The sequence below is a fragment of the Oceanimonas smirnovii ATCC BAA-899 genome (assembly GCF_000381965.1).
GTDB classification, from domain to species: domain Bacteria; phylum Pseudomonadota; class Gammaproteobacteria; order Enterobacterales; family Aeromonadaceae; genus Oceanimonas; species Oceanimonas smirnovii.
This window is the reverse complement of sequence record NZ_KB908454.1, coordinates 286,324-517,009: the sequence shown is the minus strand read 5'-3', so window position 1 is coordinate 517,009 and position 230,686 is coordinate 286,324. Positions and strand designations below refer to the sequence as shown.

The 230,686-nt window shown below is 56.0% G+C and carries 218 protein-coding genes, 3 tRNA genes and 1 riboswitch (1 of these 222 cut by a window edge); of the genes, 87 read left to right on the top strand and 134 right to left on the bottom strand.

From position 1 onward, the window contains the following. The 10 genes from fliF (G364_RS0102400) to G364_RS17460 all read right to left on the bottom strand — a co-directional run. Window positions 1-1,564, bottom strand: partial view of a flagellar basal-body MS-ring/collar protein FliF gene (gene fliF, locus G364_RS0102400; protein ID WP_019933554.1) — the 5' portion only. Its footprint begins 143 nt before the window's first position; the window shows 1,564 of its 1,707 coding nt (coding positions 1-1,564); the start codon lies at window positions 1,562-1,564; the stop codon falls past the left edge of the window. A gap of 11 nt (window positions 1,565-1,575) precedes the next feature. Next, window positions 1,576-1,890 carry a flagellar hook-basal body complex protein FliE gene (gene fliE, locus G364_RS0102395; protein WP_019933553.1) on the bottom strand — a complete coding sequence of 105 codons (315 nt, stop codon included), beginning with the start codon at window positions 1,888-1,890 and terminating at the stop codon, window positions 1,576-1,578. A gap of 81 nt (window positions 1,891-1,971) precedes the next feature. Then, window positions 1,972-3,297 carry a sigma-54-dependent transcriptional regulator gene (locus G364_RS0102390; RefSeq protein ID WP_019933552.1) on the bottom strand — a complete coding sequence of 442 codons (1,326 nt, stop codon included), beginning with the start codon at window positions 3,295-3,297 and terminating at the stop codon, window positions 1,972-1,974. Continuing rightward, window positions 3,294-4,328, bottom strand: coding sequence for a sensor histidine kinase (locus G364_RS0102385; RefSeq protein ID WP_019933551.1), 1,035 nt, complete (start codon window positions 4,326-4,328; stop codon window positions 3,294-3,296). Before G364_RS0102385 ends, G364_RS0102390 begins: the two co-directional genes overlap by 4 nt. 241 nt (window positions 4,329-4,569) lie before the next feature. Then, window positions 4,570-6,018, bottom strand: a complete 1,449-nt coding sequence (locus G364_RS0102380; RefSeq protein WP_026344625.1) for a sigma-54 dependent transcriptional regulator — start codon at window positions 6,016-6,018, stop codon at window positions 4,570-4,572. A gap of 286 nt (window positions 6,019-6,304) precedes the next feature. Further along, complete coding sequence (fliS, locus tag G364_RS0102375; RefSeq protein ID WP_245541355.1) at window positions 6,305-6,688, bottom strand: flagellar export chaperone FliS; 384 nt, start codon at window positions 6,686-6,688, stop codon at window positions 6,305-6,307. Window positions 6,689-6,722: 34 nt separating this feature from the next. Beyond that, on the bottom strand, window positions 6,723-7,016 hold the full coding sequence (locus tag G364_RS0102370; protein WP_019933548.1) for a hypothetical protein: 294 nt from the start codon (window positions 7,014-7,016) through the stop codon (window positions 6,723-6,725). Beyond that, the gene (fliD, locus tag G364_RS0102365) at window positions 7,016-8,419 is read right to left on the bottom strand and encodes a flagellar filament capping protein FliD (RefSeq protein ID WP_019933547.1); all 1,404 of its coding nucleotides are present in this window, start codon (window positions 8,417-8,419) and stop codon (window positions 7,016-7,018) included. The genes G364_RS0102370 and fliD (G364_RS0102365) overlap by 1 nt, the downstream gene beginning before the upstream one ends. Before the next feature lie 10 nt (window positions 8,420-8,429). After that, a complete protein-coding gene (locus tag G364_RS0102360) occupies window positions 8,430-8,807 on the bottom strand; it encodes a flagellar protein FlaG (RefSeq protein WP_019933546.1) in 378 nt (125 codons plus the stop codon). A 106-nt stretch (window positions 8,808-8,913) separates the two neighbouring features. Further along, the gene (locus G364_RS17460; RefSeq protein WP_019933545.1) at window positions 8,914-10,425 is read right to left on the bottom strand and encodes a flagellin; all 1,512 of its coding nucleotides are present in this window, start codon (window positions 10,423-10,425) and stop codon (window positions 8,914-8,916) included. A 285-nt stretch (window positions 10,426-10,710) separates the two neighbouring features. Here G364_RS17460 and G364_RS16240 point away from each other — a divergent pair, with 285 nt between their 5' ends. Next, a complete protein-coding gene (locus G364_RS16240) occupies window positions 10,711-14,295 on the top strand; it encodes an FkbM family methyltransferase (protein WP_019933544.1) in 3,585 nt (1,194 codons plus the stop codon). Between the two features lie 296 nt (window positions 14,296-14,591). Here G364_RS16240 and G364_RS0102345 read toward each other — a convergent pair whose 3' ends face one another. The 3 genes from G364_RS0102345 to zipA all read right to left on the bottom strand — a co-directional run bounded on the left by G364_RS0102345 (window position 14,592) and on the right by zipA (window position 19,197). Beyond that, window positions 14,592-15,947, bottom strand: coding sequence for a UDP-glucose dehydrogenase family protein (locus tag G364_RS0102345; RefSeq protein WP_019933543.1), 1,356 nt, complete (start codon window positions 15,945-15,947; stop codon window positions 14,592-14,594). Window positions 15,948-16,140: 193 nt separating this feature from the next. Then, the gene (ligA, locus tag G364_RS0102340) at window positions 16,141-18,183 is read right to left on the bottom strand and encodes an NAD-dependent DNA ligase LigA (RefSeq protein ID WP_019933542.1); all 2,043 of its coding nucleotides are present in this window, start codon (window positions 18,181-18,183) and stop codon (window positions 16,141-16,143) included. Window positions 18,184-18,246: 63 nt separating this feature from the next. Continuing rightward, entirely contained in the window at window positions 18,247-19,197 is a 951-nt protein-coding gene (gene zipA, locus G364_RS0102335; protein ID WP_040614372.1) for a cell division protein ZipA, read from the bottom strand. Between the two features lie 245 nt (window positions 19,198-19,442). On the opposite strand from zipA, the gene cysZ reads away from it, so the two are divergent. Beyond that, window positions 19,443-20,204 (top strand): sulfate transporter CysZ, encoded by a 762-nt coding sequence (gene cysZ / locus G364_RS0102330; RefSeq protein WP_019933540.1) that lies wholly within the window; start codon window positions 19,443-19,445, stop codon window positions 20,202-20,204. Here the strand turns inward: cysZ and mepK are convergent. After that, window positions 20,171-20,716: a peptidoglycan L,D-endopeptidase MepK gene (gene mepK / locus G364_RS0102325; protein ID WP_019933539.1), complete on the bottom strand. Its 546-nt coding sequence runs from the start codon at window positions 20,714-20,716 to the stop codon at window positions 20,171-20,173. The two genes, cysZ and mepK, sit on opposite strands and share 34 nt — an antisense overlap. A gap of 129 nt (window positions 20,717-20,845) precedes the next feature. Next, window positions 20,846-22,348 (bottom strand): L,D-transpeptidase family protein, encoded by a 1,503-nt coding sequence (locus G364_RS0102320; RefSeq protein WP_019933538.1) that lies wholly within the window; start codon window positions 22,346-22,348, stop codon window positions 20,846-20,848. A 269-nt stretch (window positions 22,349-22,617) separates the two neighbouring features. Between G364_RS0102320 and cysK the strand changes: the two genes are divergently transcribed. From cysK to G364_RS0102290, 6 genes are all read left to right on the top strand, one after another. Then, window positions 22,618-23,586, top strand: a complete 969-nt coding sequence (cysK, locus tag G364_RS0102315) for a cysteine synthase A (RefSeq protein WP_019933537.1) — start codon at window positions 22,618-22,620, stop codon at window positions 23,584-23,586. Window positions 23,587-23,693: 107 nt separating this feature from the next. Beyond that, window positions 23,694-24,203: a PTS glucose transporter subunit IIA gene (gene crr, locus G364_RS0102310; RefSeq protein WP_019933536.1), complete on the top strand. Its 510-nt coding sequence runs from the start codon at window positions 23,694-23,696 to the stop codon at window positions 24,201-24,203. Window positions 24,204-24,206: 3 nt separating this feature from the next. Continuing rightward, window positions 24,207-24,485, top strand: coding sequence for an HlyU family transcriptional regulator (locus G364_RS0102305; protein WP_019933535.1), 279 nt, complete (start codon window positions 24,207-24,209; stop codon window positions 24,483-24,485). Continuing rightward, a complete protein-coding gene (locus G364_RS0102300; protein WP_019933534.1) occupies window positions 24,478-26,439 on the top strand; it encodes a tRNA(Met) cytidine acetyltransferase TmcA in 1,962 nt (653 codons plus the stop codon). Before G364_RS0102305 ends, G364_RS0102300 begins: the two co-directional genes overlap by 8 nt. An 82-nt stretch (window positions 26,440-26,521) precedes the next feature. Further along, entirely contained in the window at window positions 26,522-27,856 is a 1,335-nt protein-coding gene (locus tag G364_RS0102295; protein WP_019933533.1) for an alanine/glycine:cation symporter family protein, read from the top strand. A 98-nt stretch (window positions 27,857-27,954) separates the two neighbouring features. Then, the gene (locus G364_RS0102290) at window positions 27,955-29,304 is read left to right on the top strand and encodes a D-serine ammonia-lyase (protein ID WP_040614370.1); all 1,350 of its coding nucleotides are present in this window, start codon (window positions 27,955-27,957) and stop codon (window positions 29,302-29,304) included. Window positions 29,305-29,552: 248 nt separating this feature from the next. Here the strand turns inward: G364_RS0102290 and G364_RS0102285 are convergent, their stop codons facing one another. Then, window positions 29,553-30,152 (bottom strand): transglycosylase SLT domain-containing protein, encoded by a 600-nt coding sequence (locus G364_RS0102285; RefSeq protein WP_019933531.1) that lies wholly within the window; start codon window positions 30,150-30,152, stop codon window positions 29,553-29,555. A 199-nt stretch (window positions 30,153-30,351) separates the two neighbouring features. On the opposite strand from G364_RS0102285, the gene G364_RS0102280 reads away from it, so the two are divergent. Next, window positions 30,352-32,613 (top strand): arginine/lysine/ornithine decarboxylase, encoded by a 2,262-nt coding sequence (locus tag G364_RS0102280; protein WP_026344623.1) that lies wholly within the window; start codon window positions 30,352-30,354, stop codon window positions 32,611-32,613. A 225-nt stretch (window positions 32,614-32,838) separates the two neighbouring features. Here G364_RS0102280 and flgL (G364_RS0102275) read toward each other — a convergent pair whose 3' ends face one another. From flgL (G364_RS0102275) to G364_RS0102215, 13 genes are all read right to left on the bottom strand, one after another. After that, window positions 32,839-34,092 carry a flagellar hook-associated protein FlgL gene (flgL, locus tag G364_RS0102275; protein ID WP_019933529.1) on the bottom strand — a complete coding sequence of 418 codons (1,254 nt, stop codon included), beginning with the start codon at window positions 34,090-34,092 and terminating at the stop codon, window positions 32,839-32,841. A 9-nt stretch (window positions 34,093-34,101) separates the two neighbouring features. Continuing rightward, window positions 34,102-36,042, bottom strand: coding sequence for a flagellar hook-associated protein FlgK (gene flgK, locus G364_RS0102270; protein WP_019933528.1), 1,941 nt, complete (start codon window positions 36,040-36,042; stop codon window positions 34,102-34,104). 9 nt (window positions 36,043-36,051) lie between these two features. Next, a complete protein-coding gene (gene flgJ, locus G364_RS0102265; RefSeq protein ID WP_019933527.1) occupies window positions 36,052-37,017 on the bottom strand; it encodes a flagellar assembly peptidoglycan hydrolase FlgJ in 966 nt (321 codons plus the stop codon). A 20-nt stretch (window positions 37,018-37,037) separates the two neighbouring features. Further along, the gene (locus G364_RS0102260; protein ID WP_019933526.1) at window positions 37,038-38,132 is read right to left on the bottom strand and encodes a flagellar basal body P-ring protein FlgI; all 1,095 of its coding nucleotides are present in this window, start codon (window positions 38,130-38,132) and stop codon (window positions 37,038-37,040) included. Window positions 38,133-38,145: 13 nt separating this feature from the next. Then, window positions 38,146-38,820, bottom strand: coding sequence for a flagellar basal body L-ring protein FlgH (gene flgH, locus G364_RS0102255; protein ID WP_019933525.1), 675 nt, complete (start codon window positions 38,818-38,820; stop codon window positions 38,146-38,148). 13 nt (window positions 38,821-38,833) lie between these two features. Further along, the gene (flgG, locus tag G364_RS0102250) at window positions 38,834-39,622 is read right to left on the bottom strand and encodes a flagellar basal-body rod protein FlgG (RefSeq protein WP_019933524.1); all 789 of its coding nucleotides are present in this window, start codon (window positions 39,620-39,622) and stop codon (window positions 38,834-38,836) included. Between the two features lie 11 nt (window positions 39,623-39,633). Then, window positions 39,634-40,380, bottom strand: coding sequence for a flagellar basal-body rod protein FlgF (gene flgF / locus G364_RS0102245; RefSeq protein ID WP_019933523.1), 747 nt, complete (start codon window positions 40,378-40,380; stop codon window positions 39,634-39,636). 159 nt (window positions 40,381-40,539) lie between these two features. Next, window positions 40,540-41,808 carry a flagellar hook protein FlgE gene (gene flgE / locus G364_RS0102240; RefSeq protein ID WP_019933522.1) on the bottom strand — a complete coding sequence of 423 codons (1,269 nt, stop codon included), beginning with the start codon at window positions 41,806-41,808 and terminating at the stop codon, window positions 40,540-40,542. A gap of 9 nt (window positions 41,809-41,817) precedes the next feature. Continuing rightward, on the bottom strand, window positions 41,818-42,516 hold the full coding sequence (locus tag G364_RS0102235) for a flagellar hook assembly protein FlgD (RefSeq protein WP_019933521.1): 699 nt from the start codon (window positions 42,514-42,516) through the stop codon (window positions 41,818-41,820). A 6-nt stretch (window positions 42,517-42,522) separates the two neighbouring features. Continuing rightward, the gene (gene flgC / locus G364_RS0102230; protein WP_019933520.1) at window positions 42,523-42,942 is read right to left on the bottom strand and encodes a flagellar basal body rod protein FlgC; all 420 of its coding nucleotides are present in this window, start codon (window positions 42,940-42,942) and stop codon (window positions 42,523-42,525) included. Continuing rightward, window positions 42,939-43,340, bottom strand: coding sequence for a flagellar basal body rod protein FlgB (flgB, locus tag G364_RS0102225; RefSeq protein WP_019933519.1), 402 nt, complete (start codon window positions 43,338-43,340; stop codon window positions 42,939-42,941). Before flgB (G364_RS0102225) ends, flgC (G364_RS0102230) begins: the two co-directional genes overlap by 4 nt. Window positions 43,341-43,470: 130 nt before the next feature. Continuing rightward, window positions 43,471-44,292: a CheR family methyltransferase gene (locus G364_RS0102220; protein ID WP_019933518.1), complete on the bottom strand. Its 822-nt coding sequence runs from the start codon at window positions 44,290-44,292 to the stop codon at window positions 43,471-43,473. Window positions 44,293-44,315: 23 nt separating this feature from the next. Beyond that, on the bottom strand, window positions 44,316-45,227 hold the full coding sequence (locus G364_RS0102215; RefSeq protein ID WP_019933517.1) for a chemotaxis protein CheV: 912 nt from the start codon (window positions 45,225-45,227) through the stop codon (window positions 44,316-44,318). Between the two features lie 311 nt (window positions 45,228-45,538). Between G364_RS0102215 and flgA (G364_RS0102210) the strand changes: the two genes are divergently transcribed. The 3 genes from flgA (G364_RS0102210) (at window position 45,539) to G364_RS0102200 (ending at window position 46,922) form a co-directional block, all read left to right on the top strand. Continuing rightward, on the top strand, window positions 45,539-46,120 hold the full coding sequence (gene flgA, locus G364_RS0102210) for a flagellar basal body P-ring formation chaperone FlgA (protein ID WP_483814908.1): 582 nt from the start codon (window positions 45,539-45,541) through the stop codon (window positions 46,118-46,120). Between the two features lie 68 nt (window positions 46,121-46,188). Continuing rightward, the gene (gene flgM / locus G364_RS0102205) at window positions 46,189-46,509 is read left to right on the top strand and encodes a flagellar biosynthesis anti-sigma factor FlgM (RefSeq protein ID WP_019933515.1); all 321 of its coding nucleotides are present in this window, start codon (window positions 46,189-46,191) and stop codon (window positions 46,507-46,509) included. After that, on the top strand, window positions 46,509-46,922 hold the full coding sequence (locus tag G364_RS0102200) for a flagella synthesis protein FlgN (RefSeq protein ID WP_019933514.1): 414 nt from the start codon (window positions 46,509-46,511) through the stop codon (window positions 46,920-46,922). Before flgM (G364_RS0102205) ends, G364_RS0102200 begins: the two co-directional genes overlap by 1 nt. Window positions 46,923-46,926: 4 nt before the next feature. Here G364_RS0102200 and G364_RS0102195 read toward each other — a convergent pair whose 3' ends face one another. Next, entirely contained in the window at window positions 46,927-47,328 is a 402-nt protein-coding gene (locus tag G364_RS0102195; protein ID WP_019933513.1) for an LPP20 family lipoprotein, read from the bottom strand. Beyond that, window positions 47,318-48,046 (bottom strand): FlgO family outer membrane protein, encoded by a 729-nt coding sequence (locus G364_RS0102190; protein ID WP_019933512.1) that lies wholly within the window; start codon window positions 48,044-48,046, stop codon window positions 47,318-47,320. Before G364_RS0102190 ends, G364_RS0102195 begins: the two co-directional genes overlap by 11 nt. 162 nt (window positions 48,047-48,208) lie before the next feature. Between G364_RS0102190 and G364_RS0102185 the strand changes: the two genes are divergently transcribed. The 9 genes from G364_RS0102185 (at window position 48,209) to G364_RS0102145 (ending at window position 55,239) form a co-directional block, all read left to right on the top strand. Further along, the gene (locus G364_RS0102185) at window positions 48,209-49,345 is read left to right on the top strand and encodes a flagellar assembly protein T N-terminal domain-containing protein (RefSeq protein ID WP_019933511.1); all 1,137 of its coding nucleotides are present in this window, start codon (window positions 48,209-48,211) and stop codon (window positions 49,343-49,345) included. A gap of 77 nt (window positions 49,346-49,422) precedes the next feature. After that, window positions 49,423-49,497, top strand: a tRNA-Arg gene (locus G364_RS0102180). Between the two features lie 59 nt (window positions 49,498-49,556). Further along, the gene (locus G364_RS0102175) at window positions 49,557-50,387 is read left to right on the top strand and encodes an SDR family oxidoreductase (protein WP_019933510.1); all 831 of its coding nucleotides are present in this window, start codon (window positions 49,557-49,559) and stop codon (window positions 50,385-50,387) included. 9 nt (window positions 50,388-50,396) lie between these two features. Beyond that, entirely contained in the window at window positions 50,397-51,245 is an 849-nt protein-coding gene (locus G364_RS0102170; protein WP_019933509.1) for a TraB/GumN family protein, read from the top strand. 70 nt (window positions 51,246-51,315) lie between these two features. Further along, window positions 51,316-51,468, top strand: a complete 153-nt coding sequence (locus tag G364_RS16945; RefSeq protein ID WP_019933508.1) for a DUF3149 domain-containing protein — start codon at window positions 51,316-51,318, stop codon at window positions 51,466-51,468. A 112-nt stretch (window positions 51,469-51,580) separates the two neighbouring features. After that, window positions 51,581-52,162, top strand: coding sequence for a DNA endonuclease SmrA (smrA, locus tag G364_RS0102160; RefSeq protein ID WP_019933507.1), 582 nt, complete (start codon window positions 51,581-51,583; stop codon window positions 52,160-52,162). Window positions 52,163-52,183: 21 nt separating this feature from the next. Then, complete coding sequence (locus G364_RS0102155; protein ID WP_019933506.1) at window positions 52,184-53,659, top strand: carboxypeptidase M32; 1,476 nt, start codon at window positions 52,184-52,186, stop codon at window positions 53,657-53,659. Window positions 53,660-53,709: 50 nt separating this feature from the next. After that, complete coding sequence (locus G364_RS0102150) at window positions 53,710-54,087, top strand: thiol-disulfide oxidoreductase DCC family protein (RefSeq protein WP_019933505.1); 378 nt, start codon at window positions 53,710-53,712, stop codon at window positions 54,085-54,087. 66 nt (window positions 54,088-54,153) lie between these two features. Then, window positions 54,154-55,239, top strand: coding sequence for a ketoacyl-ACP synthase III (locus G364_RS0102145; RefSeq protein ID WP_019933504.1), 1,086 nt, complete (start codon window positions 54,154-54,156; stop codon window positions 55,237-55,239). Here G364_RS0102145 and G364_RS0102140 read toward each other — a convergent pair whose 3' ends face one another. Continuing rightward, a complete protein-coding gene (locus G364_RS0102140; protein ID WP_019933503.1) occupies window positions 55,240-55,719 on the bottom strand; it encodes a VC2046/SO_2500 family protein in 480 nt (159 codons plus the stop codon). A 131-nt stretch (window positions 55,720-55,850) separates the two neighbouring features. Between G364_RS0102140 and G364_RS0102135 the strand changes: the two genes are divergently transcribed. Together G364_RS0102135 and G364_RS0102130 are read left to right on the top strand one after the other, a co-directional pair. Next, a tRNA-Tyr gene (locus G364_RS0102135) sits at window positions 55,851-55,935 on the top strand. Between the two features lie 54 nt (window positions 55,936-55,989). Further along, window positions 55,990-56,074 (top strand) — tRNA-Tyr (locus G364_RS0102130). Between the two features lie 82 nt (window positions 56,075-56,156). On the opposite strand, the gene G364_RS0102125 is transcribed toward G364_RS0102130, so the two are convergent. Both G364_RS0102125 and G364_RS0102120 read right to left on the bottom strand, forming a co-directional pair. Then, entirely contained in the window at window positions 56,157-59,249 is a 3,093-nt protein-coding gene (locus tag G364_RS0102125; RefSeq protein ID WP_019933502.1) for an efflux RND transporter permease subunit, read from the bottom strand. Beyond that, window positions 59,236-60,258, bottom strand: coding sequence for an efflux RND transporter periplasmic adaptor subunit (locus G364_RS0102120; RefSeq protein ID WP_245541354.1), 1,023 nt, complete (start codon window positions 60,256-60,258; stop codon window positions 59,236-59,238). Before G364_RS0102120 ends, G364_RS0102125 begins: the two co-directional genes overlap by 14 nt. A gap of 189 nt (window positions 60,259-60,447) precedes the next feature. Here G364_RS0102120 and xthA point away from each other — a divergent pair, with 189 nt between their 5' ends. Continuing rightward, window positions 60,448-61,257 carry an exodeoxyribonuclease III gene (xthA, locus tag G364_RS0102115; RefSeq protein ID WP_019933500.1) on the top strand — a complete coding sequence of 270 codons (810 nt, stop codon included), beginning with the start codon at window positions 60,448-60,450 and terminating at the stop codon, window positions 61,255-61,257. 30 nt (window positions 61,258-61,287) lie between these two features. On the opposite strand, the gene G364_RS0102110 is transcribed toward xthA, so the two are convergent. The 4 genes from G364_RS0102110 to G364_RS0102095 form a co-directional block, all read right to left on the bottom strand. After that, window positions 61,288-61,980, bottom strand: a complete 693-nt coding sequence (locus G364_RS0102110) for an ABC transporter permease (RefSeq protein ID WP_019933499.1) — start codon at window positions 61,978-61,980, stop codon at window positions 61,288-61,290. Between the two features lie 3 nt (window positions 61,981-61,983). Then, window positions 61,984-62,724, bottom strand: coding sequence for an ABC transporter permease (locus G364_RS0102105; RefSeq protein ID WP_019933498.1), 741 nt, complete (start codon window positions 62,722-62,724; stop codon window positions 61,984-61,986). A gap of 178 nt (window positions 62,725-62,902) precedes the next feature. After that, window positions 62,903-63,679 (bottom strand): ABC transporter substrate-binding protein, encoded by a 777-nt coding sequence (locus tag G364_RS0102100; protein ID WP_019933497.1) that lies wholly within the window; start codon window positions 63,677-63,679, stop codon window positions 62,903-62,905. A 28-nt stretch (window positions 63,680-63,707) separates the two neighbouring features. Beyond that, window positions 63,708-64,475: an ABC transporter ATP-binding protein gene (locus G364_RS0102095; RefSeq protein WP_019933496.1), complete on the bottom strand. Its 768-nt coding sequence runs from the start codon at window positions 64,473-64,475 to the stop codon at window positions 63,708-63,710. A gap of 326 nt (window positions 64,476-64,801) precedes the next feature. Here G364_RS0102095 and G364_RS0102090 point away from each other — a divergent pair, with 326 nt between their 5' ends. From G364_RS0102090 to ycaO, 3 genes are all read left to right on the top strand, one after another. Beyond that, a complete protein-coding gene (locus G364_RS0102090; protein WP_019933495.1) occupies window positions 64,802-65,713 on the top strand; it encodes a LysO family transporter in 912 nt (303 codons plus the stop codon). A gap of 152 nt (window positions 65,714-65,865) precedes the next feature. After that, the gene (asd, locus tag G364_RS0102085; protein WP_019933494.1) at window positions 65,866-66,969 is read left to right on the top strand and encodes an aspartate-semialdehyde dehydrogenase; all 1,104 of its coding nucleotides are present in this window, start codon (window positions 65,866-65,868) and stop codon (window positions 66,967-66,969) included. Window positions 66,970-67,308: 339 nt separating this feature from the next. After that, a complete protein-coding gene (gene ycaO / locus G364_RS0102080; protein ID WP_019933493.1) occupies window positions 67,309-69,066 on the top strand; it encodes a 30S ribosomal protein S12 methylthiotransferase accessory factor YcaO in 1,758 nt (585 codons plus the stop codon). 210 nt (window positions 69,067-69,276) lie between these two features. On the opposite strand, the gene G364_RS0102075 is transcribed toward ycaO, so the two are convergent. Then, window positions 69,277-70,005, bottom strand: coding sequence for a DsbA family protein (locus G364_RS0102075; protein ID WP_019933492.1), 729 nt, complete (start codon window positions 70,003-70,005; stop codon window positions 69,277-69,279). A gap of 216 nt (window positions 70,006-70,221) precedes the next feature. Continuing rightward, window positions 70,222-70,851 carry an energy-coupling factor ABC transporter permease gene (locus G364_RS0102070; protein ID WP_019933491.1) on the bottom strand — a complete coding sequence of 210 codons (630 nt, stop codon included), beginning with the start codon at window positions 70,849-70,851 and terminating at the stop codon, window positions 70,222-70,224. A gap of 223 nt (window positions 70,852-71,074) precedes the next feature. Between G364_RS0102070 and G364_RS0102065 the strand changes: the two genes are divergently transcribed. The 5 genes from G364_RS0102065 to G364_RS0102045 are packed head-to-tail and all read left to right on the top strand — an operon-like array spanning window position 71,075 to window position 77,502. Continuing rightward, on the top strand, window positions 71,075-72,022 hold the full coding sequence (locus G364_RS0102065) for a TAXI family TRAP transporter solute-binding subunit (RefSeq protein ID WP_019933490.1): 948 nt from the start codon (window positions 71,075-71,077) through the stop codon (window positions 72,020-72,022). 48 nt (window positions 72,023-72,070) lie between these two features. Continuing rightward, complete coding sequence (locus G364_RS0102060; RefSeq protein ID WP_019933489.1) at window positions 72,071-74,083, top strand: TRAP transporter permease; 2,013 nt, start codon at window positions 72,071-72,073, stop codon at window positions 74,081-74,083. Next, on the top strand, window positions 74,080-74,451 hold the full coding sequence (locus G364_RS0102055) for a DUF1850 domain-containing protein (protein ID WP_019933488.1): 372 nt from the start codon (window positions 74,080-74,082) through the stop codon (window positions 74,449-74,451). Before G364_RS0102060 ends, G364_RS0102055 begins: the two co-directional genes overlap by 4 nt. Window positions 74,452-74,459: 8 nt before the next feature. Continuing rightward, complete coding sequence (locus G364_RS0102050; protein ID WP_019933487.1) at window positions 74,460-76,217, top strand: ATP-binding protein; 1,758 nt, start codon at window positions 74,460-74,462, stop codon at window positions 76,215-76,217. Next, on the top strand, window positions 76,198-77,502 hold the full coding sequence (locus tag G364_RS0102045; protein ID WP_019933486.1) for a sigma-54-dependent transcriptional regulator: 1,305 nt from the start codon (window positions 76,198-76,200) through the stop codon (window positions 77,500-77,502). Before G364_RS0102050 ends, G364_RS0102045 begins: the two co-directional genes overlap by 20 nt. Here G364_RS0102045 and G364_RS0102040 read toward each other — a convergent pair. Then, complete coding sequence (locus G364_RS0102040) at window positions 77,499-78,200, bottom strand: DUF3108 domain-containing protein (RefSeq protein WP_019933485.1); 702 nt, start codon at window positions 78,198-78,200, stop codon at window positions 77,499-77,501. The genes G364_RS0102045 and G364_RS0102040 overlap by 4 nt on opposite strands. Window positions 78,201-78,211: 11 nt before the next feature. Beyond that, a complete protein-coding gene (locus G364_RS0102035) occupies window positions 78,212-79,525 on the bottom strand; it encodes an MFS transporter (RefSeq protein ID WP_019933484.1) in 1,314 nt (437 codons plus the stop codon). Between the two features lie 129 nt (window positions 79,526-79,654). Here G364_RS0102035 and G364_RS0102030 point away from each other — a divergent pair, with 129 nt between their 5' ends. Then, window positions 79,655-80,293 carry a response regulator transcription factor gene (locus tag G364_RS0102030; protein ID WP_019933483.1) on the top strand — a complete coding sequence of 213 codons (639 nt, stop codon included), beginning with the start codon at window positions 79,655-79,657 and terminating at the stop codon, window positions 80,291-80,293. Window positions 80,294-80,308: 15 nt separating this feature from the next. Here the strand turns inward: G364_RS0102030 and G364_RS0102025 are convergent, their stop codons facing one another. Together G364_RS0102025 and G364_RS0102020 are read right to left on the bottom strand one after the other, a co-directional pair. Continuing rightward, window positions 80,309-83,782, bottom strand: coding sequence for a hybrid sensor histidine kinase/response regulator (locus G364_RS0102025; protein WP_019933482.1), 3,474 nt, complete (start codon window positions 83,780-83,782; stop codon window positions 80,309-80,311). After that, window positions 83,779-84,924, bottom strand: coding sequence for a 3-phenylpropionate MFS transporter (locus G364_RS0102020; RefSeq protein WP_019933481.1), 1,146 nt, complete (start codon window positions 84,922-84,924; stop codon window positions 83,779-83,781). The genes G364_RS0102025 and G364_RS0102020 overlap by 4 nt, the downstream gene beginning before the upstream one ends. 91 nt (window positions 84,925-85,015) lie before the next feature. On the opposite strand from G364_RS0102020, the gene G364_RS0102015 reads away from it, so the two are divergent. Further along, window positions 85,016-85,921: a ChaN family lipoprotein gene (locus G364_RS0102015; protein WP_019933480.1), complete on the top strand. Its 906-nt coding sequence runs from the start codon at window positions 85,016-85,018 to the stop codon at window positions 85,919-85,921. Here G364_RS0102015 and G364_RS0102010 read toward each other — a convergent pair whose 3' ends face one another. Continuing rightward, complete coding sequence (locus G364_RS0102010) at window positions 85,922-87,286, bottom strand: GGDEF domain-containing protein (protein WP_019933479.1); 1,365 nt, start codon at window positions 87,284-87,286, stop codon at window positions 85,922-85,924. It abuts the gene before it with no gap. Window positions 87,287-87,408: 122 nt separating this feature from the next. Between G364_RS0102010 and G364_RS0102005 the strand changes: the two genes are divergently transcribed. The 4 genes from G364_RS0102005 (at window position 87,409) to G364_RS0101990 (ending at window position 90,597) form a co-directional block, all read left to right on the top strand. Next, window positions 87,409-87,741, top strand: a complete 333-nt coding sequence (locus G364_RS0102005) for a DMT family transporter (RefSeq protein ID WP_019933478.1) — start codon at window positions 87,409-87,411, stop codon at window positions 87,739-87,741. Between the two features lies 1 nt (window position 87,742). Then, window positions 87,743-88,453: a glycerophosphoryl diester phosphodiesterase gene (locus tag G364_RS0102000; protein ID WP_026344620.1), complete on the top strand. Its 711-nt coding sequence runs from the start codon at window positions 87,743-87,745 to the stop codon at window positions 88,451-88,453. A 160-nt stretch (window positions 88,454-88,613) separates the two neighbouring features. Then, window positions 88,614-89,948, top strand: a complete 1,335-nt coding sequence (locus G364_RS0101995) for a DEAD/DEAH box helicase (RefSeq protein WP_019933476.1) — start codon at window positions 88,614-88,616, stop codon at window positions 89,946-89,948. A gap of 151 nt (window positions 89,949-90,099) precedes the next feature. Further along, window positions 90,100-90,597 carry a fasciclin domain-containing protein gene (locus G364_RS0101990; RefSeq protein WP_019933475.1) on the top strand — a complete coding sequence of 166 codons (498 nt, stop codon included), beginning with the start codon at window positions 90,100-90,102 and terminating at the stop codon, window positions 90,595-90,597. A gap of 83 nt (window positions 90,598-90,680) precedes the next feature. Here the strand turns inward: G364_RS0101990 and G364_RS0101985 are convergent, their stop codons facing one another. From G364_RS0101985 to G364_RS0101965, 5 genes are all read right to left on the bottom strand, one after another. Then, window positions 90,681-91,847 carry a benzoate/H(+) symporter BenE family transporter gene (locus G364_RS0101985; protein ID WP_019933474.1) on the bottom strand — a complete coding sequence of 389 codons (1,167 nt, stop codon included), beginning with the start codon at window positions 91,845-91,847 and terminating at the stop codon, window positions 90,681-90,683. A gap of 53 nt (window positions 91,848-91,900) precedes the next feature. Then, the gene (locus tag G364_RS0101980) at window positions 91,901-92,335 is read right to left on the bottom strand and encodes a CBS domain-containing protein (protein ID WP_019933473.1); all 435 of its coding nucleotides are present in this window, start codon (window positions 92,333-92,335) and stop codon (window positions 91,901-91,903) included. Between the two features lie 138 nt (window positions 92,336-92,473). Further along, window positions 92,474-93,010 (bottom strand): heme utilization protein HutZ, encoded by a 537-nt coding sequence (gene hutZ / locus G364_RS0101975; RefSeq protein ID WP_019933472.1) that lies wholly within the window; start codon window positions 93,008-93,010, stop codon window positions 92,474-92,476. After that, the gene (hutX, locus tag G364_RS0101970; protein WP_019933471.1) at window positions 93,003-93,506 is read right to left on the bottom strand and encodes a heme utilization cystosolic carrier protein HutX; all 504 of its coding nucleotides are present in this window, start codon (window positions 93,504-93,506) and stop codon (window positions 93,003-93,005) included. Before hutX ends, hutZ begins: the two co-directional genes overlap by 8 nt. Window positions 93,507-93,523: 17 nt before the next feature. Further along, a complete protein-coding gene (locus G364_RS0101965) occupies window positions 93,524-95,503 on the bottom strand; it encodes a TonB-dependent hemoglobin/transferrin/lactoferrin family receptor (protein WP_040614418.1) in 1,980 nt (659 codons plus the stop codon). A gap of 167 nt (window positions 95,504-95,670) precedes the next feature. Between G364_RS0101965 and G364_RS16940 the strand changes: the two genes are divergently transcribed. The 6 genes from G364_RS16940 to G364_RS0101935 are packed head-to-tail and all read left to right on the top strand — an operon-like array spanning window position 95,671 to window position 99,983. Next, window positions 95,671-96,348 (top strand): energy transducer TonB, encoded by a 678-nt coding sequence (locus G364_RS16940; protein WP_026344616.1) that lies wholly within the window; start codon window positions 95,671-95,673, stop codon window positions 96,346-96,348. 3 nt (window positions 96,349-96,351) lie between these two features. After that, a complete protein-coding gene (locus G364_RS0101955; RefSeq protein WP_019933467.1) occupies window positions 96,352-96,972 on the top strand; it encodes a MotA/TolQ/ExbB proton channel family protein in 621 nt (206 codons plus the stop codon). Further along, window positions 96,969-97,391: an ExbD/TolR family protein gene (locus G364_RS0101950; protein ID WP_019933466.1), complete on the top strand. Its 423-nt coding sequence runs from the start codon at window positions 96,969-96,971 to the stop codon at window positions 97,389-97,391. The genes G364_RS0101955 and G364_RS0101950 overlap by 4 nt, the downstream gene beginning before the upstream one ends. Then, a complete protein-coding gene (locus G364_RS0101945) occupies window positions 97,391-98,215 on the top strand; it encodes a heme/hemin ABC transporter substrate-binding protein (protein ID WP_019933465.1) in 825 nt (274 codons plus the stop codon). The genes G364_RS0101950 and G364_RS0101945 overlap by 1 nt, the downstream gene beginning before the upstream one ends. Further along, entirely contained in the window at window positions 98,212-99,219 is a 1,008-nt protein-coding gene (locus G364_RS0101940) for a FecCD family ABC transporter permease (RefSeq protein ID WP_019933464.1), read from the top strand. The genes G364_RS0101945 and G364_RS0101940 overlap by 4 nt, the downstream gene beginning before the upstream one ends. Continuing rightward, a complete protein-coding gene (locus G364_RS0101935; RefSeq protein WP_026344614.1) occupies window positions 99,216-99,983 on the top strand; it encodes a heme ABC transporter ATP-binding protein in 768 nt (255 codons plus the stop codon). Before G364_RS0101940 ends, G364_RS0101935 begins: the two co-directional genes overlap by 4 nt. Before the next feature lies 1 nt (window position 99,984). Here the strand turns inward: G364_RS0101935 and G364_RS0101930 are convergent, their stop codons facing one another. Continuing rightward, on the bottom strand, window positions 99,985-101,610 hold the full coding sequence (locus G364_RS0101930; protein ID WP_019933462.1) for a methyl-accepting chemotaxis protein: 1,626 nt from the start codon (window positions 101,608-101,610) through the stop codon (window positions 99,985-99,987). 348 nt (window positions 101,611-101,958) lie between these two features. On the opposite strand from G364_RS0101930, the gene G364_RS0101925 reads away from it, so the two are divergent. The 4 genes from G364_RS0101925 (at window position 101,959) to G364_RS0101910 (ending at window position 105,142) form a co-directional block, all read left to right on the top strand. Beyond that, window positions 101,959-102,180 (top strand): hypothetical protein, encoded by a 222-nt coding sequence (locus G364_RS0101925; protein WP_019933461.1) that lies wholly within the window; start codon window positions 101,959-101,961, stop codon window positions 102,178-102,180. Between the two features lie 154 nt (window positions 102,181-102,334). Beyond that, window positions 102,335-104,002, top strand: coding sequence for an energy-dependent translational throttle protein EttA (gene ettA / locus G364_RS0101920; protein ID WP_019933460.1), 1,668 nt, complete (start codon window positions 102,335-102,337; stop codon window positions 104,000-104,002). A 124-nt stretch (window positions 104,003-104,126) separates the two neighbouring features. Beyond that, window positions 104,127-104,834, top strand: a complete 708-nt coding sequence (locus G364_RS0101915) for an AzlC family ABC transporter permease (RefSeq protein ID WP_019933459.1) — start codon at window positions 104,127-104,129, stop codon at window positions 104,832-104,834. Then, entirely contained in the window at window positions 104,831-105,142 is a 312-nt protein-coding gene (locus G364_RS0101910) for an AzlD family protein (RefSeq protein WP_019933458.1), read from the top strand. The genes G364_RS0101915 and G364_RS0101910 overlap by 4 nt, the downstream gene beginning before the upstream one ends. Window positions 105,143-105,164: 22 nt before the next feature. Here the strand turns inward: G364_RS0101910 and G364_RS0101905 are convergent, their stop codons facing one another. After that, a complete protein-coding gene (locus G364_RS0101905; RefSeq protein ID WP_019933457.1) occupies window positions 105,165-105,980 on the bottom strand; it encodes a phytanoyl-CoA dioxygenase family protein in 816 nt (271 codons plus the stop codon). A gap of 95 nt (window positions 105,981-106,075) precedes the next feature. Between G364_RS0101905 and G364_RS0101900 the strand changes: the two genes are divergently transcribed. Beyond that, window positions 106,076-106,981, top strand: coding sequence for a LysR family transcriptional regulator (locus tag G364_RS0101900; protein ID WP_019933456.1), 906 nt, complete (start codon window positions 106,076-106,078; stop codon window positions 106,979-106,981). Then, window positions 106,978-107,724 carry an alpha/beta fold hydrolase gene (locus G364_RS0101895; RefSeq protein WP_019933455.1) on the top strand — a complete coding sequence of 249 codons (747 nt, stop codon included), beginning with the start codon at window positions 106,978-106,980 and terminating at the stop codon, window positions 107,722-107,724. The genes G364_RS0101900 and G364_RS0101895 overlap by 4 nt, the downstream gene beginning before the upstream one ends. On the opposite strand, the gene G364_RS0101890 is transcribed toward G364_RS0101895, so the two are convergent. Together G364_RS0101890 and G364_RS0101885 are read right to left on the bottom strand one after the other, a co-directional pair. Continuing rightward, a complete protein-coding gene (locus G364_RS0101890) occupies window positions 107,721-109,070 on the bottom strand; it encodes a Na+/H+ antiporter family protein (RefSeq protein WP_019933454.1) in 1,350 nt (449 codons plus the stop codon). The two genes, G364_RS0101895 and G364_RS0101890, sit on opposite strands and share 4 nt — an antisense overlap. Window positions 109,071-109,202: 132 nt before the next feature. Further along, on the bottom strand, window positions 109,203-109,793 hold the full coding sequence (locus G364_RS0101885; protein WP_019933453.1) for a DUF4202 domain-containing protein: 591 nt from the start codon (window positions 109,791-109,793) through the stop codon (window positions 109,203-109,205). 171 nt (window positions 109,794-109,964) lie between these two features. Between G364_RS0101885 and hmpA the strand changes: the two genes are divergently transcribed. Next, window positions 109,965-111,161 carry an NO-inducible flavohemoprotein gene (gene hmpA / locus G364_RS0101880; RefSeq protein ID WP_019933452.1) on the top strand — a complete coding sequence of 399 codons (1,197 nt, stop codon included), beginning with the start codon at window positions 109,965-109,967 and terminating at the stop codon, window positions 111,159-111,161. Window positions 111,162-111,274: 113 nt separating this feature from the next. Beyond that, window positions 111,275-112,108: an HpcH/HpaI aldolase/citrate lyase family protein gene (locus G364_RS0101875; RefSeq protein ID WP_019933451.1), complete on the top strand. Its 834-nt coding sequence runs from the start codon at window positions 111,275-111,277 to the stop codon at window positions 112,106-112,108. A gap of 47 nt (window positions 112,109-112,155) precedes the next feature. On the opposite strand, the gene G364_RS0101870 is transcribed toward G364_RS0101875, so the two are convergent. Next, the gene (locus G364_RS0101870) at window positions 112,156-112,299 is read right to left on the bottom strand and encodes an entericidin A/B family lipoprotein (protein WP_019933450.1); all 144 of its coding nucleotides are present in this window, start codon (window positions 112,297-112,299) and stop codon (window positions 112,156-112,158) included. A 54-nt stretch (window positions 112,300-112,353) separates the two neighbouring features. Beyond that, window positions 112,354-112,650: a hypothetical protein gene (locus tag G364_RS16230; RefSeq protein WP_040614416.1), complete on the bottom strand. Its 297-nt coding sequence runs from the start codon at window positions 112,648-112,650 to the stop codon at window positions 112,354-112,356. Between the two features lie 88 nt (window positions 112,651-112,738). On the opposite strand from G364_RS16230, the gene G364_RS0101860 reads away from it, so the two are divergent. Continuing rightward, complete coding sequence (locus G364_RS0101860; protein ID WP_019933448.1) at window positions 112,739-113,650, top strand: lytic transglycosylase domain-containing protein; 912 nt, start codon at window positions 112,739-112,741, stop codon at window positions 113,648-113,650. Here the strand turns inward: G364_RS0101860 and G364_RS0101855 are convergent. The 22 genes from G364_RS0101855 to flgB (G364_RS0101750) all read right to left on the bottom strand — a co-directional run bounded on the left by G364_RS0101855 (window position 113,644) and on the right by flgB (G364_RS0101750) (window position 131,858). After that, window positions 113,644-114,576, bottom strand: a complete 933-nt coding sequence (locus G364_RS0101855; RefSeq protein WP_019933447.1) for a flagellar motor protein MotB — start codon at window positions 114,574-114,576, stop codon at window positions 113,644-113,646. The two genes, G364_RS0101860 and G364_RS0101855, sit on opposite strands and share 7 nt — an antisense overlap. Then, entirely contained in the window at window positions 114,576-115,442 is an 867-nt protein-coding gene (gene motA, locus G364_RS0101850) for a flagellar motor stator protein MotA (RefSeq protein ID WP_019933446.1), read from the bottom strand. Before motA ends, G364_RS0101855 begins: the two co-directional genes overlap by 1 nt. Further along, the gene (locus G364_RS0101845; protein WP_019933445.1) at window positions 115,442-116,161 is read right to left on the bottom strand and encodes a FliA/WhiG family RNA polymerase sigma factor; all 720 of its coding nucleotides are present in this window, start codon (window positions 116,159-116,161) and stop codon (window positions 115,442-115,444) included. The genes motA and G364_RS0101845 overlap by 1 nt, the downstream gene beginning before the upstream one ends. Window positions 116,162-116,170: 9 nt before the next feature. After that, entirely contained in the window at window positions 116,171-116,656 is a 486-nt protein-coding gene (locus G364_RS0101840; RefSeq protein ID WP_019933444.1) for a flagellar basal body-associated FliL family protein, read from the bottom strand. 17 nt (window positions 116,657-116,673) lie between these two features. After that, complete coding sequence (locus G364_RS16755) at window positions 116,674-117,840, bottom strand: flagellar hook-length control protein FliK (protein ID WP_019933443.1); 1,167 nt, start codon at window positions 117,838-117,840, stop codon at window positions 116,674-116,676. Next, complete coding sequence (locus tag G364_RS0101830) at window positions 117,840-118,241, bottom strand: hypothetical protein (RefSeq protein ID WP_019933442.1); 402 nt, start codon at window positions 118,239-118,241, stop codon at window positions 117,840-117,842. The genes G364_RS16755 and G364_RS0101830 overlap by 1 nt, the downstream gene beginning before the upstream one ends. After that, a complete protein-coding gene (gene fliS, locus G364_RS0101825) occupies window positions 118,238-118,633 on the bottom strand; it encodes a flagellar export chaperone FliS (RefSeq protein WP_019933441.1) in 396 nt (131 codons plus the stop codon). Before fliS (G364_RS0101825) ends, G364_RS0101830 begins: the two co-directional genes overlap by 4 nt. Before the next feature lie 18 nt (window positions 118,634-118,651). Then, a complete protein-coding gene (gene fliD / locus G364_RS0101820) occupies window positions 118,652-119,968 on the bottom strand; it encodes a flagellar filament capping protein FliD (RefSeq protein WP_019933440.1) in 1,317 nt (438 codons plus the stop codon). 195 nt (window positions 119,969-120,163) lie between these two features. Further along, window positions 120,164-121,024, bottom strand: coding sequence for a lateral flagellin LafA (lafA, locus tag G364_RS0101815; RefSeq protein WP_019933439.1), 861 nt, complete (start codon window positions 121,022-121,024; stop codon window positions 120,164-120,166). Between the two features lie 131 nt (window positions 121,025-121,155). Continuing rightward, the gene (lafA, locus tag G364_RS0101810; RefSeq protein WP_019933438.1) at window positions 121,156-122,013 is read right to left on the bottom strand and encodes a lateral flagellin LafA; all 858 of its coding nucleotides are present in this window, start codon (window positions 122,011-122,013) and stop codon (window positions 121,156-121,158) included. Window positions 122,014-122,121: 108 nt separating this feature from the next. Next, window positions 122,122-123,120 (bottom strand): hypothetical protein, encoded by a 999-nt coding sequence (locus G364_RS0101805; protein ID WP_019933437.1) that lies wholly within the window; start codon window positions 123,118-123,120, stop codon window positions 122,122-122,124. A gap of 14 nt (window positions 123,121-123,134) precedes the next feature. Beyond that, entirely contained in the window at window positions 123,135-124,031 is an 897-nt protein-coding gene (gene flgL / locus G364_RS0101800; protein WP_019933436.1) for a flagellar hook-associated protein FlgL, read from the bottom strand. A gap of 11 nt (window positions 124,032-124,042) precedes the next feature. Beyond that, on the bottom strand, window positions 124,043-125,362 hold the full coding sequence (flgK, locus tag G364_RS0101795; RefSeq protein ID WP_026344610.1) for a flagellar hook-associated protein FlgK: 1,320 nt from the start codon (window positions 125,360-125,362) through the stop codon (window positions 124,043-124,045). A gap of 6 nt (window positions 125,363-125,368) precedes the next feature. Beyond that, complete coding sequence (locus G364_RS0101790) at window positions 125,369-125,755, bottom strand: rod-binding protein (protein ID WP_019933434.1); 387 nt, start codon at window positions 125,753-125,755, stop codon at window positions 125,369-125,371. A gap of 12 nt (window positions 125,756-125,767) precedes the next feature. Then, entirely contained in the window at window positions 125,768-126,871 is a 1,104-nt protein-coding gene (fgIL, locus tag G364_RS0101785; protein WP_019933433.1) for a lateral flagellar basal body P-ring FlgIL, read from the bottom strand. Between the two features lie 9 nt (window positions 126,872-126,880). After that, on the bottom strand, window positions 126,881-127,552 hold the full coding sequence (flgH, locus tag G364_RS0101780; protein WP_019933432.1) for a flagellar basal body L-ring protein FlgH: 672 nt from the start codon (window positions 127,550-127,552) through the stop codon (window positions 126,881-126,883). Beyond that, window positions 127,552-128,337 (bottom strand): flagellar basal-body rod protein FlgG, encoded by a 786-nt coding sequence (flgG, locus tag G364_RS0101775; RefSeq protein WP_019933431.1) that lies wholly within the window; start codon window positions 128,335-128,337, stop codon window positions 127,552-127,554. The genes flgH (G364_RS0101780) and flgG (G364_RS0101775) overlap by 1 nt, the downstream gene beginning before the upstream one ends. Window positions 128,338-128,376: 39 nt before the next feature. Next, complete coding sequence (locus G364_RS0101770) at window positions 128,377-129,108, bottom strand: flagellar basal body rod protein FlgF (protein ID WP_019933430.1); 732 nt, start codon at window positions 129,106-129,108, stop codon at window positions 128,377-128,379. 9 nt (window positions 129,109-129,117) lie between these two features. Beyond that, a complete protein-coding gene (gene flgE / locus G364_RS0101765; protein WP_019933429.1) occupies window positions 129,118-130,383 on the bottom strand; it encodes a flagellar hook protein FlgE in 1,266 nt (421 codons plus the stop codon). A 19-nt stretch (window positions 130,384-130,402) separates the two neighbouring features. Further along, window positions 130,403-131,068 carry a flagellar hook assembly protein FlgD gene (locus G364_RS0101760; RefSeq protein ID WP_019933428.1) on the bottom strand — a complete coding sequence of 222 codons (666 nt, stop codon included), beginning with the start codon at window positions 131,066-131,068 and terminating at the stop codon, window positions 130,403-130,405. A gap of 2 nt (window positions 131,069-131,070) precedes the next feature. Beyond that, window positions 131,071-131,490 (bottom strand): flagellar basal body rod protein FlgC, encoded by a 420-nt coding sequence (gene flgC, locus G364_RS0101755; protein ID WP_019933427.1) that lies wholly within the window; start codon window positions 131,488-131,490, stop codon window positions 131,071-131,073. Between the two features lie 2 nt (window positions 131,491-131,492). Further along, window positions 131,493-131,858 (bottom strand): flagellar basal body rod protein FlgB, encoded by a 366-nt coding sequence (gene flgB, locus G364_RS0101750; protein ID WP_019933426.1) that lies wholly within the window; start codon window positions 131,856-131,858, stop codon window positions 131,493-131,495. Between the two features lie 77 nt (window positions 131,859-131,935). Between flgB (G364_RS0101750) and flgA (G364_RS0101745) the strand changes: the two genes are divergently transcribed. The 3 genes from flgA (G364_RS0101745) to flgN are packed head-to-tail and all read left to right on the top strand — an operon-like array spanning window position 131,936 to window position 133,429. Next, window positions 131,936-132,688, top strand: a complete 753-nt coding sequence (gene flgA / locus G364_RS0101745; protein WP_245541353.1) for a flagellar basal body P-ring formation chaperone FlgA — start codon at window positions 131,936-131,938, stop codon at window positions 132,686-132,688. Window positions 132,689-132,746: 58 nt separating this feature from the next. Further along, the gene (flgM, locus tag G364_RS0101740; protein ID WP_019933424.1) at window positions 132,747-133,022 is read left to right on the top strand and encodes a flagellar biosynthesis anti-sigma factor FlgM; all 276 of its coding nucleotides are present in this window, start codon (window positions 132,747-132,749) and stop codon (window positions 133,020-133,022) included. Continuing rightward, the gene (flgN, locus tag G364_RS0101735) at window positions 133,019-133,429 is read left to right on the top strand and encodes a flagellar export chaperone FlgN (RefSeq protein WP_019933423.1); all 411 of its coding nucleotides are present in this window, start codon (window positions 133,019-133,021) and stop codon (window positions 133,427-133,429) included. Before flgM (G364_RS0101740) ends, flgN begins: the two co-directional genes overlap by 4 nt. Here the strand turns inward: flgN and G364_RS0101730 are convergent. The 15 genes from G364_RS0101730 to G364_RS0101660 form a co-directional block, all read right to left on the bottom strand. Further along, complete coding sequence (locus tag G364_RS0101730; protein WP_019933422.1) at window positions 133,401-133,811, bottom strand: hypothetical protein; 411 nt, start codon at window positions 133,809-133,811, stop codon at window positions 133,401-133,403. The two genes, flgN and G364_RS0101730, sit on opposite strands and share 29 nt — an antisense overlap. Next, entirely contained in the window at window positions 133,792-135,138 is a 1,347-nt protein-coding gene (locus tag G364_RS0101725) for a FliI/YscN family ATPase (protein ID WP_019933421.1), read from the bottom strand. The genes G364_RS0101730 and G364_RS0101725 overlap by 20 nt, the downstream gene beginning before the upstream one ends. Continuing rightward, entirely contained in the window at window positions 135,125-135,808 is a 684-nt protein-coding gene (locus G364_RS0101720) for a FliH/SctL family protein (protein WP_019933420.1), read from the bottom strand. The genes G364_RS0101725 and G364_RS0101720 overlap by 14 nt, the downstream gene beginning before the upstream one ends. Window positions 135,809-135,834: 26 nt before the next feature. Then, window positions 135,835-136,860 (bottom strand): FliG C-terminal domain-containing protein, encoded by a 1,026-nt coding sequence (locus G364_RS0101715; protein ID WP_019933419.1) that lies wholly within the window; start codon window positions 136,858-136,860, stop codon window positions 135,835-135,837. Beyond that, entirely contained in the window at window positions 136,857-138,551 is a 1,695-nt protein-coding gene (gene fliF, locus G364_RS0101710) for a flagellar basal-body MS-ring/collar protein FliF (protein WP_019933418.1), read from the bottom strand. Before fliF (G364_RS0101710) ends, G364_RS0101715 begins: the two co-directional genes overlap by 4 nt. 9 nt (window positions 138,552-138,560) lie before the next feature. Then, on the bottom strand, window positions 138,561-138,884 hold the full coding sequence (gene fliE, locus G364_RS0101705) for a flagellar hook-basal body complex protein FliE (RefSeq protein WP_019933417.1): 324 nt from the start codon (window positions 138,882-138,884) through the stop codon (window positions 138,561-138,563). Between the two features lie 2 nt (window positions 138,885-138,886). Further along, on the bottom strand, window positions 138,887-140,239 hold the full coding sequence (locus G364_RS0101700) for a sigma-54-dependent transcriptional regulator (RefSeq protein WP_026344607.1): 1,353 nt from the start codon (window positions 140,237-140,239) through the stop codon (window positions 138,887-138,889). Further along, window positions 140,236-141,081 (bottom strand): MotY family protein, encoded by an 846-nt coding sequence (locus tag G364_RS0101695; protein WP_019933415.1) that lies wholly within the window; start codon window positions 141,079-141,081, stop codon window positions 140,236-140,238. Before G364_RS0101695 ends, G364_RS0101700 begins: the two co-directional genes overlap by 4 nt. A 113-nt stretch (window positions 141,082-141,194) precedes the next feature. Beyond that, window positions 141,195-141,282, bottom strand: a riboswitch (cyclic di-GMP riboswitch). 126 nt (window positions 141,283-141,408) lie between these two features. After that, window positions 141,409-143,457: a flagellar biosynthesis protein FlhA gene (flhA, locus tag G364_RS0101690; RefSeq protein WP_019933414.1), complete on the bottom strand. Its 2,049-nt coding sequence runs from the start codon at window positions 143,455-143,457 to the stop codon at window positions 141,409-141,411. 40 nt (window positions 143,458-143,497) lie between these two features. Continuing rightward, entirely contained in the window at window positions 143,498-144,628 is a 1,131-nt protein-coding gene (flhB, locus tag G364_RS0101685) for a flagellar biosynthesis protein FlhB (RefSeq protein WP_019933413.1), read from the bottom strand. Continuing rightward, window positions 144,629-145,408 (bottom strand): flagellar biosynthetic protein FliR, encoded by a 780-nt coding sequence (fliR, locus tag G364_RS0101680; protein WP_019933412.1) that lies wholly within the window; start codon window positions 145,406-145,408, stop codon window positions 144,629-144,631. It abuts the gene before it with no gap. After that, on the bottom strand, window positions 145,409-145,675 hold the full coding sequence (locus G364_RS0101675) for a flagellar biosynthetic protein FliQ (protein ID WP_019933411.1): 267 nt from the start codon (window positions 145,673-145,675) through the stop codon (window positions 145,409-145,411). Continuing rightward, complete coding sequence (gene fliP / locus G364_RS0101670; RefSeq protein WP_019933410.1) at window positions 145,676-146,419, bottom strand: flagellar type III secretion system pore protein FliP; 744 nt, start codon at window positions 146,417-146,419, stop codon at window positions 145,676-145,678. After that, window positions 146,409-146,786, bottom strand: a complete 378-nt coding sequence (gene fliN / locus G364_RS0101665) for a flagellar motor switch protein FliN (RefSeq protein WP_019933409.1) — start codon at window positions 146,784-146,786, stop codon at window positions 146,409-146,411. Before fliN ends, fliP begins: the two co-directional genes overlap by 11 nt. Before the next feature lie 22 nt (window positions 146,787-146,808). Next, complete coding sequence (locus G364_RS0101660) at window positions 146,809-147,687, bottom strand: FliM/FliN family flagellar motor switch protein (protein ID WP_156816402.1); 879 nt, start codon at window positions 147,685-147,687, stop codon at window positions 146,809-146,811. A 196-nt stretch (window positions 147,688-147,883) separates the two neighbouring features. On the opposite strand from G364_RS0101660, the gene chrA reads away from it, so the two are divergent. Then, a complete protein-coding gene (chrA, locus tag G364_RS0101655; RefSeq protein ID WP_019933407.1) occupies window positions 147,884-149,014 on the top strand; it encodes a chromate efflux transporter in 1,131 nt (376 codons plus the stop codon). 182 nt (window positions 149,015-149,196) lie between these two features. Here chrA and purT read toward each other — a convergent pair whose 3' ends face one another. The 7 genes from purT to G364_RS0101620 all read right to left on the bottom strand — a co-directional run bounded on the left by purT (window position 149,197) and on the right by G364_RS0101620 (window position 158,142). Beyond that, entirely contained in the window at window positions 149,197-150,378 is a 1,182-nt protein-coding gene (gene purT / locus G364_RS0101650) for a formate-dependent phosphoribosylglycinamide formyltransferase (RefSeq protein ID WP_019933406.1), read from the bottom strand. 51 nt (window positions 150,379-150,429) lie between these two features. Beyond that, entirely contained in the window at window positions 150,430-152,883 is a 2,454-nt protein-coding gene (locus G364_RS0101645; protein WP_019933405.1) for a heavy metal translocating P-type ATPase, read from the bottom strand. Between the two features lie 14 nt (window positions 152,884-152,897). Next, window positions 152,898-153,089, bottom strand: coding sequence for a heavy-metal-associated domain-containing protein (locus tag G364_RS0101640; protein ID WP_019933404.1), 192 nt, complete (start codon window positions 153,087-153,089; stop codon window positions 152,898-152,900). Between the two features lie 106 nt (window positions 153,090-153,195). Further along, the gene (locus G364_RS0101635) at window positions 153,196-153,570 is read right to left on the bottom strand and encodes a hypothetical protein (protein ID WP_019933403.1); all 375 of its coding nucleotides are present in this window, start codon (window positions 153,568-153,570) and stop codon (window positions 153,196-153,198) included. A 131-nt stretch (window positions 153,571-153,701) separates the two neighbouring features. Continuing rightward, on the bottom strand, window positions 153,702-155,243 hold the full coding sequence (locus G364_RS16220) for an EAL domain-containing protein (protein WP_019933402.1): 1,542 nt from the start codon (window positions 155,241-155,243) through the stop codon (window positions 153,702-153,704). A gap of 131 nt (window positions 155,244-155,374) precedes the next feature. After that, complete coding sequence (gene gabT, locus G364_RS0101625; protein ID WP_019933401.1) at window positions 155,375-156,655, bottom strand: 4-aminobutyrate--2-oxoglutarate transaminase; 1,281 nt, start codon at window positions 156,653-156,655, stop codon at window positions 155,375-155,377. Between the two features lie 23 nt (window positions 156,656-156,678). Next, the gene (locus G364_RS0101620; RefSeq protein ID WP_019933400.1) at window positions 156,679-158,142 is read right to left on the bottom strand and encodes an NAD-dependent succinate-semialdehyde dehydrogenase; all 1,464 of its coding nucleotides are present in this window, start codon (window positions 158,140-158,142) and stop codon (window positions 156,679-156,681) included. A gap of 157 nt (window positions 158,143-158,299) precedes the next feature. Between G364_RS0101620 and G364_RS0101615 the strand changes: the two genes are divergently transcribed. From G364_RS0101615 to G364_RS0101595, 5 genes are all read left to right on the top strand, one after another. Then, the gene (locus G364_RS0101615) at window positions 158,300-159,226 is read left to right on the top strand and encodes a LysR family transcriptional regulator (protein WP_019933399.1); all 927 of its coding nucleotides are present in this window, start codon (window positions 158,300-158,302) and stop codon (window positions 159,224-159,226) included. Between the two features lie 456 nt (window positions 159,227-159,682). Further along, window positions 159,683-160,690: a TRAP transporter substrate-binding protein DctP gene (dctP, locus tag G364_RS0101610; protein ID WP_019933398.1), complete on the top strand. Its 1,008-nt coding sequence runs from the start codon at window positions 159,683-159,685 to the stop codon at window positions 160,688-160,690. A gap of 58 nt (window positions 160,691-160,748) precedes the next feature. Then, window positions 160,749-161,282 (top strand): TRAP transporter small permease subunit, encoded by a 534-nt coding sequence (locus G364_RS0101605; RefSeq protein WP_019933397.1) that lies wholly within the window; start codon window positions 160,749-160,751, stop codon window positions 161,280-161,282. Further along, window positions 161,279-162,595: a TRAP transporter large permease gene (locus tag G364_RS0101600; RefSeq protein ID WP_019933396.1), complete on the top strand. Its 1,317-nt coding sequence runs from the start codon at window positions 161,279-161,281 to the stop codon at window positions 162,593-162,595. The genes G364_RS0101605 and G364_RS0101600 overlap by 4 nt, the downstream gene beginning before the upstream one ends. A 5-nt stretch (window positions 162,596-162,600) precedes the next feature. Next, window positions 162,601-163,023, top strand: coding sequence for a universal stress protein (locus G364_RS0101595; protein WP_019933395.1), 423 nt, complete (start codon window positions 162,601-162,603; stop codon window positions 163,021-163,023). A gap of 95 nt (window positions 163,024-163,118) precedes the next feature. On the opposite strand, the gene G364_RS0101590 is transcribed toward G364_RS0101595, so the two are convergent. Both G364_RS0101590 and zntR read right to left on the bottom strand, forming a co-directional pair. Beyond that, a complete protein-coding gene (locus G364_RS0101590) occupies window positions 163,119-164,405 on the bottom strand; it encodes a purine/pyrimidine permease (RefSeq protein WP_019933394.1) in 1,287 nt (428 codons plus the stop codon). A 178-nt stretch (window positions 164,406-164,583) separates the two neighbouring features. Further along, window positions 164,584-165,012 carry a Zn(2+)-responsive transcriptional regulator gene (gene zntR, locus G364_RS0101585; RefSeq protein WP_019933393.1) on the bottom strand — a complete coding sequence of 143 codons (429 nt, stop codon included), beginning with the start codon at window positions 165,010-165,012 and terminating at the stop codon, window positions 164,584-164,586. A gap of 199 nt (window positions 165,013-165,211) precedes the next feature. Here zntR and purH point away from each other — a divergent pair, with 199 nt between their 5' ends. Next, complete coding sequence (gene purH, locus G364_RS0101580; protein WP_019933392.1) at window positions 165,212-166,795, top strand: bifunctional phosphoribosylaminoimidazolecarboxamide formyltransferase/IMP cyclohydrolase; 1,584 nt, start codon at window positions 165,212-165,214, stop codon at window positions 166,793-166,795. A gap of 15 nt (window positions 166,796-166,810) precedes the next feature. Further along, window positions 166,811-168,097: a phosphoribosylamine--glycine ligase gene (purD, locus tag G364_RS0101575; RefSeq protein WP_019933391.1), complete on the top strand. Its 1,287-nt coding sequence runs from the start codon at window positions 166,811-166,813 to the stop codon at window positions 168,095-168,097. Between the two features lie 95 nt (window positions 168,098-168,192). Here the strand turns inward: purD and G364_RS0101570 are convergent, their stop codons facing one another. From G364_RS0101570 to G364_RS0101555, 4 genes are all read right to left on the bottom strand, one after another. Then, window positions 168,193-168,585, bottom strand: a complete 393-nt coding sequence (locus G364_RS0101570; RefSeq protein ID WP_019933390.1) for a sirohydrochlorin chelatase — start codon at window positions 168,583-168,585, stop codon at window positions 168,193-168,195. A gap of 1 nt (window position 168,586) precedes the next feature. Further along, window positions 168,587-169,006: a hypothetical protein gene (locus G364_RS0101565; RefSeq protein ID WP_019933389.1), complete on the bottom strand. Its 420-nt coding sequence runs from the start codon at window positions 169,004-169,006 to the stop codon at window positions 168,587-168,589. A 122-nt stretch (window positions 169,007-169,128) separates the two neighbouring features. Beyond that, complete coding sequence (gene hupA, locus G364_RS0101560; protein WP_019933388.1) at window positions 169,129-169,401, bottom strand: nucleoid-associated protein HU-alpha; 273 nt, start codon at window positions 169,399-169,401, stop codon at window positions 169,129-169,131. 216 nt (window positions 169,402-169,617) lie between these two features. Beyond that, window positions 169,618-170,529 carry an NAD(P)-dependent oxidoreductase gene (locus G364_RS0101555; protein ID WP_156816401.1) on the bottom strand — a complete coding sequence of 304 codons (912 nt, stop codon included), beginning with the start codon at window positions 170,527-170,529 and terminating at the stop codon, window positions 169,618-169,620. A 106-nt stretch (window positions 170,530-170,635) separates the two neighbouring features. On the opposite strand from G364_RS0101555, the gene G364_RS0101550 reads away from it, so the two are divergent. Further along, window positions 170,636-172,624: a TonB-dependent copper receptor gene (locus tag G364_RS0101550; RefSeq protein ID WP_026344603.1), complete on the top strand. Its 1,989-nt coding sequence runs from the start codon at window positions 170,636-170,638 to the stop codon at window positions 172,622-172,624. Window positions 172,625-172,727: 103 nt separating this feature from the next. On the opposite strand, the gene G364_RS0101545 is transcribed toward G364_RS0101550, so the two are convergent. The 6 genes from G364_RS0101545 to G364_RS0101520 form a co-directional block, all read right to left on the bottom strand. Continuing rightward, entirely contained in the window at window positions 172,728-173,531 is an 804-nt protein-coding gene (locus G364_RS0101545; protein WP_019933385.1) for a DUF1338 domain-containing protein, read from the bottom strand. Window positions 173,532-173,547: 16 nt separating this feature from the next. Continuing rightward, window positions 173,548-175,017, bottom strand: a complete 1,470-nt coding sequence (gene astD, locus G364_RS0101540; protein ID WP_019933384.1) for a succinylglutamate-semialdehyde dehydrogenase — start codon at window positions 175,015-175,017, stop codon at window positions 173,548-173,550. Further along, window positions 175,010-176,038 carry an arginine N-succinyltransferase gene (gene astA / locus G364_RS0101535; protein ID WP_019933383.1) on the bottom strand — a complete coding sequence of 343 codons (1,029 nt, stop codon included), beginning with the start codon at window positions 176,036-176,038 and terminating at the stop codon, window positions 175,010-175,012. Before astA ends, astD begins: the two co-directional genes overlap by 8 nt. Window positions 176,039-176,100: 62 nt before the next feature. Next, complete coding sequence (locus G364_RS0101530) at window positions 176,101-177,315, bottom strand: aspartate aminotransferase family protein (RefSeq protein ID WP_019933382.1); 1,215 nt, start codon at window positions 177,313-177,315, stop codon at window positions 176,101-176,103. Window positions 177,316-177,701: 386 nt separating this feature from the next. Next, on the bottom strand, window positions 177,702-178,283 hold the full coding sequence (locus G364_RS0101525) for an anthranilate synthase component II (RefSeq protein WP_019933381.1): 582 nt from the start codon (window positions 178,281-178,283) through the stop codon (window positions 177,702-177,704). 625 nt (window positions 178,284-178,908) lie between these two features. Next, window positions 178,909-179,835 carry a hypothetical protein gene (locus G364_RS0101520; protein ID WP_019933380.1) on the bottom strand — a complete coding sequence of 309 codons (927 nt, stop codon included), beginning with the start codon at window positions 179,833-179,835 and terminating at the stop codon, window positions 178,909-178,911. A gap of 521 nt (window positions 179,836-180,356) precedes the next feature. Here G364_RS0101520 and G364_RS0101515 point away from each other — a divergent pair. From G364_RS0101515 to G364_RS17315, 16 genes are all read left to right on the top strand, one after another. Then, complete coding sequence (locus G364_RS0101515) at window positions 180,357-180,989, top strand: inovirus Gp2 family protein (protein WP_019933379.1); 633 nt, start codon at window positions 180,357-180,359, stop codon at window positions 180,987-180,989. A 40-nt stretch (window positions 180,990-181,029) separates the two neighbouring features. Continuing rightward, a complete protein-coding gene (locus tag G364_RS0101510) occupies window positions 181,030-181,224 on the top strand; it encodes a helix-turn-helix transcriptional regulator (RefSeq protein ID WP_019933378.1) in 195 nt (64 codons plus the stop codon). 97 nt (window positions 181,225-181,321) lie between these two features. After that, window positions 181,322-181,645, top strand: coding sequence for a hypothetical protein (locus tag G364_RS16935; RefSeq protein ID WP_083928680.1), 324 nt, complete (start codon window positions 181,322-181,324; stop codon window positions 181,643-181,645). Between the two features lie 101 nt (window positions 181,646-181,746). Further along, the gene (locus G364_RS0101500; protein WP_019933376.1) at window positions 181,747-182,700 is read left to right on the top strand and encodes a DUF932 domain-containing protein; all 954 of its coding nucleotides are present in this window, start codon (window positions 181,747-181,749) and stop codon (window positions 182,698-182,700) included. 84 nt (window positions 182,701-182,784) lie between these two features. Beyond that, window positions 182,785-183,768 (top strand): YqaJ viral recombinase family nuclease, encoded by a 984-nt coding sequence (locus tag G364_RS0101495; protein ID WP_019933375.1) that lies wholly within the window; start codon window positions 182,785-182,787, stop codon window positions 183,766-183,768. Then, a complete protein-coding gene (locus G364_RS0101490) occupies window positions 183,765-184,673 on the top strand; it encodes a recombination directionality factor (RefSeq protein ID WP_019933374.1) in 909 nt (302 codons plus the stop codon). The genes G364_RS0101495 and G364_RS0101490 overlap by 4 nt, the downstream gene beginning before the upstream one ends. Before the next feature lie 179 nt (window positions 184,674-184,852). Beyond that, window positions 184,853-185,350, top strand: coding sequence for a RadC family protein (gene radC, locus G364_RS0101480; RefSeq protein ID WP_019933372.1), 498 nt, complete (start codon window positions 184,853-184,855; stop codon window positions 185,348-185,350). Window positions 185,351-185,573: 223 nt separating this feature from the next. After that, the gene (locus G364_RS17335; protein ID WP_211212413.1) at window positions 185,574-186,533 is read left to right on the top strand and encodes a DEAD/DEAH box helicase family protein; all 960 of its coding nucleotides are present in this window, start codon (window positions 185,574-185,576) and stop codon (window positions 186,531-186,533) included. A 37-nt stretch (window positions 186,534-186,570) separates the two neighbouring features. Next, entirely contained in the window at window positions 186,571-188,892 is a 2,322-nt protein-coding gene (locus G364_RS16215) for a DEAD/DEAH box helicase (RefSeq protein WP_211212412.1), read from the top strand. Next, entirely contained in the window at window positions 188,889-189,602 is a 714-nt protein-coding gene (locus G364_RS0101470) for a DUF4391 domain-containing protein (RefSeq protein WP_019933371.1), read from the top strand. Before G364_RS16215 ends, G364_RS0101470 begins: the two co-directional genes overlap by 4 nt. 54 nt (window positions 189,603-189,656) lie before the next feature. Continuing rightward, window positions 189,657-191,765 carry a site-specific DNA-methyltransferase gene (locus tag G364_RS0101465; RefSeq protein WP_019933370.1) on the top strand — a complete coding sequence of 703 codons (2,109 nt, stop codon included), beginning with the start codon at window positions 189,657-189,659 and terminating at the stop codon, window positions 191,763-191,765. 9 nt (window positions 191,766-191,774) lie between these two features. Then, window positions 191,775-192,893, top strand: coding sequence for an AAA family ATPase (locus G364_RS17330; protein ID WP_019933369.1), 1,119 nt, complete (start codon window positions 191,775-191,777; stop codon window positions 192,891-192,893). Then, a complete protein-coding gene (locus G364_RS0101455; protein ID WP_019933368.1) occupies window positions 192,886-193,572 on the top strand; it encodes a DUF4276 family protein in 687 nt (228 codons plus the stop codon). Before G364_RS17330 ends, G364_RS0101455 begins: the two co-directional genes overlap by 8 nt. Next, entirely contained in the window at window positions 193,569-193,955 is a 387-nt protein-coding gene (locus G364_RS17325; protein ID WP_211212411.1) for a hypothetical protein, read from the top strand. The genes G364_RS0101455 and G364_RS17325 overlap by 4 nt, the downstream gene beginning before the upstream one ends. Next, window positions 193,901-195,709 carry a DEAD/DEAH box helicase family protein gene (locus G364_RS17320; RefSeq protein WP_211212410.1) on the top strand — a complete coding sequence of 603 codons (1,809 nt, stop codon included), beginning with the start codon at window positions 193,901-193,903 and terminating at the stop codon, window positions 195,707-195,709. Before G364_RS17325 ends, G364_RS17320 begins: the two co-directional genes overlap by 55 nt. Further along, the gene (locus tag G364_RS17315) at window positions 195,697-196,668 is read left to right on the top strand and encodes a restriction endonuclease (RefSeq protein ID WP_211212409.1); all 972 of its coding nucleotides are present in this window, start codon (window positions 195,697-195,699) and stop codon (window positions 196,666-196,668) included. Before G364_RS17320 ends, G364_RS17315 begins: the two co-directional genes overlap by 13 nt. Window positions 196,669-196,779: 111 nt before the next feature. Here G364_RS17315 and G364_RS0101445 read toward each other — a convergent pair whose 3' ends face one another. Then, window positions 196,780-197,856 (bottom strand): nickel/cobalt efflux protein RcnA, encoded by a 1,077-nt coding sequence (locus G364_RS0101445; protein WP_019933366.1) that lies wholly within the window; start codon window positions 197,854-197,856, stop codon window positions 196,780-196,782. A gap of 134 nt (window positions 197,857-197,990) precedes the next feature. Between G364_RS0101445 and rcnR the strand changes: the two genes are divergently transcribed. After that, window positions 197,991-198,263, top strand: coding sequence for a Ni(II)/Co(II)-binding transcriptional repressor RcnR (gene rcnR, locus G364_RS0101440; RefSeq protein ID WP_019933365.1), 273 nt, complete (start codon window positions 197,991-197,993; stop codon window positions 198,261-198,263). A gap of 273 nt (window positions 198,264-198,536) precedes the next feature. After that, window positions 198,537-199,937 (top strand): heavy metal sensor histidine kinase, encoded by a 1,401-nt coding sequence (locus G364_RS0101435; RefSeq protein ID WP_019933364.1) that lies wholly within the window; start codon window positions 198,537-198,539, stop codon window positions 199,935-199,937. Window positions 199,938-199,996: 59 nt separating this feature from the next. Here the strand turns inward: G364_RS0101435 and G364_RS0101430 are convergent, their stop codons facing one another. The 9 genes from G364_RS0101430 to G364_RS0101390 all read right to left on the bottom strand — a co-directional run bounded on the left by G364_RS0101430 (window position 199,997) and on the right by G364_RS0101390 (window position 207,812). Then, window positions 199,997-200,347, bottom strand: coding sequence for a hypothetical protein (locus G364_RS0101430; RefSeq protein WP_019933363.1), 351 nt, complete (start codon window positions 200,345-200,347; stop codon window positions 199,997-199,999). Between the two features lie 50 nt (window positions 200,348-200,397). Further along, window positions 200,398-200,838 carry a hypothetical protein gene (locus tag G364_RS0101425; RefSeq protein ID WP_019933362.1) on the bottom strand — a complete coding sequence of 147 codons (441 nt, stop codon included), beginning with the start codon at window positions 200,836-200,838 and terminating at the stop codon, window positions 200,398-200,400. A 92-nt stretch (window positions 200,839-200,930) separates the two neighbouring features. Further along, window positions 200,931-201,218, bottom strand: coding sequence for a DUF2933 domain-containing protein (locus tag G364_RS16930; RefSeq protein ID WP_083928679.1), 288 nt, complete (start codon window positions 201,216-201,218; stop codon window positions 200,931-200,933). 72 nt (window positions 201,219-201,290) lie between these two features. Continuing rightward, window positions 201,291-201,644 carry a cupredoxin domain-containing protein gene (locus tag G364_RS0101415; RefSeq protein ID WP_019933360.1) on the bottom strand — a complete coding sequence of 118 codons (354 nt, stop codon included), beginning with the start codon at window positions 201,642-201,644 and terminating at the stop codon, window positions 201,291-201,293. Window positions 201,645-201,655: 11 nt separating this feature from the next. After that, window positions 201,656-203,965: a heavy metal translocating P-type ATPase gene (locus tag G364_RS0101410; protein ID WP_019933359.1), complete on the bottom strand. Its 2,310-nt coding sequence runs from the start codon at window positions 203,963-203,965 to the stop codon at window positions 201,656-201,658. A 176-nt stretch (window positions 203,966-204,141) separates the two neighbouring features. After that, window positions 204,142-204,555 carry a c-type cytochrome gene (locus G364_RS0101405; RefSeq protein WP_019933358.1) on the bottom strand — a complete coding sequence of 138 codons (414 nt, stop codon included), beginning with the start codon at window positions 204,553-204,555 and terminating at the stop codon, window positions 204,142-204,144. Window positions 204,556-204,636: 81 nt separating this feature from the next. Then, window positions 204,637-205,125, bottom strand: a complete 489-nt coding sequence (locus G364_RS0101400; protein ID WP_019933357.1) for a cupredoxin domain-containing protein — start codon at window positions 205,123-205,125, stop codon at window positions 204,637-204,639. 39 nt (window positions 205,126-205,164) lie between these two features. Continuing rightward, a complete protein-coding gene (locus tag G364_RS0101395; protein WP_245541352.1) occupies window positions 205,165-206,007 on the bottom strand; it encodes a copper resistance protein B in 843 nt (280 codons plus the stop codon). Further along, window positions 206,004-207,812, bottom strand: a complete 1,809-nt coding sequence (locus G364_RS0101390) for a copper resistance system multicopper oxidase (protein WP_019933355.1) — start codon at window positions 207,810-207,812, stop codon at window positions 206,004-206,006. Before G364_RS0101390 ends, G364_RS0101395 begins: the two co-directional genes overlap by 4 nt. Before the next feature lie 183 nt (window positions 207,813-207,995). On the opposite strand from G364_RS0101390, the gene G364_RS0101385 reads away from it, so the two are divergent. Next, window positions 207,996-208,673 carry a heavy metal response regulator transcription factor gene (locus G364_RS0101385; protein ID WP_019933354.1) on the top strand — a complete coding sequence of 226 codons (678 nt, stop codon included), beginning with the start codon at window positions 207,996-207,998 and terminating at the stop codon, window positions 208,671-208,673. Window positions 208,674-208,947: 274 nt separating this feature from the next. Here G364_RS0101385 and G364_RS0101375 read toward each other — a convergent pair whose 3' ends face one another. From G364_RS0101375 to G364_RS0101350, 6 genes are all read right to left on the bottom strand, one after another. Beyond that, window positions 208,948-211,029 (bottom strand): TonB-dependent receptor family protein, encoded by a 2,082-nt coding sequence (locus G364_RS0101375; RefSeq protein ID WP_019933352.1) that lies wholly within the window; start codon window positions 211,027-211,029, stop codon window positions 208,948-208,950. A gap of 118 nt (window positions 211,030-211,147) precedes the next feature. After that, entirely contained in the window at window positions 211,148-211,921 is a 774-nt protein-coding gene (locus G364_RS0101370) for an ABC transporter ATP-binding protein (RefSeq protein ID WP_019933351.1), read from the bottom strand. A 2-nt stretch (window positions 211,922-211,923) separates the two neighbouring features. Further along, window positions 211,924-212,931: a FecCD family ABC transporter permease gene (locus G364_RS0101365; RefSeq protein ID WP_019933350.1), complete on the bottom strand. Its 1,008-nt coding sequence runs from the start codon at window positions 212,929-212,931 to the stop codon at window positions 211,924-211,926. Continuing rightward, window positions 212,931-213,890, bottom strand: coding sequence for a FecCD family ABC transporter permease (locus G364_RS0101360; RefSeq protein WP_019933349.1), 960 nt, complete (start codon window positions 213,888-213,890; stop codon window positions 212,931-212,933). Before G364_RS0101360 ends, G364_RS0101365 begins: the two co-directional genes overlap by 1 nt. Further along, window positions 213,887-214,828, bottom strand: coding sequence for an ABC transporter substrate-binding protein (locus G364_RS0101355; protein WP_211212408.1), 942 nt, complete (start codon window positions 214,826-214,828; stop codon window positions 213,887-213,889). Before G364_RS0101355 ends, G364_RS0101360 begins: the two co-directional genes overlap by 4 nt. Before the next feature lie 165 nt (window positions 214,829-214,993). Next, window positions 214,994-216,211, bottom strand: coding sequence for a tyrosine-type recombinase/integrase (locus G364_RS0101350; RefSeq protein ID WP_019933347.1), 1,218 nt, complete (start codon window positions 216,209-216,211; stop codon window positions 214,994-214,996). A gap of 422 nt (window positions 216,212-216,633) precedes the next feature. Between G364_RS0101350 and G364_RS17455 the strand changes: the two genes are divergently transcribed. Beyond that, window positions 216,634-218,424 carry a methyl-accepting chemotaxis protein gene (locus G364_RS17455; RefSeq protein WP_019933346.1) on the top strand — a complete coding sequence of 597 codons (1,791 nt, stop codon included), beginning with the start codon at window positions 216,634-216,636 and terminating at the stop codon, window positions 218,422-218,424. Between the two features lie 324 nt (window positions 218,425-218,748). After that, window positions 218,749-219,807: a sensor domain-containing diguanylate cyclase gene (locus G364_RS0101340; RefSeq protein ID WP_019933345.1), complete on the top strand. Its 1,059-nt coding sequence runs from the start codon at window positions 218,749-218,751 to the stop codon at window positions 219,805-219,807. Window positions 219,808-219,854: 47 nt separating this feature from the next. Here the strand turns inward: G364_RS0101340 and G364_RS0101335 are convergent, their stop codons facing one another. Next, the gene (locus tag G364_RS0101335) at window positions 219,855-222,905 is read right to left on the bottom strand and encodes an efflux RND transporter permease subunit (protein WP_019933344.1); all 3,051 of its coding nucleotides are present in this window, start codon (window positions 222,903-222,905) and stop codon (window positions 219,855-219,857) included. Between the two features lie 14 nt (window positions 222,906-222,919). Next, a complete protein-coding gene (locus G364_RS0101330; protein ID WP_019933343.1) occupies window positions 222,920-223,990 on the bottom strand; it encodes an efflux RND transporter periplasmic adaptor subunit in 1,071 nt (356 codons plus the stop codon). Between the two features lie 132 nt (window positions 223,991-224,122). On the opposite strand from G364_RS0101330, the gene G364_RS0101325 reads away from it, so the two are divergent. Beyond that, entirely contained in the window at window positions 224,123-224,560 is a 438-nt protein-coding gene (locus G364_RS0101325) for a helix-turn-helix domain-containing protein (protein ID WP_040614409.1), read from the top strand. A gap of 9 nt (window positions 224,561-224,569) precedes the next feature. Here G364_RS0101325 and zapE read toward each other — a convergent pair whose 3' ends face one another. From zapE to G364_RS17270, 4 genes are all read right to left on the bottom strand, one after another. Continuing rightward, on the bottom strand, window positions 224,570-225,682 hold the full coding sequence (gene zapE / locus G364_RS0101320) for a cell division protein ZapE (protein ID WP_019933341.1): 1,113 nt from the start codon (window positions 225,680-225,682) through the stop codon (window positions 224,570-224,572). A 31-nt stretch (window positions 225,683-225,713) separates the two neighbouring features. After that, on the bottom strand, window positions 225,714-226,718 hold the full coding sequence (locus G364_RS0101315) for a protein kinase domain-containing protein (protein ID WP_019933340.1): 1,005 nt from the start codon (window positions 226,716-226,718) through the stop codon (window positions 225,714-225,716). A gap of 8 nt (window positions 226,719-226,726) precedes the next feature. Further along, window positions 226,727-229,894, bottom strand: a complete 3,168-nt coding sequence (locus G364_RS16205) for a Mur ligase family protein (protein ID WP_019933339.1) — start codon at window positions 229,892-229,894, stop codon at window positions 226,727-226,729. Between the two features lie 93 nt (window positions 229,895-229,987). Then, the coding region (locus G364_RS17270) for a hypothetical protein (protein WP_019933338.1) at window positions 229,988-230,686 on the bottom strand (699 nt) is incomplete at its 5' end.

Genomic DNA, 230,686 nt, shown 5'->3' with positions numbered 1-230,686 from the left:
TACCGTCTTCCAGTTCGGCCTGCTGTGCCAGCATATCGAGATCATTATTGCCCGACAGCGCACTCTGACCGTCCAGATCCAGTTCATCCGTTTTGTCGTCTATGTTCAGCAGGCGTTTCACCATGGGACGCACCAGTGCCAGCAGCAGCACCACCAGTACCAGCACGGCACCGAGAATGCGCGCCAGCCGCCAGAACCAGGTCTGCTCATAAAAAGGAATGTCCGCCACGGCATCAAGGTCGGGCCGGTTAAACGACATGCTGACCACTTCAATGGCATCACCCCGGCTTACATCAAAGCCCAGCCCCCCCTTGAGCAAACGCTCGATGCGGGCCAGCTCGGCACTCTCCAGCGGCACTCTTTCAGTGGTGCCATCGGCTTGAGTCACATTTTTGTAATCTACCGCTACCGACACCGTTAACCGGCGAATATCACCCACGGCGCTTTCGGTATGGCTGATGGTGGTATCCAGCTCAAAGTTGCGGGTGGCTTCCCGCCGGCTGCGTTCGGTACCGGATTTTTCCGTAGCCTGCCCGGCCTGCTCGGGAATATCCGACTCCATGGGCGGCTGATTGGTCAGCGCACCGGGAATGCCGATGGGGCCGGTGCCGGAGGTATTGTCTTCCATCACCATTTCGGAGCGTACTGCCGGCATGTCGGGATTATAGGTTTTGACCGTTTGCTGGCGACGACGAAAGTCGAGATTCAGATCCACTTCAGCGGTGTAATTCCCCAGCCCCAGCACCGGACTGAGAATGGCGTCAATCTTCTGACGATATTCTTCTTCCTGCTGTTGCTGCAGTTCAAATTCCCGCCGGTTGCGGGCAGCCAGCGGATCCTGAGAGCCGGAGTTCAGCAGACGGCCGTTCTGATCCGTCACCGTTACCCGGCCGGGAGTGAGATCGGGTACCGCAGAGGCCACTGTGTCCACAATGGCGTCTACTTCTTCCTGGCGCAGGCTGCCGCCCCGGCGCAGATTAAGCACCACGGTAGCACTGGGTTTACGCTTGTCGCGCACAAAGACGTTTTCCCGGGGAATAGCCAGCAGCACCTGAGCGCCGGCCACACTGTTATATTGCTCTATGACCCGGGCCAGCTGACGCTCCCGGCTAAGATTAAGACGTTCCCGCTCCAGCCGCTGGCTGATGCCAAAACCGGGATCGGACAGCAGTATGCTGTCGCCTTCCGGCGGTGCCTGAGTAAGACCTGAACGACGCAGCCCCAGCTGAATATCGGCATATTGATCGGCGCGTACCAGCACGCTATTGCCGTCTATTTTATATTCAACTTTCTGGGCATCAAGATAATCGAGGGTTTCAATCAATTCCTGATTGTTATACACCCCCAAGGGCCGCATTTCCGGCTCCTTGCCCCACAGCAGCACAAAAATGGCCATGGCCAGACAAATGGCCAGCGCCAGTACAATAACAATCTGACGCAATACATCGGCATTACCCAGCAGGGCAAAAGGCGTGCTTTTGCGTTCCTGGGCTTCCATATCGGTGCCATCGCTGCTGGCCGTCAGCGCGCGTTGGTCGGTTTCCGCCAGCGGATTGTCTGCCACCCGTCAGCTCCTTACACCGGCATGTTCATGATGGTTTTATACGATTCCACCAGCTTGTTACGCACCTGCACGGTAGCCTCAAAAGCAATGCTGGATTTTTGGGCGGAGATCATTACCTGCTCCAGCCCCACCGAAGGATCCCCCAGCTCAAAACGGGTGCGCAGATCACCGGTGGTTTGCTGCAGTGCATTTACCTTGTTCACGGCCTGACCCAGCAGCTCGGCAAAATCCTGACGAGGGGCCGCACCCTGCACCGGTGCCATGCTTTGGGCTTCTCCCTGCATTGACTGCATTTCTGCCAGCAAAGCAGCGGCTTTAATATCCATGGTTTGGCTCCTCAATCAGTGAATTTCATACAACCCACGCATCTTAATGCAAAGCTCGGGCCAGTTCATCTTTTGTGCGAATTAAACCGGTACTTCTATACCTGCCTCGCGCATGCGGGCAAGCTTATAACGCAAAGTCCGGGGGCTGATGCCTAACTGTTCAGCCACCTCACGCCGGCTGCCACCGCTGCTTTGCAGGGCCTGCAGAATAATGCGGTGCTCCTGACTTTCCAGCTTGTCGCCCAGCTCTGCTGTGACCGGTGCCGGGGCCGTACTGAAGGGGCCGGCATCGTCCAGCAAAATATCGGTGGCGGCAATCTCGCTGCCGGCGGCCAGAATAAGGGCCCGCTGCATCACGTTGTCGAGCTCGCGCACATTGCCCGGCCAATGCCAGTGTCTTAGCCGTATTTCGGCATCTTCCGACAGAGTGACGCCATGCCGCCCCTGCATGCCGGCATGCCGGCTTAACAGAAAACGCGCCAGCGGCAGAATATCGCCGGGGCGATCCATCAGGGCCGGCCAGACCAGCGGAAACACATTCAGCCGGTAATAGAGATCTTCCCGAAAACGGCCCTCGGTTACCGCCTGGCGCAGATCCCGGTTGCTGGTGGCCAGAACGCGCACATTCAGTTTTAAGGTTTTACGGCTACCCAGACGCTCCACTTCCTGCTCCTGCAGCACCCGCAACAGCTTGGCCTGCAGGTTCACGTCCATTTCGGTAATTTCATCCAGCAAAAGGGTGCCTTCATGGGCCTGTTCAAACTTGCCGGGGCTGGCCTGCACGGCACCGGTAAAGGCTCCTTTTTCATACCCGAACAAAGTGGCTTCCAGCATATTGTCGGGAATGGCAGCGCAGTTGATGGCCACAAAAGGCTGATTGGCCCGGTTGGAGCGGGCATGGATAAAGCGCGCCAGCACTTCCTTGCCGGTGCCGCTGGGGCCGGAGATCATCACGCTGGCATCAGTAGCCGCTACCCGGGCTGCCAGTTGCAGCAACTGGCGACTGGCGGCATCTTCAGCAATAGGGTCGCTATTGTGATTTGACTCGGGCTGCACATAGCGGCGCACCCGCTCCAGCAGGACCTCGGGCGTAAAGGGTTTGGCCAGATAATCCACGGCACCGGCGCGCATGGCGGTCACCGCGCCCGATACCTGAGCGTGCGCCGTGATCACCAGCACCGGCAGGCCGGGCAGGCGCTCGTTAATCCATTCCAGCAGCTCAAGGCCGTTCATGCCCGCCATTTGCACATCCGTGATCACCATGCGTACCGGCGTTTGCTGCAAATACACAATGGCGTCTTCCGCGCTGGTGACACAGCGGCTTTCCAGTCCGGCCAGCTCCAGGGTGTCTTGCAGCGCCTGCTGCAGGCCGGCATCGTCTTCCACCAGCAAAATATCGGCGTTCATTTTGTATCCTTATGCTGCAGCAAAGGCAGCCACAAGCTGAAACAAGTGCCCTGCCCCAGCTCGGAGCTGACGCTTACGCCGCCGTTATGAGCACGCATGACCGACGCCACTGCCGCCAGCCCAAGGCCGGTACCCTGGCTGCGGGTGGTAAAAAAAGGCGTAAAAATCTGCTGCTGTAGTTCAGGGCTGATGCCGGCACCGTTATCTGCCACTTCAATCAGCAGTTGCCCCTGGTTGCCGGCGGCATGGATTGTGACGACACCGGCTCCCGCTTCCACGGCGTTTTCCAGCAGGTTGAGTATTATGCCTTTAAGGCTGTTGGCATTACCCAGCACGCTTAATCCGGGCTCGGTATTGCAAACCAGACTGGCCTTGCCTGCAAACAGGGTATTGGCGGTTTGGGTAATATTGGTAAGCAAGGCAGACACACACAGCGGCTCGGCCAGCGCGGCCTGATCAGGCCGGGCAAACAGCAGAATGTCGCTTATTTGACGCTCGATATCCGTCAGCCTTTCCATCAGCCGGCCCTGAAACCGCTCCCGCTGGGATGCATTCAGCGCCGGATTGGCCAGGTTGGCACCGTATAAGGTCGCCGCCGACAACGGCGTGCGTATTTGATGGGCAAGGGTTGCCGCCATACGCCCCAGCGCCGCCAGCCGCTCGGCATGGCCCTGCTGCTCCGCCCAGGCGCGGGTAGGAGTAAGATCGGTCAGTTGCACCAGCTGACCAGGCTGCCCTTCCAGGTGAGAAATGGCCAGCTGCACCCGGCGACCGCTCTTTAACGACACCTGCAGGCCGTCATCGGGCCGGGGCGCAAAGTCACGGGTAATCACCTCCAGCCAGGGCGTGTTAAGCAAAGGCTCGCCCAGCAGCTGGCGGGCAACAGCATTGGCGCGACTGACCACGCCCTGACCGTTCACCCACAGCAAACCACCGGGTAAAGTGTGCAGAATTTGCTCCAGCTGCTCCGGCCCCAGCACATCCAGCCAGGGCGCATCGGGCGCGGAATAAGAAGAATTTGCAGGCATCATGGCAGGTAATATTCAAAATACGTGCCAGACCGCCCGAAGGGCGAGCCTGAAGCGGGAAGCTAGAAGCTAGAAGCTAGAAGCTAGAAGCTCCAGACGATAGCGCTGTCAAAAAATAAAATACTGTGCTTGCAGCATTATTAATTGCCTGCAGCTTTCATTTTTCGGATCGAGCTTGGTACTACAGCCCGTGAAAACCCTCTTACAGCTTCAAGCTTCCCGCATCCAGCTCCCCGCAGGGGGGTCAATCCCGTGCTATGCCGTATTTTTTCATTTTCTCCACCAGGGTGGTGCGGCGCATGCCAAGGTGTTCGGCAGCTCTGGCCACAATGCCGTCGTTGGCATCCAGCGCCTTGCCAATCACTTCCACTTCTATACTGGCCAGCACATCCTTCAGGTTGTAACACTCGGAGGTTAAATCGGGAATATGTAAATCCCCGTTTACTGACGCCGGCGCTTCTTCTTCCGGACTGAAATCAAAGAAAGCGCCATCGTCTTCAAAATCATCACCATTACTTGAAAAAATAGAGGCCAGGGCTGCCTGCTCATCCATTTCATCAAAGCTTTCGGGCACATAATCGCCGCGGTACTTTTCCGGCAGATCTGCCGGCTCCACCCGTTGCCCCGGGCACAGTATCATCATCCGCTCCACCAGGTTGGACAGCTCCCGAACATTGCCGGGCCAGTGATAGCCTTGCAGAGTGTTCACCGCCGGCGCAGAGAAAGAAAGCATAACCTGATGGGTATCTTTGTGGCGTTCAATCAGCTCATTCAGCAGCAGGGGCAAGTCATCTTTACGCTGGCGCAGGGGCGGAGCGGTAATGGGAAATACATTCAGCCGGTAATAGAGATCTTCCCGAAAGCGCTGCTCGGCAATCATCTGTTCCAGATCACGATGGGTGGCGGCAATAATACGCACATTAGCTTTAATCGGCCGGGTGCCCCCTACCCGCTCAAAAGTGCGCTCCTGCAGCACTCGCAACAACTTCACCTGCATGGGCAGGGGCATATCGCCGATTTCATCCAGAAACAGAGTGCCGCCGTCTGCCAGCTCAAACCGTCCCTTGCGGGCCGCCACGGCACCAGTAAAAGCCCCTTTTTCATGGCCGAACAACTCGCTTTCCAGCAGTTCAGCCGGAATGGCACCACAGTTAATGGGCACAAAAGGACCACGAGACTGTTGCGATAATAAATGAATGGCCTGCGCGATGACTTCCTTACCGGTGCCCGACTCACCCAGCAGCAGCACATTGGCCTGCTTGTCGGCCACCTGGCGAATAAGGCTTTTAACCTGTTGCATGCCGGCGCTGTTACCCACCAGTAAATGATTGAGCTGCTCATTCTGCTCATCACTCACCATTACGGGCCGCCACTGGGCAGCCTGATGCAGCAGTCGGGTCAGCTCGTCGTAGGTCAGATCACTCAAGGTGCCCAGCAGGTTATTGGCCCTGCACTGGGTAGAGCGCAGGCTGATAAACACATGATGAGAATGTTCATCGAGAAGAGGTTGGAGTGGAAAGTCCGTTTCCCCCAGCAGTACTGTCATGGTTTGGGGCTGCTCCCGCAACCATGCCAGATCATTAGCGCGACTGCCGCTTCGCCATTCAACCTGCATAAAGGAAAGGATAGCCTCAAGTCTTGACCGCCGCTCCTGGTTATGATCCATGATCAAGACACAGCCATTAAAACCCATAAGGTAAATATCCTTTACATTCAGTGATTTATTGAATTAGTTTCTGAGCTTATCCTTGGCTCGACACCAGCATAACATTGAAGCGGCTCAGACTTGAAACCAAAGAAGTCGTAATTCTGACACAAGCGTCAAAACAACTCGACAAAGATAGTCGCTAAAAAGCCAATTATGTTGATTTGGATCAAGTTTAGATCAGGAAAGGATATTTTTTTGACGATGCGGCTTGATTAAGCCTGAACGAAGCAAGAGGAATGTTACAAGCCGGGGCTGACCCCGGCAAAAATGATCAGGCAGGAACCTGTTGCTGATCCGCCGGGATAGCGTCCCAGGCTTCTTTGATGTCGCGCAGCAGCGAGCTGATGCTCTCGAGCTTTTCTGTACTGTTTTCGCTGTTGGCCACTACCAGTTCTGCCATGATGAACTCATACAGATTATCGAGATTGACAGAAATTTCACCACCTTCCTGATGATCCAGTGCCGCACGCAGCTCGGCAACAATGGTCATGGCAGAGCCCAGCAATTCCCCCTGCTCGGCGCGTTTGTTCTGCTCCATGGCAGAACGGGCACGAGCCAGACGCTCCAGCGCCCCAGCCAGCAGCATTTGTACCACTTTATAAGGTGAAGCCACGGTTTTCTGGCTGTCCAGAGCCACGGATTTATAAGCTTTCATTGAGCCACGCATGGGCACTACTCCTGACAATTATCTAATTACGTTTAACGGTTTGATAGGCCTGCACCGAGCGCCGGCCCTTTTGCATGGTCTTCAGTTTGTTGGCCAGCTCACGCTGCACCGCTTCGGCGGTTTCTTTAAGCTGCCGGGAGCGTTGTATCAGAGCAGCAGCGTCACTTTCGGTGACATTGCCTTGCTCAATCACCTGCTGCAATAGCTGTGCCCGCACTCGCAGCTGCTCAGACAGCCATTCTTCATCCAGCTCGTCTGTTTTGCCAAGCGCTGCAAGCACGGCCTCATCCAGTGCTTTTAACTGGTCGACCAGCATTACTGCTTGGCTCCGCCAAAGCTGGGCATATTATCAAAGGCCGCAACAACAGAGTTAAGCTGCTGGTTAAGCTGGGCTACCATAATGTCCATATCGGTAAATTGCTTATAAACTCGCTCTTCATACTTTTCCATGTAAATTTCAAAGTCTGCCCGCTCTTTATTCAGCTTGTCCATCTGAGCATTCAATGAGCTGTCGCGCTTGGTAAGCACGCCTTCTTTACCCACAAAGCTTTCCAGCATATCGTCCAGCTTTTTGGAGACGCCCTCTTCCGATGCAAACAACTGACCGATTTTAGAAAAGTTATCATCAATCTGCTTTTTCAGCAGATCTTCATCCAGCTCGATTTTGCCATCTTTTTGAGTGGTAATACCCAGATCAGTGAGTGACTTGATGGGCGCACTGGCACCTTCTATGGGTTCGCTCAGCATGCGTCGAATTTGCGAGGTAAGATTGCGAGCCGTGCCATCACCGTTCAACGGACCAGCCTTTTCTGTCTCGGCATTATAAGAAGTAAGCTGGTTAATGGTAGCAATCACAGAGTTAAAGGATTTGACAAACTCCTGCAGGTTCTTCTCTACCGTGCTTTTGTCGTAACCAATGGTCAGCTTGGTGTCTGGTTTTTCACTGTCTACCGAGGTGTCGTTTACCTTTTTCAGATCCAGAGTCACGCCCTGAATGGCATCTTTAATCTCGTTGGTCTGACTGGTAATGGGGGCCCCGTCTATGGTGATTTTGGCATCTTTGGCAGCCTGAATTTCAGTGACAGTGCCAATGCTGGAAAGATCCTGAGTGCCTTCGCCATCGCCGTTTCCGGTGGCAGACACGGTAATGGTGTTCTCGGTACCGGTTTTATCGGAGAAAAACACCAGACGAGAGCCACCATCGTCGGTGACCACAGTAGCGCGCAATCCCTTGTTGTCTTCCGCATTATTAACGGCATTGGCCACATCAGCCAGGGTGCTTTTGTCTTTGTCGATGGAGACAGTAAAAGACTCATCACCCACCCCCAAAGTGAGCGAGCCTGAGCCCAGCTTTTTATCAGCATCGGCTTTAGGTATGGCACTGGAGCCCACTTTGTGGGCTTCAGCCAGCTGCTCTACCACTATAGTATAACTGCCGGCTACCGCCGTTTTGTCGGCCGTCGCATTGGCAAAGCCGCTGTTGGAAAAGCTGGTGGAGCGTTTTTCAAAGGCTTCTTCGTCACCCAGTTTTTTTAATGAACTTTTAAACTCTTCCAGCACCCCTTTAAGGGTGCCGTAAGAGGATAACTGAATACCGATATCATTGCCCCGCCGGGCAAACATGTTGTCTTTGGCGGCACGCTCACCAGCCACAGTAGCATCCACAAAGCTTTGAATGGGAAAGCCCGAGCCCACGCCCGGTAATTTGAGATCGGACACAAGCTGTCTCCTATGCTTTGGTGTCTATCAGGCCGCCGCTGGCTTCAGCCAGCCGGCTGATTACCTGTAGCAGCTCTTCGGTCGGTATCTGACGAATGATATCACCACTGTCGTTATCTACCACAGTTACCACGTTACGGCCCGAATCTTCATCCACTCTGAACTTGAGGCCACGGTTAAAGGTGCCGATAAACGACTCCATCTGCTCCGCCATTTGCTCCAGCTGATCACCGGACAGCTCTCCGTCCTGCGCCTTTTCTGCTGCCTGTACTGCCTGAATGGTTTGGGTAGCTTCACTGCCAGCAGGCTGAGTGGTAACAGGAGTTTGCTTTTGAGCAAGATCTGCCGCCGTGGCGGATGTGCGTTGAGTGAGCGGTAGCGTATCCATGGTCGGGTCCTCATGTGAAAGCGCCGTTCAGCTTAGTGAACAGAAAGCTGCGGCACTAAGCTCAACGGCGAGAAAGCCGGGGGTTGCCCCCCGGCTGAGGTTCAGCTTAGCCCAGCAAAGACAGTGCTGCCTGCGGGATTTGCTTGGCTTGCGCCAGGATGGAAGTACCAGCCTGCTGCAGAATCTGCTGCTTGGTCAGGTTTACGGTTTCCTGGGCAAAGTCCACGTCCTTGATGCGGGACATACCGGCCGCCGCGTTTTCACGGGTGTTGGCCAGGTTGTTGATGGTGCTGTTCAGACGGTTCTGCATGGCACCCAAGTCGGAACGCTGGGCGTCAATCATGCCGATGGCACCATCCAGGACCGAAATAGCATCCTGAGCGCCTTGCTGGCTTGACAAGTCAAGTGATGCCACAGTTTTCAAGGCAGAAAAACTACCCGCAGTGGTAACACCAACGGTCGTATCATCAGCTCCGCCTTTAACTGAAAATGATTCAGTACCATTCAAACGAATTGAGCCAGCTACAGTAGTTGAGTTAGCCCCGGCACTAGTCAGTGTTACAGCTGCACCAGCAGCGGTACCATCAATATCCTTACCTTGAACAGAGGCGGTTGCTTCTGATGTGCCATCAGCTTGCTTGCCGGTGAAACCTTTAATTTTGACGTCTTTACCTTCTTCACTGGCGAAGGTCAGGGTTCCACCATCTACCGTTGCTTTAATACCGGTTTCAGTAGATTTCGCATTGACGGCGTCTGCCAGAGCAGAGAGATCTGTTGCGTCAGCGATATTGGCAGAAATGGCAGCACCATTAAGATCAAAGCTAACTTCACCTTTAACATTTGTGGTTAAGGTTGCTTCAGTCCGGGCTTCAGCAGTAACACCAGTTGTCGCGCTGATGGCGTTAATATCAGATGCGATAGTCATTGCATCATCGTTTGCAGTAGTGGCGGCTGTTGTCGCCGTAGCCTGACCACTGATAGTCAGTGTTTCAGCATCCAGGCCGTTCTCACCAACAGTAGCTGCTCCAGCCGTAACAGCAGCAGTTGCACGACCCAAACCAGGATCCGTAGCGGTAGTACTGGATCCTTTCAATACCGCACGGTGAGAACCAATCGCATCTGCAGACACATCCTTCAAAGCAAGATCAATGGTTTCATTGGCATTGGCCCCAACCTGCAGAGTACGACTACCGAAAGTGCCGTCGATCAAGTTTTGTCCACCGAAGGAGGTAGTTTCTGCTATACGGGTCAGTTCACTTTGCAGAGCAGATACTTCTTTCTGAATCGCCTTGCGATCATCAGCAGAGTTAGTGCCGTTGGCAGACTGCAGGGCCAGATCCCGCATACGTTGCAGAATGGAGGTTGACTCATTCATCGCACCTTCAGCGGTCTGCGCGATGGAGATACCGTCGCTGGCGTTTTTCATCGCCACACCCAAGCCGCGTACCTGAGAGTTAAGGCGGTTTGAGATTTGCAGACCGGCGGCATCATCCTTGGCGGAGTTGATGCGGCTACCGGTAGCCAGGCGTTCCATGGAGGTGGCCAGGGCATTGGAAGACTGGTTCAGGTTACGTTGAGCGGTCATACCGGTAACGTTGGTGTTGACTGTAATCGCCATAATTAACTCTCCCTTGAGGGTCGCAGGCCAGCTATTGGCCGGTAATGTTGGTTACTAATGCTATGTTGCTTAGGGTATCGGCCTCATCTGTGGCAGCTTTAGAAAAATTTTTTACCTTACATTTACCTTACAGCTTAACCCTTGCTACCTAGGCTATCGGCTTCACTATCAAGATCTTTAGCGAAATTATGTCAAGAGGTAAGGGAAGCCTACCTTGCACTGCTCTCCCACATTTTTTACTATTGAGAAAAGCGAACTTATTTATATTTACATCAAGGTGTTCATATGAACTCAAAGGACCGACTTGTAGAAGTCGAGCAGCTAAGCATCATTCAGAAGTTAGTACAAAAAGGTCTTTATTCTGAAGCGAAAAAAGAAGCGAAATCGCTGTTAGAAAAGCGACCCAACAACCAAGAAATATTACTCATACTGGCCAAAATAAATTATCACCAAGGCAATAATTTTGAGTCCATTTCAAATTTAAAATCATTATTAAAAGAAAACCCTGCCCACGAGGAAGGAAATTACCTGCTCGCGCGACTATACTTTGATATAGGAAATAACGAATTAGCTCTCAAATACATTGAAAATGGAGATTCAGGTGAAAAAAAAACTCCACCAAGCGAGCTAAAAGGGATAATACAAGCAGCAGCACATCACTACGAAGAGTCAGTTAACACATTTCTCGCCATCATAGAAGCAAAAAGCGAATCATGGAACACATGGAATAACCTTGGAAACCAATATAGAAATCTAGGCGACTTTGAAAATGCCAAAAGGTGTTACCTTGAAGCAATAAAGCTCAGCGGCAATAATGACGCACCCTTTAACAACCTGCTAACCTTTAGTCATTACCTTCCAGAAACAAAAAGGGAAGACATTAAATCACTGTATGAGTCATGGGAAGAACGATATGCAAAAGATATCAGTAAAAAAGTTCACACCCCTGAAATAAAAACAAAATCAAAAACCATTCGAATTGGAATGGTATCTGATGGCTTTCGTAACCACCCTGTTGGTCAAATGATCACATCGGCACTTGACTCTCTGCCTTCCCATGAAATAGAGCTATTCACTTATAGCACTAACCAACATGAAGATCATATCACACAAAAAATAATAAAAGCATCAAAAAAATGGTCAACTGCAACACATCAATCTGATGAAAATCTTGCCGAAGAAATAGCCAGCGACCAGATCGACATACTTTTTGACCTATGTGGTCATAATAATGGTTTCCGTATACGAACCATGCTAATGAAGCCAGCACCAATATTGGTTAAATGGGTTGGAGGATTAATCAATACAACAGGCCTCAGCACCATGGACTATTTACTAAGTGACAGTATAGAAACACCTGTAGGCGAGGACAAATTTTATACAGAAAAACTTATTCGAATGCCTGATGACTACATTTGCTATAATCCACCAATTTACACACCAGACATTCATTCACCACCAGCTAGACGAGATGGCCACATTACACTTGGATGTTTTAACAACCCAACCAAAATAAACCCTGTCCTTCTGGGCGAGTGGGCCAAGATAATGTACTCACTGCCAAAATCAAAACTTTTTCTCAAAGGATATCAATTTAGTAGTGAAACATTTAGAGAAAAAATAAAAAAACAACTCAACAACCTAGGAGTTAGTGAAAAGCGCATCATCATCGAAGGCCCTTCGAGTCACGAAGAATTACTCAATTCTTATCGAAAAGTAGATATTGCTCTCGATACTTGGCCGTATTCAGGCGGCCTAACCACCTGTGAAGCCATGTATATGGGAGTACCAGTTGTTACTTACCCCGGCCCCACCTTTGCCGGCCGCCATTCGGCTACTCACTTAACCAATGCAGGTATGCCGCAGCTGGTAGCGGAAAGCTGGGAGCATTACCACGATCTGGTTGTGATGCTGGCCAGCGACATTGATAACCTGGCCAATATTCGTACTCATATGAGAAGCGCTCTACTGGAATCCCCAGTTTGTGATGCCAAGCGCTTTGCCCGTAACTTCAGCAATGCCATGCGCGCAATCTGGCAACGTTACTGCGAGGGCAAGCAACCCGCAGCATTAACGCTGGATAAAAATGGAAATGCTCAGTTTGAAGATGAAGCCGAACCTGTTCAGCTTCAGTTACCGGAAGAGCCTGTATTAGTTAAAGATGATGACTTTCATTTCCGTTTTAACGGAAAAATAGTTGTTGTTGATCATGGAGCTGGTTTCGCTTGCTCCGAGAGCTTTCACACTCTGCATAAACTCGGTGCGATACGAACAATCTGTATCGATCCGGGCAGCAGGATCAATAACTCGCAACAACTGGCCAACACCGGTGATTTTCATCACTTTCCCATGACAGTGTTAGGAGATGGAAGTCAGAAAACATTATGTGTTACTCTTAAACCAGCCCATACCAGAAGTTTACCCTTTGTTCAAACAGAGTCATTTCCCGAGGAGTTAAGAAATGGGTACGAACTTTTAGCTCAACTACCAGTCAACACTCTTCGGCTTGATGATGTTGAAGGTTTAGAGGCCATAGACTTACTGGTTATTGATAATAATCATGACACTTTAACCATACTTGCCAACTCTACCAAAAAACTTGCCAACACTCTCATCGTAAAAGTAAAAGTAAATTTTAATTTTATACATAATAAAGAATGTGACTTTAGCGCAATTTCCTCTGTACTTATGGAACATGGCTTCATTTTTCATGATTTCATAAACAAGATGTATGTAAAAAGCTCTAACGATATCGCCTCACCTGATCTTTTATTTAATGCAGATGCAATTTTTTTACCATCCAAATCAAAGCTAGCTAAATCAAGTGATAACAGCATTTTAAAACTGGCCTTTTTATATCACCATCATCTTGACTCTCCTGAGCTATGCACGAGAACATTGCATCTTGCTGATTCAAAACTTGCGGAACAATACAAAAGAAAAAATAATATCTTTGTGGCATCAGAAGAAAACAAAGAAAATTTAAATATAAATACCAAAAACAAAATAACTCGTTCAAACAGTGGTGATTTCAACTGGGATATCGAGGAGCTTATCTCTGTTGTGGATATTGGAGCCAACCCCATTGATGGTGAGCCACCTTATTTCAACCTATTAAGAGATAAAAAGGTTAAAGTTACTGGCTTTGAACCTCAGAATGATGCATTAGAAAAACTAATTCAGATGAAGTCAGAAAATGAAACGTACCTTCCATATGCTGTGGGTGACGGAAACGAAGCTACCCTTTATATCTGCAATGCTTCGGGAATGACTTCAACATTGAAACCTAACTTTGAGGTTTTGAATCAATTTCAAGGTTATCCTCAATGGGCAAAGATAAAAAAAGAAGAAAAAATAAAGACAGTAAGACTGGACGACCTCAGCGACCTAACTGAAATTGATTGGTTAAAAATTGATATTCAGGGTGGGGAGTTATCTGTATTCAAAAATTCTGAAAATAAGCTAGAGAATACTTTGGTTATACAGACTGAAGTTAACTTCATTCAACTTTATGAAAACCAGCCTCTTTTTGCAGAAATAGATCAGTGGATGCGTGAACATGGCTTCATACTTCACACGCTACTAGAAGAAAGAAAGCGGCTTTATGCCCCACTGGTTATAAATAACCAGATACACAATGGAATCAACCAATTAACCACCGCTGATGCTATATATATAAAGAGTGGGAAAAGTATAGAAAAAATGACCACAACACAAAAAAAGAAAATGGCTTACATTCTCCATCATGCTTATGGAAGTTACGATATATCATTAAGAATATTGCTTTCAATCCCGAGTTTCGACAAAGGCGGTTATATAAAGTCATTAACTCTAAAGGATAACATAGAAAGCAAAGAAACCTCGAAGTGATAGTTACATTACTATCTCATCTAATCATTAAGCTTTAATTATACTATGATGGTGAAAACCACCATCATAGTATAACATTGAGGAAATATAATTTAGCTCAATTTGTGTAACCAAGTCAGCCGCCCAACATAAAAAATGAAATAACAAAAATTATTCCATCTCAGCCTTATTCATAGCGAAGAAAAATACAGAAGAGTGCTCAAAATAACAGAAAGAATAAGCTAAGCACTATTTCTATAAAATGGTTACGGAATAGAAATAATTCAATACTATTAGAAATAGTTATTTAAATAAAGTTAGCCATAACTATTTATGCATCCAATACCAAAGTACATTAAACCAGAGACTCTCGCCGCTTCTGGCTTATATAAATTTCTTCCATCCACCACTACAGGAAACCGCAGTTCATTCTTCAGCCACCTTAGGTCTACCGCCCTGAATTCTTTCCATTCTGTACAGATCACCAGGGCATCGGCATTTTTTACTGCATCGGCTTTATTTTCACATAAGCGGAGTTTGCTCTGGTTGTGGGTTGATTGCAGTTGTGCTGAATATAACCGCCGGCATTCATCCATGGCCTTGGGATCATAGGCCTGTACATTTGCGCCGGCTTGCCACAAAGCCTCCATCAGCACCCGGCTGGGGGCTTCGCGCATGTCGTCTGTGCCCGGTTTGAACGCCAGCCCCCAGATAGCAATGGTTTTGCCGGCCAGATCTCCGTTAAAGGCATTACTCAGCTTTTCAAACAGGACGGTTTTTTGGCGTTCATTGACTGCCTCAACGGCTCGCAGCAGCTGGCTGGGTTGATCAAGCTGCTCGGCGGTGCGGCACAGTGCGCGCACATCTTTGGGAAAGCAGGAGCCGCCATAGCCGCAGCCCGGGTAGATAAAGTGATAACCAATGCGCGGATCGCTGCCAATGCCCTGGCGTACTTCTTCTATGTCTACCTGCAGGTGTTCGGCCAGGTTGGCCATTTCGTTCATAAAGCTGATTTTGGTGGCCAGCATGGCATTGGCGGCATATTTGGTCAGCTCGGCGGCGCGCACACCCATAAACATGAGTTTGTCGCGGTTACGGTTGTAGGGGCCGTAGCATTCCTGCATGGCGTTTTTTACCCAGTCCGATTCGGTGCCCACTATAATGCGCGGCCCCCGGGTAAAGTCTTCTATGGCGCAGCCTTCTTTCATAAACTCAGGGTTGGAGCACACTTCAAGGTGCAGGTTTGAGCCTCGTTTTTTCAGTTGCTCATATACCACTGCGGTTACTTTATCGGCTGTACCCACCGGCACGGTCGACTTGTTAACAATGATTTTGGGCGTTTGCATATGCCGCCCTATGCTGTCTGCCACCTGCAGCACATATTGCAGATCGGCGCTGCCGTCTTCATCGGGGGGCGTTCCCACGGCAATAAACAGCATGTCTCCGGCATTAACGGCAGCCTGAGTATCACTGGTGAAAATGAGCCTGCCCGCGGCTGTGTTGGCGGCTACCAGCTCTTTAAGACCCGGCTCATAAATGGGCATATGGCCGTTGTTAAGGTGATGAATGCGCTCGGGGTTGGTGTCCATGCACATCACTGAATGACCCACATCGGCCAGGCATGCCGCCGCCACCAGCCCCACATAACCCGAGCCAAATACAGTGATGTTCATGAAGTGTCCTTTGCTTGCAGAGCCTTAAACATAATGGCTTCAGGCATGCAAGAAAAGTGCCGCATGTGGCATGGTTCGCCGGGGTGCACCCGCGACGAAAGTCCGGCCTACAGGTGCGGCCCCTTCGGGGAGCTGGAAGCTTGAAGCCGGAAGCGGGTTGTAAAACGAAATGGACTCCCCATTCCCTGCTCCCTCAGGTGTTGTCCGACGGTTCTGCCAGCAGTTCAATCAGCCCGTCTTCATCCATAATGGTAATTCCAAGCTCCTGGGCCTTGGTAAGTTTGGAGCCAGCGGCTTCACCGGCCACCAGCACGCTGGTTTTGGCGGAGACGGAGCCGGCCACCTTGGCGCCCAGTGCCTGCAGCGCGGCTTTGGCCTCGTTGCGGGGCATGCGGCTTAAGGTGCCGGTGAGCACAAAGGTCTGGCCTGCCAGGGGCTGGGCATCGGCCTTGGGGGCTTCCATTTTCGGCCAGGTCAGGCCGCAGCCGCCCTGCTCTTTGGTCGCAACCAAGGCGTCCACCACTTCCCGGTTATGAGGCTGGCGAAAGAAGTAGTAGATGTGCTTGGCCACAATTTCGCCCACATCGGGCACTTCAACAAGCCGCTCCACCTCAGCGTTCATCACCGATTCAAGCTCCAGAAAGTGCCGGGCCAGGTTGTTGGCGGTGGCCTCACCCACTTCACGAATGCCCAGGGCATAGAGAAAGCGTGGCAGTGTGGTGGTGCGCGCCTTGTCAAAGGCGGCCAGCAGTTTGGCCGCCGACTTCTCGCCCATGCGCTCCAGCCCCATCAGGGTGTGCTGATCGAGGTGAAACAAATCCGCCGGGGTTTTTACCAGCTCATGATCTACCAACTGCTCCACCAGTTTGGTACCCAGGCCTTCTATGTCCAGCGCCTTGCGGGAAGCAAAGTGGCGTAACGCTTCCTTACGCTGGGCGGCACAGATAAGCCCACCGGTGCAGCGGGCCACGGCTTCGCCTTCAATGCGTTCTATGTCGGAGTCACACACCGGGCACTGAGCGGGAAAGGTTATCTCTCGCGCCGTGTCGGGGCGGCGCTCAAGCACCACGCCCACCACCTGAGGGATCACGTCACCGGCGCGGCGAATAGTCACGGTATCGCCAATTTTTACTCCCAGACGGGCAATTTCATCGGCATTGTGCAGGGTAGCGTTGGAGACGGTGACGCCGGCCACCGAGACGGGCTTGAGCTTGGCCACGGGAGTAATGGCACCGGTGCGGCCCACCTGAAACTCCACGTTCAGCAGCTCGGTCAGCTCTTCCTGTGCCGGAAATTTATGGGCGGTGGCCCAGCGCGGTGCCCGGGCTACAAAGCCCAGCTCTGCCTGCAGCGCCAGCTCGTCTACCTTGTAGACCACGCCGTCTATCTCGTAGGGCAGCTGATCCCGCCGCGCCAGAATATCGTCGTGATAAGCCTGACAGCCTTCCCGCCCGCTCACCCGTTTTACTTCCGGGCTTACCGGCAGGCCCCAGCTTTTCAGGGTTTGCAGAATATCAAAGTGGCGCTCGCCCAGGGGCTCGCCGTCAATAAAGCCGGTGCCGTAGCAGTAAAAGGCCAGCGGCCGGCTGGCGGTAATTCTGGAATCCAGCTGGCGCAGGCTGCCGGCGGCGGCGTTGCGGGGATTGGCAAACACCTTGCCCCCTTCCGCCAGGGCGCGCTGGTTCATTTGTTCAAAACCGGCTTTGGGCATATAGACTTCGCCGCGCACTTCCAGCCGCTCGGGCCAGCCTTCTCCGCGCAGGTTCAAGGGCACGGCACGAATGGTGCGCACATTTTCGGTAATACCCTCGCCGGTGGTGCCATCGCCCCGGGTGGCGGCCTGCACCAGCCGGCCTCGCTCATACACCAGGCTCACTGCAAGGCCGTCCAGCTTGGGCTCGCAGCAGAAGGTCAGCGCCTCGCTGCGGCCCAGGCGGTCGAGCAGCCGTTTTTCAAAGGCGGCCAGCTCGTCTTCACTGAATACGTTATCCAGCGAGAGCATGGGCATGGCATGCTGCACCTCGGGAAAGGCCGAGACCGGCGCGCCACCCACCCGCTGGCTGGGAGAAGAAGCGTCCAGCCACTCGGGGTGCTCGCTTTCAAGCGCCAGCAGCTCGCGCATGCAGCGGTCATATTCCGCATCGGGCACGCTGGGGGCGTCTTCCACGTAATATTGATAGTTCCAGGTGTTGAGTTGTTCGCGCAGGGCGAGCAGGCGGGCGTGGGCGTTGTTCATCAATGGGTTCCGCTTAAACAAAAAGTGCGGCTGATGCCGCACTTTGACTTTCAAGGTAGTAAGTTATTGTGCCTGGCTGTCGTAGTCGCGCAGCTGTTCGCGGCAGTGGGCCAGATAATCCGGGCTTACCGGTGAGCGCTCCACATCAAACAGCAGGGCGTCCAGCTCTTCGGCCAGGTTCTCGGCAGTCTGCACCATCAGGTTGAACTGGTTTTTGGCCATGCCCGGGCGGGGCAGCTGCATAAAGATGGATACACCGGGGGTGCTGAAGCCGGTCATTTCCTTGGGATTAAAGGTGCCGGGTTTTACCATGTTGATCAAGCTGAACAGCACCTGGCCCTGCCCTGCCGGGGTCTGGTGATGATGAAAAATATCCATGTCACCAAAGTGAAAACCGTTGTTGGTCAGTGCGCGCATCAGGGCATTGCCGTCAATCTGCTGATTCGGCCGGGCCATCAGGTTGATGACGTAAACGTCCTGCCAGGTGCGGGGCACTTCCCGCAACGGGGCCTGTGGCTCTGGCTCGGGCAGCACTTCCGGCTCGGCCGGCGGCGCTTGCTCCATCGTTTGTTCAGGCTCTTGTGGCCCGGCATCAACCTGTGCTTCTTCCGCTGCGGGCTCACGTTTGGCAACCGGCTCATCAAACAGGGGATCAAACTCATCTTCCGGCTCGGGTTCGGGCTGTCGGTTTTGTACCACAGGCTTGGGCTCCGCAGTTACCACCGGCTGTTCGTCATCTTCATCGTCCAGCGCAGAAAAGTGTGGCTCTTCCCGCTTGGGTGCCGGCTCTTGCTTTGCCGCCGTGGCATTCTTCTGGCCGGCAACTACCCGCACCTGACCAATGCCGTCCTGATCGAAACTGTCTTCCGATCCGGGCTCTGAAGCTACCTTCCCCATGGGTTTGTTGCGCATGGATGGCTGACGGTCTTTTTTACTGCTCCATAATCCATGGATCAGCAGGGCGGCAATCGCCATGGCGCCCAGAATAATCAAGATAACTCGCAAGTCCTGCATTATCGTGTCTCTAATAGGGGGTTCCCAATACTGCGACAAGGGTATGTTTACCATTACAATTTGACAAGTGCCTGACTGGCCCAGAGTCCACAAAATATTGACGTTTTTGCCCGTGATGCCGCCATTGGCATGAAAAATACGCTGCGACAGCCACTTTCGCGCGTCTGTTTTTGCTGATGTGGCACGCTGGCAGCCAGCACCTCCCTTCTTTAGAATAAGCGCTTCATTTTATGGTGAGGATTGTTATGTCGGTCAGTTATCACAGCGCCAGCGGGCCACAATATCTGATGAAGGGGCTCTCCCTTATCGGTGAGCGGGATTTACGTCCTTTTGTATTAATTCCGCTGCTGGTTAATCTGCTGCTGTTTGGCGGCGCTTTCTATTATCTGTTTACTCAGCTGGAAGTGATGTTCACCTGGCTGGCAGAGCAGACCCCGGATTATCTGCACTGGCTGGGCTATGTGCTGTGGCCGCTGGCACTGGTCACCATAGCGGTGGGCTTTTCGTTTGTGTTTACCGGCTTTGCCAATATGCTGGCTGCTCCGTTCAACGGCCTGCTGGCAGAGCGGGTAGAGCTGAAACTCACCGGCAATCCGGTGCCCGACAGCGGCTGGCTGGACCTGATTAAAGACACACCCCGCATGCTGGGCAGAGAGTGGCGCAAAATGGCCTACTACCTGCCCCGGGCGCTGGGCTGCCTGTTGTTATTTCTGGTACCCGTTGTGGGCCAGACGCTGGCACCACTGGTATGGTTTGCCTTCAGCGCCTGGATGATGGCCATTCAGTACTGTGATTACCCCTTTGATAACCACAAAATCGACTTTACCTTGATGCAGCGGGAGCTGGGCAGCAAGCGCCGGCTTACCTGGGGGTTTGGTGCCAGCGTCACACTGTGCTCCAGCCTGCCCTTTATCAACCTGCTGGTGATGCCGGTGGCAGTGTGCGGTGCTACTGCGTTATGGGTAGATCATTTTTACCAGCTGCGTACAGGGCCGGTATCCAGGTGAACAAAGTTGGAGCCGGGATAATAACCCACCCCTCCCACGGCCAGCTGTTTAGCGGCGTTGCGCACATGCGCCAGCTCTATGCCGGGCAGGCGCAGATCAATGGCCTGACCTTTCATGTGGTAGCTTTTTTTGGCCACGCCCGAGCTTTTGCTGCGCAGCATGGCGTTGGTGGCGGGAGAACGGTAACCGGAGATGATCTGAATCTCGCCCTGCTTGCCCAGACGATGCTGCAGCAAAAACAGCTGATCAAACAGTCTGGGATCAATGCGGTGCACCTCGTTGCTGCGAAAGTCGCGCATGACCTTGTTGAATGATGCCAGGCTGTCGCCTATGTAATGACCTTTTTCCCAGAAGCTGGCGCTTATTTTTTCGCCGGTATGAAGGTTATGCAGGCTCAGCGTGCGTACCGGAGCCGACAGGCTGGCCTGTGCCGGGCTGGCCATCATGGCGGCAGCTCCCAAGCCCCCCAACCCCAGTAAAAAACGACGACGATCCACAGAGCGCGACAGCATATAACCTCCTATAAGCGCACAAAGAAAGCCGGCGGGTGAATGTGCTTCCCCCTTCACCCGCCGGCCCGGCATATTTGCTTCAGCGAACAGAACTTACCCACATTAATAGTAAGGATCAATTACCATTGGTTATAAGGACTCGGATACAAAACCGATAAGACTCATTTGATTTTGCTGAATCTGACTGTTAAAGGGGTTGTTCAGGCCGCGATCAAATTGGTAAATATCATCGCGAAACTGAGGCAGCCCGCCACCGGCCAGCCAGCCGCGCCAATACACCATAAATACCGGTAACGGCTCTTTCACTTTTAACCAGCGGGTGCGCTTGGCGGCTTTAAGCTGCGCCAGCCGCTCACGGGAGATGGTGGCATCAAGCAGCCAGTGCGCCAGCTGCTCGGCATTTTCTACCCGCACGCACCCGGAGCTGAGCGCCCGGCTGTCGCGGGAGAACAAGCCGCGAGACGGTGTGTCGTGCAGATAAATGGCTTCGTTATTGGGCAGATGAAACTTCCAGGCACCCAGCGCATTGCTGGCACCGGGCTTTTGCCGCAGGCGAAACGGAAAACGATTTTCCATATAGAGTACATATTGCCACTCTTCATCGGGCACCACTCTGCCGGCACTGTCGATCACCTCAAAGCCCATGCGGGAGATATAACCCGGATCGCGATACAGCCTGGGCACTATGTCTTTGGTCATAATGGAGTTGGGCACATTCCAGGGCGGATTGACCACCACGTTGGTAATGCGGCTGTGCATAATGGGGGTTTTGCGGCTGTCACGACCTACAATAACATCGCTTTCCAGCACCATGACCTGATCCTGATATAACCGCAGCCGGTATTCGGGAATATTTACCAGCATATAAGAGCCGGGCAGACTGTCGCCTATCAGGGTGCGCAGCATGCTGCGCATGAGCAGCTGCGCCCGGTGACGCGGGCTGGTGTCGAGCCAGTGGTAAGTACGCGGTCCCACTACGCCGTCTGTGGTCAGGCCATGACGGGCCTGAAAGGCTTTGATGCCTTGCTCAAGGTTATTATCAAACAACTCGAATACCAGCGGCTCACTGTCGGGCATATCGCCCAGCCGTTGCAGGCGCTGGCGCAGCTGCGCCACTCGCGGGCCCTGATCACCGGGCCGCAAGGTTGCTCCCGCCAGGGCCGGCCAGGGTTCATCAGCCATGGCCAGCAAGCGGGCAAGCTGCGCCTTGAGCTGCTGATAGTCATTAAACGCCGGCATGATTTGGTTAACCAGCTGCTGTCGGCGACCAGCATCGGCCGGGCTGGCTGCCGCCTGATGCAGCTGCTCCATTTCACCCTGATTTGTGGAAAGTATGAGTTTTTGCGTGCGCAGATATTGCCGGTCTTCAAATTCCAGCGCTGCCCATTCGCGCCAAAAGGCAGCCAAGGACAGCCAGAGCTCATCATCGGCGGCTTCCGAGGCAGTGTCAGCAGTGACCGCTTTTTGCCAGCGCTCGGTAATGCCACTGTGCACATCCGCAAGAGACAGCTCCAACCCCAGCTGATGCAGTTGCAGGCGAGCGTCGTGCTCCTGCTGCCAGGTAGCGGCCTGTGGCGCCAGACTGAATATGCATAAACTGCATAACCAGCTAAAAATCAGATGTTTTTTCATTAATAAATCCCGTCTTTGGCGCTATTGCTCAAAACCGGCAAACGCTCTGCATACTGACATTTAATCAAATAATTCCGCTTACTACTTAAAAAAACGGCGTGATGGTGATCACAGTGGTGGTGCCCCTGGCTTTCTTCAGGCTGAATGGAATATGATTTTATCATTTAATAACATATTGTTATAACAAATCGTCACTTCTCATTCTCGGCGGAAGGGTTAAGCTGAGACGGTACTTCACTTTTTCATTATTTACATCAGGGACAGCCACCATGAGCAAAATTTTTGAAGACAACTCCCTTACTATTGGCCATACACCACTGGTTAAACTGAACCGGGTCAGCCAGGGCCGTGTATTGGCCAAGGTAGAAAGCCGCAACCCCAGCTTCAGCATTAAGTGCCGTATTGGTGCCAACATGATCTGGGATGCTGAAAAACGTGGTGAGCTGGTGGCCGGAAAAGAGCTGATTGAACCCACCAGTGGTAATACTGGTATTGCTCTGGCCTTTGTGGCGGCGTCCCGCGGCTATGCCATTACCCTGACCATGCCCAACACCATGAGTCTGGAGCGCCGCCAGCTGCTGAAAGCCCTGGGTGCCAACCTGGTGCTTACTGACGGTGCCAAAGGCATGAAGGGTGCCATTGAAAAGGCCATGGAGCTGAAAGAGTCACAGCCTGAGAAATATGTGCTGCTGCAGCAGTTCAACAACCCGGCCAACCCGGAAATTCATGAAAAAACCACCGGTCCCGAAATCTGGGAAGATACAGACGGCGAAGTGGATGTGTTTGTGGCCGGCGTGGGTACCGGTGGCACCCTGACCGGCGTGTCCCGCTATATCAAGCACACTCAGGGCAAGGCCATTACCACGGTTGCAGTAGAGCCGGTAGAGTCGCCGGTTATCACGCAGGCACTGGCCGGTGAAGAAATTAAACCGGGCCCGCATAAAATTCAGGGCATTGGTGCCGGCTTTATTCCCGGTAACCTGGACCTGTCTCTGATTGATCGGGTAGAGCAGATTACCAGTGAAGAAGCCATCGACATGGCGCGCCGGCTGATGAAAGACGAAGGCATTCTGGCCGGCATCAGCTCCGGTGCTGCCGTGGTAGCCGCCAACCGCATTGCCGCCCTGCCCGAGTTTGCCGACAAGAACATTGTGGTGATTCTGCCCAGCTCCGGCGAGCGCTATCTGAGCACGGCCCTGTTCCAGGGTATTTTTACTGATCAGGAACTGCAGCAGTAATTAACTGCCGGCATTCAAAGGCACCGCAAGGTGCCTTTTTTGATCGCTGTTTATTCACTTTATGGCCGTGCTATCATCATCGTGTGAATCCTTCAGGAGCTGAGACAATGGGTCTGTTCGATAAACTGAAAAAAATGGTGTCTGACGATACCAATGTTGCCGATGCCATTGAGGTATTTGCCCCGCTCTCCGGTGAAATTGTCCCCCTTGAGGAAGTACCGGATGTGGTATTTGCCGAGAAAATTGTCGGTGATGGCCTCGCCATTAAACCCAGCGGCAACAAAATGGTGGCCCCCTGTGACGGCACCATTGGCAAAATTTTTGAAACCAACCACGCTTTTTCCATTGAGTCGGAGTCGGGACTGGAGCTGTTTGTACACTTTGGTATCGACACGGTAGAGCTGAAAGGCGAAGGATTTACCCGGGTGGCTCAGGAAGGCCAGCAGGTGAAAAAAGGGGATACCATTCTGGAATTTGATTTGGCCCTGCTGGAGCAAAAGGCTAAATCAACACTGACGCCTGTCATTATTTCCAATATGGATGAAGTCAAAAATCTTGAAAAGAAAAGTGGCATTGTCACCGTGGCCGACGACGTTATTTTACATGTGTGGAAGTAACCCGTGTTTGCCTGGCTGAAAAACCTGTTTCGTTCACACGCACCCGCCAGCACTCGCTTTGAGCCGGTGGAGTACAAGGGATTTACCATTATTCCTGAACCCGGTAATGAGGGCGGCCAATATCGTCTGCAGGGCCGCATTGTGCAGCAGCATAATGGCGAAACCCGGGAATACCGGCTGATAAGGGCCGATCTGCTGCCCGGTGCCGAGCTGGCTGCCGAGCTGATGGTTGCCAAAGCTCAGCGGCTGATAGACGAGAACGGTGAACAGCTGTTTGACTGACTGGTCCGGCTTCTGCCGGCAACTGAACAGGCTGGGAGAGCGCAGGCTGCTGGTGCTGAGCGGCGATGTTCACTGGGCACAAGCACAGGCACATTACCTGCTTGCTCACTGCGGTGAGCTCTCTCACCTCTGGCTGGGGGCAGCCCCTGCTGATCAACCCCACAGTCCCATGGGCAAATATCACAGCGCCCTTGGCCGTGAATATTCTCTGCTGGTATTTAATGCCTTCAGCGGTCTGCATCCAGATGCCCTTGGCGCAGCTGGTGGTGCCCTGGCTGCCGGCGGTATTTTGCTGTTGTTGTGTCCGCCGCTGGAACACTGGCCTGAGTCTGGCTGTCCGGATCTGCGCCGCTATGTGGCCCTGCCCGAGCAGGCAGACCACCTTTACAGTCATTTTATTGCCCGCTTTGTACGCCTGCTGCAGGCAAATGCCGATGTATTAATCCATCGTCAGGGGCAGGCGTTCAGTCTGCCCGCACTCCGTCAGGGTGCTCGCTGGCAATGCCGGCCAGACAGAAACGGCTGTCTGAACCCGCAACAGCGCCATGCCCTGGCGGTGATGCTGCACTGTGCGCGCCAGCAAATTCCCGTGGTGCTGACCGCCGACCGGGGCCGGGGCAAGTCCAGCCTGCTGGGGCGCGTTGCTGAACGCTGGTTGCAGGCGGGTAAAGAAGTGGTGTTAACCGCTCCAAGCCCGGGCGCGGCCGCTCAGGCGCAAACCCATTGCAGCCGGCTCCTGCCCTTTACAGCACCGGATGCACTGCTGCAAACAAAGCCCGATGCTGATCTGGTGCTGGTGGATGAAGCGGCCGCCATTCCGGTGCCCATGCTGCTGGCCCTGGCACGGCAATATACCTGTGTGTTTGCCAGCACAGAGCACGGCTATGAAGGCACCGGCCTTGGCTTTGCGCTTAAATTTCAGCCGGCACTGGCAGCTTTGTTTCCGCGCTGGCGCAAGCTGCACCTTGATATTCCTGCCCGCTGGAGCGTCTCGGATCCGCTGGAGCCGCTGCTGTTTACCCTGATGGCCCTGAATGCGGAGCCACCAGCTCCGGCCACCACAGGTGAGTTATCCATTCGTCCGCTGAGCCGGAAAGCCTTACTGCACAATGACACGCTGCTGGAGCAGCTGTTTGGTCTGCTCACTCTGGCCCATTATCAGACCCGCCCCGGTGATCTGCGCCAGCTGCTGGATGCACCCGGCGTGACGGTAGTCGCTGCATTTCGCGGTGAAATACCGGTGGCAGCAGTGTTGGTAATACGGGAAGGTGAGCTGGAGCCGCAGCTGGCCAGCGCTATCTGGCGTGGCCAGCGCCGCCCGCGCGGGCACTTGCTGCCGCAGTCACTGGCATTTCATGGTGGCCATTATGATGCCTGTCGCTTCAGCTATGACCGTATTATGCGCATTGTGGTACATCCGGCCTGCCAGGGCATGGGCGTTGGTTCACAACTGCTTGACTGGCTGAAACAGCATGCCAGCTGCGATTTTCTGGGTACCAGCTTTGGTGCCAGCCCGGAGTTGATGGCATTTTGGCAGCAAAATCAGTTTTCGCTGGTACGCATGGGGCTGAATACTGATGGCGTCAGCGGCCTGAAGGCAGCCATGATGCTCTGGCCGGCAAGCTCACAGGCCCGGGCCATGCTGCCAATATGGCAGCAGCAGTTTATGGCCGACCACCAGCCAAAAAGCACAGACACAGTGTTGCCACAGGATGGGCAACGGGCCCATGACCTGGCTTTTTATCACAGAGACTGGCATGCCGACTGCCCTGCCCTGCGCCGCTTTGTTACTCATACCCTTCCCCGGACGCCATTAACCGGATTTCAGCAACAACTGCTGCAGGCCGCCCTGCAGCCCGGTGCCGAACCCGCCAAACTGGCCAGCCGGTTTGGCTACTCCGGACACAAAAGTGTGATCACGGCATTAAGACACATTATGCAGTGTTATTTTTAGCTGGCGTTATTGTTCTGAATGGGTCTAGTCTTAGGCGGCATCAATTCAATAATGACATTATTAACTTTCAGGAGTGACACCGATGGAATGGATCACCTCACTGCTTACCTCTATTAACGGCGTGGTATGGGGCGTGCCCATGCTGGTGGGTATTCTCGGTCTGGGCCTTTATCTGCAACTGGGTATGGGGCTGATGCCCATTCGCAAGCTGGGCACCGGCTTTAAACTGTTGTTCAGCAAAACCGAAACGGGTGCAGGCGAAATTTCACCTTTCAACGCCCTGATGACGGCACTCTCAGCCACCATAGGAACCGGCAACATAGCCGGTGTGGCCACGGCCATTTTCTTTGGTGGCCCGGGTGCTCTGTTCTGGATGTGGATGACGGCTCTGGTAGGCATGGCCACCAAATATGCCGAGGCGGTGTGTGCGGTGAAATACCGCGAGACCGATAAACTGGGCAACCATGTGGGTGGCCCCATGTATTACATCCGTAACGGCTTGGGTGCGAAATGGGCCTGGCTGGGTGTGGCCTTTGCCATCTTTGGCGGCATTGCCGGCTTTGGCATTGGTAATACGGTGCAGGCCAACTCGGTTGCCGATGCACTGGATGCCTCTTTTGGTATTTCTCACACCATGACAGGTGTGGTGCTGATGGTACTGGTGGGCATGGTACTGATTGGCGGCATTCGCTGGATTTCGGAAGTGGCCGGCAAGCTGGTGCCGCTGATGACAGTCGCCTACTTTGCGGCCGGTATTGTGGTCTTGATCATGAACATTGGCGAGATCCCCGCCGCTTTTGTCATGATTGTTGAGCACGCCTTTACTCCCATTGCTGCTCAGGGTGGCTTTGCCGGTGCGGCAGTATGGGCGGCCATTCGCTTTGGTGTGGCCCGTGGGGTGTTCTCGAACGAAGCGGGTCTGGGCAGTGCCCCCATTGCTCATGCGGCTGCCAAAACCGACAACCCGGTGCGTCAGGGCCTGATTGCCATGCTGGGCACCTTTATCGATACCATTATTGTGTGTTCGGTAACCGGCCTTGCCATTATTGTAACCGGCAGCTGGACCAGCGGTGAGGCCGGTGCCTCGCTCACTACCCTGGCGTTTTCGCTGGCCATTCCCGGCGGCGAATATATCGTCTCGGTGGCGCTCGCGATCTTCGCCTTTACCACCATTCTGGGCTGGAGTTTCTACGGCGAAAAATGCGTGCAGTTTTTGTTTGGTGTGAAAGCCATAGTGCCCTTTCGCATTGCCTGGGTGCTGGCATTGCCGATTGGTGCCACTCAGTCACTGGAATTTATCTGGCTGATGGCCGACACCATGAACGCCATGATGGCCATTCCCAACCTGATTGCCCTGGCCCTGCTGAGTCCGGTAGTGTTCAGGCTCACCAAAGAGTATTTTGCCCGGCAGAAATAAAACCCGGGGATTAGGGATAAGCAGTAGCGACAGCGCCGCGGATTATCGCGGCGTTTGTTTTGCTATACTGGCCGCAGCTCGTTTTCAGGACTCGTTTTATGCACTCACATCCCCATTATTCTCACAGCGACATTCAGGCTCTGTGCGCTGATTTTCCGCTACTGAACACACTAATGGCACTGACGCCGGTCAGCTGGTTCAACCCCGAACGCCAGCCACTGGATCAGGCTCTCGCCGGTGTGGGCCTGACTGCCGACGATGTGGCCGATGCAGCAGCCCGCCTGAGCCGCTTTGCGCCTTTTTTTGAGGCGGTATTTGCCGATACCCGGCCACTAAATGGCATTCTGGAGTCACCACTGCAGCCCGTTGCCGCCATGCAGCACGCCATGAACGCCCGTCTGGGCCATGAGCTTGCCGGCACCCTGCTGCTGAAGCGGGATGATCTGCTGCCGGTATCCGGCTCCATCAAGGCCAGGGGCGGCATTTATGAAGTGCTGCATCATGCCGAAAAGCTGGCACTGAAAGCGGGCCTGTTAAACCTGAACGATAACTATGCCAGACTCGACAGTGACGAATTCCGGGCGTTTTTTGGCCGTTATTCCATTGCCGTGGGCTCCACCGGCAATCTGGGCCTGTCGATAGGCATTATCAGTGCAAAACTGGGCTTTAAGGTGAGCGTGCACATGTCGGCGGATGCGCGGGAGTGGAAGAAGGAATTACTGCGCAGCCATGGCGTGAATGTGGTGGAATATCAAAGTGACTATTCAGTGGCAGTGGCTCAGGGCAGAGCCGAGGCACAAAACGATCCTTACTGTCATTTTGTTGACGATGAAAACTCGGTACAGCTGTTTCTGGGTTATGCGGTAGCTGGCATACGGTTGAAAGCCCAGCTGGAGCGGCAACACATTAAAGTGGATAAAGAACACCCGCTGTTTGTGTATTTACCCTGTGGTGTGGGCGGGGGTCCGGGCGGCGTGGCCTTTGGCCTGAAACTGGCCTTTGGTGATGCGGTGCACTGTGTATTTGCCGAGCCTACCCACTCGCCCTGCATGCTGCTGGGAGTCTATACCGGTTTGCACGACGCCATTTCGGTGCAGGACCTGGGCATTGATAATATTACCGCCGCCGATGGGCTGGCGGTGGGCCGGGCATCCGGCTTTGTGGGCCGGGTCATGGCCCCGCTGCTGGATGGTTTTTATACGCTGCCGGATGAAGAGATGTTCAGCCTGCTCAGGTTACTGGAACAGCAAGAAGGCATTCGCCTTGAGCCCTCGGCTCTGGCCGGCATGCCCGGCCCCTGGCGGGTAAAAAGCGACGACTCCGGCTATAAAACCCGCATGAACCTGACTGCAGCCCGCCTGGCCCGCGCCCATCATCTGGTCTGGGCCACCGGCGGCGGCATGGTACCCGCGGAAGAAATGGACAAATACCTGAACACAAAGCCGTAAGCTATCAGCTATCAGCTATAAGTTGTTCTGTTAGGGCCTTCCGATACGAGGTGGTGCCTGAAGTTTCTGTGTGGTTTGTACAATGGATTCTGGCCTTCGCCAGAATGACGATATCTTCACCGTCGCTCCGGCGCAGGCCGGAGCCCATCAAGCAAACAGCTTGTACCAAACAGGCACACCTCAAAAACCACCAGCTACTCCACTTAAAGCTGATCGCTTACCGCTTACCGCTCCCCGAAGGGGTCTCGTTAAAACCAGCCGCTGTTAAGGTCATCCTTACAGCTCCAATACTGCTCGGAATATCGCTTGGCGCGGGCTTCTACCTTGCGGGACACGCCCAGCAGCCAGCGCTTTTTCAGATGGCTGCCACGGCGGTAGCCGGTCCAGCCTTCGTGATAATTAAGATACTGACCGTAAGCATCCCACTTTGAAATGCCGTTCAGCCGGCTGGTTTTGCTCATATACCAGCCCATAAAGTCCATGGCATCGTCAAAGTCGTCCCGGTCGGCCCAGCCGTTGCCGGTTTCCCGCCGGTAGTCGGCCCAGGTTTCATCCTTGGCCTGAGCGTAGCCATAAGCACTGGATGCCCGTCCGTAAGGAATAAACAGAAACCAGCGTATGGGCGGGCGGGCATCGTGGCGAAAGCTGCTTTCCTGATACATCATGGCCATGGTTACATGAGCAGGTACACCCCACTTTTCACGCGTGTTTTCGGCGGCATCATGCCAGCCGGGATATTGCTCGAAAATACGGCATATATTCTCAGGGTGTCTGGGGGGAGCTGTGGCACAGCCGGCCAGTAACATGGCCGCCAGCCCAAGGCCGGCAAGTTGACGAATTCCGGGCATGAAGGTGTCCTGTATAAAGCCAGCTTCAAATAGTGCCTGCGACGCCGTCTCTTTTCCACACCTCTTGCTCATCACCCTTCACTCAATATTATTTAATCACTCTTAATGCATAACTATCTTTTGTAAGGCTTTCGGTCAGGCAGTAGAATGCGGCTAGGCTATGATTGTGGCATTTGCTCAAAGCAACAAGGGACTTTTAATGCGCTTTTACTTTCCCATCGTCATCATTGACGAAGATTTTCGCTCCGAAAACACCAGCGGCTCCGGCATTCGTGAGCTGGCTTCAGCCATTGAAAAAGCCGGCATGGACGTGGTGGGCTATACCAGCTACGGCGATCTGACCTCCTTTGCCCAGCAGCAGAGCCGGGCTGCGGGGTTTGTGCTGTCCATCGACGATGAAGAGCTGGCCGGCAGCCGGGAGGAAGCGTATTCGGTACTGGAGCAGTTGCGCCGCTTTGTGGAGCAGATCCGCCACCGCAATCCGGATATTCCCATTTACCTTTACGGTGAAACCCGCACCGCACGCCATATTCCCAACGCCATTCTGCGGGAGCTGCACGGTTTTATTCACATGCACGAAGACACCCCCGACTTTGTGGCCCGGCATATTATTCGTGAAGCCAAAAGCTACCTCGACTCGCTGGCACCGCCGTTTTTCCGTGCCCTCACCCACTATGCTCAGGACGGCTCCTATTCCTGGCACTGTCCGGGGCACTCCGGCGGTGTGGCCTTTCTGAAGTCGCCGGTAGGCCAGATGTTTCATCAGTTTTTTGGTGAAAACATGCTGCGTGCCGATGTGTGTAACTCGGTAGACGAACTGGGCCAACTGCTGGATCATACCGGCCCGGTGGCGGCCTCGGAGCGTAACGCAGCCCGCATTTTCAACGCCGATCACCTGTTTTTCGTGACCAATGGCACCTCTACTTCCAACAAAATCGTATGGAACTCCACGGTGGCCCCGGGTGATATCGTGGTGGTAGACCGCAACTGTCACAAGTCGATTCTGCACGCCATTATGATGACAGGTGCCGTGCCAGTGTTTCTGATGCCCACCCGCAACCATTACGGCATTATCGGCCCCATTCCCCGTAGTGAGTTCGAGCCTGCCCGTATTCGTGAGAAGATGGAAGCCAACCCCTTCTGCCGGGAAATTCTGGCAAAGAACCCGAACGTCAAGCCGCGGGTGCTGACCATTACCCAGTCCACCTACGACGGCATTCTCTATAACGTGGAGGAGATAAAAGATCTGCTCGACGGCGAAATAGAAACCCTGCACTTTGATGAAGCCTGGCTGCCTCACGCTGCCTTTCACGACTTTTACGGCGATTATCACGCCATTGGCGAAGGCCGGCCCCGCTGTGAAGACTCCATGGTGTTCGCCACTCAGTCCACCCACAAGCTGCTGGCGGGCCTGTCTCAGGCGTCACAAATTCTTATTCAGGACGGCGAAAAAACCCGGCTCGATCGCCATGTGTTTAACGAGGCCTACCTGATGCACACCTCCACCAGCCCGCAGTACGCCATTATTGCGTCCTGTGATGTGGCTGCCGCCATGATGGAAGAGCCGGGCGGCACCGCGCTGGTGGAAGAGTCGTTATCGGAAGCGCTGGAGTTTCGCCGGGCCATGCGCAAGGTGGACGACGAATATGGCATCGACTGGTGGTTCAAGGTATGGGGGCCGGATGATCTGACCGACCATGGTCTGGATGAGCGGGACGCCTGGATGCTGCGCTCGGAAGACAGCTGGCACGGCTTTGGCGATATTGAGCCCGGCTTTAACCTGCTGGATCCCATCAAGGCCACCATCCTTACTCCCGGCCTTAACATGAAGGGCCAGTTTGCCGAGTCGGGCATTCCTGCCGTGGTGGTGACCAAATATCTAGCCGAGCACGGCATCGTCATCGAGAAAACCGGGCTTTACTCTTTCTTTATTATGTTCACCATCGGCATTACTAAGGGCCGCTGGAATACCATGGTGACCGAGTTACAGCAATTCAAGGACGATTACGACAAGAACGTGCCGCTGTGGAAGATTTTGCCGCAATTTGTGCAGAGTCAGCCCAGCTATGAGCGGGTGGGCCTGCGCGACTTGTGCGATCAAATTCACGCTGTGTATAAAGAAAACGACGTGGCCCGGCTGACCACTGAGATGTATCTGTCGGATCTGGTGCCAGCGATGAAACCGGCAGAGGCTTTTGCCAAAATGGCCCACAAAGACATTGAACGGGTGCCCCTGGACGAGCTGGCCGGTCGCACCACGGCGGTCATGGTGGCCCCCTACCCGCCCGGCATTCCGCTGCTTATTCCCGGTGAAGTGTTTAACGACACCATTATCAGCTATCTGCGCTTTGCCCGTGAGTTTAACCAGCGTTTCCCGGGCTTTGAAACCTATATTCACGGTCTGGTGGCAGAAGAGCACCAGGGCGAGACGCAGTATTTTGTGGATTGTGTGATCGAGTAACCCCCTTCGGGAGCTGTAAGCCATAAGCTATCAGCTGTAAGTATTGCAGGCCGCAATTAAACGCGGCCTACAAACACTGTCACTCCGGTACTGAATCAAGCTCAGCATGACTGACCGGAGTCCATGGCATGGAGCACAGTCACCAGCTGAATGCATTGTTGCCTTCAGAATGGATGCCGGCTCAAAGGCCGGAATGACCACGTGTTTTACTAAAATTCACATTAATTAAATGTAATTAAACAGACTCATGCTCTGCACCTTGCCGAACATGGTTTGAGTGGCCTGCAGGGCCACCATGGTCTGGCTGAACTCGCCGGTGGCTTTGGCATAGTCGAGATCTTCCATGCCGCCGCGCAGCTTGTTCAGGGTCAGGCTCATGTCTTCATGGGTCACCTGCTGGTTTTCGATGCGCTGCATGCGGTTACCGGTATCGGCACGAACCCGAGTAAAGTGACTGCCCATGGCATCCAGCTCCCCCAGAATGTCAATCATTTCACTCTGGCCAGAGGGGTTATGGCCGTCAGTTTCCAGCCATTCCTTAGCCCGGTTCAGCACGTCAAACACATCGCGGGTGTCCTGACCGGATCCATCGCTGACCTCAGAGGATAAGGTAATCTTATCTCCGGCTTTGGCTTCACCCTTAATGGTGATATCTACGCCGTCTATGGTGATTTTGTCGCCCGGGATATACGTTTTGGGATTAGCCACCGGATCGGCCGGTACCGTATTGCCGGCGTCATCAATCACAATCACCGTAATGCTGTCTGGATCGGTAGGATGAGCCTCAAACTTCACTGTGTATGGATGAGCATCGGTAAAACTGCCTTTATCATCAATAACTGCGCTTTCCACCCTCAGGTTATCGTCGCGGGAGTCACCTTGAAGGTCATAAGCCACGGTAAAGTCACCTGCCGGGTTTGGCACGCCGCCAAATACCAGTTCCCCGCTGTGGTTAATGCCTACTTTTACGTTATCACCCACCATCATGTCGCGCTGGCCGCCGTCTCCGGCATAGCTCACAGAGCCATCGGGGTTACGCACAAAAGGGGAGCTGTCGGTCTGAAAGCCACCAAAGATATACTGGCCGAATTCATCACGGGTATTGGCCAGATCCAGCATTTCATCGATGCGGCTTTGCAGCTCTTCTTTATAGGCGTCCCGTTCCTGCTGAGTAATGGCCGGGTTGTTGGCCCCCAGCATAATTTCCTTTACCTGCTGAGTGGTGGTTTCGGCAGAGCTTAAGGCCCATTCTTCCCGTCGCAGCCGGTTTTCTGCCAGATTGATGTTGTTCTGGTATTGCTCCAGCTTGCGCAGCTCCTGCTTGTAGTTAAGGATGCCGTTGGCCGCCACCGGGTCTTCGCTGGCATGTTCTACCCGCTTGCCGGAAGACATTTTGCCCAGCTGATCGTTGGCCTGAGACGTTCTGGCACTGATGTTATTCAGGTTACGCTGAATAAACTGAAAACTGGCAACACGCATTATGACTCCTTAGCGGATCTGCAACAGGGTATTCATGGTTTCACTGGCGGTGGACACCACCCGGGCTGCCGCCATATAAGACTGCTGAAAACGCAGCAGATTGGCGGCTTCTTCGTCCAGGTTCACTCCGGAGGTGGACAACATGCGATCGTAAGACTGCTGATAGGCCGCCCCTGCCGCCTCGGCTTTAACGCCCTGATTTCGGGTCAGGCTGCCAATGCCCACGGCAGTCTGGTTCAGACTGTCGGTCACGGTAGACTTGCCGTTATTGAGCCATTTTTTGTTCTGCAGTTCGGCAAAGGCCAGGGCGTTTTCGTTATTACCAGAGCCACCGGCCTGACGGATTTCAAATTGATCAAACTCTGCCGGCGTGCCACTTACCTTGATGGTCACACCTTCTACTGTGATTTCAGGATTGTTTGGATCAAACACCGCTGTCACGCTTTGGCTAGCTCCCAATGAATCCACATAATCAACAGTATAATTACCGCTGCCATCAAAACTTACCGTCCAGGGGCTGTCTTTTTGTGGCAAATGGGCCTGATTATCTGCAGTCAGTTCGAGTTTTGCGGTTCCCGTATTATCTCCATTCGGGCTGACGACGACAGAGCCGGAAGCAGCAATTTGATCACCGGTATTCAGCTGCAGCTCCAGATCAATGGCCCCCTGCCGGGTAGGCTGGATCAGCATTTCATCGCCCGGAGCCAGGGAGTTGGCCGGATTTTCATTGAGAGTAAGCTGAAAGCCAAGTTGTTCAAGGCCCGTATTCAAATCGGTTATGTCTGCGTAACTTTCTTTTTTGCCGGTGGTAATATCGGTCAGTTCATAGCCACCCGTCGACGTGTATTTAAGACTGTATTCCCCGCCGGTCAGCTTGCCGGTATCGGTAATCTCCACCTCGCCGGTCACATTGGGATTATTACCCACAAAGCGCTTGGCCATGGCTTCCGGGTCATTGATGTTGTTAAACATGTTTTTGCCGGGATCGCCGTTCAGATCCACGCCCTGTGTCTGAATTTTATTAAAGGCATCGGCAATGGCGATGGCGGTTTTGCCCATGTCGCTGAGGTTGGGCCCAAGCACCTGATCCCGGTAGTGAAACAGTGCTCCCATTTCGCCGCCCAGGGCCTGGCTGCCCTTGATGCGGGTGGCCTGACCATTGCTGTTGGGGGAAACCAGATACAGCTCGGTTTGCTGATGATCCGGTGAGCCGGCACGCACTTCCATTCGATAGGCCTGATTACCGGACACCAGCGGTTCCCGGCCGTTCAGCATCACGGAGATCATGCCGTTGCTGTCTTTCAGTGTGGTGATCTGCACCTGTTTACCCAGATCCTGCAGCAACCGATCGCGCTGATCCAGCAGATCATTGGGAGTCCCGTTCTGGCCGGCGTTCATAATCTGCTGGTTCAGTTCGGCGATACCGGCGGTCAGGGAGCTGATATGATCGGCCCGGGATTCGATATCCCGGTTTTTGATCATTTTTTCCTGCTCCAGCGAGCTGTAAAACTCGTTGAAGTGATCGACTATGTCCTGGGCGTTGGCCAGCATCAGCTCACGGTTGCCCAGGTTGCCCGGGTTATCGGCTACCGCGTTAATGGCGCCGTAGAGATCATCCAGACTGCTGGCCAGACCGGCGTTCACACTGGTCATGGTTTTGTCGAGATAGGTAAGGTGATTATACAGGGCTTCGGCACCGGCTTTTTCGGTATTGTTGACCAGCACATCACGAAAGGCATATTCCTGATACATGCGGGTTACGTCGGTTACCCGGGTGCCGGTACCGTAAAAGTTGCCACCGGAAAACATGTGCATTGTGGTGGCCTGTTCGGCCCGCTGCCGGTTGTAGCCTTCGGTATTGACGTTGGCAATGTTATGACCGGTAGTGGCCAGCTGGGCCTGTGCCGCCAGCAGGCCGCTTACTCCGGTTTGATACATATCAACAGCCATGATGTGTCCTTATGCTTGTGATGCCAGCCGGTTCACGGTGTCGAGCACCGCACTCAGCTTGCTGGCATAGTTAGGATCGGTCGCATAGCCCGCCTGCTGCAGGGCCTTGAAATATTGCCGCGGTGAGCCGGTTTGCTCCAGTGCCTGGCCGTAGCGGGGGTTGTCATTCAGAAACTGCACATAATCGTTAAAGCTGTCATTGAATGAGGCATAGGATCTGAACGGTGCCTGTACCTTAACGGCCACGCCCTGCTCATATTCCAGCGTGCTGACCCAGGTTTTTTGCTCTTTCCAGCTTTTATCGGCCTTGATGCCAAAAAGATTATGGCTGGACTCGCCATTTTTTCTGCCGATGATCTTTTTGCCCCAACCGGTTTCCAGCGCCGCCTGCGCCAGCATGGCTTTGGGATCCAGCCCCAGCCGCTCACCGGCGGCAGTGGCGGCGGGTAACAGGCGACGCACAAACTCTTCCGGTGAGTCAAATTTTTGACCTGCCGTCAGGGTAACGGCATCCTCGGGAGCATTTTTTGCCGCTTTCAGCGGCGGTCTGGCGTTGTCTGTCTGCTCAGCGTCCGGCGGCCGCACTACCTTGCCATTAATACGGCGCACATTATCCAGGCTGAAATGGCGGGCTTCGGTGGCCGCACTGGCGTCTTCACCGCCCCCCAGCTGGCGCACTATCAGATCGGCCAGCCCCAGACTGCCCTGCCGGCTGAGCTCACTGCTCATCTGCTGATCGTGCATATCCTGATAGAACTGGGTATAACGGCTGTTCATGGGGCTGTCTGATTCAAATACCTTGTTGGCATCGCGCATCGACTTGAACAACTGCTGGGTAAACAGGCTTTCAAACTGGCGGGCAGCTTCATCCAGCGCCTTGCCTCTGTCCTGCTCAAAGCCCTGCTGACGCAGCCGGTCCAGGCCCTGAATGTCATTGGCCAGCAGGCTGTTTTGCACTGTGTCGAGGTTTTTCATGCTGCCTCCGGTTAATGCCGTCAGATAATCACCAGTTCACCCTGAATGGCCCCGGCCTGCCGCAGAGCTTCGAGAATGGCCACCAGATCGCCCGGAGCCACCCCTACCTGATTCACTGCCTGCACCAGATCGTCCAGGGTGGTACCGGTGTCCAGCTTGAACATACGGCCGTCCTGCTGCTCCACATTAATGCCGGAGTTGGGCACCACTACCGTATCACCGCCGGCCAGCGCATTGGGCTGGGATACCTGCGGGTTTTCATTGATGGTGATGATCAGGCCGCCGTGCGTAATGGCCGCCGGTTTCAGCTGCACCTGCTGACCAATCACCACAGTACCGGTACGGGAGTTCACAATAATTTTGGCGGCTTCATCGGCCACATCCACCGTCAGGTTTTCCAGCGTTGACAAAAAACTGACGCGCTGACCGGGATCGCGAGGCGCATAAACGGTCACGGAAGTGGCATCCAGCGCCTGAGCCGTGGCCGGGCCCACCAGATCGTTGATCACCTGCGCCATGCGTTTGGCGGTGGTAAAGTCGGATCTGTGCAGATTAAAGGTGATGGTGTCGCCACGGGCAAAGGAGCTGGGCACTTCCCGCTCCACCATGCCGCCGGCGGGAATGCGGCCTACCGTGGGCGTGTTGATCATAATGGAAGAGCCGTCGGCCCCTTCGGCACCCAGACCGCCCACCACCAGGCTGCCCTGGGCCAGGGCATAGACCCGGCCGTCCACCCCTTTCAGAAAGGTCTGCAGCAGGCTGCCGCCGCGCAGGCTTTTGGCTTCACCAATGGCCGAGACGGTGACATCTATGGTCTGCCCGGGCTTGGCAAAAGGTGGCAGCTCTGCATGCACCGCCACTGGTGCCACATCATTCATTTTAGGCCGCATATTATCCGGCACGGTAATGCCGAAGTTGGTGAGCATGGTGCGAAAGGTTTGCTGGGCAAAGGCGTTGTTGCGCTCGCCCGTGCCAGGCAGACCTACCACCAGACCATAGCCCACCAACTGGTTGGCCCGTACGCCGGCCACCGAGCTGATGTCCTTGATACGGGCAGCCTGTGCCGGTAATGCCAGCAGTGCCATGCCCAGTAAAATTGCGGTAAGCCCTTTCATGCATTAAGCCTCATTAAAACGGAAACCAGGGGCTGTTAAAGAATTTGGCCAGCCAGCCGCGGTTTTGGGTGTTGGCAAAGTCGCCGGTACCGCCATAATAAATGCGGGCATTGGCCACGCGGGTGGATTCCACTCTGTTGTCGGAGCTGATGTCCTGCGGCCGTATCATGCCGCTGATGCGCACATATTCTTCACCGGTATTGAGCATCAGCCATTTTTCACCCTGCACCATCAGGTTACCGTTGGGCAGTACCTGCGCCACGCTCACGGTAATGCTGCCCTGCAGGCTGTTACTCTGATTGGTATTGGCCTGGCCGTCGAATTCATTACTGCTCGACATGCTGGCAGTCACCGGATAGCCGCCAATATTAATCGGCTGGCCACCAATGTTGAGCGGATTGATATTAAGACCACTGTCTTTGGCCTGCTGAGTCGTGGCCCGCTTCTGGGCACGGGTCGATTCGGACAGATCAACCGTGATGATATCCCCGATCCGGTGAGCTTTTATGTCGGAATAAAGGCTGTTGGCATAGTTGTCCTGAAAAATGGCACCGTTGGGCTCCAACTGCTCATGGCCAGGCCCGGGCATCACCGGCGCGTAGGCCGGATCATCGGGCTTGGGAGTATAGGGCGTCGAAGTACAGGCACTCAGCAGCAGGCCGGCAGTTAATATCAGAACAAGCTTCATCACCCACCTCGCATTACAGCTGCTGGTTAACGTAGGCCAGCATGTCGTCCACGGCAGAAATAACCTTGGAGTTCATTTCATACACCCGCTGAGCCTGGATCAGGTTGACCAGCTCTTCGGTCACGTTCACGTTGGAGGTTTCCAGCATGCCCTGCTTAAGGGTGCCAAATCCGTCAGCCCCGGCAATGCCCTGCAGCGGCGCACCGCTGGACTGGGTTTCCAGATAGAGGTTTTCCCCCTTGGGCTGCAGACCGGCGGGGTTGGCAAAATCGGTGACAATAATCTGACCGATGACTTGTCCCTCGGCCTGACCCGCCAGCTGTACCGAGACTTCACCGTTGGTGCCCACACTGATGCTCTGGGCATTTTCCGGGATCTGCATTTCCGGCAGCAGCGGATAGCCATTACCGGGTGTCACGATAATGCCTTCATCGTTCAGGGCAAACTGACCGTTGCGGGTGTATCCTGTGGTGCCGTCGGGCAGCAACACTTCAAAAAAGCCGCGGCCGTCGATCATCACATCCAGGGCATTATCTGTGGTCTGAACGCTCCCTTGAGTAAAGGTTTTTTGCGTGGCAACCACCTTGCTGCCCGCCCCTACCATCAGGCCCGAAGGCAGGTTGCTGTCGGCGGTGGCGCGACCGCCGGGCTGATGCACATTCTGATAGAGCAGATCTTCAAAGATGGCCCGGCCCTTTTTAAACCCAACGGTACTGGCGTTGGCCAGGTTGTTGGAGGTCACCGAGATATTGGTCTGCTGGGCATCAAGCCCGGTTTTGCTAATCCACAAGGCGGGGTTCATTCTGCTCTCCTTTAACCAATACGCAGCAGCTGGGCGTGGGCTTTGTCGTTCTCTTCGGCGTGACTCATCATTTTTAGCTGAGTCTCAAAGCGCCGTTGCAAATCGATCATATGGGTCATTTCGGCAATAGGGTTGACGTTGCTGCCTTCCAGCGCGCCGGCAATCAGCTGCACCTGGGCCGAGGCAGGCTCGGCTTCACCGTCTTTGCGGCGAAACAGGCCGTCATTGCCTTTTTCTATTTCATCATTGGCGGGCAGCACGGTTTTTATGCGCTGCAGCTCGGCACCGCCGTTGGGGGCTTCACCTTCCAGCCGCGCAAAGATGGTACCGTCTTTATTGATTTCCATTTTTTCCAGCGGCAACGGCAATACGATGGGATTGCCGCCGTCATCCAGCACATTAAGGCCGGTGCTGGTTTGCAACAGGCCTTCTACCGAGACCTGCAGGTTACCAAAGCGAGTGTAGGCTTCGGTGCCGTCTGCGGCTTCTACCGCCAGCCAACCGTCACCGGCCACGGCCACGTCAAGCTCCCGCCCCGTGGTTTGAATGGGGCCGGCGGCAAAGTTTTGCCCCGGGCTTTCCGTCATGGCAAATACCCGGCTGGGCAGCCCCTCGCCAAAGGCCTGCATGGCCCGGGCCTGCTCCAGATCGGCACGAAAGCCGGTGGTATTGGCGTTGGCCAGGTTATTGGCGCGCAAAGAGACGCTGTGCATGTTCTCTTTGGCACCCGACATGGCGATATACAGCAGGTGATCCATTTCAGCTCCGTGGTTGGCCGACTGAGTAATGTATAAAATACATGCAAAAAAAATGCCACTATAGCTAGAAGTAAGAAGCTATCAGCTTGAAGTAAAAACATAAAAAACCCGGGTTTTCGATCCCGGGCTTTTCTTCAAGCTTCTAGCTTCCGGCTTGTATTAACGGATTTGCAGTATGGTCTGCTGCAGAGTGCTGTTAATTTCCAGCGCCCGGGAGTTGGCCTGGAAGTTGCGCTGAGCGGTAATCAGATCTACCAGTTCAGTAGTCAGGTTGGTATTAGACTGCTCCAGTGAAGCCACGCTGACCTTGCCAAAAATACCGGTATTGGGCTGACCAGTCACAGCTTCACCAGACAACAGGGATTCCCGCCACTGCGTATCACCAATCTGGGTCAGGCCCTGATCATTCGGGAAGCGCGCCATGGCCACGATTCCTAAGTTTTCGGTGCTGCCGTTACTATAGGTCGCCCGCACCAGGCCGTCCGGGCCTACGTCCACCTTGGTCAACCGGCCTACGGTGTTACCATCCTGATCATTCGCAGTTACTTCAAAAGGACCGGAGTTCAGCGAAGCGGAGCTTAGAGACAATTCGATAGTCTGAGCGGGATCAGAACCATTGGTGAACCCCAGTGCACCCGTTGTAAATTCCGCTGGGTCCGGTGCAGTCAGCTGACCACTATTATCAAATGTCAGTTGCTGAGCACCGCTACCGACATCGCTGCCATCGACATAAATATGCATCTCCCATGTATTATCTGTAACAGGAGGAGTGGCATCTGGATTAGGCCCTGTCTTTACAAAATACTGCGTCAACGTATGAGTATCCCCCAGCGAATCATAAATGGTCATGGAGGTAGATGATGTGTAGGTAGCGGAGTTTTCCGGATCGAAGCCTGCAGGATCCATGGCATCAGCTTTTGCCGGAAGATTGACACCAGTAGAAACGTTTTCAGTCATTTTAGGCTCACCTGCTTTATCCGGAATACGCAGAGGCTTAGTACTGTTTATACCTAATCCTGCAGGTGAGCCATCCTTATTAGCCGTGTAGGTCTGCAGATAATGCCCCTGAGCATTCACTACAAAGCCTTCATCATTCAGTTTAAAGGCACCGGCACGGGTAAAGGTGCGATCCAGGGAACCTATTTCATTGGACATAACAAAAAAGCCGCTACCGTTAATGGCCATATCCAGGGAGTTATTGGTGAACTGTAATGCCCCCTGGTGAAACTGCTGTGCAACTGCAGCGGTCTGTACGCCGCTGCCAGACTGGGTTTTAGCATTGGCAAAAATGGAGTTGGCATACACATCGGCAAATTCGGCACGAGATTCTTTAAAGCCAATGGTATTGACGTTGGCAATGTTATTGGCAGTCACGTCCAGATCTTTCTGAGCCGCATTAACGCCGCTGAGTGCAATATTAAAAGACATAAGTACTCCTTACGCCGCCTTGCGGCTGGCTATTTCCAGAATTTGATTAAGCGGCAGGCCACCCAGGCCGGTCAGGTTTACCAGGGACGGGCTGTTAGCACTACCCAGTGTGACACTGTCTACCTTTGCAAAGGCTAACGCACTCAGATCTTCTCGCTGATCGTTAACCAGGCCACTGACTTTAATTGTGTATTTACCTGTCGGGGCAGCCTCTCCGCTTTCGTTCATACCATCCCAGGTAAATTTAACGTTTCCTCGCTGCTTACCTTCAAGAGGGATAGTACGTATTAATTCACCTTTTTCATTCTCTATGCGCACAAGAACGTTAGTTGCTCCCTCTCCGGTAACAGCAACACCTTCAACTGGCTCTTGGCTATCCCAATAAGCTACCTCACTTGGCACAAGTACTTTTTGCCCTACTAGGCTGGAAGCCTGCAGTGCCTGGCTGGACGTCATCACTTCACTTAAACCAGCAAGCTGTTCGCTCATTTTGCTGATTCCATCTGCCGTGGTGAAAGACGTCATCTGTGAAATCATCTGGGAGTTATCCGCCGGCTTGAACGGATCCTGATAAGCCAGCTGCTGACTGAGCAGGGCAAAAAAATCTTCCTGTTCCAGCTGAGCCTTACTGTTTTCAGCTGCTTTTTCGGCCGGACTTAACTCTCCGGGCCCCTTTAATCCGTTATAGTAGTCATTATTGATCTGCATAAATGATTACCCCTTGCCCAGCCGCAGGGTCTGCTGCAGCATCTGCTTGGCAGCGTCGGCCACCTGCACATTGGTCTGGTAGTTGCGTGAGGCGCTGAGCATATCGGTCATTTCTTCCACCACGTTCACATTGGGCTTGAAAATGAAACCTTCGGCATCAGCCATGGGATGATCCGGGTTGAATTCTTTTTGCAGGGGTTTGTCGGTTTCGACGATGCCCATAATTTTGACGCCGACGCTTTCCTGACGGTCCGACAGGGCCTGGTCGAGATCAGCGGCAAACACCGGCTTGCGGGCACGGTAGGTTTCATCAATGCTGGAGCTGACACTGTCGGCGTTGGCCAGGTTACTGGCGGTCGTATTAAGACGAACCGACTGGGCGCTCATGGCGCTGCCGGAAATATCAAAGACTTTAAAAAGGCTCACATTGAGTCTCCTTTTATGGCTTTCAGCAGGCCGGATATCTTGCTGTTAAGAAACTCCAGCGAGGCCTGATATTGCAGGGCATTTTCCATATAACTGGTACGCTCGGTTTGTACATCCACCGTATTGCCGTCGCCGGTATCGGGCTGATTGGGCACCCGGTATTGCACTGTGCCCGGCGGTGCCAGATCCACGGCAAAGTGGCGGTTATTGGTGCGGCTGAGGGAGAAATTCTGAGAACCCTGTGCCTTGCTCAGTGCCGCCTGAAAGTCCATGTCTTTCGCCTTATAACCGGGCGTGTCGGCATTGGCCAGGTTGCTGGCCAGCAGCTCGGCTCTGTCGGAGCGGGCCACCAGTGCATGCTGATGCACACCAAATGCCTTGTCGAAAGAAATCGTCACCGCCACCCTCCTGCGTCATAGTGACCGGAATCTGAAGTACTCACACAGGAAAAAGTAAAGCAAGAGTCGTGCCATAAATAAAAAGCACCTTCAGTTAACACTGAGGTGCTTTAAGGACGGCAAGGTGAAATTATTTAAGGCGATAGATAATGCCGGGGCTGCAGCGGATCATTTCAAACTTGTCGGAAAGTCCGGTAAGTGACTCAGACGCACCCAGCAGCAGATAGCCCCCCGGATTAAGAGAGCCGGCAAACTGGTTAAGGATCTTGGATTTATTCTCGGGAGAGAAGTAAATCAGTACGTTACGGCAAAATATAATGTCGAACTTGCCCAGCGAACTGTAGCTGTCGAGCAGGTTGTAGGGCCGAAAGCTGACCATATTGCGAATGGCAGGCTGCAGCTGCATACGGCCATTATCAAGCGCGGTAAAGAACCGGCTGCGTCGCTCCGGAGACAGGCCCCTGGCCAGAGACAGGCTGTCATAAATGCCCAGTTTGCACTGTTCCAGCATGGTGGCTGAAATATCAGTGGCAATAATTTGCAGCCCCGGCAAGGCACCCGGCCGCCGGCTCATGTACTCCTGTGCCGTCATGGCAATGGAATAAGGCTCCTGCCCTGATGAGCAGGCCGCAGACCAGACACGCAGTGATTTACCGGGTTTCGCCAACTCCGGAAATAAACGGTCACTCAGCTGAGTAAAGGGGTAGCTGTCACGGAACCAAAGTGTTTCGTTGGTGGTCATGGCATCGACCACGGCCGTTTTCAGTTCACGCTCCCGAGGCTGCATGGAGCGCTCTATCAGCACTCCCATGGATTCAATACCAAAACGAGACATCAGCGGTGAAAGCCGGCTTTTAACAAGATATTGCTTGCTGGCTCCAAGGACGATACCGGTGTTGCTTTCAAGAAACCGGCAAAACGCCAAATACTGCTCGTCGGTGAAATTTTTCATCCGTGCTATTACACCTTCAAAAATTAGAGTGCATCATTGACTGCACTGGCCAGCTCATCAGGCTGAAACTTGGCGATAAAATTATCGGCTCCGACCTTTTCAACCAGCGCCTTGTTGAATACGCCACTGAGTGAGGTATGCAGAATAACATGCAGATCCTTAAGAGCAGTATTACTTCGAATCTCGGCGGTAAGCGTGTAGCCATCCATTTCTGGCATTTCCACATCGGAAATCACCAATGATAACTGCTCATGAATCGGACCGTTGGCAGCCAGTTCTTTGAGCTTGTTCAGCGCCTGCCGGCCATTTTCCGTCACAATACACTTAAGCCCCAGAGATTCAACCGCCTTTACTACCTGACGGCGGGCCACAGAAGAATCATCTGCAATAAGAACAGGCTTGTGCTCGGCAGCATTTTCTTTTGAGCGTTCAATAATCGCTGCGTCAACATCTGTGCTGGCGGGAGAAATTTCATCAAGAATTTTTTCCACATCGAGAATTTCCACCAGCTCACCGTCTATTTCGGTGACGGCCGTCATGTAGTTGAAGCGACCGGCCCCTTTGGGTGGTGGCAAGATCGACTCCCAGTTGACGTTGATGATGCGCTCTACCGAGCTGACAAGAAACCCCTGCACCGAACGGTTGTACTCGGAGATAATGACAAAGCTGTCTTCGGTTTGCTCTATCGGCCGGCCCCCCATGGCCTTGCTCAGGTCAATAATGGAAATGGTCTGGCCACGAACATTGGATACACCCCGAATAACCGGATGACGCTGAGGCAAGCCACTGAGCCGTGGGCATTGCAACACTTCCTTGACCTTAAATACGTTGATGCCAAATCGTTGGCGACCGTTAAGCCTGAACAATAATAGTTCCAGCCGGTTTTGCCCCACCAGTTGTGTTCTCTGGTTTACCGAGTCGAGTACACCCGCCATTATTCAGCCTCCGGATATGAGATTTAGCTGTCTGCCCGCCAGTTCAATGGCATGCTTTATGCAGCAAAATACGATGGTTCTAGCTTAACACCGGCCATGTGCCAGTGCCACTTCATAGCGGCAAAGATGGGACCAGTCATGATTTATGTACTATCGGCAACGGAGTAACGATGCTTAACGGTTTTTTGCCTAACTACCACAACAAGCCATGCATACCTGTTTTTTTAAGCCTTGTATTCACGTTATTACCGGCCCTGGTAACAGCTCAGACCAGCATACACGACAGTATCCGTCATTACGCAGAAAACTATGTGAGCGATTTTGTCCAGGCAGGCCCTGATGACAAGGTAATCATTGAGGCTTCAAGCATAGATACCCGGCTGCAGCTGAGTGAATGCCCCGGCATGCTTACCGCAGAGATCCGCGGCAGTGGTGAAGTGCGGCGTAATACTCATGTGTTTGTACAGTGCCATGAGCAACCCGGCTGGCAACTGTTTGTGCCGGTGCGGGTAAAAGTACTTAAACCCGTGGTGACGGCTGCTGATCCTATCTCTCGTAATACTCTGCTGCAGCCGGCTCAGCTGCAGATAAGCTACCAGGATGAAGTGCTGGTAAGAGGGGACGTATTTGATAATATTCAGGCTCTGGTGGGCACCCGCAGCAAGCGGGATCTGCGCCCGGGCAGGCCGATTCTGGCCAGCCAGCTGTGTGTGATATGCAAAGGAGACAAAGTTACCATAGTGGCAGAAAACGGCGGCCTGTCTATCCGGACTCAGGGCGTGGCCGATGAAGACGGCACCTTTAATGAGACCATTCGCGTACGCAACAGCCGTTCGGGCCGCCAGATACAAGGGCGCATCAGCGAGGCCGGAGTAGTAAAGGTGGGTCTGTAAATTCTGCTAAAGTTGCACAAGGGCCAGCCGATAACCGGTGTGACAGCAGCAAATCAGGACACAAGACCATGGCCATAGACAAGCTTCCTCCCGGATTTCATAACGGTCCGGTCAGCGGAAACAAATATCCGCAGAAAAGTGCATCCGCTACTACCGGCAACAGTGGCGAACCCAAAGCTGTTGCCGGGCGAGATGAAGTCACGCTCACGGCAGAGGCCAGACAACTTAACCGCATGCAGCAAAGTCTGTCGGCCGGGGACGGCACCGATAACAGCGCCCGCCTTGACGCCATTAAAAAAGCAGTCAACGAAGGCAGCTATCAGGTGAATGCCGAGCGTCTTGCCGGTAATATTATCAGCCTTGAAAACGACATAGAGTCTCTGTATTAATGAGCCTTGATACGCTGCTGACCCAACAACATTCTCAACTTGAGCGCCTGCTGGCGATCACTGAGCAGGAGCTTGAGCTGATCGTTCAGCGCAAGGCGCTGGAACTCCCTCCTCTTACCGAGCAGAAACAGCAACTGCTGGCCGATATTCAGGCCACCGATGCCAGCCTGTGCAACCACCCCGATGTAGCTCTGCTGGGCACTGAGTTTAAACCCAGGGTTGATGCATTGCGTGCATTAATGACCACTTGTCAGGAGCGCAACGACGTTGCCGGACAGGTGCTGGAACAGTCCCTTGCGGGCACTCGTCAGCTGGCCAATATTCTCAGCCGGCTGCACGAGCGGCAGAGCATGACCTATGATCAGAAAGGTCACACCAAGGGTATTAATAAAGGCTCCGGCTTCAAGGTATAACCTTTCAGCGCCCTCCCCGGCGCAGTTTTTCATACAACGCCAGGTCCAGCTCCAGCTCGGTCACGTACATATCACCATCGGGATAGCTGTTCACCACTCTGGCACCGCGCACCACGCCCCGGCTGGCACTGTTGACCGGTCCGTCCTGTAATACGTTACTGTTCATTTCACTGGAGCTGGAGATCATCACACCGCTCAGCTGCTCACTCAGTTCACGATAGGCATCCAGCCGCGACGCCCGCATGGCATGCAGCAGTTTCTGCTGATAATCCGCCGGCCGCTGTAAACTGATAGGGGCATAACCCACGGCATAAATATGGTTTCTGGCCGGTGTGGCACCACTGCCCTGCCCCACACAACCGCCAAGAAACACCAGGGTCAACAGGGTTATCAGCTTATTTCGCATAACGTCTCCGTATATGGTCAGGCACCTGCGGGCCGCGGGTGTCGAGCATGGCGGCCACCAGATAGCTCGGAATAAACTGCTGTGCACTGGCTACTACCGAATGGTCCGCCATGGTGATCAGCCGGGCATTCACCAGCCTGCCTCCCTGCGTCTCGCTGATGGTGCCATGCAGCAGATACTGGGCACCAATTTTACCACTAAGTTGCCGATAATCCCGGCTGGTGCTGATATCACCTTCAGGAGTAATGCGAATAAACGGCAGAGCCTTAAAATCGACAACCTTAAGGCCGTACTGATTAAGCTGAAACATCATGGTTTCTGACAGCAGACGACCAAACTCGTCCTGAGTGGTGTAATCCTCCTGACTGACAAAACCGCTCACTGCAATGCCTGCCTGCCGGTTCATCTGGTGAGCCGATGATACCAGCCGGTAGGCCAGTGCTGACATATGCTGCTGCAGCTGGGTTTGCCCGCCCACCAGTGAAGGACCGGCTTCCGGCAAATATACACTGCGGGCACCGGCGCTCATGCGCATGGGAATACCGTCCTGGGTATGCCGCGGAGCGCGGGCCGGTGCCGGCGTGGAGCCCAGGGGTTGATGGCTGACATAATGGGCCGCATGATCATGAGGCAGGTAATGATGCCGGCTGTCAAACCTGGGCTCACCGCTACAGGCCGATAACCCCAGCACAGTGACCAGAATAAGGGCTCTTGTCATTAACAGGCTCCGTGGTTTAAAAACTGAGTTCAGGAAACTAATCGAGTATCGGCCAAAAACAGCATAACTTTACCCGGCAAGAATATTGCATAAACCTTGCCATCTTCTTGCTGAGTGTTCGATGTTTAATTGACGTTCTTTACTTTTACACAGGATACCGCCGTGCTCAAAAATGTCTTTGCCTCATTGTTGCTGCTGTCTCCCTTTTTTACTCATGCCGACTGGTATCAGGCCGAGGGCTCGGCACCGCTCAGTCTGGGCACAAAGACAGCGCGTCAGCAGGCACTGGAACAGGCCCTGAGCGATGCCCTGCTACAGTCCGGCGCTTCCCTGAATACCATGCAGTCTGCCACCAATGGTACCTACGGCGGTCAGCAGCTGGATATTTCTGCTCAGGGCGAACTGATGGATTACCTGATTATTGACGAGCGCAAAAAACAGGGCAGGCTGTGGCTGACAGTACGGGCCGATATCTGGCCCGGTGAACGCCGGCAGGAACAATGCGCCGGCCGCTATCGTCCCGGCCTGGCACTGACCGCCATTACCCTGCGTCATCCCGAGCAGGGCAGCACGGGTCAAATTTATGAACTGGGTGCGGCCATCAGCAGCCGGTTATCGTCGATGCTGACACCCGCCGTCAATATTACGTCATCTACCGGTCAGCCACTGGACACGGACACCGCCCTGCCCAGAGACGCAGGGCTGCGTAAAGGCAGTGATGTGCTGACATCACGCCGGCAAGCCAGACTGCTGCTGAGCGGCAGCATTGAGGACATAAGTATTGAAGACGGCCACTGGACCAAGTGGACCTTTTCCGACATTCCCCGGGAGTTTCGCATGCGCATTGTGCTGGAAGACAGCCTCACTGGTGATGTGCTGCTGCAACGGGATTATCAGACCCGCTCCAGCTGGGATTATAAAAAGCACGACAAGGTAAATGTGCATCAGCAAAGTTTCTGGCATTCCGCCTATGGCCAGGCTGTTGAGCAACTGCTGCAGAATGTCAGCCAGGACCTGATCAAAGCCCAGGCCTGTATCAAGGCAGTGGGCAATATAGTGCAGCAGTCAGACGACGGCATTTTAATGGATCTGGGCCGGCGCGAGGGCATTCAGACCGGAGACAAGTTTACCCTGGTACACAGACGCCAGCTTACGCCCGGGTATTACAGCGAAAGCACGTCAGGAGCTACTTTTGTGGTGCAGCAAAGCCACGCCGACTACAGCATTCTGATGCCTGCCGGCCAGGAAGCCAACATCACCCCGGCTACTCCCGGAGACCGACTGGTGCAGCTGTGGTAAGCCTGCTTATATAACCGGCAAACGGGCGGCAATATATTGCGCTGCAAAGGGAAATTTGCAATATTGTAGCCCGCTGTGTCCCCGTAGTTTAATGGATAAAACAAGCCCCTCCTAAGGGTTAGATGCAGGTTCGATTCCTGCCGGGGACGCCATTCATCGACGCTTTCCTTTCTGCTACATTGACGACTTCGGTTCAAACTGGGAGTCATTAATGTCTAAATCCGTGCTGATTACCGGCTGCTCTTCCGGCATTGGTCATGCTGCCGCTCACTATCTTAAGCAACAAGGCTTTAATGTGGTGGCTTCCGCCCGCCGGCCGCAGGATGTATTGCAGCTGGAGCAGGAAGGGCTGCAGGCGGTATTGCTGGACCTGGCAGACGATTCCAGCATAGAGCAGGGCCTGGAGCAGGCTCTGGCTTACACCAATGGCACCCTTTATGGCCTGTTTAATAACGGTGCCTACGGCCAGCCCGGTGCCCTTGAAGATCTGCCCACTGAGGCGCTGCGGGAGCAGTTCAATACCAATTTTTTTGGCACCCATCACCTCACTCGGCTAGTGTTGCCCCTGATGCTGCAGGCCGGTGAAGGCCGCATTATTCAGAACAGCTCGGTACTGGGGCTGGTAGCCATGAAGTATCGCGGTGCCTATAACGCCTCCAAGTTTGCCCTGGAAGGCTACACAGACACACTGCGGCTGGAGCTTGCCGGCACTTCTGTGCATGTGAGTCTGCTGGAGCCAGGCCCCATTGAAACTCAGTTCAGGGCCAATGCCCGCGCCGCTTTTCTCCGTCACATCAATATGAAAGACAGCCGCCACCGGGCCGGCTATGAACAAACGCTGGCCCGGCTGGAGAAGCCCGGCCCCAGCTCCCGCTACAGCCTGCCGGCGGAAGCTTGCCTGCCTCCTGTGCTGCACGCCCTGACCAGCGCCAGCCCCAAAGCCCGTTATCCGGTGACCCGGCCCACCAAAATGCTGGGCTGGCTGCGCCGGTTTATGAGCACAGCTGCCCTCGACCGGCTAATGTTAAAGGCCGGCGGCTGAGGAGAAAATATGAAAACCGGATTATGGCTATTGTGGCTGTGGTGTGGCTCTGTGCTGGCGGCTCCGGCGCTGTGGCAGGCACAAAAAGGCGAGCAGCAGTTGTGGCTGTTCGGCTCTGTGCATATTGCCGATGAGCGGTTAAGCCAGTTGCCTGCACCTGTGTTGAAGGCACTGGATAACAGTGAATTGCTGTTGCTGGAAATTGATCCGCTCACCCTTAAAAGCAGCGATTTCTCCCATGTAATCACACCGAATACACACTGGCCCGAGCGACTGGGGCCTGAGCTTGCCGCAAAGCTTGAACAGGCAGTGAATGCCAGCGGCCAGCCCATGCTGCGTCAGCTGCCGCCCTGGTTTGCCGCACTGCAGCTGACACAGTTAAAAGCCCGGGAGCTGGGCTTTCATACTCAGCAAGGGGTAGATATGCAATTGCGGCTGCGGGCCCGGCAGCAAAATCTGCCCGTGGCCGGTCTGGAGTCACCGGCGCTGGTGATGGAATTGCTGGCCTCGCTGCATGAGCGCGGACTGGAGCGCGACTTTATCACTCACAGCCTGGACGAGCTGGAGCAAATGCAGCCACATCTTGAACATCTGCTCAACACCTGGCTGAAAGGTGATGAACAGGCACTGCTGGACCTGTTGCAGGAAGAGCAAAGCCCGGCATTAACCGGCTTTATAGAGCAAGAGCTGCTGGCCCGGCGCAATCACCTCTGGCTGGAACGCCTGGAGCAGCTGGCCCCCGCCAGGGCCTTGATGGTAGTAGGTGCCCTGCACCTTTACGGCGAGCAGGGGCTGATACAACTACTGGAAAATAATGGCTATACCCTTAATAAAGTTGAGGATACACCGCTTTATTGATCAGGATCAGAATCCGTCACAGCGGTCTCGTTAATATGCCTTTAACGGAGCGCGAGAAAGGAGACAAGCGATGGCATTCTGGCTCGATTTAATGTTTGGTAGTGATGTGGGTTTTATGTCGATGATGGTAATTATTGCCACTGCCCTGCTGATCAGTTTCTATGCGGGTTACTTCATCTACAAGGTAATGAAGGCAGATCCCAATGGTGAAGCCAGCAAATAACTACGTTAAAAAACGGCGGGCTTCACTCTCCTCCTCCCCTGAGGCCCGTCGTTCCCCCTTTTAATCCAATTGCTTATACTGCGGCTAATTCCGAACACCAAGGAACCGTGTTATGAGCCATAACGACTGGTCCTCTTTTCTTGATGAAATGGACGGACTGACGCCCCTGAAGCAGGACACCCTGCCCGCCAGCCACGCCAGCAAACGCGATGCAGCCACCATTGCCGCACGCCGCAAGGCGGCAGAAACCAGCGCCGAAGCTGCCCTGCCGCTGTTGTCGCTGGATCATGTAGCGCTGCTGCGCCCTGATGATATGGTGAGCTACAAAAAGCCCGGCGTGCAGGAAGGTGTGTTCAAAAAGCTGCGTCTTGGCAAATATCCCTGTGACGCCCGTCTCGATCTGCATCATCACAGCGTGGAAAAAGCCCGGGACGCCCTGCTGAACTTTTTGCAGGGCTGTCTGCGCCGCAACCTGAGGGCGGTGATGATAGTGCACGGCAAGGGCGAACGCAGCCAGCCGCCGGCCCTGCTCAAAAGCTATGTTTCCGGCTGGCTGCCCCAGTTGCCGGAAGTGCTGGCCTGCCACAGCGCCCTGCACCAGCATGGCGGCAGCGGCTGTCTTTATGTATTGTTGCGCAAAAGCGAACAGGCCAAACAGGATACCCGGGAGCGGCTGCAAAGCCGGCAGGGTTAACCGCTTACCAAAGGAAACATCATGTCTTATTCCGCACTGGAGCAGCATTTTGAACAACTGCATCACCTGCAGCACCTGGGTGCCATCTGTGGCTGGGATCAGGCCACCATGATGCCCGCCGGCGGCAATGAGGCCAGAGCCGAGGCCTTGGGCACACTGGCAGTGTTGTGCCATCAGCAATTACAGGATGAGCGCCTGAGTGACTGGTTTGCCGAAGCAAAAAGCGAAGCGCTGTCTGCCGGGCAGCAGCAAAGTCTGGCAGAAATGCAGCGCAGCTGGCGTGATGCCACCCTGCTGCCTCAGGATCTGGTACGCGCCCGCTCGTTGGCCGGCTCCCGCTGCGAGCATGCCTGGCGCAGCCTGCGTCCGGCCAATGACTGGGCCGGCTTTTTACCCTTGTTTGAAGAAGTGGTGGCGCTCTCCCGCGAGGCTGCCGGTGCCCGGGCCGATGCGCTGGGCTTGTCCCGCTACGACAGCCTGCTGGAACTTTACGAGCCGGGCATGCGCAGCCAGACCCTGGACGCTTTATTTAACGATCTGAATCAGTGGCTGCCCGGCCTGATTACGCAAGTGCAGGAAAAACAGCGCAGCGAGTCGGTGCTGCAGCCGGCTGGCCCCTTTGCCACCGAACAACAAAAAGCCCTGGGGCTGGAAGTGATGGCAAAGCTTGGCTTTGACTTTAACCGGGGCCGGCTGGATGTCAGTTTTCATCCTTTTTGTGGCGGCGTCAGTGACGATGTGCGCCTGACCACCCGCTATGACGAAAACGACGCCGCCCAGGCGCTGATGGGCATTATTCATGAAACCGGTCATGCCCGCTATGAGCAGGGGCTGCCGGCACAATGGCGCAAACTGCCCGTGGGCCAGGCCAGATCCATGGGAGTGCATGAGTCCCAGAGCCTGTTCTTTGAAATGCAGCTGGGCCGCCACCCGAGCTTTCTGACCCAGCTGTCTCCGCTGCTGAACCAGCACCTGGGCGAGCAGGCCGCCTTTGCTCCCGACAACCTGGCCAGACTCTATACCCGGGTGCAGCCCGGTTTTATTCGCGTGGACGCCGATGAAGTCACCTACCCGGCTCATGTGATGCTGCGTTACCAGATTGAACGGGATCTGATTGAAGGCAACCTTGAGCCCCGCCATGTGCCCGAGCGCTGGGATCAGCTAATGCAGCAGTATCTGGGGCTCAGCACCAAGGGCGATTACAAAAACGGTTGTCTGCAGGATATTCACTGGACCGACGGCAGCTTTGGCTATTTTCCCAGCTATACCCTGGGTGCCATTTATGCCGCTCAGCTGGCAGAGGCCATGCAACAACAGTTAGGCAGCTTTGAGCAGTTGCTGAGCGGGGATCTTGCCCCCGTGTTCAACTGGCTGCAGCAACATATCTGGCAGCATGCCAGCCTGCTGTCCACTGAGGAGTTATTGCAGCAGGCCAGCGGACAAAGCCTGTCGTCTGCGCCCTTTCGCCGCCATCTGGAGCAGCGCTATCTGGCTTGAACCGTCTATGCTGAAAACAGGTTTCACGGATGAAGCCATGGAGGACTGCTTTGGATGATAAAAAACCACGCCACCAGCTGGTGGTGTTTTACGATGGCTCCTGCGAAGGCTGCATCAAGGACAGAGCCCGCTACGAACGCTGGGCCGGCGACAGGGGCCGGGATATTTACTGGTTTGATATTACCGACAAGGAAGAAGTGCTGCTGGGCATGGGTATCAGCCCGCAGCAGGCCTTGCAGGAGCTGCATGTGCAGACTGCCGAAGGAGATATCCATTCCGAGCTGGATGCCTATATTCTGCTGATGAAACGGGTGCCACGATTAATGCCGCTGGCCTGGTTTATCAGTTTGCCGGTGGTGCGGCCGGTTCTTTCCTGGCTATATCGCACCTGGGTGCGCCGGCGGCTGGAGCAGGACGGCCGCCTGTAAGCGCTAGAGTTATGCCCGGGCCTTGGGCATAATCGATGAATCTTTCACCTGAACAGCGGGAATCTCATGCGTTATGCCAATATCACCGGCTGGGGCAAATGTCTGCCGCCGGCCGTGCTGAGCAATCAGGATCTCAGCACCTTTCTGGATACCTCGGACGACTGGATTCAAAGCCGCACCGGCATTCGCGCCCGGCGCATTGCTCATGTAAACACCTCCGACATGGCCACGGTAGCAGCCCGGCAGGCACTGGCCGCCGCCGGTCTTGAGCCACACCAGATTGACGGCATTATTCTGGCCACCGCCAGTCCCGACACCCTGGTGCCCAGCGCCGCCTCGGCGGTGCAGCGCAATCTGGGCATTCCCGCCGCTGCCGTATTTGATCTCAATGCCGCCTGCACCGGCTTTATTTATGGCCTGAGTGTGGGCTCGGCCATGATCCGCGCCGGCAGCATGAACCGGCTGCTGGTAATTGGTGCCGAGCGCCTGACCCACTATCTGGACTGGACCCGCCGGGATACCGCCGTGCTGTTCGGTGACGGTGCCGGCGCGGTTGTGCTGGAAGCCAGCGACGCTCCCTGCGGCCTGATTGCCGACAAACTGGGTTGTGATGCCGAGGCCAGAGATATTCTGGCAGTACCCGACTCAGGCACGGGCCGCGCCCGCTTTGCTCATGTGGACGGTCTGTTTGATGTGAACTTTGAAGGTCAGGAGATTTTCAAGCGCGCGGTGCGGGGCATGGGTGAGGCCGCCGCTTTTGTGCTGGATGAGGCCGGTGTCAGCCCGGAGCATATTGATCTTATGCTGCCTCATCAGGCCAATATACGCATTATTGAAACCCTGGCCAAAAAAATGGCGGTGCCCGCCGATAAAGTCATGGTCAATATTGCCGACTATGGCAACACCTCGGCGGCTACTGTGCCCATTGCCCTGTGCGAAGCCCTGGAGCAAGGCCGCATTCGCCCGGGCGCGCTGCTGCTGACCGCCGCCTTTGGTGCCGGCCTGACCTGGGGTGCAGGGGTGATTCGCTGGGGCGAGCGGGTTACGCCAATACGGCAAAGCGATGCCGCTCTGCCCCCCTGCGAGCACAGTGCGCTGACATTACTGGCTTCTGCCATTGAAGGCTGCCAACAGGCAAATAAACAGCGCTGATCAGGCGGTGGCGTGCACCGCTTCCAATACCTCCAGCATACGCTCGGGCTGCTGGGGCAGATAGGCATTCAGCTTGCCCTGCATACGCGCCAGTGCTCTGGGGTCCAGGTTGGAAGTGACCTCGGCGGGCAGTTCATCGCGGCAAGGTTTAAGGGGCTCACCGCGCATGGCCAGCAGCAGCCGCAGGCTGTCTTGCTGCAGTGAGCCGGCAAGCGTACTCAGGGTATTGGCGCGGGCCTGATCCCGTTGCTCGGCAAACATGGGCGGTGTGGGCTCGGGCAGCGCGAAATAATTGCGCCAGTCGGGCTCGCCGGCCTGGGTGACCGGCTCATTAATGCGGGGAAGATCCCGGGCATCTTCCGACAGCATGGCCAGCAGCAAGCCAAAATCACGACGCCGCCCCTGGTGAACCGCCTGATTAAGGCTGTCTCCCAGCTGGCTGTCGTTGATCAGCAAATTGGCCTGCACTGGTGTGGTCATGAAAACCCGAAAAGTTTAAAAGTTGAGCGTTTAAACCTTTATCGGCCGGAAACCCCCGATATTTAGCAAATTAATTGCCCTTCAGGGGTTCACAATGCCGTTTGTTTTGGTAGTATGCGCCCCACTGATGTGGAGGGGTTCCCGAGTGGCCAAAGGGATCAGACTGTAAATCTGACGGCTCAGCCTTCGCTGGTTCGAATCCAGCTCCCTCCACCACCTATTCAGTTCAGCGCGCAAGCGATGAGCAACACAATGTGCAAGTTTACTCGTGGAGGGGTTCCCGAGTGGCCAAAGGGATCAGACTGTAAATCTGACGGCTCAGCCTTCGCTGGTTCGAATCCAGCTCCCTCCACCATCATTTAAAAAAGCCGGTGCACTGCACCGGCTTTTTTATGCCTTAATACAGGTTGCCGCACTGATGTGCGGCATTCCTTTATTTACTCCCCGCTCTCCTTCAGCTCGGCTTCCAGCCGGCGCTGCTGGTGCTCCGGTGATTTGGTATGACGTGCCAGCATGCGATACATGGCCGGCACAATAAACAGCGTCAGCAGGGTGGCCAGGGCCACACCGCCAAATACCACCATACCTACCGCCTGCCGGCTTTCTGCTCCGGCCCCGCTGGTCAGGATCAGCGGCACAGCCCCGGCTACCGTGGTAAAGGCGGTCATCAGAATGGGACGCAACCGACGCACCGCCGCCTCGGTCAGGGCATCGTCAAACTCCAGCCCCTTGTCCCGCAGCTGGTTGGCAAATTCCACGATAAGAATACCGTTTTTAGTCACCAGGCCAATCAGCATCACCATGGCAATCTGGCTGTAGGCGTTAAGGGTAATGCCTGCCAGATACAGGCCCAGCAGACCCCCTACCAGCCCCAGCGGTACCGTCAGCAGCACAATAAAGGGATGTATAAAGCTCTCGAACTGAGCCGCCAGAATTAAAAATACCACCAGCAGCGCCAGCCCGAATACAAAGGCAATGTCGCTCTGATTGGAGCGGTATTCCAGTGACTCGCCCTTATAATCCACGGTAGCGGCATCGGGCAGGTTATCCCGCACCAGGCCGTCCAGATAATCCAGCGCTTCACCCTGGCTGTAGCTGCCTTCCAGGTTGGCGCTCAGGGTAATGGCTTTTTTACGGTTGTAGTGATTCAAGGAGCCCGGTGCCCCCTGTTCCTGCAGGCTGACCAGATTATCGAGCGACACCAGCTGGCCGCTGTCGGTGCGTAAATAAAGCGATGCCAGATCGTCCATGCGACTGAAGTCGTCTTCGTTACCCTTGAGGAATACATCGTATTCCTCTCCTTCACGGGAATAGGTGGTAACCGCCTGGCCACCCAGCATCACGTTCAGGCTGTTGGCCACCTCGGTTACAGATATACCCAGACTCGCTGCCCGCTGCTGGTCTACCTGTACCAGCAGCTCTGGTTTGGTGCGATCAAAGTCGAGTTCAAGATCGCCCAGGCCGGGATTATCCCGGGCCAGAGTACGCAGCTGCTCGGCCCACTCCAGCAGCTGATCATAATCGGCCCCGCCCAATACAAACTCCACCGGTGTACTGGAGCCGCTGCGAATGGATGACGGCAAGATGGGGATCACCAAAACATCGGTCACATTACGGGTAAGCGCGCGAATGCGCCCGGCCACCTCTGCCGACGACACGCTGCGCTCATTCCAGTTACTGAGGCTGGCAAACATGATGCCGCTGTTCACACCGCCGCCAAAGCCGGGAGTGCGCACCGTCAGGCTGCTGATAATGCCTTCTTCCCGCAGTGGCATCAGGCTGCTTTCCACCTCGCCCATGGCCTTGCTCATGCGTTCAAAGCTGGCCCCTTCTGCTCCTTTAACCATGACGAACACCACGCCTCTGTCCTCTTGTGGTGTCAGACTCTGAGGAATTTCCCGAAACAACAGGGCAATAACACCCAATGCTGCCACCATGACCACAGGGGCCCACCAGCCATGGCGCAGCTCCCGCACCAGCAGCCGGCGATAGCCTTTTTCAAGGCGGGCAAAGGCACGGTCAAAATATTGCGTCAGCCGGCCGGGCGCTTGCTCCCGTTTCAGCAGCTTGCCTGCCATCACCGGACTCAGGGTTAACGCCACCAGCGAAGAAAAGCCCACGGCAGCCGCCAGCAGCACTGCAAACTCGGTAAAGATACGACCGATAATGCCGCCCATAAACACAATGGGTAAAAACACCGAAATCAGCGTGAGTGTGGTGGCAATCACCGCAAAGCCCACTTCTCGAGTGCCATGCCAGGCTGCTGCCAGCGGTGAGCGCCCCCGCTCCAGATGGTGATAAATATTTTCCAGCACCACAATGGCATCATCCACCACCAGACCAATGGCCATGATCAACGCCATCAGGGTAATCAGATTGACCGAAAAGCCCATCACCATGGCCACAATAAAGGCACTGATCAAGGATACCGGCACCGTCACCGCCGGAATCAGTGTCGCCCGCATCTGCCCCAAAAAGATATAAATCACCAGCACTACCAGCGCCATGGTAATGAACAGGGTCTGATACACTTCGTCGATGGCGCTTTCAATAAACACCGAGCTGTCATAAGTCCAGGTCAGCTCGGTGTTATCAGGCAAAAAAGGCTGCTGTGCCCGCACTGCCCGCTTGACTTCATCAATCACTTCCAGAGTATTGGCCTGGGTTTGTTTGACGATACCAAGTCCTACCACACTCTGACCATTGGAGCGGAACAGCGTATCTTCGGGCTTTTCTCCTTCCCATATTTCCGCCACATCCCGCAGATAAATCCGCTCGCCCCCGGCCAGATTACGAATGGCCAGGTTATTAAAGTCGGCTGCCAGGTTATAACCCCGCTCAATACGGGCGGCAAAGTTTTGCTGATCGTTTTCCAGGGTGCCGGCGGGAAGCTCAACGTTCTGGCTGCGCAGAGCGGCGGCAATATCGGCCACTGTCACGCCCCGCACCGCCATGGCGGCGGTGTTAAGACGCACATTCATTACCCGCTCCTTGCGTCCGCCCACCCACACGGAGCTGACGCCATCGAGCAGGCTGAATCTGTCTGCCAGCACATTTTCGGCATAATCCCCCAGCGCCAGTGCCGACATACCGGTAGATCTGAGGGTAACCCATAGGATCACGTCGTTACGCCCGGTGTCTTTGGTGACCACAGGGGCATCGGCATCATCGGGCAGCTGCCGGGATGCCCGGGAAACGGCTTCGCGTACATCACTGGCGGCATTATCAAGATCCCGCTCCGGATTAAACTCCACCGTAATGCGCGAGCTGCCGTCACTGGTGGATGAGCTGATAAACTTGACGCCGCTGATGCCCGACAACTCGTCTTCCAGCCGCTTGGTCACCTGGCTTTCCATCACGCTGGCGCTGGCACCGGTATAATCAGTGCGCACTGTAACAATGGGCGAAGTGGTGTCGGGCATTTCCCGCAGGGGCAGTTCAAAAAAGGCGATCAGACCAAACACGCACAGCATCAGGCTGAGCACGGTAGCCAGCACCGGCCGGGCAATGGCGATATCAGAGAGCCGCATCGGCCACCTCCACCTGAGCGCCGTCTCTGAGCTTGACAATGCCTTCACTGACCACCCGTTCGCCGGCGGCCAGGCCGTCGCTTATCTGCACCCACTCTCCCAGATTGCGACCTGTGATGACACTGCGCCGATCCACCTTGCCGGCCTCATCAATCACATAAACGAAACGCTGATTACCCGCATAGAGCAGGCTGCTGGCCGGTACTGCCAGGGTAGTGCCATTATCCAGTTCCAGCTGCACTTGCATCAGCATGCCCGGCACCAGGGCACCGTCGCTGTTATCAAACTCCAGCCGTACCTGGGCATTCAGAGTATTGGCGTCCACCGCCGGTGCCACTACCTTGATGGTGCCGCTGAAACTGCGCTCTCCATAGGCCGCGGTAGTGCCCTGCAGCTGGTCTCCTGTTGTTAGACGGGAAAAATATTTTTCCGGCACCGCCAGGTCGAGCTTGAGCTGCTCAAGCTGATACAGCTCAGCCACGGGTTCATTGGCGCTGAGCAGACTGCCCGGAGCCACATCACTGAGCCCCATTACACCGGCAAAGGGTGCGGTCAGACTGAGATAGTCAAGCTCTACCCGGGCTGCCTGCAGCCGGGCTTCGGCCATGGCGACAGCGGCCTGCTGGCCTTCCAGCTCGGTTTGAGTCACCGCCTTGCGTTTAAACAAGGTCTGAAAGTTGTCCAGAATACGCCTGGCATCGCGCAGCTCAGCCACCGCTTCACTGACCGCCGCTTTGGCGGCTCTGTTGTCCAGACTGAGCAGCAGATCACCTTTTTCCACAGCCTGCCCGGGCACAAAGTGTACCTCCGTTACCCGGGCGCTCACCTGGGGCGCTATGGCCACCTGCCGGTTGGCCTTTAGGGTACCCACCAGCTGCAGCCTTGACGGCAGCTGTTGCTCAGTCACGGTAATGGCACTGACTACGGCTCCCTGCTGAGCCGGCACAGTGGCAGAAAACAATACCAGGCAGCAGACTGCCGCCAGGGTTTTATATTTTTTTTGCATCATTTTTTTCCAAACACCAGTTACCGTCAGTGTACCTGTTTGGCACAACCAGACTATGTCAATGTTCCGTAAAGTTGTTACAAAATGTGGCAACGTCAGCAGACCGGTACTTTACGGCAAAAAGCACACCCCGGCTGTCCGGCTTGCCGCTTTCTGTTAGCATGTGGCCAAATTTTTTAATCTACGCATTTTATGAAAGTTATCTCTTTTAATATCAATGGCCTTCGCGCCCGTTTGCATCAGTTACAGGCGCTTGTCGACAAACACAATCCGGATATTATCGGCCTGCAGGAAACCAAGGTACACGATGAAGCCTTTCCGCTGGAGGCGGTGCAGGCCATGGGTTATCACGTTTATTTTCATGGTCAGAAGGCCCATTATGGAGTGGCCTTGCTGAGCAAACAGCCGGCGGTAAGCATACAGAAAGGCTTTCCTGCCGATGCGGAAGATGCCCAGCGGCGCATGATTATCGGCCGTTTTGAACGCCCCGACGGCAGCCAGTTTACCGTGCTGAATGGCTATTTTCCGCAAGGTGAGAACCGCAAGCATGAAACCAAGTTTCCGGCCAAGGAGCGGTTTTATCAGGATCTGCAACATTATCTGAATGAGTATCACCGGCCCGATGAAGATCTGGTGGTAATGGGGGATGTGAATATTTCCCATACCGATCTGGATATCGGCATTGGCGAGCCCAACCGCAAACGCTGGCTGAGGGAAGGCAAGTGTTCCTTTTTGCCGGAAGAGCGGGAGTGGATGGAGCGGCTGCTGAGCTGGGGCCTGACCGACACCTGGCGGCTGCAGAACCCGACCAATGCCGAGACCTATTCCTGGTTTGATTATCGCAGCAAGGGCTTTAATGATAACCGCGGCCTGCGCATTGATCTGGTGCTGGCCACGCAGCCGCTGCTGAGCAAACTTGAAGACACCGGCGTTGATTATGAGCTGCGCGGCATTGAAAAGCCCTCGGATCACGCTCCCATCTGGGCCAGCTTCAGGGATTAAATGCTGCTCCCCAGTCCCTGTTCCCCGCATTTACCCCTTGCGCGGGCGCAGGTGTCTGAACCAGCGCTGTTCCAGCCGGCGAAAGCCCCACACCAGCAGAAAGGTCAGGCACATATAGAGCAGCCCCGCCGCCAGAAAGGCCTCAAAGGGTGAGTAGTAGCGGGAGTTGACGATGCGCGCCGCGCCGGTGAGATCCACTATGGTGATCACTCCCGCCACTGCCGAGCCGTGCAGCATAAAGATCACCTCATTGCTGTAGGCCGGCAGTGCCCGGCGAAAGGAGTTGGGCAGAATAATACGCCGCAGAGTGGCCAGGCGGCTCATGCCAAAGGCATGGGCCGCTTCTATCTCGCCCTTGGGCATGGTGTTAATGGCACCGCGAATAATTTCGGCGGTATAGGCACCGGTATTGAGGGTAAAGGCCAGCACGGCACAGAACCAGGCCTGGCTGAACCACTCCCAGGCGTCGGAGTCTTTCAGCCACTGCCACTGGCCGGCACCGTAATAAATAAGAAACAGCTGCACCAGCAACGGCGTGCCGCGAAAAAAATAGATATAGGCCCAGGCCGGCCCTTTCAGCAGCCAGTTGTTACTGTTGCGCAGTATGCCCATGGGTACGGCAAGCAAGAGCCCCAGCACCAGTGCCAGCGCCACCAGCCAGACGGTGGTGTAGAGCCCCTGCCAGTACACCGGCCACTCGTTAAGAATGATTGAAAAGTCCATGGCTTACCTTCCCGGAATGGCGTAATGGCGCTCGGCCCAGCGCAGCAGCGAGGTAGACAAGGTGGTAAACAGCAAAAAGATCAATGCCACCGCCATATAAAAGGTAAAGGGCAGCTGAGTGGCCCCCGCCGCCAGCGAGGCACTGCGCACCATGTCATCGAGGCCGATGATGGACACCAGCGCCGTGGTCTTGAGCAGCACCAGCCAGTTATTGCCCAGCCCCGGCAGGGCATGGCGCATCATTTGCGGAAACAGCACACGGCGAAACACCAGCAGTGGCCCCATGCCATAGGCTCTGGCGGCTTCCAGCTCGCCTTTGTCTACGGATAAAATGGCTCCTCGAAAGGTTTCCGCCATATAGGCACCAAAGATAAATCCGATGGTAATAATGCCGGCAATAAAGGGACTGATTTCAATATAGTCCGGCACATAGCTGGTCCATTCATGGTTGGGATCGCCCCCGCCCAGCCAGTGATTCAGTGATTCGTTAAGGGAATATAAAGAGTTATTCAGCAATACCTGGCCGCCAAAGAAGATCAGCATCATCAGCACCAGATCGGGAATGCCCCGTATGACAGTGGTGTAGAGGGTGGCCAGCCAGCGCAGCGGACGCACCGCAGACAGCTTGGCCAGCGCCCCCAGCAACCCGAGAGTGACCGCCAGCAGCAACGACAGCAAGGCCACCTGCAGGGTAATCCAGGCCCCGTCCAGCAAGGCACTTTCATAGCCTTTTAAATCGAACATCACCACTTCCTGTTTCTCTTGCTCTGCCCGCGGTTCTACTCTGCACAAGGGCAAAAACCAGGGTTCAATCAGCAGGATCTCTGCGCCAGGGCCGGCGCAGCGGAGCCCCCATGGATGGGTTTATGGCGAGCCTGCGTTTTGAATCTGGTTTTTGCCCGGGATTCAGGTGCAGCGTCAATTACTCGCCGTAGACGTCGTAATCGAAGTATTTGTTGTTCACTTCCTGATATTTGCCGTTTTCACGCAGCTCGAGAATGGCCTTGTTGAGCATCTCTTTCAGATCTTTATCCTGCTTGCGCACGGCAATACCAAAGCCTTCACCAAACCATTGTTCATCGGTGACCGAGGGGCCAACAAATTCAAAGGCATCACCGCCTTCCTTGTTGAGCAGGCCTTCTTCAATGGCGGTGGCATCCAGGAACACATAGTTCACCCGGCCGGCCTTGAGATCCAGATAGGCATCGTCGGCGTTGCCGTAACGTACCAGCTCCACATCCTTGCCAAAGTTGTCGGTCAGATACTTGTCGTGGGTGGTGGCAATCTGGACGCCCACTTTCTTGCCCGCCAGGCCTTCCGTGCTCAGCTCAAAATCACTGCCCTTGGGGGCCACAAACTTGTTGGGCACCAGCGCATATTTGCCGGTAAAGTCCACGGTGCGCTTGCGCTCTTCGGTAATGGACATGGCGGCGATAATGGCATCATATTTACGCGCCAGCAGCGCCGGAATAATGCCGTCCCAGTCCTGAGCCACCAGCTTGCACTGCACCTGCATCTGCTCACACAGGGCATTGGCCATGTCGACGTCAAAGCCCTGCAGCTCGCCGTTTTCATCGGTCCAGGAAAATGGCGGATAAGCCCCTTCAATGCCAAAACGCACGGTTTTCCATTCCTTTGCCTGCACCGCACCGGTGGCAAGGGCAGCCATGACGGCACCTGCAATCCACAGTTTTTTCATGACATTCTCCTTATGTACATTCACTTGTTTAATAAACCGAAGAGATAAATTGCCGAAACCGCTCCGACGACGGATTGGCAAACACTTCTTTGGGATTGCCCTGCTCTTCCACCACGCCCTGATGCAAAAACATCAGCTTGTTGGACACATCACGGGCAAAGCTCATTTCATGGGTAACCACCAGCATGGTGCGGCCCTCTTCCGCCAGCGCCCGCATTACACCCAGCACCTCGCCCACCAGCTCCGGATCCAGCGCCGAGGTGGGCTCATCAAACAGCATGACTTCCGGCTCCACCGCCAGCGCCCGGGCAATGGCCGCCCTTTGCTGCTGGCCGCCGGACAAGTGGCCGGGATAATAGTCCCGCCGCTCATACAGACCCACCCGTTGCAGCAGCGCCTCGCCTCTGGCAATGGCCTCTTTTTTAGGCACGCCCAGCACCTGCACCGGCACTTCAACAATGTTTTGCAGAATGGTCATATGAGACCAGAGGTTAAAGCTCTGAAATACCATGGCCAGACGGGAACGAATACGCTCTACCTGGCGCATGCTGACCGGCTCACGCTCGCCGGCCCGGTTGGTGCGCATTTCGATCAGTTCACCATGCAGGCGAACCTCACCGGCAGAAGGCGTTTCCAGCAGGTTAATACAACGCAAAAAAGTGGATTTTCCGGAGCCGGAGGAGCCAATGATGGAGATCACATCTCCCTTGTTGGCAGTAAGATCAATGCCTTTAAGTACTTCCAGCGAGCCATAGTGCTTGTGCAGGCCCGTGACTTCGAGGGCGGGTTTGCTCATCCGTTAGACCTTTTTTGTTGCTTCCCTTGCAAGTTAACAGTTCGTTAACCTTTACGGCAAAATTTATCACCAGAATGGCTCAATAACAACATAATACGCCGCCAAGAGCCAGTAATGTCGGTTTTTTATACCAATAGTTTACACCTGACCACATAAAGTTATGCACCAAACCGGAATAAAACCTCAATAAACAAGTCATTTTGGCGCTTTACATTCATAAAGCGTCAGACCGCCGCTTTTTTTTAACGAATTGCTCACGTATGCTGTTGCAACATAGTTTAATGGTCAAAAATTGTGCCTGACCATCCAACGGGAAAATAATTACCATGTACTCCGGCATGCTTATCGTATTACTGCCCCTGGCGCTGGGCTATTGCCTTCCCTGCCGATCTCAATCCCTGCTGCACTTCATTAACGTGTCGGTGGAGCGCATGGTGTATCTGATCCTGTTTCTGATGGGGATCAGTCTGGCCTTTGTGGATAATCTTAGTACTCACCTGGGCACAATCTTTATTCTTTGTGGCGTTTTTCTGGCCTGCATCACGCTCTGTAACCTGGCGGGACTTTGGTTATTGGACGTTCGTAGGGGCAGGCTCAGTGGCGAACGTGGCGCGCCGGTGATCAGCAAGTGGGCACTGTTGTTTGACTCGGCCAGGTTATGTCTGGTGATCCTGGCCGGTGTGGGCATAGGTCAGTTTCTTGATGCAGGCTGGTTTCAGGTAGATACCCTGAGTGAATGGGCGCTGATGCTGCTGCTGTTACTCATTGGCATTCAGCTGCGTAACTCGGGCATGAGGCTGCGCCAGATTTTGCTGAACCGGTGGGGCCTGGCCATTGCCCTGACGGTCATGGTCACTTCCTGGGTGGGCGGCCTGATGGGAGCCTGGCTGATGAATATGCCGCTGAGCCAGGGGCTGGCCTTTGCTTCGGGAAACGGCTGGTACTCGCTCTCGGGCATTTTGATCGGCGACAAGCTGGGCCCGGTCATGGGCAGCGCCGCCTTTCTTAACGATCTGGCCCGGGAGCTGATTGCCATTATGATCATTCCGGCACTGATGCGCCGGCATCCGAGCTGCGCCATCGGTTATGGCGGTGCCACCTCCATGGACTTTACCCTGCCGGTGCTGCAGCGTTCCGGCGGCGTGACCATAGTGCCGGTGGCCATTGTGTCGGGCTTTGTGCTGAGCCTGGCAGGGCCTGTGCTGATCCTGAGCTTTTTGTCTTTTACCAGTGGCTGACCCGCGCCGTTACTGCGTTTAAACGCAATATACATCACCCCAAAGTGTACAAAAAGCAACCAATTTCCTGGGTTTTTTCTTGCACCTTTGGCTGCAATCAGTATTGTGTGGGACAGGTTTTTTGATTCTATCTCAAAGAAAGGACACGAATGATGAAGAAAGTAGGTCTGGTCGGCTGGCGCGGTATGGTCGGCTCCGTTCTGATGAGCCGCATGGTGGAAGAAGGCGATTTTGCCCGTATTGATCCCGTCTTTTTCACTACCTCCCAGGCCGGGCAGCCTGCACCGGACTTTGGCAAAGACGCCGGCACCCTGCAGGATGCCTACGACATCGACGCCCTCAAGGCACTGGATGTGATACTCACCTGTCAGGGCGGCGACTACACCAAAGACGTTTATCCCCGCCTGCGTGCTGCGGGCTGGAATGGCTACTGGATTGATGCTGCCTCTGCCCTGCGTATGGACGACGACGCTCTGATTGTGCTGGATCCGGTAAACGGCAAGCAAATTCAGGATGCGCTGGCCAAGGGCACCAAAACCTTTGTAGGCGGTAACTGCACAGTGAGCCTGATGCTGATGGCGCTGGGCGGTCTGTTTGAACAGGATCTGGTGGAGTGGGTGTCTGTTTCCACCTATCAGGCGGCCTCCGGTGGCGGTGCCCGTCATATGCGTGAGCTGGTTACCCAGATGGGCATGCTGCGTGACGAAGTGGCCGGTGAGCTGGCCGATCCGTCCTCCGCCATTCTGGAGCTGGAGCGCAAGGTGACCGAAAAAACCCGCAGTGGCGACCTTCCTGTCGATAACTTCGGTGTGCCTCTGGCCGGCAGTCTGATCCCCTGGATCGACTCCCAGCTGGAAAACGGCCAGAGCCGCGAAGAGTGGAAAGGCCAGGCCGAGACCAACAAAATTCTGCAGACCGGTGCTGCCATTCCGGTAGACGGCCTCTGTGTGCGTGTGGGTGCCCTGCGCTGCCACAGCCAGTCTTTCACCATCAAGCTGAAGAAAGACATTTCGATCCCGGAAGTGGAAAAGCTGCTGGCCAGCCACAACGACTGGGTAAAAGTGATCCCCAACGATCGCCAGCAGTCCATGGACGAGCTGACGCCGGCCGCCGTGACCGGCACCCTGAGCGTACCCGTAGGCCGTCTGCGCAAGCTGAACATGGGTCCGGAATATCTGGCCGCCTTTACCGTGGGCGACCAGCTGCTGTGGGGTGCCGCCGAGCCCCTGCGCCGCATGCTACACCTGCTGCCGTAAGCAGCCACCACTGTTGCTGAAAACGCCCGCCTCGCGCGGGCGTTTTTGTTGGTGCCAATTCACCCCAGTGCGAAGCAGCAGCGCGGTTGCGCTTCGCCGACCCGCTTCAAGCACCTCCCTGTGTCGCTCGGCAAATGCCATCCTTGGCATTTGACGGTCGGCTACGGCAATCCCCACTGCCGCTTAGTGAAGCTGCTGCGTTGACTGTTGAATACTGACTGGCAAGCTTAGTGCCCAACGAATGCACGGCTTCGGCCTGCCATTTTGTTTCCGCTTGTTCAATTTATCGCCTCGGGTTAGGATCAGCCCCCTTTTTTGCCGAACCCGCCCGAGGTATTCATGAAAACCTTTATTCCCAGCAAAGACGCCGCGCTGGAAGACTCCATCAGCCGCTTTCAGCACAAGCTGCAGGCCCTGGGCTTCAATATTGAAGAAGCCTCCTGGCTGAACCCGGTACCTCATGTGTGGTCGGTGCATATTCGCGATAAAGAATGCGGCCTGTGCTTTACCAACGGCAAGGGTGCCACCAAAAAGGCGGCGCTGGCCTCGGCCCTGGGTGAATACTTCGAGCGTCTGGCTACCAACTATTTCTTTGCCGACTTCTACCTGGGCCGCGACATCGCCGAAGGCGACTTCGTGCATTACCCCAATGAAAAGTGGTTCCCGCTTCCCGCCGACAACAGCCTGCCCGGTGGCCTGCTGGATGACTATACCCGCGGTTTTTACGATCCCGACGGTGCCCTCACTGCCGATATGCTGATCGATCTGCAATCCGGCAATGAAGAACGCGGCATCTGCGCCCTGCCCTTTGAGCGCCAGGGCGACAACCAGACCGTTTATATTCCCATGAATATTGTCGGCAATCTGTATGTGTCCAACGGCATGAGCGCCGGCAACACCAAAACCGAAGCCCGCACTCAGGGCTTGTCGGAAGTGTTTGAGCGTTCCGTCAAAAACCGCATTATTGCCGAGCGCATCAGCCTGCCGGCCATTCCCGATGAAGTAATGGCCCGTTATCCGCATATTCAGGAATCCATTGCCACCCTGGAAGCGGAAGGCTTTCCCATCTTTGCCTACGATGCCTCTCTTGGAGGCCGTTATCCGGTTATCTGCGTGGTGCTGTTCAATCCTGCCAACAGCACCTGTTTTGCCTCTTTCGGTGCCCATCCCCGCTTTGCGGTGGCGCTGGAGCGCACCGTGACCGAGCTGCTGCAGGGCCGCAGCCTGAAAGATCTGGATGTGTTTGTGCCGCCGTCATTCGACGATGACGAAGTGGCCGACCACCACAATCTGGAAACCCACTTTATCGACTCCTCGGGTTTAATCAGCTGGGATCTGTTCCAACAAGCAGCCGATTATGAGTTTGCCGACTGGGACTTCAGCGGCAGCTCGGAAGAAGAGTTCAATCATCTGATGGCCATCTTCAACGAGCTGGAGCAGCCGGTCTACATTGCCGACTACGAGCACCTGGGCGTATATGCCTGCCGCATTCTGGCCCCGGGCATGTCGGATATTTATCCGGTGGAAGATCTGGAGCTGGCCAACAACAATATGGGCGCTCATCTGCGTGCCACTCTGCTCAGCCTGCCCGGCAGCGACGCCGACGGCGAACAACTGATGACGCTTTATGATCAGCTGGAGCAGGACGGTCTGGACGACTTTACCCGCATTCGCGAGCTGATTGGCATTGCTTCCGACAAGGGCAGTGCCTGGCATACTCTGCGGGTGGGTGAGCTGAAGTGCATGCTGGCCCTGGCCGCCGGCGAGCTGGAAACCGCGCTGGACTATGCCGACTGGACCTTAAGCTTTAATGCGTCCGTGTTCAGCGAAGAGCGTGCCCGTTATTACCGCTGCCTGAAGGCCTCCCTGGAGCTGCATCTGTCCGACGACCGCGAGCCCGAGCAATACCGCGCCGCCTTTAGCCGCATGTTTGGTGAAAATACCGTGACTGAGGCCTGGGCCCAGATTGATGGCAGCGCCCGCTTCCATGGCCTGACCCGCGCCGATGAAAGCCTGAAGGATTTTGCCTCTCATCAGGCCCTGCTGGCCACTTACCAAAAGCTGCAGAAAGCCAAACGCGAAGCCAGCTGGAAGTGATGTTGAGGGATTAGGGATTAGGGATTAGGGATTAGGGACCAGGGACCAGGGACCAGGGACCAGGGAAATGGTAGGTTGGCGATGAGCGCAGCGAATCCCAACATTTAACCTGTACGCCAATGAAACCAAAAGACCCGGGCCTTGGCCTGGGTCTTTTGCTATCGAAAGATGGGAAAACCGGAACGCTCTCTAGTCCCCATTCCCTGTTTTTTAAGACTTCTGCTTTTTCAGAATGTCTTTCAGGCCGGCTTCGTCGATGGCACCGGGCACCAGAGTGCCATCGGGGAACACCAGCGCCGGCGTGCCGTTCAGGCCCAGCGCCCGGAACAGGGTCAGGTTCTGATTCAGCTTGTCGGCAATGTCTTTGCTGTCGGCCGCTTTTTGCAGGCTGGCAGCATCCAGGCCGGCTTTCTCTGCAATAGTGGCAAGGGCAGCTGCCTGTACCCGCTTCTGGCTCATCATGGCCTGATGCAGCTCTTCATATTGCTTGGGTGCTTCCTGCGCGGCTGCCAGAGCCAGACGCGCCGCTTTTACTGAATCCGGCCCCAGAATGCCCAGATCCTTTACGATAATTTTCAGCTCCGGCTCACCTTTAAGTACTTCCAGCAGCGTCTGGTTCAAACGGTGGCAGTAAGGACAGTTGTAGTCGGTGAAATACACCATTTCTATTTTGCCGTCAGGGTTACCCATTACGCCGTCGGTTGTGTTGGCAAACAGCTGGGCCGACTGCTCTTTCAGCTGTTTGGAAAACTCTGCCTGCTGCGCCACCCGGTCATTTTCTTCAAGCTTGATAATGGCATCACGCAGCATTTCCGGCTCTGCCATCAGGGCTTCCCGCACGCGTTTCTGAAAGTCTTCCTGACTCATTTCTGCCTGTGCCATCATGGGCAGGCTGAGGGCCACCAGCGGGGCCAGTATTTTCAGTGTATGACGTTTCATATTATTCTCGTTTTGGCGTAATAGGTACAGCACAGCCTACCAGAGCCGGCATCGGGGCAGAAGCCCTGTTACTTGTTGATAAGATAGTCTCTGTCATAAAAAATGCACATCCATTGGGAGCGGCTGGCCACCAGAAGCCCTGCTATTTATTGATCAGGTAGTCCCTGTCATAAAAAAGGCACATCCATTGGGAGCGGCTGGCCACCAGAAGCTCTGCTATTTATTGATCAGGTAGTCCCTGTCATAAAAGGTGCACATCCACTGAGGGCGGAACACCACCAGCAGGGTAATGGCCATGCCGTTCAGCAGCGCCTCGGGAAACAACAGCAGCGGTAATATGGTGAGGTAATCGTTCTGTACTATCTGCCAGCTGTATTCTCCGGTCCACGTCATATATGCCGCCAGTGCCGCGGTTTTTACGGAAATAGTGAGAGCAGCATTAAAAAAACCTGCCACAAAGATATACACAAACAAATGCCGGTACAGGTAACTGTAAGTAACCAGAAACAGAAAATAGCTGAATGACACCGGCAATATTACGCCCAGCAGCAGGTTTACCCCAAACTCGGACCAGGTTTCAAAACCAAACCCCGTTACCAGCAGCAGCGCCAGGGTCGCCATCAGCAGTCCCAGCCGCCAGCCCAGCATCAGCGCCAGTGTAGTCAGGCCCAGAAAATGAATCTCCAGCCCGTCCCGAATACCAGCCTGCAACATCCACAACGGCACCAGGGCGATGGCACCACCAAAACACAAATGCTGCCGGCGCTTGTCTGCCAGCAGTGCCGGCCAGTTCACCCGCCAGGCCGCCAGCAGCACCAGCCCGACCGCCATTATCCATATCATCATGATTTTGCTCTTTGCTCGGTGATGTTTACCGGCTCCATAGCCAGACGGAGCCGCTCAGACATTCTGAAAATTCAGAATGAATACTACCCAACTTCCGGAATAGCAGAAACACTCTCACACTCACCCAATTAAAATCAACAACTTACAAAATAAAACAGAGTGTTAACTTCTGGCACCAAACCTGCAACACCTTCATCGCAAACTCACAACCAAGGAAGAGAAAATGAAGATGTTCAAACACTGTTTGCTCGGTGCCTCGCTGGCATTGTCGGCTACCACTGCTCAGGCGGCTGAGTTTATTAACGTACTGACCGGTGGCACCAGCGGTGTTTATTACCCGCTGGGCGTTGCCATTTCCCAGCTTTATGATGAGCATATTCCCGATTCGAAAGTTCAGGTGCAGGCGACCCGCGCCTCGGTTGAAAACCTGAGCCTGTTACAAAAAGGCCGTGGCGAAATTGGCTTTGCCCTTGCTGATAGTGTGGCAGATGCCTGGAATGGCGAAAAAGAAGCGGGTTTTCCGGCTCCGTTGAAAAAACTGCGTGCCGTAGGCGCAACCTATTCAAATTACATTCAGATTGTGGCCCGGGCCGACAGTGGCATCACCAGCCTGGAAGATCTGAAAGGCAAGCGTATTTCTGTGGGCGCGCCGCGTTCAGGCACTGAGCTCAATGCCCGTACCATTTTCAAGGCAGCAGGGCTGAGCTACGATGATTTTTCCCGCACCGAGTACCTGCCCTTTGGTGAATCGGTGGAGCTGATGAAAAACCGCCAGCTCGATGCCACCCTGCAGTCTGCCGGTCTGGGCATGGCTGCCTTTCGCGATCTGGCTTCGCACGCTCCCGTGGTCTTTGTGGCCATTCCTGAAGCGCTGGTCGCCGGTATTGAAAATGACGCTTATCGTCCGGGACTGATCCCGGCCGGAACCTATACCGGACAGGATAGCGATATTCCTACCGTGGCCATCAGCAATCTGCTGATCACCCATGAAGATGTCTCTGATGACACCGCCTACCAGATGGCCAGACAGGTCTTTGAGAACCTGCCTGCCCTGCGCAATGCCCACAATGCCGCCAACGGCATTGAGCCAGAAGGTGCCGTGAAGGGCCTGCCCCTGCCGCTGCATCCCGGTGCAGAACGCTATTATCGCGAACAAGGCCTGATCGAATAACAAAATAACAAGCGCTGGCCGCCAACACGGCCAGCCCGGGAGACGATGATGAGCAGTAATCAGAGCCGACACGCGCTTATTTTTTATGGCGCACTGTGTTTTTCTGTTTTTCAGATTATTACCGCTGCGTTCAGCCCTTTATCCACCACTGTGGTGCGGGCCATACACGTAGGCTTTTTACTCTTTTTGGTTTATCAGCTTTACGGTGCCCGCGGGCAAGCCCTGAGCCGGCCTTCGGTATGGGGGATTCTGCTGGGCACTGTGGCCATGTTGTTTGCTTTTTATCACTGGTGGTTTGAAGCGGATCTGATTTACCGGGCCGGCGAGCTGAGCCAGACAGACTGGGTCATTGGCACCGTGACCCTGTTGATGGTCTTTGATGCCGCCCGGCGTCTGATGGGCTGGGCGCTGCCGCTTATCTGCCTTGCCTTTGTCGGCTATGCGCTGTTTGGTGAATATCTGCCCGATGTGCTGATGCACCGAGGCTACGGGCTGGATCAGGTGGTGTCCCAGCTGGCTTTCAGTACTGAAGGCATTTACGGCACCCCGACTTATGTGTCTTCCAGCTATATCTTTCTGTTTATTCTGTTTGGGGCCTTTCTGGAACAGGCAGGCATGCTCAAGCTGTTTAATGATGTTGCCATCGGCTCGGTAGGCCATACCCGCGGCGGGCCGGCCAAAGTCTCTGTGCTGTCATCGGGCATGATGGGCACCATTAATGGCTCTGGCGTGGCCAACGTGGTCAGCACCGGCCAGTTTACCATTCCGCTGATGAAAAAATTTGGCTACCGGGCCGACTTTGCCGGCGCGGTAGAGGCCACCAGCTCAATGGGAGGCCAGATCATGCCTCCGGTTATGGGCGCTGTGGCCTTTATTATGGCCGAAACCATTAACGTCCCTTACGTTGATATCACCAAGGCGGCACTGGTGCCGGCTATTCTCTACTTCTTTACCGTATTTTTAATGGTGCATCTGGAAGCGGGCCGTGCCGGCCTGAATGGACTGCCCAAATCCGAATGTCCCAACCCGCTGCAGGCGCTGAAGGCGCGCTGGTATCTGTTACTGCCCCTGGTGGCGCTGGTGGTCATGCTGTTTTCCGGCTTTACGCCCCTGTTTGCCGGCATGATGGGACTGGCCCTGACTGTGGTGCTGATCATGGGCAATGGTCTGGCACGGCATATCAGTGCCAGAGGCTTGCGTTACGGATTCTGGGTTATACTGGGCCTGGCCTGCGCCACCTTTAATCACTACGGCATTACTGCCATCTTTGTGATTGTGGCGGTGCTGACCGTGTTGCTGCTGGCCAAACGGGAGCAAAACATTCTGAGCACTGTGGTCAACGCCCTTTATCAGGGCGCACTGCATGCCCTGCCGGTGGGCGTGGCCTGTGCGCTGGTGGGCGTGATTATCGGGGTTATTTCACTGACCGGTGCCGCCACCATAGTGGCCGGGTTTATTATTCAGCTGGGAGAGCACAGCCTGCTGCTGTCACTGGCGTTAACCATGCTGACCTGTCTGGTGCTGGGCATGGGCATTCCTACCATTCCCAACTACATCATTACCAGCTCTATTGCCGCGCCTGCCCTGCTGGAGCTGGGTGTGCCCCTGATTGTGTCCCATATGTTCGTGTTTTATTTCGGCATTATGGCCGATCTGACGCCACCGGTGGCCCTTGCTGCGTTTGCCGCCTCTCCCATCGCCAAGGCCTCGGGGCTGCGCATCGGGGTTCGCTCCCTGCAAATTGCCATTGCCGGCTTTGTGGTGCCCTATATGGCCGTCTATTCGCCTGCACTGATGCTGCAGGGCGATGCCGGGCTGGCCGCCACCGTCTTTGTTATTTTCAAGGCGCTGCTGGCGGTATCGCTCTGGGGCATGGGGGCCATTGGTTACTGGCTGAAGCCCTTTAGTCTGGCCGAACGCCTGCTGGCAATCGCAGCGGCAGCCCTGCTGGTGTTTTCTCTGCCCATGACCGATGAGCTGGGTCTGCTGCTTGCCGCTCTGATACTGGCGCGGCACTGGTGGCAGCAACGTCGCCAGTTACAGCTCAACACAGCTTCATGATCTGTTTATCAGGTGCCAAGACGCTGGTAATGCTGCTGACCGGCAGCATTACCCTGAGCTGGCAGCATTCGGTAGAAAAAGTGCGCTGGGAGGAGCAGTACCAGTCTGACGGCCGGTATTTACTGCTTACTCACGCCAGTGTGGCAGGTTCGGGGGCCGGTATGGAGCCGCCTCCCGATGCCAGCTTCAGTGATGGCCGCTGGCACTGGAGACCCGGCGTGCAAATTGAGCAACTGGTGCTTGCCGGCTCCGAATTTACCGGTGAGTATAGGCTGTGCTCTGCCCCGGGCCGCTGCCACCCACTGAGTCACTGGCTACCCGGTGCCCATTCAGTCACACTGTCATCCTGCCATAAGGAGCCCCGCTAATCTCCGCCTTGTTCAGACATTTCAGCCGCTTGCTGCTGTTGCTGGTATTTATGCTGATACTGGCACTGGTGTGGCGTCAAAGCTGGCAGCATCAGGCCGCAGAGCAGGAGCACAGGGCCCAGCAACAGCTCAAGGTTTACCGGGCGGCACTGGAGTCCGAAATAGCCCGCTTTGAAAATATACCCCGCGCATTACAGTCTCATCCGGTGCTACTGAATGCGCTGGAGCAGCCCGGCAGCCCTGACACCATCAACCGGGCCAACCGGCTGTTACAACAGCTGGCAGAAGACACCGGAGTGGAAGCCCTCTACCTGATTGACGCCCACGGCCTGACCCTGGCGGCCAGCAACTGGCATACCCCATTCAGCTTTATCGGGCAACGCTATCGTTTTCGGCCCTACTTTACTGATGCGCTGAACGGCGATGTCGGCGAGTTCTATGCCGTGGGTGCCACGACCCGCACGCCCGGTTATTTTTTCGGGCTGCATATGGCGGGCCAGGATCAGACCAAAGGCGTGCTGGCCGCCAAAATTACCCTGAAAAAACTGGAACAAAGCTGGCAGCTGGCCGGAGAAAAAGTGCTGGTGGTAGATAAGGAACAGGTGATTGCGCTGGCGTCAGACACTCAGCTCAAATTTAAAACCCTTGTGCCTCTCAGCCCTGAGGCAAGGCGGCGGCTGGATCAGGACCGGCAATATGCGCCCATGTCGCTGGCTCCTGTGAGAATAACCCGGCACGGCCCGCAAATACGGTGGCAAAAGGCACTGTACGGCACCAGCGAACTGGCACTGCCGCGCCTGCAGTGGCGCATGCAACTATGGTGGCCCAGCCGCCAGTTGTCCGTCAATGCCACCCTGCTGACCGCGCTCACCGGTGTGGGGCTGATTGCCCTGCTGCTATTACTGCTTTACTGGCGGCAACGGCGTCGTTACTACCGTATGCAGGCCAAAGCACGGTGTGAACTGGAGCAACAGGTGATGTCCCGCACTGCGGCGCTGGCCGCCAGCAACCACCAGCTGGAGCAACAGGTAAAAGAGCGCACTCAGGCAGAAGCCAGGCTCAGAGCCATGCAACATGAGCTGATCCAGACCAACCGGCTGGCCGCACTGGGGCAGATGGCGGCGGGTGTGGCCCATGAAGTCAATCAGCCACTGACCGCACTCAGAAACCAGTCGGTCAACACCCTGCTGCTGAGTGAACGGGGACGATACGCCGAGGTGAAAACCAGCCTGCAAACCATGGAGCGACTGATTGACCGCATTGCCAGACTTACCTCACAACTGAAGCTCTTTGCGGCTACCCGGCGCAGCACCAAAGGACAAAGTGATCTCAATGAAGCGCTTGGCAATGTGATGAGCTGGCTTGCATCACGCTTTGCCACTCAGGGTGTTGAGCTCAAGCTGAGCCAGCCTGATACTGTGCTGCTGCCAATAGAGCTGCATGCCCTTGAGCAGATCCTGGCCAATCTGCTGAGCAACAGCCTGGATGCCCTGAATGGCCATCATCATGGTGTGATTACCCTTGCTGCCGGCCAGCACTGGCTGCAGGTGAAGGATAATGGTCCGGGCCTGGATGCCGGTATTCGGGATAAAGTAACCGAGCCTTTCTTTTCTACCAAGCAGGCCGGTCAGGGTCTGGGACTGGGGTTATCTATTGTGCGCGATCTGACAGAGGCCAGTGACGGCCGGCTGACCATTCAGCATCCGCCCGGCGGCGGAGTCCTGTTTCATATTGACTGGAGCGCCAATGAACAGAGCCCCCATTGAAGTCTGGCTGGTAGAAGACGATGACGATGTTCGTCAGACCCTGCTGCAAACACTGCACCTGTCTGATATGCCAGCCCGTGGCTTTTCCCGCGCCGAACAGGCGTTAAAAGCCCTGAAGCCCGATGCTGCCGTGGTGTTTCTCTCCGATGTACGCATGCCGGGCATGGACGGCCTTGCCCTGCTCAGACAGCTGCAACAGCAGGATCCGGATTTGCCGGTGTTATTGCTCACCGGCCATGGCGATATTCCCATGGCGGTGGAAGCCATGCGCCTGGGAGCCCAGGACTTTTTTGAAAAGCCCTATCAGCCGGAGCAATTGCTGCACAGCCTGCGCCGGGCTGTCGATAAACGGGCACTGATACTGGATAACCGTCAGCTGCGACGCCGTCTGGCCGCCGGCAAACAGGCGGAGCTGCTGCTGGGCAATACGCCGGAAATGGAACAGCTGCGCCGGCAGATTGATAATATTGCAGATACCAGTGCCAGTGTGCTGATCCTGGGAGAAACCGGCACCGGCAAGGAGCTGGTAGCCCGCAGTCTGCATCAGGGCAGCGGCCGCAAAGGCAACTTTGTGGCCATTAACTGCACGGCGCTGCCCGAGTCGATTTTTGAAAGTGAAATGTTCGGTGCCGAGCCGGGAGCTTTTACCGGTGTCACCAAACGGCGCATCGGCAAGGTGGAGCACGCCGATAACGGCACTCTGTTTCTGGACGAAATAGAAGGCATGCCCCTGCACCTGCAGGCAAAAATGCTGAGAGTGTTGCAGGAGTCGGTACTGGAGCGGCTGGGAGGCAACCAGTTGGTTCAGGTGGACGCCAGGGTGGTCGCCGCCACCAAGATTGACTTGCAGGAAGCGGGACGAGCCGGTCTGTTCCGGCCGGATCTGTACTTTCGGCTTAATGTGGTGACGCTGGCACTGCCGCCACTGCGCCAGCGTCGGGCCGATATTCCGCTGCTGTTTTTGCATTTTGTCGAGCAGGCACAACAACACTATAACCGTGATGTGCCTGCGCCTGCCGATGCCTTGCTGCAGCAACTGATGTGCCGGGACTGGCCCGGCAATGTGCGGGAGCTGCGCCATGCCGCCGAACAATATGTACTGGGGGTGATGCCGGCTGAGCCGGCGCACAACCTGATGACATTACCGGAGCAACTGGCGGCACTGGAGCAACAACTGATTTCTGACGCCATGCACAAAACACAGAATCAGGTGGCACTGGCTGCCGAGCAGCTGGGTATTCCGCGCAAAACACTGTATGACAAACTTGCCAGATACCGCGATTAGTCGGCTTGCGCCATGCGGTGATCCAGCTTGCTGAGTGTTGCAGTCACTGCCAGCTGGCTGTTTTCTTCATGGCTTATCTGCACCAGCAGATAGTCCAGCTCCGGTGCTACCCAAAAGCGGGTTTTACGTTTGCTGTTGCCCCTGTCCCGTTCAACGATCAGAGTATCAAGCGTGCCCACTCCCGTTTTAAGCGCCTGGGTACCCACTACTTTGAAAGGTGTTTTTTTGATCTCACCGTCACGTACCACCTTGTAATCAAAGGCTTCTTTGCCGGCCATCAGGTCGCACCGGGCCTCAAAGAAAAAGCTGACCGGATCGAACACGCCCCCTTCCGCCGCCAGCAGCTTGTCGCCGTCCTTGTCCTGATAAAGGACCATGCCGGTAGACTGATCAAACACCAGCCGCTCTTCCCGGGTCACTCCCAGCGCTTTGGCCTTGTAACTGAAGGTATCGGGACGGGCAGTGCAGTCATTCCAGGTGAAGCTGGCTTTTTGATCCACATCCAGCAGCCAGTGGCGCAGAGAAAAATGCACATGATACTGCTCCCGGTTGCGATCTATGGTGAGGGTGTTGACGCCCCGGGTAGCATCACCGTTCAGCATCACCGAAAACTCGGCGCGCATATAGTCAATGTCACTGGCATGAGCCGCGCTTGCCAGCAACAGGCCGGTCAGCGCCAGCAGGCATTTTTGCAACATGTTTTATCCTCTTATGAGTTGTCCTGCACATTGGGCAGGCCTTGAGCCAACCATACACCAATAAAGGTTAACAACGAAAACACCAGCACGACCGCCAGTGACGATAACAGACCGAGCAACATGCTCAGGGCACCGGCCAGCAGTAATAATAACCCCATCAGGGTGTTACTGACGGCCACATAATCGGTGCGCTTATCTCCCCCGGCCAGATCCACCAGAAAGGTTTTGCGCCCTACCCGCACGCCCGCATGGGCCACACTGAGCACAAAAATAACCAACGCGAAATAACCCGCCGGCACCGGACCACCCAGCATCAGATAAAGACACACGCCCAACCCCAGCAGCGCAGCAATCAGCCCCGCCAGCTGCATCACCCGCTGCGACGACACATCTGCCAGCTTGCCCCAGAACCAGCTGCTGGCAAACTGCGCCAGCCCCTGAGCAATGACCATGCCGCCCAAAATATGAATGCCGCCGTTATATTGCTGAGCCAGCAACACATAATAAGGCGTGACCAGAGCGGTGGACATCAGCAGGGTACGCACCAGCAGAAAACGGCCAAAGGCCGGATCCTGCCTGATGAGATTGAGACTGCCAAGCGCATGCTGCCAGCCGTTCACGCCGCCATCGGTGGCACCGGGCTGCTCTGCTATGCGGGTGTAACACAGCATGCCCAGCACCCATACCAGGGCCGCCGCCAGCAAAACAGCCACATAGCCCCACAGCGGCAGATCACCGGCCACACTGAGTAACAAACCAAACACCAGCCCCACACCGCCGGCCAGGCTGGCCCCGGTGCCGGTCACCTTGCCCCGCTCTTTTTTAGGAATCGTCTTGCCCAGTACGTCCTTGGAAGCGATGGAGCAAAGCCCACGGGACAGACTCATCAGCGCCAGCAGCAGCAATAACAATACCCCGGCCAGCCAGCCCGACCAGATCCAGGCCGTGACTGCCATCAATACCAGGCAGCCGGCCTGCAGACCGGCCCCCCACAGCCAGGCTCGTTTGCGCAGCGGCATTTTGCGTACATATGCTCCCAGAAACAACTGGGGCAGCATGGAGCCGCTTTCCCGTATGGGCACCAGCCAGCCAATCAGCCAGACGGGTGCTCCCAGCGCCTGAAACAACCAGGGCAATACGGTTTTGGCATTCACCATCAGCTCGGCCAGCGCAGTGGCAAGCTGGGCCAGGATTAACCAGCGGCGGTTACCCACTACCTGATGGCACTCGTTATCGGGAATATCTTTACAGATGCGGGCGTCTTCGTCCGGGGCAGTCAGCCCGGCCAGCCAGCTATTATCTTGCTTTGATTTGGTTCCAAACATAGTCAGGCTCAATCTGCGTGATCACGAAAATAGGGCCAAAGAGTTCTCAGCCACGCTGCAAAGCCCTATCATACAACTAAAGATGGAATGAGCTTCCATTGAATACTTTACAGACACAAGGAAAGCATCATGGACTCGGGCTATCACATTATCATTGCCGATGATCACCCCCTGTTTCGCAACGCACTGCAGCAAGCAGTGCAACTGGCAGTGCAGGGTGCCCACCTGCAGGAAGTGGACAGCATCGACAGCTTGATGACGCTGTTGTCGGACACCGATGATACCGACTTGCTGCTGCTGGATCTGAAAATGCCCGGTGCCAGTGGTTTCTCCGGCTTAACCCGGTTGCGGGCCCAATATCCGGCACTGCCGGTGGTGGTGGTGTCTGCCAGTGAAGACGCCTCGGTCGTGCAGCAGGCCATGCGCCTGGGTGCCGTGGGCTTTATTCCCAAGTCATCACCCATGCCGGTGCTGGTCAGCGCCCTGAATACAGTGCTGGAGGGCGATAACTGGTTTCCGGAAGGTATTGATGCCACAGACGCTCCTGAAGATGACATGGCAGAACGGCTGGCCAGCCTGACGCCGCAGCAGTTCAAGGTGCTGACCATGTTGTCGGAAGGCAAGCTGAACAAGCAGATTGCCTATGAGCTGGATGTATCAGAAGCCACGATCAAGGCTCATGTGACTGCCATTTTCCGCAAACTGGATGTCAAAAACCGCACTCAGGCGGTAATTGCGCTGTCCCAGCTGGAAGGCGGCGAGTTCTGAACTGCTCCCCAGTCCCTAGTCCCCGTGTTTCACCAGATGCTGCAGCAGCGCCCGTAACTTCAATGGCTTGACCGGTTTGCTCAGATAACTGAAATCGAGTTGTTGCAGTTGTTGCTGCAGCTCGGGCTGACGGTCGGCACTGATCACCACAGCGGGAATACGACCAAACTCCAGCCGCAGCATATTGATGGCTGACACACCGGTTTCACCGTCATCCAGATGATAATCCGACAGTATCACCTGCGGAATAAACCCTTCATGGCACAACATTCGTGCTCCGTCGCCACTGCTGGTCAGTGCCACTTCACAGCCCCAGCGCGTCAGCAGGCTTTTCATGGCGGTCAGAATATCGGCTTCATTATCAATACAAAGCACACGCAACCCGGCCAGACGATTGTTACTACTGCTCACTGCCGCAGGTACCGGAGCCAGGGCATCTGGCAGCTGGCGTGAGCGCGGCAGGGTCACACTGAATACAGATCCCTTACCTTCTTCCGAGTGCACGCCCAGCTTGTGGCCAAGAATGCCCGCCAGGCCCTGAGAAATGGCCAGCCCCAGCCCCAGTCCCTGCTGATGGCGCTGGCCCGGCTCCAGGCGCATAAACTCATCAAAAATGACATCCAGTTTGTCAGCGGGAATGCCGGGACCATTATCCCATACTTCTATGCGAACCTGGTCGCCAGCCCGGCGCAGACCCAGCACAATATGACCGCCATTACTGTAACGCAGCGCATTGGTTAAAAAGTTCTGCAGTATGCGCCGTAATAAACGGGGATCGCTGTATACCCCAAGCCGGCTGCTGACCACGGAAAAGGCGCCGCCCTGCTGCTCTGCCAGTACGCCGAGCTCCGCCTTGAGGGTGTCGAACAACTCCTTGATGGGAAAGTCCTGAAATTTGGGCACCAGCTTGCCCGACTCCAGCCGGGACATATCCAGCAGATCGCCAATCAGCTCTTCTGCAGCGGTAAGAGAGCGGTCGATATGCCCCGCCAGCCGCCGGCTTTCTTCGTCGCCGGAGGTTTCCAGCCAGGAAGAGGCAAACAGCTTGGCAGCATTAAGCGGCTGCATCAGATCGTGACTGACCGCCGCCAGAAAACGGCTCTTTGACGCATTGGCCAGCTCTGCCTGACGGTTGGCTTCCAGCAATTGCTCGTTCACTGCCGACAGCTCCTGCGTGCGCTCTGCCACCCTCTGCTCCAGCATGATGTTGGCGTCTTTCAGCACCTGCTCGGCCTGACGGAAAGTAGTAATATCACTGAAGGTCATCACAAAGCCGCCGCCGGGCATGGGATTGCCCTGTACTTCAATTACCCGGCCATCAGGCCGGGTGCGGGATGACACATGGCGGCTGCCCGCCTTCATAAAGGCCACCCGCCGGCTTACCTGCCGGTCTACTTCGCCGGGGCCACACAACCCCTGCTCGGCGTTATAACGGATAATGTCGGCAATGGGCCGGCCTACCCGCACCAGCCCTACAGGATACTGAAACAACTCAAGATAGCGCCGGTTCCAGGCCACCAGCCGCAGCTCCTTGTCTACCACTGAAATGCCAAGGCCAATATGCTCAATGGCCCCCTGCAGCAAGCCCCGGTTAAAACGGAACACGTCGCCGGCCTCGTCCACTATGGTGGCCAGCTCTTCCAGCTCCATGGAACGGCCCTGTACCGCCGAGGCCAGCACCAGCCGTGCCGACGAAGTGCCGAACACCCCCGCCAGCACCCGCTCGGTGTGACGGATCAGGCTGGCAGGTGCCTGCATGCTGCCTTCCAGTGTGCCCTGTTCACCGGCATAGCGGGCAAAGGCACGCTTGACTCTGGCTTCACCCACAAAACGAGACGCCAGTTGTTCCAGATCCCGCACTGTCACCTTGGCGCGATAGACATCACCGTCGTCCTTATGATGCCGGCCCACAAAAGCCGCCGCCTGAAAGCGTTCCCCTACCGACGGCACTGACAGCCAGGAGCCCACCAGATATCCCGCCAGGTTACAGGTCAGACTGAGCAAAATGCCCCAGGTGACCGGACTCATGTCGGCCAGCCAGCCAAGCGCCGGCGGCGTTAACAGCCAGAGCACCACGTTGGTGCTGGCATCGCCGGCAAACAGGCCGGTTTCCGCCATCAGGTTCAGCAGCCACATCAGCATGCCCAGGCTAAGGCCCCAATAAGCACCGCGCCGGTTACCACCCCGCCACAACAGCCCCAGCACCAGCGGCGGCGCAAACTGAGCAATGGCGGCAAAACTGAGATACCCGATGCGTGACAGACTGCTGATATCTCCCAGCCATAAAAACACCAGCCAGGAAGTGGCCATAATCACCACAATGGCAGTGCGGCGCACATTCAGCAGTAACTGAGCCACATCCTCAAAACCCGCGCCCTGCAGCTGGCGGCGGCGCAGTATCATGGGCAACACCAGATCGTTGCTGATCATAATGGCCAGCGCTATGGTGGAGATAATCATCATGCCGGTGGCCGCCGAAGCTCCGCCGATAAAAGCCAGCATGGCCAGATTGGGCAGCCCCAGATTCAAGGGCAGACTGATCACATAAGTATCGGGCGATGTACCCGCAGTCAGCCACTGCTGGCCGGCCAGCGATAACGGCAGCACCAGCAGGCCAAACAGCAGCAGATAGACCGGAAAAATACGCCTGGCCAGGCGCAGATCGGCCTCGCTGTGATGCTCCACCACGGCCACATGAAACTGACGGGGCAGACAGATAATGGCGCTCATCGACAGCAGGGTATAAACGCCGATATCAAGCAGATGGCCGCCACTGACCACACTGAGAGAGCTGATAAAGTCTTCGGTGATCATCACCCGCTGCTGGTTCGGATAGGCCAGAATCAGCCAGAGCGCAAAACCACCCACCACGATAAAGGCAATCAGCTTGACCACCGACTCGGCAGCAATGGCCACCATCACGCCGCGCTGATGCTCGGTGGCGTCAATATGACGGGTGCCGAACAGCAGAATAAAGAGAGTAAACAGCAGGGTGACCATGAGCGCCACTTCACCGGCATTACGCCCGGCCCCGGCCACCACGTCCGGGGCCATCAGATTCAGCCCCATCACAATGGCTTTCAGCTGCAGCGCAATATAGGGCAGTACCCCGACGATGGCGATCAGGGTAATAAACACCGCCAGCCGTTGCGACTTGCCGTAACGGGCAGCAATAAAGTCGGCAATGGAGGTAATGTGCTCGCGCTTGGCCACCTCGATCAGGCGGGCAATAAAACGCCCGCCCAGCGTGAAAATAATAATGGGACCAAGGTAGATGGTAAAAAAGGTCCAGCCGTCGGTACTGGCCTGCCCCACTGTGCCAAAAAAGCTCCATGACGTGCAGTAAACCGCCAGCGACAGACTGTAAAGCATGGGCCGCATGCGCCGCACCAGGTTGCCCATGCGTGGCCGGTCACCCAGCCAGGCCAGCAGAAACAGCACGCCCAGATAAGCCAGCGCAATATTGATAACGGTCCAGCCCTGCATCATGGTGCTGCTTGCTCCTTATTTAAGGGCCCGGCCAGCAGCCAGGCCACGGGCAGCACCAGGGCTGCCATAAACCAGAAAGTATGTCCGCCAAAGACGGAGTAAAGCTGCCCCGATATCATCAGCAAGATGCCCGAGGCCACCCCGAGGGCAATGGCGGCATAAAGCGCCTGAGCACCAAAAACGGCACGATCGTCCAGCTCCCGGCTGATAAACCTGACCGCCCCCAGGTGGCTGACGCCAAAGCTGCCCGCGTGCAGTAATTGCGCCAGCACCAGCCAGAGCAGCTCTGTCGTCGCCCCCAGTACGCCCCAGCGCAACAACGCACACAGAAGCCCGGCCAGCAGCAGGGTGCGCGCGGTGACATGGCTCAGCCATTTGCGGTCCAGCGCAAACACCATAATTTCTGCCAGCACACCCAGCCCCCACAGGTAACCAATCACAGTGGTGCTGTAACCCTCTTGCTGCCAGTAGAGCGCACTGAAGCCATAATAAAAGGCGTGACTGCCCTGCAGTAACGAGGTGATCAGCAAAAAGCGCCCCACCCCGGGCCGGCGCAACACCACCATAATGCTATCGCCGCTTCGTCCGGCGGGCTGCTCCGCCGGTGCCGGCCTGGGCGGTATTAACGTCAGCAGGCTGATCAACGTCAGCGACACCACCATACTGTGTAAAATCCACTGGCTGCCGCCATATTCATTGAGCATGCCCACCACCAGATTGGCAGCAATAAAAGCCGCCGAGCCCCACAACCGGGCTTTGCCGTAGTCCAGCTGAATTTGCACGATATAGCGGCTGGCCATGGCTTCACTGAGCGGAATCAGTGCCGGATATACCAGATTGACCGCCAGCGTCAGTATCAGCAGCCCCACCGTGCTCTGCCAGCCGTAAAAAGCCATAAATCCCAGGCAACTGAGCAACGCCAGCCCCTGAATTACCGGCAACAGATGGCGCGCGGCGCGCACCCGGCTCATTACGCCAAGAATGCCGACACAGCGCACCGCCATACCCAGCCCCAGCAGCAGACCTACCAGACCCGCACTGGCACCGGCATTGCCCAGCCACAGCGCCCAGAAGGGTAAAAAAGTGCCATAACCAAAGTAATAAAGGGCAAAAAACAGTGATAGCCAGAGCGCAGGCGTCATATCGGTTTCAGTCGGGGCAACATGACGGCTATGATAAAGCCTTTAGCAGTGAATTTCCGTTACCAATCCGTATTAAATAAAAGGCCCGCTTATGCGATATATCAGTATGCTGCTCTGCACTCTGCTGCTGGCCGGCTGCCAGGCACAGCCTCAGGCGGCCGATACCCTGTACGACTATCAACTGGTGGACGATAAGGGCCAGCCGTTAAGCGTGGCAGAAGCGGCGCAAAGGCTGACCGATGCCGATGTGATTATGGTGGGCGAGCTGCACGGTCACACAGGTGTACACCGTTTTCAGGCAGAACTGCTGGCGGCGCTGCTGAACCAGCCCCGGCCGATGGCACTGGCCATGGAGCAATTCACCCGTGATCACCAGCCTGAGGTAAATGCCTATCTTGCCGGCAAGATAGGCGAAGATGCCTTTATTGAACAAGCCAACGCCTGGCCTTCCTACCGCCATGATTACCGGCCGCTGGTGGAGCTGGCAAAAGCAGCCGGCATTGAGGTGATTGCCGCCAATGCGCCGCGTAATATTGTGCGCTGCATTGGCAAACTGGGGCCGGATTATCTGAACCGCTTGCCCGAGAATGAGCGAGGCTGGGTAGCAAAACAGCTGACCCTGGACGAAGATGACTACAAAATACGCTTTATGGCCACCCGCTTTCACGGTCATGCTCAAAGCGAAACTCAGTTTGCAGCACAAACCAGCTGGGACGACACCATGGCCGAAAGCATGGCGTTATATCTGACCGAGCACCCTGAGCACAACATCATGCTGACCGTAGGCCGCTTTCATATTGCCGATGGCCTGGGCACGGCACAACGGCTGCAACAGCGTATGCCCGGTGTGAAGATGGCGCTGATTTACCCTGTACTTCCCGATGAAGCCCGGCCGGCAGCACCCTTGTGGTCTTTACAAGTGCAGGCCCTGCCCGCCCCCCGCCTGGCAGGCGAGCCATTGCCGGCCATTAACATGGCTACCCCCGAGTGCCGTTAATCAATCGGCGGCAATGCAACGGTTGCGGCCTTCGGCCTTGGCACGATAGAGGGCGTCATCGGCCCGCTTGATCAGCTGGGCATAATCGGGGTGGCCGTTAAAGGTGGCGACCCCGCCACTGATGGTGACTGTTACCCGCTGCTGCTGTTCCAGCTCCAGCTCGCTGTTCATCAGCTTTTCGCGGATTTTGTCAGCCACTTTCAGCGCGCTGGCAGCATCCGCTTCCACCAGCACGACCAGCAGCTCTTCACCGCCATAGCGAAAACAGAAATCGCTGCTGCGAATATTGCCCGCCACCAGCCCGGCTACCTGCTGCAGCACCATATCGCCGCCCTTGTGGCCGTGATTGTCGTTAATGGACTTGAAATGGTCCACATCAAACAGCACCAGAGAAAAGGTACCGCCACCGCGCATGGCCAGACGCACTTCGCGGTTCAATACTGCCGGCAAAAAACGCCGGTCCAGCAGCCGGGTCAGGGTGTCACGGCCATGCTCAAGTTCAATAAAACGATCAAACAGCGTGCTCAGCACAAACGACACGGATCGCAGCTGTTGCTGTAAGGCGGCCATGTTTTCTGCCAGCACCACTCTGTTGTCCTGCACCTCTTGCAGCGCCGGCAAATGTTGCTCGTCAATCTGGTTGAGAATATGCGCTATTTTTTCAAGCTCGGGTGCGCCGTCAAACACAGACACCGCCTGATGGTAAAACCAGAGACCAAATTCGGACTGGCGCAGAGGCTGTAAGGGAATGCCAAGCTGGTGCAGGCTGAACATCAGCTCCTGGCTCCAGTCAAGCAGGGAAGCCCGTTGCCGCTCCCGCTCCACCGACAGGTTCATGCCCAGATTGTGCAGCCGGTAGGCTTCTGCTGCCCGGCTCTTGATATCCGATTTGGAAGCAAATGCCAGATTCATCAACTCCAGGGAAAGGTCAATCACTTCTATCAGATAAGTGCCTGCCTGCAGCCATTGCTCTGGCTCATGCCACTGCTGAGTAACGTATTCAAGCAAACGTTTTTTATGCAGCCGGGCACCAGCCGATACCAAATTAACAGGCAGATTGATACGGGCATGTACCCGGCCTACCTCAAACTGACGCTCTACTGCGTCCTCAACCTGAGCCAGCTCGCTCACCGCAAACACCTGCTCCAGCCAGCGGGTCATGGAGGCCGTCAGCTGCCGGTTGACCTGCTCATGCTCAAGAAAACGGCGGGCATCGGGCAGATCCATCATTTGCTGATAAAAATTCAGCGCCAGCTCCCGGCTGTGAGCCTGCACCAATTTGTATATGTCATGACGCAGCGCTGGTGCATAGTCTGTAAGAATTTGCCGCCACTGGGATCGGCCGTAATCGAGAGGATTTATCATAAACAAACACAACGCAGAAAGTAGGAAACCGGTTCAGTAAAGCAAGGCGAACCTTACTCCGCGGTCAGTTTACGATAAACTCGGCCATATTAACCGTTTCTTTTGTAACTGAACCAAAACCTATGAATGCATATTTGCTGCTGACCCTGGCCATCGTGGCCGAAGTGGTGGCCACCACCGCCCTGAAGGCCGCCGCCGGTTTTACCCGGCCTGGTCCCTCCCTGCTGGTAGTCATGGGTTATGGTCTGGCGTTCTGGTTGCTGGGGCTGGTGGTGAAAACCGTGCCGGTGGGGGTGGCCTATGCCATCTGGTCCGGGGCCGGTATCGTACTGGTAACCCTGCTGGCGATATTATTTTACCGCCAGCTGCCGGACCTGGCCGCTGTGCTTGGCATGGGGCTGATTATTGCCGGCGTAGCGGTAATACAACTGTGGTCTGACACTGGCGGGCATTAATATGAAACTATGCGGACATCGCGGCGTGGCAGCGCTGGCACCGGAAAATACCCTGGCCGGCCTGCGTGCTGCTCACAGGCTCGGGCTTGAATGGGTGGAAATTGACGTACAGCTCTGCCAGGACGACGAGGTGGTGGTAATCCACGATCAAACCGTTAACCGCTGCAGCAATGGCCGTGGACAGGTACGCGAGCTGGCATGGCCGGAGCTGGCCCGGCTGGATGCCGGTGGCTGGTTTGGCCCTGCGTTTGCCGGCGAGCCCATTCCCCGGCTGGCGGACTACCTGGCGCTGGCAAATACCCTGGGCATGAAGGTAAATATTGAACTGAAAATTCATGGCGGTGATGATGCCGCCCGGCTGAGCCGGCGGGTGAGCGAGGTGGTCAACGAGCAGCAAACGCCTGCCGGCACCCTGCTGTTCTCCAGCTTTGAACCGGCCTGCCTGGCCCACCTGCAGCCACTGGCCCCCGCCATTGCCCGCGGCCTGCTGGTGGAGCGCCTGCCCCGTGACTGGCATGCTCAATTACAGCGGCTTGGCTGCACCGCTCTGCACTGCAATCATAAATACCTGACTCAGTCTCAGGCGAAAGCAATCAAAGCCGCCGGTTTTTCTCTGCACTGCTACACCGTAAACGAGGTGGCCCGCATGCATGCCCTGGCCGACTGGGGCATGGATATGATTTTTACCGATGATCCGCGCGGGTATAGCTGACAAACGCCACCGAAGTTGCCCGAAGCAGCAGTGGGGATTGCCGTAGCCGACCGGCAAGTGCGCTTTTTATGGCTTTTGCCGCTTTTCTGTTATCATGCCAGCACGTTGCCTACCGGCAATCCCTCAATCGTCCGCCAGGACCTTGTTAGTTCGGAGTCTCATGTCATTTGCTTCCCTCGGTTTGAACGAAAAGCTCGTTCAGGCTATTAACGAATGTGGCTATACAGAGCCAACCCCCATTCAGCAACAAGCTATTCCGCTGGTATTAAAAGGGGGTGATCTGCTCGCCGGCGCTCAGACCGGCACCGGCAAAACCGCCGGCTTTGGCCTGCCCATGCTGCAGCGCCTGAGTGAAACCAAGGCCCGCCCTCTGGCCAATGGCCGGGCACCGGTGCGCGCTCTGGTACTTACTCCTACCCGTGAACTGGCCGCCCAGGTGGAAGAAAACCTGCGCGCCTACGCCAAACACACCGATCTGCGCACCCTGGTGATGTTCGGCGGTGTCAGCATCAACCCGCAAATGAAGGCCCTGGGCCGCAAGGTTGATATCGTGGTGGCCACTCCGGGCCGGCTGCTGGACCATGTATCCCAACGCTCTATCGACCTCTCCCGCGTTGAAATGCTGGTGCTGGACGAAGCCGACCGCATGCTCGACATGGGCTTTATTCGCGACATTCGCCGCGTACTGGCGCTGCTGCCCAAACAGCGGCAGAACCTGCTGTTTTCCGCCACCTTCTCCGACGAAATCAAGGCACTGGCGGAAGACCTGCTGCACCAGCCCGAGCACATTGAAGTGGCCCGCCGCAACGCCACCGCCGAAACCATTGCCCAGCGCTTCTTTGAAGTAGACAAGGGCCGCAAGCGCGCCCTGCTCAGCTACCATATCGGCCATCACAACTGGCGGCAGGTGCTGGTATTTACCCGCACCAAGCATGGTGCCAACCGCCTGGCCGAGCAGCTGGGCAAAGACGGCCTGCCGGCCATGGCCATTCACGGCAACAAGAGTCAGGGTGCCCGCACCAAGGCCCTGAGTGAGTTCAAAAATGGCGGTATTCGCGTGCTGGTGGCCACCGACATCGCGGCCCGCGGTATCGACATCAGCGAGCTGCCCCATGTGGTCAACTATGAGCTGCCCCATGTGGCGGAAGACTATGTGCACCGCATTGGCCGTACCGGTCGTGCCGGTAGCAACGGCGAAGCACTGTCGCTGGTAAGCGCCGAGGAAAAACCGCTGCTGAAAGCCATTGAAAAGCTGATCAAGCAAAGCGCCGATCTCGAGCAGGTGGCCGGTTTCGAACCCGATCCCAATGCTCCGGTGACTCCCCTTGAAAATTCACGCGGCGGCAACCGTGGGCGTAATGGTGGCGGCCAGCGTTCTGGCGGCCAGCGCAATGGCCAGCGGGCCGGCGGCAACCGTAATGGCGGCAATGGTAACGGTCAGCGCACCGGCTCCTCTCAACGCCGCTCACGTCCTCAGGCTGAGCGCAGCAACTGATAAATAATGCGCGGACAACGTGTCCGCGCTTAAATATTTTCTTATCTGAAAGATATTTTGCGCCACTTAGGTCTGATGAGTGGTGGCGCAACCGCGCCTGCAGTCCAGTTTGTAGTTGTATTTTCTCATTAGAGCATTGCCCGGAGGAAACATGAATACAATGGTACGTCGCTTTTCAGCCAGCTGTGCAGCCCTGACACTCCTGGGTGCAAGCACTGTGATGGCAGCTCATCACGAAGATAAAGCAGATATTGTTGATACCGCTGTTGCAGCAGGCAGCTTCACCACTTTGGTAACCGCGGTGCAGGCGGCCGATCTGGTCGATACGCTGAAGGGAGAAGGCCCTTTTACCGTGTTTGCCCCTACCGATGAAGCTTTTGCCAAACTCCCTGAAAATGCAGTAGAAGATTTGCTGAAACCGGAAAATAAAGAGCAACTGGTGTCTGTTCTCACCTACCATGTGGTGCCCGGAAAAATCATGGCCGCCGATGCCATGAAGGCTGACAGCGCTACCACGGTTCAAGGAGCAGATCTTGCTATCAGCACGGCGGATGGCAAGGTGATGATCAACGACGCCACCGTTGTACAGGCAGATGTTAAAGCCAGTAACGGCGTAATACATGTCATCGACACAGTCCTGATGCCCTGAGTCGGCACACGGCAACAGGCCATTAAATAATGGACTGAAAATAGTAATTTGAAAAAGCCCGGCAAATGCCGGGCTTTTAACTGTCAGCTTTCTGCTTCCAGCTTGCTTTTACGGCTGTTCAGCCAGTGCACACCGCCGCCAATCACCAGCCCCCAGAAAGCACTGCCGATTCCCAGCAAAGACACGCCCGACGCCGTGACCATAAAGGTGAGCAGGGCCGCGTCCCGTTCGTGTTCATCGCGCAATGCCACCGTTAAACTGTTGCCAATGGTGCCAAGCAGCGCCAGTCCGGCAATGGCCATAATCAGCTCCTTGGGCAACGCCGCAAACAACGACACCACAGTGGCGGCAAACATGCCCATCAATATATAAAACACGCCGGCCCACAGTGTGGCTTTGTAACGATGTTCGGGTTTGGCGTCCACTTCCGGCCCCATGCAGATGGCCGCACTGATCGCCGCAAGATTAAAGGCAAAGCCGCCAAAGGGAGCCAGCAGCACACCGGCCAGGCCGGTTACACTCACCAGCGGCGAAGCCGGCACGCCATAGCCATGAGCGCGCAGCACCGCCACCCCGGGCACGTTTTGCGAGGCCATGGTCACCATAAACAGCGGTATGCCCACCCCAATCAGACTGGCCAAACTGAACTCGGGCCACATCAGCACCGGGCCGGCAGCTTGCCAGTCTAGCCGCTCCGGATGCATCAGCCCCTGCCCTGCCGCCAGCGCCAGCCCGGCCAGCAAACACAAGGGGATCACATAGCGGGACAGCCGCCGGCGCAGCGCCAGGTACACCGCCAGCATGGCAATCACCAGTACCGGTGCCGTCTGCACCAACACGAACAGGTCCAGGCCAAAGTTAAGCAGCACGCCGCCCAGCATGGCTGCCGCCAGTCCGCCGGGCAGCAACCGCATAATATGATCAAACCAGCCGGTCAGGCCGCACACCAGCAGCAGCGCCGAGCTGAACAGAAAAACCCCCACCGCCTCGCTCATGGGCAAACCGGCCAGGGCCGTCACCAGCAGGGCCGCACCGGGGGTGGACCAGGCAGTCAGCACCGGCTGGCGGTAACGCAGGGTCAGCAGCAGCGTGGTCAGCCCCGAGCCCAGCCCCAGCGCCCACATCCAGGAGCTGGTCTGAGCCTGGCTGGCACCGGCGGACGCAGCAGCCTGAAAAATAATGGCAGCCGAGCTGCTGTAGCCGACCAGCACCGCAATAAAGCCGGCGGAAAGGTGAGACAGGCTGAACATGAAAGACTCCAAAAAAAGCGCAGCCAGGCTGCGCTTTGTTCAACAAATAATCATTACTGCTGCGCTTTCAGCAGCTCGGCACACAAGCGCACAAAGTCAGACGAAGTGACCATGCCCTGCAGCCGGCCTTCTTCATCCACCACCGTCAGGCAGCCGTGCTTGTTGCTGAGAAAGAAGTCCACCACTTCGGTAAGCGGCGCCTGCACATCCACGCTTTCCAGATCATTATCCAGAATTTCCATGACCCGGCACTGGCGCTCCCGTCTGTCCAGAGCACTGACCCCATAGTCGGAAAGCAGGCCCATAATGGTAGCAATCATGCGTTTTTGAGTCAGCACCCCCAGCAGCTTGCCGGTGAGCGGATCCACCACCGGAATATGCCGGATACTTTTTTCACGCATTAAATCATGGGCGTCTTTCAGGGTCGCGGTCTGATCCAGAGTCAGCAGCTCCCGGGTCATGATGTCGCCAACACATTCTAAAGCCATGAGAAACTTCCTTTTTTCATATTTATCATCATCACTCATAGTATGAGCCCTGTTTTGGCACAGTGCTGCGCCGCTTGCAACAAAAACAAAAAGCCCGCAGGCAAAATGCATGCGGGCTGTTAACGGCGCGAAACTATATTACTGATTCGCCGCCATGGGTTTGTGGCCGTCAGTCAGGTGCAGTACATCCACCAGATCGTCTCCGCTTACCGCAAAGGCCTGGCCAAAACCTTTTACAAACAGGCCTTTGATGGGCACCAGACGAAACAGATGAAAGTCTGCCAGGTTTGCCAGGCCGGTTACCGTCTCGCCATGACGCTCGGTGAGAGCGTCAACCCCCAGCTGCCAGGCATCGGTGTTGCGCGCTACCCGCTCCGGGGTGGCATCAAAGGTCAGGCGCTTGCGGGCAAACAGAGTGCGGCTGTTCTGCTCGTCTTCCACCATCATCAGTGACACTTTCGGGTTGGCCAGCAGGTTACGGGCATGGCGGGCCATTTCGCTGATCAGAATGTAATAGCCGTCTTCACGCAGGGCAAACGGCGCATAGCTGACATTGGGCTGGCCTTCGGCATCCACGGTGGCCAGCAACAAGGTTTTCATTTGATCCCGAAACTCACGAATTTCCGGCTCCAGCCGTCCCTGCAAACGGGCCTGTTTTTCAGCGTGCTCAGCCATGTTGCAACTCCTTCAGTACATGAAACGCAGCCACCTGTTCAGGGAACAGTGTCCCTTTATCATCGCGGCCCAGATAAATTTTAAAAATGCAGTGGCCTGCCTCATTGTAAAACACAATGGCGTGAGCCTCTTTGCCCCGGTGCGGCTTGCTCTGCAGGGCAATATGACAAATGGCATCCAGCTTGAGGTGCCCATGCAGCTCACCGGGCGCACCAAACAGGTTGTAGTAACCATGACCGATGCGGCCTCTGGGCAGGGGAGCCTTTACCTCAAAAACGGAGCCGGACACTTCAATAATGGTGGTAACCGGCCCCCACTCCGCCACCTGCTCCAGCACAGTTTGAGCATGCCGGCCGGCCAGCGGGCAGACCATGTTCGCCGGCAGGCATTGCATCACTCGCCACTCGCTGGTGTTCAGCCGGCGGGCCATTTCCACCGGGCGCAGGGCCGGCTCGGCGGCCAGCAGGGCGCTGATACTTTCTTTCAGCTCCGACATGGATAACTCCTTGAATATTAGAAGCGGTACAGGGCGCTCAGCTTGATATTACGTCCGGGCTCATACAGCTCACTGAAAGCACGGCGGTAATAACGATCGGTCAGGTTGTCTGCGGTCAAAGCCAGCTCCAGCCCGCTGAATGCTCCCCGGGCATACCAGCTGGCACCCACATCCAGCAGGGTGTAGTTGCTGTAATCTCTGTCTTCAAATTGTACCGAGCCGGCATATGTTAACCGGGCACCCAGCCTGAACTGGCTGTCCAGCAACCAGTAGCCGGCATGAGCCACCCATTTGTCTGCGGGAATGCCTTCCAGCGCCTTGCCGGTAGCCTTGTCTCTGCCGAGGGTGCGGCCGTAAGAAAGGCCCAGCTCCAGATCCCGCCAGTCATAGTCAATAGCCAGCTCCCCTCCCTGCAGCTCGGCATCCTGCACATTGTCATAACGGGTTTCAAACACCCTGTTGGCAAAGTCCATGATAATTTGCTGTTCAATAAAGTCTTTCACCTCATTCCGGAACAGGCTGGCGTTCAGCCTGAGCCTGTCCTCGCCCGTCAGCACACCATCAAAGCTTGCCCGGACAATCAGCTCCTTGTTGGCCGCTTTTTCCGGGCGCAGCTCAGGGTTGGGCACAAAGACATTGGTTCCCATCGGACCCAAGGAGAAATGCGTTCCTGTGGTGTACAGCTCTTCGCTGGTAGGTGCTCTGAACGCCTCGTCATAACGGGCAATCAGTTCCAGCCAGCCGGTGGCCTGCCAGCTCAGCGCCAGCGATTTGGACAGCTCGCTCTCGCTGCGCTTTGAACCGGCAAGATTCTTGGCCTCGGTCTGAAAATGGTCGTAACGCAAAGCCGGCAGCAGGGTCCAGGCCCCGGACAAGGGCAGCTCAGCCTGCACAAAGCTGCCCACCACCTCGGAACGGCCATCTGCCGGTATAGGACGGTTAGTACCTTGCCGGTAGCCACGGCTTTTATCCTGATAGCCGTCCAGTCCGTAGGTGAGTTTACCCCACTCCAGCCGGGAGCGGTTTACCAGACTGAGCCCCAGAGTGCGATAGTCAGTATGATCACGCTGGTGTTGTGCCACACGAAACTCATCCACTTCGGAGCGGTTGTGGTACAGCGTCAGATCCAGATTCACCAGCCCGGAGGCCGGGTTCAGCTGATAATCCAGCACAGTACTCTGATCGGTCGATTCCCGATCCACCAGCGGACTGCTGGTATTCACATTGGTTTCAGGATTACCGGGCACAGAACCGATGGTTTCACTCTGGCGGTGGCTCAGGCTAAAGCGCTGAGTATCGTCCGGCTGCCAGCCAAGCTTGATCAGCCCGCCCTGACCTCGCTCGGCGGAATAGGCAAGGCTGCGATCATCGCCCAGACGAACATCGTTCTGATCCCGGTAATAGCCGTTCAGCAGCAGATCAAACTGCTCACCGGCACCATAAATAGCAGCACTGGTGCGGTTTTGATCTGCCGCCGTGCCATGACCCTGCCTGATATAGCCACCCACACTCTGGCCATCGTTCAGCAAATCCCGCCCGTCCTGAGTGGTCTGCGCCACCACGCCGCCAATGGCACCACTGCCCCACAGGCTGCCGGCCGGACCTTTAATAACATCAATCTGCTTGAGCAGCTCGGGATCCAGCTGATAGGTGCCTCTGTGTCCGGCCACAAAGTTCTGCCGGGCACCGTCTACCAACTGCAGCACCCGGGTACCTTCAAGACCACGAATAACCGGTTTTTGATTACTTCCCCGCGGGCCACCGCCAATATCAATATTGGGCTGGTATTTAAGTGCGTCAGCCACACTGTCGGGTTGCTGTTGCTCCAGTTGCTGACGAGTGATAACAGCGGCGCTGTACTTGCTGCTGCTCAGGGTAGAATTATCGCGGCTGGCCTGGACCAGCACTTCCTCCAGCTCACTGCTGCCAACGGCCGTTGCCGGTGCTGACAACGCCATTCCCAGAGCCAGCGCTATCAGCGACGGCTTATTTATCACATCGTTATGCTTCACCTGGCACTCACCGCCTATTGGGTTTTAAGATGGTAGCGAGATTAATGAAACAGTTTTCTAAATGCAACCAATTATCATTTCAATAGACATTGCCATAAAAATCCGTATGCTGTGGCTGTGATATTTTTGTAATGTTTTTTTGAGGATGGATTGTGAGCCTTAAACGCTATGGCGTCTTTGTTGTTTGTTCTCTGTTGCTTCATGGGCTGCTGGCTCAGGCAATGGAGCGCAATCCCATGGAAATTGCGCTGGCACCGGCTGAAAACCCGGGCCCCATCAGCGTTAAAATGATGCCCACCGTGACCAGGCCCGCTCCCCCTGAGCCCGCGCCACCCAAGCCGGAACCGAAACCAGAGCCAAAACCCAAGCCTGAGCCGGCCAAGCCAAAGCCAAAGCCAAAGCCGGAACCAAAACCCGAGCCCAAGCCTAAGCCCAAACCGGTGCCCAAACCTGAGCCAGCGCCCAGGCCTGCTCCCAAGCCGGCACCGGCCCCCGAGCCAGTCAAACAAGCCCCCAGGGAGCAGCCCCAGCAAACCAAAAACAGTGCGCCCAAGCGTATTGAAAAGCCGAGCTTTAAAACCCGGCCCTCGCCCATTGCCTACCCGGTGCAGGCGCGCCGGCGTGGCCTGGAGGGCACAGTGGTGGTTGAGGTATGGCTGGACGAGCAGGGCAAGCAAACCAAACGTGTTCTGGCACGCTCTTCCGGCGTGAATGTGCTCGACAAGGCGGCCATTAAAGCCATCGCCAAATGGCAGTTTTCTGCTTATATAGAAAACGGCCAGGCCCTGGCTCACCGCGTACAGATCCCCATTCGTTTCAAACTGGACTAAATCATGGCGTTTATTAATCAACTGCATCAACAACTGGGCCTGATGAGCTGGCCCCTGATCATCTGCTCTGTCATTACTCTGGCCATCTGGCTGGAGCGGGGTCTGACCCTGCTGTGGATAAGCCTGCGCGGCGAGCAGGAAAAACGCCGTCTGCGCAGCCAGGGCAACACCTATCCCGGCAAGGATGAAAAAGCCCCTGCCTCTGTCATGCTGCAGGGCTGCCGGTTGCTGATACAACACCAGGAATGCTCTAAAGCCATTCGGGAAGATCTGGCTGCGGTCTGGCTGCAGCAACAGCGCCGCCGTCTGCATGCCGGCCTGCGAGTACTGACCCTGGTGGGGGTTATCAGCCCGCTGCTGGGCCTGCTGGGCACAGTGCTTGGCCTGATTGAAATGTTCAGAAGCATAGGTGAGAGCGGCGGCCCCGTTACGCCGGCACTGCTGGCCGACGGCCTGGGCCTTGCCATGAGCACCACCGCCGCCGGCCTGCTGATTGCCCTGCCGGCCATTGCCGGTGCCCAGCTGTTCGGGCTGTGGGCCGATCGTCTGCTTGACCGCCTGACCCACGAGCTGAACCGCTGCAACCTGCATCTGGAAGGACTGGGGCTGGGAGGTCGTTCATGATCAAAAGCCCAGAGGCGAGCCAGTCGGCCTGGCGCGCCATGACCCCCGACATTACTCCCCTGCTCGATATCATTTTTATCGTGCTGGTGTTTTTGCTGCTCACCGCCAATATTCCGCTGCAGTCTCTGGAAGTGGACTTGCCCAAAACCGACAGCGAGGCGCTGTCTGCCGTGCTGGATGAAAAGAGCATCACCATCAATCTGCTGGCGGGCAGTCCGGCCTGGGCGCTGCAGGGGGAAAAATACGAAGACTGGGCCACCTTCAGGCCGGTGCTGGAAAGCCAGGTAGAAGCTCTGAAGAAAGCGGATCTGATACTGGCCTCCGACGGTGCTGTGACCGTGGACAATATGATGAAGCTGCTGGCCTTTTTGCAGGAGCATGAAATTCAGGCCACTGAAATTCTGATGGAGGAAGAATAATGAAAGCCCTGCTGCTTGCCCCTCTGTTACTGCTGGCCGGCACGGCGGCGGCCGATAGTGAACGCGTACTCAGCGCCGGCAGCAGTGTGACCGAGCTGATCCTGGCGCTCAATGCCAAAGACCAGTTGGTGGCCACCGACAGCACCAGCGTGCTGCCCGAAGGACTGACCCTGCCCAGGCTGGGTTATCATCGTCAGCTCAGCGCCGAAGGCATGCTGTCTGCCGAACCGGACCTGGTGGTGGGCAGTGCGGAAATGGGCCCGGATGATGCCCTGGCGCTGGTGGCGCGCGCCGGCGTAACCGTGGAAAAACTGCCAGAGGCCCTGACAGTGGAAGCGCTGCAGCACAATATTACTCGCCTGGGTGAGCTGCTGGACAGGCAAGCCGACGCCGGTGCCCTGCACCAACAGGTGCAGCAACAGGCCGAGGCACTCAAGCAGGGTGCCAATGGCAAAAGCGCGGTATTTTTGCTGCTGGGCGACGGCAATAACATTCAGGTCGCCGGGCGTAACAGCCTGGCCGACAGCCTGATCACCCTTGCCGGCGGAAAAAACCCGGCCACCGGGCTTGAAGGCTATAAACCGGTGGCCATGGAAGCCCTGGTGACCATGCAACCCGAAGTCATACTGGTAAGCCGCCGGCACCTTGACCAGCAAGGCACTACCGCCGAGCTGCTGCGCCGTTTTCCGCTGCTGGCTCAAACCCCGGCCGCCAAACAAAATGCCATCGTGGCCATTAACGGCCGGGCGCTGATCGGCGGCCTGGGCCTGTCTACTCTGAGTGAGGCCGAGCGCCTGCACCGGGAGTGGTTCGCCAAACCATGATGCGCCACCCTGCCCTGTTTCCTGCTCTGCTTGCTCTGCTGGTGGCCACCGGGATCAGCTCGCTGGCCACCGGCCCCATGGCCCTGAACTGGGGCAGCCTCACTCGGTTAAGCCAGACCGAACAACTGGTATTACTGCATATTCGCCTGCCGCGCACCCTGCTATGTCTGGCGGTAGGAGCGACGCTGGCCATGTGCGGTGCCGTGATGCAGGGCCTGTTTCGCAACCCGCTGGCAGATCCCGGTATTATCGGTGTATCCAGTGGTGCTGCGCTGGGGGCGGCCCTGTCCATGGTGCTGCTGGCACCGCTGTCGGCCACCCTGCCCGCCTGGCTGGGGGCCGGTTTGACTTCCTTTATGGCTTTTGGCGGCGGCCTTATTACCACACTGGTGATTTACCGCCTGTCGCGCACGCCTCAGGGCACTTCGGTAAGTGTGCTGCTGCTGGCGGGGGTGGCCATTGGTGCCCTGGCCGGCGGTGTGCTGGGGCTGATGAACTATCTGGCCGATAACGAAACCCTGCGGGATCTTGCCCTGTGGCAAATGGGCTCTCTGGCTCAGAGCAGTGTGCCCCAGCTGCTGCTGGTGTGCGCTACCGCTTTTATTCTGTTACTGCTGCTGAGCCGTCAGGCCACGGCGCTCAACGCCCTGGCGCTGGGCGAAGCGGAAGCCCGCCATCTGGGCATTGAAGTGCAACGGCTTAAGCGCCAGCTGGTGCTGATCACCGCGCTGGCGGTGGGCATTTGCGTAGCCGCCGTGGGCATTATCGGCTTTGTGGGGCTGGTGGTGCCTCACCTGGTGCGGCTGATTTCAGGTCCGGATCATCGCAGCCTGCTGCCGCTGTCAGCACTGCTGGGTGCCTGGCTGCTGCTGCTGGCCGATATGCTGGCCCGCACTCTGGCGGCCCCGGCGGAAATGCCCGTGGGCATCGTCACCGCCCTGCTGGGGGCCCCCTTCTTTCTGTGGCTGCTGCTGAAACAAAAACGAGGCACGGGTCTGGCATGACAAGGTCTCCCCTGCATATGCACGGCTTGTCGTTGTCGGTTAACCGCCGCCGCTTGCTGAGCGACATTGAGCTTGAGCTTGAAGCCGGCCAGGTCACCGTGCTGATCGGCCCCAACGGAGCTGGCAAAAGCACCCTGTTTCGCGCCATTGCCGGTGAAATGAAGCATGAGGGCGAGCTGCAGCTGTTTGGTCGCCCACGAGCGCAATGGCACCCGCAGGAGCTGGCCCGCCGGCTGGCGGTGCTGCCCCAGCAATCCGGTCTGATGTTTCCGTTTTCGGCCCATGAGGTGGTGGCCATGGGGCGCATTCCTCACGATACCCTGAACCGGGAAAACGAGCCCATAGTGCAAGCTTGCATGCAGCGGGCCAATGTGTGGCATTTAAAGAACGCAGCCTATCCCCGGCTGTCGGGGGGTGAAAAGCAGCGGGTGCACTTTGCCCGTGTGCTGGCTCAGCTGGCCGGCGGCCCCGGGCAGCAACTGCTGTTGCTGGACGAGCCCACCTCGGCGCTGGATCTGGGCCAGCAGCACGGCCTGCTGAGGGAAGCCCGGCAACTGGCCGCCGAAGGTACCGCCGTGCTGGTCATTTTGCACGATCTCAACCTGGCGGCCCGCTATGGTGATCAATTGGTGCTGATGCACGATGGCCGCATCGACTGCAGCGGCAAGCCTGAGCAGGTACTCACTCCCGAGCGGCTGGAAAAACACTTTGGCTACCGGGCTCAGCTGCTGCAAAGCCCCGATGGACATGCCGTGCTGGTGTAATTTATGACAAACGAAACCGGCCTACCAGCTGGTTCATCTGTCCCGCCAGCTTGGCCAGCTCATCGCTGGCCGACGAGGTTTGGGTCACACCAGTGGCACTTTGTTCGGCAATGCTGCTGATAGTCACCAGGTTGCGGTCTATCTCTCGTGCCACCTGGGCCTGCTCTTCTGCGGCACTGGCAATCACCAGGTTCATATCGTTAATTTCTCCGATACGCTCTGCAATATGGTTAAGAGCCTGCTCAGCCTCACCAGCCATGGTCCGGCTGCGGCTAGCGTAATCGGCACTTTGTTGCATTTCGTTCACCGATTCACCAGTAGCATGCTGAATAGTAGAAATGATGTGTTCAATTTCTGCAGTGGAACTCTGAGTTCGCTGAGCCAGGTTACGCACCTCATCAGCTACTACCGCAAAGCCACGGCCGGCATCGCCGGCTCGGGCCGCCTCAATGGCCGCATTCAGCGCCAGCAAATTTGTCTGCTCGGCAATAGCCTGGATCACATCCAGCACTTGCCCGATATTGGCCGCTTCGGTAGCCAGTCGTCCGACCGTACCTGAGGTGCTATCCAACTGATTGGCCAACTGCTCAATCACTCCACGGGTTGCCGCTACCTGCTGCCGCCCTTCTTCTGCCACCTGGGAGGTTTCAGTAGATGCCGCCGATGTGCGGTTAGCATTGCCCGCAACTTCCTCTACCGCTGCCGACATTTCAGTTACAGCGGTAGCTGCCATCTGAACTTCTTCATTTTGCTGATGAATACCTCTGGTGGTTTCACCGGTAACCACATGAAGTTCTTCCGCCGCTGCTGCCAACTGAGCAGATGATCCCTGAATTTCCTGCAGTGTATTATTGAGCGCTAGCTGCATTTGCCGCACCGACTGCTGTACCTGTGCAATTTCGTCCTTGCCCTCTCCGGTTACCGTATAACGAAGATCTCCTGCAGCCACTTGGGCCGCTGCTTTTTTGAGCGTCTCAAGCGGATGGGTAATACTGCGCACGAGCCACACAGCCAGACCAGCCCCCAGTAACAGCATTATCAACAACTGAATAATAACGCCGTTACGCGTTCGCTCGTAGTCAATGAGTGCCAGGTTATACTCCTGCCGGGACTGCTCAAGCTGAATATCAATTAATCGGCTAAACCTGGCTCCCAAGGGATCGATCAGCTGATATAATTCCTCTCTTACAAAACGATTCAATCCCGACAGATCACTTGAACGCAGTAACGTGGCTAACCGAGATAGTGGCACTTCAGTTGCCTTCATCAGAGGAATAAGCTCCTGTACCAGTTGTTGCTCTTCCGGCACCATTTTAGTTGAACTATAAACACTCCAGTGACTGTCGATCTGTTGGCGCGCCTTTTCCAGCTCACTCAGCGCTTTTTCAAAAGATAAATCGCCACTACGTACCTTCTGACTGCTGTCTACTATGTTAACCGCATACATATCGGCGATAACCTTGAGGTCCCGCAGCGGAACCACCCTATCCTGATAAACAGTATTCAGATCAGCCAGACTGCGCTGCAGCGCACTCAGACCACTAATGCCCTGAAGTAGACACCCCAGCAGCAGCAGAGCGGTCAGTACCAAAAGGCGTGTTTTAATCGTCCAATTGCGTAACATCATATTATTTAGTTCCATTACTGCATGAAGATGGGAAGCGACTCTCAAACCTACTCCAGCCCCGCAACAGGAGACGGAAAAACAAATACGCAATACAGACTCATACGAGAAAGCATAGCATTATCAATATGTTAGATGAGCGAGCAGAATTTTAACCCGCGAAGCCTATACAAAAACTAACCTACTTGCATATAAAAAATGTCAAAAAACGTAGATAAATCGATAAAACCAATTTTTTCAAAGCCTTACAGACTGTATATAACCATAAGAACAAACAAACAGCGTTCTCCCGCTTTCGAGCGATTTATGGCCATGCTATAAGCAAAGCGTCCAATCACCGGAAGTGTACTCATGAAAACCATCAAAATAAGAAAAGGCTTGCTCTCCTGCGTTGTTCTGGCTGCTTTGTGGACGCCCCTGCTGGCCTCAGCCGCCGCCATGGACAAACACGCGCAAAAACCGGTCTGGATGGACTGGGCATTTTTTGGCAACACAGTGGCCTCGGCCTGCCTTACCCGCTGGTGTAATAACCGGGATCCGGAGCTGCTAAAACAGTCCACGAAGGAAGATTAAACAACAGCAGGGGAATGAGGCACTGGCATTCCCCGTCCAGCCAAGTACCATATAGCGCCATGGCCCTGCGTTGGCCGCGGGCTGGATCACAGTCTGCCCCTATTATCTGTCAATACGGCCTGTCAACTCACTGATTTATCAGGACAATATAGAAATGGCTCAATTTGTTTACACCATGCACCGCGTGGGCAAGGTGGTTCCGCCCAAGCGTCATATTCTGAAAAATATCTCCCTGTCGTTCTTCCCCGGCGCCAAAATCGGCGTATTGGGTCTGAACGGCGCCGGTAAATCCACCCTGCTGCGCATCATGGCCGGCATCGACACCGAGATTGAAGGTGAAGCCCGCGCCCAGCCCGGCATCAAAATCGGTTACCTGCCCCAGGAGCCCCGGCTCAACCCCGAGCACACGGTGCGCGAGGAAGTGGAAGAAGGCGTGGCCGAAGTGGCCGGCGCCCTGAAAGAGCTGGACGCCGTTTACGCCGCCTATGCCGATCCGGATGCCGACTTCGACAAGCTGGCCAAGCGCCAGGGCGAGCTGGAAGCCATCATTCAGGCCCACGACGGCCACAACCTGGACAACCAGCTCGAGCGCGCCGCTGATGCCCTGCGTCTGCCGCCCTGGGATGCCGTGATCGGCAAGCTGTCCGGTGGTGAGCGCCGCCGCGTGGCCATGTGCAAGCTGCTGCTGGAAAAGCCGGACATGCTGCTGCTCGACGAACCTACCAACCACCTGGACGCCGAGTCCGTGGCCTGGCTGGAGCGCTTCCTGCACGACTACGAAGGTACCGTAGTGGCCATCACCCACGACCGTTACTTCCTCGACAACGTGGCCGGCTGGATCCTGGAGCTGGACCGGGGCGAAGGCATTCCCTGGGAAGGCAACTACTCCTCTTGGCTGGAGCAGAAAGATCAGCGTCTGTCTCAGGAGCAATCCTCCGAAGCCGCCCGCCAGAAGTCCATTCAGAAAGAACTGGAGTGGGTACGGCAGAATCCGAAAGGTCGTCAGGCCAAGTCCAAGGCCCGTATGGCCCGCTTTGAAGAGCTGCAGAACCAGGACTTCCAGAAGCGCAACGAAACCAACGAGCTGTTCATTCCGCCCGGTCCGCGCCTGGGTGACAAGGTCATCGAGGTGGAGCACCTGACCAAGTCCTACGGCGACCGCGTGCTGATTGACGACTTGTCATTCAGCATTCCCAAGGGTGCCATCGTCGGTATCATCGGCCCCAACGGTGCCGGTAAGTCGACCCTGTTCCGCATGCTGACCAACGCCGAGCAACCGGACAGCGGCAGCATCACGCTTGGGGATACCGTGCAGCTGGCCTCGGTGGAGCAGTTCCGCGACGCCATGGACAACAGCAAGAGCGTATGGGAAGAAGTGTCCGGCGGGCTGGACATGATGCGCATCGGCAACCTGGAGATCCCCAGCCGGGCTTATCTGGGCCGGTTCAACTTCAAGGGCACCGACCAGCAAAAGCGCGTGGGCGAGCTGTCCGGTGGTGAGCGCGGCCGTCTGCACATGGCCAAGCTGCTGCAGACCGGCGGCAACGTGCTGCTGCTCGATGAACCGACCAACGACCTGGACGTGGAAACCCTGCGCGCCCTGGAAAACGCCCTGCTGGAATTCCCCGGCTGTGCCATGGTGATCTCGCACGACCGCTGGTTCCTCGACCGTATCGCCACCCACATTCTGGACTACAAGGATGAGGGCAAGGTGGAATTCTTTGAAGGCAACTTCACTGAATACGAAGAGTGGAAGAAGAAGACCTACGGCGCCGAGTCCATTCAGCCCAAGCGCATCAAGTACAAGCGCATCGCCAAATAAGGCTTGCTTCGTTATGCCAAAGGCCCGCATTAAGCGGGCCTTTTTATTGTTGTGATCCTTCGCCTCGCCCTTGTGCCGCGCTATGGTATGCTGTCGGTTTTACGTCTTTACACGCGGAATTTCTATGGACACCTATGCGGCCCAGGCTCAGCTGGACCGGCAGGATATCTGGCAGGGCTTTAAACAGCTGCTGCCCCTTTCGTTTTTTGTGGCCGCCTTTGGCCTGGCGTTTGGCCTGGCGGCACACCAGACCGGGCTCAGCGACAGCAATATCGTGCTGATGAGCGCTGCCGTGTTTGCCGGCACCTCCCAGTTTGCTGCTCTCGATATCTGGGGCCTGCAGGTTCCCGTGGTGCCGCTGGCGATTACCACCTTTGCCATTAACGCCCGCCACCTGCTGATGGGTGCCACACTGTACCCCTGGCTGCGCCACCTGCCGCCGGCCAAACGCTACGGCATTATGCTGTTTGCTTCCGATGCCAACTGGGCGCTGGCCATGCAGCATTTTCACAAGGGTGAACGGGCACTGGGTATTCTGTTTGGCGGCGGTATGGCGATCTGGAGCTTCTGGATGGCCGGCACCTGGCTCGGCATTCGTTTTGGCAGTGCCATTGAAGACCCCGTCAGCATTGGCCTGGACATGGTACTGGGCTGCTTTCTGCTGGCCATGGCGCTGGGTGCCCGTAAGGACCTGCGCACCCTGGCCATCTGGGTGGTGGCGGGCATCAGCTCGATAGCGGCGTACTGGTGGCTGCCGGAAAACAGCCATGTGGTAGTGGGCGCGTTGTCCGGTGGTCTGCTGGGTGCCCTGTGGATGGAGAAAAGCAAATGATGCTGGAAACCGCCGGCAACGGCACTCTGCTGATTATCGCCATTATGGCAGTGGTCACCCTGTTCACCCGCCTGGGCGGTGTGCTGGTGATGTCCTTTATTCCCATCAACCGCCGGGTGCAGAACTTTATCAGCGCCATGTCGGGATCCGTGCTGATCGCCATTCTCACCCCGCAGGCGGTGAACGGCGATGGCGGCGCACGCGCCGCCCTTCTGGCCACCGCACTGGTGATGTTAACCCTGAAAAAGCCCCTGCCGGCCATCGCCGCCGGCGTGCTGACGGCGGCGCTATGGCGGCAACTGCTTTAACAAAGCCGAAAGCGGGAAGACATTAACGCCGCCATACCACCGGGAACCAGTCTTCACGCATGCGGTCGCCGGTTTGCAGGTTGATGCCGTCAAAGGGCGGTGAAGTAGGGCCGCCGCGGTTCACATAGCGCACATCGTCGCCCATAAAGCGGGTAGAAAACGCCCGGCGGCGATTCTGAGTCTGGTTGCCCGGCGCGCCGTGCACGGTTTTAAAGTTAAACAGCAGGGCGTCACCCAATTCCATTTCCGGAATCATAATCTCGAAATCACCATTATCGATATCCGGCATTTCCATATAGGGGCTGTCGTCGGCATACCAGGAGGCGTTGGTGGACCACTTGCTCGGGCGCACCGGCTTGGGCCAGCGGTGGGAGCCCAGCACCACCTGCAGGGCATTTTCCGGCGTAATGGGGTCCAGCGGAATCCAGTAACTGCCGGTCTGCTCGCCGTCCACACAGTAATAGGGATTATCCTGATGCCAGGGCGTGGCCTTGGAGGTGCCCGGCTCCTTCACCAGAATATGCTCGTGAAATACCTGAATGGCGCTCGATCCGGTGGCTTCTCCCACAATGGCGGCGCCGGGCGACTGCTCTATCCACTGGCGAAATTCAGGAATGCGCTGCCAGTTGCAGTAATCTTCAAAGAAACAGCCGGTATCGGTGCCGGTTACGTTTTCGCGGCCATGTTCGCTGGGGTGTTGCAGCACTCGCTCAAAACCGGCGCGCAGCGGCTCAATCCAGTCTTTAAATACACCTTTAATCACAATGGCACCGTCACGCTGATAAGCCATTTTCTGCTCGTCGGTCAGCCAGATGTTACCGGCAGTGGCTGCGGTCATGTTGCTCTCCTTCCCCTGTATTCGTTGACGGCTCGACTTTAACAGCCTTTCTGCATAGCATAAAAATACAGATTAAATATAAAGCTTATAAGTTAATGGCTATACCTTTCACCTTTCGTCAGCTCAGCTACTTTGTGGCAGTGGCTCAGCACGGCAGCATCAGCCGGGCAGCCAGAGCATTACATGTGTCTCAGCCTTCCGTGTCCATTGCCATTAATCAGCTGGAGAGCCTGATTGGCCAGCCGCTGTTTCAGCGTCATCGTGGTCTGGGGGTAAGTCTGAGCCCAAGGGGAGAAACGCTATTTAATGAAGCACGACATATTCTTACCCTGTCCCACAACCTGCTGGACGATAAGCATGAAGATACCGATAAGGTGGAAGGCCAGCTGGTGATTGCCGGCTTTCGGGATATAGCACCCTATTATCTGCCCCGCCTGGTGAGTGAATTTGAGCGTTGTTACCCCAGAGTGAGGGTCAGCATGCAGGAGCAGGATCTGGCCGGTGTGCGGGAGTTTCTGGAGCAGGGCAAGGCAGAGCTGGTGCTCAGTTATGGCCTGAGTCTGCCTTCAGAGTGTCACATTCATGTGCTTGATGAGCTCAGGCCGTACGCCCTGCTGCCGGTCAATCACCCCCTGGCGCAGCAACCCGGCATCCGTCTGGCGCAACTGGCCGCTGACACCCTGATCCTGCAGGACCTGCCCCTGACCCGGGAATACTTTTTGTCTCTGTTCTGGCACCGGGATCTGCAGCCGGCCCGCATTCATTACACACTGTCGTTTGAAATGCAGCGCGGTCTGGTGGCCCACGGCCATGGCGTGGCGCTGTCGTGCACCCGGCCCGCCGGCGATCAAAGCTACGACGGTGCTCCCATTGCCTGTGTGCCGCTGCATGACGATGTGCCGCCCCAGCGGGTGGTGCTGGCACGGGCTTCAGACTTTCCGCTGTCGTTGCCGGCACGGCTGTTTGTGAAGCAGATTACCGGCAGGACCACGGCACCATGACTCACCCCAGCTGGATACTGCTGCGCGGGCTGGCCCGGGAGTGCCGCTATTGGGGAGACTTTCCAAAGCAACTGGCCACTCGGCTTAACGCACAAGTGCAGTGTCCGGAGCTCTATGGCAACGGCATTTATCACCAGCAGAAAAGTGCCACTTTCATAGCGGATATGGTCGACCAGCTGCGTCGCGAAGTAACTATACGCCGGCCGGTTTATCTGCTCGGGCTGTCAATGGGCGGCATGATTGCCATTGAATGGGCTGCTCGCTACCCACGGGAGGTTGCCGGTCTGGCTCTGGTGAACTCAAGCAGCACTCTTAACCCCTTCTGGCTGCGCCTTCGGCCCAAGGCCCAGCTGGGAGTGGGACTTGCACTGCTGATGAGCAGAGCGCAAAGAGAAAGGCTTATCTACCGCCTTACCTGCAATTATCGCCATGATAGCGATACCTTACTGCCAGGCTGGATACACTACGCCAACCAGTATCCCACCGCGCACAGCAACTTTGTGCGCCAGCTTGTTGCTGCTGCCCGCTACCGGGTGCCGGCCAGCAACTTGCCTGTAAAGCCGCTTGTGCTGTGTGGTCTGCAGGATCATCTGGTTAATCCATTATGCAGCCAGACACTGGCACAGCACCTGCGCGCCTCCTTGCATCAGCATCCCCGGGCCGGCCACGATCTGCCCCACGACGATCCCGACTGGCTGCTGAGCAAGCTGGCCCGATATTCAGACCAGCAAGGCTTGGATTAAAGCACCTGTGCCGCTATCCAGCCGAACAGGATCAAAGGTATGTTGTAGTGAATAAAGGTAGGGATCACCGAATCACGAATGTGATCGTGCTGGCCGTCGGCATTCAGACCGGCGGTGGGGCCCAAAGTGGAGTCGGACGCCGGTGAGCCTGCATCGCCCAGCGCGCCGGCGGTGCCTACCAGTGCCAGAGTAGCCAGCGGCGAGAAACCAAAACTGATGGCCAGCGGCACATAAATGGCGGCAATAATGGGAATGGTGGAAAACGAGGAGCCGATGCCCATGGTAATAAACAGGCCCACCAGCAGCATGACCAGCGCCGCCAGTCCCGGATTATTGCCAATCAGCGCGCCCGAGCCGGTCACCAGCTCAGGGATAGCACCGGATGCCTTCATCACGCCGGCAAAGCCCGAGGCGGCAATCATAATAAAGCCGATTAGCGCCATCAGCCGCATGCCCTGAGTGAACACATCGTCCTGATCCTTCCACTTGAACAGGCCGTTCATCGACAGCAAGGCAAAGCCCAGCAAGCCACCCAGCACCATGGAGCCGGTGGTCAGCTGCACCACCAGCGCACCCACTATGGCTACACCTATCATCATCAGCTGTTTGCGGCTGAGCTGCGGCCGGCTGGCTTTATCCTGCTTTACCTCATTCAGTGGCGACTGATAGCCGCGAGGGCGGCGATAACTGAACAGCACCGCCACCAGCAGCCCCAGCAGCATGCCCAGCGCCGGCAACAGCATGGCCTTGGGAGCCATGGCAGTGGTTACCTGCATACCCAGCTCTGCACCGGCCTGATTCACGCTGTTGGTGAGAATATCGTTAAGAAAAATGGTGCCAAACCCTACGGGTGTGGTCATGTACATAATGGTAATACTGAAGGTGATCACACAGGCCACGGCACGGCGGTCCAGCTGCAGCATGTTCATCAGCCCCAGCAGGGGCGGCACCAGAATGGGAATAAAGGCAATATGCACCGGCACCACAGTGCCCGACGCCGCCCCCACCAGGATCAGCGCGACAAACAGCAGCCATTTTACACCGCCGGGGGCAGTCTGCTCACCAGCGCCACGCCGGGCCCCCACCCAGGCCAGCGCCTTGTCGGATACCATGGCGGTAATGCCGGTGCGCGACAGCGCCACCGCAAAGGCTCCCAAAGTGGCATAAGCCAATGCTACTGTCGCACCGCCGCCCAGCCCGTCGTTAAAAGCGGAAATAACCTGATCCACCGACATGCCGGCCCAGAGCCCGCCTACCAGAGCAGCCACTACCAGCGAAAACACCACAGACACCCGGGCCAGACACAGGCCCACCATTACCAGAATCGCCAGCACAATCGCATTCATCGGATCCTCTCCCCTTTTACTCACATCCTGTTAAGGGTGCATCGGCCCCGACACACAAAAATTATTTAACATTGATAACAAATTAAGCATAAATATAGTTTCTATATGGTTGGCATAGCCTTAAGGCCATGTTCAGCCTGCCAGTGCCTGTTTGATCAATGCCAGCATGGCAGGCGACAATGGCAGTGCCAGCGCTGCCGTCTGCCCTTGCGCAGACATTTTACCCCAGGTTTTGGCAATAATGCTCACCACCTTGGCGTCGTCGTGGCCGGCAGCAAAGTCTTCAAGATAAAACTGCAGAAACACCAGACAAATCACATCTTCCAGCAGCTGGACTTCTGCATCCTGCTTCAGGTGTTGCTTCAGCAGCAGGGCGCTTACCCGTTGTTGGGCTTTTTGATCGTAACCGGCTTCAGCCATGAGATTACCGGTAAGATCGGCGTGATATTGCGCCAGTTCACTGCGCCAGCGCTTATAACCGGCTCTGTCCATGGGGTAATCGGAACGGGGAATGGCCCAGCGGCGAATATGCTGAGCCCGGGCGGCAATGTGCAGCAGCTCGCCGGCATCGGGCGCAAACATCTTGAGTTGTTGCGTCATGCGTTCACTGTAAAGGCGCTCTTTGGGCCAGTCTTTTCCTGCAACCGTCTGACGGTTGGGATCCTGCTCATTCACTTGATCTATGCCACGAATAACTTGCTCAAAACCCGATGATGGCGTCACTTGGCTAATTCCTTGCTCACAATGGCCGCAATCATACCGGCTGCAGCCCGCTTGCTCGAGCCTCAGGCACAAAAAATGCAAAAATTAATTGATGCATTTCAAATGTATCTATATCATTCAACCCCATTAAGTGACATATTTAATGCAACTTTAAAGGCAAACGAGGTACTCATGCTGGAAGCCCGCACCATTGAAATCGTGAAAAGCACCGTTCCCCTGCTGGAGTCGGCCAACACCGCCCTGACCGAACACTTCTACCAGCGGATGTTTCGCGACAATCCCGAGCTGAAAGATGTGTTTAACCTCAGCCACCAGCATACCGGCCGCCAGCCGGCCGCCCTGTTTGCCGCCGTGCTGGCCTATGCCAAAAACATCGACAACCCCGCCGTACTGAGCACAGCGGTAGAGCGCATCGCCCAGAAGCACACCGGTTTTTCCATTCAGCCGGAGCAGTACGCCATTGTGGGCCATCACCTGCTGGAGACCATTAAAGAGCTGGCTCCCGATGCCGCCACACCGGAAGTGATTGATGCCTGGGCTCAGGCCTACGGTGCCCTGGCCGATATTTTTATTGGCCGGGAAGAGCAGATTTATGCAGAGAACGAAAACCGGACCGGTGGCTGGCGCGGCACCCGTAACTTTGTAGTGAAAGAAAAGCAGGTTGAAAGCGAGCTTATCACCAGCTTTCTGCTGGCCCCCGCCGACGGCGGACCCGTGGTTGGCTTTAAGCCCGGTCAGTACCTTAACCTGCACCTGGTTTCCGACCAGCTGGCACATAATGAATATCGCCAATATTCCCTGTGCCAGGCGCCCAATGGTGAAAACTACCGCATTGCGGTGAAGCGCGAGCAGGGTGGCGTGGCCTCCAGCTTTATGCACGATCAGGTTCAGGTGGGCGACACCCTGCAAGTGCTGCCGCCTTCCGGCGACTTCTTTATGAACGTGACTCCGCAAACCCCTGTGGTACTGCTTTCCGGCGGCGTAGGTCTGACTCCCATGCGCGCCATGCTGGACCAGCTGCTGAGCCAGAATCACACAGCTCCCGTTTACTGGCTTCACGCCTGTGAAAACGGCGCTCAGCACGCCTTCAAAACAGACATTCAGGCCCGCCGTCAGGCCCATGCCAATCTGGAAGCCCATGTCTGGTACCGGCAGCCGCTGGAGGCCGATCGCCCGGCAGAAGATTACGACGCCAGCGGCCTGATGGATCTCGGCAAGCTCAGAGACGCCATCTGTCAGCCCGGTGCTCATTACTATTTCTGTGGCCCCGTGCCCTTTATGGCCATGGTGAAAGAAACCCTGTCCGGCTGGGGCATTGCCGACGACCAGCTGCACTATGAAGTGTTCGGCCCGCACCAAAGCCTGTAACCACAGCACTCTCTAATACAAGGCCCGGCTGCTTGCAGCCGGGCCTTGTTTGATCTAAACAGAAGACGTCTTCACATCGCTTCGCCATCGCGAAGGGTTAAACGGAGTTTTCTATGAACATCAACACGCTGCAGACCCTGCTGTTTGTTCCCGCCAACCGCCCCGAGCGGTTTGCCAAGGCCCTCAGCAGCGGTGCCGATGCCGTTATCATCGATCTGGAAGATGCTGTGCCTCCGGCAGAAAAGGATGCTGCCCGCAGCACCCTGGCCCACTGGCTTACCGGGCAACCTCCGGCCTCGGTATTGGTGCGCATAAACGGCACCGACACCCCCTGGTTCAATCAGGATGCCGCCCTGTGCCGTGCCGATGCGGTGGCCGCCATTGTGGTGCCCAAGGCAGAAGATCCCGATGCCCTGACTGAACTGGCCAATGCCAGCGACAAACCCCTGCTGCCTTTTATTGAGTCCGCCAGAGCCCTGGCTCTGCTCAATGATATAGCCACCGCCAATGGCGTGGCCCGGCTGCTGTTCGGCCAGCTCGACATGGCGCTGGATCTGGCCATGGACTATCCGCCTCCGGCCGGCGAGCCCCAGGATCAAACCCCTTTTTTGCCCATTCGCAGCCAGCTGGTGGTCACCTCCCGGGCTCACGAGCTGGCCGCACCGCTGGATGCGGTGTATACCGCCTTTAACGATGACGAAGGTCTGCAGAACTATGTGCGGGAAGGGGCGAAACTGGGCTTTGGCGGTGTTTTGCTGGTGCATCCGCGTCAGGTGGCTCCGGCCACTCAGGCGCTGGCCCCTACTCAGGCGCAAATCAACTGGGCAGATAAGGTCATGGCGGCCAATGAACAGACCAACGGGGCCGTGGTGGCGGTCAATGAACATATGGTAGACAGTCCGGTGGTCGCCCGGGCCCGGCGTATTTTGCAGCATAATCGCCATTAAGCAGCAGGGCCGGCAATGGCCGGCCCTGCGCTCACGAAAACGGCAACTTACAGTTTTTTCTGTACGTCTCTTGCCGCATCCTGAACCACTTCACCACCACGCTCTATGTCTTTGCCGGCACCGGCAAAGGTATTACAGCCAGTCAGCACCAGAGCTGCCGTTAAACACAATACTAATTGATGTAATTTCATTGACTGCCTCCGTAAGTTGAGTGCTTAACCAGTATAGTGATTTTCGGGCAGGTGTCAGACAGCACTTAAGGCACCCCATATCATCAGCAATGCCAATATCATGGCCGCACTCACCACCGGATAAACCAGATAACCGTCATTACTGCGCTTTGCCTGCCGGTAGAGCAGATGGACCAGTACTCTGGAATACAGCAATAACAAACAACCGGTGAGCACAAACTCCGGCAATGTCAGCCATTTGGCCCTGGTGCCGTACAGCAGCAGCAGCAAAGGCTGCAGCACTATCAGATAAAGCGTGAATTTATGCAGACGCCTGCCCAGTTCAGGCCTGCCTACCTGTTCCCGTCTCATGATTGCTCCTTGAGCTTTTCTGCCCTCATATAACGACAGAATCACAGTAAAAACAAAATCAGGCACATAAATTGCCTTAAAACAGCTCATGAGAACCTTACTGCTTTTACTGATAATCGGGCTTTACAGCGGCATTGCTCAGGCATTTAACTTTGACGGGGCGCTGTACCAGCACCCGCAGGTGCAAAAAGAGCTGGATTATCTGCATCAACATCCTAAATATCTGCAACGCAGCCGGCAAAGAGCGGAACCCTGGCTTCCTCACCTGTTGCCGCTGTTACGGGCCAGACAACTGCCTGCTCAGCTGGTGTGGTTACCGGTGGTGGAAAGTGCCTACCTGCCGGGGGCCGTGTCACACGCGGGGGCAGCCGGGTTATGGCAGCTGATGCCGGCTACGGCAGAGCGCTTTGGTATTCTGGTATCGGAGCAATACGATGGCCGGCTGGCACCGCTCAGTGCCAGCCGTGCCGCCATCAACTATTTAGCCTGGCTGTATCAATATTTTGATCAGGACTGGCTGCTGGCACTGGCCGCCTATAATGCCGGAGAAGGGCGGGTGCGCAGGGCCATTGCCCGCAGCGGCACCCGGGACTTCTGGCAGCTTCCTCTGCCGGAAGAAACCCGCCGCTATGTGCCGCGCTTTCTGGCGGTACAGTATTTGTTGGGTGAGCCGGTCAGGGGAGTGTCTTCTGTGACCGAATATAACATTACCGGGCCTGTCTCACTGAATAGTCTGGCTGCCCGGCTGGGCGTGTCAGCGGAAACATTGAAAGCCCAGAATCTGGCTATCAAAAGTCATCAGCTGCCGGCAGACCGGGAGTTCTCCATACTGGTCAGTCATACTGCTGCTCCGGGAAAAGAGCGGATCATTTCCATAGAAACACAGCCTTTGTTCACCGCTCAGGCCGCCGGTCTGGATTTGTCAGGCAGCGGCAGCCTGTTTGAGCAATCCGGCCCCGCGTTCAGCCAGGCAGCGCCGCCGGGCTGGCGGCTTTACTGAACCTGACCGGATGAACTCTGCTGCAACTGAGCACTTTGCTGCTGCTTATTGAAAATACCATCGGGTAATCCTGCCTCAAATAACGCCTGCAGCAACTGCTCTGCCTGCTGGCTGAGTATCAGCAGCTCTACACGCCGGTTATTGCCGGATGTGGGGTTTTCACGATCAAAGGGAGCCTGATCAGCCATGGCCACCACCTGCAGCACCCGGGATCCGGGCACACCGGCCAGCTCAAGCAGCTGGCGCACATTCTGTGCCCGGGCACCGGACAGATCCCAGTTGGAATAATGCTGACTGACATAACGCACCGAGTCGGTATGACCGGAAATAACCAGGCGGTTTTCCACCTTTTCAAATACCGGTGCCAGACTGCGCAGCAAGTGCTCAAAATCCGATTCCATACGCGCACTGCCCCGGCTGAACATGGGCTTGTCAGCCTGATCATGAATACGTATCCGTAGTCCTTCGGGCACTATGTCCAGCTCCAGGTTCTGCTCCATACCCTGTCGCTGGGCCAGCTGACCAATCAATACCGCCAGCTGCTGCTTGTCCTGTTCGCTTTCTACCCTGCCCGGGCGCAGCTCGGCAGGACTTTGCAATGGCTCTGTGGCCAGACTGATGTCCTGCAGCTCGGTGGCCTGGCCGGGGATCTGTGCCAGCGGCTGCCCCTGCATGTCTACCGGAAACGGCGTTCCTCCCAGCAGGTAAGGGCTGGTGCTGCCTTCAAATACCGAATAGTCGCGCAGCTTGCTGGATACGGTTTCCCGCTCCTGCTCACTGGACACCGCCAGTATCCACAACACCATGAACAGGGCCATCATGGCCAGGGCAAAGTCGGCAAACGCCACTTTCCAGGCCCCGCCATGACTGCCCTCCCCTTTATGGCGCGATTTGCGCCGGACGATAATGGTTCCCTGATCCCGCATCAGACGCTGTCCGCTTCTGCTTCGTTCAGCCAGGATTCCATATCCATAAAGCCTGGCTTGATGTCCTGTTCAATCGACTTGCGGCCGGCATCTACCGCCAGCAGAGGAGACTTGCCACCCACATGGGCGACCAGCACGGCTTTCACACACTCCAGCGCCGTAATCCGCCGGCCCACCCATTGTTCCATGGCGTTGCTGGCCGGGCTCAGCAAACAATAACAGACAAAAATACCCAGAAAGGTGCCCACCAGGGCAGCGGCCACATGCACCCCGATATAGGTTAAGGGGCCGTCCAGATGCTGCATGGTAATAATAATACCCATCACCGCTGCCAGAATGCCAAAGCCGGGCATGGCATCGGCGGTTTTGGCCATGGCATGTGAGGGCTTGAGCATGCTTTCTTCCAGGGCATCAATCTCCTGCTCCAGCAAGGCTTCCAGCTCGTGAGCACTGAGCTTGCCCATGCCCAGCATGCGCAGATTATCAATAATAAAGCCCAGCAGCTCCGGTCTGGTCATAATCAGGGGGTAACGGCTGAACAGAGGGCTGGTATCAGGCGACTCTACATGACCATCCAGCGCCTTAAGTCCCTTCAGCCGGGTTTCCTGCAGCAGCTGGTGCAACAGAGGCAATAACTGCCGGTACAGTTCGGCATCGTCTTTCTGCCCGCCACAAATGGCTTTCAGCTGCTGCCAGATCCCCTTTAACACAGCCGCAGAATTCCCCAGGATCAGCGCGCCCAGTCCGGCTCCCACAATAATGACAATTTCAGCTGGCTGCCACAGTGCCGCCAGCTTGCCATTGGCCATCATAAAACCACCAAACACACAGATCAGAATAACGGCTAGTCCTACCAGCTTCTGCATCAGGTTTCTCCACTACTGGCAAATTCGCGGTTTAACAAAGCCAGGCATTGTTTATGCAACTGGCACACTCTGGACTCGGTCAAATCGAGCACCAGGGCAATTTCTTTCATGTTCAGTTCATGCTGGTAATACAACGACATCAGCCGCTGCTCCCGTTCGGGCAGGCGTGACAGCAAGGCACGAATATGACGCTGCTGATCCAGCCGGCCCAGTGCGTCGTTGTTGGCAGGTTCGTGACCGTGTTCCAGCAGTTCCTGCAGGCTTTCCATTTCCGCCAGCTGGCCGGCATACAGAATGCTGCGCAGTTCATCCATATCCACCCCCAGCGCCTCGGCCAGCTCTGGCTCTGTAGGCCGACGGCCCAGACGACGCATCAGCTCCCGCTCCGTTTGTGAACAATGGTGACTTTGCTGGCGTAACAGCCGTGGCCGCCAGTCATGCCTGCGCAACTCATCCAGAATGGCTCCGCGTACCCGTTTAAAGGCAAAACTGGCAAAGCTGTCATCAGGCGGCCCACCATAACGGCGCAAGGCCTCCAGCAAACCCATAATGCCAATCTGAGCCAGGTCATCGGCATCCATCACGCTGTTCACCTGATTTCTGAGCTGGCCCAGCACCCGTTTTACCAGCGGCATGTACTGTTCGAGCCAATAGCTTTCATTTTCTGCCCGGGAGCCCAGCTCGGTTTCCTGTTCAGGCCAGTGCTGCTCCATTAACATGCCCGCCTCCTATTGAATAACCAGCTTGGTGATCAGCACCGCCTCTACCGAGGGCGCATAGCCATAGCTTTGCAGCCGCTGATTCAGCGCCTGCTGCAATTCGGTCTCGAATCCGTCCATTTGCTGCAGCCGGGCCTGTACCTGCTCATGGTCAAAACCACTGAAATAACCAAGTGTGGTATTTCTCAGTGCCGGCAATATGCCCTGCCACAAGCTCACCTGCCGGGGCTGATGACTCATCAGCGCCAGCTCCAGCACCATGTAGTGGTTGCGACCTTCTCCGGCCAGCCCGATAACAAACTGCTCCAGCGGCTGAAATTGTGGCTCACTGACCGGCTCAGGTTCGGGAGCCGGCTGCAACATGGCCAGCCAGCCCTTTTCTTCCAGCGTCTGGCGGTAATCGGCCAGCACAAAGGTGCCGGCTCCCATGCCCGCCAGCAGGGTTATCAGTAACAGCAGGCCAATCAGTAAATAAGAACGGGATTTTTTTGCCACTTGCTTGTTTCCTTTAGTTAAACCAGAGCGTTAAACCAGCCCTGCCCTTCGGGGCGTAACGCGGCGTCATCATCATGTTCACCGGCCATGCCAATGTGTGTTTCATCATTCATGACGTGCGGCGCAGATGAATGCTTGCCCTGCTGACCCACATTCACCTCCACACCGCCACCATGCTGGCTCAGCAAATCCTGACGCAAACGATCAGCCTGAGCCGTAATGGCATCACGAATGCCGGCATGGCTGGCATTAATCTGTATCTGCAGCCTGTCGCCTTCCAGCCTTACCGTCAGCTCCATGCGCCCCATTTCCGGCGGATCCAGCTTGATCCGTGCTTGCTGTACCTGCTGATTCAGCTGCAGCTCTACCTTGTCTTTCAGAGTGTGCAGCAACTGCTGGCCCAGCATCGCCTTGTCTGCCGGCACCTGCAGCGGAGCCCACTCGTGAACAGCAGCAGGCGCTCTCGTTGCCGAAAAAGGAAGGGCCGGCGGATGACCATCGGTGCCGGGAGTGGGTATTAATGAGGCAGCAGGAGATGAAGCCGGCGGCAGTGCATCAGCTCCGTTCAGACGTTGCAGCACCAATCCGTTATTAAAAGAGACGGCCGCTTTGTTTAACGCCGATTGCTCCGGCCCGGGTACATACTGGACTGCTGGTTGTACCGGCCCGGGGGCATATTGGGCTGCCGGTTGCAACGACTGTTGCTGCAGCCGCCACAGCTGCACCGGTACTTTTTCTGATGACGCGCCGGCATCATCCGTGGTTATCAGGGGGCTATACTGCGCCGTTTCGAACGGTGTCAGCTCGGGCGTATCGCCGGCTTGCCTGTACTCTGGCAGATCAGCATTGGGGGCCGCTACGGAATGATCTTGCACCGGCAGAGACTCACCCACTAACTGCCCAAAGCCGGCTGTTTGCTCATCGGGCTGTTCAGCCGGCTGTTGTGCTGGTTGCTCGGCTGATGGTTCAGTTACTTGTTCGGCTGACGGCTCGCCTTCATGTCCGGCCGGCAAGATATTGACCAAGCCAGGCCTGGTGTCAGCTGGCAGCAGCCCGGCGTCAGGCAAATACCCGGCAAAGCCCGGCATTTCTTCAGCAGAAAAGCCCGGCTCTGCTTTGATGTTTTGCTCAAAGCCAACCACAGTGCTCACTGTTCGGCCCGGCAAAGAGACCGGCAGTGACATCACGCCTGCTCCTCCAGCTGGCTTATCCAGTCATAGGCCAGAGAGCCCTGATGCTGCTGACGCAGCTGGCCCAGCTGCTGCTCAAGCAGGCCGGCCTGCTCACTGACCAGCCGGAAATGTTCACGATATTGAGCAGCAAAGCGGTTCAGCAGCATTTTTTGCTGCTCGGTCAGCTGTGCGCGATAGGGCCTGAGATCACTCAGCACCAGGCTCAACTGGCCATCAAGCTCGCTCAGCCAGCCCCATTGCCCCGCCTTTACCGCCTGCTCGGTGCGTTGCTGCAATATCAGCAGACGCGCGAAAATAGGCGCAATGTCAGACCGTTCATGAGGCTTGAAGGCAGCAGCGGAAGGAATGGCGGCTTCCGCTGCCGGCACAGAAGGGTCCTGCTGCCTGGTCATGCCGGTACTCCGTTACCCATGCCCTGCCAGCCGTCCCGCAGATCGGCCAGTACCTTGTTCACCGGTGCCAGCAGAGATGCATCATTATGCACACTGGCGCTGAACAGCTGCCGGCCACAGAAGTCATAGAGCGCATGCAGATTAAAGGCCAGCTCGCCGCCGTTCTCCATATCCAGTGAACTATCCAAACCTCCAATAATATCAATGGCTTTGGCAATGGATTTACCTTTTTGCTCCATGCGGCCGGCAACAATATGGCCTTCGGCGCGGGCAACTTCATCCATCAGTCCGTCCATCAGCATCAGCACCAGCTCACGGGGCGAGGCCTGAGCAGCCCGGGCATCGGTGTGGGTATGCTGGTAAATATCAAGGCCGGAATCGGCATCAAACATGGTCAGCTCCTGGCGTTATTAAAACATGGTCATGGTCTGTTGCATTTGCTGTGCCAATGTTTGCATACGGGTAAACTGCCCCAGATAGCGCTGATAAACCTTGTTCATACGATTATCCAGTGCTTCCTGACGGTCGGTAATGCGATCCAGTCCGCTCTGCAGGCTGCGGTCGCGCTGCACCAGAGTCCCGTTGCGATCCAGATAGGGCTTAACATCGGCTTCCAGCCGGGTGAGCAGACCATTTTCACCGGTAAAAGCCTGTTCCAGCGCACCGGGTTTATTTTGCTGCAACCTGGCCATGGCGGCAGTGTCGAGTGACAGCTTGCCGTAGCGGTCTGTTTTGATGCCCAGCTCCGCCAGACTGACACCGGCAGGCGGGTTAGAAAGAGTACCGCGCAGCCTGCCCAGCAACCCCCGGGCCATGCTGTCGCCGGCCAGTACTGCCTTACTGCCTTCCTTGCTTTGAGTATGCTTTTGCACTTCTCCCACCAGGCTGTTGTAGGCATCCACGATTCCCTTGAGCGACTCCTCAATGGCGGTCTGGTCGGTAGACACGCTGAGCGAAAGCGGCGCATCGGTATAGTTACCGAATTCATCCTGAGCATGGGCCTTGCTGACGGTCAGGTTGAGACCGTCTATCTGGCCGTCAAAGTTGTTGGTGCTGCTGGCAAGCTGCAGGCCGCCGGCACCGCCCAGCTCTATGACGGCATCCTGTGCCGAGGCCAGCTGGGTTTTATTGGTAATGGCCGTTTGCAGCTGGGTAAAGCCGGCCTCGCCGTTGCCGCCGCTCAGATTGATGGTCATGGCCTGGCTGGCACCGGTTTTGCTGCCGGTCAGCATAAGGTGAGTCTGACCACCGGAACGCACCAGAGAAGCCTGCACGCCATTATTGTCGGCTGCCTTGTTAATGGCATCACGCAGACCGGTCAGTCCGCTGGCCGAGTCAAGGGTCGACAGATCCAGACTCAGGGTCTGGCCATCCACCGTAATATCCAGAGTGCCCTGCGTGGGCACGGTCCAGCTCTCATCAAGCGCAAGAGAATACTGATCTGCCTTGGCCAACTGTTTGACATAGAGCTGATAATCGGCATTGGCCGCGCCGGCCTTTACCGTGGCAGTGGCATAGCCTTCACTGCTGAACGTGGCAGACTGACTGCTCAGGCCACCGTTTTCATTCAGCCCCTTGATGGCGTCCTGCAGTGCCTGCAGTTTGTTCTTGATCTGGCTGTAAGCCTCTTTTTCGGCACTCAGCTGGTTATGCTGGGTTCTCAGCAGACCTTCCAGGGGCGCTCTGTCTGCCGATGTCAGCATCTGCGCCATAGAAGAGGGATCCATTCCATTCATTCCAAACATTGCCACCTCCGCAGCGTCTTAAAAACAGGCATATTTATTTATTCAAACAACGGCACTTACCGCGACAGACTTAAACAGGAAACAGATTTATAAAATAAAAAAACGGCTCATAAAGAGCCGTTAAAAAAAGCAAAGAACACAATCCGGGGACAGGCCCCTCAAACAAGCTATTGGTTATTAACGCAGCAGCGACATCACCAGACCGCTCATCTGGTTGGCGTTGCTCAGCACCGACATGCCGGACTGCATCAGCATCTGGTTTTTGGACATGTTGGAGGCTTCAGACGCGAAGTCGGCGTCCATAATACGGCCCTTGGCAGCTTCACCATTCTCGCGCATATTGCCCAGGTTGGTGATGGTGTGCTCCAGGCGGTTGATATTGGCACCCAGCTGACCGCGAACTCCACTTACAGCCCCCAGAAAGGTGTTCAGCGTATCAATCGCGGCGGATGCATCCGCTTCCAGATTACCTAATGCGGTAGTCTCGGGAGGACCTGCAGTAATTGCAGATTTAGCATTGATGTCCTGTACGGCTGCGCTGATATCCACACTTAAGGTCTCACTGGTGCTGGCACCAATCTGAAATGACACTGCAGCTGCACCAAATTTGCCGCCATCTGTCAGCAAATTAGTGCCGGCACCATAGCTGGTGTTACCCATAATGTTGGCAATTTCCTTGCCCAGCTGAAGAAACTCAGTATTCATGGCTTTCAGCTCGGCATCAGAATTGGTGCCGTTGGCACCCTGAGTGGCCAGGTCCTTCATGCGCTGAGTAATATTGGTTATCTCATCAAAGGCACCTTCGGCGGTCTGCATCATGGAGATGGCATCCTGGGCATTACGCATGGCAACACCCTGGCCGTTGGTCTGGGCCTGCAGGCGCACGGCAATCTGCAGGCCGGCGGCGTCGTCGGCGGCGGAGTTAATGCGAAAACCGGTACCCAGACGCTCCATGGCAGTGCCCAGCATCTTGTTGGTGCTGTTCAGCGTATTCTGCGTTACCAGCGAGGTGTAGTTGGTATGAATGGACAATCCCATAATCGTTTCCTTGTAAAAAGCATGAATGGGTGATTCATAATGACAAAACGGCCGGGCCAGGGCGGGACTTTAATAAAAACACCAATAAAAAAGGCTCCGGTAACAGGAGCCTTGAATACAGCAAACTTAGCTTAACGCAGCAGCGACATCACCAGACCGCTCATCTGGTTGGCATTGCTCAGCACCGACATGCCGGACTGCATCAGCATCTGGTTTTTGGACATATTGGACGCTTCGGAGGCGAAGTCGGCATCCATAATACGGCCCTTGGCAGCTTCACCATTCTCGCGCATATTGCCCAGGTTGGTAATGGTATGCTCCAGACGGTTGATATTGGCACCCAGCTTACCACGCACTGCACTGACCGAATCCAGCAAGGTGTTCATGTCAGTAATCGCAGTAGTCGAATTAGCCTGATTGGTCAGATCGCCCAGAGTGACAGCACCGGCTGCTCCGATATCAGTGTTAAGCGCCTTCACTTCGGTGCTGACATCAACGGTCAGGGTTTCTGTCGTTCCAGCGCCAATCTGAAATTTAACACCGCCCGCTGCTTCAAACTTACCAGCAGCAGCAAACAGATTGGTACCAGCGCCGTAGCTGGTGTTGGCCATAATATTGGCCAGTTCTTCACCCAACTGCTGATATTCCGTGTTCAGCGCAGTGTTTTCCGCAGCAGAGTTGGTGCCGTTAGCACCCTGAGTGGCCAGATCCTTCATGCGCTGAGCGATGTTGGTCATTTCATCAAACGCACTTTCTGCAGTCTGCATCATGGAGATGGCATCCTGGGAGTTACGCATGGCCACACCCTGACCGTTGGTCTGGGCCTGCAGGCGCACGGCAATTTGCAGGCCGGCGGCGTCGTCGGCGGCGGAGTTAATACGAAAACCGGTGCCCAGGCGCTCCATGGCGGTGCCCAGCATCTTGTTGGTGCTGTTCAGGGTGTTCTGGGTAACCAGAGAGGTGTAATTGGTATGAATGGACAGGCCCATAATCGTTTCCTTGTAAAAAAGCATGAGGTGCTTGGTTCACTCAATTAAAACGGCGGCTGATTTGGACAACTTAAAAGAAAAGGTAAAAATTTTTATTCCTTGCGCAACTTATTCCTTGCGTAATAGTGCCACCGCATTGTGGCGGGTCACATTGGCCTGGGCCACCAGCGCCGACACCAGCTGCTCAAAAGGGCTGGCGCTGCGTTCGAGTGGAACCTTGCTGGCCGGAGCCGGCACTGCGGGCCATTCGTCGGCCATTTGCTGCAAAATAAAACGACGCTGCTCCTGCAGCCGGGCGCTGTAGTCATGAATGCGGCTCATTACCCGCTGCAGGTGTTCCCGCTCACTGGCCAGCTCGCCCTTGCGGGCTGCCTGCAGCAACGGTGCCAGCGCATCGGGCTCGGGAGTGGGTTTGATCAGCACCGGCTCACCCGCCGGCACCCGCACGCCTTCCCCCTGCATTAAAATAGGCTGACGCAATATGGCCTCGGCCCGGTCGCTGGCTTCCAGCTGCACTTTGCCCTGCGCCGCAGCAGCAGTAATACCAACAGGTTTCAGGTGACGGTTCAGCTGGGCAAGGGTATCCGCCGGGCGCTGCCCCGGGTGAATGGTAATACCCATGGCCTGCTGCTGGCCGGCCAGCAACAGGGTAATACGCTCGCGGCTGCCTTTTACGCTCAGCAGATCAACCTTGTCGAGCTGAAACCGATGGCGCGCGGCGTTACCTTCCAGCGCCTTGGGCTGCAGCCGTGCATCCAGCCTGCCTTGCTGCTGCAGCTGTTCACTGAGCCGGCTCAGCTGCTCACCCCATTGCTGCTGCTGCTCAGCATTCATACCCGATGCCTGCAGCCGCTGGGCCAGAGCACGCAACTGCTGCCAGGCCTGATTCAGCGACTGCTCCGCTGCCTGCAGCCGGGCCACGCCGGACTGAGCCTGACTGAGCTTGCCCCACTGCTGAAAACGCCCCGGTGCAGACAGTCCGGTCCGGCCGGTGATAAGCGTCTTATCACCATTTTTTTTGTCGGCAGGACCGGGAGCGGCAGCAATATTTCCGGCCGGCTCCAGCGAGCTGTTGACCGCGCCCGGACGTGTGCTGGCAACGTGCATAATGTTATTTATCCTTACAGGGCGTTAAACAGCGACAGCTTGTTCACATTAACAAAGGCCTGCTGGCTGCTTTGCAGCGCCAGCAGCATCTGCTGCATATTCATTGCCGCTTCGCCATAGTCCAGTGCCGACAGCTCATTATGCAGACCCTGGCCAAACACCTTCATTTCGCCATGGGTAGCCACTACCTGCTCCAGACCATTGATACGCCCGCCAATATCGGTGAGGGTGCGGGTCAGATTACCGATACCCTTGTCCATGCTGCTGAGCATATCGGCCACATCATTGCTGATATTGCCGGTAGCGGTATCCAGCAGCTGAATAAAGTCATGTACATCCTGCAGCAGATTGCCGCCGTTAAACATCAGCCCTTCGGCAGTATCGTTGGCAGACACGCTCACGCCGTTGGCAATGCTGACCTGACGCTGATAGTCATCCCCCTGATAACTGAATACCCCGGCAGGATTTTCTGCCACCGCCGGCACATCGGTGCGGGAGCCGGAAAACAGGTAATGGCCTTCTTCATTACGGGCATTCACCAGATCCAGCAGACTCTCTTTGAGCGATTCCATTTCCTGAGTCAGCGCCCGGCGCTCTTCCAGCCCATAAGTGCCGTTACCCGCCTCAACTGTCATGTCCCGCAGCCGCAGCAATATGTCCTTCATGGCGTCTATCTGGGTTTCCTGCTGGCCCAGCCGGCTGGTAACCTGCAGAGCGTTTTTTTCGTACTGCTCGATGGCACTGATTTCCTTGTCGATGCCCTGCAGCCGCACAGTAGCGAGCGGGTCGTCCGATGGCTTGAGAAGACGATCACCGCTGCCCATTTGCTGCAGCAGCTTGCCATAGTCGGCACCGCCCTGCTGCATGCTCTGCATCATGATCCGCTGAATTTGTCCTGTACTGACGCGCATGAATACTCCCGTTAAATCATGTTGAGCAGGGTATTGAACAGCTGATCGGCAGTACCAATCACCTTGGCATTGGCCTGATAATTCTGCACATAGTTCATCATGTTCATGGCTTCTTCATCCAGGTTAACACCACTGACACCGTCACGACGGGCCTGAGCCTCGGTACGAATATTATCGGATGCAGCGGCATCGGCCTGCCACTGGGCACTGGTAATGGCCAGATCACCCACCAGCGAGCGATAACTTTCATAACTGGCATCTTCCAGCCCCAGCAGCGTTTGCAGATTATCATTATTGCCCGGGCCGCCAGCCCCCGCGGCCAGCGCCAGCTGCTCCGGCGTCAGATCATCGGGCACCTTCAGGCTGCCGGCAGCATCACCGGCGGTAAACTCAAACAGGGGGGCACCGGGCTGGCCATTGAGATCCACTCCCTTGGCCAGCTGCTGATTGACCTGAGTGGCAAATTCTTCGGCAATGCGGTTCATTTCATTGCGGGCCGGCTGCAGTTGCTGCTCCCGGTGCAGCATCAGGCCTCCCAGGCTGCCGCCTGTGCTGCCGTCAAGCGGGTAATCCTGACCGCTGAAATGGACCGATACGCGCGTATCGTCCCGGCTGATTTGTGCAGCCTGGCTACCCAGCACCAGCGGCTGGCCCTGCTCCAGACTCACATTAATAGTGCCATCGGCCTGCTGAGCGGTACGAATATCCACCAGTCCGGCCAGCTGACGCAACGCTTCATCGCGGCTGTCTTGAAGAATACCGGCGTTACCGCCCCTGGCACCCACCGACTTGATTTTTTGGTTCAGCTCCGCCACCTGAGTTAACAGACTGTTGGCCTGGCTGTTGGTCGCATCCAGTTGATCCAGCACCCGGCGCTCCTGGGCATCCAGCTGACTGCCAAGATGATTGAAACGCTGAGTCAGGGCTTTGGCCGATGCAATAATCTGCTGGCGGGGAGCCATGCTCTGGGGCGTTTCGGCAGCACCGTTAAGGGCGGCAAAGAATTGATTAAGACCGGGCAGCAGACTGCTGTCCTCGCTGCCCAGCACGGTTTCCATCTGGCCAAGATAATCACTGACCTGCCGGCGCTCGCCGGCTTCAGATTCGGCCCGCCACAACTGAGCCGTGAGAAACTCATCCGCCACCCGGCGCATGCCGGTGACCTGTACACCACTGCCACCCATGACACCAAAGCCGCTTTGCCGGGCTGCCAGCTGCACTTCCTGGCGGGTATAGCCGGGCACATTTACGTTGGCCACGTTCTGACTCATGGTATTCAGCGCCGCCTGGGCTGCCTGCAGGCCCGACAGGCCGTTATTGATCATCGCCATTCCTGGTTATCCGTTTTTGGCCACCCGCAGCGGCTGGCTGAAGGCGGCAAGGGAAGTCTCTCCATTATTAGCGACCGTGGCAGCCGGTGTCTTTAACAGGCCCCCCAGCTGATTCACCATCAGCTCCCGCAGCCCGGTCTGCCCACGGGAAGCCAGGTTCATGGCAATCTGGCCGTCGTGCCAGTCGCGCATCATGGTCTGCTGCGGGCCTGGGGCAAAAGGGCTGTCGGGATCCCGTAAGGCATCGGTGGCGGAACGCATGTTTTTCAGTACCATCTGCAGAAACATCGCTTCAAACTGTTCGGCGGCTTGCTTCAAGCCCTGCTCCGGTGACTGGCGCTTGATGCTATCCAGCCCCTGCCAGTTAAGGTATTGGCTCTGTTCGGTTTTCATTATTTTTATTCCTTACAACACGACCAGCTCAGCTTCCAGGGCACCGGCTTCGTCCAGCGCCTGCAAGATCGACATCAGATCATCCGGCTTGGCACCGATACTGTTCACCGCCTGCACTATCTCATTCAGCTCTGTGCCTTCGGGCCATACAAACATCTCGCCCGGCTCCTGCTCCACCTTGAGATCCGACTCGGGCGTGACCGCAGTTTGCCCTTGCGAGAAAGCATTGGGCTGGCTCACATTAAATCGCTCGGTAATGGTCACGGTCAGATTGCCATGGCTGACCGCAGCGGCCCGCACCTTGACATTCTGTCCCACCACCACTGTGCCGGTGCGGCTGTTGAAGACTACCTTGGGCCGCTTTGGCCCCATATCAACCCGCACATCTTCCAGCATTGACATAAAAGTGACCCGCTGGCGGGCATCTGCCGGTGCTCTTACCTCAATGGCACGGGGGCCGGTGGCCTGAGCCACATCAGGGCCAAACACCTGATTAATGGCCTGCTCCACGTTACGGGCACTGCGAAAGTTGGCATCCTTGAGATTCAGGGTCACCACCGGCTCACTGACAAAGCTGGAAGGAATTTCATTCTCGATCAAGGCACCGTTGGGGATCAGCCCGGCTGTGGGTACGTTAACGGTAATGGAAGAGCCGCTGTTACCTTCTGCCTTCAGGCCGCCCACCACCAGATTGCCCTGGGCCACGGCATACACCTGGCCGTCCACGCCACGCAACGGGGTCAGCAGCAGAGTGCCGCCGCGCAGGCTTTTGGCATCGCCGATGGAAGACACAGTCACATCCAGCGTCTGGCCGCGACCGGCCAGCGCCGGCAGAGTGGCGTGCACCGACACCGCCGCCACGTTTTTCAGCCGGGGATCCGTGCCGTCTTCCAGCTGCACACCAAACTGGCGCAACATATTGGTCATGGACTGGCCGGTAAATTTCACCTGACTGCGATCGCCCGTGCCCGACAGGCCCACTACCAGACCATAACCCACCAGCTGATTGTCACGAATGCCCTGCACGTCCACCACATCCAGCAGCGGCCGCTCACTGGCCTGCGCCGTCAGGGCACTGAGCAGCAGGCTCAGTATGATCAAAAACGAATACTTCATTCTCAGCTCCTACAGAGGAAACCAGCTGCTGTTAAAGAACCGCGACAGCCAGCCCGCCTGATTGCTGTCGGCCAGCGCACCGCGACCGGCATAGGTAATGCGGGCATCGGCCAGCCGCTGAGACGGCACCCGGTTCTGGCTGTCAATATCATCAAGGCGAACCAGCCCCTGCAGACGTACATATTCATCCCCCTGGTTCAGCCGAATCCACTTCTCTCCCTTTACCCGCAACACGCCGTTGGGCAGCACTTCCGAGACGGTGACGGTAATGGAGCCGGACAGAGTGTTCTGCTGGCTGGTACTGGCTGAGCCACTGAAGTCACGGTCGGCACTGGCCTCGGCGGTCAGGTTGGTGCGCAGCTTGCGCCCCACCAGCGGCACCGGAATATCAATGCTGCTGCTTTTATCGAGGCTGGTGTCGGCTTTTTTACTGGACTGAGTACGCTCCTGCAGCAGCACCGTCAGCATGTCACCCACCCGAAAGGCACGTCTGTCCTGAAACAGGGCAATCATGGTGCCGTTGCTGAAAGCACTGCCATGACGGGCCTGCTGATGAGCCGGCACTGTGGGCGGTGTGGGCGCCCAGTCATCCTCACCCGGCTTTGGCGGAACCAGCTCATAGGTGGTGCAGCCGCTTAGTATCAGCAGCGCGACCGCCGGCAAATGGCGCAATATGTTCATCACAATGCCTGACTGACGAACTTCAGCATCTGATCCGCCGCCGAGACCACCTTGGCGTTCATCTCGTAGGAGCGCTGAGTGGTAATCATGTCCACCATTTCTTCCACCACGTTCACATTGGAGCCTTCCAGCGTCCCTTGCTTGAGGGTGCCCAGTGCTTCATCACCGGCTTGCCCTTCCATCGGCTCACCGGAGGCGCCGGTCTGGCGATACAGGTTACCGCCCATGGCCTCAAGTCCGGCCGGATTGGAAAAATTGGCCAGGGTGATAAGACCCAGTTCCTGGGGCTCGGCCTGGCCAGCCAGAGTGGCACTGACGATACCATTGGTACCTACTGTCACATTGATGGCGTTTTCCGGAATCTCAATCTGAGGCACCAGCGGCAGACCGTCGGTATTCACCATCAGCCCTTCAGAATTACGGTGAAACTGGCCGTTACGGGTGTATGCCAGCTCACCGTTGGGGCGCTCAATCTGAAAAAAGCCCTGCCCCACAATGGCCATATCCAGCTCCTGGCCGGTATTCTGAAAACTGCCGGTAGTAAATACTTTCTGGGTACCCACCACCTTGACGCCGTTCCCCATCTGAATACCGGTAGGGATCTGGTTTTGCTGATCCGCCGCCGCACCGGGCTGACGCTGCACCTGATAAAAGAGATCTTCAAAGGCCACGCGGTCACGCTTGAAACCTACCGTGTTGACGTTGGCCAGGTTATTGGAAATGGCGGTCATGCGCGCATCCTGTGCGCTCAGACCGGTTTTGCTTACCCACAGGGCTGCATGCATGATTATGTATCCTGTTTCAATTCGTTAAATGACCGGAGCTCAGCTGCCGCGGATCAGGCGGGCACCGGCCCGGGCCTGGTCATCGGCGGTTTTCATGGCGCGCACCTGCAGCTCAAACTGCCGGCCCAGTGCCATGGTCTGTACCATCTCTTCCACCACATTGACGTTGGCACCTTCCAGATAGCCCTGCTTGAGCACTATATTTTCATCCACGGGCAATGGACCGGGCTGGTCGGCATAAAAGAGACCATCCAGCCCCTTTTTCAGCTGCCCTTCTTCAGGGCGTACCAGCTTGATGCGGCCGCCTTCAATCTGAGCTCCGCCTCCGGGCGGGGTCAGGCTGACGGTGCCGTCATTGCCGATTTCCAGTTTGCTGAACTCGGGCAGCACCAGAGGGCCGTCTTCTCCCATGACCGCATAGCCGTTAATAGTGAGCTCACCTTCCGGGCTGATCAGCATATTGCCGGCCCGGGTATAACCTTCGTTGTTATCCCCGCTCTGAACCCCGATAAAACCTTCTCCCTGAATGGCGATATCGAGATCCCGGCCGGTTTGCTGCAGGAGCCCGGCCGCCATATTGGTGCCGGCGGGCAGACTCTGGGCCAGTGCCCGGGTATGCAGCCCATCCCCCTCAAGAAAGCGGGCCGAGGCCTGCTCATAATCAGCCCGAAAGCCCTGTGTATTGGCATTGGCCAGGTTATTGGCGCGAATGCCCTGAGCCATCATGGCGTGCTGGGCCCCGGACATGGCGGTATAAAGCAAACGATCCATTCAGCGGCCTCAGAAGGAGTTGAACAGCACCTGCGTCATCTTGTCGGCGGCGCTGATGCTTTTGGAGTTGGCCTGATAGTTACGCTGGGCGGTCATCAGGTTGACCAGCTCACCGGTCAGATCGACGTTGGAGCCTTCATAGGCACCGGCGGTCAGGGTGCCCAGAGTACCGGTACCCGGATCCCCCATGACCGCCGCGCCGGAAGCAAAGCTCTGGTGCCAGCTGGTGTTATCTCCCTGGCGCAGGCCATTGGGGTTGGCAAAGTTGGCCATGACTACCTTGCCCTTGATCTGATCCTGACCGTTGGTAAATACCGCATACATATCACCGTTGGATTCAAAGCGAATGCCCGCCAGCTCACCGGCGGTATAACCGTCGGGCTGGTTGCGGGACACGGTGAATTCACTCGCATACTGGGTCATGTCAGCAGGAGTAAGAGTGATATTGACCGGCTCGGCACCTTCCGGTGTAAAGGCCAGCGCAATCTTGCTGAGCCGAGCATTATCGGCATCAATCACAGCATTAGTACCGGTAACACCAGTGAACTTACCGTCGCTGCCAAAACTTAAGGTTGCGCCGGGCAACGACATTGGTGCTTCCGGTGGCGGTGGTGAAGCCGGGTCTTTATTCAGAGGCTCACCATCCACATAAAAGTGCTGCTGCCATTCATTGGCACCGGTTTTAACAAAGTACTGGGTCAGCACATGCCGGGAACCAAGTGAATCAAACACTTCACTGGACTGAGAAAAGTTGTAACTGGTAGCATCATCTGGAGCAAAAGTTGCCTCCGGAATTTCCGCATCCGCCTTCAGGTTAGCGCTGAATTCTACCCGGGTGCTGGCCTTGGCTGGTAAAGCTGCTCCGTCAACCCGCAAATCCTCAATCACGCCCTGCTGCAACTGGCCTGCCTCATTGACCATGTTGCCCTGCAGGCGCATACCGTTGCCGCTGACGATATAATTGTTAGCATCCCGGTTAAAGGTACCGGCCCGGGTAAAGGCCGTCTGGCCGTTCAGACTGGTCATAAAGAAACCATTGCCGGAAATGGCCAGATCCAGGGCGCGGCCGGTGTTCACTACATCACCGTCCCGTTCAAAATTCTGAGTAACATTACTGACCTCTACTCCACTTGGCTGACCACCACCATAAACAGCAGCAAATTCCGCCCGGGCGCTCTTGAAACCGGCGGTGGATACGTTGGCAATATTGTGGCTGATTACTCCCAGCGACTCGCTGGTGGCCCGCAGACCATTAAGGCCGATACTCATGGACATAACTGATTTCCTTAAGCGATTAAGACTGACCGAACTCGGTCACCTGGAACAATGACATCTGGCCCACACCCGCCAGCCCCAGCATGATGTCGCCGCCACCGGCAGGCAGGCTGACTTTTTCAACGGTGCGTGCCATATGGGGTGATAACGACAGGCTCTCTCCCTTACGGCTGGCCACTACCTTAAATTCGTACTCACCCGCCGGCAGCTCGGCAAGGCTGAAGTCCTGATCACCGGCGGGATTGCGCCATTCCTGCTGATGAACCCGCTGCCCGCTCTGGTCATAAACTTCCAGAGAAAGCTGCTCGGTACCCGCCGGCACCGGTATGGTGCCGCTCAGGCTTTCCGCCGACGCCAGACTGATGGACTGCACCGGTACCGTTACCTTTTTCCCCATCAGGGAGGTGCTGCCCAGCACCTGCAGAGTGTCGAGCAGGGTAGCCTGCTGCTGGGCCTGCATTTTCATCTGCTCAATGCCTTCCACCATGCTGAACTGCGCCAGCTGGGTCACATACTGGGTGCCATCCAGCGGGTTGAGGGGATCCTGATTGTTGATCTGGGCTACCATCATCTGCAGAAATTCACTGCGCAGATCACTGACACCGCCACCACCGGCGGCAGGCGCTATGCCGTTTTTCGGGTTGCTGACGGCGCTGTCCAGGCCGTTAATGCTTGCCAGTGCCATGATTAACGCTGCCCCAGATTCAGCAGACCCTGCTGCATGCTGTTCACCCGGCCAATCACTTCCACCGCCGACTCAAAACTGCGCGAGGCAGACATCATGTCGGCCATTTCTTCCATGACGTTCACGCCGGCGTAATACACATGGCCGTCGGCATTGGCCAGAGGATGATCCGGCTGATAACGTTGCTCGGGCTGGCGATCCGAGGGCAAGACACCCGCTATATTCACTTTGGCACCAGCCAGATCACCGGCCTGGGTCTGCTGATACAAAGTGGCAAACACCGGTTTGATAGCACGGTAGGCTTCCTCTTCACTGGCCGCCACCGAGCCGGCATTAGCCAGGTTGGACGCCACTGTATTCATACGACTGGTCTGCGCCTGCAGGGCGCTGCCGGCTATGTCATATATTCCGCTAAACGACATAATTACCGTCCTTCTATGGCCTGCTGCAGGCCCCGTAGTTTGATGTTCATAAAGGTCAGACTGGTCTGAAAGTCCATGGCATTTTCGGCAAAGGCGGTCTGCTCAACGGAAAGCTCTACCGTGTTGCCGTCCTGAGACGGCTGATAGGGCACACGATACAGAGGCCCGGACGCCAGGCCCGGCTGGCTCACGCCCTCACGCAAGGCACTCTCGGTCTGTTGCAGTACGGCTTTGTAGTCAATATCCCTGGCCTTGTAACCGGGGGTATCCACATTGGCCAGATTACCGGCCAGTAATTGTGTTCTGTCCATCCTGAGCGATAATGCATGGGGATGAATACCCAGCGCCTTGTCGAATCCCAGTGCCATTTGCTGTACCTTTCACGTCACTCATATTGATTTCACCATTGTCTTTCAATTTTTATGCCAAATATAAAAAACCTTTAATGACAAACACTTATAAACATACCAACGCCATTCCCGGCTTACTTCGGGAAAGGCGTTTTCCCCCCGGAAAGTACCTGCTGGTGCTGATGCTCATGCTCAGTTTTTCAGTCCGTGCTGAGCTGGCCAATGAACTGGTCAGGGCAGCCGAACAACGGCTGGCTGACTATGCTGCCGAACGGGACTGGCTGCCTTATCAGGCTCAATTCAGCCCCTGGCTGCCTGCAGGGGCTGAACATCTGCCGGAATGTACTCAGGCCTTGCAGTTTGAAGCAGCCCGGGCAGATGATGAGCCTTGGGGGCGGGTGCCCTGGTTGATCCACTGCCCCGATAAGTCGGGCTGGAGCACACGGGCACGGGTGGAAGTCAATGTGCAAATGCCGGTATGGGTGGCCAAAGAGCGTCTACGCCGGGATCAGGAGCTGACACCGGCAGCAGTGCGCCTGCAAAGTCTGAGTCTCGAGCGGCTGTATCGTGGTTTTGTGGCCGGGCGCAAACCGCCCCGGCAACGACTGTTGCGGGATCTGCCTGCCGGTGCCCCTTTGTATCCGGCACTGCTGGCCCCTTTATGGATGGTGAAGAAGAACGAGCAGGTAATCATTGCCGCCGGCGGCGAAGGATTTGTTGTTACCACCACGGGGCTGGCGCTGGAAAATGGCAGCAAAGGAGAACTGATCAGAGTGCGCAATGTCGGCTCACAAACGGTCATTCAGGCCCGGGTCGTGGCCGAAAACCGGGTGCAAAGCTTGCGTTAAAGTTTTGCTCTGACCCGGTCGTTCATTATTAACAGCCGTATTAATCATGGAAAATAGTATGAAAATCAGCCCTCACCGTATTGCACCACTGAGTCTGGTACCACAGCGTGACGCACCGGCGGGCAGCACCGGCAAAGCTGCTGCCGCTTCTACAGAGCAAACCGCCTTCAGCCCGGAGCTGGGCCTGCTGCAGCAGGCCAAAGCAACCCTGAACGAACTGCCGGAAGTGGACATGGACAAGGTCACCCGATTACGTCAGGCCATTGCCAACGGCGAACTGCCGCTGGATCTGGATGCCCTGTCTGAGGCGGTACTGGAGCTGCATCGCCGATGAGCAAACAGATCCTGAAAGAAATCTGGCAGGCCCTGCAACAGGAGCTGGAGGGCTATCAGCGCCTGCACCGCATGTTGCAACATCAGGCCCGTCTGCTTACCGGCCAGGATCATCAGGGGCTGCTGAGCCACAACCCCAAACAAATGACCCTGACCAGCCAGCTGGCTGCCCTGGCGGCGAGACGGGAAACGCTGCAGGCCGGACTGGGTGTCGTCTCTCCCGAGCAATTGTGCCGGTCCCTGCCCGCTCCGCTGGCGGAAAAACTGGACCGGCTCTGGCAGTCGTTACAGCAGCAAGCGCGCCTGTGTCGTGCCCTCAACGACAGCAACGGCCGCCTGCTGGCCAGTCAGAAAGAGTGGCTGGAGCATCGCCTGGGCGTTACCGAGGCCGTTTATCAGCCGGCCTGACACACCACTCCAGCTGAGCCTCCCATTCCCGCCGCTGCTGTTCGCGGTGATACTGCTCCGCCCGTTTTTGCTCCAGTAATTCCAGCCCCTTGATTTTACCCGCCTGCTGCCGGCTCAGCCGCTGCAGGCGCTCGCTGTCCTGCTGTGCTGCAGCCAGCTGATGCCGGTGGCCGTCAATCACAGCATTCAGCTGTTGTCGTATATGACCTTGATTGAGCAAGCCCAGTGCCCCGCCCGCCGGCACTGCCGCCAGTCCGCTTCTGGCCTGTAACAGCGCCTGGTGCTGATGCTGCAGCTGTTGTGCCCGCTGCTGCAGGTTATCGCGCTGCTGAATAAGGCTGGTGAGCTGCTCTTTCTGTTGGTTAATCAGGTGTCTGCGCATTGTGGTTACCTGTCAGTTCCGCCAGTTGCTGCAAACTTTGCTGCAGGCTGACCGGCTCGTGCTCGCTCTGTTGCAAAAACGCCGCCAGAGCCGGATAAGCTGCAATGGCTTCATCGGTTTCCCGGCTTTTACCACTTTGAATGCCGCCCAGGGGCAGCAGCTCCCGTACCTGCTGATAAAGCCCAAACCAGCGCTTGCACAGCACCGCCTGCGCCAGGTGTTCAGGAGTGGCTACTTTGCTCATTACCCGGCTGATCGACGCACCGATATCAATAGCCGGATAATGCCCCTGCTCCGCCAGTTGCCGGCTGAGTACCACATGACCGTCCAGAATGGCCCGTGCCGCATCAGCCACCGGATCCTGCTGATCGTCACCTTCCGCCAGCACCGTATAAAACGCGGTCAGGCTGCCGCTTTGCTGTTCGCCATTGCCGGCCCGCTCCACCAGCCCGGTCAGGGCGCTGAAGGCAGAAGGCGGATACCCCCGGGCCACCGGCGGCTCTCCCACCGCCAGTCCAATCTCGCGCCGGGCCTGCACATAACGGGTCAGTGAATCCATCAGCAGCAGCACATCCTTGCCCTGATCCCGAAAATACTCCGCTACCCGGTGGCAACTTTCCGCTGCCCGCACTCTCAGCAGAGGGCTTTGATCCGCCGGAGCGGCAATGACCAGGGTTTTGGCTCTGCCCTGCTCACCCAGGCAGTCATCAATAAATTCACGCACTTCCCGGCCCCGCTCGCCAATCAGTCCCACCACCACCACATCGGCCTGAGTGTAACGGGCCATCATGCCCAGCAGCACGCTCTTGCCCACGCCGGGGCCGGCAAACAGTCCCAGCCGCTGGCCCTTGCCCGGTGTCAGCAGGACATTAATGGCACGCACCCCCACATCCAGAGGCTCGCTTACCCGCCGGCGCAACAGCGGATTAGGAATGGCGGACTGCCAGGGCACCGGCTGCCCCTTGATGGCAGGCAGGCCATCCAGCGGCCGCATCAGGCCGTCAACAATCCGGCCTAACGCCAGAGACGACACCGGTATGCTGGCCTCACTGGCACAGGGGCGCACCCGGGCACCGGCATACAGACCCGAAGTGGTACCCAGCGGCAGCAGCATGGCCTGTTCCCGATCCAGCGCCACCACTTCGGCTTCCAGCTCGCCGCCGCCGTCGGTATCGATAAAGCAGCGTTGCCCCATCACCAGCCGGCAGCCGGATACCTCCAGTAAATTACCGGTTACCCGCAGCAGGCGGCCATACACCTGCCCGATATCCAGCTCGTCATTGAGTGCCGCCCGGGCCAGCTGCAGCCGGTGCTCAAGCAGGCTCATCACTGCTTTCCAGGCTTCGGGCCACCCGCGCCATGCCCTTTTGCAGACGCTCTTCGGTAAGCGCTTCCAGGGTCAGGGTTTCGGTTTCGATGCGACAATCTCCCGGCGCCAATGCCGCATCTTCATGCAGCGCCCAGCCCTGACACTCGGTGATGCCGATTTCCTTCAGCCGGGCGCGATCATCCGGGTTCACAAAAAGTTGCAGCTCCTGGGTGCGGCTGTCGATGCCGCTCAGGGCTTCTTCCACTATCACCAGCACCTGCTGCGGATTCAGTGTCAGCTCGGAGCGGATCACCCGCCGTGATACTTCTTCCACCAGCTGGCACAACTGCTCCCGCTGGCGGTGCAGTGCTGACAACGACACTTGCTGCCATTGTTGCTCGGCGCTGCTTTGCCACTGACGCAGCTCATCAGCCAGATTTTGCTGTAACTCCCGCAGCTGAGCCAGACTCTGCTGCCGGCCCTGCTCAATGCCCTGCTCCATTCCCAGCCTGAGTCCTTCCTGCCGGCCTTGCTCCAGACCAGCGGCATGTCCCTGCTGCAGACCATCTTGATAACCCTGCTCCAGACTTTCGCTGTAAGCCGCCTGCTCTTCCTCCTGACTGGCCTCCGGTTGCTGAGGCTCCCCATAAAGCGGCGGAAAGCGATAACGGCGGTAGGCAACCGGCATATTCCCGTTTCGGAAGTGTCGTTTCACTAGTTCACCACCTGCTCTTCATACAGCTGGAATTCCAGCTCGCCCTGTTCAGCCAGCTCACGCACCAGGTTCATCACGTCCTGACGGGCATTTTCTACCCGGCTTACCGCCACGGCCCCCTGACGCAGCATATCCTGCTCCATCTGCTGCGCCATGCGTCTGGGCATGGCTTCCAGCATGGCCCGGCGCACCTGGCTCTCGGCACCTTTCAGCGCCAGCCCCAGCACCTCCACCGGCAGATCCTGCACAATGCGTTGCAGGGTTTCCGGTGTTTGCCTGGCCAGGCTGGTAAAGTCATACATATTGCGTTCAATATCGCCGGCTTTTTCCGCATTATGCAGCTTGATAAGCTCCATCAGCTCGCCCCGGTTACCCTGATAGCGATTGACGATGTCAGCCACCTGCCGCACCCCGTCAACCCGGGCACCGGCATTGTGCGCCACAAACTCCATACAGCGGGCCAGCGCCGCCTTCAGCTCCACCACCACGAATTCACTCACCTCGTTGAGGTTGGCCACACGCAGCAGCAGCTCGTCATGGCTCTCCCCGGGCAGCAAAGACAGAACGGCAGCAGCAGAGTCGGCAGGCAAAAATGCCAGGATCACCGCCTGCATCTGGGGATGTTCCTGCTGCAGAAAACGTGCCAGCAGCTCGGGTTGTACCCACTGCAAGCGCTGAATCTCATGGCGCACCACATCACCGTACATGGAGTCCAGCAAGCCGCGGGCCAGCTTTTCACCCAGCGCCAGATCCAGGGTTCGCTCAAGGTATTCCCGCGATGCCGAATTAATGCCACTCTGCTGCCGGTAAAGATCAAAAAACTCCTGCAGCGTCCCCCGGGCAGAGTCTGCCGAGACCCCGCTCAGGCGGGCCATGGCGGTAGTCACCTGATTGACTTCATCCCTGTCGAGGCGCTGCAGCACCCGGGCGGCGGCAGACTCTCCCATGCTCAGCAGCAATACCGCTGCTTTTTCAATATCTTCCAGATTCAGGCCGGTGATCTGTTCAGTCTGCTGCTCGCTCATGATGTTTTAATCCAGTGTTTGATAACTTCCGCCACTCTGTCGGTTTCACGCTCGGCCAGCAGCTGCAGGTGAGTAACCTGCACTGTCAGTTCACTGCCCGGCGGCGGCAGCTGCCACTCCCGCTCATCCGCTTCCCAGGGTAGTGTGGTGTGTGGTCCTGCCCGCTCAACAGACGCCATCTGCCCCGGCAGAGCGGCCGAGGCACCATGCTCACCAGCGTCGGGCAGCGCTGCCTGCAGCTCACGCAGGGCCGCCGCTTTCTGATTAGTGCCCAGGTGGCGTATCAATGGCCGCACGCCCAGCAGCAATATCGCCAGCACCATAAAAGCACCGATCAGATAACGGGCATAAGCCTGAGTTTGTGGCTGCTGCCACCAGGCCAGCTGCTCCGGAAACTCGGTAAGCACGGCTTGCGGCGCGAAATCAAAACTGGACAAAGCAAAACTGTCGCCGCGCGCCTGGCTGAACCCTACCGCCCCCTGCACCATTTGCCCCAGCTGAGTCAGCTGTTGCTGATCCCAGCCGCCTTCCGGTGCCGCGCTCTGGTTCAGCAACACGGAAATACTCAGCTGCTTGATACGGCCACTCTGATAACGGGTGTGCACCACCGAGCGACCGCTCTCGAACTGGCGCTGATATTCCCGCTGTTCACGCTGGCTCTGGTTGTCTTTGCTGTCGGTATTTTCACTCTCGGCGTCGGTTTGCGGCGGCGTGTTGGAAAGCGCGCCGGGAATACCCAGTTCCAGGCTGTTCTGAGTGCGGTTTTCACTGCCGGTTTCCCGCAGCAATACCGGTGTTTTATCCAGGCTTTCCCGGGTTTCTTCCACTGCGTTAAAGTCGAGATCGGCAGTGACCTGCACGCGAAAGTTATTCCCACCCAGCACCGGATACAACATATCCCGCGCGCGCTGGGCCAGTTGCTGCTCCAGCTGGCGGCTGTATTCCACCTGGCGCAGGCTCAGGCCGCGGCTCTGGCCGTTCATGGTCAGCTCATCACTGAGCACCCGGCCACGCTGATCAATCACCGACACCTTATCACGCGTCATGCCCGGCACGCTGCCGGACACCAGATTGACAATCCCTTCTACCTGCGCCGGATCCGGCCCGTGCCCCGGTACCACATCCAGCATCACGGAAGCGGTGGGAGTCTGCTCGGCCCGGCCAATAAACAGGGTTCGTTCGGGCATGGCCAGATGCACCCGGGCCTGCCGCACCCAGTCCAGCGCCATAATAGTGCGCGCCAGCTCGCCTTCCAGGGCATGGCGATAACGGCGGGTTTCCATAAACTGACTGGTGCCAAACCCGGTGCCCTGAGCCAGCTCGTCCATGCCCGCAGGCAGCATGGCCTTAACCCCCTGAGCGGCCAGCTGCATTCGTACCTGTCCCAGCAGCGCTTCATCTACCAGGATCTGGCCACTGTGAGCATCCAGCCGGAACGGAATCTGCTCCTGCTCCAGCACCTCCACGATGCGTGCCTGATCGTACAGTTCCTGCTTGCCGTAAAGCGGAACAAAACTGCGCCCCGCCTGCCACAGAAACACCACCACAGCGACGGCTATCATCAGTGCCAGACTACCCAGTAAAATCACCTGCCGATGATGATCAGACAATCTCTGCCAGCGGGAACGGGCCTTGCCAAATCCGGTTTTAAACGGCTGGCCGGCAGCCATCAGTGTGCTTGCTTGTGCCATCACAACTCCTTACAGCGGCATGCGCATGATGTCGTCAAACGCCGTCATCATTTTATTACGCACCTGCACCAGGGTAGAAAAACTCAGGCCCGCCTTCTGGCTGGCCAGCATGGCGCCCACCAGATCCTCACTGGCACCGGTTTCCACCGCCGTCATCAGACTGGCCGCCTGCATCTGCTCATGATTAATGGCACGTACCGTGGTTTTCATCATGTCACCAAAACTGCCCTGCTCTGCGGCAGGGGTAATAGTGACCCCGCCCTGAGCCTGATGCTGCAGCTGATTAAGACGAACCAGCATGGCCTGCTGGGCGCTTTCGGGGGAAATAGTCATGGTCAGGCTCCTAAGGCGCGGTCAATATCAATGCCCTGCTCACGCATGGCTGCAAGCTTGTAGCGTAGTGCTCTGGTGGTCAGCCCCAGGGCTTCTGCGGTGCGGGAGCGATGCCCGCTGTGCTGGCGCAATATCTGCAGCACATAGTCGAACTCGGCACGCTGACGGCTGGCCTGCAGTCCGTCAGCCACCTTTTCCGCTACCGGCTGACTGAGCGGCAGCAAGACGTTGGCAGCCCGGCCCTGGCCAGCATCGGGCAGCATCAGATCCGGTATATCAATAATGGCGCTGCGGGCCAGAATGAGTGCCCGCTGAATCACGTTTTCCAGCTCACGAATATTACCGGGCCAGGGATAGCTGAGCAGCGCCCGCTCTGCTTCCACGGTGAAGCTAAACGACTCACCCTGGCCGTATTTGTGCAGAAAGTGACGTGCCAGGGGCATAATATCTTCCGCCCGCTCTCTCAGTGCCGGCCAGCTCAGTGGCAATACATCCAGCCGGTAGAACAGATCTTCCCGGAACTCGCCGGCGCTGACCGCTTCCCGCAGATCCTTGTTGCAGGCTGCAATAATGCGCACATTCAGATTAACTTTCTGATGACTGCCCAGCCGCTCCACTTCCTTTTCCTGTAATACCCTCAGCAGCTTGGTTTGCAGCGCCAGAGGCATTTCGGAAATTTCATCCAGCAGCAGGGTGCCGCCGTTGGCCAGCTCGAACTTGCCCGCCTGAGCCTGAGCCGCACCGGTATAAGCCCCCTTGCTGTAACCAAACAGCACCGCCTCCAGCATGCTTTCGGGAATGGCGGCGCAGTTGACCGCCACAAAGGGCCCTTCACTGCGATCGGAAACCTGATGGATATAACGGGCCAGACATTCTTTGCCGGTCCCCGATTCGCCGCCTATCAGCACGGCAGCGGGAGTTTGTGCGGCCCGGTACGCCAGTTGCAGCACCTGCAAACCGGCCCGCGAGCGTACCACCATGTCACCGGTACTATTGCGCAGCGCCAGGCTCTGGCCCAGCACTCTGAGCAGCTGACTGGGCTGAAACGGCTTGAGCACATAATCACTGGCGCCGGCGCGCAGGGCCTCTCCGGCCAGCGCACTTTCACCCTGCTCCACCATGGCCAGGATCACTGCCTGCGGAAACCGGCTGCTCAGTAACTGGATCTGCTCGATAAAACCGGCTCCCAGGTCGCTGTCCATCAGGATCACCGCAGGCTTGTGTTCACTGCGTGTCTGCACTGTGGCCTGCTCAGACTGGTAGCCCGCCTTGCGTAAGGCATCACAGCACTTGTCAGGCATACCACTGTTGGAGATCAGCCAGAGCAAAGAGGAAGAGTAACAACTTGAGTTCATGATGCTTTTTCCACCTTGAGCAGAGAAATAACAAGACGTCGGTTTTGATAACGTCCGGCAGGAGTGGTGTTTTCGGCTAACGGATAAGCCTCGCCAAACGCACGAATGGTGATAGGCAGAGCAGGATGAAAACGGCGCAATTCAGCTGCCACCTGTTCCGCCCGCTGACGGGATAATTCAAGATTAAGTGACGCGGAGCCGCTGTTGTCGGTATAAGACTCCAGCAGCAGGGAAACCGGCTCGTTCGTGTTAATGCGCGACGCCAGTGCCGCAATCTGATGCTGCTGCCCGGCACTCAATTCGCGGGCACCAGACTGAAAATTCAGGATAAGGCCACTGTCATCTGCAACAGGCTCTGCACTGCCGGTGCCAAGGCACCGGCGATATTCACTGTAAGCCTGCTGAAAATGAATACTGGGAATCACAATGCGACGCGGATTGCCCGGCTCGGTAATGGCCAGCCAGCGACCGTTGGCCAATGCAGTCAGTGCATCAGGCACCTGCTGGCTGAAGATCAGTGTCTGGTTCTGCCATTGGCTTTGACTCAAGCTTAGCTCCGGCAGCTGTTGCCAGGGTGCAGGCACAACGGTCAGTACAGCCGGCCCGCCCTGAATGCCACGGGCATGCCAGGTCACTGTCAGTAAAGGATGCTTGTCGGAGCCGGGACTGAAACGGGCACGGGCGACATTGTGGATGACATGTTCAAGTACGCAGCGAGATGCTCTTCGCTCGGCATGCCAGACAGCCTGATCCAGCTCGGTCACGTAATTAGCCAGACTTGCAGCGCTGCCCAGCAATACACTCAGGCAGGCGATGCCTTTAAGTATTGCTAGCTTATTCATCTTGTGTTGTGTCATTTAAACCGGCAAAAAAACACCGGCCCGGCCAGAAGCCAGGATGAGAATAACGCTGAGAAAGGTTTTACAGGTGGCGAAACGCCAGAAAGGTAACCTGCCTTGGCGACCCCGCTATCATAGGAAGTAATTTCCCTTAGACCGGAAGCTTTGCGTCCTGCGTTTTCACGCAGTTTGCCCTTGTCATCAGCAACAGTATTTTAGTGCGTCAGCATTTGACTAAATAAACCGGATGGTTGCAAGCCTAATACAACATTTTTAGTGCGGCTATTACCGGAGTGAACACAATTTGCGCATTTTGTGTTCACCTTTTACTCATCCCAGCGTACCTACCACATCAATCTGAATATGCTCGGGTACTTCATTATAGGAAAGCACTTTCAGCCCCTTGGCAAAGACAGCTCCATAGCGGGCCAGCAACGGACGTAGCTGAGGTATCACCAGCAGCACTGCCGGCACCCCCTGCTCCTGTAACGTTTCTGTCACCGACGGCATTTTTTGCTGCAGCTGAGACAGCAGGTTGGGCTCTACCGGAAAACTGTCGATACTGGTTTTGGCATTTTGCTGCTGGGCCTGACTCAGGGCACTGAGCAGGGTCTGCTCCAGGGTGTCGGCCAGGGTAAAGGCGCTTAATACGTCACGCTCGCCCATAATCTGGCGCACTATTACCCGCTTCAGGGCGCAGCGCACATCCGCCGCCAGCAATACCGGGTCCTGTGTAATACCAGCCCCTTCCACCAAAGCGGTGGCAATGGTCACCACATCTGCCAGACTGACCTGCTCTTTCAGCAGCGCACGGAAGACTTTGAGCAGCAGCACCGGCGGCAGTGCTTCTGTCAGCAAGCCCGCCAGCTTGGGTGCCTGCTGCTGCAGCCGCTCCTGCCAGTGAGTCACATCATCCAGCACCAGTAATTCCGGCAGGTGCTCGCGCATCAGCTTGCTGACATGGGTGGCCACCACACTGGCGGAATCGACCACCGCATAACCGTAGTTCAGGGCCTTGGCCTTGTTACCCGGCTCAATCCATACTGCCGGCATGCCGTAGGCGGGCTCCTGGGTCAGTTCACCGTCTATTTCGCCATAGGTCTCGCCCTTGTTAATGGCCAGCATGCGCTCACCGTCGGCGCTGCCACTGGCCATCACCACCCCGGCCAGCTTGATGCGGTATTCCTGCGGTGCCAGTTGCAGGTTGTCGCGCACCCGCACTTCGGGCAACAAAAAACCGGCCTGTTCAGACAGGCTCTTGCGTACGCCGCGAATACGCCCCAGCAACGGAGCCCCCTGCTCTTCATGCACCAGATTGACCAGCCGGTAGCCCAGCTCCAGGGTCAGCAGATCAACCTGGGGCAGATCCTGCCAGCCCAGAGCAGGATAAGTATCCTGCTCCCGCGCCAGTAATTGCTCCGCCTGCTCCAGCGAATCATCGGCTGCCCCATCGGCCTGCTGCAGTCGCCAGGCCACATACCCCAGCACCGCGGCAAACAGCAGAAACACAAAGGTCGGCATGCCGGGCACCAGCCCCAGAATGAGCATAACGGCCGCCCCGGTCCATACCACCCGGGGCGACGCCAGCAGCTGCTGGCCCACCTGAGTGGACATATCGCTGTCGTCATTGACCCGGGTCACGATAATGGCGGCGGCGGTGGCCAGCAGCAATGAGGGTATCTGGGCCACCAGACCATCACCTATGGTCAGCAGGGCAAAGCGCTGAAAAGCCTCGGCGGCGCTCAGTTCATACTGGAACATGCCAATCATGAAGCCGCCCAGCAGGTTGATAAAGAGGATCAACAGGCCGGCAATGGCGTCACCGCGCACAAACTTGGAGGCACCGTCCATGGAGCCGTAAAAGTCTGCTTCCCGGGCCACTTCCTGCCGGCGGTTACGGGCCTGCTCCTGATCGATGGCACCGGCATTCAGATCGGCATCAATGGCCATCTGCTTGCCGGGCAGGGCGTCCAGGGTAAAGCGGGCCGCTACTTCCGAGATGCGTTCGCCGCCCTTGGTGATCACCACAAAGTTGATGATCATCAGAATCACGAACACCACCATGCCCACCACATAGTTGCCGCCGATCACCACCTCGCCAAAGGCTTCGATCACCTTACCAGCGGCCCCCGCCCCTTCATGGCCGCTGAGCAGCACCACCCGGGTCGAGGCCACGTTCAGGGTCAGCCGCATCAGGGTGGCGACCAGCAGCACGGTAGGAAATACCGAGAAATCCAGCGGCCGGCGCGCCGATACAGCTACCAGCAACACCATGATCGCCAGCACAATATTAAAGGTAAAGAGGGCGTCCAGCAGCCAGGGCGGCAGCGGCAGAATCACCATGGCGAGCACGGCAATCAGCAGCAGGGGGACGGCCATATAAGGACGGCTAAGGCCTTTCCAGTTCACACTTCACCTCTTAATGTTGATATTTCTTGGGAATACTGAAATCAGGCAGAGCACCGGGCTTGCGCCCTCGCCCGTCCCGCCAGGCCTGGAGCTGCAGCACATGGGTCAGCACATAGGCCACGGCACTGTACAGACCCGCCGGCACCTGCTGATCCACCCGGGTAGAGTAATACAGAGCACGGGTCAGGGGCGGCAGACTAATGATCTCCAGATCGTGCAACCGGGCCAGTTCGCGAATACGCGCGGCCAGCGCATCGGTGCCCTTTGCAATCACAAAGGGAGCGTCGGCCCGTTCGGGATCATACTTGAGTGCCACCGCGTAATGGGTGGGGTTAACAATCACCACATCGGCATCGGGCACTCGCTGCTCGATGCGGCCGGTGGCCATCTGAAACTGAATTTGGCGAATGCGTTGCTTAATCTCGGGGCGGCCATCTGTGTTTTTCTGCTCTTCCTTTACTTCCTGTTTGGTCATCTTCAGCTTCTGGTTCATCGACCATTTCTGAAAGGGCACATCGATAACGGCAATCAGCGCCAGCGCCGCGCACAGACTCAACACTGCCAGCACCAGCAGCCCCAGACCCTGACCAAAACCGGTTTCCAGCGGCATGCGGCCAAGAAATACCAGTCGTTCCCACTGGCTGTAAAGCAGCACACCCAGCGTGCCCCCCAGCAGAGTGACCTTGAGCATGGATTTGAACAACTCCACCAGCGTCTGCTTTGAAAACATACGCTTAAGCCCGGAGAGCGGATTAAGCCGGCTCAGTTTGGGCTGCAGACTGTCCCAGGAAAACAGCAGACCGCCGGGCACCAGCCCCGACAGCAATAGCAAAACGGAAATAGTCAGAAACACCGGCAGCAGCGCCCACAGGGTGGCCATCAGTGCCTGCTCCAGCAGCTCAAGCATACGCGCCGGCTCCCGCGTGGCCGCCGCCGGCAGCTCCATCGCCGAAGTAAATAACCGGCGGAAAAACGCCCCCAGCGCCGCCGTCTGCCACCAGATCACCACACCGCCAAGCAACAGCAATACCAACGTATTGAGATCCTTGGAGCGGGCTATCTGGCCTTCACGACGGGCCTTGCGCTTGCGCTGCTCGGTAGGCTGCTCACTTTTATCCTGAGAAGAATCCTGCCCGGCCATTTACAAACTCCACTGGCGCATGAGATCAAACACGTCCTGACTGAATTCCAGATAACGCTGAGGAATATTGGCCAGCATCAGCAGCAGCGACACCAACCCCAGCATCATGGTCATGGGAAAGCCGAGGGCGAAGATATTGAGCGAAGGCGCGCTGCGGTTCATCACGCCAAAGGTGATATTGACCAGCAGCATGGCAATCACCGCCGGCAGCGCCAGCAGCAGGGCGGCACCAAACATCCAGCCGGCGAGATTCACCAGCACTGACAAATCCAGCTCGGTCAGACTATGGCCCACAGGCCAGCTGCGAAAGCTCTCTACAATCACATCCAGCGCCAGCAAATGACCGTTCCAGGCCAGAAACAGCAAGGCCACAAAGATCCACAACAACTGGCCGATCAGCGGTGCCGAGCCGCCGTTCACCGGATCGTTCATCACCGCCATGGCCAGTCCCATCTGCATCGACAGGATTTGTCCGGCCATGGTCACCACGGTAAACAGCAGCTGCAGCATCAGCGCCAGCAGGGCACCGAACAACAGCTGCTCCAGAGTGATCACCAGAGTAGCAAAAGAAAACGGATCTATTGCCGGTCCCAGTGGCAGCAGCGGCATCAGCACCATGGCCAGAGAAAAAGCAAACAGCAGCCTGATTTGCGGACTCAGGTGGCCGTCACCAAACAGCGGCAGCACCCAGAAAAATGCCGCCAGCCGGCAAAAGGGCCACCAGCCCTTGCCTATCCAGGCCATCAGCTCGGGAGTGGTCAGGCTGAGCAAAGGCGTCATTCACAGACTTCCGGGAATAATGGTGTAGAGCATATCGAACAGCTCCATCAGCTCCCGCAGCAGCCAGTGGCCGGCAAAGATCAGCATCAGCAGGGTGACCAGCAGCCGCGGAAAAAAGCTCAGGGTCTGCTCCTGAATTTGCGTGGCCGACTGAATAATACTCACCACCAGCCCCACCACCATACCGGGAATGATCAGCACGCTGACCATGGCGATAATGGTCAGCACCGCCTGACTGATAATGTCCACCGTCTGCTCGGGCGTCATTCAGCCTCCGAAACTGCGGGCCAGGGTGCCCACCGTCATGGCCCAGCCGTCCACCAGCACAAACAGCATCAGCTTGAACGGCAGCGAGATCACCAGGGGCGACAGCATCATCATACCCATGGCCATGAGTACGCTGGCCACCACCAGATCGATCACCAGAAAGGGAATAAACAGCATAAAGCCAATCTGAAAGGCGGTTTTCAGCTCGCTCAGCACAAAAGCCGGGATCAGCACCTCAAAAGGCACCTCCTCGGGGGCCAGGTCGGTGGGCTCCTGAGCGATATTGAGGATCTGCTCCAGATCCGTTTCCCGGGTCTGGGCCAGCATAAAGGTCTGCAGCGGCGCTTTTGCCGTCACCAGCGCCTGCTCAAAGCCGATATCACCATTGTCATAGGGCACAAAGGCGTTGTGATAAATGTCCTGCCATACCGGCCGCATAATCAGCAACGTCAGCGACAGGGCAATGCCGATCAGCACTCGGTTGGGCGGGCTTTGCTGCAGGCCCAGGGCCTGACGCAGCACTGCCAGCACCACGATAATGCGGGTAAAGCTGGTGAGCATCAGCAAAAACGCCGGCAGCAGCCCCAGCGCCGTCATCAGCAGTAAAATCTGAATTTTCAGGCTGTATTCCGTTTCGCCGTCAGGGCCGGTAACCGATAACAAGGGCATATCGGCCAAAGCCTGCCCCGGCAGAAGTACCAGCACAGTGACCAGAAGCAGAACCAGCCAGGGCTTATGCTTCATTGGCTCCAGCCTGATGTGCGGGCCGGTTTACAATACGGGTCAGGCGTACGCCATAACGGCCATTGGCCACCACCACTTCCCCTTGCGCCAGCAGAGTACCGTTCACCTTAAGATCCAGCGGCTCACCCACGGCCTTATTCAGCTCAATCACGGCACCTTCACCCGCCTGCATCAGCTCCCCCAGGCTCACTTCGGCGCTGGCCACTTCCAGCGATACCCTGACCGGCAACTGCTGAAAATAATCCAGCCCCCGCTGCTCTGCAGCCGGTGCAGCCGCTTCTTCTGCCTCCATGGCGGCTTCATTGAACAGGCTGTCCAGATCGTCTCCCGGCAACAGTCCCATGTCCTGATGTTGTATTTCGCTCATCTGTTTACTGCTCCGTTACAGCTCAATCTATGAATCCGTGACTGGCAAACACCAGCATGCCATCGCGCTCGGCCACCCGCCCTTTCAGCACCGGCAAATCGCCGGCCCGGGCCACCACCTCCTGCAGCAGATGAATGGGCAGCACATCCCCTTCGCGCAGTTCTGCCAGCCTGCCAAGAGGCAGTTCAAAGCTGGCCAGGGGCACTGACAAACGGGTATTAAGCCCGGGCAAACCGGCATTCAGCTCAACCGCCAGCCCTGTAATAACCGGCTCGTTCTGTGCCTGAGGGGCAACCTCCAGTGCTGGCAGTGCCAGCACCCAACTCAGCTGACGGCCGGCAAAATGAATCTCGAACTTCAGGTAACTCACTGCCGCTATGTCAGGTTTGAATCCCAACATACGGGGGCTTGCCGGTACCGCTTCTGGCAATATTCGTGCCACCAGGTTATCGGTCAACATGGACAATAAACTGTTGCCCAGCCGGCGCTCGGTTTCAGAGACCCCCCGCAATGTCATTGCTCTGTCTGTGGGCATGCCGCCAAAGGTCATTTCTGCCAGCTGATACAGGGTGGCGTGCTCTATATAGAGGGCTGCAGAGCGCTGCAGCCGGCCATCCCATTGATGCTCCATCACAAAATAAAGCATCTCGGCATCGTCTTCGGCCTGCGTCAGCAAACGGCAGCTCAGGCTCAGTTCACTGCGGCAGAGCATGGCTTCAAGCCGGCGTCGCCAGCCATCCCGGCAGCTCTCTATGGCCTTATGCAGGCGCTCACGCTGCTGCTCGCGCGGAGACTCTTGCTGAAAAAAATCATAGGGGGGAAATACCTCTTCCCCTGTCAGGTGAATTTTTCCGCTCAATGGCGCGAACTGCGTTTGTGTGGTTCGCTGCTTATTACTCACTGCCTTTACCTCCGGGGCGGCTGCCTCACCTGAATAACTACCAAAGCAGATGGTGGGAACCAATACGTTTAGCGACGTTTGCGAGCAGGGTTAAGCAATAACTGTTCCAACACATTCAGACAGATAAATAATCGGCACATGAACTGTCATCATGGGGATAGTATGATGACCCCATCGTGATTAACCGGAGCCATTTATGCTGTCCGTATTTTGGCAATTTTTACTGCTGGGTTGTGTCAGTTTTGGTGGTCCTGCTGCCCATATCGGCTACTTTCAGCGCCACTTTGTACAAAAATTGGGATGGATTCCTCAGGATCGCTTTGCCTCGACGATGGCCTTGTGCCAGTTCCTGCCAGGGCCTGCCTCCAGCCAGCTGGGCTTTGCCATCGGCTACCAGCGCGCCGGCCTGGGCGGGGCCATTGCTGCTTTTATCGGTTTTACCCTGCCCTCGTTTGTGCTGATGCTGGCACTGGCCATGCTGGGCAGGCACTTTGCCGACTCACCCGTTACCTCAGCAGTGGTAAACGGCCTTAAGCTGTTTGCCCTGGTAGTGGTGGCCGATGCGGTGCTGACCATGGCCGGCCAGTTCTGTCGCCGGCGCCTGACTCTGGCTCTGGCGGTGGGAACCTCCGCGGGGCTTTGGCTCTGGCCCGGGCTGCTGGCCCAGTTTATTGCCCTGCTGGCCGCCGCCGTGGTCGGAGCCATATTGCTTACCCGCGACAGCGGCGAGCCAGTGCGCAAGGCCTTTATTAACTGGCCGTTTTTATTGTTGTTCGCCGCCTTGTTTGTGGGTCTGCCGCTGCTGGCCCATGGTGGCTCGGCGGGGCTGTTTGCCGACTTTTATCAGGCCGGCAGCCTGGTGTTTGGCGGCGGCCATGTGGTGCTGCCCCTGCTGCAGAACCTGCTGGCAAACGATCTTTCCAGTGAAGTGTTTCTGACCGGTTACGGCGCAGCCCAGGCCATGCCCGGCCCCATGTTTACCCTTGCCACCTTTCTGGGCGCAGAGTTATTACCCGCCAGCCCGCTGCTGGGCGCACTGGTAGCCACCTTTGGCCTCTTTTTGCCGGGCTTTTTACTGGTGCTGGCGTTTATTAATGGCTGGCAGGCGCTGGCGTCCAGTCCGCGCATGGCCGGTGCCATTGCCGGAGTGAATGCGGCTGTGGTGGGATTATTGCTGGCGGCCCTGTATCAGCCGGTGTTTGTGGCCAGTGTGACCGGTGCGCCGGCGCTCGCCGCGGCGGCGCTGGGTTTGCTGGCACTGCGCGTGTTCCGTTGCCCGCTGCTGGTACTGATCCCGGCCTTTATGCTGCTGGGGGTGTGGTTGTAAGTGCAAGGGGATTAGGGATTAGGGTGGTGCCGGCCTCTATAAAGGAGGCCAAAGGTGGCCGCTTCGCGACCGATCAAATGCCATGGATGGCATTTGTCGAGCGCCCCAGGGAGGGGCCTGAAGCGTGTCGCGAAGTGGTTCCTTTGGCCTACGTTTTCCCGTACCTACAGACGATTAAGAACTTAAAACTCTACTTTAACTGCGGCGGCGGCGCGGCGGGCCTTTTCCCGGGCGGCGTCAATGCTGTCGGCCAGACTCAGGGCCACGCCCATACGGCGGCGGCCGTTGATTTCCGGCTTGCCGAACAGGCGCAAATCCGTATCGGGCTGGGCCAGGGCTTCACTCAGGTTGCCAAAGGTGGTTTGGCTGGACTCCCCTTGTGGCAGTATCACCGCCGAGGCCGCCGGGTCGTACTGGCGAATCGCGGGAATAGGCAGGCCGAGAATGGCCCGGGCGTGCAGGGCAAACTCCGACAGGTTCTGGGAAATCAGGGTCACCATGCCGGTGTCGTGAGGCCGGGGCGAGACTTCGCTGAACAACACCTCATCACCGCGAATAAACAGCTCCACGCCAAACAGACCCAGGCCGCCCAGGGCGCTGGTGACTTTTTCCGCCATGGCTTCGGCCGCCGAAAGCGCCGCCGGACTCATGGCCTGAGGCTGCCAGGACTCGCGATAATCGCCGTCTACCTGCACATGACCAATAGGCGCACAGAAGCGAGTACCACCGGCATGGCGCACGGTGAGCAGGGTAATTTCGTAATCGAATTCCACAAAACCTTCTACTATCACCCGGCCACCGCCGGCGCGGCCGCCTTCCTGCGCATAATGCCAGGCGGCGTCGATATCGGCCTCGGTTTTCACCGTGCTCTGGCCCTTGCCCGACGAGCTCATAATGGGCTTGACCACACAGGGCAGGCCAATCTCGGCCACGGCGGCGCGAAACTCGTCTTGCGTGCCGGCAAAGCGATAAGGCGAGGTGGCAAGCCCCAGCTCTTCCGCTGCCAGCCGGCGAATGCCTTCCCGGTTCATGGTGAGCTGAGTGGCCCGGGCAGTGGGCACCACGTTAAAGCCTTCCCGTTCAAGCTCGGCCAGCGTATCGGTGGCAATGGCCTCAATTTCCGGCACGATAAAATGCGGCTGCTCTTGTTCTATCACGGCACGCAGGGCGGCACCGTCGAGCATGGAAATCACATGGGAACGATGAGCCACCTGCATGGCCGGCGAGTTGGCATAGCGATCCACCACTATCACTTCAACGCCCAGTCGCTGCAGCTCAATGACTACTTCCTTGCCCAGCTCACCGCCGCCGCACATTAAAACCCGGGTGGCAGTTGCCGAGAGGGGGGTACCCAGAGTTGTCATAACAGAAGTCCTGTTTTGTGAGAAAGCGCGCATTATAACAACTCGGGTCTGTTATGCGCCCCTGAACCGTTTCAGCCGCAGGGCATTGCTCACCACAAACACGCTCGACAGCGCCATGGCACCGGCGGCCAGCATGGGCGAGAGCAGCAGACCAAAAGCCGGATACAGCACACCCGCCGCCACCGGAATAAGACACACATTGTAGGCAAAGGCCCAGAACAGGTTCTGGCGAATATTGCGCAGGGTGGCATGGCTGATGGCCAGCGCCTGAGGCACGGCCCGCAGATCGCCGCGCATCAGCACAACGTCGGCCGCCTCAATGGCAATGTCGGTGCCGGTGCCAATGGCCAGCCCCACATCCGCCGCCGCCAGTGCCGGGGCATCGTTAATGCCGTCGCCCACAAACGCCACTGTGCCGTGCTGCTGGCGCAGGTGCTCCAGGGCTTCCACCTTGCCATCGGGCATGACTTCCGCCTCAACGGCATCAATGCCCAGCTGTGAGGCAATGGCCTCGGCCGTGCCCTTGTTGTCACCGGTGATCATGGCCACTTTCAGCCCCTGCTCATGCAGGGCGGTAATGGCATCGGCGGTGCCTTCCTTGATGCGATCCGCCACCGCCAGAATGGCGGCCGGTTTGCCGTCGATGGCGGCATAAAGCGGCGTTTTACCTTCATCAGCCAGCTTGTGAGCGGTGTCGGCAAATACCGACAAGTCCATATCAAGGGATTTCAGGTAACGATCCGCCCCCACCTCCACTCGCACGCCGTCGATCTTTGCCTTTACGCCCATGCCGGTAACGGTGTCGAACTCGCTTACTTCAGGCAGATTAAGGTCCCGTTCTCGTGCCGCCGCCAGCAGGGCATCGGCAATGGGATGCTCGGAGCGCTGCTCCACGGCGGCAATCTGCGCCAGCACAGTGTCTTTATCCAGGCCGTCACTCACCTGCAGATCGGTGAGCTCAGGCTTGCCTTCGGTGAGGGTACCGGTTTTGTCAAAGGCGATCACCTTGACGCCGCGCAGGGCCTGCAGTGCCTCGCCCTTGCGAAACAACACGCCCAGCTCGGCGGCCCGGCCGGTGCCCACCATAATGGAGGTGGGCGTGGCCAGCCCCATGGCACAGGGGCAGGCAATGATCAGCACCGCCACGGCGTTAACCAGGGCAAAACTGAGCGCCGGTGCCGGCCCCAGCCACCACCAGAGCACAAAGGTGAGCAAGGAAAGGCTCATCACCACGGGCACAAACACACCGGTCACCTTGTCCACCAGCGCCTGAATAGGCAGTTTGGCCCCCTGAGCCTGCTCCACCATGCGAATAATTTGCGAAAGCCGGGTCTCTTTGCCCACTTGCGTGACTTCCACCAGCAGCGAGCCCTTGTTGTTAACCGTGCCGCCGGTGACCTCACTGCCCTTCTGCTTTTCTACCGGATCGGGTTCACCGGTCAGCATGGACTCATCTACCCAGGAAGCGCCGTCCACGACGGTGCCGTCTACCGGAATGCGCTCACCCGGGCGTACCCGCACTTTGTCTTTTACTCTCACCTGTTCAAGAGGCACCTCTTCGGTGCTGCCATTCCGCTCTACTCTGGCGCTGGGTGCCTGCAGGCCGAGCAGCTTTTCAATGGCCTCGCCGGTGCGGCCTTTGGCCCGCGCCTCAAGAAAACGCCCCAGCAAAATAAGGGTGACGATCACCGCCGCCGCCTCGAAATATACCTGCCGGCTGCCGGCGGGCAGCCAGTGTCCGGCAAAGGTAGCCACGGTGGAATAGCCCCAGGCGGCCAGGCCCCCCAGCGCCACCAGCGAATTCATTTCGGGGGCCCCGCGCAGCAGCGCCGGCAGCCCTTTTTTCAAAAACAGCAAGCCCGGGCCAAACAGCACCAGACTGGCCAGCACAAACTGAATGCGCCAGTTCAGGGCTTGCCCCAGGGTGTTGTTAATCCATTCATGCATGCCGGGCACAAAGTGCGCGCCCATTTCCAGCACAAACACCGGCAGGGTAAGCACAGCAGCCATGATCAGCGAGCGTTTCAGCGATTGCCGCTCCCGCTCGCGGCCATGACCCTCGTCGGCCGCAGGCGCATCATCGGCGGCCTCGGCACTAAAGCCGGCTTTTTCCACCGCCGCCGTCAGAGCACTGATATCCTGACTGCCGGCAAGCCACTCCACATACGCCCGCTCGGCGGCCAGATTGACTCTGGCCGACAGCACACCGGGCAGCCGGCTGAGTACTTTTTCTATCCGGCCAGTGCAGGACGCACAGCTCATGCCGCCAATCACCAGCTCCGCCTGCTCGGTCGGGCACTGGTAGCCGGCCTTGTTCACTGCTGCTGCCAGCTCACCGGCGGCGGTGCCCTTGTCCAGCACCAGCTCGGCACGGTTCGACGCCAGGTTGACACTGACCGAACGCACTCCCGGCACACCGCCCAGGGCCTTTTCAACCCGGGAGACGCAAGACGCGCAGCTCATGCCCTCTATGAGCAAACGCAGCTCTGCTGATTTAGTGCTCATGGTTGCCTCCGCTGTTACTCGCAGTCGTAACCGGCGTCGCTCAGCGCCTCGATAATCTCTTCCCGGGGCAGGCCGGAGCTGATGCTCACTTTGCGGGAAGCCAGTTCAAAGTTCAGCTCACAATCCGGGTCCAGCCCGGTAAGAATGCCCGAAATAACACCCACACAGTGGCCACAGGTCATATCAGGAATAATCAGAGTTATCATGGTGGTTTCCTTCTTTAATAAACATGGCGGTAACCCAGTATCAGGGTTACCGCCACGGTAAGGTCAACCACTTTATTGTGTACCAGTGTCAGCGCTCCTGACACCTTCAGGAATCACCGGTCCGGCGACGCTGAAACAGATCAACCCCATCGGTGCCATCGTTTCCTTTGGAAAGGTACACCCTTGCCTTTGAGCCAGGATTGGCGGCAGCATCAGGATCCATGCGATCCTGAAAATGATCCACACCATCAGTGCCGTTACTGCCACCGTTCAGAAAGACATGAGCAGGCGTACATTCCAGCCCGGCACTGCCGGCACGACGCTGGGCCAGCTTGGCATGAAACAGATCGACACCATCAGTGAACATGTTAACGTTACTCAGGCAAACGTGAGCCGGAGTTTGAGCGGCTGATGCCAGCGCCGCCTGGGGCAGCATGACCACGGTGGTCAGGGCAATCATCAGGGTGCTGAGCTTACGCATATGTATTTCCTCGCAGAGTGAGTGTGCTTTGTTAATGGCAAAAGCATAACAAGGAGATACTGACGAAAAACTGACATCATCATGACATTACTGTCATCTGCAGAAGCGCGTACCCGGACTGATTAAATTAGCTATTCAGCCGGCTGCGATCTGGTTGCGCCCTGAGCACGCTCTGGTAAACCGAGAACAGAAGAGATAGCCATAGGGCGGTAATATACATATCCCTGAATCAGATAAACATGACGTTGTGCCAGATAATCAACCTGAGAAAACGTTTCAACCCCCTCAGCAATAACCGACATATTAACCTGATGCGCAGATATAATGATGGAGTCCAGCACCCTGCGTTTGGCATCACTGGTGCCAATAGTATCAATAAAGATTTTATCTATTTTTATTCCTTCTACATTTAACTTCTGAAGATAAACAAAACCTCCGTAACCCACTCCAAAATCGTCTATCTTGAATTGATATCCCCGCTCAATCAGCGCAGTAATATGTTTATCTGCATGATGCAGGTTTTTAATGGGAACCCGCTCTGTTAATTCAAATTTAATGCGGTCAGACCATGGCCATTGCCGCTCCTGAAGCCAGCGAAAGAGGCAGTCAGTCTCAACATGCTCGGCAACCAGATTAATGCTTACCCAGTGTGTCTTATCAAGCTGCTCCAGATCATGCAGTACATGGTTCAATAACTGCATGGTTATCTCACCCACCAGTCCTTCTGTTTCTGCAGCAGGAATAAACTGATCCGGTGTGATTAACTCTCCTCCCTTTTTCCAGCGAACCAGCACTTCATAGCCAACGACTTTCTGGCTTCGGCTATCGACTACCGGCTGATAATAAGGAATAAAGTCCTCATCCTTCACACTTTGCCTGATCAGGCCACCAATAGTATTACGGTAGCGACGGGAGTGATGGTAGCCTGCTGCCAGTATTAACGAGAAAACAACACTGCCACCTCCCCCCCATCGCCATAACAATGCCTGAGCATGCTCTTGCAGTATTTGTCCTCCCCATAATTGTTGCTGATTAACAACAGGAGGTTGACCAATGTGCTGTTGAATTTTTTCCTGCTCTATCAACATGGCACCCTGCTCTCGCGGTATGGCTGTATTACCCCGTTCAAGGCTGTCGATACCGGAACCCGGATAGTGAAAGGAAAGCAGAAAACAACCGGTACAATCTCTCTCGATCAGCTCCCACACCCAACTGCTGTCCAATACCCAGAATGCGATATTGCCCTGCATCTGGTAACGTACCATCAGTTCACTGTCGGTTCCTTCATAACGGGGAGTATTTTTCAAGGTGAATCCGTCAGCAGCCGGTGCCTGAAGATACTCGCTGTCAAACGGCATGCCCACACTTGAGCAACTGATATTTTCAGCATTGCTTACACCTGTCATGCGTATATAACGACTGTAGTATTTAGGCTCCCGCAACAGGGCCATGTCTCCCAGCCCACAGTCAAAACGAAGGCCTGCAAGCTGCCTGGTAATAATATTATCAACAGCCTGTGAGCGAGTATCCAGGTACGCTGTCACCTCTCTCATTTTCTGCTCTAACAAATATGTGCTTAGCGGCGAAATGAGTGCGGGCATTGCCAGCACAAACAACAACACTGGCAACAAAAAAAGTAACAGTGCAATTTTTGAAGAGTGAAATGCGGCCACAGCTTAAGCCTTTATACAAAGGAATATATCATTCACTTTAGCACTCCAGCGTGATGGCTAATACTCACGCGCACAAAAAAGGCGGGCACAGGGCCCGCCAAAGCTACTTTGACATCGACGTATCAACCGGCTTAAACGAGTTCGCAAAGTACCTGTTCAAGCAAGTCCAGACCTTCGCTGACCACCTCCAGCGGTGAAGTCAGGGCCGGCAAAAAGCGAATAACGTTGCCGCGTACACCACAAGACAACAAAATCACACCTTTCTCGATTCCCTTCGCCACCACGGCTTTGGTCAGCTCCGGATTGGGCTGATCCACATCCCCGTTGTGTACCAGCTCCATCGCCACCATGGCACCCAGGTTACGCACCTGGCCGATGTGGTGAGGATATTTGCTCTGCAGCTCGCTCAGACGCTTGTTCATCAGCTCGCCAATGGCCAGGGCTCTGTCGCACAACTGCTCTTCTTCAATAATGTTCAGCACTTCCAGACCGGCGGCACAGGCCAGCGGAAAGGCGGCGTAGGTGCCTCCCAGACCGCCCGGGTTGGCAGCGTCCATGATGTCGGCCTTGCCGACCACGGCAGACAGCGGAAAACCGCCGGCAATGCCCTTGGCCATGGTCATCAGATCCGGTTCAATACCGGCATATTCGGTAGCAAACAGCTTGCCGGTACGGGCGAAACCGGTCTGAATTTCATCACAAATCAGCACAATGCCATGCTGATCACAGATGGCACGCAGTTTCTGCAGGAACGACGCCGGTGCCTGATAAAAACCACCTTCTCCCTGCACCGGCTCTATGATCAGCGCTGCTACCCGGCCTGGCTCGATATCACAATGAAACAGCTCATCCAGGGCCTTGAGCGACTGCTCTTCGGTAACGCCGTGATAGGCATTCGGGTACGGCAGGTGATAAATCTCATTCGGGAAAGGTCCGAAACCTGCCTTGTAAGGGGCAACCTTGCCGGTCAGGCCCATGGCCATATTGGTACGGCCATGAAAGCCGCCGTTAAAGGCAATAATGCCGCTGCGTTTGGTATGAGCACGGGCAATTTTCACCGCGTTTTCCACTGCCTCGGCACCTGTGGTGACAAAAATGGCTTTTTTGGCAGTGGGGCCCGGAGCCAGTGTTACCAGACGCTCGGCCAGCGCCACCACACTCTCGTAGGGAGTCACCATGGCGCAGGTGTGACTGAAGCGCTGCAGCTGTTCGTTAACGGCAGCCACAATGCGCGGGTGGCTGTGGCCGGTGTTGACCACGGCAATGCCGGCGGCAAAGTCGATAAAGCGGTTGCCTTCCACATCCCAGATTTCATTATTTTTGACACGATCGACATAAACCGGGGCCATGTTGCCCATGCCACGGGCAAAGACGGCGTCTTTGCGTTGCTGAAGTTGCTGATTCTTGCTCATGATAATGCTCCTTTTATTCACGCTCAGCGAATGCCGCCCATGCACAGATATTTGGTTTCCATATAGTCCGCCAGCCCTTCGGCGGAGCCTTCCCGGCCCAGACCGGACTCCTTCACGCCGCCAAAGGGGGCAATTTCGTTGGACAGAATGCCCTCATTAATGCCGATCATGCCGTATTCCAGCTGCTCGGCAATGCGCCAGATGCGGCTGTGACTTTCAGTATAGAAATAGGCGGCAAGACCATAGGGGGTGTCGTTGGCAATGGCCACGGCCTCGGCATCATCCTTAAAGCGGATCACCGGTGCCACCGGGCCAAAAATTTCCTGATTGGCAATGGCCATTTGCTGGGTCACATTACCGAGAATAGTAGGCGCATAGAACAGCTCGCCGGCTGAATGACGGCGGCCACCGGTGACCAGGGTGGCACCTTCGCTCAGGGCAGCGTCTACCATGCCGGCAATCTTGTCGACGGCAGCCTTGTTGATCACAGGGCCAAGAGTGGTGGCCGCATCAAGACCGTTACCAATAACAAACTTTTCCACTTCCGCCTTGAAGCGGGCCATAAATTCATCGTAAATGCCATCCTGCACCAGAATGCGGTTGGCGCAGACACAGGTCTGACCGGCGTTACGGTATTTGGAGATAATGGCACCAGTGACGGCGGCGTCGAGATCGGCGTCGTTGAACACAATAAAAGGCGCGTTGCCACCCAGCTCCAGGCTGAGCTTTTTCATGGTGTCGGCGCTCTGGCCATAAAGCAGCTTGCCCACCCGGGTAGAGCCGGTGAACGACAGCTTGCGCACGCGAGAATCGCTGGTCAGCACATTCCCTACTGTTGCCGCCTGGCTGGAGGTGATCATGTTGATCACGCCGGCCGGAATGCCTGCCTGCTCGGCCAGCGCCATCAGCGCCAGGGCAGAAAACGGGGTTTCTTCAGATGGCTTGACCACCACGGTGCAGCCCGCCGCCAGCGCCGGGGCCAGCTTGCGGGTAATCATGGCGTTGGGAAAGTTCCAGGGAGTAATGGCCGCCACCACACCAATGGGCTGCTGAATGCTCAGCGCCCGCTTGTCGCCGGTGGGGGCAGAGAACACCTTGCCGTAGGCACGTTTGGCTTCTTCAGCATACCACTCAATGTAGGAGGCACCGTACAGCACCTCGCCACGGGTTTCAAACAGGGGCTTACCCTGCTCCTGGGTCATCAGCCGGGCCAGATCTTCTTTGTGCTCAATAATAAGATCAAACCAGTTGCGCAGCAGGCGGGCCCGCTCTTTGGGGTTAAGCGCACTCCAGGCCGGCAGTGCCCGGCTGGCGGCATCAATGGCAGCGCGGGTTTCGGTTTCGCCCATGTCGGGCACCTGGCCCAGATGATCGCCGTTGGCGGGGTTATAGACAGCAATGGTGTTGCCACTGCCGGCCTGACACCAGCGGCCGTCGATATAACCGCTTTCTCTTACCAGGGTGCTGTTTACTGCAGAAATGCTCATTTAAGCTGCCTCATCTTGAGTCCATCCTCGCCCGCAAGTCCAATTGCCGTGAGCAGCGCCACAACGGCACGGGCCACTGTTTGACAACATGCTAGCCCCCGGCGCAAAGTCCGGTAAATCACCCCCTCTCAACATACACATTGAAGCAGTTCAAACTATGAGCCAGACCAACAGACCCGTTCTCAGCCAGATTGGCGACTATGAAATTCGCCTGCTGAAACTGTTTAAAACCGTGGTGGAATGCGGCGGTTTTTCCGCAGCGGAAACCGAGCTCAATATCAGTCGTTCCACCATCAGTGTGCACATGGCCAACCTGGAAAGCCGGCTCAAGCTCAAGCTGTGCCGCCGGGGCCGCTCGGGTTTTTCACTGACCGATGACGGAGAAGTGATCTACGACTCCACCAAGCGGCTGTTCAGCCGGCTGGAAGAGTTTCGCTACACAGTAAACGAACTGCATGAGCAGCTCAGCGGCGAGCTGAGAATTGTGTCCAGTGACAGTATCTGGCTGGAAGATGAATTTTCCATGGTGGAGGTATTTGCATCCCTGGGTGAACAGGCACCGGATGTAAACGTGAGCGTGGATGTGGCTTACATGGGCGAAATTGAACGCCGGGTGCTGAGCGAAGAAGCCGATATTGGCTTTATTCACTACCACAGGGATCTGGAAGGGCTGGATTATCATCATCTCTATCAGGTGCGCTGTTTTCTTTACTGCAGCGATCGTCACCCGCTGTTTACCGAGCAGAATGATACCGAGATTGCCGGACGCCTGCCCGAATTCAAGCTGATCCACCCGGGCATTCATACCAACCCGGAAACCAGCGCCCAGCTGGCGGGCATGCAACTGGCCGGCAGGGCCTACCACTACGAGCCCCGCGCGGCCCTTATTCTTTCCGGTCAGTACATCGGCTTTTTGCCCGAAAGCTACGCCCGCCGCTGGGTAGACACAGGCCGCCTGCGTCCGCTGCTGCCCCGCCAGAAAACCCACCTGCTGGGCATTTCTGCCATTACCCGCAGCCACGGCCGCCAGAGCCGCATTCGGCAGTTGTTTTTGCAGCTGCTGAAAGCGCAGCTGAACAGTTAACCCCCTCCCGACCTCCCCCTTAAAAAGGGGGAGGAGTATTTAATTTCCCTTCTCCTTGAAAAGGGGGAGGAGCACTTGGTTTCCCTTCTCCTTGAAAAGAGTGAGGAGCCTCCTTGAAAAGAGTGAGGAGCACTTGATTTCCCTTCCCCTTGAAAAGCTGCAGGTCGGGGGGAACGCAGCGAATCCCAACAATAAAGGCGTCCAGGTATCGCTATAACAATATGATCACACTCACAGTTCGCGCCTTTGCTGCTGCTGACAAAACAGTCAGAAACAGTGCTAACTGCTGTATACACAAGGACTTTCCGATTTTTGTTTGACTGTCGTCAAACTCAAGTTTCGCTTGAGTGAATTTAACCGGACGTTAACCTGACGCAGACTTCTTTCCGTCAAACCTAACCCGCTTCGGGCCAGGCCCGACATCAACGGAACGTGATAACACAAGGGACTTACAACATGAACAGACTCTGGAGCACTGCCCGCACCAAGATTGCCGCCTCTCTGATTGCCGTTGCCGGCATGGGCGTCACCATGGAAGCCATGGCCGCCGACGTAACCTGGCGCTTTACCAACCTTTACTCCCGTGGCACCGCCTTTGGCGATGTATATCAGTCTTTTGCCGACAAAATTGAAGCCGACTCCAACGGCCGCATGAAAATCAACATGCTCTATGCCGGCGAAGGCGTAGACACCAAAGGTATTGTCAGCGCCACCAAATCCGGCCTGCTCGACATGGCCGCTCCATTTCAGCCCATGCATGCCGGTGAAATTCCCTTTGGCGTGGTAGAAGTCGGTCTGCCCGGCTCCAACGGCAGCCTGGAAGAGCTGAACCAGCTGTTTCATGAAAAAGGCTGGAATGAAGTGCTGACCGAAGCCTATGACCGTCACAACCTGGTGTGGCTGGCTCCTTACTTTCAGCCTGGTGTTTATGTCATCACCAAAGAAAAAATTGAATCCATTGCCGACTTTAAGGGCCTGAAAATTCGCGCGCCCGGTGCTTATGGCCGCTTCTTCCGCGAGCTGGGTGCCTCTCCGGTTAACCTGACCTGGGGTGAAACCTACACCAGCCTGGCCACCGGCGTGATTGACGGCACCATCGGCTCCAACCTGATCGACCACCGCGACGGCAACTTTGCCGAGGTGGCCAAGTTTATGTATCCGGTGCCGGTGTCGAGTGCTCAGGCGCTGCCGGTGCTGGTCAACAAAAATGCCTGGAACAAGCTGCCGGACGACCTGAAAGACGTGGTCCGCAACGCTGCCAAATGGCATGCAGAGCAACAGGCCGAAAAATCGGCCCTGTGGGAGCAGGAAGCGGTAGCCGATATGGAAAAACAAGGCCTTACCTGGAGCCCCGCAGCGTCCGATGCCGACAAACAACAGTGGCAGCAAGCTGCTGAAGCAGTCTGGGCCCACTATGGTAAAACCGATAAATACAGCTCTCGCCTTGTTGAGCTGATGAAGTAAGCCTGACCACTGCCCCGCGGCTGCGGGGCAGCCTGCACAACCCTCATCCGGATGTATCATGAAAACACTGCTTCGCTTCTGGTGCAGAGGCACCGGCTGGCTGGTGGCGGCCACCAGCCATACCATTTCTCTGGCGCTTCCCCTGCTGGCAGGCACGGTTGCCTTTGAGGTGTTCTCCCGTTATGTACTCGACCGCCCTACCCTCTGGGCCTATGACGTGTCGCTGTTTTTATTCGGCTATATCGGTGCCCTGTGCGGCGCTCATGCTCAGCTGAAAAAGTCTCATATCAATGTGGATATTGCCTATCTGGCGGTCTCCCAGCGCTGGAAAAACATTTTTGATCTGCTGGCCAATACCCTGGGCGGCTTCTTTTTGCTGGTCATTGCCAGCAAGGGCTGGGAAAAGGCGGTAGAGGCCATGGAGTTCGGTTATACCCGTCAGTCTGAATGGGCCCCGTCCATCAGTCATTTCTGGATTATGGTCACGGCAGCTGCCGTGCTGTTTTTAATGCAGTTGTCTGCAGACATGATCAAGGACGCCTGGCAGCTGGTGACCGGTGATACCCTGATGAACGAGGAAGAACAACCATGAGTATTGAACTGATCACCGGCCTGCTGCTGCTGGGCGTGCTGGTGTCCTTTATTATGGGTGCTCAGGTAGGCCTGGCACTGGGCGGCGTGGCCATGTTGCTGGGCTATGCCACCTGGGGTGAAGGCATTTTTAATATTGTGCCCACCACCATAGAAAGCACCCTGTTCAGCTTTGTGCTGCTGGCCATTCCGCTTTATATCTACATGGGCCAGCTGCTGACCCGCTCCGGCATTGGCGATGCCATGTTCAAGGCCAGCCAGCTGGTGATTGGCCGTATTCGCGGGTCGCTGGCCATCAGCGTGATTGGCGTTTGCTCCATGATCGGTGCCATGGTGGGCATTATCGGGGCCGGCATCATGACCTCGGGCAGCATTGCCCTGCGCCCCATGCTGGAGCGCGGCTACGACAAAAAGCTGGCTCTTGGGGTGATTATGGCCGGCGGTGGCCTGGGCATTCTTATTCCGCCCAGCATTCCCATGATACTGTTCAGCTCCACCACCCAGAATTCAGTAGGCAAAATGTTTATTGCCGCCCTGATCCCGGCCCTGCTGTCGATCACCGTGATGGTGCTGTATGTGATCATCTCCTGCAAACTCAACCCCGGCCGCGCGCCCATGGGCCATGCGCTGGACGTGCCCAAAAACAAGCGGGAAAAGTTAATCACACTGCGTGACGGCTTTATGGCTCTGGGCCTGATTGCCCTGGTGCTGGGCAGCATTATCAGCGGTGTGGCCACACCGACCGAGTCCGGTGCCATTGGTGTAGTGGGTGCCCTGCTGCTGGCCATGCTCTATAAACGCTTCAAACTGAAAATGATGCAACGCTCCGGTGCCGAAACCGCATTGCTGGTGAGCGTGGCCATCTGGATTGTACTGGGTGCCTCGGTATTCAGTAATTTTCACCTGCTGATGGGCGTGCAGGGCATGGTGGCTGACTTTGCCGCCGGCCTGGATCTGCCCCCCATTGCCATCATCATCATGATGCAGGTGGTCATGCTGCTGCTTGGCTTCATTATTGATGAAATGATCATCGTACTGATCTGTGCGCCACTGTTTACCCCTATTGCCGTCAGCCTGGGCTATGACCCTATCTGGTTCGGCATTCTGATGATTCTGAACATTGAGATAGCGGTGCAGACTCCACCCTATGGCTTTGCGCTGTTTTACCTCAAGGGCATAGCGCCTCCCGGGGTGACCATGATGGATATTTACAAGTCCATTCTGCCCTTTGTGGCGCTCAAACTGGGCGTGTTGATCCTGTGTATGCTGGTGCCGGAAATTGTGACCTGGCTGCCCAATAAACTGATGGGGTAACGAATATGTTCAAGGAAATTTTACTGCCGCTCGATTTTGAGCACGAATATCTTACCGCCCGGGTGGTGGAGTCGGCACTGCGCTTGTGCCACCCGCAAGGACGTATTCATCTGTTATATGTGAACCCGTCCCGGGTACATCATGCCGCCGCGCCTTTTTACTCAAAAGAGCTGCTGGAAAAGCAGGATGAGGCGATAAGAGATCAGTTATCCGGCTTTATGCAGACTTATATTCCTGCCGAACATCAGGGCCGTATGGAGGTACGCCACGGTGTGGTATATGACACCATTCTGGCCCGGGCAAAGAAGCTGGCAATCGACATGATTATTATGCCCGCATCCCGTCCCGGGGCCGAAACCTACCTGCTGGGCTCCAATTCCTCCAAGGTGGTGCGCCACGCCGACTGCGCCGTGCTGGTGGTGCGGTAAGAGCTCCAACCCCACCCCTGCCCTCCCCTTATCCAAGGGGAGGGAGCTACAGACGTTTCCCCTCCCCCTTGTTCAAGGGGGAGATTGGGAGGGGGTTAATTACTCCGGCCTCTCGGCCAGAGCTGCTCCATGGCCAGCGCCAGCAGGGTGCCGGTAAGCAGGCCGTTGCCCAGCAGGTATTGCGCCATGCTGGGAAAATGGCGGTACAGGCCGGCGGGCAGGAACATGCAGCCCACGCCCAGCAACAGGGCCACGCCCACTATGGTGCTGGTGCGGTTGTCCATGCCTTCTTTGGTAATCAGCTGAAACGCCAGACTCACCAGCTTGATAAAGGTGGCCAGCAGGGCGGCGTTGGCCACCGGTGCCGGCAGCAGCGACAGCACCCCTACCGCATCCGGAAACAGCGCCACCAGCGCCAGCAAGGCACAGGCCAGAATAAAGGGCGCGCGTCTGTCTTCGCCGCTCAGCTGAATAAAACCGGCAGTTACCGGCAGCGGCACCACGGCGATGGTGGCAAAGCTGCCTGCCAGGCCATGACTGATACCGGATGCCCAGCTGCTACGGTTAATCACAGCGTTATCATCACGCTGGCGCTCGGTGACCACCGCCGATACAGCGGTAACCGCCGCTATCTGGTTGGAAAACAACAGCAGGGAAAACAGCACCGCCACCACCAGCATGCCTGCATCCAGCCTTGGCAGGCCCCAGGCAAACAGCTCGGGCAAACCCAGCCCGGCGTTATTGGCAGCCGTCCCGCCAGACAAACCAAACAACCAGAATGCCAGCCAGCCCAGCACTATGCCCACCAGCACCGCATAGGTGCGCAACACCGTATTGCGGCTGAAAGAGCACAACAGTACTCCCAGAAAAACCAGCAGACCAATCAGCAGCACCGGCAAGCTCATGGTACCGGTGCGCGGATCCGTGACCATGCCACGCACAAACACCCCGGCCAGCTGCACCACCAGCAGCAGGATAAAACAGCCGGTGACCAGGGGCGTAAACAAAAACAGCAGACGGTGCACCTGCCTTGCCACGCCCAGCACCAGCATAATAAGCCCGGCCACCAGCACGCCGCCGGAGAGCAGCCGCAGGGTGTCGAGGCTGTCAAGACCCTGCTCACGGCCGATATAAGCCATCACCACAAACACAATAGCCCAGGATCCGGCGGGGCCGTCGGCAATGGGATAACGGTGCCCCAGCCAGGCCTGTAATCCTGAGCTTAATCCCACCACCAGCAGAGTGCGCTGCACCAGACCGGCCACCCCGGCACTGTCCAGCCCAAAGGCCTGGCCCAGCACAATGGGCAGCGCCAGCGCATTGGCCAGCAAAAACACAAACCACTGAGTCACGCTCAGCCCCCACCCCAGGTGGTGTCGCATGAAAAATCTCCTGTAATGAAAAATGAAGAAAACGCCGTAGCTGCCGCTTCAGCCGGCAGGGCGTGCAACGCACGCCTTATAACTCAGATGTCTACATAATTGCGCCGGCTAAAGCGGCACCTACCATTTCTGCAGGCAAAGCAAAGACAGGCCGCCGGTGGCGGCCCTTTCAGGGGGCTTAACGGGCGTTATTGTCGGTATTCTCAAGCTTGCCGTCCAGCGCTTCCAGAATGGAGCAATGCTCGGCGCTTTCCTGCCCGCCGCAGCAGGCGTCCGACAATTGCCGCAAAGAGCGGCGAAACTGCTCCAGCTCTCGAATGCGCTCTTCCACCTCTGCCAGCTTGGTGTCGGCCACGGCTTTTACTTCCCGGCAGGTCACCCGGCAGCTGCTGATGCGCAGGGCCAGCAGCTCTTCAATGTCTTTCAGGGAAAAGCCGACCTTCTTGCTGCGCAGAATAAAATGCAGCCGCTTTTTATCGTCTTCACTGTATTGCCGGTAACCGGTGGGGGTGCGCAGGCTGGGCACCAGCAGGCCTTCTTTTTCATAAAAACGCAGGGTGTCGGGCTTAATGCCAAAGGCCCTGGCCAGTTCGCCAATGCGATACATTCATGTCTCCTTTCTGCACCGGTTTAATTACACATAAAGCCTCTTGACTCCAAACCAAATAGTCCGGCAAGGGACGGCAAAAACGGGTAGAATATGCCGCCTTCCGTTCTGGCGTACCAGGCGGTTTGGTAAAGCCGGTGGCCGTGTTTCGCCGATTTTACCAAACCCCCCGATGAATCGTTAAAGGAACGAGAACATAATGGAAACTGCCCGACCCATTCGCCGTGCTCTGCTGAGTGTGTCCGACAAGCAAGGTATTGTGGAATTTGCCCAGGGGCTGCACGCCCGTGGCGTGGAGCTGCTGTCTACCGGCGGTACCGCCCGTCTGCTGGCGGAACAAGGCCTGCCCGTGACCGAAGTATCCGACTATACCGGTTTTCCGGAAATGATGGACGGCCGCGTAAAAACCCTGCACCCCAAGGTGCATGGCGGCATTCTTGGCCGTCGTGGCCAGGACGACGCCATCATGAACGAGCACGGCATTGCGCCCATCGACATGGTCGTGGTCAATCTCTATCCTTTCGCCAACACAGTAGCCAAGGCAGACTGCAGCCTGGAAGATGCGATTGAAAACATCGACATCGGTGGCCCCACCATGGTGCGTGCCGCGGCCAAAAACCACAACGATGTGGCCATCGTAGTAAACGCCAGTGACTACGACCGCCTGCTGGCAGAGCTGGATGGCAACAATAACAGCCTGACTCAGGCTACCCGCTTTGATCTCGCCATTGCCGCCTTTGAGCACACCGCTCAGTACGACGGCATGATCGCCAACTACTTCGGCACCATGGTACCGGCCTATCACCAGGCCGCCGAAGGTTCGACCTTCCCGCGCACCGTCAACTACCAGTTCACCAAGAAGCAGGATCTGCGCTACGGCGAAAACAGCCACCAGAGCGCTGCCTTCTACGTGGAAAACAACGTCGACGAAGCCTCCGTGGCCACCGCCACTCAGCTGCAGGGCAAGGAGCTGTCCTACAACAACATCGCCGACACCGATGCAGCACTTGAGTGCGTGAAGGAATTCGATGAGCCGGCCTGTGTTATCGTCAAGCACGCCAACCCCTGCGGTGTGGCCCTGGGCAAGAACCTGCTGGAAGCCTACAACCGCGCCTACCAGACCGATCCCACTTCTGCCTTTGGCGGCATCATCGCCTTTAACCGCGAGCTGGATGAAGCCACTGCCCGCGCCATTATCGAGCGCCAGTTTGTGGAAGTGATCATCGCCCCGTCCATCAGCGCCGAGGCCAAGGCCGCCGTGGCCGACAAGAAAAACGTGCGCCTGCTGGAATGCGGCCAGTGGAACAGCCGGACCGGCAGCCTCGACATCAAACGGGTGAACGGCGGCATTCTGGTGCAGGACCGGGATCAGGGCATGGTGGACATGAGCGATCTCAAGGTGGTGTCCAAGCGCCAGCCCACCGAGGAAGAGCTGAAAGACCTGCTGTTCTGCTGGAAAGTCGCCAAGTTCGTTAAATCCAACGCCATTGTCTATGCCAAGGGCAGCCAGACCATAGGGGTGGGTGCCGGTCAGATGAGCCGGGTATACTCCGCCAAAATCGCCGGCATCAAGGCCGCCGACGAAGGCCTGCAAGTAGAAGGTTCAGTGATGGCATCCGACGCCTTCTTCCCCTTCCGTGACGGCATCGACGCCGCCGCTGCCGCCGGCATCAGCTGTGTTATTCAGCCCGGTGGCTCCATGCGCGACGAGGAAGTGATCCAGGCCGCCGACGAGCACGGCATGGCCATGGTATTTACCGGCATGCGCCACTTCCGCCACTGATAGCGAGGACACAGCATGAACGTATTGGTAATTGGCGGTGGCGGTCGTGAACACGCTCTGGCCTGGAAAGCCGCCCAGTCGCCCAAGGTGAGCAAGGTGTTTGTAGCTCCGGGCAATGCCGGCACCGAGCTTGAGCCTCAGCTGACCAACGTGGCCATCTCCGCCACCGATATTCCCGCCCTGCTGGCCTTTGCCAGGCAGGAGCGAGTGGAGCTGACCATCGTCGGCCCGGAAGCGCCCCTGGTGGCGGGCGTGGTGGATGCCTTTGAAGCGGAAGGTCTGGCCATTTTCGGCCCCACTGCCGGTGCCGCCCAGCTGGAAGGCTCCAAGGCCTTTACCAAGGATTTTCTGGCCCGCCAGCAAATTCCTACCGCCGCCTACCAGAACTTTACCGAGGTGGAGCCGGCGCTGGCCTATCTGCGTCAGCAGGGTGCCCCCATAGTGATCAAGGCCGATGGCCTGGCCGCGGGTAAGGGCGTGATTGTGGCCATGACGCTGGAAGAAGCCGAAGCCGCGGTGCGCGACATGCTGGCGGGCAACGCCTTTGGTGATGCCGGCAGCCGGGTGGTGATTGAAGAGTTTCTGGAAGGTGAAGAAGCTTCTTTCATCGTGATGGTGGACGGCGAGCATGTGCTGCCCATGGCCACCAGCCAGGATCACAAGCGCGTGGGCGACAAGGACACCGGCCCCAACACCGGCGGCATGGGTGCCTACAGCCCGGCACCTGTGGTGACTCAGGAAATCCACGATCGCATTATGGAGCAGGTCATTATGCCCACGGTGCGCGGCATGGCGGACGAAGGCCATGTCTACAAGGGCTTCCTCTATGCCGGTCTGATGATCGACCAGGCTGGTCAGCCCAAGGTGATTGAGTTCAACTGCCGCTTTGGCGATCCGGAAACCCAGCCCATTATGCTGCGGCTCAAGTCCGACCTGGTGGAGCTGTGCCTGGCCGGCTGCAAAGGCGAGCTGGATAAAGCCACCGCCGAGTTCGACCAGCGCGCCGCCGTAGGCGTGGTGCTGGCCGCCGGCGGTTACCCCGGAGCTTACCGCCAGGGCGATGTAATCACCGGCATTCCCGCCGAAGCTGAAGGTGCCAAGGTGTTCCATGCCGGCACTCAGTTCAAGGGCGAGGACGTGGTCACCGCCGGCGGCCGGGTACTGTGCGCCACCGCCCTGGGCGAGAGCGTGAGCCAGGCTCAGGCCAATGCCTATGGGCTGACTCATCAAATAAAGTGGGATGGTGTCTTCTTCCGCAACGACATCGCCTGGCGGGCGATAGCGCGGGAACAGGCGAAATAAAAGCTGAAAGTGAAACGGGGCCGACTGGCCCCGTTTTTTTACCCCCTCCCGGCCTCCCCCTTGTCAGGGGGAGGAGTAAAAACTCCCTCCCCTTTTTAAGGGGAGGGTTGGGGTGGGATTTCGTCATCGCCCTGCAACTGCCCTGCCAGCCACTGATCAAAACCGGGCACGGCCCCCAGATGGGGTAACAGCGTCAGTTTTACTCCGGGGTATTGCTCTTTCTTTTCTGTCAGCACAGATGGCAGGTCGTTCACCACGTGTTTGCCTTCCGCCAGAAAATAAGGGAACAGAGTAATGTCTCTGGCACCGGCGGCCACCTGAGCATCAATTACCTGGCCCAAAGACGGTTCGGCCAGCTCCCAGAAGCCATGACCCACCAAATCAAAGCCGCCTTTCATGGCGGCTGTCATGCGCTGGGCGAACCCGGCAATTTCCTCATTGGCAGCCGCCCGCCGGCTGCCGTGAGCGACCAGAATAAAGCCTTTCATGTTACTCCTTGTTCATACACACGTCCGGCGGCTGAGCCGCCAGCACATCCACACAAAAGTCCCAGCAGGCAATACGGTAGTGCTGAATATCTTCGTCGAGATGGGAACCCTGAGTCTCCTGATGAAACCAGGTTAAAAAGCGGGACGGGGTGATCAGCTGCACCTGGCTGTCGATATCGTTATCTTCTTCCAGCAGCTCGGGCACATCGGCCCCTTCCAGCACGCGATAACCATACAGATGGCCAAAGCTGAGCCAGTATACAATGTGCGGCGGCGTGTCCATATCAGACGGCACCCCCATGGCCAGCTCTAAACAACCGCTCCATACGTCCTGATGCAGCTCGGTTAACATTAAACCGGTAGCCAGACCGTGAGCACCGGCCCAGGGCACGGCAACCTGACGAATTGCGTTCACTTCCATTACAGCCTCCCAGGTTAGGGGCAGGACCTGACCTCAGTTATAACAATCTATTGATCGCGGGGGCAAGTGACGTGATAAAAAAACCCGGCCTGAAGCCGGGTTTGGAATGGGCAGAGCGCGTCTTAGTTGACCGCGTCTTTCAGCGCTTTGCCGGCAACAAAAGCAGGAACGTTTGCTGCAGCAATCTGAATTTCCTGGCCGGTTTGCGGGTTACGACCGGTACGGGCAGCACGATGGTTTACCTTGAAGGTACCAAAGCCTACCAGTTGTACCGGATCGCCTTCTTTCAGGCTTTGAGTGATACCGTTCAGTACTTCTTCCAGGGCAGCCTTGGCCTGCGTTTTGTTCAGGTCGGCCTTGGCGGCGATTGCATCGACAAGCTGAGTCTTGTTCATAAGGTATCCTTTCTCACTTGGCATTAAGCGGTTGCCCACTCTATTCAAATTAGCGGCCCAAGCAAAGCCTTTGGCCTGGTGCCTGTTATCAAGTGCCGTTGTTTTGTGCGGAAATTGCGGAAAATATCACATTCCACAGGTGATACACTCAAGGTGAGCCTTGAGCTGTGCTCAGCATAGCCGAGCCCATGGGCCTCTGCCAAGGCCCGTCACCACTCAGGACTTGAGATCCCGAATCACCACAGTGGAGTCACAGCGGCCCATGCCCTGCTCCAGCAAACGCTCATAAACCTGATGCACATGCTCGGTCAGCGGCAGTTTGAGGCCTTGCTGCGCGGCTTCGTCGAGACAAATGCCCAGATCCTTATGCATCCACTGGGCGGCAAAGCCAAAATCGAACTTGTCGTCGGCCATAGTCTGAGCACGGTTTTCCAGCTGCCAGCTCTGGGCGGCACCACCGGCCAGCACGTCAATCAATGTCGGAATATCCAGTCCCGCCTTCTGGGCGATCATCAGGCCTTCGGCAATGCCCTGCACGGCCCCGATCACGCAGATCTGGTTGACCATTTTGCAGCGCTGACCGGCACCCACGGGGCCCAGCCGGGTCACCTTTTTGCCGTAGGCCGCCAGCACGGGTGCCGCCTCGGCCACATCGGCTTCATGGCCGCCAATCATAATGGTGAGCGCGCCGTTTTCTGCGCCCAGCTGACCGCCGGACACGGGCGCGTCAATAAAGCGCACTCCCTGTTTGCCGGCCGCATCCGCCAGCTCTTCCGCCAGTCTGGCCGAGGTGGTGGTATGGTCAATCAGCAGTGCCCCTTCCTTAATGCCCGCCAGCACGCCCTCGTCGCCATAGATAACCGAGCGCACATCGTCGTCGTTGCCCACGCACACCATCACCATGTCGGCCCCCTGAGCGGCTTGCGCCGGAGTCGCCCCGCTGGTGCCGCCAAAACGGGCCGCCCAGTCCGCCGCCTTAGCTGAACTGCGGTTATATACACACACTTGGTGGCCCGCCTGCTGCAGGTGTCCGGCCATGGGAAAGCCCATCACGCCCAGTCCGATAAATGCCAGTTTCATGGTTTGGCTCCTTTTAATAAATGAGTAATACCGGCGGCATGATCCCATGCTCCACCGGGAGTAACAAGGTGCCCGCGCTGCGACAATATGCCGCATTGTGCTGATTCAGGGCGAGTTTTACTCTCATGGCCTCGTTTCGCAAGCGCACATTATCATGAAATATCAGTACCTTGTTTCGCTCAGCCTGCCGCTGCTGGGTGCTGGCACCACGTATGCCAGTAACAACGAACCGGTTTATCCGGCCACTACCGTTGCCACTCCCATTACCATTACCGCTTCGGCGCTCAGCGCGCCCGGCGAAGTACGGCTGGATCCCACCAATCCGGTGCAGCCCATTCCTGCTGCCGACGGGGCCGGCCTGCTGAAAACCGTGCCCGGCATCAGCATTACCCGCAAGGGCGGTATGGCCGGCGATCCGCTGTTGCGCGGCCTGGGCGGCTCACGGCTGTCCATTACCAGTGACAATAATTATGTGCTAGGCGGCTGCCCCAGCCGAATGGATCCCCCCACCGCCTATCTGTTCCCCCGCTCCTTTGATGAAGTGATTGTCACCAAAGGGCCACAAACCGTGACTCAGGGGCCGGGGCTGGTGGCGGGCTCGGTGCAGTTCAAGCGCCACCCGCGCTATTACAGCGAGCCCGATTTTATGCTGGATGCCGGCATGACCACCGGCAGCGGCGATCGGTTTGATGCCTTTGCCGCTCTGGAGGCGGGTAACGCACTTGGTTATCTGCGCCTGAATGCCAATCACAACGAAGCCGGCAACTACAAAGACGGCAGCGGCAACCGGGTGAACTCCGCGTACGATAAAAACAGCCAGAGCCTGCAGCTGGGTCTGACGCCGGACGATCTCAGTCTTATTGAGCTGTCTTATGATCGCAGCCGGGGCGAAGCCGCCTACGCCGACCGCAGCATGGACGGCAGCAAGTTCGACCGGGACGCCTGGAGCATCAAGCTGGAGCGCCAGGCTATTACTCCCTGGCTGGGCAAGCTGCAGCTGCAATATGGCCACAGCGAAGTGGATCATGTCATGGATAACTACAGCCTGCGACCGGTGCCGGTGATGATGGGCAAGCCCATGTATATGGCCATGAATCCGGATCGCACCACCGACACCGCCCAGTTGCTGGCCGAGCTGAACCTGGGCGCACACCAGACTCAGGTGGGCATAGACTGGATGCAGGACGCGCACCGGGGCCGCATGGCCAGCGGCATGACTCAGGCCGACGCCGATGCTTACCGCCAGCTGCCCCGCCAGGACAATCAGTCTTTTGAAAATATAGGGGTGTTTGTAGAAAACAACTGGCTGCTGACTGACAAGCAGCAACTGATAAGCGGTGTTCGCCTCGACAAAACCGAGGCCCGTTTTGAAAAGCTGCCTGCCAGTTCGTCACTGAAAGAGCAGGATTACTACCTGCATGCGGGGTTTGTGCGTCTGGAGCACAGCCTGCAGGACTGGACCTGGTATGCCGGCTACGGTCAGGCCGAGCGGGCACCGGATTTTTGGGAGCGCAACCGCAACGGCGCACTTGAAACCGAAACCAACCACCAAATAGATGCCGGCGTGCTTTACCGCCATGGGACACTGAGCGGCTCTGTGTCTGTGTTTGCCGGTTATGTGGACGACTTTATTCTGGTAGACAATTATTCCGCCGACAAAGCCCGCAATGTTAATGCCCGCCGTATGGGCGGCGAGGCCGAGCTGAACTGGCGCTTTGCCGATAACTGGACCCTGGGCTCCAATGTGTCTTATACCCATGGCCAGAACCTGAGCGATGATATTGCGCTGGGCCAGACCCCGCCGCTGGAGCTGAACACCACGCTCGGCTACGACAACGGCGTTCAGGAAGTGGCACTGCTGATGCGCAATGTGGCCGGGCAAAACCGCTTTGCCGAAGGTCAGGGCAATATTATTGGCCAGGACACGGGCCCCTCTGCCGGCTTTACCGTGTTCTCACTCAATGCCGGCTGGCAGGTAACACCCACGGTAAAACTGGCCACCGGCGTCGATAACCTGCTGGATAAAGACTACAGCGAGTTTATCAATAAACAGGAAAGCTACCCGCTTGGCGATAATCCGGTAACCGGCCGCATCAGCGAGCCCGGCCGCCAGTGGTGGGCAGAAGTGCAGATTAGTTTGTAAGCTAACCCCACCCTGCCCCTCCCCTTACAAAGGGGAGGGAATTATTTTCCGCGGACTGCAACCCCACTGCTGTCTCTCACACTGCTGGCTATGGTAAACACCTTCAGCCACTAGCTGTATTGGTGCTCTCAAAGATCTTGTCTGCCGAAGCGGCCACAAAGCCGGTGTAGAGCTCACCGTCGGGCTTGGGGTAACGCAGGGCAAACTCGTAAAAGCAGCTGGGCAGTGAGGCTTCACCGTCGGTGAACTGCACCAGGGCAGTGTCGGCCATGGTGGAGGATTGCTCCAGCAGCACCTCGGGGGAGCCCTTGATTTCGCCGCCGGCGTCATTGAGGCGGAACCCCGCCTGCTTGAGGGTGCTGTTGACCGCGTCCAGACTGTCATAATCCTCAAGGTGGTTCACACTCACGGTAAAATGATTGGCCCGGTAACCGTATACCGCCATCCAGCCGGCGTATTCACTTTCTGCCGCCAGGGTTTTGTAATCGGCATGGGAGATTTGCCAGGGCGCACCGGAATAGAGAAAATCTTTTTGCTCCGGCAGGGTGTCGTCCACCTGATCAATCAGCCTAGCCACTATGCGCTGAAGCGTAGGCGAGCACTGCTCCAGCAGCAATTCACTGATAAACACCTTGGGCGCAGCCGGGTCTGGATGTTCGTAATGGCGGGCATAGAGCTTTTTGGCCTCGAAGTGGTATTCACCCTTTTGCTCGTAGCCCAGCGCCAGAAAATGCGCCGCCAGCTTGTCCAGGCCCAGTTTGGGATGGTTAAAGGTACGAAAGGCTACATGATCGTTCACAATGGCCTTACCGCCGCCCAGCAAATCATGAATTTTCAGCGCGCTGGGGGTCACGGTTAAATAGTGTTGCCAGAGTGCCTCAAACAGTTCATCAACAGAGGTATGCATAACCGACTCCTGTGAGTTAAAAGCTGAGCCCGGGTGACAATGTGCCCGGCATTTCAAGGCTGTCGCCTTCCACCGAGGCCACCGGATAGGCGCAATAATCTGCGGCATAATACGCACTGGCCCTGTGGTTGCCGCTGTCGCCCACACCACCGAAGGGGGCGGCACCGGAAGCACCGGTAATGGGCCGGTTGCGGTTTACAATGCCGGCGCGAATATGGCGATAGAAGTAGTCCCAGTCGGCTTCGCTGTCGGACAGCAAGCCCGCCGACAGGCCATAGCGGGTGCGGTTGGCCAGGCTCAGTGCCTCGGGCAAATCATTAAAGCGAATCACCTGCAGCAGCGGACCGAAATATTCTTCATCGGGCAGCTGATCAATACCGGTCACGTCCACTATGCCCGGCGACACCAGGCCGGTGCCCGGCTGCAGATGTTTCAGCATCAGCAGCGACTCACCGCCAAAAGCCAGCAAATGCGCCTGAGCCGCCACCATGCCCCGGGCGGCACGCTCGGAGATCATGGCCCCCATAAAAGGCTGAGGGTCGGCGTCGTAATGGCCCACCCGAATGGCCTTGCTTACCGCTACCAGCCGTGCCAGCAGCCGGTCACCGGCCTCGCCCACTGGCACCAGCAAGCGGCGGGCACAGGTGCAGCGCTGACCGCTGGTAATAAAGGCCGACTGAATAATGGCATGCACGGCGGCATCCACATCGGCCACCTCTGTGACCACCAGCGGATTATTGCCGCCCATTTCCAGCGCCAGAATTTTTCCCGGCCGACCGGCGTATTGCTGATGCAGCAACTTGCCGGTGTTGGACGAGCCGGTAAAAAACAGGCCGTCTATGCCGTCGTGGGCTGCCAGCGCCTTGCCGGTGCTCACTTCGCCCTGCACCAGATTGAGCACACCGGCGGGCAAACCTGCTTCATGCCACAGACGTACGGTTTCCTGGGCCACCATGGGCGTAAGCTCAGAGGGCTTGAACACCACCGTATTGCCGGCAATCAGCGCCGGAATAATATGGCCGTTAGGCAAATGGCCGGGAAAGTTGTAGGGGCCGAACACTGCCACCACACCGTGAGGCTTGTGGCGTACAAAGGCCTGAGCACCGGCCATGGGATTTTCTACTGTGCCGGTGCGCTCAAAGTAGGCTTTTTCGGACAGGCCAGCCTTGCCAATCATGGCGGCCACCTCGGTCAGCGCCTCCCATTCGGGCTTGCCGGTTTCCCGGGCAATCAGCCTGGCCAGCTGCGACTTGTGCTGCTCCAGCAGCCCGGCAAAGGCCTTGATAATGGCCAGCCGCTCTGCCACCGGTCGAAAGCCCCAGTCGGTACTGGCGGCACGGGCGGCGGCCACGGCAGCATTCACCTGCGCCTCGTCGGCGGCGGCGCCCTGCCAGACTACCTCATTTTTGGCCGGGTCGAGGGACTCAAACACAGCGCCCGCTCCGGTCAGCCACTCACCATTAATATATTGCACGGCTTCAGTCATTGCGTTTCATCTCCGCTACCCTGACGGTATCTCCGTCTTCCACCTTCAGCAGGCTGGCCACCGCTCTGGTCATCACCGCCTGCCCCTTTTGTTCATTAATGGCCATCTCTCCCAGCAGCGCCCGGAACCCTTCAAAACGGGTGTTACTGACAAGGTGTGTCTGCGCCCTGACCGGATGACCAATTTGTACCGTTAACCGACGGCTGTTGCGCAGAGTGCGAATGTTGTGCACCTCGCACTCCACTGTGGGGCCGGCATCAAAAATATCGACATAGCCGCGCCAGGAAAAACCCTCTTCCTCCAGCAGATGCAGCGCCGGCCGGGTTTTATCGTGGGTTTTGCCAATCACCGCCCGGGCTTCTTTTGATAACAGGCTGACATAAATGGGGTATTTGGGCATTAAATCGGCAATAAAGCCCTTCTGGCCGATGCCAGTGAGGTAATCCACGGTGGGAAAGTCCATGGAGAAAAAGTGCTCCTGCAGCCAGCTCCAGAAGGGGCTGTTGCCGCCCTCATCAGACACGCCGCGCATTTCTGCCAGAATGCGCCGGTCAAACAACTCGGGAAATTCCGCCAGAAACAAAAACCGGCACTTGGATAACAACCGGCCGTTCATGCCGTAACGGGCGGGCTCGCGCAGAAACAGGGTACACAGCTCACTGACGCCGGTGTAATCGTTGGTGAGCGTCAGGGTTTCCACCACATTGTGAATGCCCAGCTTGCGGGAGCAGTGCACCTGCTTGCCTAGCAGGTAGGTGTAGAAGGGAGAAGTCAGCCCCACTGCCGATTCCAGCGCCGTGGTGCCCAACACTTCACCGGTGTCACTGTCTTCGGCCACAAAGAAATACAGGCAATCCCCCTTGCCACCGGCGCGGCTGGCAAAAGAGGTTAATGAATGGTCAATTTTCTTCTGCAGCAGCTCGTCGTTTACCGGCAGCGAGGTAAAGCCATGCCCCGACTCAATAGAAATCTGCTTGAGAATGGCAAAATCACGCTGCTCTATGGGTCTTATTACCAGCATGCAGCACTCCTTATGACGAAATAAGCGGGGCACCCTGCCCCGCCGTTAACGGCAGCGGTGTATCAGCCGTTCACTACTCTTGCTACGGCACGCTCAAAGCGGGCCAGACCTTCCAGCACTTCTTCTTTGGTAATCACCAGCGAAGGCGCAAAGCGCACCACATTGGCTCCGGCAATCAGTACCATCAGGCCTTCCTCGGAAGACGCCTGCAAAAAGTCCTTGGCACGGCCGGCAAACTGCTCGTTCATCACGCAGCCCAGCAGCAGGCCTTTGCCACGAACTTCCGAGAAACAGCCATATTTGGCATTGATCTTCTCCAGTTCTTCTCGGTACCAGCCTTCGCGCTCTTTCACACCAGCCAGCACGTCGGGTGTGTTAACGGTGTCAAAGGCGGCCTCGGCCACGGCACAGGCCAGCGGGTTGCCGCCATAGGTGGAGCCATGAGTGCCGGGCTTGAGTGATGCGGCAATATCGGCGCGGGTAAGCATGGCACCAATGGGGAAGCCACCGCCCAGCGCCTTGGCACTGGTAAGAATATCGGGGGTAACGCCGGTATCCATATAAGCATAAAGGGCACCGGTGCGGCCCACGCCGGTCTGCACTTCGTCAAACACCAGCAGCGCCTTGTGTTCATTACACAGCGCCCGCACCGCTTTCACAAACTCGGGATCCGGGCTGATAATGCCGCCTTCACCCTGCAGCGGCTCCATGACCACGGCACAGGTACGTTCCGACATCATCGCCTTGAGCGCCTCAAGATCATTGTAGGGAACATGGTCAACATCGGCGGGTTTGGGGCCAAAACCGTCGGAATAGGCCGCCTGGCCGCCTACGGTGACGGTAAAGAAGGTACGGCCGTGAAACCCCTGATTAAAGGCAATGATCTGGGTTTTTTCGGCATTAAAGTGCTCAATGGCATAACGGCGGGCCAACTTGAGCGCGGCCTCGTTGGCCTCGGCACCGGAGTTGCAGAAATACACCCGCTCGGCAAAGGTGGCATCCACCAGTTTTTTACCCAGGCGCAGCGCCGGCTCGTTGGTCCAGACGTTACTCAGATGCCACAGCTTCTCGCCCTGCTCCTTGAGTGCACTGACCAGCGCCGGATGGCAGTGGCCCAGGCAATTCACCGCTATGCCGCCGGCAAAGTCGATAAACTCCTTGCCCTGCTGATCCCACACCCGGGCCCCCAGGCCACGGACAGGAATGCTCTGAGCCGGTGCATAGTTGGGCACCATGACTTCATCAAAGAGTTCTCGGGTAACGGCCATATCAGACATCTTCTCTTCCTCCATTTACCGCAGCATGCTCTGCGATAAAAGTTAAATCCATGTAAACACGCAAGCATTATTGCAAAGTAACCATAACTTGTCTCTATGATAAGTCACAATTCTGGTGGTTTATTTTGCCAGTAAAATAACTGTAGTCATTTATCTTGCATAAGCTCGCAACGAGGCATGTTTAAACCGGCAGCAAGCACTGCACAGCTGCATAAACACGCATCACTATTATTCCTTTCGCCGCCAGCACTTGCGAGCGAGAAAGCCTGATAAGCAGAATAAGAAAAACTTATAGTATGGATGGGCAAAAAAGCGGGTCTTACAGATCTGGTCACGCCGGGCCTGACCCGGAGTCTGGAACAAGCAAGCAGCTGTTTGCAGTATCACTACAGAATGTTTAAAAAATTTCCCAGCAGCTGATGGCCACCCTGGGTAAGAATGCTCTCGGGGTGAAACTGCACACTGTGCACCGGCAGCGTCTTGTGCTGCATGCCCATGATCTCGTCGCGCTCACCCTGAGCGTTTTCGCTCCAGGCAGTCACCTCAAAGCAGGCCGGCAGACTGTCGGCTCTGACCACCAGCGAATGATAACGGGTCACGGTAAGCGGATCGGGCAGGCTCGCAAACAATCCGCCGCCGGTATGGCGAATGGCCGAAGTCTTGCCGTGCATCACTTGCCGGGCCCGCACCACTTCGCCGCCAAAGGCCTGGGCAATGGCCTGATGCCCCAGACACACGCCCAGAACTGGCAGTTCACCGGCAAAGCGCTTGATGGCCGCCAGTGACACGCCCGCCTCATTCGGCGTGCAGGGGCCGGGAGAGATCACCAGCCCAGCCGGCCGCAGTGCGGCAATCTCATTCAGGCTGATGTCGTCATTACGGCGCACCACCACTTCCTGCCCCAGCTCACCAAAATACTGCACCAGGTTCCAGGTAAAGGAATCGTAGTTATCGATCATCAGCAGCATATTAAACTTATCTCTTTGATTTTATTGAAACAGTAAAGCCTTACACTGCTTTGATACCCGCTCTGATACCCGCAATTTCATTTGATACCCAGGACCGAGACCTCAACAGCACACATGAGGAAGCGGTATTTTCGCATGCTGAGGGATGGCGTCAAACCTCAGTGACCTTCTGCCTGGGCTGGTGGTTCAGTAACACAACGAAAGATGAAGGCTGACTTAGCATCAAGCAAAACATTGCCAGTGCAACTCAATACGAATCTGGCCAACATAGCATCGTTAGGAAAAGATATTTGCTCCTTAAGAAATGTTAATGACATACCAAAAATATTCAGCTTTTTAATGTGGATAATATTGACAAAGCAACCAAAAAACCAATTTCAACATTATATTTTTTAAGGGCAACTCACTCCATCACCCGCAATGCAAATAAAAAATACAAATATAGAAGCGGAGTACCCAATGTAAATTATAGTTCTTGCCATTCACCTCCTATCCATTCATGAAAGCCATGAACTTAGCCCCCCAATAGCGCATACTTATCAAAAATCATTAGTGCAATCTCTTTTTTCTTAGATTAGCACACCAAGAAAGCGATACACTTCACAAAGCACAAGAAGAAAAAAAATCAATTTTCCCTAGCGTTCATAATCAGCATCTCAACTACCACTTCTTTTGATACAGATCTTGATCTGGCCATTTCATCTAAAATCTGCTTTGCCTCCTCACTAACATAAATATTTATAGGAACTTTATTCTTTTTTTTCTTTCCATCTCTATACTTCTTTTGAGCCCAAGCCTTTCCGCACTTAGCTATAATCTTTCTCTTAGTATCAACATGCAATTTAGGTGTTATTGAATCCAATATTCCTACCGAAAAAATGTACGCTTCTTTACCATTACTAGGATTGGGTGAAAAAAAACCTCCGAGAACAGACTCAGCATTTATTGCAGCTGAAATATACTCCCACACCCAATTACATTGTTCATCATCCTCGTCGTTTAAGAAACCAATAGATACACTCTCCCTTCTACTATTAAGCCAATCACAACGAGCCATTTCAAAAAAGTCATTTACCTCAAACTTTCCACTCAACCTAAGACAACTGAGATAAACAAAAATATACTTTAACTGCTCAACCCTTTCTTTATGACTAAAAACTCCCCCTAAAGAAAAAGAAGAATAACCATTAAACCCTTCAATTTCACACCTTATCCTATACCAAAAAAAGAAACATACATGAACATCCTTGCAAGTATCTTCTAATAGTTTCAAACTTTGAGAAAACCTATAACTGAAGTCTCTCGACTTTTCCACCATATAATCGCGAACCACCTCACCTCTACCTAGATCATTCATAGGCAATTCCAAACCAAAAGCTTTTTCAATGCTCCCACATATCTTTTCTTTAAGCTCTGCTGGATCAATTAAGAAAGGAAGCGTTTCGAAATCCTCATCACTTTCCAACTTAAAACTCAAGTATATAAACCTCAAAACGTCTAAGTTTAGATCAAGGAGGTTATAAAAAGGAACGTTTCTAACTACTCTAGCCACAGCGATATCCTTTAGTGATACTTCAATAGTTTGACAGTACCATTTCAAAATAGTTAGTCAATCTTTACAACGTGATTTGCACGTTACTTTTGGATAAAAGAAACAAGGTAAAACCTTGTCATCATACGCTCCGTGAAGCCAACAAAGACATTTTACATTGATTTTCTTCATATCTAGGGGGTCTAAAACTTCTCCTCTTGCTTGGTACTAGTTGTTCTCATGCACACTTTACATACATGCCCCACCACCTTTCTTACTGGCTTTCTAGAGGTACAGTCAACAATGCCAATAAAGATAAAACCCAAGTATGAGACCAACTCTCTAACATCAGAGCAAATAACCGCCCTCTCTCTTAGCTAAAGCACTATACACAGGCGCTTAAACCATACCGGCACGATAAAACCCTGTCTGATTGATTAATATATAAAAGTTCCATGCACTCTAGGTGCAACCAACAAACAATCAGATATATATTTTTTACATGAGCACCTACTCCTATGGAATCAACAAGGAGTACATTCATGAACAACAGATACAACTACAACCATGGCCCACTAATCCCTGGCTATCTAAATATAATCGAAAGGTGCATCTACCAGTCATTAGCTCAACACCCCAGAACACTGGCTATCAGGTTTGATTTGCGTTTTCCTGGTTCACACACTAGCGATTACATTGCTGAAGATGCACCCACCTACTTCATCAACAATGATCACAGAGCAATCACCCGATTTATAGAGTCGTTAAAAGCAAAGATAAGACATGACATTAAAAGCAGAGGAAAAACAGGATATAGAGTTCATCCATCAAGTGTGAGATATGTTTGGGTGCGGGAGCATGGGGAAGGAAATAAACACCACTATCACACCTTGCTTTTAATCAACAACGACACTTACACGTTTGGACATAACGCCATCAATCAAAATAGACTCGTCAGAATGATAAGAGAGGCTTGGTGTAGCGCTCTTGGCATCATGCAAGATACTTTTGAAAGTTTGGTTTACATCCCTCAAAACCCATTCTACCCCCTAAACAAAAACAACGAGAACTTTCAGCAAATGTATGATGCGCTGATATACCGCACCAGTTACATGTGCAAGGCCAAAGGGAAACCTTCTGATGACTACAGAAACATTGGTCACTCTGCAAATTAACAACAACACCTCATTATCTGGACATTAACAGGAGCATTCCATGAAGCTTATCAAGATTAAAGAAGTAATGGACTACACCGGCCTCGCCAGATCAACAATCTACAAATTCATTTCAGAAGAGTCATTCCCCAAACCAGTACCGTTAGGCGAACGCGCCGTAGCTTGGGTTGAAAGTGAGATTCAAGACTGGATCATGGATAAAATCGCGCAGAGAGACAAACTTCACTTTCAATAGAAAATCATCAGACCACATTCAAAAAACATTCAGACATATATCATAACTTGAGTAACACCTACTCGAATAATCCAGTCACAGCACAGGAGATATGTGTATGTCTATATATTGCCCATCATGTAAATCAACCCACATTGTTACACGAGACTTAGGAAGAAAGGTTGGCGGTACTACGGGTGTAATAACCGGGGCGGTAACAGGAACAGCAGGCGCACTGAGAGGAGCCAAAGCAGGAGCATTGCTTGGCTCTATTGGTGGACCTGTTGGTGCATCCATCGGTTCAATTGCTGGCGCAGTTTGGGGTGGTCTGGTTGGTGGAACAACCGGAGGCATTGCTGGTGCCAAACTGGGAGAAAAGCTGGATAGCAAAGTCCTGATCAACTACGAATGCAAGCACTGTGGCCACTGCTTCCGAATTTAATCCCCCCTTCCGTATCCAGCGGCCTGTCACGTCATGTGCTCCGGAATCCCTCCCGGAGCCTTATTCAATTAAACATCATCTCTTTAAGTAAGGAATTCATCATGGCTCACCTCGTCGAATCCATGGCCTACGTGGGCCAAACGCCCTGGCATGGACTGGGCAATCAGCTCAGTCGCCAGCAGCCACTGTCGGTCTGGCTCAAGGAGGCCGGCATGGACTGGTCCATCAAACAAAGCGATGTCATGTTCAACGCCGCCGATGACGGACTGTTCCTGCGCAGTCACGATGGCGCTCAGGTACTGTATCGCTCCGATACCCTGGCCCCCCTGTCGGTAGTGTCCAATCGCTACAAGGTAGTGCAGCCCAAGGAGGTACTGCATTTCTATAAAGATCTGGTGCATGCCGGTGGCTTTGAGCTGGAAACCGCCGGTGTGCTCAAGGGGGGGCGCAAGCTGTGGGCGCTGGCCAAAACCGGCCAGGCGGACAAGCTCAAGGGGAACGATCACATCAAGGGTTATCTGCTGCTGGCCACCAGTTGCGATGGCACCCTGTGTACCACAGCACAATTCACCTCGGTGCGGGTGGTGTGCAACAACACCCTGCAGGTAGCCGTTAACCAGAAAGCCGGAGCCATCAAGGTGCCCCACTCCACCGTGTTTGACCCCAAGCAGGTAAAAGAGGCTCTGGGGCTGGGCCTGTCGAGCTGGGATACCTTTATGCACGACCTGAAGGCCATGAGCCAACGTCCGGTTTCGCCAGAAGAAGCGCACCGCTTCTTTGCAGAAGTACTGGAAGACCCATGTTTAAGTGAAACCGATTTATCCCCTTCCAAACCCATGCAACAACTGCTGAGCCTGTACGACGGTGCAGGTATGGGTGCAGATCTGGCTTCCAGCAAAAACACTGCATGGGGCCTGGTAAACGCCATGACCGAGTTTGTAGATCATCACCGCCGTGCCCGCAACCAGGATAACCGGCTCGACTCTGCCTGGTTCGGACTCGGCGCTCAACTCAAGCAAAAAGCCTACGGCCAGGCCATGGCATTACTCGACTAATTCTTACCAGTATTACTTCTTTATACCCCCCGTTGGCTCATGCCAACGGGGGGTATGTTTTTTATGCGTTTAAGGAGATTCACCATGAAAACTCGTTATTCCCAAGCCCTGCGTCTGGCAGACACCAAGGCGCTCACTCACCAACAATGGCTGGAAGTACGCCAGTCCGGTATTGGCTCATCCGATGCCGCCGTGGCCATTGGTCTCTCTCCCTACAAGAGCCCCTTGTCACTCTGGCTGGAAAAAACCAATCGTCGTCCGGCCCCGGACCTGAGCAACAACGAAGCGGTGTTCTGGGGCACTATCCTGGAGCCGGTGCTGGCTTACGTTTATGCCCAACGCACCAAGCTCAAGGTGCGCCGGGTGAATGCGGTGCTGCAGCACCCGGATCATCCCTTCATGCTCGCCAACCTGGATCGAGAAGTGCTGGGCCATCCCGATGGCGTGGGCACGCTGGAGATCAAGACCGCCGGCTATCACTCTGCACCACAATGGGAGCAGGGCATTCCCCTCGCCTATCAGTGCCAGGTGCTGCATCAGTTGGCCGTCACCGGTCACGCCTGGGCCGATGTGGCGGTACTGATCGCCGGGCAGGATTTTCGTATTTACCGCATCAATCGGGACGACGACAAAATTGCCGAGCTCATAAGGCGGGAAAATGCCTTCTGGCAACATGTGCTCAACGACACCCAGCCGGAGCCGGATGGCTCGGAAGATGCCGGCAAGGCCCTGCAATCGCTCTATCCCGAAGACAAAACACCAGTGCTGGATCTCACCGAATCGGAGGAAATGAACACCCTGTTCAGCCACTTTCTCAGTGCCAAGGAGAAGAAAGAAGAAGCCGAAGCTTGCGAGGCCAGACTCAAGCAGCAACTGCAGGCAGCCCTGGGCGATGCCGGCGGCGCGGTATTTCAGGAAGGAAAGATCAGCTGGAAACGCAGCCGTGATCGGGTAGTGCCCGACATGGAAAAGCTCAGTAACTCCCATCCGGAATGGCTGCAGCATTGCAGCAAAATCGTACCTGGCTCTCGCCGTTTTACCGTGCAACTGCAAAGGAGCAAGTCATGATCAAGGGACTGGCCATCACTCCGCCCATCATTGGGCGGATCAGCATTGGCAAGCTGGTCAACAAAAACGACAAGTGGCTGCCGGAAAAGGACGACAGCTTTACCCTTACTACCCAGGTTCAAAACCGCAACGGCTGGATGCTGCATCCGCTGCACCAGCAATACGCCGAAACGGCGGCCAACGGCAAGATCCGGGCGATTCCGGTGCGGGTGTTGTTCAACGACAGTGATCTGAACCTGCGGGCTGAATACAGCGCCTTTGATCGCAGTACCGGACGGCCACTGTGCGTGGGTAATGGCGAAGCAGCCAAACGAGTCAACGAAGGAGGAATAGAAGAAGTCAGTTGTCCGGGGCCGGAGTATTGCCGCTTTGCCCATGAGCAGGGCTGCAAACTCTATGGTCGCCTGAATCTGCAGGTAGAAGGACAGAACGACGAACTGGGCAGCTTTATCTTTCGCACCACGGGTTACAACTCGGTGCGAACCCTGGCGGCACGGCTACGTTACTTTGAGGCAGTGACCGGTGGCCATACCCGGCACTTGGCGTTGCAACTCAAGCTCAGGGCCAAGAGCACCACCCAGTCTTACCGCACTCCTGTGTACTATGTAGACTTGACCCTGCGCGACGAAGATACTCTGGCGGAAGCGGTCAGCACGGCCTTGCAGGAAGCCGAGCACTACCGCCAGGCAGGTGTGGACATGGCCAGCCTGGAACACACCGCCAGGCAACTGCTACACAACGGCCAGTTTGAAGACGGTGAAGATGAAGTCCCGCTGTTGCTGGACGAGTTCTACCCGGAACAAATCGAACAGCCAGAACCCACCCAAGACGCAAAACCTGCCACACTGGTCAAGGCCACTCGCCTGACCAACAAACTTGGCAATGTCGCTCCATCAACCAAGTAGAAACGAGACTCAGAATGAACAAACCCTGGATTGAATGGCTTGCCTGGGGGCTGTTAATCATCATTGCTGGCGTTTCTGTTTATCTGGAAGTGAAACGCTTCTAGCCCTCACGCCCTGCTTACACATATCCCTTTTACGCGCCGCCCCTGAGCGGCGCTTTTTTATGCCTGGAGGATACCATGAGCAATAAAACCTTTGTGGCCGGCGAGCAGTCCGGCACCTACCTGGCTCCCGGTCCGGTGACCGAGGCCGACATTCTGCACATGGCCCACAAGCTGGCCCGCCGGCGACTGGCCAAGGGCCGGGTACTCGACGCCCCGAGCAAAACCTTTGAGGCGCTGCAAACCCTGCTGCAGGAATGCGAGCACGAAATCTTTGCGGTGGTACTGCTCGACAATCAGCACCGCATTCTGCGCTTTGAACAGCTGTTTCGCGGCACCATCGACGCCGCCAGCGTCTACCCCCGAGAAGTGGTCAAGCTGGCTTTGACCTGTAACGCAGCCGCCGCCATCTTTGTGCATAATCATCCATCCGGCGATCCCGAGCCTAGCCGAGCAGACGTGGCCATTACCCAGCGCCTGCGCGATGCACTTAGCCTGGTAGATATCCGCACTCTGGATCATGTGATTGTCGGCCTGGAAGGCTGTGTGTCTCTGGCTGAACGAGGCCAGATTTAATACCCAAGCGCGAAATAGCCTTTTTCTAAAAATGAAAAAGTACGATACAAAGCAGCGTAAGCGCTGCTTTTTTTTGCCACGAAAAACGTATTAAATATTCATTCAAAGTTATTACCGGAAACCCGCGAATACTCCCCCTCTTACTTTTCCTTTTCGCCATTTCTTGGTTACGATAACCAGTTACACAAATAACAAAAACCAGCGCGGGCAGGGCAGCCAGACCATGAACATCATCGACAACATCAATCAGCTGCTGGGTGATGAGCTGAAGGGCACGCTCACACCGGGCTCCAGGCTGAAAATAGCGGCGTCCTGCTTCTCCATCTACGCCTATGAAGCGCTCAAAAAAGAGCTGTCGGCCATTGAGTCGCTGCAGTTTGTGTTCACCTCCCCTACCTTTGTGACCGATAGCGTCACCGACAAGCTGAGAAAAGAGCAACGGGAGTTTTTCATTCCCAAGGCTGGCCGTGAAAAAAGCCTGTATGGCACCGACTTTGAAATTCACCTTAAAAACAAGCTGACCCAAAAGGCCATTGCCCGGGAATGCGCCAACTGGATGCGGCAAAAAGCCACCTTCAAATCGAACAGCACCCATGCCCCCATGCAGCCGTTCGCCGTGGTTTCCGGGGGCTCCGAGAGCACGCTGTTTGCTCCCATCAACGGCTTTACCGCCGTGGATCTGGGCTACCAGCAAGGTAACGCGGTTTCCAACTTTGTCCACAAAATGGAGCAACCCGAGTTCACCGCCCAGTACCTGACGCTGTTTGATCAAATCTGGAGCGACCCGGACAAACTGCAGGACGTGACCAATACCATCTGCCAGCACATTGAGTCGGTGTACAAGGAAAACTCGCCCGAAACAATCTACTTCATCATGCTGTACAACATCTTCAAAGAGTTTTTGGACGACCTCAGTGAAGATGTACTGCCCAACGACAGAACCGGTTATCAGGACACCCTGATCTGGAACAAGCTGTTCAACTACCAGAAAGACGCCGCCACAGGCATCATCAACAAGCTGGAAAGCTACAACGGCTGCATACTGGCCGACAGCGTGGGCCTGGGCAAAACCTTCACCGCCCTGGCGGTAATGAAATACTACGAGCTGCGCAACAAGTCGGTGCTGCTGCTGTGCCCCAAAAAAGCTCGCCGACAACTGGCTGAACTACAACCGCAACCTTAAAACCAACATCTTTGCCAAAGACAGGTTCAGCTACGATGTGCTCTGCCATACCGATCTCAGCCGCACCAGCGGCGAGTCTTTCGGTACTCCGCTCAATCGCATCAACTGGGGCAACTACGATCTGGTGGTGATCGACGAATCCCACAACTTTCGCAACAACGACGCCGTTAAAGACCGGGAAACCCGCTACCAGAAACTGATGAACAAGGTCATTCGGGAAGGGGTTAAAACCAAGGTACTGATGCTCTCCGCCACCCCGGTCAACAACCGCTTCACCGACTTGCGCAATCAGCTGGCGCTGGCCTACGAAGGCGACTCCAGCCAGCTGACCAAGCATCTGAACACCACCAAAAGCGTTGAACAGATCTTCAACCAGGCCCAGGCCGCGTTTAACAACTGGTCAAAAATGGAGCCGGAGCAAAGAACCGCCAAGGCCATACTGGATGCGCTGGACTTCGACTTTTTTGAACTACTCGACAGCGTCACCATCGCCCGTTCCCGCAAGCACATTCAGAGCTTTTACGACACCACCGATATCGGTCATTTTCCCGAGCGGCTCAAACCACTGTCTTACCATTGCCCGCTCACCACCCGTGACGACGTGCTTGGCTTCAATCAGATCTTTGAACAGCTCAGGCAACTCAAGCTGTCCATCTATGCCCCGGTCAGCTACATACTGCCCAGCCGGCTGAAAAAATACGAAGAGCTGTACGACACCGAGGTTTCCGGCGGCGGTGCCAAGCTAAAGCAAGCCGACCGGGAAAAAAGCCTGGTGGCGCTGATGACCACCAACCTGCTCAAGCGACTGGAAAGCTCGGTAGAGGCCTTTCGCCGTACCCTGCAATCCCTGCAAGACAACCACCAGCGACTACTGGGAATAATCGACGAGTTCTACCGGCGGGACGGCGTAACCGAGGTCAGCAGCCTGGCGGATGCCCTGGATGCCATAGAAGCAGACGAAGACGAACTGCCGTCCTATCACGACATGGAAATTGGCAACAAAATCAAAATCAAGCTCGCCGACATGGATCTCACCTCCTGGCAGCAGGACATGCAGGGTGATCTGGAGCTCATTGCCGACCTGCTTGCTGTTATGCAAAAGGTCACCCCTGCTGAAGATGCCAAGCTGCAGCACCTCAAAGAGCATCTGACACAGAAAATAGCCACCCCCATCAACCCGGGCAACCGCAAGGTCATTATCTTTACCGCCTTTGCCGATACCGCCAGCTACCTCTATGACCAGCTGGCACCAGAGCTGTACAGCAGCCACGGCATTCATGCCGCCATGGTCACCGGTGGCACCGGACTGCCCAAAACCACCCTTAAAACCCGCCGCAAAGGCTACGATAAAACCCGCCGCAAAGGCTACGATATTCAGGAAGTGCTGACCCTGTTTTCGCCTCTGTCCAAATCAAAGGCCAGCGTGCTGCCCGATGAGCCGGCCGAAATAGACTTGCTGATTGCCACCGACTGTATTTCCGAAGGGCAAAACCTGCAGGACTGCGACTACCTTATCAACTACGACATTCACTGGAACCCGGTGCGCATTGTGCAGCGCTTTGGCCGGGTGGATCGCATCGGCTCCCCCAATCAGTGCATTCAGCTGGTGAACTACTGGCCCGATATTTCTCTGGATGAATACATCAACCTCAAGGAGCGGGTTGAAAGCCGCATGACCATAGTGGACGTGACCGCCACCGGCGATGACAACGTGCTCAGCAGCCAGGCCAACGACGTGGCCTACCGCAAGGAGCAACTCAAGCGCCTGCAGGAAGAAGTGATTGAGCTGGAAGATCTGAAAACCGGCGTGTCCATCACCGATCTGGGCCTGAACGAGTTTCGCATGGACCTGCTCGCCATGGTCAAACACTACGGCGAGCCCATTAACCAGCCCAGCGGCATGCACGCCCTGGTGCCGGCCAACCCGTCACTGGGGCTGGAGCCCGGCGTGATCTTTGCGCTGCGCAACCTCAACAACAGCGTGACCACAGATCAGCAAAACCGGCTGCATCCCTTTTACCTGGTGTACGTTGATGAGCAGGGTCATACCCTGGCCAGCCACATAGACGTAAAGCGCCTGCTCGATCTGCTGCGCACCTGCTGCAAGGGCCAGCAAGAGCCCATCGATGTCCTGTGCCGGCGCTTTAACGAAACAACCCAAGACGGCCAAAACATGGCGCATTATTCCGAGCTGCTCAGTCAGGCCATTGGCAGCATGATGGCCGTGAAGGAAGAAAAAGACATAGACAGTCTGTTTGGCGGCGGCAGCACCTCAGCCCTGGTTAACCGGATTCAGGGCCTGGATGACTTTGAGCTGCTGGCCTTTATCGTGGTGCAGGCACAGGAGGCCCGCTCATGACCCAGGCTCTGTCGTCTTGTAGCTGGCAGTTTCCGCCACAAACGCGCTTTGACAAGGTGATCCCCAAAACCAAATTCTATCAACAGGCTGCCGTGAACAGTGCTCTGCAGGCCCGGTTTGTGGAAGAGCTGGAGCAGATCATCTGGGCCTGCAAACTCGCGCCCGACACGGTAAACTTGCCCGCGACCGAAGCGGTAACGGAAATCCAGGTGTTCACCCTCAAGCTCAAAGGGGAAACCCTGTCCGAAGAGGTGGTGGCCGCCATTGACAAGGCCATTCCCTTCCCCATTATTTTTGAGTTGCAGCGTACTCTGGGGGAAGACCGGCAGCAGCTGCGTTATCTGGCGGCCTACAAGCGCAAAAGCGCCGCCGATGCCGCCAGCTGGGTACGTTCGGAATACCTGGATTCAGGCTGGATTCCGGCAACCGCGCCCCGCAGCGCCCTGCCCGCCGCCATTAACATCGAGCGGCTTTATCAGGCCCTGCTGGTTAGCCTGCTGCCCATTCCGGCCAGGACTGGCGAGAGCATGGACGAGGCCATTGTCCGGCTGGGCCGCCTGCGCAAGCTGGACAAGCAGATGGCCGCGCTGCGTAAAAAAATCGGCACTGAAAAACAATTCAAACGGAAGGTCGAGCTTCACCGAGAGCTTAAGGCCCTGCAACACGAACAGAGCACCCTGAGCCAGACCGAGGGAGCCGGCGCGTCCTGAAGCCCCCCGAGCCTTGATGCAAGATAACTACAGCCTATAAAAAGTGGATGAGAAATGGACAAACTGAAGATGCACAGCCCCGATATGTCTCAGCAGAACATTGAAAAAATTCGGGCGCTGTTTCCCAACTGCGTCACCGAGTCCCGTACCCCGGACGGCAGCCTGCGTCTGGCGGTAGACTTTGATCTGCTCAAACAAGAGCTGTCCGACTCCATCGTGGAAGGCCCCCAGGAACGCTACCACCTCAACTGGCCCGGCAAGCGTCAGGCGTTGCTGACCGCCAATGCCCCCATTGCCAAGACCCTGCGCCCCTGCCAGGAAGACAGCGTCAATTTCGATACCACCCAAAACCTCTTTATTGAAGGGGACAATCTGGATGCCTTGAAGCTGCTGCAGGAAACCTATCTGGACAAGGTCAAACTTATCTACATAGATCCCCCCTACAACACGGGCAAAGATTTTATATATAAAGATGACTTCTCTTCATCAAAAGAAAGCTTTGAGAAAATGACTGGTGAGAGAAGTGATGAAGGAAACCGGCTTATCGCAAACCCAGAAACTCGTGGTAGATATCACTCTGACTGGATGTCGATGATGTACACACGCTTGAACGTAGCCAAACGGCTGCTTAAGGATGATGGCATCATCATGATCAGTATTGATGATTATGAGCAAGCTGCTTTGCGAAAGCTGATGGACCAAGTTTTTGGAGAAAAAAACTTCATTGCACAGCTGGTTTGGGAAAAAGGCCGAAAGAATGACGCTAAGTTTTTTTCCGTAGGTCACGAGTACTTGCTTGTGTTCGCAAAAAACACAGCTCAACTTCGTGAAAAAAATGAGTCTTGGAGAGAAGAAAAGCCGGGAGCTCGAGACATATGGGAAGAGTTTCTCAGGCTTCAAAAAATTCACGGAAGTGACTTCAAATCCATAGAAAATGCAATATCTAAATGGTACTCCGACTTACCGAAAAGTCATCCAGCCAAAAAGTGGGCCCGTTACAAGCGGGTGGACAAGTATGGTCCGTGGAGAGATCGTGATATCTCCTGGCCAGGTGGTGACGGCCCTCGCTATGATGTTATCCATCCTGTCACAGGCAAGCCTTGTGCAGTACCTGAGCGTGGTTGGATTTATGCTTCACCTGAAGAAATGCAACGACAGATCAAGTTAGGGTTGGTGGAATTTCGTGAAGATCACTCTGAGCCCCCCTTCAGAAAGGCTCATATCCGCCCCATTCCTGGTGAAACAGAAGAAAACCAGTTTGGCTCTGATATTGATAGTGACAACGGTGATAGCAGTGAAGAGGACGCTGAATTTGCTACTCAGGTACGTGGCTCCTACTTCTATAAACAATCCCAAGTTTCCGTAAAATATCTTCGCAACCTTATGGACGCAAAGGTATTCACCAATCCCAAAGACCACGATGAGTTGGCAAAGCTCATTGAGTACGTTACCCCCAATGACCGTTCCGCTTTGATAATGGACTTTTTTGCCGGCTCTGCAAGTACAGCTCAAGCTGTAATGAAAGCCAATGCAACCTACGGGACAAATCACAAGTTCATCATGGTTCAGTTGCCAGAAAGCCTGGAAGAAGCTGAAGCATCAACCACTGGAACCGCTAAAAAGACTGTTCAAGCGGCGATCAAAATGATGAAGAAGCATGGCAAGCCCTTAGTGCTTTCTGAAGTTTCAAAAGAGCGTATTAGAAGAGCTGGAGCAGCAGTTATCAATGAACCTTGTGACCCAGCTTGGAACCAGGATATCGGTTTCAGGGCACTAAAGATCGATACCAGCAATATGGCAGATACCTACTACTCCCCCGATGCGCTCAGCCAGGGCAGCCTGGATCTGCTGGTGGACAATATCAAGCCGGACCGCACTGAGGAGGACCTGCTGTTCCAGGTATTGCTGGACTGGGGCATCGACCTGACCCTGCCAATTCGCAAAGACACCCTGTGCGGCAAAACCGTCTACAACGTGGACGATGGCGCTCTTGTTGCCTGCTTTGACCGCAATATCACTGAAGATCTGCTCAAGGCCCTGGCCGAGCAGGCCCCGCTGCGGGTGGTGTTCCGGGACGACGGCTTTGCCACCGACAGCCTTAAAATCAACGCCGAGCAAATGTTCAAGCAACTGGCTCCCGGCACCGACGTGCGGGCTATTTAAGGAGTCGTGATGAAAAGTGCCTTAGACAAGCTGAGCATCAGCGGCTTCAAGTCCATTCGCGAGCTGAACGACTTTGAACTGCGTCCACTTAACGTGATTGTGGGGGCCAACGGGGCCGGCAAAAGCAACCTGCTGTCGTTTTTTAAAATGCTGCGCGCCCTGATGGACGGCACCCTTAACCGCTATGTGCGCGATAACGGCGGTGCCACCGACCTGCTGTTCAACGGCAACAAGGTCACCCAGAAAATGACCTTTGAAACCCGCTTTGGCAGCCGGGGCTTTCGCTTTACCCTGGTGCCCACTCCCAGTGATGGCTGCGCCATTGAAGACGAAGCCCGCTACTACAGCAGTCATGATAAAAACGGCCAAAGCGGCTGGTGGCTGCTGGGCGACAGTGACGATGGCAAGTCCAGAATGGTGGCGGAAGTTGAGCAAAACACCGCCGATGCCAAATATTCTCGCCCGGTCTTTGAAGCCATTGCCTCCTGGCAGATTTATCACTTTCACGATACCAGCGGCACCGCCGCCATGCGCAAATACGAGATCGTGCAGGATAACCGGGTGTTGCGTACCGATGCCGCCAATATCGCTCCTTTTTTGCTTAATTTGAAGGCCAACCACACCAGCGACTATCAGGCCATTGTGGATGCCGTGCGCCTGGTCACGCCCTTTTTCGACGACTTTATTCTGCAACCCAGAACCAGTGGAGCCAAGGAAGAGGTCAACATCAGCTGGCGGCAAAAGGGCTCCGACTACCCGATGCAGCCCTATCACCTTTCCGATGGCTCCATTCGTTTTATTTGCCTGGCCACCGCCCTACTGCAACCGGATCCGCCTGCCACCATTATTATCGACGAGCCCGAGCTGGGCCTGCATCCGGCGGCCATTGTGATCCTGGCGGAGCTTATTCAGCAAGCCGCCACCCGTACTCAGGTGATTGTGGCCACCCAGTCGCCGGCCCTGCTCGATCAGTTTGCAGTGGAAGACATAGTGGTGGTCAAACGCCAGGACGGCGCTTCCACCTTTGAGCGCCTGAACGAACAGGACTACGCCAGCTGGCTGGAAAGCTACTCGCTGGGCGAACTCTGGATCAAGAACGTGATCGCTGGAGGCCCGGTTTATGAGTGATTACATCGAGGTAGTCGTCATTGTTGAGGGCAAAACCGAGCAGATCTTTATTGAGTCGGTGCTGGCCCCCTATCTCGCCAATAAAATGATTTTTATGCGTGCCACCCAGGTGTCCAAGCCCGGCCAAAAAGGCGGGGATGTACGCTTTGAGCGGGTGCGCCGTGATCTGGAAGCCCACCTCAAGCAACGCCCAGATACCTATGTCACCACCTTTGTGGATTATTACGGCTTGCGAGAATGGCCGGGGCTGGATGCTGTCACCCCCCAGGCCAGCCCGGCGGATATTGCCGAGTGCCTGAACAAAGCCACTGCCAAGCTGGTGTCAGAGTTGTTTTCCGCCCAGCAGGCCGAACGCCGCTTTGTGCCCTTTGTGGCCCTGCACGAGTTTGAGGCCCTGCTGTTCAGCGACCCGGCCATTCTGGCCCGGGCACTGGGAGTGGCCGAGCCGGAGGTATCCGCCGTGGTCAAGGGTTGCGGCGAGCCAGAGGCCATTAACAACAGCCCGCAAACCGCCCCGTCCAAGCGCCTGAATAACTGGTCTGCCACCGGCAAGTTTGCCAAAACCACCCAGGACATCAGCATTGCCCAACAGATTGGCATTGCCCGCATGCGGGAGCAGTGCCCTCTGTTCCATCGCTGGATAAACCATTTTGAAACCCTGGTCGGAGGTCAGGCATGAAACTGAAATTCAAGGTTCAACCCTATCAGACCCAGGCGGTGGATTCGGTGGTGGACTGCTTTGTTGGCCAGCCGCTCAGTTCAAACGTGAACTATCGCATCGACCCCGGAGTATCCACCAACAAGCACGGCCAGGCCGGCTGGAACATGTCCGATCAGGATGGCTTCAAAAACGCCGAGCTGGTGCTGACCGAACAGCAGTTGCTGGAAAACATTCATAAGGTACAGAGCAGCCAGAACCTGCCGCTCTTACCGTCTATCACGACGATAAGGGCAAGACAAAGCCCGCCAGCTATCATCCCGGCTCCGATATCAACCTGGATATCGAGATGGAAACCGGCACCGGTAAGACCTATTGCTATATCAAGACCATTTTTGAACTGAACCAGAAATATGGCTGGAGCAAGTTCATCATAGTAGTGCCCAGCATCGCCATTCGCGAAGGGGTGAACCAGTCGCTGAAAGGCACTGCCGAACACTTTGCCGAAAGCTACAACAAAAAGGCACGTTTTTTTATCTACAACTCCCGGCAGTTGCACCAGCTGGAGAGCTTTTCCTCCGACAGCGGTATCAATGTCATGGTGATCAACATTCAGGCCTTTAACGCCGCCGGCAAGGACAACCGCCGCATTTACGAAGAACTGGATGATTTTCAGTCCCGCCGCCCCATCGATGTGATCAGCGCCAATCGCCCTATTCTGATCCTCGATGAACCGCAGAAAATGGAAGGCAATAAAACCCTCGATGCGCTGGCCAAGTTCAATCCGCTGATGGTGCTGCGCTATTCCGCCACCCATAAAACCACGCACCACAAGGTGCACCGGCTGGATGCGCTGGACGCCTACAACCAGAAACTGGTCAAGAAAATTGCTGTGCGCGGCATTTCCGTCAGGGGCCTGGCCGGCACCACCGCCTATCTGTATCTGGAGTCCATTGAGATTTCCAAAAAGGCACCGGTGGCCCGGGTGGAAATGGAAGTTCGTCAGACCTCCGGTCCAAAGCGAGTGATCAAGCGGCTGAAGCTTGGCGATAATCTGTTTGACTTGAGTAACGAGCTGGAGCAATACCGTGGTTTTGTAGTCAGCCAGATAGACGCCAACACCGACACCGTCGAGTTTACCAACGGCCATGAACTCCAAGCAGGTGAAGCCACCGGCGACGAGACCGAAGGCACCATTCGGCGCATTCAGATCCGCGAAACCATTCGGGCGCACTTCGAGAAAGAGCAGGTGCTCCATGCCCAGGGCATCAAGGTGCTATCTCTGTTCTTTATTGACGAAGTAGCCAAGTACAGGGATTACGAAGCGGAAGACGATAAAGGCGAATATGCCCGTATCTTCGAGCAGGAATACCAGCAGATAAAAGACGAATACCTGTCCGAGCTGGCACTGGATAACCATGCCTACCGGGCCTATCTGGAGAAAATCACCCCGGACCGCACCCATAATGGCTACTTCTCCATCGACAAGAAGACCAAGCGGCTGACAGATCCTAGCGTTAAAACCCGTGGTGAAGAAGCCGGACAGTCTGACGATGTGGATGCCTACGATCTGATCCTGAAAGACAAGGAAAAACTGCTGTCGTTCGAGGAAGACACTCGTTTTATCTTCTCTCACTCGGCGCTGCGCGAAGGCTGGGACAACCCCAACGTGTTCGTGATGTGCATGCTCAAGCACAGCGACAACACCATATCCCGCCGCCAGGAAGTGGGCCGGGGCCTGCGGTTGTGCGTAAACCAGCACGGTGACCGCCAGGATAACCCCGCCACGGTTCACAACATCAATGTACTGTCGGTCATTGCCAGCGAAAGCTACAAGGACTTTGTTGGTAACCTGCAACAAGAAATCAGCAACTCGCTGTCGGCACGCCCGAGCAAGGCAGACGTGGATTACTTCACCGGCAAGGTTATGACCACCGACCAGGGCAAGGTTGAAGTGACTGCCGACATGGCCCGGCAGATTTATCGATACCTGGTGAAAAACGACTATACCGACGATAACGATGCCATCACCCCCGCCTATCATTCGGCCAAGGCCGAAGGCAGCCTGGCACCGCTGCCGGCAGAACTTGAGCCCTATCGAGAGCAGATCCTTACCTTATCGACGGCGTGTTCAGCACTGCCGCCATGCCGGATATAGGTGACGGCCGTAAGCCCAAAACCAACCCGCTCAATGACAACTTCCACAAAAAGGAATTCCAGGCGCTGTGGGCACGAATCAACAAAAAGGCCGTTTACAAGGTGGACTTCGACTCCAGCGAGTTGATTACTAACTGTATTCGCGTGCTCGACAAGGAGCTGAAAGTCACTCCCCTGCAGTACATCATTCAGGCCGGCGTGCAGAGAGATAACCTGACCGACGAGCAGCTCAAGTCGGGCCAGGGGTTTGAGCTTTCCAACACTCAGGGGGAGTACCACAGTGCCAGCGCTTATTCTGGCGTTAAATACGATCTGGTAGGCAAGCTGGCCACGGATACCAACCTGACCCGCAGAACCATTGCCGCCATTCTGAGTAAAATTCAGCCTGCGGTATTTAGTCAGTTCAAACAGAACCCGGAGCATTTTCTGGCGGAAGCTACCCGTCTAATCAAGGAGCAGAAGGCCTCGGTGATTATCGAGAAGCTCTCTTACGATGAAACCGACGACCGCTACGACACGGACATTTTCACCGCCGCCCAAAGCCGGCAAGACTTCTCGCTGGCCGGTAGCCAGCTGAAAAACCATATCTACGACTACGTGATCACCGACTCCAATATTGAGCGTGACTTTGTAGCCGAGCTGGATACCAATCCTGACGTTGTGGTGTACGCCAAGCTGCCCCGTGGTTTTCTCATCCCTACCCCGGTGGGCGACTACAACCCGGACTGGGCCATCGCTTTTAAAGAAGGCAGCGTGAAGCATGTGTACTTCATCGCCGAGACCAAGGGCACTCTGTCTACCCTGGAGCTACGCGGCATAGAAGAACGCAAGATCGACTGCGCTCGTCGTTTCTTTGAAAAAATCAGCGGCCAGACTCAAGGCGAAAACGTGAAGTACGATGTAGTCACCAGCTACAGCGAACTGATGGACGTGGTGGGTGGTAAGGTTGTAACCAACTGATAATTAAAATGTAAAGGCCCACCAGAAGGTGGGCCTTTACATTAGATGTAGATGAACATTCATTTGAGAGTGTTAAAGATATACTCGTTCAACTGTAGTGAAAGTACATATTTAACTCATCAGTGCCATATAGCCATGAGTACCCATATACAGCCCCACGGCACTGATCAGCAGGCCCGACAAGTAGGGAGCCTTGCGCGCGAGTTCGTTCAGGCCACTCCATTTACTGCTGGCCTTTTGCACACCGACCGCCGCCACAACACCCACCGTAACCAGGATAAGCGCCAACCCGATGCTGAATGACACCACCAGGGTCGCCCCCAGAGTCAGAGCTTTCAGCTGAATACAGATCAGCAACACAGTCACGGCTGCCGGGCAGGGAATGAGTCCACCGGTCAGGCCAAACAGCAGAATTTGTCGGTTGCTGACCTCCCGGTTGGCGAAACGTTTCTGAATCTCCAGGGCATGAGCCCGCTCGTGTGCATCCTGATATTCCTGACCGCCTTCGCTGCCATGCGCATGGGGGTGAAAATGCACATCGAAGTCATGGGTATGATCGTGGTGCCCTATGCTCAGGGTCAGCGCCAGATCTTCTGCTTTCTCTACACACGAAGCCGACTCCAGGTAACCTTCTTTCTCAATGAAATGATATACCTCGGGGGATGAGGCATCAACGGGGGCCACCCGCAGGTGCACATGGTCTGCGCTCAAGGGGCTTCCGCTGAGAGTTTTCAGCTGAAAGCGCTGATATCCGTCTCTGTCCGCAATCGACAGGGCGACATGCCCATGCCCCGTATCCACCACTTGGTTTTTCCAGTCCTGCGCATGGCTCTGGGCCCGCTGCCACCTTTGCTCATCGCGCCAGGTTCGCCAGAACATCCAGAGCCCTGTCGACAGTATGATCATCCCCGACACCAGTTGCATCCAGGGCTCTGCGGCTTCTGCGGTGAACTTCTGACTGATGTACATGCCGCCCACAGCGATAAGCCAGACGATGGCGGTGTGTGACAAAGTGGCCGCCAGCCCCAGCATGACCGCCTGTCTGACAGTGCCTTTTACTGCCACGATGAACGCCGCCATCATGGTCTTGGAGTGGCCGGGCTCCAGGCCGTGCAAAGCCCCCAGCAAAATCGCACTAGGAATAAAGAACCAGCCATTGCCCTGTTGCAGTAACGCCGCAAAGTCCATGCTCAACCTCTTGAATACCGTTTTAATCGAGCTGAACTATACTCCCCCCTAGTATTGGATGCTACCCCCCAGTATCAGCCGGATGGTACATTCGCAATCGGATACAGTGGTTGTTATGACTGAAGAGGTATGCCATGTCTCATACCATGCGAGAACAAAAGAAGCTCAATGCACGGGTCAGCAAAATCCAGGGCCAGGTAAACGGCCTGCAGAAAATGCTGCAGGAAGATCATGAATGTCAGCAGGTATTACAGCAAATTGCCGCCATTCGTGGTGCCGTGAACGGATTGATGCGGGAGGTGATAAAGGGCCATCTCGCCGAGCATCTGGTGCTTGAAGAAGACCTCAGCAAGCGCGAGGCGGATATGGATGTGGTTATGAAGGTTATTGATTCTTATATGAAATAGTTATTCCGTCGACCCGGGCGGAACAGACGAAAAAGGGGCGGAAGGAAAAGTGATTTACCGCATTCCTCCCGCCCCAGTGGTTCACATGACAATACGTACATCATCTGGCCGTACTTGTCATCGGTGCACAGCATCAGGGTTATATTCGCGCTATTTCTGTTGCGAAAAGCCAGTCATAGCTAGCCCACCTTCTGTTGCTCAGCTTCCTGTATTTGCTAACATCGCATTCCCTTTATAGATCACGATCGGGATCATTCAACCGGGCGGCATACCATGCGCAATCATCTTTCCCTTACCGCACGCCTGAGCTTGATGTTCAGCCTGACCATGCTGGCTATCTGGGGCTTGGTCAGCATGGTGTTGATACAGTCGTTGGAGCAGCACTTCGCCCGCCAGGACGAGGCCGATCTCAGGGGCAAAATGGTACTGGTGAAAAACCTGCTGGCTACACAGTTGGACAATGGCCAGCCGGACTGGGCCAGGCTGGAATCCAGGTTGCATAGCGCTCTGGCCGGCTATGGCGACCATAGGTTGCAGATCACCACTCCCCAGGGGCGACTGCTGGCGGGCAGTCAGCTATTCCGACCTCCGGCCACAGACGTCAATGCTGGGCCTGTGATTGAAAGCTGGGAAGAAAACGGCATTCACTACCGCAGCATATCAGCTCCTTTTGCTCTGCCGCCCCGGACATCCGTGTCGGAGATGCCGGATACAGTGATGATCCGCGTGATATTCGACACCCGCTACCACCAGCATTTTATCAATGACATCAAAAACGGCCTGCTTTGGCTGACCGGCGGCATTGCCTTGATCTCAATTTTGCTGGGCTGGATGGCCTCGCGCGCCGGACTCAAGCCCCTACGTTCCATGGCCAGGCTGTCCACGCAAGTCACCGCCAACAAGCTGGATCACCGGCTGCCGGTAAGCGGTGCTCCGGTCGAGCTGCATGGGCCCATTCACGCCTTTAACAACATGCTGGATCGGCTGGAAGAGTCCTTTCAGCGGCTCACCACCTTTTCCTCCGACATTGCCCACGAATTGCGCACCCCGGTGAACGGCCTGCTACTGCAAACCCAGGTTGCCCTGAGCCAGATCCGCTCGGACCATGACTACCGGGAAGCCCTCTATGCCAACCTGGAAGCCGCCGAAAGATTGAACAGAATGATCAATGAGATGCTGTTTTTGGCCAAATCGGAGCAGGGACAATTAGCCATACAGTGCCAATCGCTGGATCTGGCGGAAGAAGTGGACGAGTTGATCGAGTTTTTCGAGCCGCTGGCCAGTGAACGACAGGTGCGGTTGCAACGCCTGGGCCATGCCCGGTTGTGGGGAGACAGGGCCATGCTGCAACGGGCCATCAGCAACCTGCTGACCAATGCCATTCGTTACACCCCGGCACACCAAGAAGTGAGTATTCGTATAAACGGCAATGACAGCGCCGTGACTGTGGAGGTGGCCAACCCGGGCTCCCCCATTCCTCCCGAGGAATGGCCTCGGCTGTTTGACCGGTTTTACCGGGCGGATCACGCCCGCCAGCAGGTGACCGAAGGCTCTGGACTGGGCTTGGCCATCGCCAAGGCCATTGTGACCAGCCACGGAGGCACCCTGTCGGTACACTCCGACGAACAGGAAACCTGCTTTACCGCCCGCTTTCCTCTTTCCGGCACGGAATGAACGGTAAGCAAATGAGCCCATGCAAGCATATAACCGACAGCATGGGCTGATACATTATTTCAATGGCCAGGTGGAGCTTTATTACAACAATGCGGCTCATGCTTTGCATTATTTTTAATGTTCTCGTCGGTTTGCCGCTGCCAGCCAAGTTTTGTACGACTCCACCAGCTATCTTTTAACGCTGCACCATGCTGCTCAATGATGTCGATAATATCATCGATTTTATGAGATGATGCCTCATAAGCAACCTTCAGCTTTTTCGTTTTACTATCCAGCGCCAGCGTGTCAACCCAGTGCTGCGCTTCAATCTCCGCCAGCATGGCATCCATATTGGCCCGACTCATTTCAGTCAGACTCAGGGTATGGGTTGTCAAAAACCCCGGGTTAATCCCTGCTCTATGATTCGCCATACCTAACCCTCCTTTCATTGAAACATGGCTAGAGTCCCTGCCCCCTTAGATCATTCATCCCTGTGTATTTTCTCACGCCGCTGTTCACTTTCATGCATTTGCATCTGGTCCATCATCATCTTCGTCATATCCATATTTTCGTTCATCATGTTCATGCGCTGCTGCAACATATCCATCATATTAGGCATTGAGAGCTGACCATCATTACCCTCATGCATCATGTCCATCATCTGCATGCCTTCCTGCATCTGTTCCAGGTGTTCCTGCATCAGAGCCTGACGTTTTTCGGGATCGGTTTCTCCCTGCAATTGCATCATGGTGTCAGCAGCCGATCGCATATGTTCACGCATCGTCATCATCTGCTCATGGTTCATCATCATATCCCCCTGAAAGGGTATATTTTGGCCTTGCTGATGATGATTATCCTGTTCAGCCATTGCAGGCATTGCGAACAGGGAGGACAGGGTTAAAGCGAAAATTAACTTTTTCATGATATTTCTCCTGATATGAGTAACTGTGTTTCAGTACAAATAACATCGAAACTCTGTAGCAGTGTAATTACTGTTACCACTCCAACTGCATGTTAATCCTCTGGTTTGTCTTTAGCTTCTCGACGCCCCTGCTCCAACCCCCGACGATAAGCTTCTTCCTTGCTCTCATCGGCACCAGGGTCGTGATGGTGATGTTCGCCATGCTTATGCCCTCTGTGCATAAACAGGTGCATTAATGGACACAACAAAAAAATAAGATAGGGTAAAAATATAAATAGGTGCTGTTTATGCTCAACCAATAAGAAGTAAGTGAGAGAAGCAACCACACCTAAAATTAGCCACCCTCTGGGCGTCGATAAAAATGATAGCTTTTTATTCATTTCACACCTCGGTCCAATCAATGTACCCGCTTAAAACCGGAAGCCTCACTTTAATCTTCATTGCTCCCGCCTTCACTCAACAACAAGTCGACCTCGGTACATTTGCATCTGACAATGAAACTCATATTCACCTTTCTTCATCGCCGGCAGTGCTATTTTTTTGACCTTATTTAATGGCAATGTATCGCTAAGCTTCAAGTCGGGTATCAAAATGGTTTCAGAGCAGGGGGACGAATCTTTTCTCAAAAAATGAAGGCTAGCTGGCTGGTCAGCGAGCAGCCTTATGCGTGACGGCTGATAGGTGCCATTTTCCACTACAATGATCAGTTCACTGTCACCCAGGTCGGTTGCCTGGGGTTGATATAACCAAAACCACCAGACAATCAAGGCAATGAGCAAAACGCCAAGTACGTTAACTAACATCATTCCCCGCCTCCTTAGTGCTCCCGGGTTTTGAACAGTCTCAGGCGGTTGGCATTGGTGACCACCGTCAACGAAGAAAACGCCATGGCGGCCCCCGCAATGACAGGGCTTAGAAGAAGCCCGAAGAATGGGTATAACAAACCGGCGGCAACGGGCACCCCCGCAATATTGTAAATAAAAGCACCAAACAGGTTTTGTTTGATATTACGCAATGTCGCCTTGCTCACGGCAATGGCATCGGCCAATCCATGCAGTGAGCCACGCATCAGGGTAATGTCGGCACTCTCAATCGCCACATCGGTTCCGGTACCGATGGCGAAGCCCACATTGGCCATCGCCAATGCCGGCGCATCGTTGATGCCATCACCGGTCATACCGACCACCTCCCCTTGCATTTGCAGTTCCTGTACTTTTTTGGACTTCTCTTCCGGCAGTACCTCGGCAAAAAACTCGTTGATACCGGCCTTTTCTGCCACGGCCTTGGCTGTGGCCCGGTTGTCCCCGGTCAGCATCACCACACGAATACCGTTCTGTTGCAGACGCTTAATAGCCGCAATGGAGTCTTCCTTGATGGGATCGGCCACGGCAATGAGTGCCGCCAGCCTGCCATCCACGGCAAAATACATGGGGGTTTTTGCCTCTGCCGCCAGCTGTTGTGCCTTGTCAACGAAGTCATCAAAGGCAACGCCCTGATCCTTCATTAACTTTTCGTTGCCAAACAGCAGTTTTTTACCACCGACAACCGCTTCGACGCCATGCCCTGCTATGGCGTTAAATCCGGTAACAGACAACGGTTCAATGTTCCTCTCCTTGGCAGACTCGACCACCGCCAGCGCCAACGGGTGCTCCGATCCAGACTCTAAACTGGCAGCCAGCTGCAATACACGTTTTTCATCCAGCCCGTCAACGGTAATAATGTCCGTCACTTTGGGGCTACCCAAGGTAATGGTACCGGTTTTATCCAGGATCATGGCGGTGATTGTGGAGGAGCTTTGCAGGGCTTCGCCGTTGCGGATCAATACCCCCGCTTCTGCGGCCTTGCCAACGCCCACCATCACCGACATGGGCGTGGCCAGACCAAGGGCACACGGGCAGGCAATGATCAATACCGTGGTCGCCGATACCACCGCCAAGGCCACCGCTGGTTCAGGCCCCCAATTAAGCCAGGCCAACGCACTGACGATGGCAATAATCATGATCACAGGGACAAAATACGCCGAAATCATATCTGCCAGCCGGCCAATAGGCGGCTTGGAGTTCTGAGCCCGTTTTACCATACCGATAATTTGCGCCAGCGCCGTGTCCTTACCGACCCGGGTCGCCTTGAACACTATCGCCCCCGTTTTATTGATGGTGCCCGCTACCACCTCATCCTGTTCCTTTTTCTCCACCGGCATGGGCTCCCCGGTCAGCATGGATTCATCAATGGCGGTATGACCTTCAATGACTTCACCGTCCACCGGCACCTTCTCTCCGGGGCGCACTCGAACCAGGTCATGCAACCTGACTTGCTCGATGGGAATATCCATGTCATTGCCATCGCGAATAACACGTGCCGTTTTGGGCTGAAGGCCAATCAGCCGTTTGATGGCTTCCGAAGTTCGACCTCGCGCTTTCAGCTCCAGTGCCAGCCCCAGATCGATCAGGCCAATAATCATGGCGGTCGCTTCAAAATAAACATGGCGGGCCATGTCGGGTACAACCTGGGGAAAAAACACCACCACCATCGAATACAGCCAGGCCGTGCCCGTGCCCAGGGCAATCAGGGTATCCATGTTGGCAGAATGATTTTTACAGGACTGCCAAGCTCCTACATAAAAATGCTTTCCGGAAAAGATCATCACTCCCAGTGTCAGCAGGCCAACCAGCAGCCAGGCAATGCGTTCGGCTGTCGTGGTGACGGTCATTTCACCGATCAGCAGACCATAAATCATCAAGGGTATACCCAGGCCAAGGGCAATGGTCATCTCCAGCATCAGGCGTTTGTAGTAGACACGGTCGGCTTTTTCTTTTTCCTCCAGGGCATCATCGCCGCTGTCTGCGGACTGAGTTTGTGCACCGTAGCCGGCCTGCTCTATCGCCTTGATCAAGGTGCTGGCGTCAACCGCCCCTTCAACACTGACAGTACGCTGAGCAAAATTCATTTCGGCATGAGTGACACCAGGCACACTTTGCAAGGCCGCTTCAATTTTTTTGACACAGCCGGCACAGCTGGCTCCTTGAATCAACAACTCCTGTTGCTGCTGCTCCATGCCATCATGGCAACGTTTCTTTTCGGCATCTGTCTTGCCGTGTTCGTTCTGGTGTCGTGCCGCTTTCGCCATGTTCTGGTTTCCTTGAAAATGAAAAGGTAAAACCAAGGGTCCGTTTCTTTAGATGTTCAGACTGCTCCTGTGTTCAACATGCAAGGACTGACGGCACATGGACTTTGCTGAGTGTTCGGCCTGAAATCAGCGACTCAGGCCGCCATCACACAGCCACCATCGGGCCCGTTTCCCGATCATCTAATGCCATTCTGCCGTTGCTGCTCACGCACATAGCCGATAATGTCGCTCAGCTCGTCACGACGGATGCCCTCCACCGGCGGCATGTCGCCAAAGCGCCAATGATGGGCGCGCACACCGTGAGTGGCGGCCCGGTAAAAGGCTTCGTCACCGTGGTGTGACGGCTCGTAAACCTTGTGAATAAAAGGCGGCCCCTGGTGTGTGCCCCTGAGGTCAGCACCATGGCAGCTGGCACAATATTCACCGTAAGCGGCTTTTCCCTGCGCCGAAAGTGCCCGACTATGGGGCATGTCACCCCACATTTGGCTACCGCCCATCAGAAAATGGCCGACGATCATGGTCAGTAACACGAGGGCCACGGCCCCGGCCAGCCAGAGCACCCAGCGGGATGAATCCGATGACTTACTCACTTTTTCCCCCTTTTGTTCCAGCAGTCTTTAGCCCAGCGTCGCCAAAGCAGACAGGCCCGCCTGAAGGCGGGCCTGTTTGTGTTATTGCGTAACCTTAACTTGCCCGGTCATGCCGGCTTCCATGTGCCCCGGGATCAAGCAGGCAAAGTCCACGGTGCCGGCCTGGTCAAAATGCCAGACAAGCCCCCCTTTCTGACCAGGCTTGAGGCTCAGCATATTGGGTTCGGCGTGCTGCATATTCGGCATTTCACGCATCATGTCGGCATGCTCCTTCAAAATAGCCAGGTTGCCCAGCACCAGCTCGTGATTAAGCTTGCCAGCATTTTTAACAAAAAAGCGCACCGTTTCCCCCGCCTTCACCTCAATGGCGGCCGGAGTAAAACGCATGTCGTCGCTCATCTCTACCGCAACGGTACGGCTGACCTCGGCCGGCTTGCCGGGACGGCCCACACCGTGCATATTCTGTTGCATGGTCGCGGCATTATGGCCCTCATGGCCGCCATGCTCACCGGCGGCCAAAGCCAGGCCGGGCAACAGCGCCAGCATTAAAACGGATACTGTGGTTTTCATGGATTGTGCTCCTGCTAACTAAAAAATAATGTCGGCGGCTTAAAACCAGAACCTCACCCCGACTACCCAACGATTCTCCTGAGTGGCCTCGTCTTCTTCTCTGAGTTGATCCGCGCGGTCCCCAAGAGCGACCTGCCATTCCCAGCCCGCATAGGGCGCGAACTGCCGACTTAGCTCGTAGCGCAAGCGGGCACCGGCCACCAGCTCGGACAATCCCCGGCCCTGGCCGCGCTCGGCGTCGTTGCTGCCATAGGCGGTGAGCTCAATGGCCGGCTGCAGCACCAGCCGTTGGGTCAATAACAGCTCGTATTCCGCTTCCAGTGCCAAGGCGGTCTGGCCGTCGTCACCCAGGTAAGCGGTGGCATCCAGCTCCAGCCAGTAGGGCGCCAGCCCCGACACACCGGCGGCCAGCCAGCCCTGGTCCGGGCCGTGACCAGTGTCGTAACGTACCCCCAGATCGCTGTTCCAGAACCCGGTCAAGGCATGGCGCCACAGCAGCTCGGTGCTGGCTTCCGCCAGCCTGCCGTGTTCAATGTCGCCTTCCGCCCTCACCACAGCCCGGTCGTAATCTCGCCCGGCCCAGGCGTTGACCTCGTAGGCCAGAGAGTGATCATCGCCGTTATCCACCCGCTCCAGCCGGTCGGCCAGCACACCGTAAAACCAGTGCTCGTCGGCCAGTTTCAGCTGGCGGGGCCCCGGCAGCGCATAAGGGCCTTCGTCCAGGCTGAAGCCGCCGGAGTAAGCATGAGGATCCCGGGCATCAGCCGGCGGCTGTCCGCCCTGCATTTGCATATCGCCGTGGTCCATCTGGGCCAGGGCCGGAAGGGCGGCCAGGGCCAGGGCACCAAAGACATGTTTCATTATTGCTGTCTGTTTGCTCATGACACCACCACCATGCGGAACATGCCCGCGTCCATATGGAACATCAGATGACAATGCCAGGCCCAGCGGCCAAGGGCATCGGCGGTCACCAGAAAGCTGATGCGTTGGGCCGGCTGCACCGGTATGGTGTGGCGGCGGCACAGAAACTCGCCGTCCGGGCTTTCCAGCTCGCTCCACATGCCGTGCAGGTGCATGGGATGGGTCATCATGGTGTCGTTGTGCAAAATAACGCGTACCCGCTCACCGTAGTTCAGGTGAATGGGCGTGGAGCCGCCAAACTCCACGCCGTCAAACGACCAGGTGTAGCGCTCCATGTTGCCGGTCAGGTGCAGCTCAATTTCCCGCTCGGGCGGACGGGGATCCATGGGGCCGCCGGGAGTGCGCAGATCCGCCAGGGTCAGCACCCGCCGACCGTTGTTACGCAGGCCCACGCCGGGATCGTCCAGATTGGTGCGTGGCATATCTACCCGCATATCCACACTGGGCCCGTATTCGGTGCGGGCATGGCGCACTTCTGTGCTGGCCGCTGCCAGGGCGCCCGTCATGGCACCGTGCCCCATGGCTGAATGATCCATGCCCGCCATGCCGTTCATGGCACCTTGGTGCATGTTCGAGGTGCCATTCATGGCGCCATGGTCCATGCCACTCATCGTGCCGTGATCCATACTGCCCATCATGTCGGTCATGGTCAGGGATTGAGGTTCATCCAGTGGTGGCACCGCCGCACTCAGCCCCTTGCGGGTAGCCAGGGTGCCCCGGGCGTAACCGGTACGGTCCATGGCCTGGGCAAACAGGGTGTAGGCCTCGGCGCTGGGCTCCACCAGCACGTCGTAGGTTTCACCAGGGCCAAAACGAAACTCGTCTACTTCCACCGGCGCGACATTCAGGCCATCGGCCTGCACCACGGTGAGTTTCAGCCCGGGAATACGCACATCGTAAAAGGTATTGCCGGCACCGTTGATAAAGCGCAACCGCACCCGTTCACCGGGGTTGAACAGGCCGGTCCAGTTGCCGGCGGGCGTGGTGCCGTTCATCAGGTAGGTCAGGGTCTCGGCAGACAAGTCCGCCAGATCGCTCGGGCTCATGCGCATTTGGTTCCACATTTGCCGCTTTTCCAGCGCCGCGCCCAGGCCAGCCTGGCTCATGTCCTGAAAAAAGTCCGCCACCGTCGGCTGATTGAAGTTGTAGTAATCGCCCTGGTTTTTCAGCTTGCCGAATACCCGCATGGGATTTTCGTCGGTCCAGTCCGACAGCACCACCACATGCTCCCGATCGGCCTTGATTGAATCGGCATCGGCCGGATCCACAATCAGCGCACCGTACATGCCGGTCAGCTCCTGCATGCCCGAGTGGGAGTGATACCAGTAGCTGCCGCTCTGTTCCAGAGTGTAACGGTAGGTAAAGGTTTCGCCGGGCGGAATGCCAGCAAAGCTGATACCGGGTACGCCGTCCATTTCGAAGGGCAGAATGATGCCGTGCCAGTGAATGGAGGTAGGCTCCTTGAGCCGGTTGGTGACGCGAATGGTAACGGTATCGCCCTCGCGCATGCGCAAGGTGGGGCCCGGAATAGAGCCGTTAATGGTGGTGGCCATGCGCGCTTTGCCGGTGAAATTGACCGGGGTTTCATCGATCACCAGATCGAATTCGGTTCCGGTAAGCGTGGGCACATGGCCGGTCACGGTAGCCGGCACGGGTGAGCGAGCTGAGGCCAGCATCGGCGCCAACCCCAGCACCACGCCGCCTGCGGCCAGTCCCTGCACAAAGCGCCGCCGAGGCAGATTGAGCGTGTTTTTTGGCTGTGTCATCACATTCCCTAAATTGCCTACTGTCATAGAGACAGCATAGATAGGCGCACCTGAAGCCAACATGACGAGAAGATGACAAAATTGTCATCTTCTGGCGAGACAATCAGCAGCCCGCTATACCGGGCTTGAGAACAGAGCGTAAAGTGCGCCATCATCGGGGTAACCAACCCCACGGAGCTAACCATGAAACTGCTGCTCATCGAGGACGAAGAAAGCACCGGCAATTACCTGCAAAAGGGCCTGCGCGAGGCGGGCCTGGTGGTAGATCTGGTGCGCAACGGCCTCGATGGCCTGCACCAGGCCTGCGCCGAACCTTACGATCTAGTGGTAGTGGACGTCATGCTGCCGGATTTGGACGGCTGGCACATCGTGGCGAGTCTGCGGGAGCAGGGCCGGCAGATGCCAGTACTGTTTTTGACCGCGCGGGACAGTGTGGAAGACAGAGTACGCGGCCTGGAACTGGGCGCTGATGACTATCTGGTTAAGCCCTTTGCCTTTGCCGAGCTGCTGGCCCGGGTGCGCAGCCTGTTGCGCCGGGGTACGCCCCGCCGGGAGGAGCACCGACTGCAGGTGGCCGATCTGGTGCTGGACTTGCCCCGCCGTCAGGTAAGCCGTGCCGACACTCCCATTCACCTGACCAACAAGGAATTTGCGCTGCTGGAACTGCTGGTACGCCGGCAGGGAGAAGTGCTGCCGCGCTCACTGATTGCGTCCCTAGTATGGGACATGAATTTTGACAGCGACACCAATGTGATTGATGTCTCCATTCGCCGGCTGCGTGCCAAGATTGACGATGGCTTTGAGCCAAGGCTTATCCATACCATCAGGGGTATGGGCTACACCCTCGACACGGGCAGGTAACAGCTTTCTCTGGCGTAGGTTTTGCGCTTGTCATTCTGCTTTCAACGCAGGCATGTTGCCGGCTTAATCTAACCCGTCATATCGTTGTAATTACTTGCAGTCTGAGAATCACCAGAAGTTCGATAACTTTAGCTTGCTCATTACCGTTACGTCCTCCCCAATCTTTTATCCATGATGATATGGCTAGCATGCTTGAGAGTACCTTTAACATTTACGTTTCCTGAAAAAAAGGGGCTGCTTATGCAGCCCCTGTATCATCTTCGAGTGCTTCACCTTAGAAACTGAGCTCACCTTCCAGCACATAGGTGCGGCCGGGCATGGGCACACGGCCCACCGGGCTGACGTCGGCGCCGCGGAAGTAGGCGTCGTCATCCAACAGGTTGTTCACGCCCATGCCCACGTTCAGGGTCATGTCGTTGCCCAGAGAAATGTCCCGGCCCAGGCGAGTGTTGACCAGGGTGTAGGACGGCAGCTCACCGACGCTGCCCATGCTGTCTTCATCGACAGTGTTGGCGGCGTCGCTGAAGCTGCTGGAGGCGTACAGGGCGGTGGCGCTGGCGGTCCACAGGCCGGTGCGATACACGGCGTCGGCGCTCACGTGGTGACTAGGCGCGTTGGGCAGATCCCTGCCGTTGAACTCGCCGCTCAGCTGCTCGCTTTGCAAGTAGGTGTAGCCCAGGCCCAGATCCACGTCGACGATCGGCGACCAGCGACTTTCCAGCTCGATCCCCTGCTGACGGGTTTCGCCCAGGTTCTCGTACAGGTTCTGCGCCTTATTGAACTGGATTTGATCCTGGTAGTCGATGCGGAACAGGGTGGCGGTGGTCTGCAGGTTGTCATAGGGCTGCCAGCGGGCGCCCAGCTCGTAGTTCCAGGCGGTTTCATTCGCCACTTCCCCTTCGCGGATCACCTGGGCGGTCTGCACCGGCACCAGGGAGCGCTGGGCGTTGGCAAACAGGAACACCTCGTCGGTGGCCTGCAGGCCCACGGTCAGGCCGGGCAGCCAGGCGGAAGTGTGGTTGTCGCTGAGGGCACCGGAGTTCTCATCGCGGTAATCGGTGCGCACCTCTTCATAGCGCACACCCGGGGTCAGGGTCAGGCGATCGTCCAGCAGGCTGATGGTATCGCTGACGTAGGCGGCGTAGGCGTTGGTGGCGAAGTCCCAGTCCCGCAACTTATCGTTGTAATCGCCCGTCGTCAGGGTCAGGCGGTTGATATCGAATTCTACCTCTTCCCGCACATAGCGGCCGCCCAGCATAACGGTGTGGTTGCCCAGCTGCTTGGAGATGCGCGGCTCGGTGCCGTACACATGGAAGATACGCGGCGTGTCGTTGACGTTGGTGGCGGTGGCATCCGGGTCGGCCCAGTTGCCGCCGGCCAGGTTCTGGCCGTAGAAGAAAGTGCGATCCGCCCGGTGGGCGAAGTTGCGCCACTGGAATTCCACGTCATCGCTCGGGGTGTGGATCCAGGTCAGGGTGGCGCGCCACATGTCGGCGTCGTAGGCATCGAAGGGGCGCTGGGACTGGTTGCGGTTGGCCTCATAGGCTGTGGGACTCAGGGCGCCGGGCAGATCGGCGGTCACGTCGTAGTACTGCAGCTGGGCCTTGAACTCGTTGATCTCGTCGGCGAAGTAGTCGACGTCCAGAATGTAGTTCTGTACTTCGGTGTCGGAATGGTCACGGAAACCATTGCCCTTCAGCAGGTTGGCCTGGAACTGCAGGCCCAGGTCGTCGGTGACGAAGCCGCCCACCCGGTAGTAGGTGTCGGTCAGCACATGGCCGGTGTCTTCGGCGATCAGCAGGCGCTCACGCAGGGTCTGTTCCATCTCGTTGGGAATCGGCTTGGTGATCAGGTTGAGCACGCCGCCCACGTTGTTGGGACCGTAATGCACGGCGGCACCGCCCCGTACCACGTCCACCGCTTCCAGGCTCGGCAGGGTCACCGGAAACAGGGACACACCCACGTTGGTGTAAGGACCGATGGCAATCGGGTAGCCGTCCACCATCATCTGCACCCGCTCGCTGCGCAGCGGGTTCAGGCCGCGCACGCCGATGTTGGGCAGAATGCCGGTGCCGGTTTCATCCAGCACCTGAATGCCCGGTACCTGGCGCAGGGCGTCTTCCAGGTTCAGGGCGCCGCGCTCGTGCAGCTCTTCGCTGTCCACCACGTTGCGGGCGCCGGTGTAGGTCTTAACGGTTTCCTTGCTGGGGGTACCCAGCCAGTCCCCTTCCACCACCACCTGATCCAGCTGGCTGGTAGCAACCTCTTCGGCGGCCAGGGGCAGCGCGGGCATCAGCGCCAGGCTGACCAGAATGCTGAGCGGACGACGGCTGAAGCCGGCGGCGGAAGGCTTCACTTTCCTTGTTACTGACATAAAAACAACCCAAATGATAATGATTAGCTTTTGGGTATTATTTTTGATCTGGATTCCCATTTCAATTAAATTTTGAACTTTTTTAATAGTTTGGTGTCGTCTATCGGGCCGTGCCCCGGGCCAGGGCGTGATGGAAGCCGTCATCGTCCTGCACTATGTGAGCGTCGACGCCGAACACGTCGGCGATCAGAGCCGGGGTCAGCACCTCGGCCGGGGTCCCCTCACGCACCAGGCCGCCGGCCCGCATCACCACCAGCCGATCTGCGTAGCGGGCCGCCTGGTTCAGCTCGTGCAATGACATCAGCACCGACAGCCCCTGCTCCCGGTTCAGCTGGCCGAGCAGCTCCAGGGTCTCGAGCTGGTAGCCCCAGTCCAGGTAGGTGGTCGGCTCGTCCAGCAGCAACAAGTCCGCCTGCTGGGCCAGGGCCATGGCGATCCACACCCGCTGCTGCTGACCGCCGGACAGGCTGCGCAGGGCCTGCTCGGCCAGCTGGGCCACGCCGGTCTGGCGCATCGCCCATTCAACCCGGTCGTGATCCTCCTGTCCCGGACGGCGCCACAGGCCGAGGTGCGGATAGCGCCCCAGCATCACCAGCTGGCGCACCTGGATCTCGTCCGGCGCCGTCGGTTGCTGGGGCATGAAGGCCAGTCGTCGCGCCAGATCCGAGCGCGACCAGGCACTCAGCTCGCGCCCGTCCAACCGAATGGCACCGGTCTGGGGCTTGAGCAACCCGGCCAGCCCCTTCAGCAGGGTGCTCTTGCCGCAACCGTTGGGGCCCAGCAGGGCGCACACCCCGGGAGACAGGGTCAGGCTGACGCCGTTGACGATGCGCCTCTGACCGTAACCCAGGCTGAGATTGTCGATTTCCAGCATGTTCATACCTTGCGATTGAGCAGATACAGAAAGAAGGGGCAGCCAACTAGGGCGGTCACCACCCCCACCGGCAACTCAAACGGGCTCATCACCACCCGCCCCAGGGTGTCGCCGGCCACCACCAGCAATGCCCCCAGCAGCATGCAGCCCCACAGCTGGGCCGAAATGCGATTGGGATACAGGCGACGGGCCAGATAAGGCACCAGAATGCCGACGAAGCCGACCGGGCCGCTCATGGCCACGGCGCTCGCCGCCAGGGCCACCGCCAGCGCCAGCATGAGGCCGCTCCAGCGGGTCACGTCAAAGCCCAGGGTGTGCGCCTTTTGCGAGTCCAGGCTCAGCATCAGCATGGGCCGGGACAACAGGGTCACCAGCGGCAGCAGTACCAGGCTCCAGGGCAACAGGGCCCACAGCCGATCCCAGCCGGCGCCGTACAGGGTGCCGGCCAGCCAGAGAATGATCACCTCGCTGGTGGCCTGGCCCCACAGTACCAGGGCCCCCATCAGCAGCGCCGAGAAGATGGCGGCGCAGGTGGCCCCGACCACCGCCAGCCGTACCGGGCTTAAACCGGTCCGCCGCCACAGCCACCACAGCAGGGCCCCCGACAGCAGGCCGCCGGCCAACGTAAGCCAGGGCAGCCAGGCCAGGGTTACCGGCACCAGCTGGTAGCCGGCGTCCTGGCCCATCAGCCGGCTCAGCAGCACAAACACGGTGACCGCCGCCAGGCCGCTGCCGGAAGAGATGCCGAGCACGCCGGCGTCGGCCAGGGGGTTACGGGTGATCAGCTGCAACAGGTAGCCGGCCAGCGCAAAATGGGCTCCGACCAGGGCGCCCAGCAACACTCGGGGCAACCGGTAGTCCAGCACCACCCGGTGCAGGTGTTCACCGCCCTCGCCGGCAAGCAGCTCGGCAAGGTTGCTCAGGTGCACCTGAGCAGCGCCCTGCACCAGGGCGGTCAGGCCCGCCAGCAACAGCAACAGCGGCAGGCCCAGGGTGGACAGCAGGCGCATCAGACTTTCTCCTTCACCATCAGCCACAACAACAGGGGCCCGCCCAGCAGGGCGGTCATGACCCCAAGGGGGATCTCCTGAGCCGTGCCCGGCAGCCGGGCCAGTACGTCGGCGCCCATCAGCAGCACGCCGCCCAGCAGCAGGCACAGGCCAAAGGGCTGACGCGTGCCCGGCCAGAGAAAGCGGGTCATGTGCGGGGCCAGCAGGCCGACAAAACCGATGGGACCGGCTACCGCCACCGTGGAAGTGGCCAGCAGGGTGGCCAGCAGCAAAAACCAGACGCGCCAGCGCGCCGGCCGAAGGCCGAGGCTGAGCGCCATGTCATCGCCGTTTTCCAGCAGGGCCAGGTTGCGCCGGGTCAGCCACAGCGCCAGCAGGGCCGGCGCCATGCACCACAACAGCATCTGCACCTGAGGCCAGCTGCGCCCGGCCACGCCGCCGGCCATCCAGAACAGGAACTCACCGGCGTCCGCCTCCGCCCGCAACAGCAGGGTGGTGGTAATGCCACCGCAAAGGGCGGTGACCGCCACCCCGGCCAGCACGATGCGGGTCGGTTGCAGTTGCCGGCCGCCGGCCAGCAGTAGGGTCAGCAGGCCGGCGAGCAAACCGCCGGCCACCGCCAGCCAAGGAGTCAGGGCGACGCCCGCCTGCCACAGCAATATGCCGGCGACCACCGCCAGCGCCGCGCCGGCGGACACTCCGGTGAGCCCGGGGGACGCCAGCGGATTACGGCTGACCCGCTGCATCACCTGGCCGGACACCGCCAGGCTGGCGCCCACCAGCAGGGCCAGCAGGGCCCGGGGCAGGCGCAGCTCCCACACCACGGTCCGGGCCAGACCATCCCCCTGCCCCAGCAACGCCGACCATAACTGGTCGGCAGGCAGCGCCAGATGGCCCACCGTCAGGCCGCTCCACAACAGCAGCGGCACCATCAGTACCAGTAACAGCGAGGGCGTCATGAGAACGGCTTGAGAGTCAGATCCGCCGGCAAAGCCGCCGGCGCGTCAAACAAGTCCGGATAGGCCAGATGCCCGAGCTGCTTCAGGATCACGGCGCGGGCGATGGGGCCGCCCCCTTCCTTCCAGTGGTAACCCACTTCATACACCCTGTGATTGCGCACCGCCTTCAGGTACTTCCACAGCGGGTTCTTGACGAAGGCGCGGGGCTGAGCGCTGGGAAACAGCACCAGAATGTCCGGGTCGGCGGCAAGCAACTGCTCGAGCGGCATGCGAAAGCCAAAGGGCAGCTTGCCCGGCCAGGCGGGGCTGGGACCGGCCACGTTTTTCAGACCCAGGGCCGAGGCCAGCTCCACCGGCAGAAAATGATCGTAATAGACAAAGGGTTGCTCGCTGGCGGTGACCAGCATGGCGATGCTCTGCCCGCCTCGGTCGCCCACCTGTTGCGCCATGCGGGTCAGGGTCTGCTCGAACTCCTGATTGATTTGCTCGGCCCGCTGCGGCTTGCCCACCAGGGTGCCGATGTCGGTGACCGCCTTCAGGCTGTCCGCCAGGGTCAGATCATCAAAGGCCGCATAGGGAGCGATCGCTTGCAACCGGCCGGCATTGGCCTCGGTGTAACGGCGCACCGCCAGCACCAGATCCGGCGACTGGCCGGACAGCAGCTCCAGGTTGGGCTGGCCTCTGGCGCCCAGGCTGATCGCCGACGCCAGCGTCTCACCCAGATAGCCGGGCTTGTCCTCGTCATCAAACTGGGTCACCGCCACCGGCGTAATTCCCAGCTCCACCAGGGCGTCGGCGGCAAAGGCCGAGATCGCCGCCGGCCGGTTCGCTGGCTGTGCTAGGGTAATCGATTCTCCCCTATCATCGATCACTCTCACTTCGGCCCTTGCCTGAAAAGCCAAGGTACTCAGCAGCAGTGCCATGTAGATAAATCTCATTCGAAACATCTCTATGGGTAGGATAGCGAGGGATTTTAAGTCAAATAAAAATCAAAATCAGTTGCTTTCTGTCAACCTTGTTATGTTCCTAAAATGATTTAGGGATAATCCTATTTATTTTCAGTCACAAACACAGATATCAACCTCGACTGTATTTAAAGTGCATTACTCCACCTTCTTCTCGGCCAGTGCCTCACGAGATACCAGCTTATCTATTAGATCCGCCCATTCCTGCATCATGGCTTTGCGTTCGTCCAGATACTGGGCCTGGTTGTAGCTGGCTCGTACCTTGTTGCGCTCGGTATGTGCCAGCTGGCGCTCTATCAAATCCGAGCGGTAGCCCATTTCGTTCAGCAAGGTGGAGGCGGTGGCCCGAAAGCCGTGAGCCGAAAAGCCAATGCTGCCCTTACCGCTGAATCCCATACGCTCCAGGGCCCGGTTCAGCGTGGTTGCAGTCATGTAAGTATCAGGGTTGCGCAAGTTAGGAAACAGCAACGGTCGGCCACCGGTGAAGGTATGCAGCTCTTGCAGCAGCTCAACCGCCTGGCGGGAAAGCGGCACTATGTGAGGCTGACGCATCTTCATTTTTTCTGCCGGGATCCGCCATTCGGCCCGCTCCAGGTCAAACTCGTGCCATTCGGCTTTACGCAGCTCTACGGTGCGCACAAAAGTCAGCAGCATCAGCCGCAGCGCTATTACTGTGGTTCTGTAGCCACCATACTCGTCCAGTGCCTTGATGAACTGAACAATCTGCTCTCGGGTAAGGGGTTTACGGTGCTCCACCTTAGGCCGGTGAATTGCGCCCTTCAGAGCGGCGGCAGGATCATGGTCGGCACGCAGGGTGGCAACAGCGTAACGGAAGATGGCAGACGACCACTGCCGGATCAGCAGGGCCACGGTTTCCGCTCCCCGCTCCTCTACTCGACGAATAATTTCCAGCAGGTGGGCTGCCGCCACATTGCGAATGGGAAGCTTTCCGATATAGGGAAACACATCTGCCGCCATAAAGCGCTCAACCTGCCGTTGGTAGTAAGGCGTCCAGCCGGGAGACTTCTTGTCTATCCACTCTCGCGCCAACGACTCAAAGGTGCTGGCATTCGCTGCCTGGTTCGCCAGGCGTTCGGCTTGTCGTTGGTGTGACGGGTGGAGCCCTTGCTTGACCAGGGCTCTCGCCTTGTCATGCTCGGTACGTGCGCCAGCCAGGCTCAGGGTTGGGTACTCGCCAATGGCAAAGACATTCTCTTTACCGGCAATGCGGTAACGATACCGCCACAGCTTGGATCCCGAAGGTCTAACCTCCAGGTAAAGGCCCTGGCCATCGGCTAGCTTCTGGGGCTTGTTGGCAGGCTTGGTGTTACGAACTTTGGCATCGGTCAGCGGCATAATGCGGGTATCCTGATTTCGATACCCGCAACGATACCCGCAATTTTCATGGATGGCAATAGACACAAAAAGCTCGAATAAGAGCTAAAATACTGATATTAAATGATTTAACGATTTACAAAGAGACCTTAATGGACACCGGTAGACCTGAATGTCGATTATCGATCATCAGCAGCATATTGCACTTATCTCTTTGATTTAATTAACACTAGATAGCCTGACACTGCTTTGATACCCGCTTGTCCGAGACCTCAACAGCACCCATGAGGAAGCGGTATTTTCGCATCTATCCTGTTGGCGTCAAACTCAGGCACAGCTAACTTTCACTTTTTAGGCCAAGCTTAAAATATTATGTAAAGAAGGGTGAGCATGGCCGGTCTTGGTCTGGGTTGGTCGTTTGTGAATCATAAGGAATTGACACTATGGGGTGGAGCAAAAGTTTTGGTTTTCTTCGGCTCGGGCATAGCAGTAATGACCGGCTCAGAGAAGCACTGGATAATGCTATCGACGCCGTTGTCAGCATCGATCAGCACAACAAAGTGATCTACTTCAACCCCGCCGCGGAACGACTGTGGGGATACAGCAAGGACGAAGTACTCGGCAATAACGTGAATATGCTGGTCCCCGGCACCATCCGTGCAGCTCATGACGGTTATATCAACCGCAACAGGGAAACAGGGAAAAATGTGATTGTTGGCACCAGCCGTGAGGTTCAGCTGCAGCGTAAAGACGGCCAAATGGTGTGGGCCAGTCTGTCACTCTCCCGCTATCAGCTGGGTCGTCACATCGGCTATACCGCTTTTGTGCGGGACATCACCGCCGAGCACAATATGCGTGAGACGATTAACCAGACCTTGGAGCAGGCCATTGATGCTGTCGTCACCATTGATGAAGACAATATTGTCACCTTTTTCAATCAGGCCGCGGAGCGGCTGTGGGGCTATGACAGATCCGAAGTGCTTGGCCAGAACGTCAAAATGCTGGTTCCTCACCAGCTTCAGGCCAGTCATGACGGCTATATCAACGCCAATCGCGATACCGGAAAAGATAAAATTGTCGGCACCAGCCGTGAAGTGCCGGTCTTTCGCAAGGACGGCAGCAAATTATGGGCCACACTGGCGTTATCCAAAGTCCAGCTCAGCGGACGTATCATTTACACTGCCTTTCTTAAAGACGTCACCGCTGAGGTCGCCCGGCGGGAAGAATTCCGGTTGTTATCGCTGGTGGCCAACCGCACTAACAATGCAGTGATTATTACCAATACAGAAGGACGCATAGAATACGTTAACCCCGGATTTTGTGAACTTACCGGTTACACTGCGGAGGAAGTACAGGGGAAAATACCGGGCCGTTTTCTTCAGGGCGAACAGACAGATCCGCAAACCGTGGCCCGCATCAGTGAGTATATTGCTCGCAGGGAAGCCTTCTACGACGAAATTCTGAACTACGACAAACACGGCACTCCCTACTGGATATCTCTTGCAATCAATCCGGTGTTCAGTGAGCAAGGCAAGCTGGAACACTTTATCTCCATTCAGGCCAATATCACCGAAACCAAATCAAAGGCGCTGGAATTTAATACCAGACTTGATGCCATCGGAGCTTCCTTCGTGGTCGCAGAGTGGGATCAGAATGGCAAACTGAACTACACCAACGACTTGCTCAACAAGGTAATGCAACTATCAAACCCGGCCCAGGCCCAAAACCCGCTGGCACAACTGTTAACACTGCTGGGAGAAGCAGATTGGCGCAAGTTGCATCAGGGAGAAAGCCTGAAGCAGGACCTGGATTTATCCGGTATGACAGCACACCCTGTGTGGCTGGATGTCACCTTTACCCCCATCATGGATGTAAACGGCCGCCTGTCCAAAGTGGTAATGTATGGCTCCAATATCAGTTTACGCAAACTCACCATTGATGAAACTAACAGCGCCATGAATGAAGTGCTGCACTCAAGTGAGCAAATTCAGCATATTGCCCGCACCATCAATGATATTGCCGAACAAACCAATTTGCTTGCGCTGAACGCAGCCATTGAAGCCGCACGGGCGGGAGAACAGGGACGCGGGTTTGCCGTGGTAGCAGATGAAGTGCGAACGCTGGCTTCCCGCTCCAGAGCATCGGCGGACGAGATAAGCCGGCTGCTCAGCGACAGCAAAATACGTATTGAAGGGCTGGCCGACTCCCTGCAAAAACTGGAACAGACAGAATAATCATCTGTTCAAGCAGGGTGTTAACGAGTCAACCGAAACAAGATGCTGCTTTATCAAAGCAGCATGAAAGCTGAGCACTATCTCGATCGGCAGTATCGACATGGTCCAAAGCATTGGTATACTCATGGGCGCCAGATATTTTACCGTTTTTTGCCCCACAATATGTGCGGTGATATGGCCCAGAGCGGGTTTATCTGCCGCCCTGCACCAGCAGTGATACACAAGGGCGACAGATGCAGCGCCCTCCCTCAATATCAGGGAGGCTCGTACAGGTGATCGAGTGCCCGTGCTTGTTGTCGATCAACCACTAACCGGTAATACACCATGACCTCTTACTCCTCTCAGCCCGGTGATGCCAGGGCTTACAGCGAAGAAGCTCGCCTTTCTGTTCTGGCCTCTTACGATATTCTTGACACGCCACCGGACAGTGCCTTTGATGAAATAACCGAGCTGGCAGCGCTGCTCTGCGATACTCCGATTGCCGTGATTAACTTTGTAGACCGGGACCGGCAATGGTTCAAGTCCGAAAAGGGGCTGGGAATCAAGGAAACTCCCAGAGATATTTCCATTTGCGCCCATGTAATTCTGCAGTCGGAGTTATTTATCGTTCCCGACACGCATCAGGATCCACGCTTTGTCTGTAATCCGCTGGTCACACAAGATCCGCCGCTGCGCTTTTATGCCGGGGCTCTGCTCAACAGTCCGGACGGTCTGCCGCTGGGTACACTGTGCGTACTGGATCACCGCCCGCGGGAACTGACGGAAAAACAGCAGGTGGCCCTGACAACCCTGGCTAATCAAATAATGAAAAACCTGGAGCTGATGCGTATTCAGCAAGAGCAGGCCTCACTGATCCAGCAGCTGCAATTTGCCCAGCAGGAGCTGATTCATCTGGCAGCCACCGATCCGCTTACCGGTTTGTATAATCGCCGCGCGTTTGAGGAGCGCCTCAGTCAGGAGCAGTCTCTGATCCAGCGAGGCCGGGCACCGGCGGCACTGATGCTGATGGATCTGGATAATTTCAAAGTAATCAATGACGACTTTGGCCATGAAGCCGGAGACAAGGTCATTGAGCACTTTGCCAGTGTCTGTAAAAAGGTGTTTCGCCAGGCAGACGTAATTGGCCGCTGGGGAGGTGAAGAATTTGTTGTATTACTGCCCGGCACCACTGAGACCGATGCCTGCCAGGCAGCACAGCGTCTGCACCAGTTACTGGCACAAAGTCAGATTGAATACGATGGTAATACCGCCTTGTCCATTACCGTCAGTATTGGCCTTTGCAGCCTGAGTAAGGATTGCCCGCTGGAAGAAGCCCTGCGCCTGGCTGATGAATTGCTCTATCAGGCCAAGGATCAGGGCAGAAACCGCACTGTCACCCGCTGACGTTTAGCCATGCGGGTGACATACCGTTTTTCAGTTTAATTAATGCATCATTCACCGTCGTTATTCGGCTGAATGCGAAAGATCACCACATAAAGCAGCGGCACCACTATCAGGGTCAGCACGGTAGCAAAGGCCAGACCAAACATAATGGTGACCGCCATGCTTTTGAAGAAAGGATCCATCAGCAGCGGAGCTACCCCCAAAATGGTGGTAAAGGCCCCCAGAAAGACCGGCCGTGCCCGGCTCACAGCCGCATCCATCACGGCGGCAAAGCCCGGCTTACCCTCGGCTATTTCGGCATCGGCCTGATCTACCAGCACAATGGCATTTTTCACCAGCATGCCAATCAGGCTGAGCAGGCCCAGTATCGCCATAAACTCGAACGGCACCTGAAACAACACCAGCCCAAGCGTCACGCCAATAATAGCCAGAGGTGCGGTCAGCCAGATCACCAGCGGCTGACGCAGGGCGTTAAACATGACCACCACTGCCAGAATCATGGCACTGAAACCATAGGGTGCCGACAGTGCCAGCCCTTCATTAGCTTCTTTTGAGGCCTTATCTTCCCCGTGCCACTCCAGCCGGTAACCGGGAGGCAGCGCCATGGCTTCAATCTCGGGCCGCAGCCGTTCCAGCAGCGGTCCGGACAACTCACCGGGCAACGGATCGGCCTGCGCCTTAATGGTAGGGAACCGGTCCACCCGGCGAATGATGGCATCCACCCATTCCAGCTTAACGGAGGTGACCAGCTGACTGACCGGCACATACTGTTTGGCGGTGGGGCTGTATACCTGCACGTTTTCCACCATGTCAGCGGTAGCCCGTTCGGCTGCCGGTGCCCGGGAAATAATGGGGATCAGCTGGTCACCTTCACGATAAACGCCGACACGTTCGCCACTAAAGGCACGGTTAATGGCCTGGCTGATATCGGCCAGGGTCAGGCCGGCACGGCGAGCGGCCACTTCATCTACCACAGGGCGTAATACAGGCACTTTTTCACGCCAGTCGTCCTGAATGGCAATGGCGCCGGCATCCTGCGCCATAATGGCCTTGGCCTCTTCTGCCAGCTTACGCAACACCGCCGGCTCCGGCCCCATAAAGGCGGCTTCTATTTTTTTGCCGCCGCCCCGGCCCAGCATGAACTTCCATACTTTTATATCCGCCAGCGGATGGCGCTCGGACAGCTGCTGCTGCAGGCTGGCAACCATGCCGGCAATTTGCGTGGGATCATCCACATCCACCAGCAGCTGACCGTAACTGGTGTTGGGATCTTCCGGGCCGTAAGTCAGCATAAAACGCAAACCACCCTGCCCGATAAAGCTGGTGACATGGGTCACGCCATCCTGCTGCTGTACAAAGTCACCAATGCGGGCAAGCTCGGCTTCGGTTTGCCGAATATCTGTGCCCTGAGGCAGGTACATATCCACCACAAATTGCGGCCGGGCCGACTCGGGCATAAAACCCGGCTGAACCCATTTAAAGCCAAACATGGCACCGGCCAGCAGCGCCAGCAGCAGGCCACCGGTAATGGCCCTGTGCTGCAGAGCTGTGCGCAAGATACCGCGATAACGCACCATAATACCCGATTCAGGCTTGTCTTGTGCAACCGGCTTTACTTTCAGCAGCGCCACACAAAACAAGGGCGTAAGGGTAACGGCAAACAACCAGCTGAACAGCATGGAGTAAAGAATGACCCAGAACAGTGAGCCGGCATATTCCCCCATATCCGTTGGTGACAGCCCAATGGCACTGAACGCCAGAATGCCCACCGCGGTGCCACCCAGCAGCGGCCACTGAGTGGACTGCACCACAGCCGCGGCGGCGCTCTCGGCCCGCTCGCCCTTTTGCATGCGCACCAGAATGCCGTCGGTCACTACAATGGCATTATCCACCAGCATACCCAGGGCAATGATAAGCGCCCCGAGTGACACCCGCTGCATGGCAATATCATCCAGCCGCATTACAATCAGGGTTCCGGCCACGGTAAGCAGTAATACGGCTCCCACAATAATGCCGCTGCGTAGCCCCATAAACAGCACCAGCACCAGTACCACTATGGCCACAGCAGCCACCAGATTGGAGACAAAACCGTTTACTGCCTCACGCACCGAGTCGGACTGATAGGACACTTCGTTCAGCACCATGCCAATGGGGCGCTCGCTGTCCAGCTCCGCCAGCCGGGCGCGCACTGCATCACCCATGTCCACCACGTTGCCGCCGGCCACCTGGGAAATGCCCAGCCCAATGGCGGGCTTACCGTCATATTTCATCAGCGCCCGGGGCGGCTCACTCTCGGCGCGGGTAATGGTGGCCAGGTCTTTCAGAAATACCACGCTGTCGCCATCCTGCGAGGTGATGGCAAGGCTCCCCAGCGCTTCAACCGAATCGGCCTGTCCTTCAGGGCTGAAATAAATCCGCTGGGGGCCAATCTGCAGATTGCCGGCATCGCTGATCACATTCTGCTGACGCAATGTCTGATAGATATTGCTCAGGGGCACTCCCAGGCGAGCTGCCTGGGCGGCAGAAATTTCCAGATAAATGGCTTCCTGAGGCGCACCAAGAGTCGCAATTCTGGCCACGCCGGGCACCTGCAGCAGCTCCCGCTCCAGCCCGCGTAAGTAGTCTTTAATTTGCTGCAGGGTAAAACCTTCACCGGTGACCGCAAAAAATAACGCATACACATCACCAAAGTCGTCATTCACCACCGACGGCCCCGCCCCCGGCGGCAGCTGGCGCTGCGCATCGTTCACCTTGCGTCTGAGCTTGTCCCACACCTGCTCCAGCTCGCGGGCGCTGTGGGCAAAGCGCATATCAATTTCCACTTTTACCAGGGAGTCGCCCATGCGCGATACCGACGTCACTTCTTTCAGCTCCTGCAGTTGCTGCACGGCTTCCTCAATGACTTCGGTCACCTCTTCTGCCACCTGCTCCGGCAAGGCACCGGGATAAGGCGTGGAGATCACCGCCTGGCGAATCACAAACTCCGGATCTTCAAACCGGCCCAGGCTCTGATAACTGATATAGCCGCCCACCAGCAACAGCAGACAGGTCATCCAGGCAATGGTGCGCCTGGCAAGGGTATGTTCAGCAATATTCACGGAAAAATCCTTGTTCAGGGAGTGGATGACATGGGGCGCACTTTCATGCCTTCCCGCAGCTGACTAACGCCGGCAGTCACGATGCGCTCACCGCTTTCAAGGCCGGTGCTTACCACCACGTTTTCGCCCTGAACAGGTCCCAGCGTGATCGGCTGGCGCTCTACTTGCTGGCTCTCGGGGTTAACCTTCCACACACTGGTATTGCCGTCCGGGCCTGCTACTACCGCCTGCAAGGGAATGGTCACGATCGTTTCAGCTCCCTGCTCCATGGCATCAGGCATAATCTCTACCGACATGCCCGGCAGCAGGGTAAAACCGGGTTCACCACTGAGTGCCAGCACCGCCTCATAGCTTTGGGTTTGCGGGTCTGCCTCGGCAGAGAACGACTTCAGCTCCACCGGCAGTGGCTGGCCGGGTCTGTCGGCAAACACTGCCTGGCCTTTAAGCTGTTTGGGGGCGGTGCGCACTACCCGCTCGGGCACGCTGATCACAATTTCCAGATTTTGGGTGTCCTGCAGGCTGACCACCGTTTGCTTGGCCTGCACATTACTGAAGTTTTCCACCTGGCGACGGGTCACCACGCCGTCAAAAGGAGCCAGCAGGCGCGTGTCGTCCATGTCTTTTTTGGCAGCCAGGTAGCCCGCCCGGGCTACTTCCATGACAGTACGCTTCTGATCCACTTCCGCCCGCGCCACGGCCTGGCTTTGCTGCCAGATGCGATTAACCCGGTTATAGTCAGTGCGGGCCTTGTTGTATTCCGCTTCAGCGGAATTCAGCCGTATCTGATAGTTTTCGCCGTCCAGCCGGGCCACCAGTTCGCCCTGCATAACTCTCTGCCCTTCCTGTACCGGCAGCTCCACAATGCGCCCGGGCACATTAAAGGCAAGCTCAGCCCGCTGCACCGCCCGAACCCGGCCAGGAAAACGCAGGCTGCTGTCATTACTGCCGGCCCCCACCTGCATAATTTGGGCAGGGCGTACGGTTTCTTCACTGCTGGCTGGCGGAGAGTCCTGATCGCAGGCACTCAGACTGGTGAGCAGGCCAGCGGCACTCAACAGGCCAAATACGACATTTTTCAATCCCATAAGTTTGTCACTCTTGTTTTAAATGGTGTTATCTATGGTCTAGTGTCAGCCAAAGCCCGCTTGCTAACAACACTGGTGTCGCCCAAAATGGGTTATTACTTTTTTCTTCTTTTTCATAAAGATATAAAAACCATGGCAATAGAAGACGATCACCTTACCACCCATTTCGGGCGCATCTGGCCGGCCCATGTAGAGGCACTGACCGAGTTATTAATTCAGTTACGGCAGCAATTTGACGGCGATCTCGACCTGATGCTGGTGCTGGCAATTCTTGGCACCCGGGCACAGCCGGCGCGCCATGCCAAAGCCATGACCTACAGTGAGTTTATGGCAATAAACAAACCCACGCCTGCTGGCAGACCCATTAATATTCAGTCAGTAGCAGCATGCAGCGGCATTGCCCGGGAAACAGTACGCAGAAAAGTGAACAAGCTGGAAAGTATGGGCTTTGTGACCCGTGAAGCCAGTGGCAACCTGCTGGTAACGCCACAAGCCACCAGCGCGCTGGCACCGGCAACGGAAGCCAGCCTGCGCTATATGGCAGAAATGCGAAAACATTATAAAGACTGAAAATGCTCGTTATTTTTCTCCAAACCGTGCCAATTGCATTTCCTTCAGCCGGCTCAGGGTGCGGCGAAACGGAAACGCCAGCGCACCATCGGTATAGAGCGCATCCATGGCCACGGCGGCATTGATATAAACCGGAATACCGCGGTCATAGCATTCATCCACCAGCGCAATAAAACGGCGCACGCCGTCGTCCTGGCGAGACAGCGCCGGCAACACGCGATCGCCAGCAGCTACTTGTGCGGTGCCGTCTTCCGTCCCCCGGGCAATGGGATTTTGCCGGCTGTTGCAACTGAGTCGAGGCACCTCGCTCAGCAGTATTTGCTCAAACTGATCGCACAGGGCGATAAAATCCTGGGCCGCCAGCGGTTGCTCGCACAAGTCAGCATAACGACACCAGAGCATCCCCTTGCTGCATCCCAGCACAGGAATGGAACGATTACCCAACATTAAAGGCTCAGTATTCTTCTTCGTGCCGGCCAGTTGTTCAAACACGGCGGCAAGAGCAGCAGGCTCGTTCACCCAGTAACGCTGCTGTTGCCGCCCCGGATGCAGGCGATGATCCTGCTCACCATGCACCGCTACTACCTGCATACATTCAGTCATGGCTGCCACCGCCGGCAAAAACTGCTCCCGATTAAAGCCGTCTTCATACAGACCTTCCGGCGGCTGGTTGGAGGTAGTGACCAGCACCAGGCCCTGTTCAAACAAATGGCGCAGCAGCCGCCCCAGCAGCATGGCATCACCAATATCACTGACAAACAACTCATCCAGGCATAATACCTGCACCTCTGCGCTCAATTCCTGAGCCAGCACCTGTAACGGCTCTTCAATACCGGTCAGCTGAAACAACCGCCTGTGCAGCTGCTGCATAAAATGATGAAAATGCAATCGCCTGGCAGGCACATCAGCGCTCTGCAGACTAGAGAAAAAACGGTCCATCAGCCAAGTTTTACCCCGGCCCACCGGCCCCCAGAGGTACACTCCGGGCGTGGCCGGCTGCTCAGCCAAAACGCCGCGATAACAACTTTCAAGCCACTCCACTGCATAACGCTGAGCCGCATCGTCAACAAAGCCGGACTCCAGCGCAGCAAGCCAGGCAGCATAAGGGGATAAAATAGTCATAACAGACTCCGGTAACAGCACGTTGCGTTAATTAGGCTTTGCGTACCTCATCAAAGTAAGGATGTTCCATCGCCTCTTTGGCTGTCAGCCTTTCCTGATGGTCTACTTTGAGTGTTTTTTGCAACAAATCGAGCGCCAGTGCCGTTTTAAAAGGCGTTTCTGCCTTGCTCATGATCCTGTTACTCTTGTTGCTGGGGGTTACAATGGCCTTCAGCTTTTCTTCAGAAATACCGTTCAGATTATACTTTTCAATATAATCCCACAGTTCTCCCTCTCCAAACAACCCTGAAATACTTCTAATTAACTGCACTTCAGATTTATCTTTGCCTTTAACAAAAGGAAAATCACCAAAAACAAAGCCAGCAAATAAACAGGCAAACGACCACATATCAAGAGAGTAGTCATACTGTTTCATACCCAACAACAGCTCAGGAGCCTTGTAATAATAAGAACCTACACGAAGGTGATATTCCTTATAAGGGTGATAAAAGTCAGCCATACCCCAATCTATAATCTTAAGTCGCTCTCTTTTCCTGTTAACAACAATATTAGAAGGTTTAATATCTCTGTGCATTACTCCCCTGCTGTGAGCCTCATCCAGACCATTAAGCAACTGAAGCATATAAACTTTAAGCTCCACTTCAGAAAGAGGTGTATCCTTTTTAATTACACCATCGTTAATATAGTAATGCATAATGATATATTTTTGATCATCATCTTCCTTAACTGCATCAAAGATATGAGCATTATTCACACTACCTTTAATGCGCCTGAGCACAGAGATCTCTCTTTTTATCTTTTCAGACCTGTCTTTTATTAACTTTCTTATGGTTACATTAATGCCTGTCTTTTTACAAGTTCCTTTATAGGCCTGAGAAAAGGTTCCTTCTCCCAGCTTCTTACCAATAACGTAATCTTCAATAGAGCCCCATTTTATTTCTTTATGTTTATAGTCCCATTCACTATTATTACTTTCACAGTTAATGTTTTGGTAGTTTCTGGATATTGACTTTTTACCCGAACCTTTTTTATACATAATGAAAATTACTTTATTGATGAGTAACTTAATGACAAACGTTTAAGTGAATCTACCACTTTATGCAGACCAGTACCATTGGATGACTTAATCAAAAGCAGATCTCCATCTTGCAAGTCTTTTTCAAGAGAATTTATTACAACATCAACGTTTTCAAACCAGACACAAGGTATATCTCTATCTAATAGAACAGGTACAAGTTCTTTCATGTATTCACCAACAAGGTATACCTTATCAGGTGAGCTTTTTACTATTTCCGGCACTAAACCCATATGATAATCAAGAGCATGCCCACCTAATTCGAGCATATCTCCCAACAAAAACAAATTTCTTACAGGTTTAAAAGAAAAGCTACTTAACCCACACATATTAATAGCTGCTTTCATTGAAGCAGGGTTCGCATTATAGGCATCATCAATCAGATAGAATATGGTATTTCTTAACTTACAGCATAGCACCTCCCCCCTACCTTTGACTGCACTAAATAATGGCATCATTGCTGCAGCAACTGTAACATCAAGCCCTAAACTCTCAACCACAGAAAAACATGCAAGAGCATTCATTACCATATGTTCACCAGGATAACCCATAGCAAACCTAAAATGCTCTCTATTACGACAACTAACAATAACCTCTTTGCTTTCAGCATTAAAGTCAACAAGTCTTATATCACTATCAACATGAGTTCCAAAACTAATTATTTTAGCCCCATAATGAAGCGCAATCGAAGAAACCAATTCCCACTCTAGCAAGTCCCGGTTAATTACAGCAACTCCACCAGGAGCCATTTTAGAAAAAATTAAGGATTTTTTTCTTGCTATATCTTCAGTTGATTTGTGATATTCAAGGTGAGCAGGATGAATATTAGTTAAAACGGCAACTTGGGGAAGAGCCAAACTTGCATTAGTCTGCATTTGTCCAATTGCCATTTCTACTACTATGTAGTCAGAGTCCCAAGACATAGATGCTAAGTTCCATGCTATACCGACGGGAAGATTTGCATTATGCTCTGTTTTATTTACTTTACCCCATGGCTTCAATATATGTTGAAGCATAGCAACCATGGTGGTCTTCCCTGCGCTACCAGTGACTCCGATAACTTTTGCCTTTGTCTTTAAGCGAGCGTACTTTCCTGCATCAATAATCGCTTTCCTTACATTATTAACCAGAATAGTAGGGATATCACTTTTATCAACTACACTTTCATCAGAAACCAGTAGAGCCTGAGGTAAAAACGGGAGATACTCAATTCTCTCTGCTTTAATAAATGTTTTATCGTTCACTCCTTTTACTGCAGCTATACATCCTGGCCTCATAGTATTCTCAGTAATGCATAACCCAGTTGCACGCCAGTTATCTGAAGATGGTTCACGTAACCAACGTCCATTGGTTGCCTTCCTCAGATGATCTTTTGTCCAATATATATCACCACCCTCAGAACCTATATCTTTTAAAATAAAATCATAGCTCTTTTTTAAAAAATTATGATAGGCAACGTAACCTGAAAGGTAATGCTCAACATCGTCAATTCTTACCCGAAAGGAATGGTGGCGTATAAAAAAACTACCCAATATAGTCTGAGGTTCGGCAAAATACATCGCGAACTCAGGCCAGAAAAAACCGTTCATCAGATAGTTTGCCCGGGCATGCAAGGCCGTATAAAACTCGTTTTCATCAAAGTCTTGAAGAAGGTGCTGCATTTCAGGCAGCTGCTTGATGCGCCCCAGCGTATGATGAAAAGCCATACTGAGTTCAAGTAGTGTTGGGTAAGTGGTTCTTCGGTTTTTTATAAAGTCGAGATAACCGGCAATATTGTTAACAGCAAAGCGAAAGTATTTCTCTTCAGGCCGGTAACGAGTCAGTTCATTCACACAGTAGGAAAGCCAGTGATCATGGGCTTGCCAATGACCATTATCTATAAAATAGTCAAAAGCACGCTCAACAAGCTTAAGCCAACGCTCATTTTTTGTTAACCCATACAATCTCATTAAACCAAATGCTGCTTCACCATCATAATAAATGATTCGAAATTGCTCCTTAATGGAGAGATCATCTGAGTTTAATACATGCGCAAACTGACCTGTGTCAGGCTGTTGCATCAATTCAATACCCGCCGCCAATGATTCCATTAGTGACAGATAACGTTCATCATTGGTCAACTCGGTATATTTCACCATCGCCAACAAGCAGACGGCATTACCACCAAGCTTAATTTCGTTTCCGGTGTCTACCAGATAAGCTACTTGCTGTTCACTATTCAGCGAGTAAGTATGGATCAGTTCATTGACAAGGTATGCAAGGGCTCGATCAATGGCGTTTTTCAGTTCAGCACTCTGGGTCAGCTCCCAGGCTTCAAGCATGGCATAGGTAGTACTGGCATGGCGCAGCGCATTGTAATTGGCAATTTTTCGGCCAAAACAGGGAAAGTAACCATATATAAATTTTCCATCTGGCATCACCTGACGAGACAAAAAAGCAGCACCATAATCCACCAGGCTAAAGACCTGAGCAGCATTCAGCGGCCCGGGCTGACGCCGGCCACCATTACGACCAGGGCCAGCTAAAGGGATACCTTTATCACTGCTACCTGGAAGATCATTAATGCTCTCGTCCATTGAGTAAAAGCGTCCTGCCGTAGAGAGCACATATATTAAATCATTCTCTTTAATATCTAGTGTAAACGGCTGGTCAAAGCGCTTTTTAAAGTATGCATTAAGATTTTTAATATTAAGGCTGGCATGTGGAATGTGGCTGCCAGAGTATAGAATAGCATTGGCATTCAGCTCTTGCTCGAGCAAGGAGCATTCAAAATTGTTAGAGAATGAAATACCATACCTGAAATAATTACGCTTTGTTCTGCTCAGCAGGTCATTAAATTTTTTAAAGCTTATAGCCTGAACTTTAGTGGCCCAGTCAACCCTAAGCCATTTAACGGAATGTGTATTATCAGGTGTTATGCTGATACATTCACCAACCGCTTTACTCCAGGCACTCTGAAAATCGTTACCTGAAACTGTAACAACTTTAGCTTTCTCCCTGGCATTACTTAAAGACAAGTACAGGATAAAACCAGGCAGTTCATTTTTTTTAATATTACCTTCTTGAGCTAATACATGCTCATCACTTAAAAGATGAACAAGCTCCTGATAAGCTTTTTTAAGTAACACATCCAGCATGTGTTTATCTCCAATACCATACAAAACACAAAGCCCCCTATGTAAAGAGGGCTTTGGTTAAGGCTTTAAATGCTACCACAGCGCAAAGGCATGTTAGTGATCAAGCCCTCCTGGTTTATTGGCAAGATCAAAGGGATCTTCTTGCTGCCCCCCAAAGGCATCACCTCCTGCATCCCCTTGCGGTGAACTGCCACTGCCGGACCAGGATGCTGAGCTGTTGTTATCATCACTCTCTCCCAGATCAATCTCATCTTTCTCTACAGAAAGCACACTGTCTATATCCAGCGCTTGACCTTTCTGCTCTTCGGCTTGTCCGGAAACCGGTTGTTTAGTGTCATCTGCAGCCGGCATTGGTACAAGTTCATCTTCACCATCGGAGAAAAGACTCAGTGCCTTAGCCTTGCCGGCACCGTTACCGCTGTTCCCTTTGCCTGAATTACTGCTGTTTTCAGCGTTGTTGTTACCACCGGAATTACCGGGGGCATCCTGGTCACCATTACCATGGCCATTGTTGCCCTGAGGCCCTTTGCCATTATCAGCATCGTCTTCACCAGCCTCACTGCCTGACTCATGGTCCGGTTCGCCATCGGAATGATCAGAGTGACTGTCCGACTTATCACCGTCTGACTTGTCATCGTCCGATTTACCACCGTCCGACTTGTCATGATCCGATTTACCGCCGTCCGACTTGTCATCATCCGACTTACCGCCGTCCGATTTGTCATCGTCTGATTTACCGCCGTCCGACTTGTCATCATCCGACTTAACGCCATCTGACTTGTCATCGTCCGA

Coding starts and splice junctions, on each gene's coding strand:
- G364_RS0101395 (WP_245541352.1), bottom strand. CDS start 206,007: ATGAGCAAACAGACAGCAATAATGAAACATGTCTTTGGTGCCCTGGCC.
- G364_RS0102125 (WP_019933502.1), bottom strand. CDS start 59,249: ATGCGGCTCTCTGATATCGCCATTGCCCGGCCGGTGCTGGCTACCGTG.
- fliP (WP_019933410.1), bottom strand. CDS start 146,419: ATGAAGCATAAGCCCTGGCTGGTTCTGCTTCTGGTCACTGTGCTGGTA.
- hmpA (WP_019933452.1), top strand. CDS start 109,965: ATGCTGGAAGCCCGCACCATTGAAATCGTGAAAAGCACCGTTCCCCTG.
- G364_RS0101895 (WP_019933455.1), top strand. CDS start 106,978: ATGACTCACCCCAGCTGGATACTGCTGCGCGGGCTGGCCCGGGAGTGC.
- purT (WP_019933406.1), bottom strand. CDS start 150,378: ATGACAACTCTGGGTACCCCCCTCTCGGCAACTGCCACCCGGGTTTTA.
- G364_RS0102025 (WP_019933482.1), bottom strand. CDS start 83,782: ATGATGCAGGGCTGGACCGTTATCAATATTGCGCTGGCTTATCTGGGC.
- zipA (WP_040614372.1), bottom strand. CDS start 19,197: ATGCAGGACTTGCGAGTTATCTTGATTATTCTGGGCGCCATGGCGATT.
- G364_RS0101550 (WP_026344603.1), top strand. CDS start 170,636: ATGAAATATCAGTACCTTGTTTCGCTCAGCCTGCCGCTGCTGGGTGCT.
- G364_RS0102155 (WP_019933506.1), top strand. CDS start 52,184: ATGTCTTATTCCGCACTGGAGCAGCATTTTGAACAACTGCATCACCTG.
- G364_RS0101875 (WP_019933451.1), top strand. CDS start 111,275: ATGAACATCAACACGCTGCAGACCCTGCTGTTTGTTCCCGCCAACCGC.
- G364_RS0101360 (WP_019933349.1), bottom strand. CDS start 213,890: ATGACGCCCTCGCTGTTACTGGTACTGATGGTGCCGCTGCTGTTGTGG.
- G364_RS0101325 (WP_040614409.1), top strand. CDS start 224,123: ATGGCAATAGAAGACGATCACCTTACCACCCATTTCGGGCGCATCTGG.
- G364_RS0102280 (WP_026344623.1), top strand. CDS start 30,352: ATGCGCTTTTACTTTCCCATCGTCATCATTGACGAAGATTTTCGCTCC.
- G364_RS0102215 (WP_019933517.1), bottom strand. CDS start 45,227: ATGGCGGGTGTACTCGACTCGGTAAACCAGAGAACACAACTGGTGGGG.
- G364_RS0101620 (WP_019933400.1), bottom strand. CDS start 158,142: ATGAGCATTTCTGCAGTAAACAGCACCCTGGTAAGAGAAAGCGGTTAT.
- G364_RS0101390 (WP_019933355.1), bottom strand. CDS start 207,812: ATGACACAGCCAAAAAACACGCTCAATCTGCCTCGGCGGCGCTTTGTG.
- G364_RS0101980 (WP_019933473.1), bottom strand. CDS start 92,335: ATGGCTTTAGAATGTGTTGGCGACATCATGACCCGGGAGCTGCTGACT.
- G364_RS0102190 (WP_019933512.1), bottom strand. CDS start 48,046: ATGACAAGAGCCCTTATTCTGGTCACTGTGCTGGGGTTATCGGCCTGT.
- G364_RS17320 (WP_211212410.1), top strand. CDS start 193,901: ATGGAAACCGGCACCGGTAAGACCTATTGCTATATCAAGACCATTTTT.
- G364_RS16755 (WP_019933443.1), bottom strand. CDS start 117,840: ATGTCACTGCCGGTCTCTTTGCCGGGCCGAACAGTGAGCACTGTGGTT.
- G364_RS0101510 (WP_019933378.1), top strand. CDS start 181,030: ATGAAGCTTATCAAGATTAAAGAAGTAATGGACTACACCGGCCTCGCC.
- flgE (WP_019933522.1), bottom strand. CDS start 41,808: ATGTCTTTTAATATTGCACTCAGCGGCGTTAATGCGGCTCAGAAAGAT.
- G364_RS0101985 (WP_019933474.1), bottom strand. CDS start 91,847: ATGTTCAGCCTGTCTCACCTTTCCGCCGGCTTTATTGCGGTGCTGGTC.
- fliS (WP_019933441.1), bottom strand. CDS start 118,633: ATGTTTGATGCCGATTCCGGCCTTGATATTTACCAGCATACCCACACC.
- G364_RS0102005 (WP_019933478.1), top strand. CDS start 87,409: ATGAATGCATATTTGCTGCTGACCCTGGCCATCGTGGCCGAAGTGGTG.
- G364_RS0101700 (WP_026344607.1), bottom strand. CDS start 140,239: ATGAACTCAAGTTGTTACTCTTCCTCTTTGCTCTGGCTGATCTCCAAC.
- flgE (WP_019933429.1), bottom strand. CDS start 130,383: ATGTCCATGAGTATCGGCCTTAATGGTCTGCGGGCCACCAGCGAGTCG.
- G364_RS0102000 (WP_026344620.1), top strand. CDS start 87,743: ATGAAACTATGCGGACATCGCGGCGTGGCAGCGCTGGCACCGGAAAAT.
- fliE (WP_019933417.1), bottom strand. CDS start 138,884: ATGACTATTTCCCCCGAAAGCGCCCAGCAGGCCATGCTGGTTCGTCTT.
- G364_RS0101870 (WP_019933450.1), bottom strand. CDS start 112,299: ATGAAATTACATCAATTAGTATTGTGTTTAACGGCAGCTCTGGTGCTG.
- chrA (WP_019933407.1), top strand. CDS start 147,884: ATGCTGTCCGTATTTTGGCAATTTTTACTGCTGGGTTGTGTCAGTTTT.
- G364_RS0101900 (WP_019933456.1), top strand. CDS start 106,076: ATGGCTATACCTTTCACCTTTCGTCAGCTCAGCTACTTTGTGGCAGTG.
- G364_RS0101410 (WP_019933359.1), bottom strand. CDS start 203,965: ATGGCGAAAGCGGCACGACACCAGAACGAACACGGCAAGACAGATGCC.
- G364_RS0102260 (WP_019933526.1), bottom strand. CDS start 38,132: ATGAAAGGGCTTACCGCAATTTTACTGGGCATGGCACTGCTGGCATTA.
- flgN (WP_019933423.1), top strand. CDS start 133,019: ATGAGCAAACAGATCCTGAAAGAAATCTGGCAGGCCCTGCAACAGGAG.
- flgK (WP_026344610.1), bottom strand. CDS start 125,362: ATGGCGATGATCAATAACGGCCTGTCGGGCCTGCAGGCAGCCCAGGCG.
- fliN (WP_019933409.1), bottom strand. CDS start 146,786: ATGAGCGAAATACAACATCAGGACATGGGACTGTTGCCGGGAGACGAT.
- cysZ (WP_019933540.1), top strand. CDS start 19,443: ATGTCGGTCAGTTATCACAGCGCCAGCGGGCCACAATATCTGATGAAG.
- purD (WP_019933391.1), top strand. CDS start 166,811: ATGAACGTATTGGTAATTGGCGGTGGCGGTCGTGAACACGCTCTGGCC.
- G364_RS0101990 (WP_019933475.1), top strand. CDS start 90,100: ATGAATACAATGGTACGTCGCTTTTCAGCCAGCTGTGCAGCCCTGACA.
- G364_RS0101545 (WP_019933385.1), bottom strand. CDS start 173,531: ATGCATACCTCTGTTGATGAACTGTTTGAGGCACTCTGGCAACACTAT.
- G364_RS0101770 (WP_019933430.1), bottom strand. CDS start 129,108: ATGGATCGTTTGCTTTATACCGCCATGTCCGGGGCCCAGCACGCCATG.
- G364_RS0101445 (WP_019933366.1), bottom strand. CDS start 197,856: ATGGACTTTGCGGCGTTACTGCAACAGGGCAATGGCTGGTTCTTTATT.
- flgF (WP_019933523.1), bottom strand. CDS start 40,380: ATGGATCACCTGCTGTATATCGCCATGTCGGGTGCCAAAGAGAACATG.
- G364_RS0102030 (WP_019933483.1), top strand. CDS start 79,655: ATGGACTCGGGCTATCACATTATCATTGCCGATGATCACCCCCTGTTT.
- crr (WP_019933536.1), top strand. CDS start 23,694: ATGGGTCTGTTCGATAAACTGAAAAAAATGGTGTCTGACGATACCAAT.
- flgB (WP_019933426.1), bottom strand. CDS start 131,858: ATGGCACTGGGATTCGACAAGGCGCTGGGTATTCATCCCCATGCATTA.
- smrA (WP_019933507.1), top strand. CDS start 51,581: ATGAGCCATAACGACTGGTCCTCTTTTCTTGATGAAATGGACGGACTG.
- G364_RS0102195 (WP_019933513.1), bottom strand. CDS start 47,328: ATGCGAAATAAGCTGATAACCCTGTTGACCCTGGTGTTTCTTGGCGGT.
- G364_RS0101370 (WP_019933351.1), bottom strand. CDS start 211,921: ATGCTGGAAATCGACAATCTCAGCCTGGGTTACGGTCAGAGGCGCATC.
- G364_RS0101570 (WP_019933390.1), bottom strand. CDS start 168,585: ATGAAAGGCTTTATTCTGGTCGCTCACGGCAGCCGGCGGGCGGCTGCC.
- flgH (WP_019933432.1), bottom strand. CDS start 127,552: ATGAACATATTGCGCCATTTGCCGGCGGTCGCGCTGCTGATACTAAGC.
- G364_RS0102145 (WP_019933504.1), top strand. CDS start 54,154: ATGCGTTATGCCAATATCACCGGCTGGGGCAAATGTCTGCCGCCGGCC.
- G364_RS0101945 (WP_019933465.1), top strand. CDS start 97,391: ATGAAAGCCCTGCTGCTTGCCCCTCTGTTACTGCTGGCCGGCACGGCG.
- G364_RS0101955 (WP_019933467.1), top strand. CDS start 96,352: ATGGCGTTTATTAATCAACTGCATCAACAACTGGGCCTGATGAGCTGG.
- G364_RS16230 (WP_040614416.1), bottom strand. CDS start 112,650: ATGAGACGGGAACAGGTAGGCAGGCCTGAACTGGGCAGGCGTCTGCAT.
- G364_RS0101340 (WP_019933345.1), top strand. CDS start 218,749: ATGACCTCTTACTCCTCTCAGCCCGGTGATGCCAGGGCTTACAGCGAA.
- G364_RS0101905 (WP_019933457.1), bottom strand. CDS start 105,980: ATGACCGCAGCCACTGCCGGTAACATCTGGCTGACCGACGAGCAGAAA.
- flgM (WP_019933424.1), top strand. CDS start 132,747: ATGAAAATCAGCCCTCACCGTATTGCACCACTGAGTCTGGTACCACAG.
- G364_RS0102070 (WP_019933491.1), bottom strand. CDS start 70,851: ATGATGATATGGATAATGGCGGTCGGGCTGGTGCTGCTGGCGGCCTGG.
- G364_RS0101555 (WP_156816401.1), bottom strand. CDS start 170,529: ATGGGATCATGCCGCCGGTATTACTCATTTATTAAAAGGAGCCAAACC.
- G364_RS17325 (WP_211212411.1), top strand. CDS start 193,569: ATGAAACTGAAATTCAAGGTTCAACCCTATCAGACCCAGGCGGTGGAT.
- flgJ (WP_019933527.1), bottom strand. CDS start 37,017: ATGAAAAACCTCGACACAGTGCAAAACAGCCTGCTGGCCAATGACATT.
- G364_RS0102170 (WP_019933509.1), top strand. CDS start 50,397: ATGAAAACCGGATTATGGCTATTGTGGCTGTGGTGTGGCTCTGTGCTG.
- radC (WP_019933372.1), top strand. CDS start 184,853: ATGAGCAATAAAACCTTTGTGGCCGGCGAGCAGTCCGGCACCTACCTG.
- G364_RS17335 (WP_211212413.1), top strand. CDS start 185,574: ATGAACATCATCGACAACATCAATCAGCTGCTGGGTGATGAGCTGAAG.
- G364_RS0102235 (WP_019933521.1), bottom strand. CDS start 42,516: ATGCAGATCAATAATGACTACTATAACGGATTAAAGGGGCCCGGAGAG.
- G364_RS0102295 (WP_019933533.1), top strand. CDS start 26,522: ATGGAATGGATCACCTCACTGCTTACCTCTATTAACGGCGTGGTATGG.
- G364_RS0101725 (WP_019933421.1), bottom strand. CDS start 135,138: ATGAGCCTGCTTGAGCACCGGCTGCAGCTGGCCCGGGCGGCACTCAAT.
- zntR (WP_019933393.1), bottom strand. CDS start 165,012: ATGTATCGCATTGGCGAACTGGCCAGGGCCTTTGGCATTAAGCCCGAC.
- fliR (WP_019933412.1), bottom strand. CDS start 145,408: ATGACGCCTTTGCTCAGCCTGACCACTCCCGAGCTGATGGCCTGGATA.
- G364_RS0102065 (WP_019933490.1), top strand. CDS start 71,075: ATGAAGATGTTCAAACACTGTTTGCTCGGTGCCTCGCTGGCATTGTCG.
- G364_RS0101860 (WP_019933448.1), top strand. CDS start 112,739: ATGAGAACCTTACTGCTTTTACTGATAATCGGGCTTTACAGCGGCATT.
- fliF (WP_019933418.1), bottom strand. CDS start 138,551: ATGGCACAAGCAAGCACACTGATGGCTGCCGGCCAGCCGTTTAAAACC.
- G364_RS0102100 (WP_019933497.1), bottom strand. CDS start 63,679: ATGAAAAAACTGTGGATTGCAGGTGCCGTCATGGCTGCCCTTGCCACC.
- G364_RS0102075 (WP_019933492.1), bottom strand. CDS start 70,005: ATGAAACGTCATACACTGAAAATACTGGCCCCGCTGGTGGCCCTCAGC.
- G364_RS0101330 (WP_019933343.1), bottom strand. CDS start 223,990: ATGGGATTGAAAAATGTCGTATTTGGCCTGTTGAGTGCCGCTGGCCTG.
- G364_RS0102010 (WP_019933479.1), bottom strand. CDS start 87,286: ATGATAAATCCTCTCGATTACGGCCGATCCCAGTGGCGGCAAATTCTT.
- G364_RS0101940 (WP_019933464.1), top strand. CDS start 98,212: ATGATGCGCCACCCTGCCCTGTTTCCTGCTCTGCTTGCTCTGCTGGTG.
- G364_RS0101730 (WP_019933422.1), bottom strand. CDS start 133,811: ATGCGCAGACACCTGATTAACCAACAGAAAGAGCAGCTCACCAGCCTT.
- G364_RS0101455 (WP_019933368.1), top strand. CDS start 192,886: ATGAGTGATTACATCGAGGTAGTCGTCATTGTTGAGGGCAAAACCGAG.
- G364_RS0101415 (WP_019933360.1), bottom strand. CDS start 201,644: ATGATGTTAGTTAACGTACTTGGCGTTTTGCTCATTGCCTTGATTGTC.
- G364_RS0102040 (WP_019933485.1), bottom strand. CDS start 78,200: ATGTTGCAAAAATGCCTGCTGGCGCTGACCGGCCTGTTGCTGGCAAGC.
- fliD (WP_019933440.1), bottom strand. CDS start 119,968: ATGGATCCCTCTTCTATGGCGCAGATGCTGACATCGGCAGACAGAGCG.
- G364_RS0101615 (WP_019933399.1), top strand. CDS start 158,300: ATGAGCCAGACCAACAGACCCGTTCTCAGCCAGATTGGCGACTATGAA.
- G364_RS16205 (WP_019933339.1), bottom strand. CDS start 229,894: ATGCTGGATGTGTTACTTAAAAAAGCTTATCAGGAGCTTGTTCATCTT.
- G364_RS0101600 (WP_019933396.1), top strand. CDS start 161,279: ATGAGTATTGAACTGATCACCGGCCTGCTGCTGCTGGGCGTGCTGGTG.
- G364_RS0101695 (WP_019933415.1), bottom strand. CDS start 141,081: ATGAATAAGCTAGCAATACTTAAAGGCATCGCCTGCCTGAGTGTATTG.
- G364_RS0101515 (WP_019933379.1), top strand. CDS start 180,357: ATGAACAACAGATACAACTACAACCATGGCCCACTAATCCCTGGCTAT.
- flhB (WP_019933413.1), bottom strand. CDS start 144,628: ATGGCCGGGCAGGATTCTTCTCAGGATAAAAGTGAGCAGCCTACCGAG.
- G364_RS0101435 (WP_019933364.1), top strand. CDS start 198,537: ATGCGCAATCATCTTTCCCTTACCGCACGCCTGAGCTTGATGTTCAGC.
- G364_RS0102105 (WP_019933498.1), bottom strand. CDS start 62,724: ATGTTCGATTTAAAAGGCTATGAAAGTGCCTTGCTGGACGGGGCCTGG.
- fliE (WP_019933553.1), bottom strand. CDS start 1,890: ATGGATATTAAAGCCGCTGCTTTGCTGGCAGAAATGCAGTCAATGCAG.
- G364_RS0101490 (WP_019933374.1), top strand. CDS start 183,765: ATGATCAAGGGACTGGCCATCACTCCGCCCATCATTGGGCGGATCAGC.
- fliS (WP_245541355.1), bottom strand. CDS start 6,688: ATGAAAGCTTATAAATCCGTGGCTCTGGACAGCCAGAAAACCGTGGCT.
- G364_RS16240 (WP_019933544.1), top strand. CDS start 10,711: ATGAACTCAAAGGACCGACTTGTAGAAGTCGAGCAGCTAAGCATCATT.
- G364_RS0101890 (WP_019933454.1), bottom strand. CDS start 109,070: ATGAATGCGATTGTGCTGGCGATTCTGGTAATGGTGGGCCTGTGTCTG.
- G364_RS0101500 (WP_019933376.1), top strand. CDS start 181,747: ATGGCTCACCTCGTCGAATCCATGGCCTACGTGGGCCAAACGCCCTGG.
- G364_RS0102120 (WP_245541354.1), bottom strand. CDS start 60,258: ATGATGCAAAAAAAATATAAAACCCTGGCGGCAGTCTGCTGCCTGGTA.
- fgIL (WP_019933433.1), bottom strand. CDS start 126,871: ATGAAGTATTCGTTTTTGATCATACTGAGCCTGCTGCTCAGTGCCCTG.
- G364_RS0101355 (WP_211212408.1), bottom strand. CDS start 214,828: ATGAGATTTATCTACATGGCACTGCTGCTGAGTACCTTGGCTTTTCAG.
- G364_RS0101925 (WP_019933461.1), top strand. CDS start 101,959: ATGAAAACCATCAAAATAAGAAAAGGCTTGCTCTCCTGCGTTGTTCTG.
- mepK (WP_019933539.1), bottom strand. CDS start 20,716: ATGCTGTCGCGCTCTGTGGATCGTCGTCGTTTTTTACTGGGGTTGGGG.
- G364_RS0102220 (WP_019933518.1), bottom strand. CDS start 44,292: ATGAAAAATTTCACCGACGAGCAGTATTTGGCGTTTTGCCGGTTTCTT.
- G364_RS16930 (WP_083928679.1), bottom strand. CDS start 201,218: ATGAATAAAAAGCTATCATTTTTATCGACGCCCAGAGGGTGGCTAATT.
- hutX (WP_019933471.1), bottom strand. CDS start 93,506: ATGTCGGAGCTGAAAGAAAGTATCAGCGCCCTGCTGGCCGCCGAGCCG.
- ettA (WP_019933460.1), top strand. CDS start 102,335: ATGGCTCAATTTGTTTACACCATGCACCGCGTGGGCAAGGTGGTTCCG.
- G364_RS0101645 (WP_019933405.1), bottom strand. CDS start 152,883: ATGAGCACTAAATCAGCAGAGCTGCGTTTGCTCATAGAGGGCATGAGC.
- hutZ (WP_019933472.1), bottom strand. CDS start 93,010: ATGGCTGAGCACGCTGAAAAACAGGCCCGTTTGCAGGGACGGCTGGAG.
- G364_RS0102090 (WP_019933495.1), top strand. CDS start 64,802: ATGTACTCCGGCATGCTTATCGTATTACTGCCCCTGGCGCTGGGCTAT.
- G364_RS0102020 (WP_019933481.1), bottom strand. CDS start 84,924: ATGACGCCTGCGCTCTGGCTATCACTGTTTTTTGCCCTTTATTACTTT.
- G364_RS0101465 (WP_019933370.1), top strand. CDS start 189,657: ATGGACAAACTGAAGATGCACAGCCCCGATATGTCTCAGCAGAACATT.
- rcnR (WP_019933365.1), top strand. CDS start 197,991: ATGTCTCATACCATGCGAGAACAAAAGAAGCTCAATGCACGGGTCAGC.
- G364_RS0101400 (WP_019933357.1), bottom strand. CDS start 205,125: ATGAAAACCACAGTATCCGTTTTAATGCTGGCGCTGTTGCCCGGCCTG.
- G364_RS0101915 (WP_019933459.1), top strand. CDS start 104,127: ATGGACACCTATGCGGCCCAGGCTCAGCTGGACCGGCAGGATATCTGG.
- G364_RS0102175 (WP_019933510.1), top strand. CDS start 49,557: ATGTCTAAATCCGTGCTGATTACCGGCTGCTCTTCCGGCATTGGTCAT.
- gabT (WP_019933401.1), bottom strand. CDS start 156,655: ATGAGCAAGAATCAGCAACTTCAGCAACGCAAAGACGCCGTCTTTGCC.
- G364_RS0102345 (WP_019933543.1), bottom strand. CDS start 15,947: ATGAACATCACTGTATTTGGCTCGGGTTATGTGGGGCTGGTGGCGGCG.
- G364_RS0101935 (WP_026344614.1), top strand. CDS start 99,216: ATGACAAGGTCTCCCCTGCATATGCACGGCTTGTCGTTGTCGGTTAAC.
- flgG (WP_019933524.1), bottom strand. CDS start 39,622: ATGAACCCCGCCTTGTGGATTAGCAAAACCGGGCTTGATGCCCAGCAG.
- G364_RS17315 (WP_211212409.1), top strand. CDS start 195,697: ATGCCGGATATAGGTGACGGCCGTAAGCCCAAAACCAACCCGCTCAAT.
- G364_RS0101470 (WP_019933371.1), top strand. CDS start 188,889: ATGACCCAGGCTCTGTCGTCTTGTAGCTGGCAGTTTCCGCCACAAACG.
- G364_RS0101315 (WP_019933340.1), bottom strand. CDS start 226,718: ATGTATAAAAAAGGTTCGGGTAAAAAGTCAATATCCAGAAACTACCAA.
- astA (WP_019933383.1), bottom strand. CDS start 176,038: ATGCTGGTAATAAGACCCATAGAGCAGCGTGATTTTGCCATTCTCAAG.
- G364_RS0101590 (WP_019933394.1), bottom strand. CDS start 164,405: ATGCGACACCACCTGGGGTGGGGGCTGAGCGTGACTCAGTGGTTTGTG.
- G364_RS0102095 (WP_019933496.1), bottom strand. CDS start 64,475: ATGAGCAAACCCGCCCTCGAAGTCACGGGCCTGCACAAGCACTATGGC.
- G364_RS0101720 (WP_019933420.1), bottom strand. CDS start 135,808: ATGCCGGTTGCCTACCGCCGTTATCGCTTTCCGCCGCTTTATGGGGAG.
- G364_RS0101425 (WP_019933362.1), bottom strand. CDS start 200,838: ATGAAAAAGTTAATTTTCGCTTTAACCCTGTCCTCCCTGTTCGCAATG.
- xthA (WP_019933500.1), top strand. CDS start 60,448: ATGAAAGTTATCTCTTTTAATATCAATGGCCTTCGCGCCCGTTTGCAT.
- G364_RS0102060 (WP_019933489.1), top strand. CDS start 72,071: ATGAGCAGTAATCAGAGCCGACACGCGCTTATTTTTTATGGCGCACTG.
- G364_RS0102055 (WP_019933488.1), top strand. CDS start 74,080: ATGATCTGTTTATCAGGTGCCAAGACGCTGGTAATGCTGCTGACCGGC.
- G364_RS0101350 (WP_019933347.1), bottom strand. CDS start 216,211: ATGCCGCTGACCGATGCCAAAGTTCGTAACACCAAGCCTGCCAACAAG.
- lafA (WP_019933438.1), bottom strand. CDS start 122,013: ATGGGCCTGTCCATTCATACCAATTACACCTCTCTGGTTACCCAGAAC.
- asd (WP_019933494.1), top strand. CDS start 65,866: ATGAAGAAAGTAGGTCTGGTCGGCTGGCGCGGTATGGTCGGCTCCGTT.
- G364_RS17330 (WP_019933369.1), top strand. CDS start 191,775: ATGAAAAGTGCCTTAGACAAGCTGAGCATCAGCGGCTTCAAGTCCATT.
- G364_RS0102380 (WP_026344625.1), bottom strand. CDS start 6,018: ATGGGTTTTAATGGCTGTGTCTTGATCATGGATCATAACCAGGAGCGG.
- G364_RS0102370 (WP_019933548.1), bottom strand. CDS start 7,016: ATGCTGGTCGACCAGTTAAAAGCACTGGATGAGGCCGTGCTTGCAGCG.
- G364_RS0102200 (WP_019933514.1), top strand. CDS start 46,509: ATGAGCCTTGATACGCTGCTGACCCAACAACATTCTCAACTTGAGCGC.
- G364_RS0102320 (WP_019933538.1), bottom strand. CDS start 22,348: ATGAAAAAACATCTGATTTTTAGCTGGTTATGCAGTTTATGCATATTC.
- G364_RS0101715 (WP_019933419.1), bottom strand. CDS start 136,860: ATGAGCGAGCAGCAGACTGAACAGATCACCGGCCTGAATCTGGAAGAT.
- G364_RS0102140 (WP_019933503.1), bottom strand. CDS start 55,719: ATGACCACACCAGTGCAGGCCAATTTGCTGATCAACGACAGCCAGCTG.
- G364_RS0102390 (WP_019933552.1), bottom strand. CDS start 3,297: ATGAACGCCGATATTTTGCTGGTGGAAGACGATGCCGGCCTGCAGCAG.
- astD (WP_019933384.1), bottom strand. CDS start 175,017: ATGACTGAAGCCGTGCAATATATTAATGGTGAGTGGCTGACCGGAGCG.
- cysK (WP_019933537.1), top strand. CDS start 22,618: ATGAGCAAAATTTTTGAAGACAACTCCCTTACTATTGGCCATACACCA.
- G364_RS0102110 (WP_019933499.1), bottom strand. CDS start 61,980: ATGGACTTTTCAATCATTCTTAACGAGTGGCCGGTGTACTGGCAGGGG.
- lafA (WP_019933439.1), bottom strand. CDS start 121,024: ATGGGATTGTCCATTCATACCAACTACACCTCGCTGGTAACGCAGAAT.
- G364_RS0101855 (WP_019933447.1), bottom strand. CDS start 114,576: ATGCGGGATCAGGGAACCATTATCGTCCGGCGCAAATCGCGCCATAAA.
- G364_RS0101605 (WP_019933397.1), top strand. CDS start 160,749: ATGAAAACACTGCTTCGCTTCTGGTGCAGAGGCACCGGCTGGCTGGTG.
- G364_RS0101640 (WP_019933404.1), bottom strand. CDS start 153,089: ATGATAACTCTGATTATTCCTGATATGACCTGTGGCCACTGTGTGGGT.
- G364_RS17460 (WP_019933545.1), bottom strand. CDS start 10,425: ATGGCGATTACAGTCAACACCAACGTTACCGGTATGACCGCTCAACGT.
- G364_RS0101365 (WP_019933350.1), bottom strand. CDS start 212,931: ATGCGCCTGCTGTCCACCCTGGGCCTGCCGCTGTTGCTGTTGCTGGCG.
- flgC (WP_019933427.1), bottom strand. CDS start 131,490: ATGTCGTTTAGCGGAATATATGACATAGCCGGCAGCGCCCTGCAGGCG.
- G364_RS0102045 (WP_019933486.1), top strand. CDS start 76,198: ATGAACAGAGCCCCCATTGAAGTCTGGCTGGTAGAAGACGATGACGAT.
- G364_RS0101565 (WP_019933389.1), bottom strand. CDS start 169,006: ATGGAAGTGAACGCAATTCGTCAGGTTGCCGTGCCCTGGGCCGGTGCT.
- flgK (WP_019933528.1), bottom strand. CDS start 36,042: ATGGCTGTTGATATGTATCAAACCGGAGTAAGCGGCCTGCTGGCGGCA.
- flgL (WP_019933529.1), bottom strand. CDS start 34,092: ATGCGTGTTGCCAGTTTTCAGTTTATTCAGCGTAACCTGAATAACATC.
- G364_RS0101805 (WP_019933437.1), bottom strand. CDS start 123,120: ATGCACGTTGCCAGCACACGTCCGGGCGCGGTCAACAGCTCGCTGGAG.
- ligA (WP_019933542.1), bottom strand. CDS start 18,183: ATGAACAACGCCCACGCCCGCCTGCTCGCCCTGCGCGAACAACTCAAC.
- motA (WP_019933446.1), bottom strand. CDS start 115,442: ATGCAGAAGCTGGTAGGACTAGCCGTTATTCTGATCTGTGTGTTTGGT.
- flhA (WP_019933414.1), bottom strand. CDS start 143,457: ATGGCCGTCCCCCTGCTGCTGATTGCCGTGCTCGCCATGGTGATTCTG.
- flgA (WP_245541353.1), top strand. CDS start 131,936: ATGACAAACACTTATAAACATACCAACGCCATTCCCGGCTTACTTCGG.
- G364_RS0101830 (WP_019933442.1), bottom strand. CDS start 118,241: ATGACCAGGCAGCAGGACCCTTCTGTGCCGGCAGCGGAAGCCGCCATT.
- hupA (WP_019933388.1), bottom strand. CDS start 169,401: ATGAACAAGACTCAGCTTGTCGATGCAATCGCCGCCAAGGCCGACCTG.
- G364_RS0102285 (WP_019933531.1), bottom strand. CDS start 30,152: ATGCCCGGAATTCGTCAACTTGCCGGCCTTGGGCTGGCGGCCATGTTA.
- ycaO (WP_019933493.1), top strand. CDS start 67,309: ATGAAAACCTTTATTCCCAGCAAAGACGCCGCGCTGGAAGACTCCATC.
- G364_RS0102385 (WP_019933551.1), bottom strand. CDS start 4,328: ATGATGCCTGCAAATTCTTCTTATTCCGCGCCCGATGCGCCCTGGCTG.
- G364_RS0102360 (WP_019933546.1), bottom strand. CDS start 8,807: ATGGATACGCTACCGCTCACTCAACGCACATCCGCCACGGCGGCAGAT.
- G364_RS0101845 (WP_019933445.1), bottom strand. CDS start 116,161: ATGTTAATGGAGCAGCACTGGCCTGAACAGGAAACCGAGCTGGGCTCC.
- G364_RS0101635 (WP_019933403.1), bottom strand. CDS start 153,570: ATGCGTAAGCTCAGCACCCTGATGATTGCCCTGACCACCGTGGTCATG.
- G364_RS16935 (WP_083928680.1), top strand. CDS start 181,322: ATGTCTATATATTGCCCATCATGTAAATCAACCCACATTGTTACACGA.
- G364_RS0101930 (WP_019933462.1), bottom strand. CDS start 101,610: ATGATGTTACGCAATTGGACGATTAAAACACGCCTTTTGGTACTGACC.
- G364_RS0101790 (WP_019933434.1), bottom strand. CDS start 125,755: ATGAAAACCGAACAGAGCCAATACCTTAACTGGCAGGGGCTGGATAGC.
- G364_RS0101675 (WP_019933411.1), bottom strand. CDS start 145,675: ATGACGCCCGAGCAGACGGTGGACATTATCAGTCAGGCGGTGCTGACC.
- G364_RS0102035 (WP_019933484.1), bottom strand. CDS start 79,525: ATGTTTGGAACCAAATCAAAGCAAGATAATAGCTGGCTGGCCGGGCTG.
- flgG (WP_019933431.1), bottom strand. CDS start 128,337: ATGCATGCAGCCCTGTGGGTAAGCAAAACCGGTCTGAGCGCACAGGAT.
- G364_RS0101530 (WP_019933382.1), bottom strand. CDS start 177,315: ATGTCTGATATGGCCGTTACCCGAGAACTCTTTGATGAAGTCATGGTG.
- G364_RS0101385 (WP_019933354.1), top strand. CDS start 207,996: ATGAAACTGCTGCTCATCGAGGACGAAGAAAGCACCGGCAATTACCTG.
- G364_RS0101595 (WP_019933395.1), top strand. CDS start 162,601: ATGTTCAAGGAAATTTTACTGCCGCTCGATTTTGAGCACGAATATCTT.
- flgH (WP_019933525.1), bottom strand. CDS start 38,820: ATGAAGCTTGTTCTGATATTAACTGCCGGCCTGCTGCTGAGTGCCTGT.
- G364_RS0101525 (WP_019933381.1), bottom strand. CDS start 178,283: ATGCTGCTGATGATCGATAACTACGATTCCTTTACCTGGAACCTGGTG.
- G364_RS0101910 (WP_019933458.1), top strand. CDS start 104,831: ATGATGCTGGAAACCGCCGGCAACGGCACTCTGCTGATTATCGCCATT.
- G364_RS17455 (WP_019933346.1), top strand. CDS start 216,634: ATGGGGTGGAGCAAAAGTTTTGGTTTTCTTCGGCTCGGGCATAGCAGT.
- G364_RS0101430 (WP_019933363.1), bottom strand. CDS start 200,347: ATGGCGAATCATAGAGCAGGGATTAACCCGGGGTTTTTGACAACCCAT.
- G364_RS0101995 (WP_019933476.1), top strand. CDS start 88,614: ATGTCATTTGCTTCCCTCGGTTTGAACGAAAAGCTCGTTCAGGCTATT.
- G364_RS0102290 (WP_040614370.1), top strand. CDS start 27,955: ATGCACTCACATCCCCATTATTCTCACAGCGACATTCAGGCTCTGTGC.
- flgM (WP_019933515.1), top strand. CDS start 46,189: ATGGCCATAGACAAGCTTCCTCCCGGATTTCATAACGGTCCGGTCAGC.
- G364_RS0101950 (WP_019933466.1), top strand. CDS start 96,969: ATGATCAAAAGCCCAGAGGCGAGCCAGTCGGCCTGGCGCGCCATGACC.
- zapE (WP_019933341.1), bottom strand. CDS start 225,682: ATGACTATTTTATCCCCTTATGCTGCCTGGCTTGCTGCGCTGGAGTCC.
- purH (WP_019933392.1), top strand. CDS start 165,212: ATGGAAACTGCCCGACCCATTCGCCGTGCTCTGCTGAGTGTGTCCGAC.
- flgL (WP_019933436.1), bottom strand. CDS start 124,031: ATGCGCGTCAGTACAGGACAAATTCAGCGGATCATGATGCAGAGCATG.
- G364_RS0102015 (WP_019933480.1), top strand. CDS start 85,016: ATGCGATATATCAGTATGCTGCTCTGCACTCTGCTGCTGGCCGGCTGC.
- G364_RS0101495 (WP_019933375.1), top strand. CDS start 182,785: ATGAAAACTCGTTATTCCCAAGCCCTGCGTCTGGCAGACACCAAGGCG.
- dctP (WP_019933398.1), top strand. CDS start 159,683: ATGAACAGACTCTGGAGCACTGCCCGCACCAAGATTGCCGCCTCTCTG.
- G364_RS16945 (WP_019933508.1), top strand. CDS start 51,316: ATGGCATTCTGGCTCGATTTAATGTTTGGTAGTGATGTGGGTTTTATG.
- G364_RS0101760 (WP_019933428.1), bottom strand. CDS start 131,068: ATGGCACTGGCAAGCATTAACGGCCTGGACAGCGCCGTCAGCAACCCG.